Annotated in this window: 194 protein-coding genes and 1 pseudogene (2 of these 195 running past the window's edge); 101 read left to right on the forward strand and 94 right to left on the reverse strand. The window is 66.7% G+C overall.

Annotated elements, in window-relative coordinates; all coding sequences use genetic code 11:
• The 3 genes from dnaE to clpA form a co-directional block, all read left to right on the forward strand.
• Positions 1-440, forward strand: the final stretch of a protein-coding gene (gene dnaE / locus AC1RVY_RS01575) for a DNA polymerase III subunit alpha (RefSeq protein WP_218341139.1). The gene continues 3,094 nt to the left of window position 1, outside the view; the window shows 440 of its 3,534 coding nt (coding positions 3,095-3,534); the start codon falls outside the window, past its left edge; the stop codon is at positions 438-440.
• Positions 441-547: 107 nt separating this feature from the next.
• Complete coding sequence (gene clpS, locus AC1RVY_RS01580; protein ID WP_029414237.1) at positions 548-916, forward strand: ATP-dependent Clp protease adapter ClpS; 369 nt, start codon at positions 548-550, stop codon at positions 914-916.
• A 57-nt stretch (positions 917-973) separates the two neighbouring features.
• The gene (gene clpA, locus AC1RVY_RS01585; protein WP_492805003.1) at positions 974-3,322 is read left to right on the forward strand and encodes an ATP-dependent Clp protease ATP-binding subunit ClpA; all 2,349 of its coding nucleotides are present in this window, start codon (positions 974-976) and stop codon (positions 3,320-3,322) included.
• A gap of 151 nt (positions 3,323-3,473) precedes the next feature.
• Here clpA and AC1RVY_RS01590 read toward each other — a convergent pair whose 3' ends face one another.
• A complete protein-coding gene (locus AC1RVY_RS01590) occupies positions 3,474-4,853 on the reverse strand; it encodes a lytic murein transglycosylase (protein WP_492805004.1) in 1,380 nt (459 codons plus the stop codon).
• A 213-nt stretch (positions 4,854-5,066) separates the two neighbouring features.
• On the opposite strand from AC1RVY_RS01590, the gene sbcB reads away from it, so the two are divergent.
• The 3 genes from sbcB to AC1RVY_RS01605 all read left to right on the forward strand — a co-directional run bounded on the left by sbcB (position 5,067) and on the right by AC1RVY_RS01605 (position 9,247).
• Entirely contained in the window at positions 5,067-6,512 is a 1,446-nt protein-coding gene (gene sbcB / locus AC1RVY_RS01595; RefSeq protein WP_369642565.1) for an exodeoxyribonuclease I, read from the forward strand.
• 138 nt (positions 6,513-6,650) lie between these two features.
• A complete protein-coding gene (locus AC1RVY_RS01600; protein WP_492805005.1) occupies positions 6,651-7,898 on the forward strand; it encodes a cystathionine gamma-synthase family protein in 1,248 nt (415 codons plus the stop codon).
• 29 nt (positions 7,899-7,927) lie between these two features.
• Positions 7,928-9,247: a protein kinase domain-containing protein gene (locus AC1RVY_RS01605; RefSeq protein WP_218341140.1), complete on the forward strand. Its 1,320-nt coding sequence runs from the start codon at positions 7,928-7,930 to the stop codon at positions 9,245-9,247.
• Between the two features lie 9 nt (positions 9,248-9,256).
• Here the strand turns inward: AC1RVY_RS01605 and AC1RVY_RS01610 are convergent, their stop codons facing one another.
• The gene (locus tag AC1RVY_RS01610; RefSeq protein ID WP_492805007.1) at positions 9,257-9,964 is read right to left on the reverse strand and encodes a hypothetical protein; all 708 of its coding nucleotides are present in this window, start codon (positions 9,962-9,964) and stop codon (positions 9,257-9,259) included.
• A gap of 247 nt (positions 9,965-10,211) precedes the next feature.
• Here AC1RVY_RS01610 and AC1RVY_RS01615 point away from each other — a divergent pair, with 247 nt between their 5' ends.
• From AC1RVY_RS01615 to AC1RVY_RS01625, 3 genes are all read left to right on the forward strand, one after another.
• Complete coding sequence (locus AC1RVY_RS01615) at positions 10,212-10,703, forward strand: DUF2753 family protein (protein ID WP_218341142.1); 492 nt, start codon at positions 10,212-10,214, stop codon at positions 10,701-10,703.
• A gap of 93 nt (positions 10,704-10,796) precedes the next feature.
• Positions 10,797-11,420 (forward strand): superoxide dismutase, encoded by a 624-nt coding sequence (locus AC1RVY_RS01620; protein WP_218341143.1) that lies wholly within the window; start codon positions 10,797-10,799, stop codon positions 11,418-11,420.
• Between the two features lie 70 nt (positions 11,421-11,490).
• Positions 11,491-12,435, forward strand: a complete 945-nt coding sequence (locus tag AC1RVY_RS01625) for a ZIP family metal transporter (RefSeq protein ID WP_492805009.1) — start codon at positions 11,491-11,493, stop codon at positions 12,433-12,435.
• A 188-nt stretch (positions 12,436-12,623) separates the two neighbouring features.
• Here AC1RVY_RS01625 and AC1RVY_RS01630 read toward each other — a convergent pair whose 3' ends face one another.
• Entirely contained in the window at positions 12,624-13,853 is a 1,230-nt protein-coding gene (locus tag AC1RVY_RS01630; protein ID WP_218341145.1) for a nucleoside recognition domain-containing protein, read from the reverse strand.
• Positions 13,854-14,092: 239 nt separating this feature from the next.
• On the opposite strand from AC1RVY_RS01630, the gene AC1RVY_RS01635 reads away from it, so the two are divergent.
• From AC1RVY_RS01635 to AC1RVY_RS01665, 7 genes are all read left to right on the forward strand, one after another.
• On the forward strand, positions 14,093-14,806 hold the full coding sequence (locus AC1RVY_RS01635) for a YebC/PmpR family DNA-binding transcriptional regulator (protein ID WP_218294839.1): 714 nt from the start codon (positions 14,093-14,095) through the stop codon (positions 14,804-14,806).
• A 63-nt stretch (positions 14,807-14,869) separates the two neighbouring features.
• Complete coding sequence (locus AC1RVY_RS01640; RefSeq protein WP_492805011.1) at positions 14,870-15,169, forward strand: DnaJ domain-containing protein; 300 nt, start codon at positions 14,870-14,872, stop codon at positions 15,167-15,169.
• Positions 15,166-15,744 carry a hypothetical protein gene (locus tag AC1RVY_RS01645; RefSeq protein ID WP_218294841.1) on the forward strand — a complete coding sequence of 193 codons (579 nt, stop codon included), beginning with the start codon at positions 15,166-15,168 and terminating at the stop codon, positions 15,742-15,744. The genes AC1RVY_RS01640 and AC1RVY_RS01645 overlap by 4 nt, the downstream gene beginning before the upstream one ends.
• A gap of 150 nt (positions 15,745-15,894) precedes the next feature.
• Positions 15,895-16,659, forward strand: a complete 765-nt coding sequence (locus tag AC1RVY_RS01650; RefSeq protein WP_218294842.1) for a hypothetical protein — start codon at positions 15,895-15,897, stop codon at positions 16,657-16,659.
• Positions 16,660-16,828: 169 nt separating this feature from the next.
• On the forward strand, positions 16,829-18,124 hold the full coding sequence (locus tag AC1RVY_RS01655; protein WP_492805012.1) for a hypothetical protein: 1,296 nt from the start codon (positions 16,829-16,831) through the stop codon (positions 18,122-18,124).
• Positions 18,125-18,283: 159 nt separating this feature from the next.
• Complete coding sequence (locus tag AC1RVY_RS01660; protein ID WP_218294844.1) at positions 18,284-19,552, forward strand: GGDEF domain-containing protein; 1,269 nt, start codon at positions 18,284-18,286, stop codon at positions 19,550-19,552.
• Positions 19,553-19,728: 176 nt separating this feature from the next.
• Positions 19,729-20,373 carry a DUF1569 domain-containing protein gene (locus AC1RVY_RS01665; RefSeq protein WP_492805014.1) on the forward strand — a complete coding sequence of 215 codons (645 nt, stop codon included), beginning with the start codon at positions 19,729-19,731 and terminating at the stop codon, positions 20,371-20,373.
• A gap of 130 nt (positions 20,374-20,503) precedes the next feature.
• Here the strand turns inward: AC1RVY_RS01665 and AC1RVY_RS01670 are convergent, their stop codons facing one another.
• Positions 20,504-21,160 carry a hypothetical protein gene (locus AC1RVY_RS01670; RefSeq protein ID WP_492805016.1) on the reverse strand — a complete coding sequence of 219 codons (657 nt, stop codon included), beginning with the start codon at positions 21,158-21,160 and terminating at the stop codon, positions 20,504-20,506.
• 157 nt (positions 21,161-21,317) lie between these two features.
• Between AC1RVY_RS01670 and AC1RVY_RS01675 the strand changes: the two genes are divergently transcribed.
• From AC1RVY_RS01675 to AC1RVY_RS01685, 3 genes are read left to right on the forward strand one after another with little or no spacing between them, the layout of a single operon-like run.
• Complete coding sequence (locus AC1RVY_RS01675; protein ID WP_492805017.1) at positions 21,318-22,385, forward strand: HlyD family secretion protein; 1,068 nt, start codon at positions 21,318-21,320, stop codon at positions 22,383-22,385.
• Positions 22,382-25,153: a ribosome-associated ATPase/putative transporter RbbA gene (gene rbbA / locus AC1RVY_RS01680; protein ID WP_492805018.1), complete on the forward strand. Its 2,772-nt coding sequence runs from the start codon at positions 22,382-22,384 to the stop codon at positions 25,151-25,153. The genes AC1RVY_RS01675 and rbbA overlap by 4 nt, the downstream gene beginning before the upstream one ends.
• 1 nt (position 25,154) lies before the next feature.
• The gene (locus AC1RVY_RS01685; protein ID WP_218341152.1) at positions 25,155-26,288 is read left to right on the forward strand and encodes an ABC transporter permease; all 1,134 of its coding nucleotides are present in this window, start codon (positions 25,155-25,157) and stop codon (positions 26,286-26,288) included.
• A 58-nt stretch (positions 26,289-26,346) separates the two neighbouring features.
• Here the strand turns inward: AC1RVY_RS01685 and AC1RVY_RS01690 are convergent, their stop codons facing one another.
• Entirely contained in the window at positions 26,347-27,621 is a 1,275-nt protein-coding gene (locus AC1RVY_RS01690; protein WP_492805019.1) for an amidohydrolase family protein, read from the reverse strand.
• A gap of 119 nt (positions 27,622-27,740) precedes the next feature.
• On the opposite strand from AC1RVY_RS01690, the gene AC1RVY_RS01695 reads away from it, so the two are divergent.
• Positions 27,741-28,133 (forward strand): VOC family protein, encoded by a 393-nt coding sequence (locus tag AC1RVY_RS01695; RefSeq protein ID WP_218294851.1) that lies wholly within the window; start codon positions 27,741-27,743, stop codon positions 28,131-28,133.
• 64 nt (positions 28,134-28,197) lie between these two features.
• On the opposite strand, the gene AC1RVY_RS01700 is transcribed toward AC1RVY_RS01695, so the two are convergent.
• From AC1RVY_RS01700 to AC1RVY_RS01715, 4 genes are read right to left on the reverse strand one after another with little or no spacing between them, the layout of a single operon-like run.
• On the reverse strand, positions 28,198-28,932 hold the full coding sequence (locus AC1RVY_RS01700; RefSeq protein WP_218341154.1) for an AraC family transcriptional regulator: 735 nt from the start codon (positions 28,930-28,932) through the stop codon (positions 28,198-28,200).
• A gap of 13 nt (positions 28,933-28,945) precedes the next feature.
• A complete protein-coding gene (locus AC1RVY_RS01705; RefSeq protein WP_218341155.1) occupies positions 28,946-29,419 on the reverse strand; it encodes a hypothetical protein in 474 nt (157 codons plus the stop codon).
• The gene (locus tag AC1RVY_RS01710; RefSeq protein ID WP_492805022.1) at positions 29,416-30,339 is read right to left on the reverse strand and encodes an ABC transporter permease; all 924 of its coding nucleotides are present in this window, start codon (positions 30,337-30,339) and stop codon (positions 29,416-29,418) included. The genes AC1RVY_RS01705 and AC1RVY_RS01710 overlap by 4 nt, the downstream gene beginning before the upstream one ends.
• A complete protein-coding gene (locus AC1RVY_RS01715; protein ID WP_492805024.1) occupies positions 30,336-31,397 on the reverse strand; it encodes an ABC transporter permease in 1,062 nt (353 codons plus the stop codon). The genes AC1RVY_RS01710 and AC1RVY_RS01715 overlap by 4 nt, the downstream gene beginning before the upstream one ends.
• A 101-nt stretch (positions 31,398-31,498) precedes the next feature.
• Here AC1RVY_RS01715 and AC1RVY_RS01720 point away from each other — a divergent pair, with 101 nt between their 5' ends.
• Positions 31,499-32,047, forward strand: a complete 549-nt coding sequence (locus tag AC1RVY_RS01720) for a hypothetical protein (protein WP_492805026.1) — start codon at positions 31,499-31,501, stop codon at positions 32,045-32,047.
• A 31-nt stretch (positions 32,048-32,078) separates the two neighbouring features.
• Here AC1RVY_RS01720 and AC1RVY_RS01725 read toward each other — a convergent pair whose 3' ends face one another.
• The 8 genes from AC1RVY_RS01725 to AC1RVY_RS01760 all read right to left on the reverse strand — a co-directional run bounded on the left by AC1RVY_RS01725 (position 32,079) and on the right by AC1RVY_RS01760 (position 41,415).
• Positions 32,079-33,650: an ABC transporter ATP-binding protein gene (locus AC1RVY_RS01725; protein ID WP_218341159.1), complete on the reverse strand. Its 1,572-nt coding sequence runs from the start codon at positions 33,648-33,650 to the stop codon at positions 32,079-32,081.
• Positions 33,647-34,618, reverse strand: coding sequence for a 5'-methylthioadenosine/S-adenosylhomocysteine nucleosidase (locus AC1RVY_RS01730; RefSeq protein WP_255591512.1), 972 nt, complete (start codon positions 34,616-34,618; stop codon positions 33,647-33,649). Before AC1RVY_RS01730 ends, AC1RVY_RS01725 begins: the two co-directional genes overlap by 4 nt.
• A gap of 98 nt (positions 34,619-34,716) precedes the next feature.
• Entirely contained in the window at positions 34,717-35,727 is a 1,011-nt protein-coding gene (locus tag AC1RVY_RS01735; RefSeq protein ID WP_218294858.1) for a BMP family protein, read from the reverse strand.
• Positions 35,728-35,933: 206 nt separating this feature from the next.
• Positions 35,934-36,563, reverse strand: a complete 630-nt coding sequence (gene upp / locus AC1RVY_RS01740) for a uracil phosphoribosyltransferase (protein ID WP_218294859.1) — start codon at positions 36,561-36,563, stop codon at positions 35,934-35,936.
• Positions 36,564-36,740: 177 nt separating this feature from the next.
• Positions 36,741-37,733, reverse strand: a complete 993-nt coding sequence (locus tag AC1RVY_RS01745) for a threo-3-hydroxy-L-aspartate ammonia-lyase (protein ID WP_218294860.1) — start codon at positions 37,731-37,733, stop codon at positions 36,741-36,743.
• Between the two features lie 163 nt (positions 37,734-37,896).
• On the reverse strand, positions 37,897-38,742 hold the full coding sequence (locus AC1RVY_RS01750; protein ID WP_218338487.1) for an enoyl-CoA hydratase-related protein: 846 nt from the start codon (positions 38,740-38,742) through the stop codon (positions 37,897-37,899).
• 151 nt (positions 38,743-38,893) lie between these two features.
• Complete coding sequence (locus AC1RVY_RS01755; protein WP_369642547.1) at positions 38,894-39,700, reverse strand: glycine-rich domain-containing protein; 807 nt, start codon at positions 39,698-39,700, stop codon at positions 38,894-38,896.
• A 191-nt stretch (positions 39,701-39,891) separates the two neighbouring features.
• Entirely contained in the window at positions 39,892-41,415 is a 1,524-nt protein-coding gene (locus AC1RVY_RS01760; RefSeq protein ID WP_492805030.1) for a helicase HerA-like C-terminal domain-containing protein, read from the reverse strand.
• An 80-nt stretch (positions 41,416-41,495) separates the two neighbouring features.
• Between AC1RVY_RS01760 and AC1RVY_RS01765 the strand changes: the two genes are divergently transcribed.
• From AC1RVY_RS01765 to rng, 7 genes are all read left to right on the forward strand, one after another.
• Positions 41,496-42,215 carry a YebC/PmpR family DNA-binding transcriptional regulator gene (locus AC1RVY_RS01765; protein ID WP_218294864.1) on the forward strand — a complete coding sequence of 240 codons (720 nt, stop codon included), beginning with the start codon at positions 41,496-41,498 and terminating at the stop codon, positions 42,213-42,215.
• A 115-nt stretch (positions 42,216-42,330) separates the two neighbouring features.
• Positions 42,331-43,608, forward strand: a complete 1,278-nt coding sequence (gene purD / locus AC1RVY_RS01770; RefSeq protein ID WP_492245328.1) for a phosphoribosylamine--glycine ligase — start codon at positions 42,331-42,333, stop codon at positions 43,606-43,608.
• A 139-nt stretch (positions 43,609-43,747) separates the two neighbouring features.
• Positions 43,748-44,716 (forward strand): oxygen-dependent coproporphyrinogen oxidase, encoded by a 969-nt coding sequence (gene hemF / locus AC1RVY_RS01775; RefSeq protein ID WP_218338490.1) that lies wholly within the window; start codon positions 43,748-43,750, stop codon positions 44,714-44,716.
• A gap of 205 nt (positions 44,717-44,921) precedes the next feature.
• The gene (rsfS, locus tag AC1RVY_RS01780) at positions 44,922-45,803 is read left to right on the forward strand and encodes a ribosome silencing factor (RefSeq protein ID WP_369642545.1); all 882 of its coding nucleotides are present in this window, start codon (positions 44,922-44,924) and stop codon (positions 45,801-45,803) included.
• 74 nt (positions 45,804-45,877) lie between these two features.
• Positions 45,878-46,345 carry a 23S rRNA (pseudouridine(1915)-N(3))-methyltransferase RlmH gene (gene rlmH, locus AC1RVY_RS01785; protein ID WP_005798500.1) on the forward strand — a complete coding sequence of 156 codons (468 nt, stop codon included), beginning with the start codon at positions 45,878-45,880 and terminating at the stop codon, positions 46,343-46,345.
• Positions 46,346-46,442: 97 nt separating this feature from the next.
• Positions 46,443-47,057 (forward strand): Maf family protein, encoded by a 615-nt coding sequence (locus tag AC1RVY_RS01790; protein ID WP_492805033.1) that lies wholly within the window; start codon positions 46,443-46,445, stop codon positions 47,055-47,057.
• A 144-nt stretch (positions 47,058-47,201) separates the two neighbouring features.
• On the forward strand, positions 47,202-48,689 hold the full coding sequence (rng, locus tag AC1RVY_RS01795; protein WP_492805035.1) for a ribonuclease G: 1,488 nt from the start codon (positions 47,202-47,204) through the stop codon (positions 48,687-48,689).
• Positions 48,690-48,715: 26 nt separating this feature from the next.
• On the opposite strand, the gene AC1RVY_RS01800 is transcribed toward rng, so the two are convergent.
• A complete protein-coding gene (locus tag AC1RVY_RS01800; protein WP_492805037.1) occupies positions 48,716-49,324 on the reverse strand; it encodes a glutathione S-transferase family protein in 609 nt (202 codons plus the stop codon).
• Between the two features lie 94 nt (positions 49,325-49,418).
• On the opposite strand from AC1RVY_RS01800, the gene AC1RVY_RS01805 reads away from it, so the two are divergent.
• From AC1RVY_RS01805 to AC1RVY_RS01820, 4 genes are all read left to right on the forward strand, one after another.
• Positions 49,419-50,372, forward strand: coding sequence for a helix-turn-helix transcriptional regulator (locus AC1RVY_RS01805; RefSeq protein ID WP_218294871.1), 954 nt, complete (start codon positions 49,419-49,421; stop codon positions 50,370-50,372).
• A 148-nt stretch (positions 50,373-50,520) separates the two neighbouring features.
• Positions 50,521-51,522, forward strand: a complete 1,002-nt coding sequence (locus tag AC1RVY_RS01810; RefSeq protein WP_492805039.1) for a quinone oxidoreductase family protein — start codon at positions 50,521-50,523, stop codon at positions 51,520-51,522.
• A gap of 35 nt (positions 51,523-51,557) precedes the next feature.
• The gene (locus tag AC1RVY_RS01815) at positions 51,558-52,505 is read left to right on the forward strand and encodes a LysR family transcriptional regulator (protein WP_492805041.1); all 948 of its coding nucleotides are present in this window, start codon (positions 51,558-51,560) and stop codon (positions 52,503-52,505) included.
• A gap of 79 nt (positions 52,506-52,584) precedes the next feature.
• Positions 52,585-53,499 (forward strand): DMT family transporter, encoded by a 915-nt coding sequence (locus tag AC1RVY_RS01820; protein WP_492805043.1) that lies wholly within the window; start codon positions 52,585-52,587, stop codon positions 53,497-53,499.
• 20 nt (positions 53,500-53,519) lie between these two features.
• Here the strand turns inward: AC1RVY_RS01820 and AC1RVY_RS01825 are convergent, their stop codons facing one another.
• The 5 genes from AC1RVY_RS01825 to lptF all read right to left on the reverse strand — a co-directional run bounded on the left by AC1RVY_RS01825 (position 53,520) and on the right by lptF (position 58,371).
• Positions 53,520-54,692, reverse strand: coding sequence for a pyridoxal phosphate-dependent aminotransferase (locus AC1RVY_RS01825; RefSeq protein ID WP_492805045.1), 1,173 nt, complete (start codon positions 54,690-54,692; stop codon positions 53,520-53,522).
• Positions 54,693-54,762: 70 nt separating this feature from the next.
• Entirely contained in the window at positions 54,763-55,704 is a 942-nt protein-coding gene (locus AC1RVY_RS01830) for a CysB family HTH-type transcriptional regulator (protein ID WP_218338495.1), read from the reverse strand.
• A gap of 43 nt (positions 55,705-55,747) precedes the next feature.
• Positions 55,748-56,131, reverse strand: a complete 384-nt coding sequence (locus tag AC1RVY_RS01835) for a sirohydrochlorin chelatase (protein WP_369642537.1) — start codon at positions 56,129-56,131, stop codon at positions 55,748-55,750.
• 33 nt (positions 56,132-56,164) lie between these two features.
• Positions 56,165-57,271, reverse strand: a complete 1,107-nt coding sequence (lptG, locus tag AC1RVY_RS01840) for an LPS export ABC transporter permease LptG (RefSeq protein WP_218294877.1) — start codon at positions 57,269-57,271, stop codon at positions 56,165-56,167.
• Entirely contained in the window at positions 57,268-58,371 is a 1,104-nt protein-coding gene (lptF, locus tag AC1RVY_RS01845) for an LPS export ABC transporter permease LptF (protein ID WP_218294878.1), read from the reverse strand. The genes lptG and lptF overlap by 4 nt, the downstream gene beginning before the upstream one ends.
• 73 nt (positions 58,372-58,444) lie before the next feature.
• Between lptF and AC1RVY_RS01850 the strand changes: the two genes are divergently transcribed.
• The 4 genes from AC1RVY_RS01850 to AC1RVY_RS01865 all read left to right on the forward strand — a co-directional run bounded on the left by AC1RVY_RS01850 (position 58,445) and on the right by AC1RVY_RS01865 (position 62,246).
• On the forward strand, positions 58,445-59,974 hold the full coding sequence (locus AC1RVY_RS01850) for a leucyl aminopeptidase (protein WP_369642536.1): 1,530 nt from the start codon (positions 58,445-58,447) through the stop codon (positions 59,972-59,974).
• Between the two features lie 7 nt (positions 59,975-59,981).
• Positions 59,982-60,416, forward strand: a complete 435-nt coding sequence (locus AC1RVY_RS01855) for a DNA polymerase III subunit chi (protein WP_218294880.1) — start codon at positions 59,982-59,984, stop codon at positions 60,414-60,416.
• Complete coding sequence (locus AC1RVY_RS01860; protein ID WP_492805048.1) at positions 60,416-60,988, forward strand: hypothetical protein; 573 nt, start codon at positions 60,416-60,418, stop codon at positions 60,986-60,988. Before AC1RVY_RS01855 ends, AC1RVY_RS01860 begins: the two co-directional genes overlap by 1 nt.
• Positions 60,989-61,118: 130 nt before the next feature.
• Positions 61,119-62,246 (forward strand): branched-chain amino acid ABC transporter substrate-binding protein, encoded by a 1,128-nt coding sequence (locus AC1RVY_RS01865; protein WP_218294882.1) that lies wholly within the window; start codon positions 61,119-61,121, stop codon positions 62,244-62,246.
• Positions 62,247-62,378: 132 nt separating this feature from the next.
• Here AC1RVY_RS01865 and AC1RVY_RS01870 read toward each other — a convergent pair whose 3' ends face one another.
• The 3 genes from AC1RVY_RS01870 to lexA form a co-directional block, all read right to left on the reverse strand.
• On the reverse strand, positions 62,379-63,386 hold the full coding sequence (locus tag AC1RVY_RS01870; RefSeq protein WP_218294883.1) for a D-2-hydroxyacid dehydrogenase family protein: 1,008 nt from the start codon (positions 63,384-63,386) through the stop codon (positions 62,379-62,381).
• Between the two features lie 263 nt (positions 63,387-63,649).
• Entirely contained in the window at positions 63,650-64,147 is a 498-nt protein-coding gene (locus AC1RVY_RS01875; protein WP_492805050.1) for a hypothetical protein, read from the reverse strand.
• A gap of 156 nt (positions 64,148-64,303) precedes the next feature.
• Positions 64,304-64,978, reverse strand: coding sequence for a transcriptional repressor LexA (lexA, locus tag AC1RVY_RS01880; RefSeq protein ID WP_218294885.1), 675 nt, complete (start codon positions 64,976-64,978; stop codon positions 64,304-64,306).
• Between the two features lie 83 nt (positions 64,979-65,061).
• Here lexA and AC1RVY_RS01885 point away from each other — a divergent pair, with 83 nt between their 5' ends.
• Genes AC1RVY_RS01885 through AC1RVY_RS01895 form a run of 3 tightly spaced genes read left to right on the forward strand, consistent with a single transcriptional unit; the run spans position 65,062 to position 66,947 of the window.
• Positions 65,062-66,018 (forward strand): asparaginase, encoded by a 957-nt coding sequence (locus AC1RVY_RS01885; protein ID WP_218294886.1) that lies wholly within the window; start codon positions 65,062-65,064, stop codon positions 66,016-66,018.
• Positions 66,019-66,037: 19 nt separating this feature from the next.
• Positions 66,038-66,457: a hypothetical protein gene (locus tag AC1RVY_RS01890; RefSeq protein WP_218295306.1), complete on the forward strand. Its 420-nt coding sequence runs from the start codon at positions 66,038-66,040 to the stop codon at positions 66,455-66,457.
• A gap of 19 nt (positions 66,458-66,476) precedes the next feature.
• Positions 66,477-66,947 (forward strand): DUF6152 family protein, encoded by a 471-nt coding sequence (locus tag AC1RVY_RS01895; RefSeq protein ID WP_218294887.1) that lies wholly within the window; start codon positions 66,477-66,479, stop codon positions 66,945-66,947.
• A gap of 152 nt (positions 66,948-67,099) precedes the next feature.
• Here the strand turns inward: AC1RVY_RS01895 and adk are convergent, their stop codons facing one another.
• The 6 genes from adk to AC1RVY_RS01925 all read right to left on the reverse strand — a co-directional run bounded on the left by adk (position 67,100) and on the right by AC1RVY_RS01925 (position 71,384).
• The gene (gene adk / locus AC1RVY_RS01900; protein WP_218338501.1) at positions 67,100-67,756 is read right to left on the reverse strand and encodes an adenylate kinase; all 657 of its coding nucleotides are present in this window, start codon (positions 67,754-67,756) and stop codon (positions 67,100-67,102) included.
• A gap of 236 nt (positions 67,757-67,992) precedes the next feature.
• Positions 67,993-68,820, reverse strand: a complete 828-nt coding sequence (gene kdsB / locus AC1RVY_RS01905; protein ID WP_492805053.1) for a 3-deoxy-manno-octulosonate cytidylyltransferase — start codon at positions 68,818-68,820, stop codon at positions 67,993-67,995.
• Positions 68,817-68,999: a Trm112 family protein gene (locus AC1RVY_RS01910; protein WP_056062396.1), complete on the reverse strand. Its 183-nt coding sequence runs from the start codon at positions 68,997-68,999 to the stop codon at positions 68,817-68,819. The genes kdsB and AC1RVY_RS01910 overlap by 4 nt, the downstream gene beginning before the upstream one ends.
• A gap of 80 nt (positions 69,000-69,079) precedes the next feature.
• On the reverse strand, positions 69,080-70,126 hold the full coding sequence (gene lpxK / locus AC1RVY_RS01915) for a tetraacyldisaccharide 4'-kinase (RefSeq protein WP_492805055.1): 1,047 nt from the start codon (positions 70,124-70,126) through the stop codon (positions 69,080-69,082).
• Between the two features lie 6 nt (positions 70,127-70,132).
• Positions 70,133-70,567, reverse strand: a complete 435-nt coding sequence (locus AC1RVY_RS01920) for an ExbD/TolR family protein (RefSeq protein WP_218294890.1) — start codon at positions 70,565-70,567, stop codon at positions 70,133-70,135.
• A 172-nt stretch (positions 70,568-70,739) separates the two neighbouring features.
• The gene (locus AC1RVY_RS01925) at positions 70,740-71,384 is read right to left on the reverse strand and encodes a MotA/TolQ/ExbB proton channel family protein (protein ID WP_218294891.1); all 645 of its coding nucleotides are present in this window, start codon (positions 71,382-71,384) and stop codon (positions 70,740-70,742) included.
• A 352-nt stretch (positions 71,385-71,736) separates the two neighbouring features.
• Between AC1RVY_RS01925 and xseA the strand changes: the two genes are divergently transcribed.
• Entirely contained in the window at positions 71,737-73,062 is a 1,326-nt protein-coding gene (gene xseA / locus AC1RVY_RS01930) for an exodeoxyribonuclease VII large subunit (RefSeq protein WP_492805057.1), read from the forward strand.
• 181 nt (positions 73,063-73,243) lie between these two features.
• Complete coding sequence (locus AC1RVY_RS01935) at positions 73,244-73,825, forward strand: superoxide dismutase (protein ID WP_218338504.1); 582 nt, start codon at positions 73,244-73,246, stop codon at positions 73,823-73,825.
• Between the two features lie 102 nt (positions 73,826-73,927).
• On the opposite strand, the gene AC1RVY_RS01940 is transcribed toward AC1RVY_RS01935, so the two are convergent.
• The gene (locus tag AC1RVY_RS01940) at positions 73,928-74,452 is read right to left on the reverse strand and encodes a DUF192 domain-containing protein (RefSeq protein WP_492805059.1); all 525 of its coding nucleotides are present in this window, start codon (positions 74,450-74,452) and stop codon (positions 73,928-73,930) included.
• A 208-nt stretch (positions 74,453-74,660) separates the two neighbouring features.
• Positions 74,661-74,891 carry a hypothetical protein gene (locus tag AC1RVY_RS01945; protein WP_218294896.1) on the reverse strand — a complete coding sequence of 77 codons (231 nt, stop codon included), beginning with the start codon at positions 74,889-74,891 and terminating at the stop codon, positions 74,661-74,663.
• Between the two features lie 193 nt (positions 74,892-75,084).
• On the opposite strand from AC1RVY_RS01945, the gene icd reads away from it, so the two are divergent.
• From icd to AC1RVY_RS01965, 4 genes are all read left to right on the forward strand, one after another.
• The gene (gene icd, locus AC1RVY_RS01950) at positions 75,085-76,347 is read left to right on the forward strand and encodes an NADP-dependent isocitrate dehydrogenase (protein WP_218294897.1); all 1,263 of its coding nucleotides are present in this window, start codon (positions 75,085-75,087) and stop codon (positions 76,345-76,347) included.
• A 333-nt stretch (positions 76,348-76,680) separates the two neighbouring features.
• Positions 76,681-78,531, forward strand: coding sequence for a PAS domain S-box protein (locus tag AC1RVY_RS01955; protein WP_218294898.1), 1,851 nt, complete (start codon positions 76,681-76,683; stop codon positions 78,529-78,531).
• Positions 78,528-78,923: a response regulator gene (locus AC1RVY_RS01960; protein ID WP_218294899.1), complete on the forward strand. Its 396-nt coding sequence runs from the start codon at positions 78,528-78,530 to the stop codon at positions 78,921-78,923. The genes AC1RVY_RS01955 and AC1RVY_RS01960 overlap by 4 nt, the downstream gene beginning before the upstream one ends.
• Before the next feature lie 18 nt (positions 78,924-78,941).
• Positions 78,942-82,583 (forward strand): EAL domain-containing protein, encoded by a 3,642-nt coding sequence (locus tag AC1RVY_RS01965; protein ID WP_492805062.1) that lies wholly within the window; start codon positions 78,942-78,944, stop codon positions 82,581-82,583.
• Positions 82,584-82,633: 50 nt separating this feature from the next.
• Here AC1RVY_RS01965 and mmsB read toward each other — a convergent pair whose 3' ends face one another.
• The 11 genes from mmsB to AC1RVY_RS02020 form a co-directional block, all read right to left on the reverse strand.
• Positions 82,634-83,527 carry a 3-hydroxyisobutyrate dehydrogenase gene (gene mmsB, locus AC1RVY_RS01970; protein WP_218294901.1) on the reverse strand — a complete coding sequence of 298 codons (894 nt, stop codon included), beginning with the start codon at positions 83,525-83,527 and terminating at the stop codon, positions 82,634-82,636.
• A 106-nt stretch (positions 83,528-83,633) separates the two neighbouring features.
• Entirely contained in the window at positions 83,634-84,023 is a 390-nt protein-coding gene (locus AC1RVY_RS01975) for a DUF488 domain-containing protein (RefSeq protein ID WP_492805064.1), read from the reverse strand.
• Between the two features lie 30 nt (positions 84,024-84,053).
• The gene (locus AC1RVY_RS01980) at positions 84,054-84,497 is read right to left on the reverse strand and encodes a TfoX/Sxy family protein (protein ID WP_492805066.1); all 444 of its coding nucleotides are present in this window, start codon (positions 84,495-84,497) and stop codon (positions 84,054-84,056) included.
• A gap of 71 nt (positions 84,498-84,568) precedes the next feature.
• A complete protein-coding gene (locus AC1RVY_RS01985; RefSeq protein WP_369642527.1) occupies positions 84,569-85,735 on the reverse strand; it encodes an acyl-CoA dehydrogenase family protein in 1,167 nt (388 codons plus the stop codon).
• 45 nt (positions 85,736-85,780) lie between these two features.
• Positions 85,781-86,161 carry a lysozyme inhibitor LprI family protein gene (locus AC1RVY_RS01990; RefSeq protein WP_369643908.1) on the reverse strand — a complete coding sequence of 127 codons (381 nt, stop codon included), beginning with the start codon at positions 86,159-86,161 and terminating at the stop codon, positions 85,781-85,783.
• Positions 86,162-86,359: 198 nt separating this feature from the next.
• On the reverse strand, positions 86,360-87,883 hold the full coding sequence (locus AC1RVY_RS01995) for a CoA-acylating methylmalonate-semialdehyde dehydrogenase (RefSeq protein WP_492805067.1): 1,524 nt from the start codon (positions 87,881-87,883) through the stop codon (positions 86,360-86,362).
• A gap of 277 nt (positions 87,884-88,160) precedes the next feature.
• Complete coding sequence (locus tag AC1RVY_RS02000) at positions 88,161-88,703, reverse strand: phage tail protein (protein ID WP_218294906.1); 543 nt, start codon at positions 88,701-88,703, stop codon at positions 88,161-88,163.
• Between the two features lie 12 nt (positions 88,704-88,715).
• Positions 88,716-89,906 (reverse strand): type 1 periplasmic-binding domain-containing protein, encoded by a 1,191-nt coding sequence (locus AC1RVY_RS02005; protein ID WP_492245984.1) that lies wholly within the window; start codon positions 89,904-89,906, stop codon positions 88,716-88,718.
• A complete protein-coding gene (locus AC1RVY_RS02010; protein WP_492805069.1) occupies positions 89,903-90,931 on the reverse strand; it encodes a sulfotransferase family protein in 1,029 nt (342 codons plus the stop codon). The genes AC1RVY_RS02005 and AC1RVY_RS02010 overlap by 4 nt, the downstream gene beginning before the upstream one ends.
• A complete protein-coding gene (locus tag AC1RVY_RS02015) occupies positions 90,919-91,767 on the reverse strand; it encodes an aspartyl/asparaginyl beta-hydroxylase domain-containing protein (RefSeq protein WP_492245982.1) in 849 nt (282 codons plus the stop codon). The genes AC1RVY_RS02010 and AC1RVY_RS02015 overlap by 13 nt, the downstream gene beginning before the upstream one ends.
• Entirely contained in the window at positions 91,764-92,600 is an 837-nt protein-coding gene (locus AC1RVY_RS02020; protein WP_492805071.1) for a hypothetical protein, read from the reverse strand. Before AC1RVY_RS02020 ends, AC1RVY_RS02015 begins: the two co-directional genes overlap by 4 nt.
• Before the next feature lie 444 nt (positions 92,601-93,044).
• Between AC1RVY_RS02020 and AC1RVY_RS02025 the strand changes: the two genes are divergently transcribed.
• The 4 genes from AC1RVY_RS02025 (at position 93,045) to AC1RVY_RS02040 (ending at position 96,419) form a co-directional block, all read left to right on the forward strand.
• A complete protein-coding gene (locus AC1RVY_RS02025) occupies positions 93,045-93,968 on the forward strand; it encodes a LysR family transcriptional regulator (RefSeq protein WP_369642521.1) in 924 nt (307 codons plus the stop codon).
• 360 nt (positions 93,969-94,328) lie between these two features.
• Positions 94,329-94,934 carry an NUDIX hydrolase gene (locus AC1RVY_RS02030; RefSeq protein WP_492805072.1) on the forward strand — a complete coding sequence of 202 codons (606 nt, stop codon included), beginning with the start codon at positions 94,329-94,331 and terminating at the stop codon, positions 94,932-94,934.
• Positions 94,935-95,050: 116 nt separating this feature from the next.
• A complete protein-coding gene (locus AC1RVY_RS02035) occupies positions 95,051-95,512 on the forward strand; it encodes a YiiD C-terminal domain-containing protein (protein WP_492805074.1) in 462 nt (153 codons plus the stop codon).
• A 337-nt stretch (positions 95,513-95,849) separates the two neighbouring features.
• Positions 95,850-96,419, forward strand: a complete 570-nt coding sequence (locus AC1RVY_RS02040) for an EF-hand domain-containing protein (protein ID WP_492805075.1) — start codon at positions 95,850-95,852, stop codon at positions 96,417-96,419.
• 151 nt (positions 96,420-96,570) lie between these two features.
• Here the strand turns inward: AC1RVY_RS02040 and AC1RVY_RS02045 are convergent, their stop codons facing one another.
• From AC1RVY_RS02045 to AC1RVY_RS02065, 5 genes are all read right to left on the reverse strand, one after another.
• Positions 96,571-96,729, reverse strand: a complete 159-nt coding sequence (locus AC1RVY_RS02045; protein WP_007856361.1) for a DUF3309 family protein — start codon at positions 96,727-96,729, stop codon at positions 96,571-96,573.
• A gap of 240 nt (positions 96,730-96,969) precedes the next feature.
• The gene (locus AC1RVY_RS02050; RefSeq protein ID WP_492805076.1) at positions 96,970-98,601 is read right to left on the reverse strand and encodes a DHA2 family efflux MFS transporter permease subunit; all 1,632 of its coding nucleotides are present in this window, start codon (positions 98,599-98,601) and stop codon (positions 96,970-96,972) included.
• A 15-nt stretch (positions 98,602-98,616) separates the two neighbouring features.
• Positions 98,617-99,921, reverse strand: a complete 1,305-nt coding sequence (locus AC1RVY_RS02055) for an HlyD family secretion protein (RefSeq protein WP_369642516.1) — start codon at positions 99,919-99,921, stop codon at positions 98,617-98,619.
• Positions 99,922-99,974: 53 nt separating this feature from the next.
• Positions 99,975-101,444, reverse strand: a complete 1,470-nt coding sequence (locus tag AC1RVY_RS02060) for an efflux transporter outer membrane subunit (RefSeq protein ID WP_492805078.1) — start codon at positions 101,442-101,444, stop codon at positions 99,975-99,977.
• Between the two features lie 41 nt (positions 101,445-101,485).
• Positions 101,486-101,989 (reverse strand): MarR family winged helix-turn-helix transcriptional regulator, encoded by a 504-nt coding sequence (locus tag AC1RVY_RS02065; protein WP_218294916.1) that lies wholly within the window; start codon positions 101,987-101,989, stop codon positions 101,486-101,488.
• Positions 101,990-102,149: 160 nt separating this feature from the next.
• Between AC1RVY_RS02065 and AC1RVY_RS02070 the strand changes: the two genes are divergently transcribed.
• Complete coding sequence (locus AC1RVY_RS02070) at positions 102,150-102,836, forward strand: Pr6Pr family membrane protein (protein ID WP_492805079.1); 687 nt, start codon at positions 102,150-102,152, stop codon at positions 102,834-102,836.
• Between the two features lie 82 nt (positions 102,837-102,918).
• Positions 102,919-103,872, forward strand: a complete 954-nt coding sequence (locus AC1RVY_RS02075) for a ketopantoate reductase family protein (RefSeq protein ID WP_218294918.1) — start codon at positions 102,919-102,921, stop codon at positions 103,870-103,872.
• Between the two features lie 35 nt (positions 103,873-103,907).
• Here AC1RVY_RS02075 and metE read toward each other — a convergent pair whose 3' ends face one another.
• Positions 103,908-106,289: a 5-methyltetrahydropteroyltriglutamate--homocysteine S-methyltransferase gene (metE, locus tag AC1RVY_RS02080; protein ID WP_492805081.1), complete on the reverse strand. Its 2,382-nt coding sequence runs from the start codon at positions 106,287-106,289 to the stop codon at positions 103,908-103,910.
• 108 nt (positions 106,290-106,397) lie between these two features.
• Here metE and AC1RVY_RS02085 point away from each other — a divergent pair, with 108 nt between their 5' ends.
• Positions 106,398-107,324, forward strand: a complete 927-nt coding sequence (locus AC1RVY_RS02085; RefSeq protein ID WP_492805082.1) for a LysR family transcriptional regulator — start codon at positions 106,398-106,400, stop codon at positions 107,322-107,324.
• On the opposite strand, the gene AC1RVY_RS02090 is transcribed toward AC1RVY_RS02085, so the two are convergent.
• Positions 107,302-107,736: a nuclear transport factor 2 family protein gene (locus AC1RVY_RS02090; RefSeq protein ID WP_492805083.1), complete on the reverse strand. Its 435-nt coding sequence runs from the start codon at positions 107,734-107,736 to the stop codon at positions 107,302-107,304. The two genes, AC1RVY_RS02085 and AC1RVY_RS02090, sit on opposite strands and share 23 nt — an antisense overlap.
• Before the next feature lie 97 nt (positions 107,737-107,833).
• Here AC1RVY_RS02090 and AC1RVY_RS02095 point away from each other — a divergent pair, with 97 nt between their 5' ends.
• Together AC1RVY_RS02095 and AC1RVY_RS02100 are read left to right on the forward strand one after the other, a co-directional pair.
• The gene (locus tag AC1RVY_RS02095) at positions 107,834-108,700 is read left to right on the forward strand and encodes a LysR family transcriptional regulator (protein ID WP_492253254.1); all 867 of its coding nucleotides are present in this window, start codon (positions 107,834-107,836) and stop codon (positions 108,698-108,700) included.
• Positions 108,701-108,810: 110 nt separating this feature from the next.
• Positions 108,811-110,112 (forward strand): M20/M25/M40 family metallo-hydrolase, encoded by a 1,302-nt coding sequence (locus AC1RVY_RS02100; RefSeq protein WP_492805084.1) that lies wholly within the window; start codon positions 108,811-108,813, stop codon positions 110,110-110,112.
• An 88-nt stretch (positions 110,113-110,200) separates the two neighbouring features.
• Here AC1RVY_RS02100 and AC1RVY_RS02105 read toward each other — a convergent pair whose 3' ends face one another.
• From AC1RVY_RS02105 to AC1RVY_RS02120, 4 genes are all read right to left on the reverse strand, one after another.
• The gene (locus AC1RVY_RS02105) at positions 110,201-111,169 is read right to left on the reverse strand and encodes a 2-hydroxyacid dehydrogenase (protein ID WP_492805085.1); all 969 of its coding nucleotides are present in this window, start codon (positions 111,167-111,169) and stop codon (positions 110,201-110,203) included.
• Between the two features lie 76 nt (positions 111,170-111,245).
• Positions 111,246-111,707, reverse strand: a complete 462-nt coding sequence (locus AC1RVY_RS02110) for a nuclear transport factor 2 family protein (protein WP_218294925.1) — start codon at positions 111,705-111,707, stop codon at positions 111,246-111,248.
• Positions 111,708-111,840: 133 nt separating this feature from the next.
• Positions 111,841-112,752: a 5-dehydro-4-deoxyglucarate dehydratase gene (gene kdgD / locus AC1RVY_RS02115; RefSeq protein WP_218295311.1), complete on the reverse strand. Its 912-nt coding sequence runs from the start codon at positions 112,750-112,752 to the stop codon at positions 111,841-111,843.
• A 50-nt stretch (positions 112,753-112,802) separates the two neighbouring features.
• Positions 112,803-113,774 (reverse strand): Bug family tripartite tricarboxylate transporter substrate binding protein, encoded by a 972-nt coding sequence (locus AC1RVY_RS02120; protein WP_218294926.1) that lies wholly within the window; start codon positions 113,772-113,774, stop codon positions 112,803-112,805.
• A 370-nt stretch (positions 113,775-114,144) separates the two neighbouring features.
• Between AC1RVY_RS02120 and AC1RVY_RS02125 the strand changes: the two genes are divergently transcribed.
• Together AC1RVY_RS02125 and AC1RVY_RS02130 are read left to right on the forward strand one after the other, a co-directional pair.
• Positions 114,145-115,251: a lactonase family protein gene (locus AC1RVY_RS02125; RefSeq protein WP_492805087.1), complete on the forward strand. Its 1,107-nt coding sequence runs from the start codon at positions 114,145-114,147 to the stop codon at positions 115,249-115,251.
• A gap of 81 nt (positions 115,252-115,332) precedes the next feature.
• Positions 115,333-116,325, forward strand: coding sequence for a Bug family tripartite tricarboxylate transporter substrate binding protein (locus AC1RVY_RS02130; RefSeq protein ID WP_492805089.1), 993 nt, complete (start codon positions 115,333-115,335; stop codon positions 116,323-116,325).
• A 69-nt stretch (positions 116,326-116,394) separates the two neighbouring features.
• On the opposite strand, the gene AC1RVY_RS02135 is transcribed toward AC1RVY_RS02130, so the two are convergent.
• The 12 genes and pseudogenes from AC1RVY_RS02135 to AC1RVY_RS02190 form a co-directional block, all read right to left on the reverse strand.
• Positions 116,395-116,694, reverse strand: a complete 300-nt coding sequence (locus tag AC1RVY_RS02135) for a helix-turn-helix domain-containing protein (RefSeq protein WP_369642504.1) — start codon at positions 116,692-116,694, stop codon at positions 116,395-116,397.
• 237 nt (positions 116,695-116,931) lie between these two features.
• Positions 116,932-117,261, reverse strand: coding sequence for an EthD family reductase (locus tag AC1RVY_RS02140; RefSeq protein ID WP_218294930.1), 330 nt, complete (start codon positions 117,259-117,261; stop codon positions 116,932-116,934).
• 172 nt (positions 117,262-117,433) lie between these two features.
• Entirely contained in the window at positions 117,434-119,269 is a 1,836-nt protein-coding gene (locus AC1RVY_RS02145; RefSeq protein ID WP_369642503.1) for an ABC transporter ATP-binding protein, read from the reverse strand.
• Positions 119,270-119,377: 108 nt separating this feature from the next.
• A complete protein-coding gene (locus tag AC1RVY_RS02150; RefSeq protein ID WP_492805091.1) occupies positions 119,378-120,175 on the reverse strand; it encodes a sulfite exporter TauE/SafE family protein in 798 nt (265 codons plus the stop codon).
• A gap of 88 nt (positions 120,176-120,263) precedes the next feature.
• Positions 120,264-121,196, reverse strand: a complete 933-nt coding sequence (locus AC1RVY_RS02155; protein WP_492805093.1) for a LysR family transcriptional regulator — start codon at positions 121,194-121,196, stop codon at positions 120,264-120,266.
• Positions 121,197-121,219: 23 nt separating this feature from the next.
• On the reverse strand, positions 121,220-121,687 hold the full coding sequence (locus AC1RVY_RS02160) for a CopD family protein (RefSeq protein ID WP_218294934.1): 468 nt from the start codon (positions 121,685-121,687) through the stop codon (positions 121,220-121,222).
• Positions 121,688-122,070: 383 nt separating this feature from the next.
• Positions 122,071-123,435: a sensor domain-containing protein gene (locus AC1RVY_RS02165; protein WP_218294936.1), complete on the reverse strand. Its 1,365-nt coding sequence runs from the start codon at positions 123,433-123,435 to the stop codon at positions 122,071-122,073.
• Positions 123,436-123,634: 199 nt separating this feature from the next.
• Entirely contained in the window at positions 123,635-124,498 is an 864-nt protein-coding gene (locus tag AC1RVY_RS02170; protein ID WP_492805094.1) for an isocitrate lyase/PEP mutase family protein, read from the reverse strand.
• A gap of 73 nt (positions 124,499-124,571) precedes the next feature.
• Entirely contained in the window at positions 124,572-125,759 is a 1,188-nt protein-coding gene (gene prpF, locus AC1RVY_RS02175; protein WP_492805370.1) for a 2-methylaconitate cis-trans isomerase PrpF, read from the reverse strand.
• 69 nt (positions 125,760-125,828) lie between these two features.
• Positions 125,829-128,432: pseudogene (gene acnD, locus AC1RVY_RS02180) on the reverse strand (Fe/S-dependent 2-methylisocitrate dehydratase AcnD); the annotation flags it as partial.
• A gap of 55 nt (positions 128,433-128,487) precedes the next feature.
• A complete protein-coding gene (prpC, locus tag AC1RVY_RS02185) occupies positions 128,488-129,660 on the reverse strand; it encodes a bifunctional 2-methylcitrate synthase/citrate synthase (RefSeq protein WP_492245302.1) in 1,173 nt (390 codons plus the stop codon).
• A complete protein-coding gene (locus AC1RVY_RS02190) occupies positions 129,657-130,061 on the reverse strand; it encodes an acyl-CoA thioesterase (RefSeq protein WP_218338539.1) in 405 nt (134 codons plus the stop codon). Before AC1RVY_RS02190 ends, prpC begins: the two co-directional genes overlap by 4 nt.
• A gap of 123 nt (positions 130,062-130,184) precedes the next feature.
• On the opposite strand from AC1RVY_RS02190, the gene AC1RVY_RS02195 reads away from it, so the two are divergent.
• Entirely contained in the window at positions 130,185-131,669 is a 1,485-nt protein-coding gene (locus AC1RVY_RS02195) for a short-chain fatty acyl-CoA regulator family protein (RefSeq protein ID WP_492245301.1), read from the forward strand.
• A gap of 27 nt (positions 131,670-131,696) precedes the next feature.
• Here the strand turns inward: AC1RVY_RS02195 and AC1RVY_RS02200 are convergent, their stop codons facing one another.
• Positions 131,697-131,900: a hypothetical protein gene (locus tag AC1RVY_RS02200; RefSeq protein WP_218294943.1), complete on the reverse strand. Its 204-nt coding sequence runs from the start codon at positions 131,898-131,900 to the stop codon at positions 131,697-131,699.
• 18 nt (positions 131,901-131,918) lie between these two features.
• Between AC1RVY_RS02200 and AC1RVY_RS02205 the strand changes: the two genes are divergently transcribed.
• The 7 genes from AC1RVY_RS02205 (at position 131,919) to AC1RVY_RS02235 (ending at position 146,795) form a co-directional block, all read left to right on the forward strand.
• Positions 131,919-135,074, forward strand: a complete 3,156-nt coding sequence (locus tag AC1RVY_RS02205) for a bifunctional diguanylate cyclase/phosphodiesterase (RefSeq protein ID WP_218294944.1) — start codon at positions 131,919-131,921, stop codon at positions 135,072-135,074.
• 288 nt (positions 135,075-135,362) lie between these two features.
• Complete coding sequence (gene smc, locus AC1RVY_RS02210) at positions 135,363-138,887, forward strand: chromosome segregation protein SMC (RefSeq protein WP_492805095.1); 3,525 nt, start codon at positions 135,363-135,365, stop codon at positions 138,885-138,887.
• A 157-nt stretch (positions 138,888-139,044) separates the two neighbouring features.
• The gene (locus tag AC1RVY_RS02215) at positions 139,045-140,166 is read left to right on the forward strand and encodes a cell division protein FtsZ (protein WP_218294946.1); all 1,122 of its coding nucleotides are present in this window, start codon (positions 139,045-139,047) and stop codon (positions 140,164-140,166) included.
• Positions 140,167-140,174: 8 nt separating this feature from the next.
• Positions 140,175-140,642, forward strand: a complete 468-nt coding sequence (locus tag AC1RVY_RS02220) for a GNAT family N-acetyltransferase (RefSeq protein WP_218294947.1) — start codon at positions 140,175-140,177, stop codon at positions 140,640-140,642.
• Complete coding sequence (ligA, locus tag AC1RVY_RS02225) at positions 140,635-142,722, forward strand: NAD-dependent DNA ligase LigA (protein WP_492245296.1); 2,088 nt, start codon at positions 140,635-140,637, stop codon at positions 142,720-142,722. Before AC1RVY_RS02220 ends, ligA begins: the two co-directional genes overlap by 8 nt.
• Positions 142,723-142,751: 29 nt before the next feature.
• Entirely contained in the window at positions 142,752-145,100 is a 2,349-nt protein-coding gene (locus tag AC1RVY_RS02230; RefSeq protein WP_492805097.1) for a penicillin-binding protein 1A, read from the forward strand.
• Positions 145,101-145,985: 885 nt separating this feature from the next.
• Complete coding sequence (locus tag AC1RVY_RS02235; RefSeq protein ID WP_218366890.1) at positions 145,986-146,795, forward strand: hypothetical protein; 810 nt, start codon at positions 145,986-145,988, stop codon at positions 146,793-146,795.
• Positions 146,796-146,864: 69 nt separating this feature from the next.
• Here AC1RVY_RS02235 and AC1RVY_RS02240 read toward each other — a convergent pair whose 3' ends face one another.
• Both AC1RVY_RS02240 and AC1RVY_RS02245 read right to left on the reverse strand, forming a co-directional pair.
• A complete protein-coding gene (locus tag AC1RVY_RS02240) occupies positions 146,865-147,416 on the reverse strand; it encodes an NUDIX hydrolase (RefSeq protein ID WP_218294951.1) in 552 nt (183 codons plus the stop codon).
• A 120-nt stretch (positions 147,417-147,536) separates the two neighbouring features.
• Positions 147,537-148,232: a fumarylacetoacetate hydrolase family protein gene (locus AC1RVY_RS02245; protein WP_218294952.1), complete on the reverse strand. Its 696-nt coding sequence runs from the start codon at positions 148,230-148,232 to the stop codon at positions 147,537-147,539.
• A gap of 141 nt (positions 148,233-148,373) precedes the next feature.
• On the opposite strand from AC1RVY_RS02245, the gene AC1RVY_RS02250 reads away from it, so the two are divergent.
• The 3 genes from AC1RVY_RS02250 to AC1RVY_RS02260 all read left to right on the forward strand — a co-directional run bounded on the left by AC1RVY_RS02250 (position 148,374) and on the right by AC1RVY_RS02260 (position 150,474).
• Positions 148,374-148,829: a MarR family winged helix-turn-helix transcriptional regulator gene (locus AC1RVY_RS02250; RefSeq protein WP_218294953.1), complete on the forward strand. Its 456-nt coding sequence runs from the start codon at positions 148,374-148,376 to the stop codon at positions 148,827-148,829.
• Between the two features lie 104 nt (positions 148,830-148,933).
• Positions 148,934-149,602 carry a maleylacetoacetate isomerase gene (gene maiA / locus AC1RVY_RS02255; protein ID WP_492805099.1) on the forward strand — a complete coding sequence of 223 codons (669 nt, stop codon included), beginning with the start codon at positions 148,934-148,936 and terminating at the stop codon, positions 149,600-149,602.
• Positions 149,599-150,474 carry a purine nucleoside phosphorylase YfiH/LACC1 family protein gene (locus AC1RVY_RS02260; RefSeq protein ID WP_492805101.1) on the forward strand — a complete coding sequence of 292 codons (876 nt, stop codon included), beginning with the start codon at positions 149,599-149,601 and terminating at the stop codon, positions 150,472-150,474. The genes maiA and AC1RVY_RS02260 overlap by 4 nt, the downstream gene beginning before the upstream one ends.
• Here AC1RVY_RS02260 and AC1RVY_RS02265 read toward each other — a convergent pair.
• Complete coding sequence (locus tag AC1RVY_RS02265) at positions 150,394-150,729, reverse strand: hypothetical protein (protein WP_492805102.1); 336 nt, start codon at positions 150,727-150,729, stop codon at positions 150,394-150,396. The genes AC1RVY_RS02260 and AC1RVY_RS02265 overlap by 81 nt on opposite strands.
• Before the next feature lie 124 nt (positions 150,730-150,853).
• On the opposite strand from AC1RVY_RS02265, the gene AC1RVY_RS02270 reads away from it, so the two are divergent.
• The 3 genes from AC1RVY_RS02270 to phbB all read left to right on the forward strand — a co-directional run bounded on the left by AC1RVY_RS02270 (position 150,854) and on the right by phbB (position 154,959).
• The gene (locus AC1RVY_RS02270; RefSeq protein ID WP_369642488.1) at positions 150,854-152,554 is read left to right on the forward strand and encodes a PHA/PHB synthase family protein; all 1,701 of its coding nucleotides are present in this window, start codon (positions 150,854-150,856) and stop codon (positions 152,552-152,554) included.
• A 187-nt stretch (positions 152,555-152,741) separates the two neighbouring features.
• Complete coding sequence (locus AC1RVY_RS02275) at positions 152,742-153,920, forward strand: acetyl-CoA C-acetyltransferase (protein ID WP_492805103.1); 1,179 nt, start codon at positions 152,742-152,744, stop codon at positions 153,918-153,920.
• A 301-nt stretch (positions 153,921-154,221) separates the two neighbouring features.
• Positions 154,222-154,959 carry an acetoacetyl-CoA reductase gene (phbB, locus tag AC1RVY_RS02280; RefSeq protein WP_218294959.1) on the forward strand — a complete coding sequence of 246 codons (738 nt, stop codon included), beginning with the start codon at positions 154,222-154,224 and terminating at the stop codon, positions 154,957-154,959.
• A gap of 490 nt (positions 154,960-155,449) precedes the next feature.
• Here phbB and AC1RVY_RS02285 read toward each other — a convergent pair whose 3' ends face one another.
• The 6 genes from AC1RVY_RS02285 to dapC all read right to left on the reverse strand — a co-directional run bounded on the left by AC1RVY_RS02285 (position 155,450) and on the right by dapC (position 163,207).
• Positions 155,450-157,507, reverse strand: coding sequence for an ABC-F family ATP-binding cassette domain-containing protein (locus AC1RVY_RS02285; RefSeq protein WP_492805105.1), 2,058 nt, complete (start codon positions 157,505-157,507; stop codon positions 155,450-155,452).
• A 111-nt stretch (positions 157,508-157,618) separates the two neighbouring features.
• Positions 157,619-158,551, reverse strand: a complete 933-nt coding sequence (gene prmB, locus AC1RVY_RS02290) for a 50S ribosomal protein L3 N(5)-glutamine methyltransferase (RefSeq protein ID WP_218294961.1) — start codon at positions 158,549-158,551, stop codon at positions 157,619-157,621.
• Positions 158,548-159,753 (reverse strand): succinyl-diaminopimelate desuccinylase, encoded by a 1,206-nt coding sequence (gene dapE, locus AC1RVY_RS02295; protein WP_492805106.1) that lies wholly within the window; start codon positions 159,751-159,753, stop codon positions 158,548-158,550. Before dapE ends, prmB begins: the two co-directional genes overlap by 4 nt.
• Before the next feature lie 156 nt (positions 159,754-159,909).
• Positions 159,910-161,073 (reverse strand): PilT/PilU family type 4a pilus ATPase, encoded by a 1,164-nt coding sequence (locus tag AC1RVY_RS02300; protein ID WP_218294963.1) that lies wholly within the window; start codon positions 161,071-161,073, stop codon positions 159,910-159,912.
• Positions 161,074-161,151: 78 nt separating this feature from the next.
• Positions 161,152-161,985, reverse strand: coding sequence for a 2,3,4,5-tetrahydropyridine-2,6-dicarboxylate N-succinyltransferase (gene dapD / locus AC1RVY_RS02305; protein WP_218294964.1), 834 nt, complete (start codon positions 161,983-161,985; stop codon positions 161,152-161,154).
• Positions 161,986-162,001: 16 nt separating this feature from the next.
• A complete protein-coding gene (gene dapC, locus AC1RVY_RS02310) occupies positions 162,002-163,207 on the reverse strand; it encodes a succinyldiaminopimelate transaminase (RefSeq protein ID WP_492805109.1) in 1,206 nt (401 codons plus the stop codon).
• A gap of 167 nt (positions 163,208-163,374) precedes the next feature.
• Between dapC and AC1RVY_RS02315 the strand changes: the two genes are divergently transcribed.
• Positions 163,375-164,865, forward strand: a complete 1,491-nt coding sequence (locus AC1RVY_RS02315) for a methyl-accepting chemotaxis protein (RefSeq protein ID WP_218338554.1) — start codon at positions 163,375-163,377, stop codon at positions 164,863-164,865.
• A 69-nt stretch (positions 164,866-164,934) separates the two neighbouring features.
• Here AC1RVY_RS02315 and AC1RVY_RS02320 read toward each other — a convergent pair whose 3' ends face one another.
• The 3 genes from AC1RVY_RS02320 to AC1RVY_RS02330 all read right to left on the reverse strand — a co-directional run bounded on the left by AC1RVY_RS02320 (position 164,935) and on the right by AC1RVY_RS02330 (position 168,499).
• A complete protein-coding gene (locus AC1RVY_RS02320; protein WP_492805110.1) occupies positions 164,935-165,588 on the reverse strand; it encodes an RnfABCDGE type electron transport complex subunit B in 654 nt (217 codons plus the stop codon).
• Between the two features lie 71 nt (positions 165,589-165,659).
• Positions 165,660-167,198, reverse strand: a complete 1,539-nt coding sequence (locus AC1RVY_RS02325; protein ID WP_218338555.1) for a polyhydroxyalkanoate depolymerase — start codon at positions 167,196-167,198, stop codon at positions 165,660-165,662.
• A 206-nt stretch (positions 167,199-167,404) separates the two neighbouring features.
• Positions 167,405-168,499: a GTP pyrophosphokinase gene (locus AC1RVY_RS02330; protein ID WP_218294968.1), complete on the reverse strand. Its 1,095-nt coding sequence runs from the start codon at positions 168,497-168,499 to the stop codon at positions 167,405-167,407.
• Positions 168,500-168,750: 251 nt separating this feature from the next.
• Between AC1RVY_RS02330 and AC1RVY_RS02335 the strand changes: the two genes are divergently transcribed.
• Positions 168,751-171,558, forward strand: coding sequence for a bifunctional diguanylate cyclase/phosphodiesterase (locus tag AC1RVY_RS02335; RefSeq protein ID WP_492805113.1), 2,808 nt, complete (start codon positions 168,751-168,753; stop codon positions 171,556-171,558).
• A 6-nt stretch (positions 171,559-171,564) separates the two neighbouring features.
• On the opposite strand, the gene dusA is transcribed toward AC1RVY_RS02335, so the two are convergent.
• The gene (dusA, locus tag AC1RVY_RS02340) at positions 171,565-172,581 is read right to left on the reverse strand and encodes a tRNA dihydrouridine(20/20a) synthase DusA (RefSeq protein WP_492805114.1); all 1,017 of its coding nucleotides are present in this window, start codon (positions 172,579-172,581) and stop codon (positions 171,565-171,567) included.
• 363 nt (positions 172,582-172,944) lie between these two features.
• On the opposite strand from dusA, the gene AC1RVY_RS02345 reads away from it, so the two are divergent.
• The gene (locus tag AC1RVY_RS02345) at positions 172,945-173,532 is read left to right on the forward strand and encodes a lysophospholipid acyltransferase family protein (protein WP_218294985.1); all 588 of its coding nucleotides are present in this window, start codon (positions 172,945-172,947) and stop codon (positions 173,530-173,532) included.
• Between the two features lie 102 nt (positions 173,533-173,634).
• Here AC1RVY_RS02345 and AC1RVY_RS02350 read toward each other — a convergent pair whose 3' ends face one another.
• Positions 173,635-174,087, reverse strand: a complete 453-nt coding sequence (locus AC1RVY_RS02350; RefSeq protein WP_218294986.1) for an Lrp/AsnC family transcriptional regulator — start codon at positions 174,085-174,087, stop codon at positions 173,635-173,637.
• 171 nt (positions 174,088-174,258) lie between these two features.
• Here AC1RVY_RS02350 and AC1RVY_RS02355 point away from each other — a divergent pair, with 171 nt between their 5' ends.
• On the forward strand, positions 174,259-175,389 hold the full coding sequence (locus AC1RVY_RS02355; RefSeq protein ID WP_492805117.1) for a saccharopine dehydrogenase family protein: 1,131 nt from the start codon (positions 174,259-174,261) through the stop codon (positions 175,387-175,389).
• A 184-nt stretch (positions 175,390-175,573) separates the two neighbouring features.
• Here AC1RVY_RS02355 and AC1RVY_RS02360 read toward each other — a convergent pair whose 3' ends face one another.
• Complete coding sequence (locus tag AC1RVY_RS02360) at positions 175,574-177,433, reverse strand: AMP-dependent synthetase/ligase (protein ID WP_492805119.1); 1,860 nt, start codon at positions 177,431-177,433, stop codon at positions 175,574-175,576.
• Positions 177,434-177,761: 328 nt separating this feature from the next.
• Here AC1RVY_RS02360 and AC1RVY_RS02365 point away from each other — a divergent pair, with 328 nt between their 5' ends.
• On the forward strand, positions 177,762-178,922 hold the full coding sequence (locus AC1RVY_RS02365) for a sensor domain-containing diguanylate cyclase (RefSeq protein ID WP_218338560.1): 1,161 nt from the start codon (positions 177,762-177,764) through the stop codon (positions 178,920-178,922).
• 8 nt (positions 178,923-178,930) lie between these two features.
• On the opposite strand, the gene AC1RVY_RS02370 is transcribed toward AC1RVY_RS02365, so the two are convergent.
• Positions 178,931-179,566: a GntR family transcriptional regulator gene (locus AC1RVY_RS02370; RefSeq protein ID WP_218338561.1), complete on the reverse strand. Its 636-nt coding sequence runs from the start codon at positions 179,564-179,566 to the stop codon at positions 178,931-178,933.
• 129 nt (positions 179,567-179,695) lie between these two features.
• Here AC1RVY_RS02370 and scpA point away from each other — a divergent pair, with 129 nt between their 5' ends.
• From scpA to bioB, 8 genes are all read left to right on the forward strand, one after another.
• Positions 179,696-181,867 carry a methylmalonyl-CoA mutase gene (scpA, locus tag AC1RVY_RS02375; RefSeq protein WP_492805121.1) on the forward strand — a complete coding sequence of 724 codons (2,172 nt, stop codon included), beginning with the start codon at positions 179,696-179,698 and terminating at the stop codon, positions 181,865-181,867.
• A gap of 77 nt (positions 181,868-181,944) precedes the next feature.
• Positions 181,945-182,373 carry a GNAT family N-acetyltransferase gene (locus AC1RVY_RS02380; protein WP_218294992.1) on the forward strand — a complete coding sequence of 143 codons (429 nt, stop codon included), beginning with the start codon at positions 181,945-181,947 and terminating at the stop codon, positions 182,371-182,373.
• Positions 182,370-183,386, forward strand: coding sequence for a methylmalonyl Co-A mutase-associated GTPase MeaB (meaB, locus tag AC1RVY_RS02385; RefSeq protein ID WP_218294993.1), 1,017 nt, complete (start codon positions 182,370-182,372; stop codon positions 183,384-183,386). Before AC1RVY_RS02380 ends, meaB begins: the two co-directional genes overlap by 4 nt.
• Positions 183,387-183,421: 35 nt before the next feature.
• Positions 183,422-184,954 (forward strand): acyl-CoA carboxylase subunit beta, encoded by a 1,533-nt coding sequence (locus tag AC1RVY_RS02390; RefSeq protein ID WP_056062687.1) that lies wholly within the window; start codon positions 183,422-183,424, stop codon positions 184,952-184,954.
• A 21-nt stretch (positions 184,955-184,975) separates the two neighbouring features.
• Complete coding sequence (locus AC1RVY_RS02395; protein WP_218294995.1) at positions 184,976-187,024, forward strand: acetyl-CoA carboxylase biotin carboxylase subunit; 2,049 nt, start codon at positions 184,976-184,978, stop codon at positions 187,022-187,024.
• Positions 187,011-187,856 (forward strand): YdcF family protein, encoded by an 846-nt coding sequence (locus tag AC1RVY_RS02400; protein WP_370627709.1) that lies wholly within the window; start codon positions 187,011-187,013, stop codon positions 187,854-187,856. Before AC1RVY_RS02395 ends, AC1RVY_RS02400 begins: the two co-directional genes overlap by 14 nt.
• An 80-nt stretch (positions 187,857-187,936) precedes the next feature.
• Positions 187,937-188,407: a VOC family protein gene (locus AC1RVY_RS02405; RefSeq protein ID WP_218294996.1), complete on the forward strand. Its 471-nt coding sequence runs from the start codon at positions 187,937-187,939 to the stop codon at positions 188,405-188,407.
• 409 nt (positions 188,408-188,816) lie between these two features.
• Positions 188,817-189,908: a biotin synthase BioB gene (bioB, locus tag AC1RVY_RS02410; RefSeq protein WP_492805124.1), complete on the forward strand. Its 1,092-nt coding sequence runs from the start codon at positions 188,817-188,819 to the stop codon at positions 189,906-189,908.
• Positions 189,909-189,923: 15 nt separating this feature from the next.
• Here the strand turns inward: bioB and AC1RVY_RS02415 are convergent, their stop codons facing one another.
• Genes AC1RVY_RS02415 through AC1RVY_RS02425 form a run of 3 tightly spaced genes read right to left on the reverse strand, consistent with a single transcriptional unit; the run spans position 189,924 to position 194,740 of the window.
• Positions 189,924-191,111, reverse strand: coding sequence for a response regulator (locus AC1RVY_RS02415; protein ID WP_218294998.1), 1,188 nt, complete (start codon positions 191,109-191,111; stop codon positions 189,924-189,926).
• Positions 191,104-194,178 carry a hybrid sensor histidine kinase/response regulator gene (locus AC1RVY_RS02420; RefSeq protein WP_492805126.1) on the reverse strand — a complete coding sequence of 1,025 codons (3,075 nt, stop codon included), beginning with the start codon at positions 194,176-194,178 and terminating at the stop codon, positions 191,104-191,106. Before AC1RVY_RS02420 ends, AC1RVY_RS02415 begins: the two co-directional genes overlap by 8 nt.
• A 31-nt stretch (positions 194,179-194,209) precedes the next feature.
• Positions 194,210-194,740, reverse strand: coding sequence for a putative pterin-binding protein (locus tag AC1RVY_RS02425; protein WP_492805128.1), 531 nt, complete (start codon positions 194,738-194,740; stop codon positions 194,210-194,212).
• A 276-nt stretch (positions 194,741-195,016) separates the two neighbouring features.
• Between AC1RVY_RS02425 and AC1RVY_RS02430 the strand changes: the two genes are divergently transcribed.
• The 7 genes from AC1RVY_RS02430 to AC1RVY_RS02460 all read left to right on the forward strand — a co-directional run bounded on the left by AC1RVY_RS02430 (position 195,017) and on the right by AC1RVY_RS02460 (position 202,696).
• On the forward strand, positions 195,017-195,361 hold the full coding sequence (locus AC1RVY_RS02430; RefSeq protein WP_218295000.1) for an ArsR/SmtB family transcription factor: 345 nt from the start codon (positions 195,017-195,019) through the stop codon (positions 195,359-195,361).
• Between the two features lie 325 nt (positions 195,362-195,686).
• A complete protein-coding gene (locus AC1RVY_RS02435; protein ID WP_492805130.1) occupies positions 195,687-198,653 on the forward strand; it encodes an EAL domain-containing protein in 2,967 nt (988 codons plus the stop codon).
• A 15-nt stretch (positions 198,654-198,668) separates the two neighbouring features.
• Positions 198,669-198,998 carry a hypothetical protein gene (locus AC1RVY_RS02440; protein WP_218338568.1) on the forward strand — a complete coding sequence of 110 codons (330 nt, stop codon included), beginning with the start codon at positions 198,669-198,671 and terminating at the stop codon, positions 198,996-198,998.
• Positions 198,995-199,837, forward strand: coding sequence for an HDOD domain-containing protein (locus AC1RVY_RS02445; protein WP_218338569.1), 843 nt, complete (start codon positions 198,995-198,997; stop codon positions 199,835-199,837). The genes AC1RVY_RS02440 and AC1RVY_RS02445 overlap by 4 nt, the downstream gene beginning before the upstream one ends.
• Before the next feature lie 14 nt (positions 199,838-199,851).
• Positions 199,852-200,805, forward strand: coding sequence for an ATP-binding protein (locus AC1RVY_RS02450; protein WP_218338570.1), 954 nt, complete (start codon positions 199,852-199,854; stop codon positions 200,803-200,805).
• A gap of 3 nt (positions 200,806-200,808) precedes the next feature.
• Positions 200,809-202,146, forward strand: coding sequence for a response regulator c-di-GMP phosphodiesterase, NosR family (gene nosR / locus AC1RVY_RS02455; RefSeq protein ID WP_492805132.1), 1,338 nt, complete (start codon positions 200,809-200,811; stop codon positions 202,144-202,146).
• A 16-nt stretch (positions 202,147-202,162) separates the two neighbouring features.
• Positions 202,163-202,696: a response regulator gene (locus AC1RVY_RS02460; protein WP_218295004.1), complete on the forward strand. Its 534-nt coding sequence runs from the start codon at positions 202,163-202,165 to the stop codon at positions 202,694-202,696.
• Positions 202,697-202,751: 55 nt separating this feature from the next.
• On the opposite strand, the gene AC1RVY_RS02465 is transcribed toward AC1RVY_RS02460, so the two are convergent.
• Entirely contained in the window at positions 202,752-205,772 is a 3,021-nt protein-coding gene (locus AC1RVY_RS02465) for an EAL domain-containing protein (protein ID WP_492805134.1), read from the reverse strand.
• A gap of 247 nt (positions 205,773-206,019) precedes the next feature.
• Here AC1RVY_RS02465 and AC1RVY_RS02470 point away from each other — a divergent pair, with 247 nt between their 5' ends.
• The 8 genes from AC1RVY_RS02470 (at position 206,020) to AC1RVY_RS02505 (ending at position 217,175) form a co-directional block, all read left to right on the forward strand.
• On the forward strand, positions 206,020-207,894 hold the full coding sequence (locus tag AC1RVY_RS02470) for a TOL_0244 family TonB-dependent receptor (RefSeq protein WP_492805136.1): 1,875 nt from the start codon (positions 206,020-206,022) through the stop codon (positions 207,892-207,894).
• On the forward strand, positions 207,891-208,466 hold the full coding sequence (locus tag AC1RVY_RS02475; protein WP_492805138.1) for a TOL_0243 family YfiR-like periplasmic protein: 576 nt from the start codon (positions 207,891-207,893) through the stop codon (positions 208,464-208,466). Before AC1RVY_RS02470 ends, AC1RVY_RS02475 begins: the two co-directional genes overlap by 4 nt.
• Positions 208,467-209,993: a sensor histidine kinase, YfiR-like protein-associated gene (locus AC1RVY_RS02480; protein ID WP_492245965.1), complete on the forward strand. Its 1,527-nt coding sequence runs from the start codon at positions 208,467-208,469 to the stop codon at positions 209,991-209,993.
• The gene (locus AC1RVY_RS02485) at positions 209,980-210,420 is read left to right on the forward strand and encodes a response regulator (protein ID WP_492805139.1); all 441 of its coding nucleotides are present in this window, start codon (positions 209,980-209,982) and stop codon (positions 210,418-210,420) included. Before AC1RVY_RS02480 ends, AC1RVY_RS02485 begins: the two co-directional genes overlap by 14 nt.
• Positions 210,421-210,783: 363 nt before the next feature.
• Positions 210,784-214,488 (forward strand): ATP-binding protein, encoded by a 3,705-nt coding sequence (locus AC1RVY_RS02490; protein ID WP_492805141.1) that lies wholly within the window; start codon positions 210,784-210,786, stop codon positions 214,486-214,488.
• Positions 214,475-215,146: a hypothetical protein gene (locus tag AC1RVY_RS02495; RefSeq protein WP_492805143.1), complete on the forward strand. Its 672-nt coding sequence runs from the start codon at positions 214,475-214,477 to the stop codon at positions 215,144-215,146. Before AC1RVY_RS02490 ends, AC1RVY_RS02495 begins: the two co-directional genes overlap by 14 nt.
• The gene (locus tag AC1RVY_RS02500; protein WP_492805144.1) at positions 215,143-216,375 is read left to right on the forward strand and encodes a hypothetical protein; all 1,233 of its coding nucleotides are present in this window, start codon (positions 215,143-215,145) and stop codon (positions 216,373-216,375) included. The genes AC1RVY_RS02495 and AC1RVY_RS02500 overlap by 4 nt, the downstream gene beginning before the upstream one ends.
• Positions 216,372-217,175 (forward strand): DUF7281 domain-containing protein, encoded by an 804-nt coding sequence (locus AC1RVY_RS02505; protein ID WP_492805146.1) that lies wholly within the window; start codon positions 216,372-216,374, stop codon positions 217,173-217,175. The genes AC1RVY_RS02500 and AC1RVY_RS02505 overlap by 4 nt, the downstream gene beginning before the upstream one ends.
• 131 nt (positions 217,176-217,306) lie before the next feature.
• Here AC1RVY_RS02505 and AC1RVY_RS02510 read toward each other — a convergent pair whose 3' ends face one another.
• From AC1RVY_RS02510 to AC1RVY_RS02525, 4 genes are all read right to left on the reverse strand, one after another.
• Positions 217,307-217,822 carry a glycine-rich domain-containing protein gene (locus tag AC1RVY_RS02510; RefSeq protein ID WP_492805148.1) on the reverse strand — a complete coding sequence of 172 codons (516 nt, stop codon included), beginning with the start codon at positions 217,820-217,822 and terminating at the stop codon, positions 217,307-217,309.
• A 101-nt stretch (positions 217,823-217,923) separates the two neighbouring features.
• The gene (locus AC1RVY_RS02515) at positions 217,924-219,201 is read right to left on the reverse strand and encodes a hypothetical protein (protein ID WP_492805150.1); all 1,278 of its coding nucleotides are present in this window, start codon (positions 219,199-219,201) and stop codon (positions 217,924-217,926) included.
• Positions 219,202-219,330: 129 nt separating this feature from the next.
• Positions 219,331-220,431, reverse strand: coding sequence for a hypothetical protein (locus AC1RVY_RS02520; RefSeq protein ID WP_492805152.1), 1,101 nt, complete (start codon positions 220,429-220,431; stop codon positions 219,331-219,333).
• Between the two features lie 10 nt (positions 220,432-220,441).
• Positions 220,442-221,491 (reverse strand): hypothetical protein, encoded by a 1,050-nt coding sequence (locus tag AC1RVY_RS02525; RefSeq protein ID WP_492805154.1) that lies wholly within the window; start codon positions 221,489-221,491, stop codon positions 220,442-220,444.
• Between the two features lie 173 nt (positions 221,492-221,664).
• Here AC1RVY_RS02525 and AC1RVY_RS02530 point away from each other — a divergent pair, with 173 nt between their 5' ends.
• The 3 genes from AC1RVY_RS02530 (at position 221,665) to AC1RVY_RS02540 (ending at position 223,402) form a co-directional block, all read left to right on the forward strand.
• Positions 221,665-221,937, forward strand: coding sequence for a hypothetical protein (locus tag AC1RVY_RS02530; protein ID WP_492805155.1), 273 nt, complete (start codon positions 221,665-221,667; stop codon positions 221,935-221,937).
• Between the two features lie 153 nt (positions 221,938-222,090).
• Positions 222,091-222,621 carry a ProQ/FINO family protein gene (locus tag AC1RVY_RS02535; RefSeq protein WP_492805157.1) on the forward strand — a complete coding sequence of 177 codons (531 nt, stop codon included), beginning with the start codon at positions 222,091-222,093 and terminating at the stop codon, positions 222,619-222,621.
• 10 nt (positions 222,622-222,631) lie between these two features.
• Positions 222,632-223,402 carry a hypothetical protein gene (locus AC1RVY_RS02540; protein ID WP_492805159.1) on the forward strand — a complete coding sequence of 257 codons (771 nt, stop codon included), beginning with the start codon at positions 222,632-222,634 and terminating at the stop codon, positions 223,400-223,402.
• 54 nt (positions 223,403-223,456) lie between these two features.
• On the opposite strand, the gene AC1RVY_RS02545 is transcribed toward AC1RVY_RS02540, so the two are convergent.
• On the reverse strand, positions 223,457-226,156 hold the 3' portion of the coding sequence (locus tag AC1RVY_RS02545) for a DNA methyltransferase (RefSeq protein ID WP_492805161.1). The gene runs 84 nt beyond the window's last position; 2,700 of the gene's 2,784 nt are visible here — the last part of the coding sequence; its start codon lies off the right edge, out of view; the stop codon is at positions 223,457-223,459.

Here is a 226,156-nt window from a genome sequence, read left to right on the forward strand (position 1 = left end):
GTGTCATCGAAGCCTCCGCGGACGAGGCACTGCTCAACACCTACAGGAACCAGCTCAAGGAAGACGAGTTCGTTGTGATGATGGGCCGCCTGCAGCTGGACCATTTCAGTGGCGGGCTGCGCGTGAAGGTGCAGCAGGTCTGGGATCTGGCCGGGGCGCGCTGCCGCTTCGGCAAGTATCTGCATGTGCTGGTGGGCGACAAGGGGCCGGATGTGCCCCGGCTGGTGCGGGAATTTCCCGCCCGCCGCGAGGAGATCGCGGAGGGCGAACTGGTCCATGGCCTGCGGGTGCGCATGGGCGTGCGCTGCGTGGCGGGCGACGCGGCGGCGGTCGCGGAGCTGCAACTGGGAGAAAGCGCCCGTTTCTATCCCACCGACGCGGCGCTCGCGGCCTGGACGGCCCAGGCTGGCAGCGGGTCCGCCACCGTGGTCTACGAATAGGGCGGGCCCGCGACACCCAAGAGTGAATATCCGGCGCGCCATAGCTTGAAAAAAACAGGATCAACGTCAGATTTCTCTCACGGCATCACCCCGCGCGGATCGCTAGAATGATTTTCATGGCAACAAAACCACCTTCACCCCCCACCGCGCCGCCCGTGACCCGGCCAGCGCGGGATGATGGCGGTTCGGTCGTGCTCGAAAGACGCACACAAAAGACCCAGCCGCCCCAGATGTACCAGGTGGTCATGCTCAATGACGACTACACCCCCATGGAATTCGTCATCGTGGTGCTGCAGGAGTTTTTCAGCAAGGACCGCGAGCAAGCCACCCAGATCATGTTGAAGATCCACCTCGATGGCAAAGGCGTCTGCGGCGTTTACTCCCGCGATGTGGCTGCCACCAAGGTGGAACAAGTGCTTGACGCCGCCCTCAAGGCGGGCCACCCACTGCAATGTGTCAGTGAGCCTGTTGAATAACAGGTTTTTGATCCCGATCTACAGTTATCCCTTCCACGCAAGCACAAAGGAGTTCACATGATTGCCCAGGAACTGGAAGTCAGCTTGCACATGGCCTTTGTTGAGGCCCGTCAGCAGCGCCACGAGTTCATCACCGTGGAGCATCTGTTGCTTGCATTGCTCGATAACCCCAGCGCAGCGGAGGTGCTGCGCGCTTGTTCTGCCAACATCGATGATCTGCGTTCATCGCTGGCGAACTTCATCAAAGACAACACGCCCCAGGTGGCTGGCACCGACGAGGTGGACACGCAACCCACGCTGGGCTTCCAGCGTGTGATCCAGCGCGCCATCATGCACGTGCAGTCCACGGGCAATGGCAAGAAGGAAGTCACGGGCGCCAACGTGCTCGTGGCCATCTTCGGCGAGAAGGATTCCCATGCCGTGTATTACCTGCACCAGCAGGGCGTGACGCGGCTGGACGTGGTCAATTTCATCGCCCACGGCATCAAGAAGGGCGAGCCGCCAGAGCCCGCTAAGGCGGAAAACCAGGCCGAAGGCGAAGAGGGCGGTGGCTCCGAGCGCAACGAGAAGGCTTCGCCGCTGGAGCAGTTCACCCAGAACCTGAACCAGGCCGCCAAGGAAGGCAAGATCGATCCGCTGATCGGGCGCCACTACGAGGTGGAGCGCACGATCCAGATCCTGTGCCGCCGCCGCAAGAACAACCCGCTGCTGGTGGGCGAAGCCGGCGTGGGCAAGACCGCGATCGCCGAGGGCCTGGCCTGGCGCATCACGCAGAACGACGTGCCGGAGATCCTGGTGGAGGCCACCGTGTACTCGCTCGACATGGGCGCGTTGCTGGCGGGCACCAAGTACCGGGGTGACTTCGAACAGCGCCTCAAGGGCGTGCTCAAGTCGCTCAAGGACAAGCCCAATGCAATCTTGTTCATTGACGAGATCCACACGCTGATCGGTGCGGGCGCCGCGTCGGGTGGCACGCTGGATGCCTCAAACCTGCTCAAGCCGGCGCTTTCGAGCGGCCAGCTCAAGTGCATCGGCGCGACGACCTTCACGGAGTACCGCGGCATCTTTGAAAAAGACGCCGCGCTGTCGCGCCGCTTCCAGAAGGTGGACGTGGTGGAGCCCAGCGTGGCCGAAACCATCGACATCCTGAAGGGCCTGAAGTCGCGCTTCGAAGAGCACCACAGCGTGAAGTACGCCGCGGCCGCGCTGCAGGCCGCCGCCGAGCTGAGCGCCAAGTACATCAACGACCGCCACCTGCCCGACAAGGCCATCGACGTGATCGACGAGGCGGGCGCCGCGCAGCGCATCATGGTGCCGAGCAAGCGCAAGAAGACCATCGGCAAGGCCGAGATCGAGGAGATCGTCGCCAAGATCGCGCGCATTCCGCCGGCCAACGTCTCCAACGACGACCGCGGCAAGCTGCAGACGCTGGAGCGTGACTTGAAGAGCGTGGTGTTCGGCCAGGACAAGGCCCTGGAAGTGCTGGCCAGCGCGGTCAAGATGGCGCGTTCGGGCCTGGGCAAGGGTGACAAGCCCATCGGCTCGTTCCTGTTCAGCGGCCCCACGGGCGTGGGCAAGACCGAGGCGGCCAAGCAGCTGGCCTACATCATGGGCATCGAGCTGATCCGCTTCGACATGTCGGAGTACATGGAGCGCCATGCCGTGAGCCGCCTGATCGGCGCGCCTCCAGGTTATGTCGGTTTCGACCAAGGTGGTCTGCTGACGGAAGCCATCACGAAGAAGCCGCACGCGGTGCTGCTGCTCGACGAGATCGAGAAGGCGCACCCGGACATCTTCAACGTGCTGCTGCAGGTCATGGACCATGGCACGCTGACGGACAACAACGGCCGCAAGGCCGACTTCCGCAACGTGCTCATCATCATGACCACGAACGCCGGCGCCGAGACCATGAACAAGGCGACGATCGGCTTCACCAACCCGCGCCAGGCGGGCGACGAGATGGGCGACATCAAGCGCCTGTTCACGCCCGAGTTCCGCAACCGGCTGGATGCCATCGTCAACTTCAAGGCGCTCGACGAGCAGATCATCCTGCGCGTGGTGGACAAGTTCCTGCTGCAACTGGAAACGCAGCTGGCGGAGAAGAAGGTGGAAGTCACTTTCACCGACGCCCTGCGCAAGCACCTGGCCAAGAAGGGTTTCGATCCGCTCATGGGTGCGCGGCCGATGCAGCGCCTGATCCAGGACACCATCCGCCGTGCGCTGGCCGACGAGCTGCTCTTCGGCCGCCTGACGGAAGGGGGCCGCCTGACGGTCGACATCGAGCTCAAGACCGATGACAAGGGCGTGGAAACGTCCGAGGTGCTGCTGGACATCCAGCCCTTGCCCAAGAAGGAGCGCTCGGCCAAGTCCGAACCTGCCGAGCCGGAAGAGGCCACGGCGGACTGACACGCGGCGGCGCGGCCGCCCTGGCCGCGTGCGTGCCGGCCAGGTAAAAGCCCACGGTGTATGCCGTGGGCTTTTTTTTGGCCGGATTCGCGGAAGCTTGCGCTTTTCGCGCTGTCCGTGGGGGCGTGCAGCCGGGCGGGGCCCTGCGGGGTCAGGGCGCCTGCAGGCGCTGCAGCATCTCCAGGGTGGGGTAGCCGTCCGCCACGCTGCCGGTGCTGCGCTGGAAGGCGCGCAGCCCTGCGCGGGTGGCGGGGCCCATCACGCCGTCCGGGGTGCCGGCCGCGAAGCCCTTGCGGTTCAGTGCCTCCTGCAGGGCCTGCAGCTGGGTGCGCGACAGGGGCTCCAGGTCGCGTGGCCAGGGCGCGGCGATGGGGCCGCCCCCGCCGATCTGCTGGGACAACAGTGCGACCGCCAGGGCGTAGTTGACGGAGTTGTTGTAGCGAAGAATCGCCCGGAAGTTCGCCCCCACCAGAAAGGCGGGCCCGCGCGCTCCGGCAGGGGTCGCGATGGAGGCCGTGCCCAGGGGGGGCAGCGGCTGGCCCCCTGGCGCGCGCACGCCCTCGGCCTCCCATTGCGCGCTGGTCTGGCGCACCGCCGGGTCCGCGCGCGCGTGGTCGAAGGCCGCCGGCAACTGGACCTCGGCGCCCCAGGGCTCGCCGGGTTGCCAGCCCGAGCGGGACAGGAAGTGGGCGGTGGATGCCACCACGTCCGGGATGCTGCCCCAGATGTCGCGGTGTCCGTCGCCGTCGGCATCCACGGCATAGGCCAGGAAGACGGAAGGAAGGAACTGCGTGTGCCCCATGGCGCCGGCCCAGGAACCCAGCATGCGCTCCGCCGGGATGTCGCCCTGGTCCACGATGCGCAGCGCCGCGAGCAGCTCCGCCTGGGCCCAGGTGCGCCGGCGCCCTTCGTAGGCCAGCGTGGACAGCGCGTCCACGGTGCGAAACGTGCCGAAATTGCTGCCGTAGTTGCTCTCCATGCCCCAGATCGCCGTGATGAGGGTGGCCGGCACGCCGTAGCGGGCGGCGGCCGCCTCGAGCGCGGCGCTGTGTTCGGCCAGCTTGGCCTGGCCCTGGGCGATGCGCTGCGGGGAGACCGCGTTGTCGAGGTAGGACCACGGCGTGCGGGTGAATTCGGGCTGCGCGCGGTCCAGTTCCACCACGCGGGGCTGCCATTGCGCCTGGCCCAGCACGCTGCGCACCGTGCCGGGCTGGATGCCGGCCTCCAGGGCCTGCGCGGAAAAGGCGGCGCGCCAGGCAGCGAAGCCCGCTGCGTGGTCCACCATGTCGGCGGCGGGGCCGCCGGGGGAGGATGCGGGGGTGTCCGGGCCGGTTGCAGCGGGGGGCGCCACGCGGGCGGCTGCCGCCTGCGGCGCCGTCCCTGCGCTAGGGCGGTGGGAGGGGGACGGGGCGGCGGCGCAACCCGCCAGCGCCAGGGCGGCCGCCCAGGCCGCCAGCGGGAGCCGGAGCGGGGACGCGAGGGAGATAGGGCGCCGCAAGAACGGGAAAGGTGCTCGGTGGGTGCTGTGCATGCGCCATTGTCCCGTGCCGCAGCGCGGGAGCCGGGCCACAGGTGTATCACGGCGTGAAGCGGCCGCGGAGGCGGTGGCCTTCGATTACTACTATTTTGATAGCTGCCAGCGCTTGAACGGTATGCGCTGCGGGCTAAAAATGCCTGCAAATCAGGTTACAGTTCGCTGTTTCCCCTGCCTTGTTCCCGTCCCGCCCCTGTTTGCCCACCGACCATGGCCCCCCACACCTTCCTCTGGCACGACTACGAAACCTTTGGTGCCAACACGCGCCGCGACCGGCCCGCGCAGTTCGCGGCCATCCGCACCGATGCCGAGCTCAATGAAATCGGCGAGCCGCTGATGTTCTATTGCCAGCCTGCCAGCGACTACCTGCCGGATCCGCAGTCCTGCCTCATCACCGGCATCACGCCGCAGCTGTGCCTGGAAAAAGGCGTGCCCGAGCACCAGTTCGCTGCCCGCATCGAGGCCGAATTCGCGCAGCCCGGCACCATCGGCGTGGGCTACAACACCATCCGCTTCGACGACGAGATCACGCGCTTCATGTTCTGGCGCAACCTCATCGATCCGTACGCGCGCGAATGGCAGAACCAGTGCGGGCGGTGGGACCTGCTGGACGTGGTGCGCATGACGTACGCGCTGCGGCCCGACGGCATCCAGTGGCCCCGGAAGGAGGACGGCTCGCCGAGTTTCAAGCTCGAGCATCTCTCGAAGGCCAACGGTCTGGTGCACGAGGCGGCGCACGATGCGCTGTCGGACGTGCGCGCCACCATTGCGCTGGCGCGGCTCATCCGCGAGCGCAACGCCAAGCTCTTCGACTTCGCGCTCTCGCTGCACAAGAAGGACCGCGTGGCCGCCGAGCTTCGCCTGCCGGCCACCGCCATCACGGCCCGGCCGTTCCTGCACGTCTCGGGCATGTTCCCGGCCGAGCGCGGGTGCCTGGCCGTGATGTGGCCGCTGGCCAGCCATCCCACCAACAAGAACGAACTCATTGCCTGGGATCTCTCCCAGGATCCGGCGGCTCTCGCCACCATGGGGGCCGACGAGATCCGCCTGCGCATGTTCAGCAAGGCCGACGCGCTGCCCGACGGCGTGACGCGCCTGCCGGTCAAGACCATCCACCTCAACAAGTCGCCCATGGTGGTGGGCAACGTGAACACGCTCACGCCCGCGCTGGCCCAGCGCTGGGGCATTGACCTGGCCCAGGCCGCCCAGCATGCCGAGGTGGCCCGCGGCCTGCCCGACATGAGCGGCATCTGGCCCGCCGTGTTCGCCCGCCCGCCCGAGGCCACGCCCGATGTGGACCAGGACCTGTACGGCGGCTTCGTCGGCAACAACGACCGCCGGCTGCTCAACGACCTGCGCACTATGAGCGGCGAGAAGCTGGCCCGCTCCCGCGCCGCGTTCGACGACCCGCGCCTGGCCGAGCTGCTGTGGCGCTACCGGGCGCGCAACTTCCCCGCTACGCTGTCGCCTGAAGAAGCGCAGCAGTGGGAGGCGCACCGCGCAGCCTGCTTGTTCGACGGGCAGGGCGGGGCACGCACGGTGGAGCAGCTGTTCACCGAAATCGACACGCTGTCGGAGACCGCCGAAGACGACCGCACGCAGGACATCCTGGGGGCCCTGTACGATTACGCGGAGCACATCGCGCCTGAACGATGACTCCCCCTGAGGCGCTGCGCGCCTTCCCCCTGAGGGGGACGCACCCGGTGGCCTGGCGGAGCCAGTTCCACGGGTGCGCTGGTATGGGGTGCTCCGGTTTTTGCCGCTTTGGGGCTTGCAGATAGACATCGAGTTTTTATGACGACACCGCAGAACCACCATTTCACGACCGAGATCCTTCATGCTGACCGCCATGGCGGCGCGGAGCATGGGGCCATCCACAAGGCGATCCACACCTCGGTGCAGTACGGCTACGACAAGGTCGAGGACCTGATCGCCGTGTTCCAGGGCACCGCCAAGGGCGGCTTCAACTACGCGCGGCAGGGCACGCCCACCACGGCGGCGCTGGAGGCCAAGATCACCCAGATGGAAAAAGGGCAGGGCACCATCGTGTTCGCCACCGGCATGGCGGGCATCTGCGCGATCTTTCTCACGCTGCTCAAGGCGGGCGACCACCTGGTGGCCAGCCAGTTCGTGTTTGGCAACACCAACAGCGTGTTCGGCACGCTGGCCGACCTGGGCATCGAGGTGACCCTGGTGGACGTGACGGACGCCGCCCACGTGGCCGCCGCGGTGCGGCTCAACACCCGCATGGTGTTTGTCGAGACCATAGCCAACCCCGGCACGCAGGTCCCCGACCTGGACGGCGTGGGCACGGTCTGCCGCGAGCGCGGCCTGCTGTACGTGGTGGACAACACCGTGGCGTCGCCCTACCTGTTTCGCGCGTCCACGGTGGGCGCGGGGCTGGTGCTCAACTCGCTCACCAAGAGCATCGGCGGGCAGGGTGCGGCGCTGGGCGGCGCGGTGACCGACACCGGCCTGTTCGACTGGAGCACGTACCCCAACATCTTCGCCCCCTACCGCAAGGGCGACGCCAAGGGCTGGGGCCTTCAGCAACTGCGCAAGAAGGGCCTGCGCGACATGGGGGCCACGCTGTCTTCCCACGCCGCGCACCAGATCGCGCTGGGCGCTGAAACCCTGTCGCTGCGCATGGACCGCACCAGCGCCACGGCCCTGGCCCTGGCGCAATGGCTGGAGCAGCACCCGGCGGTCTCGCGCGTGCTGTACCCCGGCCTGCCGTCGCACCCCCAGTACGCGTTTGCCCAGAAGCACCTCAAGGCCGGTTCGTGGCTGCTGTCGTTCGAGCTGCGCGACCCCGGGCAGTGCCTGCCCGTGTGCAACCGGCTGCAGCTGCCGATCAAGGCCACGGGCCTGGCGGACACGCGCACGCTCATCATCCCGGTGGCCCACACCATCTTCTGGGAGGCCGGCCCGGCCGTGCGCGCCGCCATGGACATCGCCGACAGCATGATCCGGCTGTCGGTCGGGCTGGAAGAGGTGGAAGACCTGCTCGCGGACTTCGAGCAGGCCCTGGCCGGCTGCTGAGGCGGCACCCCGCAACCTGTCAGCGCGCCATGGCCACCACCACCTCGGCCCCGCCCGCCAGCATTGGCAAGTACCGCATCGAGCGCGAGCTGGGCCGGGGCGCCAGCGGCATCGTGTTCCTGGGGCTGGACGGTTTTCGGGGCCGCAAGGTGGCCATCAAGCAGACCCACGCGCACCTGCTCAGGCAGCCCGAGCAGGCCGAGCGCTACCGCAAGCTGCTGCGCAACGAGGCCGCCTTGTCCGGCCGCCTGCGCCACCCCAACATCGTGCGCCTGCTCGATGCGGACGAAGAGGCGCTGCCGCCGTACCTGGTGCTCGAATACGTCGACGGACAGCCCCTGTCGGCGTTTGCCACGCCCGACGCGCTGCTGCCCGTGCCCCAGGTGCTGGATATCGCGTTCAAGTGCTGCAACGCGCTCGAATACGCCTACCGCGAGGGCCTGGTGCACCGCGACATCAAGCCCGCCAACCTGATGCTAGCCCAGGGCGGCGACGTCAAGCTCACCGACTTCGGCGCGGCGCTGTCGCTGCGCAGCGATGCCACGCAGCTGTCGGGCCTGGTGGGCTCGCCGTCGTACATGTCGCCCGAACAGGTGCGCGAGCAGGACCTCACCCACCACAGCGACATGTTCTCGCTGGCCGTGGTGGTGTACGAACTGCTCACCGGCCGCCGCCCCTTCGACGGCGACACGGATTTCGCGACCCTCTACAAGATCGGCAACGAAGCCCCCACGCCGCCCAGCCTGCTGCGCGCCTCGCTGCCCGGCCATGTGGACGACGTGCTGCTGCGCGCCCTGGCCAAGCAGCCCGCAGACCGCTTTGCCACCTGGCAGGATTTCGCCCAGGCCCTGCTCGCCGCCCACCAGGGCCTGCCGCGCCAGCGCTCGCAGGACACCGAGGCCGAACGCTTCGCGCGCCTGCGCGCACTGCCGTTCTTCGCCGACTTCCACGACGTGGCGCTGTGGGAGCTGATGCGCCTGGGCAGCTGGCGCCGGCTGGAGCGGGGCACCGTGCTCATGCGCGAGAACACGCCTGGCGACTCCTTCTGCATCCTCATCGAGGGGCAGGTGGCCGTGAGCCGCCAGGGCTGGACCCTCAGCACTCTGGGCCCGGGCGTCACCCTGGGCGAGATGACCTACCTGCGCCCGGAGAACAGGAAGCGCACCGCCACCGCCGTGGCAGAGACCGAGGTGCTGGTGCTCAAGGTGCGCAACCCGGCGCTGCGCGGAGCGTCGGAAGACCTGCAGTCGCACTTCGACAAGGCGTTCATCAAGCTGCTGGTGGGGCGGCTGATTGCCACCAGCGAGCAGCTGGCGGAGTGGGAACAGGGCCTGAGCGGGCCGGAGTGAGGCCGCCGCTCATCGCACCGCTGGTTCCCGCGCCGCGCGGCGCCGGCTCCACCCGGCGCCCGCTGCCGCCACGCCCAGCGACAGGGCCAGCAGCGCCGGGAGGGACAGCGTGGGGATGGCGGCGGGCCCGGCGGGTACCGCGCCGCTGTCGGTGATGCGCAGCAGCACGCTGTTCGTATCCGCCACCCAGCTGGCGCCAGCGTCGACGGTGTAAAACGTGTCACCGGCGTCCGCCGCCGTGCCCCAGCGGAAGGTGTCCCCGGCCACGGCGGCCTTGGCCACCACCCAGAGGTGCTGCCCGGCCGGCGCGGCGTAGCTGCCCGTGAACTGTACGGGTTCCAGTGACGACGAGATCGGACCGACGGGTGTGAACGCCGCGCACGATGGCCCGGGCGCCGTGCCGCCAGGGCCATCGTCGCAGACCTGCAGGTTCACCGTGCCGATCGCGCTGACGCCGCCGCCGTTGCTGAGCAGCAGCGTGACCTCGGCCACGGAGAAGCCGGCACCTCCGACGGGGATGCGCACGGCGGTGAACTGGGTGAAATTCAACCCGTTGAACCAACCCAGTCCCCCCATCCCCAGGTTGTCATGCAGCGTGGCGGCGCCAGCCGCCAGGGGGGTGGCTGCCAGCGCGGCAGCGGCGGCTGCCAGGGCCACGCGCCAGCGGCAGGCGCGCAAAAGGGACCGGGGTCGAAGCAGCAGGGGCGAAAAATGCATGGCAAACAGTGGTGGAACGATGGAGGGGGTCCGGGCGGGGTCTCTGACGGCACCACGGCGGCGACGGGTTGAGCGTAGGCGGAGTGCGGGCGGCGGATTGACTGGCTATCCCGCCGGCCTTTGACCCGGCGTTTCCGGGATGGCGTCCCATCTCGACAATATGAATGAGAATCAGTATCATTTAAGTGCCTGAGTACGCCACACCCGTCCACCGCAAAAGGCTTGTCCTTCTTCAAGGAGCATTGCCATGGACACCGGCGTACACACCAACTCCCACCAGAGCGCAGCCGTGCACCACGCGCCCGCCACGCTGGCGCGGTGGCAGCATGCCGTGCAGCGCGCACGGGCAGCGCAGCAGACGGGCCAATGGCGCATGGCGACCGCCTATCAGCACCAGGCCCTCGCGTTGTCGCTGCGGCTGCTGGAGCACACGCCGCCACCGGGGCGCGAGGACGACTGCGTGGCGGCGGTCGTGGTCTCGCACCTCAATGTGGCCGACCTGCAGGTGCAGGCGGGCGCCGTGGACGACGCCACCCAGATCCTGTGCCGCGCCCATGCCGTGCTGCTGGGCCTGATGGCCGATGCACGCCACGGCGCGGGCCTGCAGCAGGCCGCGTGGCGCCACAGCCGCGAAACCCATGCCGCCTTGCTGCGCCATGTGCAGGCCCATGGCGCGCACCCGTCCGTCACGCAGGCCCTGGCCTCGGCCCATTTGGCCCACGGCCCGGGGCCGCACTGAAGGGCGTGCCGCTTCCTGGCCGTGGGGTGCCATGGCCCGAAGGACGACGCGCTCCGGCCTTTCTATCCACTCCGTTTCCGATCCAAGGACACCATGCCCCATACCTTGCCCGCCTTGCCCTATGCCTATGACGCGCTCGAGCCCCACATCGATGCCCGCACGATGGAGATCCACCACACCCGGCACCACCAGACCTACATCAACAACCTGAACGCCGCGCTGGAAGGCACGCCGCACGCCCACCTGCCCATCGATGAGCTGGTGGCGCGGCTGGTGCTGCTGCCCGAGAACCTGCAGGGCCCGGTCCGCAACAACGGCGGCGGCCATGCCAACCACAGCCTCTTCTGGAGCGTGATGTCGCCCCGGGGCGGCGGCCAGCCCCAGGGAGAGCTGGCGCGGGCCATCGATACGGATCTGGGCGGGTTCGGCGCCTTCAAGGAGGCCTTCACCAAGGCCGCGCTCACGCGCTTTGGCAGCGGCTGGGCCTGGCTTTGCGTGACCAAGGCGGGCCAGCTGGTGGTGGAAAGCACGGGCAACCAGGACAGCCCGCTCATGGCGGGCCCGATGTCGGGCCACACGCCCGTGCTGGGGCTTGATGTGTGGGAACACGCCTATTACCTGCAGTACCAGAACCGGCGTCCCGAATACATCGCCGCGTTCTACAACGTCATCGACTGGGCCGAGGTGGCCCGCCGCCATGCGCTTGCCCGGGCCTGACGGGCCATCGCGCCCGCTCCACCACCCGCATTCTGAAAACCGCCCCTCGACAACAACCCCAGGAGCCGCCATGCAGACCCCGCCCGCTTCCACCCATACGGTTCTCGAACCGCTGGCGCGTTCCGCCTCGTCGGCCCGCCGCGTCGCCACCCTGCGTGGGCGGCAGTGGCTCGGGCTGGGCATCGTGCTGCTTGGCATCGTGGCGGGCTCGGCGCAGGCATGGGCCTGGATCGCCGGCCAGCCGGTGGTGCGGGGTGCGCTCTGGGCCGGCCTGGCGGCAGCGCTGGCCACGGCGCTGGGCACCGCGCCGGTGCTGCTCTCGCAGCGCCTTTCCGAGCGCACGCAGGACACGCTGTTCGGCTTCGGCGCGGGCGTGATGCTCGCCGCCTGCTCGTTCTCGCTCATCATCCCCGGCATCCAGGCGGCACGCGCGGGCGGCGCCGGTGCCTGGGCGGCCGGGGGCACGGTGGGGGCGGCCATCCTGCTGGGCGCGCTGGTGCTGCTGATGATGGAGCGGCTGCTGCCGCACGAGCACTTCATCAAGGGCGTGGAGGGCGGGCAGGCCTCGCGCACGCTGCGGCGCACGTGGCTGTTCGTCTTCGCCATCGGGCTGCACAACCTGCCCGAGGGGCTGGCGATCGGGGTGGCCTACGCGGGCGGCGATGCCCTGCGCGCCAGCGCCCTGGCCACCGGCATCGCGATCCAGGACGTGCCCGAGGGCCTGGTGGTGGCCGTGGCGCTGCTCGCCGCGGGCTACCGGCGCTTGCTGGCCGTGGTGCTCGGGATGGCCTCCGGGCTGGTGGAGCCCGTGGGCGCCGTGCTGGGTGCGGCCGTGGTCAGCTACTCCGCAAGCCTGCTGCCCTGGGGGCTGGGTTTCGCGGCCGGGGCCATGCTGTTCGTGATCAGCCACGAAATCATCCCCGAGTCGCACCGCAAGGGCCACGAGGCCTGGGCCACCGGCGGCCTGATGCTGGGCTTCGTGATCATGATGCTGCTGGATACGGCGCTGGGGTGAATTTTGCTATCGAATTAATAGCTTTCAGCGCTTTCCTGTCAAGGGGGAGGTGCCGATTTGATCCGTAGTGCAGGGAATGCAGGACTGGCACCGCCCCCGCTGCCTCCGCCCGGCGCGGTCCGCACCCGTGCCACCGCGAAGCCGGCTTGCCGGGGGGAGGGGCAAGACATGCCGGGGGACCTTTTTCCCTACCCAAAGAACCGGTAGCACACCACGATGGCCGCCACCACGCCCGCCAGCTCGGCCAGCAGCGCGCAGCTGACGGTGTGGCGGGTGCGCTGGATGCCCACCGCGCCGAAGTACACCGCCAGCACGTAGAAGGTGGTCTCGGTGCTGCCCTGGATGGTGGCCGCTGCCAGCGCGGCAAAGCTGTCCACGCCCTGGGCTTGCATGGTCTCGATGAGCATGGCGCGCGCGGCGCTGCCGGAGAATGGCTTGACCAGCGCGGTGGGCAGCGCATCGACGAACCGGGTGTCCGCGCCCAGCACCTGCACGCACCAGCGGATGCCGTCGAGCACATAGCCCAGCGCCCCCGATGCCCGGAACACCCCCACGGCGCACAGCATGGCCACCAGGTACGGCAGCAGGCCCTTGGCCACATCGAAGCCTTCGCGCGCACCCTCGATGAAAGCCTCGTACACGGCGACCTTGCGCCAGGCGCCCAGGGCCACGAACAGCACCACCAGCATGAACAGCGTGAGGTTGCCGAGCAGGGAAGACAGCTGCGACAGCGCCGCCGCGCTCAGCGTGGTCAGGAGTGCCATGAAACCGCCGAGCACCAGCGCCACGGGCAGCAGGTAGGCCAGCACCACGGGGCTCCACAAGGGCAGGCGCTGCACCACCGCCACGCTGAGCAGGCCCACGAGGGTGGATGCGGACGTGGCCAGCAGGATGGGCAGGAAAACGAGTGTCGGGTCGGGCGCGCCCTGCTGCATGCGGTACATGAAGATCGTCACCGGCAGCAGCGTGAGCGAGGAGGCATTGAGCACCAGGAACAGGATCTGCGCGTTCGTGGCGGTCTCTGGCTCGGGGTTCAGCTCCTGCAGGGCTTTCATGGCCTTCAGGCCCATGGGGGTGGCCGCGTTGTCCAGCCCCAGCGCGTTGGCCGCGAAGTTCAGCGTCATGAGACCCAGGGCCGGGTGGCCGCTGGGCACGCCGGGCATGAGGCGGCGGAACAGCGGCGCCAGCCAGCGCGCGAGGGCGTCCACGATGCCCGCCTTCTCGGCGATGCGCAGGAAGCCCAGCCAGAGCGTGAGCGTGCCGAACAGCAGCACCATCACCTCGACCGAGAGCCTGGCCATGGCGAACAGCGCCTCGACCATGGCGGCGAAGATCTGCGCGTTGCCCGCCACGAGCCACTGCGCCAGCGCCGCCACCGCGGCGGTCAGGAAAAAGCCCAGCCACAGGGTGTTGAGCATCAGGGGGTACCGGGAAGAGTGGGGGGATCAGCCTGCATGCCGCCAAGGTTACCCGGCTTGCCGCGCAACACCCGCCGATACCGTGGCTGGCAGGCAACGGATGGGTCAGTGGTACCCTATAGGGTTCGGTTTACCGCCGTGCGGGGGCTTTGGGAAGCGCTTTTCCCGCGCCTGCGGGGTCCGCACCACACATCCTCAGGCGCCTGGCGCGCCGCAACACCAACGAAAAGAGATCCAACATGGGCGCGCAGTGGAAAGCAAAAGGCAAGGCACAGGTGGCGGATGCCAAGGGCAAGCTGTTTGGCAAGCTGGTCAAGGAAATCACCGTGGCCGCGCGCGGCGGCGCCGATCCGGCCAGCAATGCGCGCCTGCGCCTGGTGGTCGAGCAGGCCCGCAAGGCCTCGATGCCCAAGGACACGCTGGAGCGCGCCATCAAGAAAGGCTCGGGCACGGGCGCCGACGCGGTCAACTACGAGCGCGTGATCTATGAAGGCTTCGCGCCCCACCAGGTAGCGGTGATGGTCGAATGCCTGACCGACAACGTGAACCGCACCGCGCCCGAGATGCGCGTGCTGTTCCGCAAGGGCCAGCTGGGCACTTCGGGATCGGTGGCCTGGGACTTCAATCATGTGGGCATGATCGAAGCCGAGCCCGCCACGCCCGATGCCGATCCCGAACTGGCCGCCATCGAGGCGGGCGCGCAGGATTTCGAGGCTGGCGACGAGGAAGGCACCACCACCTTCTGGACCGACCCCACCGACCTGGACCTCGTGAGCCGCGCGCTGCCCGCCCATGGCTTCAATGTGCTGTCGGTCAAGCTGGGCTACAAGCCCAAGAACCCCGTGAATCCCGCCAACCTCTCGCCCGAGCAGCTCGAAGAGGTCGAGAACTTCCTGGCGGCCATCGACTCCAACGACGACGTCCAGAACGTGTTCGTGAGCCTGGGCGGCTGATGCCGGTGCGCCGGCTTCGCGGCCGGGCCCGCTCCCTGCATCGCCCTCGCAATTGACTTGTCCATGACCGCAGACCATTACGCAGCCCTCGGGCTGGCGGCCAACGCGTCGCTCGCCGACATCAAGAAGGCCTTTCGCCAGAAGGCGTCGTTCTACCACCCGGACCGCAACGACGCGCCCGACGCCGCCCAGCGGTTCCAGGCCGTGCAGAAGGCCTACGAAGTGCTGTCGGACGACACCGCCCGCCAGACCTACGACGACAACCGCCGCCGCAACCTGCTGGACGACCCGCTGCAGACCGCGCAGGAGATCTGGCAGGCCTACTCCTCGCGCATCCTTTCCTCTCCTTCTTCCGCTTCGTGAAACTATCTCCCTACTTCTACGATCTGCGCTCCGCCTACCAGGCCGAGCTGGATGACCTGGTCTCCGACTCCGAGGGCAAAGACGTCCTGCGCAAGCGCCTGGCGGAAAAGCGCAACGAGATCGCCTTTCTGGTGCAGATGATGGAGCTGGCCCCCGAGATGGTCGCAGTGGTCTTTCACCACGGCTTTCGCTTCACCAAGCCCGGCGCGGTGGAGCACCTGCTGGGCCTGCCGGTGGACGAACTGCCCGACTGGCACAGCCTGGCCCATGCCGTCACGCTCGAGCCCTGGGCCCAGAGCCTGGCGCAGACCGTGCTGCGCGAGCCGCAGGGCGCCCGGTTCATGGCAGTGGCGGCCGGGCTCGAGTACCTGCACCTGCATGCCCGCATGGCCCCCGCGGCGCACGCGGCCGAGGGCGACGGCGACCAGGGCGAAGACGCTGCGGATGCGGCGGAACACGATGACGATTTCAGCGCCCTGAGCGCCGACGACGCCGTGGACCCGCAAAACAGCCGCACCCGCGAGGAAGCCAGCTCCAACTGGCTGGCCGATGTGGGGTTCGACAGGAAGGACTGAGGCCCTCCCGAGGCGCTGCGCGCCATCCCCGCGAGGGGGACGCCTGCGGCGGACCGGCCACGCCGGACCAAGGCAAGGCGGCGCTGGCGACGGCGGCGCGCCAGTTTTTAGCGGTCTGCGCCCAGCGCAGCGACACACCAAGGAATACGCATGAGCAGCAACAACACCCACCTCGCCCTGATCACCAGGACCACCAGCCTGATCGCGGCCGGCGACATCGTGGGCGCCGAGTCGGCGCTGGCCGAGCTGGCCGATACCGACGGGGACGGCGCGCTGATGGTGGTGCTGGACCAGCTCGCGCCCAAGGACATCCTGGCCGTGATGCGCGAGTACGACGACTCCAAGGCCTCAGTGGTCAACCTGCTGGTCACGCCCGAGCAGTTCGCGCGCGCGATGGTGCTGGAAAAGCAGTACAAGGACCTCACGCACACGCACCTGCGCAATATGGTCAATGCCGTCATCTTCCGCGACGACGCCGATCCCGTCGAGTTCCTCACGGCCATCGGCGACCTGGAAGGCGGCGCCGAGGCACTGGCCAACTACTTCGCCGAAAAGTGGAGCCGCATCGAAGCCTTTGCCCGCACCGGCACGTTCGACGCGGTGGAAGACTACGGCCCCACGCTGACCGACGACGAACTCCTCGCCTCGGGCTATGTGCAGCCGCGCATCGACCAGGACGAGGTGGCGGACCGCGACTGGATGCAGATGGCCTGGCTGCTGCGCTACGAGTGCCGCGACCTGTTCATCGAAACCTTGCTGGTGCTGCGCGCCAAGGCCCGCGCCTTTGACCTGGGCCTGGAAGAGGGCGACGAATCGCCCGCCGAGGAAGACGACGGCAAGTTCGAAACCAGCGAAACCGACCGTGGCAAGGCCACGCCCGCCGCCCGCACGTCCGACGAAGAATCCGCGATTTAGATGACAACCCCCTGTGGCGCTTCGCGCCTTCCCCCTTCTCTCGAATGGCTGCGCCATTCGGGAAGGGGGACACCGCCAGCGCGGCGGGGCGGCCCTTGCGCGGCGGTTCTGGCCTGGAGCGTGCCAGTTTCATGGCCCATGAGCACTGCGAAGCGCGATAGATACTGATATGACTGTGCCCAACACGCCTTCTTCAACGACTGACGAGATTGCAGCCGCCAACGCGCTGCAGCTCCACGACGCCCGCCCGTTCTTTGAAAAGGCGCTGGCGCATGGTGTCCAGCACGGCGTGATTGGCGCCGACAAGCTCGCGGCCATCAATGCCGATGCGCCCAAGGGCATGGTGCAGATCGCGCGCTACTTCGGCAGCGAATTCTTGCGGCCCGAGCTGGAGAAGGCGCGCGACCGCATGGTCAACCTCATCAGCCTGTACCTGCTGGACACCACCGGGGGCGACCTGCACGAGGCCGCCGTCTCGCTGCGCGACCATTCGTTCCTGTCGCGCTCCAAAGGGGGCTCGGATATGCTCAAGCGCCTGATCGCCATGCCCGAGAGCAGCAATTTCGGCATGGCCGGCTATGCCGATGCCGAAACCCCGCTGCTGGCCGTGTGGTCGCTGCGCAGCCACGCCGACTACCGGGCCGAGCTGGCGCGCCGCACGCAGATTGCGCAGGCCATCCAGGCCGCCCAGTGGCTGGCCGGGCAGTTCGACCTGGATCCCGACGAGCTGGAAGCCGCGGGCGCCGACGCGGAAGCCGTCATCCGCGCTGGCTTGCTCATGGTGGCCCTGGCGCCCAAGGCCATGGACCTCGGCGAGTGGCCCAACACCGTGTCGTTCGAAAAAGTGCTGATAGCACAGCGCAAGAAGAAGCTCGCGCCGCCCGTGCAGCTGCGCCTGCCTGCCGGCTTGCCTGCCGAACTGCGCGAGGTGGTGCAGGCGCATTGCGCCAGCGTGCTGGCCGACCTGCCCAAGCTGCTCGACGCGGCCACACCGGTGCGCACGCTGCTGCGCCCCACCGGCGCTTTCCGCGCGCGCTACTTTCTGCTGGACGACCCCTTGGCCGAGGTGGACAACTTCCACCGCAGCCTGGATGCGCTGGAGGAGGGTGAGGAACCCCCGCTTCCCGCGAGCAAGATCTGGACGAGAACGGTGCAGGGCAACGATGACGAACATTCGCTGCTCACGCTGTTCCTGTGCCTGGCGGCCGGGGCCCCCAAGAAGACGCTGCTGACCGAGAAGACCGCCGCGAGCCTCGTCCGAAAGATCCGCAAATCGGGCCTGCAGCCCGCGCTGGCGGCCGACTTCATCCGCGCCCATGCGCCCGGCGTGCACCAGCAGGACTACATCGCCCTGTGGACCGGCTTCGTGCAGGACGCGGAAAAGACCCTGCTCAGCGACATGGACTACCAGATGCACGACGCCCTGGCACTGCTGCGCCGGGAGTGCAACGTGGTGGGCGACTGAGCACCAAGGAAGAGGTGGCCGGCCGCGGCCTGGGGCATGGGCGCTGGCACCGGCGGCCCGCGCCCGTGGCGCCGCCGCGTGGCCCCGCGCGATAGTTCCTGCATTTCGCAACGGCTCGGTTAACATTCAGCGCGTTTCTTGTCCTGCCGCAATCCCTTCATGCCCGCCCCGCGGGGCTCCCTTACGCCGCTGCCCCGTTCCGTCTCCGTGCACAGCCCCACACTCGTCATTCTCGCGGCCATCCTGTCGGCGCTGGTTACCGCAGTGCTGTATGCCGTGTGGCATTTCAACAAGAACATCCCGGGCCTGCGGCTGTGGACGCTGTCATTCCTGGGCGCGTCGGTGTTCTGCGCCACGCTGCTGGCGCGCGAGCGGATGCCCGAAGTGCCGGCCGTGGTGCTGGCGCAGGGGGCCAATGCGCTGGCGGCCTACCTGTGCTGGCTGGGCAGCCGCGCCTACATGGGGCGCCCGCCCATCGCCCACCGGTATGCCGCGGCCGCCATCGTGTCGCTGGTGGCGCTGTCGGTGTATTTCACGGTGGCGCAGCCCCATCCCGGCGCGCGGTTCGCCCTGGCGGGCTGGTTCGCGGGCGTGTGCTTCCTGCTCACGGCGCGCACGCTGGCGCAGGGTGGCTTTCGCCGTGTGCCGGCGCGTTACCTGCTCGCGGGCGTCATGGCCTTCCATGGGGTGTGCGTGCTGGTGCGCCCCGTGATCTTCCGGCTGGCCGCCCCTTCGGATGCCGGCCTGCTGACGCAGCTGTCGCAGTTCGTGGTGCTGGAGGCCACGGTGGCCCTCGTGATGATCGCGTTTGGCGTGCTGATGCTGACCAATGAATTCGTGACGAGCGAGCTGCGCCACCTCGCCGAGATCGACCCGCTCACCAGCGTGTTCAACCGCCGCGCCTTCATCACGCTGCTGGACAAGGGCCTGAGCAATGCCCAGCGCACCCGGGCCGCGCTGCCCGTGCTGGTGATGGACCTCGACCACTTCAAGAAGATCAACGACACCGGCGGCCACCAGTGCGGGGACGACGCGCTGCGCCACTTCGTGGACCTGGCCCACCGCTGCCTGCGCCGGGAGGATGTGATGGGCCGCCTGGGTGGGGAGGAGTTCGCCATCTTCCTGCCCAACGCGGACGGCCCTGGTGCCGCCGGCGTGGCCGAACGCCTGCGGGCGCTGGTCGAGTCCGAGCCCATGGATGCCGAACGGCGGCGCGTGGCCCTGACCGTGAGCATCGGCATCACGCTGTCCACCAGCGGGGATTCGGCCGAGGCGGTGCTGCAGCGGGCGGACGAGGCGATGTACCTTGCCAAGGCGCGCGGGCGCAACCGGGTGGAGGTCGTGGCGCTGCCGGACGATCCCGTGCCGTTGAAGTGGCCGCGCCCCGCGGAGCGGCCCGGCACGGCGCGCAGCGCGGCGGTGCTGTAGCCAGCTTCCACCAGGCGCGCGTGCGGTCGCGCCGCCGGGCCCTGCCGCTTGCCTGATGGGCCTGAAACGCTGCCTGTGTCGGCTGCCCGACCTTCGGGCGTGCCGCCGCGCAGCGCGCCGCCGCACAATGGTGGCCTTGCCTCGTCCCGTCCATTCCCAGACCACCACCATCCCCCATGGCATTGAATCCCCACGGCAGCAACCCGCTCGGCGGCGCGGGCCCCGGCACCGCGCCCGGTGCATCGCCGTCGGCGCCCGCAGCGCAGCGCAGGGCGTTCCTGGCATCCGGCACGGGGCTGGCCGCCCTGGGTGTGGCGGCGGCCGCCGGGGCCGGCTACCTGCTGTACCGGGGCAACGACCGGCAACTCGTCTTTGGCACCCTGGCGCGCGCCATGCAAGAGGTCGAGCGCCTTGCGGGCGCTGCGGTCCAGCCGCTGGCGCCCGCCACGGCCTGGAACTGGTCGCAGACGCTGGAGCACTGCGCACAGAGCATCGAGTTCTCGCTGCGGAGCTTCCCGGCGCCCAGGTCGGCGCTGTTCCAGAACACCCTGGGTGCGGCTGCTTTCAACGTGTTTGCCCTGCGCGGCCGCATGAGCCACGACCTGGCGGAGCCCATCCCGGGCGCGCCCGCGCTGGATGCGTCCACGCCCGGGGCGTCGGCGGCCCTGGCCCGGCTGCGCCAAGCCGTGCAGGACTTCTCCGTGCACGCGGGGCCGCTGCACCCGCACTTCGCCTACGGGGCGCTGGACAAGGCGCAGTACGAGCAGGCGCACGCCATGCACCTGGCCAATCATCTGTCGGCGTTTGACGCAGGGGGCTGAGCGCGGGCTGCGCGGCCCTGTGCAGTTCCATGCCATGCGGATGCCGGCTGGATGCTATTGAAGTTATAGCTTTTGGCGCTTGTCCAGCAAGCGCCAGAGGCATATTTCACCCGAATGTGCCCATTCTCTCTCAGCCCAGATCGTCAAAATCCCATTGGGCGCAGAGGGCGTCGAAGCGCAGGGCGTCCAGCACGCTCAGGAACACACCGGGTTCCGCAAGCTCCCCCTCGGAGTGCAGGTACCACACCAGCGCCTGCGGGCCCACGGTGAAGATGCGCAGCCCCGCCATGTCCACGACGGGCCGCGCCCGCAGGGCGTCCAGCAGCGACGCCAACTCGCCGGGCGTTGAGAACGCCCCGCACGTGCGCATGCCGCAGAACGGATAGCCGCCTTGTGCCATCTGGTAGTAGGCGACGGTGTGCAAAAACGCCTCCAGGCCCACGGCTTCCTCGAACCAGTCCGGGGAATCCAGGTCGGTGGTCTGCCACACCCGCTGCCGGGCATCGGTGGCCCACCAGCACACGCCCTGGTTCTCTTCCAGAAACAGCAGCTTGTCGCCCAGGCACTCCCAGTCTTGCGGCGGCGCAAACCGCTGAAAACCGGCCATCAAATCGGCACGCCTGCCCACGGCGGCGTAATAAGCGTGCAGGGCAGGGGGCACTGGGCCACCCAGGCGATGGCTTGCGGCGGCCAGTTCATCTTCCGGCAGCCCGTCTTCGGGGCTGACAGGGCGGCCCAGCAGCCAGGCCAGGGTGTCTGAAAGGGGCGGGGTGGTGAGGGCAGTCATGGGTGTCGGTTCAAGGGGCCGCCACGCGCGGCAGGTGCAGGCCGGATGTTCGGGTGGCGATTGATGCAGGTCAAGGGAGGGCGTGCTGCGGCTTGGGGTAACGCGGGGTGCAAAGCTACCATCCCCCGACGGGCCCAAGTGCCCACAAGGATGGACCATGAGCAAGCAATGGAAGATCGCTGCGGCTTTGGCCGTGGTGCTGCTGGGGGGAGGGCTGCTGCTGCGCTGGGCGCCCTGGCAGGCCAAAGGGCCAGGCCCCGGCTTCGTGAGCGGCAACGGCCGCATCGAGGCCACCGAGATCGCCGTGGCCACCAAACTCGCGGGCAAGGTGCTCGATGTGCTGGTGGCCGAGGGCGATTTCGTGAAAGCCGGGCAACCCCTGGCCCGCATGCAGATCGACAGCCTGCAGGCCCAGCGTGAAGAGGCGGTGGCCCGGCTGCAGCAGGCGCAGCTGGCCATCAGCAGTGCCCAGGTGCAGGTGGCCCAGCGTGATAGCGACTACCAGGCCGCGCTGGCCGTGGTGGCCCAGCGCGAGAGCGACCTCGACGCCGCCCGCCGCCGCCTGCCGCGCTCCGAGCAACTGGCGCGCGAGGGCTTTTTCTCCAGCCAGTTGCTCGACGACGACCGCGCCAAGGTGCGCAGCCAGCAAGCCGCTGTGACCGCTGCAAAAGCCCAGGCGAAGGCCGCGCAGGCGGGCATCGGTGCGTCGCGCACGCAGGTGACCAGCGCCGAGGCCAATGTGCGCGCGCTGCAGGCCACGCTGGCCCGCATCGATGTGGAGCTGGCCGACAGCGAGCTCAAGGCGCCGCGCGATGGCCGCGTCCAGTTCCGCGTGGTGCAGCCCGGCGAGGTGGTGGGTGCGGGTGCGCGCGTGCTGCAGCTGGTGGACCTGAGCGACGTGTACATGACCTTCTTTTTGCCCGAAACCGTGGCGGGCCGCGTGGCGCTGGGCAGCGAGGTGCGCATCGTGCTCGATGCCGCGCCGGGCTTCGTGATCCCGGCCACCGTGTCGTTCGTGGCCAGCACAGCGCAGTTCACGCCCAAGACGGTGGAAACCGCGAGCGAGCGCCAGAAGCTCATGTTCCGCGTGCGCGCCCAGATCGACAAGGCGCTGCTGCTGCGCCACCAGGAACAGGTCAAGACCGGACTGCCCGGCGTGGCCTGGCTGCGGGTGGACCCTGCGGTGGAGTGGCCCGCAGAACTCGCCGTCAAGGCTGGCCAGTGAACCCAGCGGCCGGCGCTGCACCCGTGGCCCGCCTGCGCGGCGTGGGCCAGCGCTACGGGCGCACGGTGGCGCTGGAGGGCATCGACCTGGAGGTGGCCGCCGGCCGCATGGTGGGCCTGATCGGGCCGGATGGCGTGGGCAAGTCCAGCCTGCTGGCGCTGGTGGCGGGTGCCCGTGCGGTGCAGCAGGGCAGCGTGGAGGTGCTGGGCGGCGACATGGCCCAAAGCCGCCACCGCAGCCGGGTGTGCCCCCGCATCGCCTACATGCCCCAGGGCTTGGGCAAGAACCTGTACCCCACGCTGTCGGTGGAAGAAAACCTGCAGTTTTTTGGCCGCCTGTTCGGGCACGACGCGGCCGAGCGGCGCCGCCGCATTGACCAGCTCACGCGCAGCACGGGGCTGTATCCATTCCTGGCGCGGCCAGCGGGCAAGCTCTCGGGCGGCATGAAGCAGAAGCTGGCCCTGTGCTGCGCGCTCATCCACGACCCCGACCTGCTCATCCTGGACGAGCCCACCACCGGCGTGGACCCGCTGGCGCGCGCGCAGTTCTGGGATTTGATCGGCCGCATCCGCGCCGCGCGGCCGGGCATGAGCGTGATCGTGGCCACGGCCTACATGGAAGAGGCGCAGCGTTTTGAATGGCTGGTGGCCATGGACGAAGGGCGCATCCTGGCCACCGGCACACCCGCCGAGCTGATGGCCCGCACCGGGCACGATGCGCTGGAGCAGGCCTTTGTGGCCCTGCTGCCCGAGGCCAAGCGCCGGGGCCACCGGGCGGTGCAGATTCCGCCGCTGGACCGGTCGCAGGCAGACGACGCTGCCAACGTCGCCATCGAGGCGCGCGACCTCACCATGCGCTTTGGCGACTTTGTGGCGGTGGACCATGTGAGCTTTCGCATCCAGCGGGGCGAGATCTTTGGCTTTCTGGGCAGCAACGGCTGCGGCAAGTCCACCACCATGAAGATGCTCACCGGCCTGCTGCCCGCCAGCGACGGGCAGGCCTGGCTGTTTGGCCAGCCGGTGGACCCCAAGGACATGGCCACGCGGCGGCGGGTGGGCTACATGTCGCAGGCGTTTTCGCTGTACAGCGAGCTGTCGGTGGAGCAGAACCTGGTGCTGCATGCCCGGCTGTTCCACGTGCCCGAGGCCGAGGTACCCGCGCGCGTGACGGCCATGCTCGAGCGCTTTGACCTGCAGGCCGCGCGCGGCTCGCTGCCCATGAAGCTGCCCCTGGGCATGCGCCAGCGCCTGTCGCTGGCCGTGGCCATGGTGCACCAGCCCGAGCTGCTGATCCTGGACGAGCCTACCTCGGGCGTGGACCCCATGGCGCGCGACAACTTCTGGCGCCTGATGGTGGAGCTGGCGCGGCGCGACAAGGTCACCATCTTCATCTCCACCCACTTCATGAACGAGGCCGAGCGCTGCGACCGCATCTCGCTGATGCACGCGGGGCGTGTGCTGGAGAGCGCCGCGCCGCAGGACATCGTGGCAAAGCGCGGCGTCGCCACGCTGGAAGAAGCCTTCATCGGCTACCTGGAAGATGCTGCAGGCAATGCACTGGTCCAGGCCACCGTGGACGCTTCCGAGCGCCCCGCGCCACCCCCGGCGCCCATCCCCAACGCTCCCACCTGGCGCACCCGCCTGCGCCAGAGCCTGGCCCGCATCCACAGCACCCAGTGGCGCGAATCTCTGGAGCTGCGCCGCGACCCCGTGCGGGGCGCCATGGCGCTGCTGGGCTCGCTGATCCTGATGTTCGTGATGGGCTACGGCATCAGCATGGACGTGGAGAACCTGCGCTTTGCCGTGCTGGACCGCGACCAGACCGCGCTGAGCCGCGCCTACACCCTGAACCTGGCGGGCTCGCGCTACTTCACCGAGCAGCCGTCGATTGCCACCTACGCCGAGCTGGACGCGCGCATGCGCTCCGCCGAGATATCGCTGGCGCTGGAGATCCCGCCCGGCTTTGCGCGCGACGTGGCACGCGGCCAGCCGGTGCAGATCGGTGCCTGGGTGGACGGGGCCATGCCCCAGCGCGCCGAAACCGTCATCGGCTACGCCCAGGGTCTGCACCAGCAATGGCTGGTGGAGCAAAGCCGCAGCCGCACGGGCGTGGTGCCCCGGGGCCTGCTGGAGGTGGAGCCGCGCTACCGCTACAACCCCGACGTGCGCAGCCTGCCGTCCATGGTGCCTGCCGTGATCCCGCTGCTGTTGCTCATGCTGCCCGCCATGCTCACGGCCCTGGCCGTGGTGCGCGAGAAGGAACTGGGCTCCATCATCAACCTGTATGTCACGCCCACCACGCGCACCGAATTCATGCTGGGCAAGCAGCTGCCCTATGTGCTGCTGGCGCTGTTCAACTTTGGCTTGATGTGCCTGGCGGCGGTGACGGTGTTTGGCGTGCCGATGACGGGAAGTTTTGCCACGTTGACGCTGGCCGCCGTGGTGTTCAGCCTGTGCTCCACGGGCATGGGCCTCTTGGCCTCCACCGTCACGCGCAGCCAGATCGCGGCGATGTTCTTCGCCATGGTGGGCACCATCATTCCCGCCGTGCAGTTTGCGGGGCTCATCAACCCGGTGTCGTCCATGACGGGGTTTGCGCGCTGGGTGGGCGAGGTCTACCCGGCCAGCCACATGTTCACCATCAGCCGGGGCGTGTTCAACAAGGCGCTGGGATTGCAGGACCTGCAGGCCGAGTTCTGGCCCATGCTGGTGGCGGTGCCGGTCATCGTCGGTGCCGCCATTGCCTTGCTGAAGAAGCAGGAGACCTGACATGGCGCTGCGTGGACGGTGGTCCAACATCTTTCGGTTAGGCATCAAGGAGCTTTGGAGCCTGTGGCGCGACCCGGCCATGCTGTTCCTCATCGTCTACACCACCACACTCGCGGTGTACTCTGCGGGCATGGCGCAGCCCGAGACGCTGCACCACGTGCCCATTGCCATCGTGGACGAGGACGACTCGGCCTTGTCCCAGCGCATCGCCACCGCGTTCTACGCCCCCCAGTTCACGCGCCCCGCCATGATCACCATGCGCGAGGTGGACCCGGGCCTGGACGCCGGCCGCTTCACGCTGGTGCTGCACATCCCCGCCCACTTCCAGCGCGACGTGCTGGCAGGCCGGGTGCCGCAGGTGCAGCTCAACATCGACGCCACGCGCATGGGGCAGGCGTTCGCGGCCAATGGGGCGGTGCAGCAGATCGTGCAGCTGGAGGTGGCCGAGTTCGTGCAGCGCGACCGCACCGTGGCCGAGCAGCCCATCGAGCTCACGGTGCGCTCGCGCTTCAACCCGGCGCTGAACCCCGCGTGGTTTGGCTCGTTGATGGAGCTGATCAACATCGTGACCATGCTCTCCATCATCCTCACAGGCGCCGCGCTGATCCGCGAGCGCGAGCATGGAACGGTGGAGCATTTGCTGGTGATGCCCGTCACCCCGGGCGAGATCATGCTGGCCAAGGTCTGGGCCATGGCGCTGGTGGTGCTGGTCGCCACGTGGATTTCGCTCACGGCGGTGATCCGCTGGGCGATTGGCGTGCCCATCGAGGGTTCGGTGCCGCTGTTCCTGCTGGGGGCCACGCTGCACCTGTTTGCCACCACGTCCATGGGCATCTTCATGGCCACGGTGGCGCGCAGCATGCCGCAGTTTGGCTTGCTGATGGTGCTGGTGATGATGCCGCTGCAGATGCTGTCGGGCGGTGTCACCCCGCGCGAGAGCATGCCGCTGTGGGTGCAGTACGGCATGGCGCTGGCGCCCACCACGCACTTCACCGAACTGGCCCAGGCCATCCTCTACCGGGGCGCGGGCTGGGCGGTGGTGTGGCCGTCGCTGGTGTGGCTGCTGGGGATTGGGGCCGTGCTGTTCAGCCTGGCGCTGGCGCGGTTTCGCAAGACGATTGCGCGCATGGCGTAGATGCTTGCAATGCTATTGAATGTGTAGCTGCCTGCGCTTGATACATAAGCGCGAGAGGCTAATTTGATGTGAAATTCACGTTGTCGGGCCGCCCCGGCAGGTGCAGTTGGGCCACGGGGGGCGGGCTGCTGGCCAGTAGCTTGCCGCGCCGCCACACGCCCAGGCGCGCTGCGCGCAGGCGGATTGCTTCCACGGGATTGCGTGCGTGCAGCAGCACGAAGTCGGCATATGCGCCCGGCTCGATGCCGTAGCCCTCCAGCCCCAGCAGCTTGGCGGGATTCACCGTCACTGCATCAAAACACTGCCGCATCGCGGCCTGGCTGGTCATCTGCCCCACGTGCAGGCCCATGTGCGCGGCTTCCAGCATGTCGGCGCTGCCGCCGCTGTACCAGGGGTCCAGCACGCAGTCGTGGCCAAACGCCACGGTCAGGCCCGCGGCCATCAGCTCGGGCACACGGGTCATGCCCCGGCGCTTGGGGTAGGTGTCGTGGCGGCCCTGCAGCGTGATGTTGATGAGCGGGTTGGCCACCACGCCCAGGTCGGCCTCGGCCATCAGCGGGATGAGCTTGCTCACGTAGTAGTTGTCCATGCTGTGCATGGAGGTGAGGTGCGAACCCGTCACGCGGCCCTGCAGGCCCAGGCGCTGGGTCTCAAAGGCCAGGGTTTCGACGTGGCGTGACAGCGGATCGTCGGATTCGTCGCAGTGCATGTCCACGCGCTTGCCCTGGCTTGCCGCCAGTTCGCAGAGGACCTTCACGCTCTCGGCGCCCTGGGCCATGGTGCGCTCGAAATGCGGAATGCCGCCCACCACGTCCACGCCCAGGTCCAGCGCACGTTTGAGGTTGTCGAGCCCGCCGCGCGCGCGCAGCACGCCGTCTTGGGGGAAGGCCACCAGCTGCAAATCCAGGTACGGCGCCACGCGCTGCTTCACCTCCAGCAGGGCCTGCACGGGCAGCAGGCTGGCGTGGCTGGTGTCGACATGGCTGCGAACGGCCAGCAGCCCGCGCGCCACGGCCATGTCGCAATACCGCAGGGCGCGCTCCACGATGGCATCGTGCGTGAGGGTCGGCTTGAGTTCGCCCCACAGTGCAATGCCTTCGAGCAGCGTGCCGCTCTCGTTCACGCGCGGCTGGCCGTAGCTCAGGGTCGAATCCATGTGGAAATGCGCGTCCACGAACGGCGGGCTGACGAGCAGGCCGCCCGCATCCACTGTTTCGTGCGCGGGGGCTTGCAGGCCCTCGGTCACCTCGGCGATGCGGCCGTCCTGCACGGCAATCGACATGTTCTGGCGGCCGTCGGGCAGGGTGGCGTGGGTGATGAGCAGGTCGAGCATGGTGGGGGCGTCTGGTGTCGGGGTGTCGGGTTTTTTCAAGACCGTGGCGGGCTTTGTGCCTAAGCTGGGTGTCTCACAGGGCGCATCTATTTCAGCGCATTTTTGCAAAGGCAGTCTTCATGCAATTTGGCTACACCATTCTCTACGTCGAAGATGTTCCCAGGACCATCGCTTTTTATGAGGCCGCCTTCGGCTTCACCCGCCGCTTCGTGCACGAGGCCGGCGACTTCGGGGAGCTGGACACGGGCGCCACCGCGCTGGCCTTCTCGTCGCTGCGGCTGATGGCCGAGCTGGGCAAGAACCCGCAGCGCGCGTCGGCAGAGGCGCCCAGTTTCGAGATCGCGTTCACCACCACCGACGTGGCTGCTGCCGTGCAGCGCGCGGTGGATGCCGGTGCCCGGCTGGTGCAGGCGCCCGGGCAGATGCCCTGGGGCCAGACGGTGGCCTATGTCGCGGACATCAACGGCGCGCTGGTGGAGCTGTGCACGCCCATGGGGCCGCCAGCCGTTTGAACGGTCGTGGTGGCGCAGGCGTAGACGGTGGTGCCGGCCCCGGGGCGTGGGTTTCACATGAAATTCAGCCATAGCCCGCCTGCGCCACCGTGGCCAGCAGTTGTGGTGTGCGGCGCAGCGCTGCAGGCGTCTGCCCGAGCCAGCGCAGACAGTCGCGGTTGAAGTGGGCTTGGTCGGCGTAGCCGTTGTCGGCTGCAATCTCCGCCAGCGGTTTGGCCGTGCCGAGCGCCTGCGCTGCACGGCGCACGCGGGCCAGCGCGCGCCAGAAGCGGGGCGATTGGCCGGTGGAGCGTTGGGTCAGGCGCTCCAACGTGCGTTCGGACACCCCTAGGCCGTGTGCTGCCGCGCCCACCGTGGCTGCATGCGCCAGCGCGTGTAGCGCCTCTTGGACGCGTGGGTCCCTATCGGTGTGGTGGTCGATGGCCTCCAGCAGCAAGGCTTCCAGCGCCGTGGTGTCGTGGCCCAGGCCGCAGGAGCGTGGCCCAGCGCGGCGCCTGTGCTGGTGCCAGATGGCCCGTGCGGACTGCAGCAATGCTGCTGCATCGATGGTGGTGCCGGGACACAGGCGGTAGCCCAGCCACTGCTCGCCAGCGCGTCCGGGCACCTCCATGGCAGCGTCGGCCAGTGGTGAGATATGCCAGGCGGAGTGCCCGCAAGCGTCCACATGCAGGATGAGGTCGCTGCAGCCATCGGGCAGCACCGTGGTGGCACTGGCATCGGTGGTGTCGAACTGCCAGCGCGCCAGCACGGTCAGTGGCAGCCAGGGGCTGGTGCTGAGAGAAGGCGGCACGTCTGGCATGGCAGGCCCGCCGTCAGCGCTTTTGTGTGGTGCGAAAGCGCACCTCGCCCGGGTTGTGTCCTGCGTCGATGGTGATACGGAACACACTGTCGTCATGGCCAGACTGCGCCCGCGCTGTGAAGCGAATGCCCCGGCGCGTGGGCAGGCAGTTCATCTGGCTCAGGGTGATGGCGGCATGGTCGTTGTTGATCTGCGCAAAACCCTCGGTGTGAACCGCGGCGGCGCTGTCGGTGCGGTCCCGCGCGATCCACTGCAGGTAGAGGAAAGACTGCGCGTAGCGCGTGGCGTGCACGATGCGGTACGTGCCGCCGCCTTCACCCGGATGCACCGGGGCGGGCCACTGACCGCAAACCTTGACCCAGTCCACATCGGGCGCGGCGGTGAAGGATTCATACGGCATGTCTTGCCCCAGCGCGTGGGCATGCCCCGCACAGGCCAGCAGCGCGGCCGCCAGCCAAGGCGCGATGGGGCTGGGCGCGCGCCTCACCGCTCGCCCTTGCGGTAGGGCTTCATCAGCGCCTGCGGGTACGCTGCCTTGCGCGCCACCAGCACCAGGGCCAGTATGGAGAGCAGGTAGGGCAGCATCAGATACACCTGGTACGGAAGCCACGCGCCGCCCGCCTGCTGCAGCCGAAGCTGCAGCGCATCGAAAAAAGCGAACAGCAGCGCGCCCAGCAGTGCCTTGCCGGGGCGCCACGACGCGAACACCACCAGCGCGACGCAGATCCAGCCGCGCCCGTTCACCATGTTGAAGAAGAAAGCGTTGAACGCCGACAGCGTGAGGAAGGCCCCCGCCACACCCATCAACGCCGAGCCCGCCACGATGGCCCCCGTGCGCGTGGCCGCCACCGGGATGCCCTGGCCCTCGGCGGCCTGCGGGTTCTCGCCCACCATGCGCACGGCCAGGCCCAGCGGCGTGCGCATGAGCACCCAGGCCAGTATCGGCACCAGGGCCAGCGCCAGCAGCGTGAGTGGCGTCTGCGCTGAGAGAATGGGCACGCCCAGCCAATCCATGGCGGCGAAGGGCTCGATGGTGGGCGGCGTGTTCACCTTCGGAAAGCTCACGCGGTAGCCGTAGTAGCTGAGCGCCGTGGCCAGCAGCGTGATGCCCAGGCCCGAGACATGCTGCGACAGCGCCAGCCCCACCGTGAGCCAGGCATGCAGCAGCCCGAACACGCCCCCCGTGAGCGCCGCCACCAGCACCCCGGTCCACAGGCCGTGCCCGGCGTACACCGTGAGCCAGCCCGTGAAGGCGCCCGCCACCATGATGCCCTCGATGCCCAGGTGGAGCACGCCGGCGCGCTCGCACAGCAGCACCCCGAGCGTGCCCAGGATGAGCGGCGTGGCCACGCGCAAGGTGGCGATCCAGAAGGCCGGATTGGCCATGATGTCGAGGAGTTCGGTCATTTCCACCTCACCCGGTACTGCGTGAGCAGGGTGGCGACGAGCACCGCGATGAGCGAGGTGGCCACGATCACGTCGGCGATGTAGGTGGGCACGCCCACCGCGCGGCTCATGCTGTCGGCACCCACCAGCACGCCGGCCACGAAGGTGCCCGCCGCGATCACGCCCAGCGGGTGCAGCCCGGCCAGCATGGCGATCACGATGCCGCTGTAGCCATAGCCCGGCGACATGTCGAGCGTGACGTAGCCGGTGCGGCCCGCCACCTCGATGGCACCGGCCAGCCCCGCCAGCCCGCCCGAGAGCAGGGCCACCAGCACCACGGTGCGGGTGATGGGCACGCCGGCAAACGCGGCGGCCCGCGCATTGGCACCGGCCGCGCGGATGTCGAAGCCCGGCACCGTGCGCCGCAGGATGGCCCAGAGGATCAGTGCCAGGCCGATGGCCCACAGCAGTCCCGTGTGCAGGCGCGTCTGCGGCACCAGCCTGGACAGCTCCAGGTCTCCCTGCAGCGCCACGCTCTGCGGCCAGCCCATGGACAGCGGGTCTTTCATGGGACCGTCGAGCAGGGCCGAGACCAGCAGCAGGGTGATGAAGTTGAGCAGCAGCGTGGTCACCACCTCGTCCACCCCCAGGCGCGACTTCATGAGCGCCGGGCCCAGCAGCAGCAGGGCGCCGGCCAGGGCCGCCGCCAGCATCATCGCCGGGAACAGCAGCCAGGGCGACCATTCCAGCCCCGTGCCGCCATGCAGGCCGCCCACGGCCACGGCGGCCAGCGCGCCGGCATACAACTGCCCCTCGGCACCGATGTTGAACAGCCGTGCGCGAAAGGCCACGGCCGCGGCCAGCCCGGTCAGGATCAGCGGCGTGGCGCGCGTGAGGGTTTCGGTCAGCGCGAAGACCGAGCCGAAGGCGCCCTTGACGAGCAGTGCATAGGTCTGGCCCACGGGCGCGCCGGCCCACAGCACCAGCAGGCCGCTGATGACGAGGGTGAAGACCACGGCGCCTACCGGCGCCGCCACGTAGGCGGCGGGGGAGATGTGGTTGCGTTTCTCAAGCCGCATGGGTCGGCGCTTCGTGGGGAATGGAGGGCATCGGATTACCATCCGCGGCGGAGAGGTTCGGCTTGCACCACGCAGGCCGCCAATAACGGGAGAGAGAGATCATGCAAAACCTGGTGTGGGGATGGCTTGGGCGCCTGTTGCTGTGCGGCGCGCTGGCGCTGGGCTGCGCAGGTGCCATGGCACAGGCATTGACCGGCGATGGCCCGGCAACGGCTGCGCCGGTCGCCCCGCCGGACCTGCCGCTGAAGAACGAAGCGGAATACACCGCCGACATCAACGAATGGCTGGACCACACACGCAGGCTGCAGGAAGAAGGTCGGGTGCGGCACAGGCGCATCACCATCGGCGTGGTGTCGGCCCTGGTGGCAGGCTTTCTCGGCCTGCTGCTGCATACCTGGCGCAGCGGCCGGCCCATGGCCTTCAAGATCAGCCGCGTGCTGCTGTGGGCGCCCCTGTTCCTGTTGGCGGGGGTGTGGTTCTTTCCATCCATCATCCTGATGGTGATGGGGTGTGCGCCCGTGATGCTCGGCGTGTGGTGGCGGCGCGCCCTGTCGTGGTGGGAGCTGTCCATCGCCTCCGCGCTGTACCTGCCGGCCCTGGTGTTCACCTGGCTTGTCTTCAGGACACTGGCTGGCATGGGCGGCGGGTAAGGGCCCGGGCGCTGAATCGGCGCCTGCGCAGTCACGGGGTTTCCTCCGCGCTGCTGGCGGCGCCCGCCATCGCCAGGCCGATGGCCTCGCGCGTCCAGCCCTCTGCGGGCCGCGCTGCGCTCAGGTGCCCCTCGTGCATCACCGCCACGCGGTCGCCCAGGGCCAGCACCTCGTCGAGATCGTCCGAGATCAGCAGCACGGCGGCACCGCCGTCGCGCGCGTTGATGAGCTGCTGCTGCACGAAGGTGACGGCGCCGATATCGAGCCCCCAGGTGGGCTGGTGGGCCACGATGAGGCGCGGCGCAGGGGCGCTCTGGCTGGCGTCGTAGGGCGGCAGCAGGGCGCGGCCCAGGATGAGCTTTTGCATGTTGCCGCCCGAGAGCGCGCGGGCAGGGGTGTCGGGCCCGCCGCCGCGCACGTCGAAGGTCTCGGCCACGCGCTGGGCATGCTGGCGCGCGGCGCCGCGCTTGACCCAGAAGGCCCGGAACCAGGGGTGGGCGAACCAGTGGCTGCGCAGGCGTTCGGACACGGCGTTCTCCCACACCGGCAGGTCGCCCACCACGCCCACGGCATGGCGGTCCTCGGGGATGCGGGCCACGCCCTGGTCCACCACCCAAGCCGGGCGGGCCTGCAGCGGCGTGCCGAGCAGCGTCACCTGGCCTGCGGTGGCGGCGCGCACGCCGCACAGCACATCGGCCAGCGCCACCTGGCCATTGCCCGAGACACCGGCGATGGCGACGATCTCGCCGGCGTTCAGGGTGAGCGATACGCCCTGCAGTCGGTCGCGCCCGGTGGGGGCGGTGGACACATCGGCCAGCGTGCACACCGGCGCACCCACGCTCCGGGCGGGGCGGCGTTCGCTGGCCTCGATGGCATGGCCCACCATCCATTGGGCAAGCTGGCCCTGCGTGGTGCCCTGCGCGGGCGCCTCGGCCACGAGCTTGCCCTGGCGCAGCACGGCCACGCGGTGCGATACGCGCAGCACCTCGGCCAGCTTGTGGCTGATGAAGATGATGGACAGGCCCTGCGCCACCATCTGCGCGAGCGTGTCGAACAGCGCTTCGCTTTCCTGCGGCGTGAGCACGGCGGTGGGTTCGTCCAGGATGAGGATGCGCGCGCCCCGGTACAGCGCCTTGAGGATCTCCACGCGCTGGCGCTCGCCGACCGAGAGGCCACCCACCAGCGCCTCGGGCCGCACGGGCAGGCCGAACTGGCGGGACACCGCCAGCAGGCGCTCGCGCGCACCCGCGCGCCGTGAGAAGGGCTGCCACAAGGGTTCGGTGCCCAGCAGCACGTTGTCCAGCACCGTGAGGTTGTCGGCCAGGGTGAAATGCTGGTGCACCATGCCGATGCCCGCCGCCAGCGCCGCGCGTGGCTGGCCGGGCGGCAGCGGCTGGCCGAAGACCTCGATGTGGCCCGCGTCGGCCACGTAGTGGCCGAACAGGATGGACATCAGCGTGGACTTGCCCGCCCCGTTCTCCCCCAGCAGTGCCAGCACCTCGCCGCGCTGCAGCGCAAGGCTGATGCCGTCGTTGGCCACCAGCTTGCCGAAGCGTTTGGTGATGCCCTGCAGGCGCAGGACGGGGCCGGAGGGGTCCGTCATTTCCAGTTCGAGAGAAAGGCCTGCAGCACCTTGGCGGAGTTGGCCGCCGCCAGGCCCATGAAGGTGCCCATTTCATTCTCGCCTTCGCCACCACCGGCCAGATCGCTCAGCGAGCGAAAGGCGATGTAGGGCACGCCGTTGCTGTGGGCCACCATGGCGGTGGCGGCGGTCTCCATGTCGAGCACATTGGCCTCGAAGGTCTTGAACGCGTATTCGCGGAAAGCCTTGTTGTCCACGAAGGCCTGGCCCGACACGCCGTTGCCGCCCACCACGAGCTGCGGGCGCTGTTTCAGGCAGGTGCTGGCCAGGCAATGCGCCAGACCCACGTCCTGCAGGCCGCGCGCGGTGGCCAGCATTTGGGGGTCCGCCTCAAACCAGAACTGTCTGGTGATGCCGGGCTTGGCCGCCGACCTCACCTCGACCGGGCGCGGGTGCATCATGCCGAAGGCGGGCATCGTCAGTTCGCTTTTCATCCACGCGGGGGCGCTGTACTGGCCGGGCTGGTCTTCACGCGCCATCAGCCATTCCATGTACTGTCCCCACTGCGCGGGCACGGTCACGTCGCCAATGTGCAGGCCGGGGTTCACGCCGCCGGCGATGCCGGAAAAGACGATGTGGCTCACGTTGAAGCGGTCCAGCACCAATTGCGTGTTCATGGCCGCGTTGGTCATGCTGATGCCCGACAGGAACACCACCACGGGCTTGCCCGAGAGCGTGCCGGTGGTGAATTCCACGCCGTTGACGCTGTGCCTGGCCGGCTGCTGCACCTGGGGCAGCAGCACCGTCAGCTCGGGTGCAAAGGCCGAGATGACGGCGATGCGCGGCGTGCTGTCCAGCCGTGCCGCCTGGCCCGGCGCGACCGCGGCGCATCCCGCCACCAGCGTGGCCAGGGCCAGGGCGCCCAGCAGGCGCATGCAACGCGCGGCCAGGGCGGTTGTCTCGGGGCGGTGGGAAAGCGGTGCGGGCATGGCGCTCCTTGTCGGGAAAAAGAAGAAAAGGAAAAATCGTACAGCGCAGCGCACGGCGGCGCAGGCCCAGCGCAGCCGGTGCCCGCGCGCCGGGGTGCCTACCTGGCCGTGGACTTGGGCTGGCTGTCGTCCACCTTCACGCTGAACTTGCCGGCCAGGATGTCGGCCTCCTTGGCCTTGACCTTGGCCACGATGTCGGCGGGCACCTTCTTCTCGAACGTGCCCAGCGGCGCCAATTCAGAGCCCTTGTGCTTCATCATCGAGTAGGGGCCGTAGTCCTCGGCCGTGAACTTGCCGTCCTTGACCAGCTTGAGGGCGCGTTCGATGCTGGGCTCCATGTGCCACAGCGCGGAGGCGACCACGGTGTCGGGGTACTTGTCCTGCGTGTTGATCACGTTGCCGATGGCGAGCTTGCCCTTTTCCTTGGCCGCGTCGGACACGCCAAAGCGCTCGGCATAGAGCACGTCGGCGCCCTTGTCGATCATGGCGAAGGTGGCTTCCTTGGCCTTGGGCGGGTCGAACCAGCTGTTGATGAAGGTGATGGTGAACTCGACCTTGGGGTTGGTCTCCTTCGCGCCGGCCATGAAGGCGTGCATCAGGCGGTTGACCTCGGGAATGGGGAAGCCGCCCACCATGCCGATCTTGTTCGTCTTGGTCATGCCGCCCGCGACCATGCCGGACAGGTAGGCGGGCTCCTGGATGTAGTTGTCGAACACGCTGAAATTGGGCGCCTGCGGCTTGCCCGAGGAGCCCAGCAGGAACGAGGTCTTGGGGAAGTCCTTGGCCACCTTGCGGGCGGCGGTCTCCACCGCGAAGGCCTCGCCCACGATGAGCTGGTTGCCGCCGGTGGCGTACTCGCGCATCACGCGCTCGTAGTCGGCGTTGGAGACGTTCTCGCTGGCCTTGTATTCGATCTCGCCGCGCGCTTCGGCGGCCTTCAGTGCCTTGTGGATGCGGCTCACCCACTGCTGCTCGTAGGGCACCGTGTAGATCGCCGCGACCTTGAGCTTGGACTGCGCGTGGGCCAGAGAGGGCGCCAGGCCCATGGCGGCCGAAAGGGCCATGGAAGTGCAGAGCAGGCGTCCGGTGAAGATGCGGCGAGTGGTCATGGTGGGGTCCTTCAGACAGGCAAACAAGGAGGAATGGGTGTCAGCAGCCAAGCAAGGAGCGCGCCAATGGGCAGCCGCCCGGTGGCACGAGGCCGGAGGCAAGTCTGCCAGAGGAAAGCCACCAGTTGGTAAAAAAATGACGCGCCAAAAAAACCACCGGAGGGACTGGCCCCGCGGTGGCTGGTTCGCGATGGCGTGCCGTGCGCCTACTTGGTGCCGAAGATCCGGTCCCCCGCATCCCCCAGCCCCGGCAGGATGTAGCCGTGGTCGTTCAGTTCGCGGTCGATGGCGGCGGTGAAGATCGGCACGTCGGGGTGGGCCTTCTGCAGCGTGGCCACGCCTTCGGGGGCGGCCAGCAGGCACACGAACTTGATGGAGCGGGGGTTGAGCTTTTTCAGGCGGTCCACGCAGGCGGCGGCCGAGTTGCCGGTGGCCAGCATGGGGTCCACCACGATGATGTCGCGCTCGTCCATTTCGGACGGCATCTTGAAGTAGTACTCCACCGGCTGCAGCGTGGCCGGGTCGCGGTACAGGCCAATGTGGCCCACGCGGGCGCCGGGCACCACGTTGAGCATGCCGTCGAGGAAGCCGTTGCCCGCGCGCAGGATGGAGACCAGTACCAGCTTCTTGCCGTCGATCACCTGGCCGGTCATGGTCTCCAGCGGGGTTTCGATCTGCACGTCCTGCAGGGGCATGTCGCGCGTGACTTCGTACGCCATGAGCGTGCTGAGCTCGCCCAGCAGGCGGCGAAAGCTGTTGGTGCTGGCGTCCTTCTTGCGCATCAGCGTGAGCTTGTGCTGGACGAGGGGGTGGTTGATGACGGTGACGTTGCTCATGGCTGGGCCTGTGTTTTGGGGGATGGAAAGAGGCGCGCCCGCATTTTTACCTGACAGAGGCGCTGGCGGCAGGCACTGTCAGGGTTGCGGGCTGCCGTGCTGCCGTGTGGCTGGCCGTGGCGGGCCGCTGGCGTCGCCCTCTGGGGCTGGTGGCGGCGGCGCGGCGCATGGGTGAGTCTAATCCGACAGGAACCGCGCATAGCGCGCCAGGTCCACATTGCCGCCGCTGATGATGACACCCACCCGTTCGCCCTGCAGCAGCTTGCCGCCGTCATCGACACCCGAGAACGCGTGCGCGCCCGCATAGGCAAGGGCGCCCGTGGGCTCCACCACGATCTTCATGCGCTCCGCGAAGAAGCGCAGGGACTGCATGAGCTGGGCGTCGCTCACGCTCAGGATGTCTTCCACCCGCTCGCGGATGATGGGAAAGGTGAGCTCGCCCAGCGCCTGGGTCTGCGCGCCATCGGCGATGGTGTGCGGCGTCGGGATGCGCACGATCTGCCCCGCCCGCAGCGACTGCTGGCCGTCGTTGCCGTTTTCGGGCTCCACGCCGATCACGCGGCAGCGCGGTGCCAGGGCGCCCGCGGCCAGCAGGCTGCCTGCCAGCAGGCCCCCGCCGCCCACGCACACGAACAGGTAGTCGAGGTCGGGCACTTCTTCAAAAAGCTCCAGCGCCGCGGTGCCCTGGCCCGCGATGACGTGGGGATGGTCGAACGGAGGCACCAGCGTCATGCCGCGCTCCAGCGCCAGGCGGCGGCTGATGGCCTCGCGGTCCTCGGTGTAGCGGTCGTAGGTGACGACCTGGGCTCCATAGGCGCGCGTGGCCGCCATCTTGGAGGCGGGCGCGTCTTCGGGCATGACGATGGCGACGGGCATGTCCAGCAGGCGGGCCGACAGCGCGATCGCCTGCGCATGGTTGCCGGCCGAGAAAGCCAGCACGCCGCGTTCGCGCTGCTCGTCGGTGAACTGGGCGAGCGTGTTGAAGGCGCCGCGGAACTTGAACGCGCCCGTGCGCTGCAGGTTCTCGCATTTGAAGAAGAGCTGGGCGCCCAGCATTTCGTCGGCGGTGGTGGAGCGCAGCACCGGCGTGCGGTGCGCGATGCCCTTGAGCCGGTGCGCGGCGGCGGCCACGTCGTCGTAGGTGGGCGGGGTCAGACTGGGCAATGTCATGGCGGCGTCCTCGGGGCAGGGGCGGGCAGGGGGTTGCCCGTGTTCGCCACATGATAGCCCCAGACGCGATCGCCGCGCGCCGAAAAGGCCTCTGCCGGTTGTCCTGTCAGCGCGGGCAGCTATCAATTTTGACTTTTCGCGCCGGTCTCGCGGCGCGGCGCTCTCAGCCCAGTTCGCTGAACCGTACCAGCGGCGCCAGGGCCGGGAAGTCGCCCGCGCGCTTTTGCTTCATGGCCGTGACCGACTCGCGCACGTGCTGGTTGCTCCAGATGGCGCCCTGCAGCCAGCCCATCTGGCGCAGGCTGTCTTCCACGCTGTGGTCGCGCGCGTAGTTCACGGCCTGCTTGGTGCCCCAGATGGCGACGGGGGGCTTGGCGGCGATCTCCTGGGCGCATTGCAGGGCGGCGGCCAGCATGGCCTCCTGCGTATCGAACACCTCGTTGACCAGCCCGTGGCCCAGGGCCCTGGCGGCGTCCAGGCGGCGGCCGGTGTAGGCCAGTTCTTTCACCACGCCCAGTGGGATGAGCTTGGGCAGGCGCTGCAGCGTGCCCACGTCGGCCACCATGCCGATGTTGATTTCCTGGATGCAGAAGAACGCATCCGCCGTGGCGTAGCGCACGCAGGCCGCCGTCACCATGTCCACCGCGCCGCCGATGCAGCCGCCGTGGATGGCCATGATCACGGGAATGCGCAGGTTCTCGATGCGGGTGAAGGTGGCCTGCATGTCGGTGAGCAGGTCGAAGATGGCGGCGCGGCCTTCGGGGCTCTGGTCGTCCATGGTGATGGCGCCGCCGAAGGTCTCCAGCGCCATGCCCGCGCTGAAATGCTTGCCCGTGCTGCTGATGACCAGCGCGCGCGCCTCGCCCGCCTGTTGCAGGTGGGCCAGCACCTCGTCCAGCTCGCGCCAGAACGTAGGGTGCATGGTGTTCATGGCCTCGGGCCGGTTCATCACCAGGTGGGCGACATGCTGGGAGATGCCGAGGCTGAAGCAGGTGAGGGTCTTGTTCATGGGGTGCCACTGTAGACCCGCTGGCCCCGGCAGTGTCGTCGCCTGGGTGACTTTGGATGATTCTGGCTTCAAACCCTTATCTATCAAGCGCCGATAGCTATCAAATAAGGAGCATTTGCACGAGGGTGGCAGACGGCCGTGGCATGGCCCGTCAATCGCCGCCCCCGCCGCCGCAGCCGCCGCCATCCCCTGCGCCGTCGCTCCCGCCTCCATCCGAGCTGTCGGCGCCGCCGAAGTCGCCCGAGCTGCCGCTGTAGCCGCCGTCCGAGAAGCTGGTGCCGCAGTAGCTGTCGCCGCCGCTGCCGCCCGCATCGCTCTTGCGGGCGATGTCGGAGCAGTCAGGCACGTAGGCAAAGCCGCCCGGGATGGCGAACTTGGCATCCAGCGCGAACAGCAGGGGCAGGCGGCTGGGAGCCTTGGGGTCGATGGATTCCTCCTTGCACACCCAGTACCAGCAGCGGCGCAGGCCGTCGTTGTGCCGGGCCTTCGCGCCCAGCGCCTCGGCGGGCGTGTGGTGCAGGAAGAAGCCCAGCGCATGGTGGCACCAGTGCTTGTAGGCCTGGGTGTGCAGGATGAACTCATGCCACAGCACATCGACCGCCCTGGAGGGCATGGCCACGAACTGCTTGTTGCCGCGCAGGCAGGCCATGAAGAACTGGCGCAGGCCCCGCTCCACCAGCTCGCAGTCGCGCGTGCTCAGGTGGGGGTAGGTTTCGCGCAGCTTGCGCTGCAGAAAGCGGGGCAGGGGGGCTTCGCGGATGGTGCGCTGGCGCACCGCGCGGGTCCACTGGATCGCCAGGGCCGTGATGATGACCGTGGCAAGGAAATACAGGAGCCAGGGCCAGCGCAGGCGCCAGGCGCCGCCCAGGAGCCCGGCGATGGCAACCACCCACACGGCAATCGCCAGCGGCACGACCTTGCTTGCCCACCACAGCAGCATGTTGTCGATGCGTTTCATCGTCCCTCCTTTTTTGTTGTTGTGTGGCGATTTCACGGCGGTTTTGTGACCGATTGATGACACTTCGGGTGGTGTCGCCAGGGGGGCACGGCTGGTGTGCCCGCCGCACCATCACCACCCTGCTGCAGCTGCGGCGACAGTGCCGCGCCGGGGACGCAGGGCAGGGGCGGGAATCTGCGCTCCGCCCGTGGTCAACGGCGCTTGCTGCCGCCGAAGATGCTGCCCAGCACTCCGCGCAGGATCTCCTTGCCCAGCGAGGTGCCCATGGTGCGCACGGCCGACTTGGCCATGGTCTGGGCCAGGCCATCGCGTTTGCCGCCGCGCGGGCCTGTGGTGCCAAACAGCACGTCGTTGAGCCCGCCCATCAGGCCGCCGCCGCTGTCTTCCGTGTTGGCGGGCGTGCCTTTGCTGCCATTGGCTGGCGCCTGGGCACTGGCTTCGGCCGCGCGGCCCTTGAGTTTTTCGTAGGCCGACTCGCGGTCCACCACCTTTTCATACACGCCCGCGACCAGCGAGTTGGCCACCAGCATCTGGCGCTGCTGCGGCGTGATGGGACCGAGCTGGCTGCCGGGCGGCAGCACGAACACCCGTTCGGTGATGCTCGGGCGGCCCTTGGCATCGAGAAAGCTCACCAGCGCCTCGCCCACGGCCAGTTCGGTGATGGCGGTCTCGATGTCGAGGCCCGGCTTTTGCCGCATGGTGGTGGCCGTGGCCTTCACGGCCTTCTGGTCGCGGGGCGTGAAGGCGCGCAGCGCATGCTGCACGCGGTTGCCCAGCTGGGCGAGCACGCTGTCGGGGATGTCCAGCGGGTTTTGCGTCACGAAGTACACGCCCACGCCCTTGGAGCGCACCAGGCGTACCACGAGTTCGATGCGCTCGATGAGCACCTTGGGGGCCTCGTTGAACAGGAGGTGGGCCTCGTCGAAGAAGAACACCAGCTTGGGCTGCTCGGGGTCGCCGATCTCGGGCAGTTGCTCGAACAGCTCCGACAGCATCCACAAGAGGAAGGTGGCATACAGCCGCGGCGAATTCATGAGCTTGTCGGCCGCCAGGATGTTGACCACGCCGTGGCCGTCCACCGTCTGCATGAAGTCCTGGATGTTGAGCATGGGCTCGCCGAAGAACTCGCTGCCGCCCTGCTGCTCGATCTGCAGCAGCCCGCGCTGGATGGCGCCCACGCTGGCGGCGCTCACGTTGCCATATTCGGTGGTGAACTCCTTGGCGTTGTCGCCCACGTACTGCAGCATGGCGCGCAGGTCCTTGAGGTCCAGCAGCAGCATGCCGTTGTCGTCGGCGATCTTGAACACCAGGTTGAGCACGCCCAGCTGGGTTTCATTGAGGTTGAGCATGCGGCCCAGCAGCAGCGGGCCCATGTCGGACACGGTGGCGCGCACCGGGTGGCCCTGTTCGCCGAACACGTCCCACAGCGTGGTGGGGCAGGCCAGGGGGGCGGGCAGGGGAAGGCCCCGCTCCTTGAGCACTGCCGCCAGCTTGTCGCCGATCTTGCCGGGCTGGCTGGCGCCGGTCAGGTCGCCCTTCACATCGGCCATGAACACCGGCACGCCGATGCGCGAGAAGTTCTCGGCCAGAGTCTGCAGGGTCACGGTCTTGCCCGTGCCGGTGGCGCCGGTGATGAGCCCGTGGCGGTTGGCCAGCCCGGGAAGCAGGTGGCATTCGATGGTGTCGTGCTTGGCAATCAGCAGGGGGTCGGCCATTTGGGGTTTCCTCGGGGGTACAGGTTCGGCAAAAAGTAAAATCGCGCTCAGTAGATTAAATCAATACAAAAGGATCTCTCGTGGCAGGACACAGCAAATGGGCGAATATCCAGCACCGCAAGGGGCGGCAGGATGAAAAACGCGGCAAGATCTGGACCCGCATCATTCGCGAAATCACCGTGGCTGCCCGCTCGGGCGGCGGCGACCTGTCTGCCAACCCCCGCCTGCGCCTGGCGGTGGACAAGGCCAAGGCGGCCAACATGCCCGCCGACCGCATCAAATACAACATCGACAAGGCCACGGGCAACGCCGAAGGCCTGACCTACGAGGAAATCCGCTACGAAGGCTATGGCATTGGCGGCGCGGCCATCATGATCGACACCATGACCGACAACCGGGTGCGCACCGTGGCCGAAGTGCGACACGCGTTCAGCAAACACGGTGGCAACATGGGGACCGAAGGCTCGGTCGTGTTCCAGTTCAAACACTGCGGCCAGCTGATCTTTGCCCCTGGCACCAGCGAGGACAAGGTGATGGAAGTGGCGCTGGAGGCGGGCGCCGAAGACGTGGTGACCGACGACGATGGCGCCGTGGAGGTGCTGACCGCCCCGGCCGACTTCGAGGCCGTGAAGAACGCGCTGGAGGCGGCGGGCCTCACTGCCGAGGTGGCGGGCGTGACCATGCGGCCCGAGAACACCATTGAACTGACCGGCGACGACGCCGCCAGGATGCAAAAGCTGCTGGACGTGCTGGAAGACCTGGACGATACGCAAGAGGTCTACCACAACGCCGCGCTCTGACCTCGGCGCCGCTGGATCGCCGATTTTTTCTTGCGCTGACCTGTTTTCCGACTGATATTTCCCCGAACCCCGCCACGCAGCCCGGTGCTGTGGGCCGGGTTCACCAAAGGCTCCTATGAAAGTACTTGTGATTGGTGGCGGCGGCCGTGAACACGCGATGGCGTGGAAACTGAGCCAGTCCCCCAAGGTGACCAAGGTGTATGTGGCGCCCGGCAACGGTGGCACCGCGCTGAACTCCAAGCTCGAGAACGTGGCCATCACCGACGTGCGCGAACTGCGTGTGTGGGCGCAGGCCGAAAAGATCGCACTGACGGTGGTGGGCCCCGAAGCGCCACTGGCGGCGGGTGTGGTCGATGAGTTCCGTGCCAATGGCCTGCGCATCTTCGGCCCCACCAAGGCTGCTGCCCAGCTCGAAAGCTCCAAGGCCTTCTCCAAGGCCTTCATGCGCCGCCATGGCATTCCCACGGCCGACTACGACACCTTCACCGACCCGGCCGCCGCCCACGCCTTCGTGGACCGCCTGGGCGCCCCCATCGTCATCAAGGCCGACGGCCTGGCCGCTGGCAAGGGCGTGGTCGTGGCCATGACGCTGCAGGAGGCCCACGATGCCGTGGACTTCATGCTCGTGGACAACAAATACGGCGTGACGCACAACGAAGGTGGCGCGCGCGTGGTGATCGAGGAATTCCTCGAAGGAGAGGAAGCCAGTTTCATCGTGCTGTGCGATGGCAAGAACGTGCTGGCGCTGGCCACCAGCCAGGACCACAAACGCCTCAAAGACGGCGACGAAGGCCCCAACACCGGCGGCATGGGGGCTTACTCGCCCGCGCCCGTGGTCACGGCCGACGTGCACGCCCGCGCCATGCGCGAGATCATCCTGCCCACCATCCGGGGCATGGAAAAGGACGGCATTCCCTACACCGGTTTTCTGTATGCCGGGCTGATGATCGACGCCAAGGGCCACCCCAAGACGCTCGAATTCAACTGCCGCATGGGCGATCCCGAGACCCAGCCCATCCTGATGCGCCTCAAGAGCGATTTCAGCGATGTGATGGCCGCCGCGGCCGATGGCAAGCTCGACCAGATGGAGCTGCAATGGGACCGCCGCACCGCGCTGGGCGTGGTCATGGCAGCCCACGGCTACCCGGAGAACCCGCGCAAGGGCGACCCCATCACCGGCCTGCCCGCCGAGGCCGACGATGCCGTGGTGTTCCATGCGGGCACGCAGCTGAAAGACGGCGTGGTCAGCGTGACCGGTGGCCGGGTGCTGTGCGTGACGGTGCTGGCCGACAGCGTCAAGCAGGCGCAACAGCGTGCCTACGACGTGGCGCGTGGCATCCAGTTCGATGGCGCGCAGTACCGCCGCGACATTGGTTTCCGCGCGGTGAAATAGCCCCCTCCTGAGTCGCCTGCGGCGCCTTCCCCCGCAGGGGATGACGCCCTCGCGGAGGCGGCCCTTGCTGGGCGTCCCTGGCCTGGGCCGCGCCAGTTTTACCGGCAGCGCATGGCGCCGATGGCAATGGACAACTGAAATGCAACAACCTGGATTGAATCCGGCCACGACCGTGGCGACCGTACGCAGCTACTTGCAGGGCCTGCAGGCGCGCATCACCGATGCGCTCGAGGCCGTGGAAGGAGAGGGCGGTGCACGCTTTCTGGCCGATGCCTGGAGCAAGCCGCCCGGCGAGCCGCTGCAGGGCGATGGCATCACCAAGATCCTGGAGGGCGGCCGGGTGTTCGAACGCGCGGGCTGTGGCTTCAGCCATGTGCGCGGCCCGCAGCTGCCACCCTCGGCCACGCAGCACCGGCCCGAGCTGGCCGGTGCGCCGTTCGAGGCCATGGGCGTGTCGCTGGTCTTCCACCCGCGCAACCCGTATGTGCCCACCGTGCACATGAATGTGCGCATGATCGCGGCGGGCCATCCGGGGCAGGCGCCGACCTGCTGGTTTGGCGGTGGCATGGACCTCACGCCGTACTACGGCTTCGAGGAAGACGCGGTGCACTTTCACCGCACCTGCCGCGATGCGCTCAGCGCCTTTGGCGACGACAAGTACCCACGCTTCAAGCAGTGGTGCGACGAATACTTCTACCTCAAGCACCGCGGCGAGCAGCGTGGCGTGGGCGGGGTGTTCTATGACGACTTCTCGGAGCTGGGCTTTGACCAGAGCCTGGCCATGACGCAGTCGGTGGGCGACGCCTTCCTCAAGGCCTACCTGCCCATCGTGGAGAAGCGCCAGAACCTGCCGTTTGGCGAGCGCGAGCGCGACTTCCAGCTCTACCGCCGGGGCCGCTATGTGGAGTTCAACCTGGTGTGGGACCGGGGCACCCACTTTGGCCTGCAGTCGGGGGGGCGCACCGAGTCCATTTTGTTGTCCATGCCGCCGCTGGTGTCGTGGTCGTACCAGCGCTCCGATGCCGCCGATTCGGCCGAGGCGGCGCTGTTGCAAAGGTTCCTGGTGCGCCGCGACTGGCTTGCCGAAGGTGCCGCCCCCACCGCCTGAAAGCCGGGTCCAAGGGTGTGAACACCGCAAAAGCTATAATTTCAATAGCTGCCCGCGCTTTTCACACCAGCGCAAGAGGCCAAAAACACCTCAAACTGCTGCAGCGCCAAAGCACAACACCAGCGCAACACCCAAGGCTCAGCCCGCTGGCTGTGCGCTGCGTTGCACGCTATATTGATTCCATTCCCTCTCTATTCACCGCCTGATGACCACCTCCACCAAATCGGAAACCGCCGCCAAGAAAGACGTCACCAAACTCCAGCGCGCCATCGTCGATGGCCTGGAGGACGTCAAGGCGCAAGACATCCAGGTCTTCAACACCGAGCATCTCTCGCCGCTGTTTGAACGGGTGATCGTGGCATCGGGCACCTCCAACCGCCAGACCAAGGCCCTGGCCGCCAGCGTGCGCGACGCGGTGAAAGAAGCGGGCTTTACCAAGCCGCGTATCGAAGGCGAAGACAACGGCGAATGGATCATCGTGGACTGCGGCGCCGCCGTGGCGCACATCATGCAGCCCGCCATCCGCCAGTACTACCGCCTGGAAGAGCTGTGGGGCGACACGCCCGTGCGCCTGAAGCTCGGCGCGGCCAAGCCGGTCTCCAGCGCGGCCACCGAGCTGGCCGAGAAGAAGTCGGCCCAGAAGGCGGCGAAATCCGACGCCAAGGCCGCTGGCAAGGCGCCTGCAAAAAAGACGGCGGCGCCCACCGTGGCGGCCCGTTCCGGCAAGGCCACGGTGAAGGCCGTGGCCAGGACCGCCGCCAAGACTGCCGCGGCTGCGCCGGCCAAGTCTGCTGCCGCCAAGCCGGCTGCGAAGACCCACGTTGGCAAGCCCGCCGCCAAAACCGCCAGCAAGACCGCGGGCAAGGTTGCCGGCACGGCAGCCGCCAGGAAGCCCGCAGCGCCCAAGACCCCCGTCAAGACCGTGGTCGTGAAGCCAGGCGGCGCGAAAAAGCCCGCAGCCAAGAAATCATCGGCCCCCGTGGGCAAGGCGCCTGCGCGCGCGGCGGCTAAGCCGGCGTCCAGGACCGCTGGCGCCGCCGCAGCGGCCAAGCCTGCGGCCAAGAAGGCTCCAGCCCGCAAGGGCTGATGCGTGGGCGGGGCTGTGTGCTGGCCGCTACGCCTGCGCACGGCGCCCCCCTCTGAACCCCAGGTGCACATCAAATGAAGCTGCTTATCGTGGCGGTCGGGCAGCGGGTGCCTGACTGGGCGCAAACGGCTTACGACGACTACGCCAAACGCTTTCCGCCCGAACTCAAGGTCGAACTCAAGGCCGTCAAGACCGAACCGCGCGGCTCCAAGACCCTGGAGACGCTGTACGCCGCCGAGCGCGAGCGCATCGAGGCGGCCATCCCGCGCGGCACGCGCGTGGTGGCGCTGGACGAGCGCGGCACCAGCCTCACCACCAAGGCCCTGGCCGAACGGCTCAAGGGCTGGCAGCTGGGTGGCGACGACGTGGCACTGGTCATCGGCGGCCCGGACGGGCTCGATCCGGCGTTTCGCCAGGGCGCGCACGAGCGCATCCGCCTCTCGGACCTGACTTTGCCCCACGCCATGGTGCGCGTGCTGCTCATCGAGCAGCTGTACCGCGCCTGGTCGGTGAACGCCGGGCACCCCTACCACCGCGAGTGAGGGCTGGATCGGCGTGCGGGCGAAATACTATATTTTTTATAGCTGCTAGCGCTTGATGGATAAGCGCTAGAGCCGGTTTTCTTCTCAAAATCCGTTCATGCCCGACTTCATCTACCTTGCCTCCCAGAGCCCCCGCCGGCGCCAGCTGCTCGAACAGCTGGGCGTGCGCCACGAACTGCTGCTGCCCAACGTGGACGGCGACGAGCCCGAAGACGCCGAGGCCATCGAGGCGGTGCTGCCCGGCGAGGCGCCCGCGGCCTATGTGGAGCGCGTGACCGGCCTCAAGCTGGATGCCGCCGTGGCCCGGCGCGCGCGCCGGGGTTTGCCGGATGCGCCCATCCTGTGCTCCGACACCACCGTGGCCCTGGGCCGCGCGATTTACGGAAAACCCGACGACGCACAACACGCTGCGCGCATGCTGGCCGAACTGGCAGGGCACGAGCACCGCGTGCTCACCGCCGTGGCGCTGCAGGTGGGCCCCAGGCGCCTTTCTGCGCTGTCGGTGTCGCGCGTGACCTTCGCCGCCATGACGCCCGCGCAGATTGATGCCTACGTGGCCACGGGTGAGCCACTGGGCAAGGCCGGGGCTTACGGTATTCAGGGCCGGGCTGCTGCCTATGTGGAGCACCTGGCTGGCAGCTATTCGGGCATCATGGGGTTGCCGATGTACGAGACAGCGCAACTTCTGCGCGCCGCCGGGTTTCAGATATGACCCTCCTGAGTCGCTTGCGGCGCCTTCCCCCCAGGGGGACGCTGCCAGGGGCCTGGCAAAGCCAGTTCCCCGGCGGCCCCGGCGTAGCGCCTCGGTGATTCCAACAGCAGCAAGAACGCGACCGATTTCAGAAAAGAAGAAGCCATGCAACAAGACATCCTGATCAACTGGTCGCCCCAGGAAACCCGCGTGGCCGTGGTGGAGCATGGCGCCGTGCAGGAGCTGCACATCGAGCGCACGCTGGAGCGCGGCCTGGTGGGCAACGTCTACCTGGGCAAGGTCTCGCGTGTGCTGCCGGGCATGCAGTCGGCCTTCATCGACATCGGGCTGGAGCGCGCGGCCTTTTTGCACGTGGCCGATGTGTGGCAACGCCAGCCCGATGGCGAGCCGCCGGCATTCGCCCGCAAGAACGAGCCGCAGGTACCCATTGAAAAGCAGGTGTTCGAAGGCCAGTCGCTGATGGTGCAGGTCATCAAGGACCCGATCGGCACCAAGGGCGCACGCCTGTCCACGCAGATCAGCGTGGCCGGGCGCCTGCTGGTGTTTCTGCCGCAGGACGACCATGTGGGCGTGTCGCAAAAAATCCCCGGCGCGGAGCGCGATGCGCTGCGCGCGCGGCTGCAGGCGCTGGTGGGCGACAAGGCCACGGGCGGTGGCGGCGGCTTCATCCTGCGCACCAACGGAGAGGATTCGACCGACGCCGAGCTGGCGGAGGACATCGCCTACCTGCGCAAGACCTGGGCGCGCATCAAGGAGGCATCGCTCAAGCTGCCCGCGATGTCGCTGCTGCACCAGGACCTGGACCTGCTGCAGCGCGTGCTGCGCGACCTGGTGGGCGACCACACGCAGACCATCCGGCTCGACTCGATGGAGCAGTTCCAGCGCCTGCGGGCGTTTGGTGTGGAGTTCATGCCCGCCGCCGCCGGCAAGCTGCAGCACTACAAGGGCGAGCGCCCGATCTTCGACCTGTACTCCATCGACGAGGAAGTGGCGAAGGCGCTGGGCCGGCGCGTCGATCTGAAATCCGGCGGCTACCTCATCGTGGACCAGACCGAGGCGCTGACCACCGTCGACGTGAACACCGGTGGCTACGTGGGCGCGCGCAATTTCGACGACACCATCTTCAAGACCAACCTGGAGGCCGCGCAGGCCATTGCGCGCCAGCTGCGCCTGCGCAACCTGGGCGGCATCATCATCGTGGACTTCATCGACATGGTGCGCGAGGACCACCAGCAGGCCGTGCTGGCGGAGTTCCGAAAGCAGCTTGGCCGCGATCGCGTGAAGACCATGGCCGGCGGCTTCTCGCAGCTGGGCCTGGTGGAGATGACGCGCAAGCGCACCCGCGAATCGCTGGCCCACATGCTATGCGAACCCTGCGAGGCCTGCCAGGGCAAGGGCAGCGTGAAGACCGCGCGCAGCGTGTGCTACGACATTCTGCGCGAGATCCTGCGCGAAGCCCGCCAGTTCAACCCGCGCGAGTTCCGCGTGGTGGCCTCGCCGCGGGTGGTGGAGCTGTTCCTGGACGAGGAAAGCCAGCACCTGGCCGGTCTCTCGGACTTCATCAAGAAGCCGATCTCGCTGCAGTCCGAAAGCGCGATGGGGCAGGAGCAGTACGACATCGTGCTGCTCTAGCCCTGGCCGCCTTTTTCGCCGCCAGCTCAGCTTTCGATCTGCATCGCCGGACGCGCCTGCACGCGCGCCAGCCAGGCCTGCACGTGGGGGTGTGCGTTGAGGGGCGCACCCAGGTACACGCTGTAGCCCAGGACCGAGCCCACCACCAGGTCCACCAGCGAGTAGTCCGCGCCCAGCATCCAGGGCTGCGCGGCCAGCCGTTCATCCAGCAGCGCCAGCAGTTCGTTCAGCCCCCGGGTGGCGGCCTCGGCGTGCGCGGGGCTGCGCAGGGCCTCGTCGCCTTGCGTGGCCACCTGCAGGCGCACCAGGACCGTGCCGTAGGTGACATACGCCCAGACGCACCACGACAGGGCCTGCAGCGCCTCTGGCGTGCCCGCGGCGGGCCACAGCCCCCGCTCGATGCCGTAGCGGTGGCCCAGCCACAGGTGGATGGCCAGCGCCTCGAACATGGGGGCGCCGTCCACGGTCAGGGTGGGCACCTTGCCGTTGGGGTTGAGGGCCAGGTACTCCGGGCGGCGCTGCTCGCCAGTGCGGATGTCGATCTTCACGCGCTCGTGGGGCACGCCCAGTTCGGCAAGGGCGCAGGCAATGGGGCTGGCGCTGGACATGGGGTGCCAGTAGAGGACGATGGACATGGAAAACTCCTTGGTGGTGGTGGAAGAAAAGGTGGTGCCACTGTAGATTCCATTGCGGACAGTTTCGGTCCTCAATAAAAAGTACAGTCGCACCATGCTCACGTCATCGACCCGCCTTTTGCGCCTGCTGTCGCTGCTGCAGACGCGCAACCACTGGATGGGGCCAGAACTGGCCGAGCGCCTGGAGGTGCACCCGCGCACCCTGCGGCGCGACATCGACCGCCTGCGCCAGCTGGGCTACCCTGTGCATGCCAGCAGCGGGGTGGCCGGCGGCTATGCCTTTCGCGCCGGACAGGCGCTGCCGCCCCTGCTGCTGGACGACGACGAGGCCCTGGCCGTGTCGATCGCGCTGCGCACCGCCACGGCCGGCGCGGTGGGCGGCATCGAGGAGCCCGCGCTCCGGGCGCTGGTCAAGCTGGAGCAGGCCATGCCCGCGCGCCTGCGCAAACGCGTGGACGCGCTGCGTTCGGCCATCCTGCCGCTGGACCGCACCGGGCCGGTGGTGGAAGCATCGCTGCTGGCCACGCTGGCGTCCGCCTGCCGCGACCAGCTGCGCATCGAGTTCAGCTACGAGGACGGCAAGGGCCGCAGCGCACAGCGCCAGGTGGAGCCGCAAGGCGTGGTGCACACCGGCGAGCGCTGGTACCTGGTCGCCTGGGACCGGGTGCGCACCGACTGGCGCACCTTCCGCATCGACCGCATCGTGGGCGACCCCCAGGTGGGCGCGCATTTCGCGCCCCGGGCCTCGCCTGACGGCGGCGATCTGAAGGGCTACGTTGCGCGCTCCATCTCGGCGCCGCACCACGCCGAGCAGGCGCGCGTCGTGCTGCATGCGCCGTATGCGGTGATGTCGCGCCGCATTCCCAAGTCCGCAGGCGTGGTCTCCACCCTGGGCAAGGGGCTGCGGTGCCAGCTGGAGTGCGCGGCCAATGACTCCCTGGTCTACTGGCTGATGGCGCTCGATGTCGAATTCGAGGTGCTCGCGCCGGCATCGCTGAAGGAGCGGCTGCGGGTGGCGGGCGAGCGGGCGTTGCGCTGCACGGCATGAGCCTTTGGGGGGCTGTGGCAGGCATCGATGGCCGATCCCGCCCCGGCCACCAGAGCCGGGCCCTTCCTGGCAACTGCTGCACCCGTTGCAGGAGTCAACTGCATGCCCCCCGATTGCTGGATACGGCACCACAATTTACGCTCTGTGCATGGAATCAACCGACAAGGAAAAACCCATGCACCACCGCGTGCGGATCGATGCAGCCGGAGGGCCCGATGTCCTGCGGCTGGAAGGGGTGGAGCCCCAGGCGCCCGGCCCAGGCCAGGTATGGCTCGCACAGGCGGCCATCGGCGTGAACCCGCTGGATGTGAGCCAGCGCAAGGGCGCGGTGCCCATCCCGTTCCCGTCCGGCCTGGGGCTGGAAGGCGCGGGGCAGGTGGCGGCCGTGGGGCCGGGGGTGCTGAATGTGGCGGTGGGAGATCGCGTGGGCTACGCCACCGGGCCGCTGGGGGCCTATGCTAGCGCGCGCCTGTTCCCGGCCGAGCGGCTGGTCAGGCTGCCCGATGCGCTGGGGTTGGACGAGGCGGCGGCGGTGCTCTTCAAGGGCATCACGGCGCAGTACCTGCTCAAGACGACATATTCCGTGGCCCCGGGCTCGAAGGTGCTCATCTATGGCGCGGGCGGCGCGCTGGGCCAGCTGATGTGCGCCTGGGCCCGTCACCTGGGCGCCTTTGTGATGGGCGTGGTCTCCCGGCCCGAGAGCGTGGAGCGCGCCCGGGCGGCGGGCTGCGACGCGGTGTTCGTGTTCGACTCCGCCACGCTGGCGGGTCAGGTGCGCGAGGCCACGCACGGCAGCGGGGCCGACGTGGCGTACGACCCCATCGGGCGGGCCACGCTGGAGGCCTCGCTCGACAGTCTGCGCCCGCGCGGCCTGCTGGTGTCCTTTGGTGCCACCGCGGGCGTGCCGGCGCCCATCGCGGTGGGCACGCTCAATGCCAAGGGCTCGCTGTTCCTCACGCGCCCCTCGCTGGCCGCGCACACGGCCACGGCGGCGGAGTACCAGGAGCGCGCCCAGGACGTGCTGCGGGCCGTGGCGGACGGCGTCATCACGCCGCGCATCTGGCGCCGCTACGCGCTGGCCGATGCGGGCACCGCGCACACCGACCTGGAGCAGGGGCGCTCGCAAGGTGCGATCATCCTGGCTCCGTAGCCCCTCGCGCCATGCCATGGCGCTTTTGATACCCGATGGACCTGCTCGACAGCCAGCACGCCGATGAACTGGCCACCCTTATTGCCCTGAGCGACGCGGGTTCGTTCGCGGCGGCGGGCCGTGCGCTGCAGCGCCACCCCTCGGTGCTGTCCAAGCGTTTGAACGCGCTGGAGCGCCGCTTGGGCGTGAGGCTGGTCGAGCGCACCACCCGCCAGTTGCACCTGACGCACGAAGGCCAGCGCCTGGTCGAGAAGGTGCGCGAGGCGACGGATTTGATCGCACAGGCCCAGAAGGAAGCGGCCGATGGCGCGGCGCAGGTGCGCGGGCGGCTGCGCGTGTCGGTGCCCGCCGCCATGGGGCGGCGCCTGCTCAGCCCGATGGTGGCCGAATTTGCGCTGGCCCATCCGCAGGTCACGCTGGAGCTGGAGTACGCCGACCGGCTGGTGGACATCGTGGGCGAGCGCTTCGACGCCGCGATCCGCATCGGCCAGCTGGCCGACAGCCGGCTGGTGGCCACGCGGCTGTGCAGCCACCGCCGCATCATGGCGGCGGCGCCGGGCTACTTGGCGAAGAACGGCACCCCGCAGGTGCCCGCGGACCTGGCGCAGCACAACTGCCTGGGCTTCACCGGCCTGCAGTCCTACCCTGAATGGCAGCTCACGCAGGCGGGGGCGAGCCACAGCGTGGTGGTGCGCGGATCGCTGGTCAGCAACGACAACGAAGCGCTGCTCGCGGCCGCCATCCTGGGCGTGGGCATCCTGGCGGGCGGCGACTGGCTGATCGACCCCGGCATCGCATCGGGCCAGCTGGTGCAGGTGCTGCCGCAGTGGCAGCTCAACACCGACGCGGGGATCTATCTGGTGCGGCCCTCGGCACGCTTCAGCACGGCGGCGATGGCGGCCTTTCGCGCCTGGGTGGTGGACTGGTTTGCCGCGCGGGCGGACAACGGTCAGGACCAGGCCACCGTGGATGTGCCCCCGTGAGCTTGGCGTCCTTGTGTTGTCAACTTCGTCTTGTTTCGGCTGCGATGCCGGTCCGCGCTTTTTCCTCTATTGACATTCCATGACCCAGGCAACGCCCCAGCCCCAGCAGCACCCCACCGCCACACCGGGCACGCTCGACGCGCTCATTCCCCTGCTCTTCGTCGCGCTGTGGAGCACCGGCTTCATCGGCGCCAAGCTGGGGCTGCCATATGTGGAGCCGCTCACCTTTTTGGCCATTCGTTTCGCGATCGTCGCCGTGCTGATGCTGGCGGTGGTGACGCTGGTGCGTGCTCCTTGGCCGCCATCGGGCAGGGCCTGGCTGCACATCGGCGTGTCAGGCCTGCTGGTGCACGGGGTGTACCTGGGCGGGGTGTTCATCGCCATCGGCCACGGGCTACCGTCGGGCATCACGGCGCTGGTGGTGGGGCTGCAGCCGCTCTTGACCGCGCTGGTGGCGGGCGCCCTGCTGGGCGAGAAGGTACGGCCCGCGCAATGGGCGGGCCTGGCGCTGGGTTTTACCGGCGTGGCGCTGGTGGTGGCCGGCAAGGTGGCCACCGTGCCGGGCGGCGCGCTGGTGGGCATGCTGCTGCCGGCCGTGGTGGCGCTGCTGGGCATCACGGCCGGCACGCTGTACCAAAAGCGCTTTTGCCCCGCGTTCGACCTGCGCACCGGCTCGGTCATCCAGTACCTGCCGTGCGTGGTGGCCATGGCAGTGCTGGCATACGCGACGGAAACCATGGCCGTGCAGTGGGGCGGCGAGTTCCTGTTCGCGCTGGGCTGGCTGGTGCTGGTGCTGTCCCTGGGCGCCGTCAGCCTGCTGAACCTGCTGATCCGCCGTGGTGGCGCGGTGAACGTGGCCAGCCTGTTCTACCTGACCCCGCCCACCACCGCGCTGATCGCCTGGGCCGTGTTTGGCGAGACGCTCGGCGGCTGGGCGCTGGCGGGCATGGCGCTAGCGGTTCTGGGTGTCTGGCTGGCCCGGCAGACCCGGTAGGGCCGGGGGCCGTTGCCTGGTCAGAGCTTGCGCAGCCGCTCCAGCGCGGCGCGCAGCGTGTCGTCCTTCTTGGCAAAACAGAAACGCACCACGCGCTGGTCAAACCCGTCGCCGTAGAACGCCGACAGCGGAATCGCCGCCACGCCCACCTCGCGGGTGAGCCACTGGCAGAAGTCCGATTCGTTCAGGTCGCTCACGGCCGAGATGTCCACGCACTGGAAGTAGCTGCCGGTGCTCGGCAGCAGCTTCAGGCGCGAGCCCTCCAGGCCCTGGCGGAACAGGTCGCGCTTGGCCTGATAGAACGCGGGCAGCTGCAGGTAGGGCGCCGGGTCCTGCAGGTAGGCGGCCAGGCCGTGCTGCATGGGCGTGTTCACGGTGAACACGTTGAACTGGTGCACCTTGCGGAACTCGGCCGTCAGCGCTGCGGGGGCGGCCACGGTGCCGACCTTCCAGCCGGTGACGTGAAAGGTCTTGCCAAAGCTCGACACGATGAAGGCGCGTGCCGCCAGGCCGGGAAAGCGCGCGGCGCTTTCATGCTCGGCGCCGTCGAACACCATGTGCTCGTACACCTCGTCGCTGATGAGCAGGATGTCGGTGGGCGCGAGCAGGTCTTCCAGCTGGCGCATCTCCTGGGCCGTCCAGATGGTGGCGCTGGGGTTGTGCGGGCTGTTGATGAGGATGGCGCGCGTGCGCGGCGTGATGGCCGCACCGATCTTGCCGAAGTCGGGGCGGAAGGTGCCCGGCGTGAGCGGCACGCGCACCGCCTTGCCGCCCGCCAGTTCGATGTTGGGCACGTAGCTGTCGTAGCAGGGGTCGAGCACGATGACTTCATCGCCCGGGTGCACGATGGCCAGGATGGTGGTGATGATGGCCTGCGTGGCGCCGGCCGTGATGGTGATCTCGGTGCCCGGGCTGTACCGGCGGCCGTGCAGCGCCGCGATCTTGCTGGCGACCGCCTCGCGCAGGGCCGGGATGCCGGGCATGGGCGGGTACTGGTTGTGGCCGGCCTGCATGGCCCGCGTCACGGCGTTCACCAGCTCCGGGGCGCATTCGAAGTCAGGAAACCCCTGGCCCAGGTTGACCGCGCCGTGCTCGGCCGCCAGGGCCGACATCACGGTGAAGATGGTGGTACCCACCTGAGGCAGCTTGCTGGGGAAGGCGGGTGTGCGGGCGGTGTCGGTGGTCTCAGTCATGGCGCTGTGGCGGAAGGTCAGGCTGGGAAGCAATGGGGTGGTGGAATGGGCAATCGGGCGGGTGCCGGTGTCAGAGTTCGTAGTCGTTGACGTGGCCGGTCATCGCGCGGGCGATGAGCTCGCGGCTCAGCCGGTCGCTGAGCAGTTCGGCGAACTTGTAGACGAAGTTGCGCAGGTACGCACCCCGCTTGAAGGCCACCCGCGCCACGCTCTGGCCGAACAGGTGCCCCACGGGACGCACGGCAAGGTCACCCACGGGGTCGTCGCGCATGGCCATTTCGGCCACGATGCCGATGCCCAGGCCCAGGCGCACGTAGGTCTTGATCACGTCGGAATCGATGGCCTCGAGCACGATGCGCGGCTGCAGCTTGCGTGCGGCAAAGGCATGGTCGATCTTGCCGCGGCCGGTGAAGGAGGGGTGGTAGGTGATCAGCGCCTCGTGGGCCAGGTCGTCCAGCCCGATGCGCTCCTTCTGCGCCAGCGGGTGGTCGTTGGGCACCACCAGCACGTGCTGCCATTCATAGCAGGGCAGGGTGACGAGTTCGGGGTAGTCGGCCAGGGATTCGGTGGCCATGCCGATCTCGGCCACTTCATCGATCACCATGCGCGCCACTTCGTGCGGTGTGGCCTGGTGCAGGCTGATGTTGACCTTGGGATAGGCCTCGCGCAGGCGCGCCACGGGCACGGGCAGCACGTAGCGGGCCTGGGTGTGGGTGGTGGCGATGCTGAGGGTGCCGCTGTCCTGGGCGCTGAACTGCTCGCCGATGCGCTTGAGGTTGCCCACCTCCCGCATGATGACCTCGATGCTCTTGAGCACGTGCTGGCCGGGTTCGGTGATGCGCTTGAGGCGCTTGCCATGGCGCGCGAAGATGTCCACTCCCAGTTCTTCTTCGAGCTCGATGATGGCCTTGGACACGCCCGGCTGGGAGGTGTGCAGGGCCTTGGCCGCTTCGGTCAGGTTGAGATTGCGGCGCGCAGCCTCTTGAACGAAGCGGAATTGGTGCAGATTCATATCTGATATCGCCTAAAGAGTTGCATCATTATGCTGCAGCTATCTAAGGGATTTCAGCGGAAGGCACCTCACAGGCAATTTCTGCCATCAAAGCCGTCATGCGCGGGTCTTCGCCAATGGCGGGCTGCACATGGAACCGCACGGCGGGATGGGCCGCTCGCAACTCCTCCACCAGCAGCGGCAGGTCGTTCCGCGCATGCTTGCCCGTGCCAAGGAACATGGGCACGACCGTGACATGGGCCGCTCCCTGCGCGACGAGCTGGTCCGTGGCCTGTGCCAGCGTGGGGGTGCACAGCTCCAGGTACGCGCAGGCCACAGGGCGGTCCGGGTGCTGCCCGCCGATGCGGGCAGCCACGGCTTCCATGGGGGCGCGCCACAGGGGGTCGCGCGAGCCGTGGGAGAACAGGACGATGGCGCGGTGGTTCATGGGTTGCAGATCGGGGCAGGGTGACAGCCGGGGCTAGCGCCGGAGCACCAGCCATCCAAAAGCCGCGAGCGAAAGCACGGAGTAGATCAGTCCGGGCGCGGCCGCCGTGAGCCACGGCGACCAGTTCTGCAGGTTGCCCGCATAGCCAAACACGTTGTTCAGCAGGAAGAAGCTGATGCCGGCCATGACGCCGCCAAACACATAGCCCGCGATGCCGCCCGAGCGGAAGTGCAGGTAGGCAAAAGGCAGGGCCAGCACCACCATCACCAGGCAGCTGAGGGGATAGAACACCTTGCGCCAGAACTCGATCTCGTAGCGCTGGGCGGACTGGCCGTTGGCGTCGAGGTGGCGGATGTACTGGAACAGGTCGATGGTGGCCATGCGGTCGGGTTTGAGCAGCGAGGCGGCCACCATGTCGGCGCTGATGCGGGTGGGCCATTGCAGGGTGGGGGCATCGAGGTGCTCCACGCGCGCTTCGTCGCCGCCGCGCTGCTCGAAGCGGCTGCGCTGCACCTTCTCCAGATTCCACGCGCCGTCCGGCCCAAACTGTCCCGCCGCCGCCCGTGTCTGCGATGCCAGCCGGCCCTTGGCATCGAACTCGAAGATGCGCACGTCCAGCATGCCGCCGTTGGTCGTGAGCGCGCGCACGTTCACCGCATAGGAGTGGTCGTCCTGGCGCTCCTTGAGCCAGGCGCCGGTGGCGCCCGTGGTCAGGCGCCCGAGGTACCGCACCTTGACCAGCTGGGCGGCGCGGTCGGTCAGCGGCGCAATGTAGTCGCCCACGGCGAAGGTCAGAAGCACGAAGAAGCCGCCCAGCGCCACCAGCGTGCGCAAGGCACGCCAGGGGCCCATGCCGCTCGTGCGCATGATGGTGAACTCGGAGCTTTGGGCGAGCCGCGCCATCACGAAGATGGTGCCGATGAGCACTGTGATGGGCAGCAGCTCGTACAGGTGGCTGGGAATGCTCAGCACCACGAACAGGAACGCGTGCGAGAGCTGGTAACCCTCGGCGCCGGTGCGGCCCACCCAGCGCAGTTCGTCCACCAGGTCAAAGAAGAAGAAGAGCGCCAGAAACCCGGCGGTGACGAAAGCGACCGCGAACAGGGCTTCGCGGTGGATCAGGCGGCGGATGGTTTTCATGCGGGGCTCCCTGGCGGCGTGGGCTGCCAAAGCCGCCGCAGCGTCCAGTGGTTGTGGCGCGCGGCCAGTACCAGCAGCGACATGAGCAGCATGCCGCCGTGCAGCAGCACCATGAAGCTCACCAGGCCGAGCCGGCCCGCGCCCACCCAGCTTTGCCCCAGCGTCATGAGGTTGTAGTACACGATGAAGGCAAAGAGCGCGAACACTAGGCTGGTGCTGCGCGCGGCGCGCGGGTTGACGCTGGCCACGGCCAGCCCCAGCACCACGAAGTTGAGCGCCGCCAGCGCCAGCCCCAGGCGCCAGCCCAGCTCGGCCCTGTAGGCGGGCAGGGGCTGCATGAGCAGCTCGTGCGTGGCGCGGGTCTTGACGGAGAGCTCTTCGGCCGAGCCCGCGGGCGCGGAGCCAATGCGGGTGCCGTATTCGACGAACTCGCTGATTTTCACGCCGGGTTTGTCGCGTGAGGTCTCCAGCCGCTGGCCCTCGCTCAGCACGGCCATGCGCTCGCCGCCCCGTGTCTCCAGCCGGGCGCTGCGCGCGGAGGTGACGGATTCGCGGGCACCGTCGGTGGCGGCGATGAAGATGTTGTTGCCGGCCTGGGTGTCCGGGCTGTCCTTGTCGATGAAGAACACCCGGCTGCCATTGGAGGATTCCTGGAACTCGCCGGGTGCGATGCGGTCGATGTCGCTGCGCTGTTCATAGCGCGTCTTGAGTTCCTGGATCTGGGAATTGGCCCAGGGCCAGACCAGCAGCGACAGCACGGCGATGATGACCATCACCGGCCAGGCAAAACGCAGCAAGGGCCGCAGCAGGCTGACCAGCCCGCGGCCGCTGGCGAACCAGATGACCATTTCACTGTCTCGGTACATGCGCGACAGCGTCCCGACCACGGCGATGAAGAGGCTCAGGCTCAGGATGGTGGGCAACTGGCCCAGCACCGTGAACCCCATGACCAGCATGACATCGGAAGGGCTCACGCTGCCCCGCGATGCCTGGCCCAGCGTGCGGATGAGCATCATGGTCATGACCACGGTCACCAGCACCACGAGGGTCGCACCGAAGCTGCGCGCCAGCTCCTTGCGGATGGATGAATCGAATAACATTGGCTAGGAGCGCGCTATGCACTTTTGCGTGCATGTCAAAGTGCATAGCACGCTCAAAAGGAAAACACCGATTATGAACTTTGATCTCAAGACCCTTGACCTTGCTGCGGCAGCTTCGGAAAAATGCGACCTGCTGGTCGTCCTGCTTCCCGAGGGCTTCAAGCCTGGCAAGGATGCGCTGTCTGCCCTGGCGGCGCTGGCGCTCAAGAACGGAGATCTGTCCACCAAGGCAGGCAAGCACCTGCAGCTGTACCAGGTGCCTGCCGTTGCCGCCCGCCGGGTGGTTCTGGTCGGGCAGGGCGACGGCGCGGCCCGCGCCACGCGCCAGGCCCTGCAGGCGGTGGGATCGGCCATCAAGGCGCCGCAGACCAAGCGGGTGGCGCTCTGTTTTGCGGGTGCTGCGCAGCCAGCGGCCGTCAGTGCCGCCGTGCAGGCCGTGGCCGAAGCGAGCTACGTCTATACGACCACCAAGACAAAGGTGGAGGCGCGCAGCCTGAACCGCTGCGTGGTGGGCGTGCACAGCGTCCCCGAGGTGCGCGAGGATTTCGATGCCGGCGTGGCACTGGTCGCCGGGGTCGAGTTCGCGCGGGAATGGGGCAACCGCCCCGCCAACCACGCCACGCCCAGCCTGCTCGCCGATGCGGCCAAGACACTGGCCAAGCTGCCCCGCATCCAGTGCAAGGTCCATGGCCCGGCCGAGGTGGCCCGCCTGGGAATGGGCGCCTTCCTCGCCGTGGCGAGGGGGTCCGAGGAGCCTTTGCGGTTCATCGAGCTGCGCTACAGCGGCGCGGCCAAGGACCAGGCGCCTGTCGTGCTGGTGGGCAAGGGCATCACGTTCGACACGGGGGGCATCTCGATCAAGCCCGCGCCGGAGATGGACGAGATGAAGTTCGACATGTGCGGCGCCGCCAGCGTGCTGGGAACGTTCCGCGCGCTGGGCGAGCTGCAACCCGCCATCAACGTGGTGGGGCTGATCCCCGCCTGCGAGAACATGCCCGACGGCCGTGCTGTCAAGCCCGGCGACGTGGTCACGAGCATGAGCGGCCAGACCATCGAGATCCTCAACACCGACGCCGAAGGCCGGCTGGTGCTCTGTGATGCGCTCACCTATGCGTCCCGCTTCAAGCCCGCCGCCGTGGTGGACATCGCCACGTTGACCGGCGCGTGCGTGATTGCGCTGGGTGGCGTGCGCAGCGGGCTGTTTGCCAACAACGATTCCCTCGCAGCCGCGCTGCAGGAGGCCGGGGAGTCCGCGCAGGACCCCTGCTGGCGCATGCCGCTGGACGACGATTACGCGGATGGCCTCAAAAGCAATTTCGCGGACATGGGGAACGTGGCGGGCCGCGCGGGCGGTTCCATCACCGCGGCCAAGTTCCTGCAGAAATATGTGGGTGACCTGCCCTGGGCCCATCTGGATATCGCCGGGACGGCCTGGAAGGGTGGGGCCGCCAAGGGGGCCACGGGGCGGCCGGTCGGGCTGCTGGTGCATTACCTTCTGGGGCAGGCGGCCAACACCAAGCCCGCCTCCAAGGCATCTTCGGCCGCGCGTGCGGCCTCCCCCAGGCCGGCGACGGTGAAGGCGCCGCGCGCCAAGCTCGGCTGATCACGCCATGACCGAGGTCGCGTTTCACTTCAATGCGCCGGACAAGCTGGCCTATGCATGCCGCTTTGCGCGCAAGGTGCAGCGCAGCGGTGCACGGCTGGTGATTGCAGCACCGGCCGAGACGCTGGCGGTGCTGGACCGCATGCTCTGGGTGCTGGCGCCGCAGGATTTTGTGGCCCATTGCCTGGGCGGTGCCGACGAAGAACTTGTCCATGCATCGCCCGTGCTGCTGACGGCCGACGCGCGTTCCGCCGCGCACCACGAGGTGCTGTTGAACCTGCACGCCGAAGTGCCGGAAGGGTTTGGCCGGTTTGATCGCCTAGTCGAGGTGGTGAGCGCGCAGGATGAGGCCGATCGCGGCGAGGCGAGGTCGCGCTGGCGCCACTATGCCTCACGCGGGTATGAGATCACCCGCCACGACCTGGTGCTGAAAGCCGGCTGATGGCGCTGCCCCCCAAGACGCCTCCGCGCTTTGTCCCCACCCTCACCGAAGTGGTGCGGGCGCCGGATTCCGCCCCATCGCAGGCCGCGGCCGCTGCACCATCGCGCACCACGGTCATGCATCCCTCCATGCTGCCCGAGGCGCGGCCGGCGGCGAACGCCGTGCACCAGGCGGCGCAGCCGCCGGGTTCCTTCGTGCATGGCGCCCATCGGCCCGCCGTGGCCCCGCCAAGGCCCGCCGCTCCGCCGGGCATCGTGCCCGCGCCGGCCCGCAATGCTCCGGCAGCGGGCACCGTGGCGCCGCCCGTGTCCGTGGGGGCCGTGAGTCCGGTTGCGCTGACCCGACCATTGCCGGAGGGCATGGAGGAATACATGGTGCACAGGGTCATGCAGCGCGTGGACGTTGTGCTGGATCAACGTTTGCGCGAAGCGATCGCCACGGTGGTGCAGGAGCAGACACGATCGGTGCTGCCACGGCTGCGCGAAGAGATTGAATCGGTGGTCCGGCACGCTGTGTACGAGGCGGTGGCGGATGAGCTGGCCAGCGGGACACCCTTGGTGCCAAAGGGATGACAGGGTATTCCCCTGTGGTTTCTCTCGCTTTTAATCGTGTTCCCTAATGATCTGGCCCGTAAATTGCGATATGTTCGCCTGCGTTGAGACACAAGAATATTCTCAGCGTTTATCTTTACTGGAGATTGATATGCAATTGAAGTTGAAACTGACCGTGGTTGCTGCTATCGCGGCTGCTGCTGGTGTGGCCTCTGCACAAGAGCAGGTGGTCAAGATCGGCCACGTGGCTCCGGTTTCCGGTGCCCAAGCCCACTACGGCAAGGACAACGAAAATGGCGCCCGCATGGCCATTGAAGAGCTGAACGCTCAAGGCGTCACCATCGGCGGCAAGAAGATCAAGTTCGAACTGCAGGCCGAAGACGATGCAGCCGATCCAAAGCAGGGCACGGCCGCTGCACAAAAGCTGTGCGACTCCAAGGTCGCAGGCGTTGTCGGTCACCTCAACTCCGGTACCACCATCCCAGCATCCAAGGTCTACAACGACTGCGGCATTCCGATGGTGACGGGCGCTGCGACCAACCCCAACCTGACCAAGCCAGGCTACAAGACCACCTTCCGCATCATCGCCAACGACAACGCCCTGGGCGCTGGCCTGGCTTTCTACGCGGTCGACACGCTCAAGCTCAAGACCGTTGCCATTATCGACGACCGTACCGCTTACGGCCAAGGCGTGGCAGACGTGTTCAAGAAGACGGCCACGGCCAAGGGCATGAAGGTGGTGGACGAGCAGTTCACGACCGACAAGGCCACCGACTTCATGGCCATCCTGACCGCCATCAAGTCCAAGAACCCTGATGCCGTGTTCTACGGCGGCATGGACCCACAAGCCGGCCCCATGCTGCGCCAGATGGAGCAGCTGGGCATGGGCAACGTGAAGTACTTTGGTGGTGATGGCGTCTGTACGTCGGAAATCGCCAAGCTGGCCGCCGGTGCCAAGACCCTGGGCAACGTGATCTGCGCCGAAGGCGGTTCTTCGCTGGCCAAGATGCCTGGCGGCACGGCCTGGAAGGCCAAGTACGACGCCAAGTACCCCAACCAGTTCCAGGTGTACAGCCCCTACACCTATGACGCCACGTTCCTGCTGGTGGACGCCATGAAGCGTGCCAACTCCGTGGACCCCAAGGTGTACGTGAACGAACTGGCCAAGGCCAGCTTCAAGGGTGTGACCTCCACCATCGCCTTCGAACCCAACGGCGAAATGAAGAACCCCGCCATCACCCTGTACGTCTACAAGGACGGCAAGAAGACCCCGCTGTAATTAGTCAGCGCGGTACCGCGCTGCAGGGCCCCTGTGCCCTGCAGGGCTCAAAAAAGGCTTCCCTCGGGAAGCCTTTTTTATTGGGCACCCGCGCCGTCGATGGCGCAAGCGGCCCGGTTGTTGCCCTGCTGGCTAGCGTCTTACCTGAAGCGAGCCTGGATTCACGATATTGGTGGGCGTGCCCTTGATGAAATTCACCACGTTGTCGAATGCCGCGCCAAAGTACAGCTCATAGCTGTCCTGCTCGACATAGCCAATGTGGGGCGTGCAGATGCAATTCTCCAGCCGCAGCAAGGCGTGGCCCTGAAGGATGGGTTCGCTCTCGAACACATCGACCGCCGCCATGCCGGGACGGCCCCGGTTCAACGCTGCGATCAGCGCGTCGGGCTCGATCAATTCGGCCCGCGATGTGTTGACGAGAAGGGAGGTGGGCTTCATGCAAGACAGGTCTTCCAGCGAGACGATGCCGCGCGTTTCATCGTTGAGGCGCAGGTGCAGCGAGATCACGTCACACTGCGAGAAGAACTCCTCGCGCGTGGTCGCGGCCTGGTAGCCGTCCGTCAAGGCCTGGGCGCGGGACGCTTCGCGGCCCCAGATGCGCACGTTCATGCCGAAAGCGCGTCCGTAGCCAGCCACGAGCTGTCCGATGCGGCCATATCCCCAGATGCCCAGCGTTTTGCCGCGCAGCACGTTGCCAAGGCCGAAGTTGGCGGGCATGGATGCGGTCTTCAGCCCGGACTGCTGCCAGGCGCCGTGCTTGAGGTTGGCGATGTACTGCGGCAGCCTGCGCATGGCTGCCATCACGAGGGCCCAGGTCAGTTCGGCCGGGGCCACCGGGGACCCTATGCCCTCGGCCACGGCAATGCCCCGCTCCGTGCACGCCGTCACGTCGATGTGACTGCCGATCTTGCCGGTTTGCGCGATCAGTTTGAGGCGGGGAAGCTTTTCCACCAGTTGGCGCGTGATCTGTGTGCGCTCCCGCACCAGAACGATGATGTCGGCATCCTTCAGGCGGACAGAAAGCTGCCCAAGTCCTTTGACGGTGTTGGTGTAGACCTTGGCGGTGTACGCGTCGAGCCGGGATGCGCAGTGCAGCTTGCGGACTGCGTCCTGGTAGTCGTCGAGAATCACAATGTTCATCCCGATATTGTGCCTTGGTGGCGCCACCGGCATTCACCGGGCCGCCGTCCTGGGGCATCAAAGTACGGGGCTTTTGGTGACGGAGTGTTGGCGCATCCCGCAAAACGCTGCCGCCCATGGCAGGACGGGGCGGGGCCGTGCCATCGCTCCCCGGCCGTTTTTCTCACGCCCGCAGATCCATCTCTTTCGAGAAGGAACGCCACACGCCAACGAGGACCGTGCCGTTGGCGCCGTTGGCCCGTGATGAAGGAAGTATCTTGGTCTCAAGAGGCCTGCAGGGCTCCCTCGCAGGCCACCATGCGGTCCAGTTCCGCGCACACGTCAGCCATCCTGCCGGTGATCACCAGCCGGCCTGTGCCGGGGGCTGAGATCCTGCGCAAGACCTTGGCGGTCCGGCGGCCCGATCCATCGGTGGGCCGCGGTGCTGCGCAGGCGCTGCGGCTTCCTGCGGGCGGTACCGGCATCGCGGGCGGTGCTCTGCGGGTGGCGGCCTGCCGCCCGGGGCTTTCGGCGGGGGGCGTCTGGGGCGTGTTGACCGTGAAGGGCCAGTTGCCGCGCAGCGGACGTGGGCCAGGGAGACCCTGCGGGCGGTGGATGCTCCTGGAGCCGGCCGTGCCCCGGCCGTCGCTGCGGTCCGTGCCATCGTGGTGGGAACGGGGTGGGGGCGAACCTGCCGCAGACGGCATCGCGAGCGCGGCGGTCGAGTGAAACCAGCGCGTCAGCGAGCGCAGCGGCACGGAGAAGGCGGAAAAGGTGGTCAAGGCAATTCCCATGTGAAAACTCCGAAGGTCGGGGGTTGGACATAGGCAGGATTGCAAATTGAACCCGCACCGCAGGGCTGGCGTGCCGGTTTGCCCGGCACACCAAACGCCCGCCACCTGCAATGCGGTAGTGAATGGACCAGCAGCCGGGACCGGCTACATCAGCATGGTGTTGCGAATGAGGCCTACCGCGAGACCTTCGATTTCGAAAGGTTCGCCAGGCTGTACCACGATGACCGGGTAGTCCGGGTTTTCAGGCAGCAGCTCGATGGCCGTGGCGGTGCGCCGCAGGCGCTTGACCGTCACGTCGTCTCCCAGGCGGGCCACGATGATCTGGCCGTTGCGCGCCTCGCGGGTGGACTGCACGGCCAGCAGGTCGCCGTCCATGATGCCGGCATCGCGCATGGACATGCCACGCACCTTGAGCAGGTAGTCGGGCTTGTGCTGGAACAGGCTGTTTTCCACGCTGTAGGTCTGGTCGACGTGTTCCTGCGCGAGAATGGGCGAACCCGCCGCCACCCGCCCCACCAGGGGCAGGACCAGCTGGGAGAGCCCGGGAATGGGCAGGTGGAACTGGCTGCCGCGCGCTGCATTGATGGAGCGCAGCGTGTCGCTGCGCAACCGGATGCCCCGCGATGTGCCGCTCACCAGTTCGATCACGCCCTTGCGTGCGAGGGCCTGCAGATGTTCTTCTGCCGCATTGGCCGACTTGAAGCCCAGTTCAGCCGCGATTTCGGCGCGGGTGGGAGGCGCCCCTGTGCGTGCAATGGCGGTCTGGATGAGGTCCAGGATCTGTTGCTGGCGGGCCGTGAGTTTCGGGTTGTCGAGCATGGTGGTTTCCGGTGGAGGCGGCTACAGTGAAGGACAACTGTTTTTTAATCCAGTAACTGTATTTTTCACCAGTTTTTCGGAGTATGCAAGTGAGTGGGCAAAAAATTGTGGTTTTGGGCACTGGAGGAACCATTGCCGGCACGTCGGCACAGGCGGGTGACAACATCGGGTACACCGCCGCGCAGGTCGGGGTGGAGCAGCTGCTGGCAGCGGTCCCCGGATTGCAGGAGGCGGCCGGTGGCATGCTCGTGGCGGAGCAGGTGGCTCAGATCGACAGCAAGGACATGGATGGCGGGGTGTGGCAGGCCCTGGCGCTGCGCTGCGCCCACCACCTCCAGGATGCTTCCGTGCGCGGGGTGGTCATCACCCACGGCACCGATACGCTGGAGGAGACGGCCTGGTTCCTGAACCAGGTGCTGGATACCCGGCTGAAACCCGTGGTGCTGACCTGCGCCATGCGCCCGGCCACGGCGCTCACGCCCGACGGGCCGCAAAATCTCCTGGATGCCGTGGCGGTCGCGGTGGCTGCGGGTGCCCGCGGCGTGCTCGCAGTGGCCGCTGGCGAGGTCCACGGCGCACAGCAGGTCCAGAAGGTGCATCCGTACCGTGTCCATGCGCTCAGTTCGGGCGAGGCCGGGCCTTTGGGGTGGGTGGAGGAGGGCGCCATTCGCCTTGCGCAGGATTGGCCGATACCGCCCGCCAAGCATGCGTGGGGTGCTCTGCAAAATATAGCAAATGCAGCGGCCTGGCCCCGCGTGGAGGTGATCATGAGCCACGCGGGCGCCACGGGCGCCATGGTGGATGCGCTGGTGCGTGACGGCGTCCAGGGGCTGGTGGTGGCATGCACCGGCAACGGCACCATCCACCACCTTCTGGAAGCCGCATTGCTGCGCGCGCAGGAGGTGGGCGTGCGGGTGGTCCGGTCCACGCGCTGCGCCGAGGGGCGGGTGCTGCCCAAGCCTGGTGACGTGCTGCCTGATTCCGGCGGGCTGCCGCCCCTGAAGGCCCGGATCTCGCTGATGCTGGACCTGATGCGCTGAGCGCGAAGGCTGTCCAGTGTTGTTTGCAGCCCTCAAGACACACGCCTGGGCCTACCCGGCGCTGGAAGTGGTGCACATCGTTGGCATTGCCCTGCTGCTGGGCAACCTGGTGCTGCTGGAGTTGCGCGTGTTTGGCCGGGGGGCGGCGCTGCCCGTCAAGGACCTTGCGCGGCTCAGCCTGTCGCTGGCATTGTGCGGCTTTGGCCTGGCGGCGGCATCGGGCCTGCTGATGTTCGCCACCCAGCCTTCCGAGCTGCTCGCCAGCCGCGCATTCACCTTGAAGATGCTGCTGTTAATGCTTGCGGGCTGCAACGCCGCGTGGTTCCATGGGCGTGGATCGCTGGCGCGCCTGGACGCCCTGGCCCGGGTGCAGATGCTGGCGTCCACGCTGATCTGGCTGGCCGTGGTGGTCTGTGGCCGCTGGATCGCCTATCTGTGACCTGACAAGGAGAGAACCGATGAGTCTGCAACGCCGCCGCCTGCTCCTGGCCACTGCGATGGTTCCGCTCTGGGCGCGCGCCCACCATGGCTGGAGCAGTTTTGATGCCGAGCGCCCCATCTATCTGGAAGGCACGGTGCGCAAGGTGCGCTGGCAAAACCCCCATGCCGAGCTGGAGCTGGAGCTTCCCGCGCAGCTGCGGCTTCCCGCGGACCTGGCGCAGCGCGCGGTGCCCGCCCAGGCCTCGCCCGTGGACGGCAAGGCCTTGCTGGCCAAGGCGGTGCTGCCCACCCGCAAGGACCGCCGCTGGGAGATCGAGCTGGCGCCCCTGACACGCATGCAGGCCTGGCAGGTGCAGGAGATCAAGCCCGGCACGGACCTGTCGGTGGTGGGCTTTACCCTGCGCGATGAGAAGGGCGATGCGGTGCTGCGCGCGGAATACCTTTTCGTGGACGGCAAGGCCTACGGCCTGCGCTCCAGTCCGGCCTGAACAAAACCAGGATGGGTGGCAAGGCCGGGGCCATGAGGGCCTGGCACCGCTGGTGCCACGGCGCGCCTGAAGGGGCCACCGGCACCTCCCAAAAGAAAAGCGACGCCCTGGTGCCCCATGGCGTCGCTGGTCCTAGGGCGTGACCCTCGCGCTCAGCTGGCCAGCGCCTGGAGCGCGCGCGCGGTGATTTCTTCCACGCTGCCCGTGCCGCTGATGGCGCGGTACTTGGGGGCGGCGTCGGGCTCGGCCTGGGCCCAGCTGCTGTAGTAGTCCACCAGGGGGCGCGTCTGGTCGCTGTAGACCTGCAGGCGCTTCTTGACGGTTTCTTCCTTGTCGTCTTCGCGCTGGATCAGTTCCTCGCCCGTCAGGTCATCCTTGCCTTCCACCTTGGGGGGGTTGAACTTGACGTGGTAGGTGCGGCCGCTGGCAGGGTGCGAGCGGCGGCCGCTCATGCGTTCGATGATGGCGTCAAAAGGCACATCGATTTCGAGCACGTAGTCGAGCTTGACGCCCGCCGCCTTCATGGCGTCGGCCTGGGGAATGGTGCGGGGAAAGCCGTCGAACAGGAAGCCGTTGGCGCAGTCCGCCTGCGTGATGCGTTCCTTCACGAGACCGATGATGATGTCGTCGCTGACCAGGGCACCCGAATCCATCACGGCCTTGGCCTGCAGGCCCAAGGGCGTGCCCGCCTTCACCGCCGCCCGCAGCATGTCGCCGGTGGAGATTTGCGGGATGCCGTATTTCTGGCAGATGAACGTGGCTTGCGTGCCCTTTCCGGCGCCAGGCGCGCCCAACAGAATCAGTCTCATGGAAGTCCTCGAAGGTTAGAAATCGGTTGGCGCCGCTGGCGGGGACGTTCGAAGGGCGCCTGAAGCCGTTCTGTGCGCCCGGGATGCGGTGCTCTCGTTGCGGGCGAGGATAGCATGCGACCACCTTGCGCTGACTTACACGCCGTACCGCGCGGCGGCCAGGGTGTCGCGGTGCGGATAGTGCCCTGCACGGTGGCGCGGGCAGGGCCCCGCGCCGTGGGGCCGCGGGCCGTCCGTCAGCGGAAAAGGTTGCGGACCCGCTCCAGATCCTCGGGGGTGTCCACGCCAGGCCCCGGGGCGGTGCTGGCCAGGTGCACCGCGATGCGGTGGCCGTGCCACAGCGCGCGCAGCTGCTCCAGCGCTTCCACGGCTTCGGTGGGGGCTGGCGCCAGCGCCGGAAATTCCCGCAGGAAGCCGGCACGATAGCTGTAGATGCCCACATGCCGCAAAGGCGCGAACCCCGCCAGGGCGGCGACGCCGGGTGCGGCCGCCTGGGCGGCGCCTTGCCACCAGGGCGTTGCGGCATGGTCGCGGGCGAAGGGGATGGGCGCCCGGCTGAAGTAGTGCGCCAGGCCCCGCGCGTCCAGCACCACCTTCACCACGTTGGGGTTGGCGTAGTCGGCTTGCGACGCAATGGCGTGCGCGGCCGTGCCCATGCTGGCCTCGGGGCGGGCCGGCAGCAGTTGCGCCACGGCATGGATGAGGCCGGGGTCCATCAGGGGTTCATCCCCCTGCACGTTGACGACGATGTCGGCGCCATCCAGCCCCAGATGGACGCAGGCCTCTGCCAGCCGGTCGCTGCCGCTGGCATGGTCGGCGCGGGTCAGGATCGCCTCCACGCCGTGGGCCGCGCAGGCCTGCAGGATGCGGTTGTCGTCGGCGGCCACCACGACCCGGGTGGCGGCGCTCTGGGCCGCGCGGCGGGCAACCCGCACCACCATGGGCAGGCCGGCGATATCGGCCAGGGGTTTGTCGGGCAGCCGGCTCGATGCCATGCGGGCCGGGATCAGCACCGTGAAGCGGCAGTCCGGTGCCACGGCGCCGGGGGCGGGCACAGCGCTCACTGCTCCAGTTCCTCGTCGGTGAGCGTGCGGGCTTCGTTTTCGAGCAGCACCGGGATGCCGTCGCGCACCGGGTAGGCCAGCCGCGCGCTGCGGGAGACAAGTTCCTGCGCCTCGCGGTCGTAGGTCAGCGGGCCTTTGGTGACAGGGCAGACCAGCAGTTCAAGCAGTTTGGGATCCATGGTGGCGGTGCTTCCGGGAGGTTCGTTCGGGCAGGCAGCGATGATAGCGGCGGCCAGCCCCGCGGGACCGCCGGTGCGCGCTAAAGATCACCTGGTGCCGGCAGGCGCGCATCCAGGGCCGCGAAAAAGGCTGGATCCATGTGCAGTTGCAGGGGCACGGCCAGTGCGTCCGGGTGGCGGGGCCACAGCTTGACGGCATCTTTTTCAGTGCAGATCAGCGTGTAACGGTTATCTGGTGAGCGGTTCCAGCTATCAAAATCATAGTGATCCGGCAGGGCCTGCGCGTGCGCCAGTTGCAACGCCTGGGCCTGCAGCATCGCAAAGAAGTCCCCGGGGCGTGCGACGGCTGCCACCGCGTGCAAAGGCTGCCCCCGCAGGCTGGACAAGGGCACGCGGGTGCCGTCCGAGCGCACGGCCCAGGGGGCCAGGCGCCGTTGCAGCGCATAGGCCTCGAAGTCTCCCCGGGGCGGCACGCCACCCGCATGGAGCACCAGGTCCACCGGCCGCGGCCAGGGCTCGCGCAGCGGGCCCGCAGGCAGCAGGAAGCCGTTGCCGACGCCCTGGTCGTTGAAGATGCAAACCTCCACATCGCGCGCCAGGGCCAGGTGCTGCAGCCCGTCGTCGCAGACGATCACGTCGGTGTGCGGGTGCGCCGCCAGCAGGGCGCGGGCCGCGGCGATGCGGCGCGGCGCGACGAAAACCGGCACCCCGCAGCTGCGCGCGATCAGCGCGGGCTCATCGCCCACCTCGCGGGCGGGGCTGTCGGGCGCCACCGCCCGGCAATCGGTGGTGCTGCGGCCATAGCCGCGCGAGATCACCCCGGGGCGCAGGCCGCGAGCCTGCAGGTGTTTCACCACGGCGATGACCACGGGCGTCTTTCCGGCGCCTCCGGCGATCACGTTGCCCACCACGACGACGGGACGGCCCGGGTGTTCGGCCTTGAGCACGCCAGCGCGGTAAAGCCCCCGGCGCAGGGCCACCAGCGCCCGGTACAGCAGGGAGACGGGCCACAGCGCCCAGGCGGCCGGGCCGCGTGCCTGCCAGATCTTCTGCAGCCCGGAGGCCGGGGAAGGGGCGCCGCCGCGCGCCGCGGACCGGGGGGGCGGCTGCGGCCCGGGGCCAGCCATGCCGTGTCAGCGGCCGGTGCTGCGCGCCGCGGCCGACGACTGCGTGGCAAACGTGATCTGCGTGAGGCCCACGCGGCGCGCCGCCTCCATCACCGAGACCACGGACTGGTGCGGCGACATGGCATCGGCGCTGATGATCACGACACTGTCGCGCCCGGCGGTGGCGGCGCCGCGCAGGGCCTGCGCGATGGCGTCCACGCTCTTGCCGTCCACGCCGTTCTTGTTGACGGCATAGCGGCCGTCGGCGGCCACCGAGACGATCACTTCCTTGGGGTGGTCGCGCTGCTGCTCGGCGTCGGCCACCGGCAGGGTGAGCTGCAGCTCCGTGAACTTGCTGTAGGTGGTGGTCAGCATCAGGAAGATGAGGATCACCAGCAGCACATCGATGAACGGGATCAGGTTGATCTCCGGCTCTTCCTTGGCGCGGGGGCGAAAATTCATGTCGACGATCCAATGGGCGGTACGCGTTGCCCGCGAAGTTTGGAAACCGGCGGCCTCAACGCGGGCGGGCGTGGCGCAAGGGCCGCCCCACCGCACGGGCGGCGTCCCCCTGCCCGCGGTGCATGGCGCTGCGAGAAGCAGGGAAGGGCGCGGCCGCGCCTCAGGGGGGAGTTCACTTCTTCCTCAGGCGCAGGATGTGGCGGACGAACTGCTCGGAAGCCAGCTCCAGCGTGAGCAGATAGGCATCGACGCGGGCGCGGAAGTAGCGCCAGAAGATCAGCGCCGGGATCGCCACGATCAGGCCGAAGGCCGTGTTGTACAGCGCCACCGAGATGCCATGCGCCAGCTGCGCGGGGTTGCCGCCGCCCATGGCCTGGCCCACGCCGCCGCTGCCGGCCTGCGAGCCGAAGATCTCTATCATGCCGATCACGGTCCCCAGCAGGCCCAGCAGGGGCGCGGCCGATGCGATGGTGGCCAGCGCCGCGAGGTACTTCTCCAGCCGGTGGGCCACGGCCCGGCCGGCGCCTTCCATGGCCGAGCGCAGGTCGGTCTCGCTGCACTGAGGGTTGCTGTTGAGGGTGCGCAGGCCGCTGGCGAGCACCTCGCCCAGGGCGGAGTTCTGCGCGAGCTGGTTCACCACGTCGGGGGTGGGCACGGCCTTGGAGGACACCGTGATGGCTTCATCGAGCAATTTCGGAGGAGCGACGCGGGCCGTCTTGAGGGCCACGAACCGTTCGAAAATCAGCGCCATTCCCAGGATGGAACACGCAATCAGGGGCCAGATCGGCCAGCCTGCGGCTTGTATGATGGACAGCAAATCTCTCTCCGCGCAGATGAAAGCAATCGGCGATTATGGCCCAGCTTCCTGCCGCCTCCGCGTCACAAACAGTTACCTTGCCGGGTGGCCGCCGCATCGGCGGTGTCACCCACAAAAACTGTGGATAACTTTGTGGGAAACCCGGTTCGTGCGCCGCGCAAAGTGGCGTCCCGCCGTGCTTGCAACAGATTGATGAAAAATTGCGCAGTGAAAAAATCATATAAATCAATAACTTGCACGTGCAACCGTGTTTTGCGGCCAGTTTTGCCGGGCGCGCTGCCGTCCTGGGTCGCTCGGGCGGTTCTGTGGAGTACTCGCCCCTGGAGCGCGCCGCGAAAGCCCGCCGTATCTCATGTTTGAGCGCCCGGGCCTCGCGGCGGCGCCGCGCGTTTGGGAAGTTGGCGCGCTATGCCGCGCCATTGCTGATGCGCTGGAGGCGCGGTTCAATCCTGTCGCGGTGCGCGGGGAGATCACGGGCTTCTCGCGCGCTTCCAGCGGTCATTGCTACTTCTCGGTCAAGGACGCGAATGGCCAGTTGCGCTGTGCCATGTTTCGCCGCGCGGCCAGCCTGCTTGACTTTTCTCCACGCGATGGCGAATTGGTGGAAGTGCGCGGCCGTCTTGGCGTGTACGAGGCGCGTGGCGACCTGCAGTTCATCGTGGAAAGCATGCAGCGGGCGGGGCAGGGTGCGCTGTTCGAGCAGTTCCTGCGCCTGAAGGCCCAGCTGGAGGTCGAAGGCCTTTTCAGCGGCGACCGCAAGCGTCCGCTGCCCCTGCAGCCGCGCGGCATCGGCCTTGTCACCTCCACGGGGGCGGCGGCCCTGCACGACGTCGTCACCGCCTTGCGCCGGCGCGTGCCACACATCCCGGTGGTGCTGGTGCCCGCGCAGGTGCAAGGGGGCGCCGCACCGGCGTCGCTGGTGGCGGCGCTATCAAAACTGTATCTGCTGGCGCAGGCTGGACAAGCGCCAGGGGCTGATCTGACCTGCAACCCGCCGATCGACGTCATCCTGCTGGTGCGGGGCGGGGGTTCCATCGAGGACCTCTGGGCCTTCAACGACGAGCAACTGGCCCGCACCATCGTGCGCAGCCCCGTGCCGCTGGTCAGCGGCGTGGGGCATGAAACGGACTTCACCATCGCCGACTTCTGCGCCGACCTGCGCGCGCCCACGCCCACCGCGGCCGCCGAGCTGGTGGCCCAGCCCCGCGACGTGTGGCTGGGCGCCCTGGGCCTGCTGGGCGGGCGCATCGGCGACGCGGTGCAGCGCCAGCTTGATGCACGCCACCAGCGGCTGGACCAGGCGGCGGCGCGGCTGGGCCGCCCGTCCGGCCTGGTGGCGCGCCAGCAGATGCAACTGGCGCGCCTGGCCCAGCGCATGCGGCATGGAGTGCTCCTGAAATTGCAGCGCCTGGCGCAGACACAGAAAGCGCTGGAGGCCGATTTACCCAACAAGCTGCAGCGCTGCGCCGCGCGGCAGTCGGACCGCCTGGACCGCGCGGCCCTGCGGCTGGAGTTGCTGGATCCGCGCCTGGTGCTGCAGCGCGGGTACGCGCTGCTGACCGATACCGGGGGCCAGGCCGTGACCAGCGCGCGGCAGGCGCACCCCGGCGACGCCTTGCGCGCCACGCTGGCCGACGGCGTGGTGGATGTGACGGTGTCCCAGCCGCGCCTGCTCTGACGGGGGTGCCTGTAGGACAGTGGCGGGTTGTGGCGCTTCGGCACCGATCCGTGTGGCCTCACGCTGCACAGGTCACCTGATCTTCCTACAATGCCCCCTTTGTGCTGTGTCCGACTGCATTGCTCAGGAAAGATCGCGGTGCAGATGGCATCCCAGAATTTCAAACCACGAGGAAACCACCATGGAACATACCCTTCCCCCGCTGCCTTACGCCATCGACGCCCTGGCGCCGCACTACAGCCAGGAAACCCTGGAGTACCACCACGGCAAGCACCACAACGCCTATGTGGTGAACCTCAACAACCTGCAAAAGGGCACTGAATTCGAATCCATGACGCTCGAAGAGATCGTCAAGAAGTCCAGCGGCGGCATCTACAACAACGCTGCCCAGATCTGGAACCACACCTTCTTCTGGAACTGCATGGCACCCCAGGGTGGCGGTGAGCCCTCCGGCGCGCTGGCTGCGGCCATCAACGCCAAGTGGGGCAGCTACGCCGCCTTCAAGGAAGCCTTCGTCAAGAGCGCCGTGGGCAACTTCGGCTCGGGCTGGACCTGGCTGGTGAAGAAGGCCGACGGCAGCGTGGACATCGTGAACACCGGCGCCGCCGGCACGCCGCTGACCACGGCCGACAAGGCACTGCTGACGGTGGACGTGTGGGAACACGCGTACTACATCGACTACCGCAACATGCGCCCCAAGTTCGTCGAGACCTTCCTCTCCAGCCTGGTGAACTGGAAGTTCGCGGAAGCCAACTTCGCCTGACGGATTGCTTGCGCGGTGCCGTGGCAGCCACCTGCCGCGGACAAGAAAAAACGGCCCCGCGGGGCCGTTTTTCTTTGCGGTCCCTCTGGCCCAGGGGCGGACCTAAGGGCGGCGAAACAGCGCGCCCGAGAGCTTGGCCCCAGCCTTGATGCCCTTCTGGGCAAACCAGCCCTGGTTCATTTCCAGCACATAGCGCACGGGCTTGGCGGAGCAGTGGGAGTCCAGTGTCTGCGGCTTCATGTCCGCCAGGTTCACGATGGTGCCGTCATCCTCCACGAAAGCCGCGGTGAGGGGCAGCAGGGTGTTTTTCATCCAGAAGCACTGCTGTGCCGGCTGCTCGAACACGAACAGCATGCCTTCGTGCTGCGGCATCTCCTTGCGGTGCATGAGGCCGGTCTGGCGTTCCTGGGGTGCAAGGGCGACCTGGGCGTCGATGCGGTGCATGCCCGCCGTCAGTTCGACGCGCCGCAGATTCAGCTGCGGTCCTTCCTGGGCGGCAACCCCGCCTGCATGCAGCAGGGCGGTGGCGGCCACCAGGGCGGCGGCGGCCAGGGCGGCGCGGCGCGCGAGGGACATCACGCGGGCGGTGCGGGCCTGCGGGGCGCGGGCCGGGTGAAGATCGGTCATGGGCAGGGCTTTCATGAAGGCAACACGGACGATGGCAATGAATGGGCAGCGGAAAAATCACGCTGTGGACGATGGCAGATTAGCGCAAACATGCGGGCATGGCGGCACAACGGGGCATTGCACGGCCCCCATCAACAAAAACGCCCGCGGCAGCGGGCGATCTTGAAGCGGTGGGCCCTGGCCCCGCGCGGGCCTGGCGCCCGGCGTTTCAGGCCACCTTCTTGGTGGTTTTCTTCTTGGCGACCTTCTTGGTGCTGTGCGTCTTCTTCTTGGCCGTGGTGGCGGCCTTGTGGGTCTTGGCTACCGGTGCGGGAGCCGCGGCGGGCGCAGCCATGGGGGCTGCGGGGGCAGCAGGGGCGGGAGCGGTTGCTGGCGCTTGCTGTGCGAAAGCACCCGCAGCAAACAGACCAGCCACCAGTACAGCGAGGAGTTTTTTCATATGTGCCGTTTCCAGTGTGAACAAGGGTTGAGGGCCATGCGAAACCCCGCATGGCTCCACCCCCAACGATAGCAGCGGCAGCCGCGTTGACAGGGTCTTGGCCATAAATATTTGTCATTAGAATTGACCGGCTTCAGAGCGCTTTGCCCAATTCGCTGAATCCTGTTTCAGCCACCCCAGGAGACACCCGCCCATGACCAGCTACCAGCACATCAAGGTGCCCGCCGAAGGCCAGAAAATCACCGTCAACGCCGACATGTCGCTGAACGTGCCGGACCAGCCCATCATCCCTTTCATCGAAGGCGACGGCACGGGCCTGGACATCACGCCGGTGATGATCAAGGTGGTGGATGCCGCGGTGGCCAAGGCCTATGGCGGCAAGAAGAAGATCCACTGGATGGAGGTCTACGCCGGCGAGAAATCCACCAAGGTGTATGGCCCCGACGTGTGGCTGCCCGAAGAGACCCTGCAGGTGCTGCGCGAGTATGTGGTTTCCATCAAGGGCCCGCTGACCACGCCCGTGGGCGGCGGCATCCGCTCGCTGAACGTGGCGCTGCGCCAGGAGCTGGACCTGTATGTCTGCCTGCGCCCCGTGCAGTATTTCAAGGGTGTGCCTTCGCCCCTCAAGGAGCCCGAGAAGACCAACATGGTGATCTTCCGCGAGAACTCGGAGGACATCTATGCCGGCATCGAGTTCGAGGCCGAGTCCGACAAGGCCAAGAAACTCATCAAGTTCCTGCAGGATGAGATGGGCGTGAAGAAAATCCGTTTCCCCAACACCTCGGGCATCGGCGTCAAGCCCGTGTCGCGCGAGGGCACCGAGCGCCTGGTGCGCAAGGCCATCCAGTACGCCATCGACAACGACAAGCCCAGCGTGACCATCGTGCACAAGGGCAACATCATGAAGTACACCGAAGGCGGATTCCGTGACTGGGCCTATGCCCTGGCGCAAAAGGAGTTCGGCGCGCAGCTGATCGATGGCGGCCCGTGGTGCAAGTTCAAGAACCCCAAGTCGGGCAAGGACATCACCATCAAGGACAGCATCGCCGATGCCTTCCTGCAGCAGATCCTGCTGCGCCCCGCCGAATACTCGGTGGTGGCCACGCTCAACCTCAACGGCGACTACATCTCGGACGCGCTGGCGGCCCAGGTCGGTGGCATCGGCATCGCGCCCGGGGCCAACATGTCCGATTCGGTGGCCTGCTTCGAGGCCACGCACGGCACGGCGCCCAAGTACGCCGGCAAGGACTACGTGAACCCGGGCTCAGAGATCCTCTCGGCCGAGATGATGCTGCGCCACATGGGCTGGATCGACGCTGCCAACCTGATCATCCGCTCGCTGGAAAAGTCGATCGCCTCCAAGAAGGTGACCTACGATTTCGCGCGCCTGATGGATGGCGCCACGCAGGTGAGCTGTTCCGGTTTTGGCCAGGTGATGATCGACGCGATGGATTGACCGCCGCCGCGCCGCGCGGGGCCGCGCGGCACGGATGGAGCCCCTGATCTCCGTGAGAATTTCAGGGGTTTTTGTTTTTTCGGCCTCCCACGGCGGATGGCGAAGATGGGTCGGGGTATGGCGCATCGCGGCTTGGGCCGCGCGGTCCCGGGGCGGCCCGCGCCCAGGCGGCCGGGGCGGGTGATCCGCGGGGCAGTTGAGTGTTGGCTATTTGGAGATTTCCCGCCTAAGATGGGATCAGCCATTGGCGAGGGCAATGAGGGCGAAGGCCGCTGCCGTCTGTGCGCGTGGGACGCGCTGCGCAGGGAGATGGCCTCACACAGGGAGGGCTGCATGGCATCTGATTTTTCCGCCGCATACTGGGAGCAAAACCCCGATGCGCTGCTGGTGCTGTCGCCCGAGGGCATGGTGCTCAACTGGAACCCCGCCGCCGAAGCGATCTTTGGCTACGCGCTGGCCGAGGTGCAGGGCCGGTCCCTGATGGATCTGATCGTTCCCGAGGGGCGGGCCCATGAGGAAGACGAGATCCGCGCCGAGGCATTGCGCGGTGTGACGGCGGTGCACGAGTCGGTGCGCCGCCGCAAGGACGGCTCGCTCGTGCACGTGAATGTCTCCACCAAGGCGGTGCGCGATGACGGCGGGCAGCTGCTGTACTTCCTGTCCAGCAAGAAGGATGTCACCCAGCTCAAGGTCCAGCGCGAGGCCAAGTTGCTGGAGGCACGGTTTCGCGACCTGCTCGAATCCACGCCGGATGCCATCGTGATGGTCAATGTGACCGGCCGCATCGTGCTGGTGAATTCGCAGGCCGAGCGCGTGTTCGGCTACGAGCGGGCCGAGCTGCTGGGGCAGGCGGTGGAAGTGCTTCTGCCCCACCGCTACCGGGGCGCGCACCTGGGGCACCGAAGCGGCTTCTTCGGGGCACCGCGCACGCGCACGATGGGAGCGGGCCTGGAGCTGTATGGCCTGCGCAAGGGGGGCACCGAGTTTCCGGTGGAGATCAGCCTGAGCCCGATCCACACCGAGGAAGGCGAGATGGTGATGAGCGCCATCCGCGACATCACCGACCGCAAGCGGGCCGACCAGAAGTTCAAGGACCTGCTTGAAGCCGCGCCCGACGCCATGGTCATCGTCGACCGGGATGGCAGCATCGTGCTGGTCAATTCCCAGGCCGTGAAGCTGTTCGGCTGGAGCCGCACCGAGTTGCTGGGCCAGAAGATCGAATTGCTCGTGCCCGAACGTTTCAATGCCCGGCATCCCGAGCACCGCCACCGCTTCTTCGTCGAGCCACGCACCCGCTCCATGGGGGCGGGCCTTGATCTGTACGGACTGCGCAAGGACGGCTCCGAGTTCCCGGTCGAGATCAGCCTGAGCCCGCTGCAGACGGAGGAAGGCCTTTTCGTCTCGAGCGCGATCCGCGACGTGACCGAGCGCAAGCGGATCGAGCGGGTCTTGCGCGACAAGAACCTGGAGCTTGAAAATGCGGCCTTGGTCAAAGACCGCTTCCTGGCCAGCATGTCCCACGAACTGCGAACCCCGCTCAACGCCATCATCGGTTTCACGGGCACATTGCTGATGAAGCTGCCGGGCCCGCTCAATCCCGAGCAGGACAAGCAATTGCGCATCGTGCAGACGGGGGCGCGGCACCTTCTTTCCCTCATCAATGACCTGCTGGATGTGGCCAAGCTCAGCGCCAACAAGGTGTCGCTCAACATCGAGGCGCTCGACTGCCGGAGCATCGTCGCGGAAGTCGCGGCCACGCTGGAGCAGGAGGCCGGGCGCAAGGGGCTGGCGTTCAGCGTGCGCGCGCCCGCCCAGGCCGTCACCCTGCACACCGACCGCCGGGCGTTCAGCCAGATACTCATCAATCTGGTGGGCAATGCCATCAAGTTCACGCCGGAGGGGGCCGTGGAGGTGGTGCTGGAAGAGACCCTGTCGCCGCAAGGCCGCACCGTGCAGGTCCGGGTGCGGGACACGGGGCCCGGGATCGCGCCGCAGGAGCAGTCCCGGCTGTTCGAGGCGTTCTCGCGCGTGGAGACCGCCGACCGGCGCCACCACGAAGGCACGGGCCTGGGCCTGCACCTGAGCCGCAAGCTGGCCGAGGCGCTGGGCGGCAGCGTCGGCTTTGAAAGCACCGAAGGGCAGGGCAGCACGTTCACCGTGGAATTCCAGGAGACCAGCGCATGAAAGCCACCATCCTCGTCATCGAGGACGATGACGCGAGCCGGGAACTCGTCACCTACCTGCTGGAGGCCGCGGGCCACCGCGTGCTGGCCGCCGAGAATGGCGCGCTGGGCATGGGGCTCGCGCTGGCGGAATCTCCCGACCTGATCCTGTGCGACCTGCAGATGCCCGTCATGAACGGCTACGAGGTGGCGCAGAGCCTGCGCTCCCACCACGCGTGGCGCGTGGTGCCGCTGGTGGCCGTCACGGCATTCTCCATGCCGGGCGACCGCGAAAAGGCGCTCGACGTGGGTTTCGACGAGCACCTTTCCAAGCCCATCACGCCCGAGACTTTCGTGAAGCAGGTCGAGGCATTTCTGGGCTCCTCGTTTCACGCGCCGCCTGCGGCGGCCTGAAGCAGCTACGGCGGCAGCATGGCCAAGATCCTTGTCGTGGATGACCTTCCGGCCAACCGGGCGCTGGTGGCCACGCTCATAGGACACAGCGGCCACCAGGCGCTGGAGGCGGCGGACGGCGCCCAGGCGCTGGACGTGGTGCGGGCAGAACGCCCGCAGCTGGTGATCTCCGACATCCTGATGCCCACGATGGACGGCTATGAGTTCGTGCGGCAGTTGCGTGCCGACCCCCAGCTCGCCGACACGCAGGTGATTTTCTACAGCGCGCATTTCCGCGAGCAGGAGGCGCGCAACCTGGCCCTGGCCTGTGGGGTCGCCCAGGTGCTGGTGAAGCCCTGCGAGCCGCAGGACATCATCGCGGCCATCGAGCAGGCGCTGTCGCAGGTTCCGCCACAGCCCGTGCTCCCGCTGGAGCACAGCTTCCAGACGCGGCACCTGCAGCTCATGGCGGACAAGCTCACCGGCAACGTGGCCGAGCTGGAAGCCATGAACCGCCGGCTGGCGGCGCTGACCGACCTGAACCTGCAGCTGGCGTCCGAGCGCGACCCGCAGGTGCTGCTGGCCAGCGTCTGCCGGGGTGCGCGGGACCTGGTGGGCGCGCAGTACGTGGTGCTGTGCGCCGTGCGCAAGGATGGCCATGCGGCCCTGGTCTGCACCAGTGGCATCGATGCCGCCGCGACGGGGGTGCTGGACCTGCCCGTGGTGTCGCACGGCCTGCTGGGCAGCGTGCGCGCCGAGCGGCGGGCGCGGCGGGTGGCCAACGCCAGCGGCGACCCCCGCGAGGTGGGCTTGCCGGCGGGCTATCCGGCGCTGCACTGCGGCCTGATCGCGCCCATCACATCGCTGTCGTTCTCCTATGGCTGGATCTGCCTGGCCAACAAGCCCGGGTCGCACGAGTTCAGCGCCGAGGACGAGAAGATCCTGTCCATCCTGGGCGCCCAGGTGGGGCGCATCTACGAGAACGGAAGCCTGTACGCGGAGGTGCAGCGCCATGCCGACCAGCTTCAGTTCGAGGTGATCGAGCGCAAGCGGGTCATCGAAGAGCTCCGGGCCAGCGAGGCGGGCCTGCACCGCGCGCAGGTGCTGGCCAAGATCACCCATGTGATCAGCAGCCAGGACGGCGTGTTCGAGAGCTGGCCCGACACCTGCCCCCAGATGCTGGGCGTGGAGCCGTCGGCGATGCCCCGGTCCGCGCGCGAATGGCTGGCCCTCGTGTATCCGGACGACCAGCCCTTGTTCCGTGAGCGCGCGCTGGAGGCTGCCACCGAGGGCGTGCGCCTGGATTTCAACTACCGCCTCGTGCGCGCAGACGGCGCGGTGATCCACCTGCGCCAGGTCATGGAGCCTTTGCTGGCCGACGATGGCGTGGGCAGCGACACCGTCCGCTGGTTCAACACCATCCAGGACATCAGCGTGCAAAAGCGCGCGGAGGAGGAACTGCGCGAGAGCGACCGCCGCTTCAACGACATGCTGGACAAGGTGGAGATGATCTCGCTGATGCTCGACTGCGAGGGGCGCATCACCTATTGCAACGACTACCTGCTGCGCCTGACCGGGTGGCGGCGCGACGAGGTGTCCGGCCAGAACTGGTTCTCGCTGTTCGTGCCGCCCGAGCAGGTGGATGTGCGCGACGTGTTCGCCGACCTGCTGGCCGACCGCCCCTCTGCCTGGCACTACGACAACGAAATCATCACCCGCGGCGGCGAGCGCAGGCTGGTGCACTGGAACAACACCGTGCTGCGGTCGGCGGGTGGCCAGGTGACCGGCGTGGCCGCGCTCGGGGAGGACATCACCGAGCGCAAGGAGGCCGAGCACAAGATCAAGCGGCTCAACCGCGTGTACGCCATGCTCAGCGGCATCAACACGCTGATCGTGCGCGTGCGCAAGCGCGAGGAGCTGTTTCACGAGGCCTGCCGCATCGCCGTGGAGGAAGGGCAGTTCAAGATCGCGTGGCTGGGCAAGGTGGACGCGGCCCGCCAGCAGCTGGTGCCGGTGGCGCTCTCTGGCGCGGGAGAGGACTTCCTCGCGCACATCCGGGACCGGCTGCGGCTGCACGACAAGCCCACCCCGGGCGAGAGCCTGAGCGCGGAGGTGGTTCGCACCGGGCTGCCCGCCGTGTGCGACGACGTGGTGGGCGACCCCCGGATCTTGCTGCCCGGCCTGCTGGCGCAGCGTGGCGTGGCGTCGCTGGCCATGCTGCCGCTGGTCGTGGCCCACGAGGTGGTGGGGGTGCTGGCCCTGTTTTCCGAAGAGGTGGGTTTTTTCGACGAGGCCGAGATGAAGCTGCTGACCGAGCTGGCCGGCGACATCGGCTTCGCGCTCGACCACCTCGACAAGGAAGACCGGCTGAGCTACCTGGCCTACTACGACGAGATCACCGGCCTGCCCAACCGCACGCTTTTCCTGGAGCGCGCCGGCCAGCACCTGCGGCCCCGCGAAGGGCCGCGGCCGCTGCTCGGGATCGCGCTGATGGACATCAGCCGGTTCCGGTTCGTCAATGACACGCTGGGGCGGCAGATGGGGGACGAGCTTCTCAAGCAGGTGGCGCAGCGGCTGCAGCATGCGGCGGCCGATGTGCACGGCGTGGCGCGCATCGGGATCAACAGTTTCGGCATGGCCGTGGCCGGCGCCCGCGATGCCGGGGCCGTGGCGCTGGTGGTGGACCATCTCATGCGCAGCTGCTTTGATGCGCCCTTCCTGCTGGGGCAGACCGAGCTGCGCATGGCCGCCAAGGCAGGGGTGGCCCTGTACCCCATGGACGGCGTGGATGCCGAAGCGCTGCTGCGCAACGCCGAGGCCGCGGTCGGCAAGGCCAAGGCATCGGCCGACAGCCTGCTGTTCTACACCTCTGAAATGAACACCCGCGTGGCCGAGGCGCTGAGCCTGGAAGGCCGCCTGCGCGAAGCGCTGGAGCAGGGCCAGTTTGTTTTGCACTACCAGCCCAAGCAATGCCTGGCCAGCGGCGTCGTGGCGGGCGCCGAGGCGCTGATCCGCTGGAACGATCCGCACCGGGGCCTGGTGCCACCGGGGCTCTTCATTCCCATCCTGGAGGAGACCGGCCTGATCTACGACGTGGGCCGCTGGGCCCTTCGCCAGGCGCTGGCGGACAACCGGCGCTGGCGGCAGGCGGGCCACGCGCCGCTGCGCGTGGCGGTCAATGTGTCGTTCCTGCAGCTTCGGCACCGCAACTTCGTGGCCGAGGTGCGCGAGGCCCTGGCCCTGGACCCGGGGGCGGGCAGCGGGCTGGAGCTGGAGATCACCGAAAGCATGGTGATGGAGGACGTGGAGCACAGCAGGCGCAGCCTGCACGCCCTGCGCGAGATGGACATCACGATCGCCATCGACGATTTCGGCACCGGGTTCTCATCGCTGAGCTACCTGGCCACGCTGCCGGCCGACACGCTCAAGATCGACCGCTCCTTCATCCTGGGCATGGACACCGGAGCCCAGGGGCAGGCGCTGGTGTCCACCATCATCAACATGGGGCACTCGCTGGGGCTCAAGGTGGTGGCCGAGGGGGTCGAGACGGACGACCAGTGCCGCCGGCTCGCACTGCTGGGCTGCGACGAGATCCAGGGCTACCTGCTCAGCCGGCCCCTGCCCGCGGACGTGTTCGAGGCCCAGTTCCTGGCGGGTTCCGCCGGCGTGCCCGCGCATTGAGTCCGGCGGCGGTCCCGTGGCGGGCCCCGCCGCCGCGCCGCCGCGTGGTGTCAGTGTTTTTGCACCAACTTGATGATGCTGGAGAAATCCAGCGCGCCATGGCCCGCCAGGCTGTGTGCGGCATACAGGCTGCGCGCCAGGCCGCCGAGCGGGGTGGAGGCCTTCACGGCCGCGGCGTTCTCCTGCGCCAGCCCCAGGTCCTTGAGCATGAGGTCGGTGCCGAAGCCGCCCGCATAGCCCTTGCTCGCCGGCGCGGTCTCCATCACGCCGGGCATGGGGTTGTACTTCTCCAGCGCCCAGTTGCCGCCCGAGCTGCGGCGCATGATCTCGGAGAGCACCTTCGGGTCCAGGCCATTGGCCACGCCCAGGGCGATCGCCTCGCTGGTGCCGGCCATCAGGATGCCCAGCAGCATGTTGTTGCAGATCTTGGCCGTCTGGCCCGCGCCCACGGCGCCGGCGTGAAAGATGTTGGCGCCCATCTTCTCGAGCACGGGGCGCGCGCGTTCCAGTGCCGGGGTGTCGCCGCCCACCATGAAGGTCAGCGTGCCGGCGATGGCCCCGCCCGTGCCGCCCGAGACGGGCGCGTCGATGAAGTCCATGCCCCGTGCCTTGGCGGCCTCGGCCACCTTGCGCGACGTGGCGGCGGCGATGGTCGAGCAGTCGATCACCAGCGTGCCCTCGGCCAGCAGCGGCAGCAGGCCGGGTTGCCGGTCGCTGCCCAGATAGAGCGTTTCCACGTGCTGGCTGGCGGGCAGCATGCTGATGACGACCTCGGCCCCTTGCACGCAGGCGCCGGCGTCCGTCGCGATGCGCACGCCATCGGCGGCGAGCTTGTCGCAGGCCGGCTTGGAGAGGTCGAAGGCGCCCACGTCGTGGCCCGCCTTGTGCAGGTTCAGGGCCATGGGGCCGCCCATGTTGCCGAGGCCGATGAATGCAATCTTCATGGTGTGTTTCTCCTGGATGTCGTTGTGGTGGTGAATCGGGTTGGTATGAAATTGATAGCTGCCAGCGCTTGTTTTCAAAGGGCTACCGGCCGAAAAGGCTTGAAAATCACTCGGCGAAGTCTGCGCCGCGGGCTTTCAGCTCCGCGCGCAGCACCGAGCGGTGGCAACGCGATTCGTCCTCGCAGTAGCAGCCCAGCGACATCGCGGCGTGGCGCGAGAGCGCGGCCAGCAGGTCCAGCGTGCGGCTGGCCTCGGGCTGGGCCAGTTCCTTGCGGAACTGCTTGACGAACGCGTCCCACTCCTTGTCCGTCTGCGCCTGCTGGCCCTGGGCCATGAGTTCGGCCGTGGGGGACAGCAGGGGGTACCACACGTCGTAATAGTCGCGGCTGGCGAACTCGGTCTTGGGCACGCCACGCGGCGGGCGGCGCACGGTGCCGATGCGGGTGCCTTCCCCGGCGGCGCGCGGGGAGCCGAGGCGGACGATGCGAAGGGGCATGGTGGTGGGCTCCAGGGAGGGTGGGGCAGATCAGTCGTCGGCTTCGAAGATGCTGTGCTTCTTCGCGGCGGTTTTTTTGGCGGGCGCTTTCCTGGCCGCGGCCGGGGTGTTGGTTGTTTTCTTCTTGCGCGGCGATGCCTTGGCCAGCGGGTTGTAGGCCAGGGCTGCTTCGAGCCAATGGTTCCACTGTGCGCGCGTGGCGTAGCCATTGGGCTCCACCCAGAAGTAGCCCTTCATGCCGCCGCCGGGCGACAGCTCGCGGGTGTTCTGCATCTCCTGCACCTCGCCATGGCGCTCCGGCGGCAGGCGCACCAGCAGCTCTTCGCCCTTGACGGCGATGCACATCTTGCCGTCCACAAAAAACGCATGGGTGCCGAACAGCGGGCGCTCCTCCACGTCGCTGCGGTGCGCGAGCGCCGTGCGCACGGCGTCGATCAGGTGCAGGGTTTCGTCGGAGAGGGGGCGGGCGGGCATGGTTTCAGGTTAAATAGGCCGCTAGCGCTTGATGGATAAGCGCTGGCAGCTATAAAAACAGGAGTTTTTGCCTAGCGGATGGCCTCCGTCGCATCCCCGTCCAGCATGCGCCGCGCAATGATCACGCGCATGATTTCGTTCGTGCCTTCCAGGATCTGGTGCACGCGCGCGTCGCGCAGCAGGCGCTCCAGCGGGTATTCGCGGATGTAGCCATAGCCGCCGTGCAACTGCAGGGCGTCGTTGATGACGGTGAAGCCCGCGTCGGTGGCGAAGCGCTTGGCCATGGCGCAGTAGGTGGAGGCGTCGCGGGCCCCCGCGTCCAGCTTGCTGGCGGCCAGGCGCACCATCTGGCGCGCGGCCACGAGTTCCGTCGCCATGTCGGCCAGCTTGAACTGCAGGGCCTGGAAGCTGGCGATGGGTTTGCCAAACTGCTTGCGGTCCTGCATGTATTGCTGCGCGGCGTTGAGCGCGCCTTGCGCCGCGCCCACCGAGCAGGTGGCGATGTTGATGCGGCCGCCGTCCAGGCCCTTCATCGCGATCTTGAAGCCTTCGCCCTCGCGGCCCAGCAGGTGGTCGGCCGGGATGCGCACGTTGTCAAAACTGATGGTGCGCGTGGGCTGGCTGTTCCAGCCCATCTTGTGTTCCTTCTTGCCGTAGGTGATGCCGGGTGCATCGGCTGGCACGGCAAAGGCGCTGACGCCGCTAGCGCCCGAATTCGCGTCGCCCGTGCGCGCCATGAGCACCAGCACGTCGGTGCTGCCTGCGCCGCTGATGAAGGCCTTGCTGCCGTTGATGACGTAGTCGTGGCCCACCAGTTCGGCACGCGTCTTGAGCGAGGCGGCGTCGGAGCCTGCGCCGGGCTCGGTGAGGCAGTAGGACGCGAGCTTCTCGCCCGTGGTCAACAGCGGCCCCCAGTGGTCGCGCACGACGGGGGTGGCCCAGGTGCCCAGCATCCAGGTGGCCATGTTGTGGATGGTGATGAAGGCGGTGGTGCTGGGGTCGATGGCGGCCATTTCCTCGAACACCAGGGTGGCGTCCAGGCGGGGCAGGGCGAGGCCACCGGCGTTCTCGGGTGCATACAGGCCACAAAAGCCCAGCTCGCCCGCCTTGGCGATGGCTTCCTTCGGGAAGATGCCCTCGGCGTCCCACAACGCCGCGTGGGGCGCGAACTCGGCTTGCGCAAAGTCGCGGGCCGTCTGGGCAAAGGCGCGTTGTTCTTCGGTGAGTTCAAAGTCCATGGTGTTCTGTCTCGTCGTCGGTTCTTGTTGTTCTGGGCGCCCGGTTCAGGGCCTGGCGGATGGGTGGTCCAGCGTCAGCCAGCGCATCAGGCCCTTGCGGCGGGTCTCGGTCTCCGTCGTCAGACACTCGTGGTACAGGCGCGGCCACTGGGGCTGCGACTCGGCACTGCGCGTGGCCTGCTTGCAGCGCGTGGTGCGTTCGCGCTGCCAGGCTGTGTGCTCCTGCCGCAGCTGGGGCCGCTCGTGGGCCGACAGGGCGCGCATCACATCGCCGTAAAGGATGCCAATCTGCGTGTCTGCCGCCTGAAAGGCCTGCACCGCGCAGGCATTGGTTTCCTCCACGCTGCCGCCGGGTTTGCAGGCGGCACCGGCCTGCGCGTGGGCATCAGCTCCCACCAGCATCACGCAAGCCGCACCGAAGACCATGGCCCATCCCCGCATCATTGTCAGATCAATTTGCATGCCCCGCTTTTACCATCGACCACAGTGGTCACGACTGGCGCGGCCTAAGGCCAGAGCCACCGTGCAAGGGCCGCCCCGCCGCACGGGTGGCGTCCCCCTTCCGCATCGCGCAGCGATGCAAGAGAAGAGAAGGGGGAAGGCGCGCAGCGCCTCAGGGGGATGTCACTTCAAGCTAATCGTCGTGTTCACACCATGCGACGTGGTGCTGTCATCAAACCAGCGGGCCGTCACCGTCTTGGTCTGCGTGTAGAACATGACGACCTGCTTGCCGTAAGGGCCCAGGTCGCCTAGCTTGGACGCGCGCGAACCCGTGAACGAGAACAACGGCACTGGCACGGGGATTGGCACGTTGATGCCGACCTGGCCCACGTCGATTTCTTCCTGGAACTTGCGCGCTGCCGCACCCGACTGCGTGAAGATGGCGGTGCCGTTGCCGTTGGGGTTGCTGTTGATGAACTCGATGGCTTCGTCGATGTCGGCGGCGGGCACCAGGGCCAGCACGGGGCCGAAGATTTCCTGGTCATAGATGGCCATGCCGGGCTTCACGTTCGAGAAGATCGTCGGGCCCACGAAGTTGCCCTTTTCATAGCCGGGCACCATAGGCTTGCGGCCGTCCAGCTCCAGCGTGGCGCCATCGGCGATGCCGCGTTCGATCAGGCCTTCCACACGCGAGAGCGCCGCACAGGAAACGAGCGGGCCCACGTCCGTGCCCTTTTCAGTGCCGCCGTTGACCTTGAGCGTCTTGGCCTTGGCCACCAGATCGGGAATCCACTTTTGCGCCTCGCCCACCAGCACCACCACGGGCAGGGCCATGCAGCGCTGGCCGGCGGCGCCAAATGCGGCACCGGCGATGGCGTTGAGCGACTGTTCCTTGTTCGCGTCGGGCAGGATGATCGCGTGGTTCTTGGCGCCCATCATGCATTGCGCGCGCTTGCCGGCCAGGGTGGCGCGGTTGTACACATGGGTGCCCACCTTGGTGGAGCCCACGAAGGAGACTGCCTTGATGTCCTTGTGGTCGCAGATCGCGTTCACGGCCATCTCGCCGCCGTGGATCACGTTGAGCACACCGGGTGGAATGCCGGCTTCCAGCGCCAGCTCCACCAGGCGCATGGTCACCATGGGGTCCTGCTCGGAGGGCTTGAGCACGAAGGTGTTGCCCGTGGCAATCGCCATGGGGAACATCCACAGCGGGATCATGGCCGGGAAGTTGAACGGGGTGATGCCCGCGCACACGCCCAGGGGCTGCAGCAGGGTGTAGGTATCGACGCCGCCGGCCACGTTGTTGGCCAGCTCGCCCAGTTGCAGGTTGCCGATGCTGGCGGCGTGTTCCACCACTTCCAGGCCACGGAACACGTCGCCTTCGGCGTCGGGCAAGGTCTTGCCTTGTTCGGCCGTGAGGATGGCGGCCAGCTCGGCCATGTTTTCGCGGATGAGCTGCTGGTACTTGAGGAAGATGCGGGCGCGCGTGCCGATGGGCGTCTTCTTCCAGGTCTTGAACGCTTCCTTGGCCGAGGCCACGGCGGCATCGATTTCTTCGGCCGTGGCAAAGGGCACGCGGGCCAGCACCTCTTGCGTGGCGGGGTTCACCACGTCGCGCCACTCGGTGGTCTTGGACTCGACGAACTGGCCGCCGATCAGCAGCTTGACGGTGGGGGCCAGTGCGGCCACGCGGGTGGGTGCGTTCATGGTTTTGTCTCCGGGGGGTTGCAAACGGCCCGCGGTGCAGGCCAACCCGTGCATGTTATGCGTGCAAATATGTAATTACAAGGCGTTGCTCTGCAATGTGTATGTGCTTATTTGCACATGAAAACAGCAAGCCCGAACCCCAGCGGATCAGGGGATGAGCAGCCGAAGGCTCCTGTCCTCAGGGTGCGGTTTTTTGTTCAGTGAAGCAGAAATGCAAAAAGGGGCAAACGCTGCCGTCGGCCCCTTTTTTCCGCCGCTCCGTGGCGGGTTGGTCCATTCAGTTTCTGGACGGGTATATGCCCTCCACGGCAATGATGTAGTTCATCCCCAAATACGGGGGCATGATGGAAAACGGTTGACTGCCACCTGCAATACCGGTCGTCGCGCTGCTCATGGGCAATTGGGTATCGGCAGTGCCGCTGGCAGCATATTGGGCATTGCGCTGATTGGACGCTGCCGGCATCGCCCCGGGACCGGGTGCCTGCAGGGTGCCCAGGGTGGTGGATGCAGGAATGGTGGGCGCTGCATGGGTGTGTGCCGGCATTTCCGTGCTGATCAGCGTGTGGGTGGGGCTGCCGCCAATTTCACCCATGGTGACTTCGGGAAGTCCCGGCCCTTGGCCTGTGCCGACGGGAGCCCGGCCACGCAGGTCTGGCAAGGCAAAGGTGGTTTGTCCATTGCCGCCGTAGGTGGTGCCCAGCAGGGAAAACAAGGCCGTATTTTGGGCAATGCTCATAATTTGACCCTGGCAGAAAGCCCACCCACGGGGGGCGAAATTGCCAGCGAACATTTTGATTTCGGCAATAAACGGTTCACTCATAGCGATTCCTCATCAAGTCAAAAAGTAGCCAGTGATCCATCCACCCTGGGCGGCAGCGGACGCACCGAGGTGGGAGTAAGCCTGGTGGCGTTGGAGCCAGGTGCCGGTGACGGAGGTCGAGCGCTCCCACAACGGCCCTGCGCTGTCGCTGGCGGAACTGGCCCAGTACCGTTGTCCGCGAGGGCCCGCCAGCGGTTTGCTCGTCAATGCCGCCCAGACGTCCTTGGTGCTGGTTCCCGGGGGAGCGGCCGCCAGGGCGCTGCCCAGGCTGGCGCCGGCCTCTGCACCCAGCAGCGCAGCGGCGGTCCACGCAAGGCCTGCCTGTGCGAATCGAGTCTTCCAACCAGTCTCTGCGATGTCTGCGGTGGGCCAGCTTGCCACGGTCCATGGACGAACGCCCGAGGTGCCATCGGAAAGCCATGGGAACCCGGCCAGTTGGGTGCGCAGCAAGGCCGGCTGGGCTTGCCACCATTGGCTGAAACGGTGCGCCTGGGGGCCGGAGAACAATGCAATCACCGCATCCGGTTGCTGCGAAACAATCGCCTGCTTCAGATCATCAAATTCCGGTGAACGCCCTGGAGCGCCTGCAATGTGGCGGCCCACGATCTGCCCACCCAATGAGCGCCAGCGGTGCTGGAAGGCCTGGACAAAGTCATACCCCGATTCGTGCCAGCCCATCGACAGGAAAGCGCGTGGACCACATTGCGCGTGCACCTTGTCGGCCAGCGCGGATGCCATGGTGCACAGTTCGAGGCTGTGGCGAACCTGCAGGGGGTGCTGTTCCGAGGGAGTGGCGATGTCGGCGCCGCTGTCGCTGATCCAGAGGGGCACACCGGCCTTCTCCGTCAAGGCAGACACCTTTTTCGCTAGCAAAGGGGGTATCCACCCCATCACGGCATCGATCTTGCCGTCCTGCAGGGCGGACCCGATGGCCTTGGCAGGGGCTCCAGGCAAGGGGCCTGCCGACAGCCAGGTCAGCCCGACCTGCGAGGCGCCAGCCTGCGCCAGGCCCAGCTCCACGCCGTGCCGGTAGTCGTGTGCAAGCTGCGGCAGCTTTTCCGACATCGGCGCGATTCCCAGGATGTGCCAATGGGGGCTTGACGGGCCGGCGGACGCGAGAACAGGCGTCGAGAGCTGGACGCCGGTGGCCGCCACCGCACTGCCCGCGGCCAGGAAATGGCGTCGATGCAGGGGGGCGATCATGGCAGTGCCTCCTCGGCGAGATGCGGGGAGGCTGCAGGATGGTGGGACTGGCGCAGGTCCTGAAGCCTCAGGTGGTGAGGGGCGATCCATTGCGCGGTCAGGGATTGAAGATGATCGCTTGCCATGCTGTGTTTGGATTCCGTGTCTGAAACATAGACTTGATGGGGGTGCTTGCCGTGCCGTGTGACACGCTCGCGCATCCGCTCTTGATCGGTCGCCGAGGCATTCCAGCCCATGTGGGAAAGCACCCGGGTTTCAATGGCGCCGGGCAGTTCGGCGTGGTCGAGCAGCAGTGTGCGTGCGGGGTCGAACTCCTGGGTCATGGCCGCATAGATGTTCCCCAGCACGCGCGCGCAGTAAAGCTCAGGGTGCATGACGGCCAGTTCATGGACGCTGAGACCGTCCAGGCATGCGCCCAGCGTGCCCGGCACAAGGAAGAAGGCGCGTTCTCGCATCTGCGAGACCAGCACCGCCAGGGGTTCCCGGGTCAGGAATACCCAGGGCGTTTCGGGCCAGGCTTCCGCCACGAGCGGGGCCTTGTCTGTGTTCCAGGCGTCTAGCTTGATGCTGAAGGACTCCAGCCCTGGGCTGGCCTCGTCGCAGCGCTGCCCCCAGGCACTGGCCCACGCCCGCAACGCCCGGACGACCTGGGTCCTGTCCAGCCACCCGCCGGGCAAGGCCTGGCGCAGCAGAAAGTCCACCGGAGCGGGCTCCGACAGTTGCAGATGGTGCGGGCTTTCCGCCAGCGCCTGCGTGATGAGCGTGGAGCCACAGCGCGACACGTGGAAGATGACGAGCGAGGGGTCCAGGCCCGGCGACCGTTCATGCCAGGCCAGCAGGTCGTGAAGCGGCGTCTGGCGCCGGAACGCCAGATGGAAGGGGTGCTGCATCTGGCTCTGGATGCCGTGCTGGAAGAAGGGCTCGCGCAGCGGCTCGTCGAGCATGCGGATCCAGTCCACCATCACCTGGCCCTTGGCGATGTAAAAACGGATCGGGCGCCAGCCGCTGAAGTTCACAGAATCCATTGTTCCACCCACGCGCGGCGCCCGGCCTTCATGGCCGACTCCACATCCGATGCGTCAAATTGAAAGCCGGCGTCCTGCCCCATGCGCACCGATTCCTGCACGAACTCGGCGGTGTTGGTGATGGCGCTGAGTCTTGCAGAGTGTTCCGCATCCGCTCCCACGAAGTCGCGAAACCGGATGAACTGGCTCCACGGGTCGCTGGGGTCGGGCAGGGGCTCGCCGGCATCGCTGGCGCGGAAGGCCTCGAACAGGCGCATGTCCACCGAGGTGTCCGCCACCAGGTGGACCCGGGTCTGGCTGCCACGGTTGCGAACCCGGTGCGGGCGCGATACGTCGACGTACCAGCACTCGCCAGCCCGCAGCGGGATGCGCTCGCCATCGACATGGAAGAACACCTGCTCGCCCGTCTGCAGTGGCACGTGCAGGCGGGCCTCGCCCCGCGCCGCGCACACGCCGGCATCGGTGTGCTCCTTGATTTCGCAGCCCGGCAGCAATTGCATGAGCCGCACGGACTTCCAGGGCAAGGCCATGGTGTCCAGCATGGCGCGCAGCGTGGGGCACTGTTCCAGCGCGGGCGTGTCGGCATAGCCCGATGCCGGCACATCAACAGGAACGACATCGATGGGGGCCTCGGGCGCGGAACGCAGCGCGAGGGCCTGCCAGCCGCCATCGTGGCGGCCCTCGTTGAAATGGGTGCGCCACAGCGAGGAGGGCAGGGCGTTGACTTCGGCCAGGGCCGCAGCGGCGTCGAACCGCCAGGGCAGCCGGGCTGTTTGCATGCCCTGCACCATCAGGCCCTGGGGCTGTGCTTGCGCAGGTGATTCCAGAGGCGTCATTGCGCGCAGATGGCGTAGGCGATGCAGGCCGACGTCAGGGTGGGAACGCGGTAGGAGTTCAGAAGCCGGATGCTCCAACTTTGCACCGAAGCGCCGCAAGCGCCGCCCGCCGTGGGGTAGTTGGCGGCGATGAACACGCCGCCCGTATCGATCCCGCCAGCCCCGCTGGCACCCTCGTACCCTCCCCCTACAACCTTCTCCCCGGGCAGGCAGCAGGCGGTCGCATTGCAACTGTCCGTGGTGCCGGTGCCGGTTGCGGTCCGCACATTGACACTGAGCGAGCCCGCAGGGCCTGGGAGGCCGGTCGCGCCCGTGGCACCCGTGGCGCCCGCAGGGCCTGTAGCGCCCGTGGGACCGGTGGTTCCCGCCACGCCCGGAGCGCCGTTGCTACCCGCCGCGCCCGTGGCGCCGGCGGGGCCTGCCGTTCCGGTCGCGCCGGTCGCGCCAGTGGGGCCGGCGGCCCCGGTAGCGCCCGTGGTGCCTGCCGGGCCGGTGGCGCCGGTCGTTCCGATGGCTCCCGTCGCGCCGGTCGGGCCGGTCGCTCCCGTGGCTCCGGACGCCACGCCGGGGGCGCATTGCCCCAGCCGCCCGGACGGGCCGTCAAAGCACAGGACGCTGGTGTTCGTATTGGGCGTGCCCGACAGGCTGGGGACCAGCACTTCGCCGGAGCCTTGCACGCGCAGCCTGTCGGTGTTGGAGGGGCCTTTGATCACAAAGCCGCCACCGACAGGCGGCGTGATGCTCACATCCGCCGCATGGGCACCCAGGGTGGCCAACGCCAGGCAGGCCTGGCCGGCCCAAAGCGACTTGTATGAGAGAGTGGTGCGTGTCATAGATGTCTGAGGCTAAGGAAGCGGGGAGGCAAGGAAAGCGGGGCGTGGCCCGGGATGCGCGGAAAGGAAGCCCGCCGTGCGCGGCTTCCCGAAAGATGCAAGGAATGGGCACGGAGCGCGGAGGCTGGCGCGGAGAAGCCCGGCACGGGCTTGTTTCTGGCGGGCAGCCGCGGGGGGCTGCACGAATGCATTCATCCTGTCCTCCCTGTGTATCGGCGGCCTTTGGGAATCCCTGGGCTCTTGTGGCTGTGCGCGGTCCCGCTGCTCGGTGCCGGGCGCGGCTGGAGTGTGCAACAAAAAACACAGAGTGTAAATTTTTAACAATCATCGCGTTTACAGCGAAAGGCGCCTGGTGCAGGAAAGGAGGAGGGCGAGCCCGGGGGCGTGCAGGCGTCGCATCCTCTTCTTCCAGGCAACGGGCTCCGAGGGCGCCACAATCGGCCCATGGATTGGGATCATTTCCGCTACTTTCTGGAGCTCGCGCGCGCCGGCACGCTGGTGGGCGCCGCACGCCGCCTGGGCGTGGAGCACACCACCGTGTCGCGCCGCCTGCAGGCGCTGGAGAAACAGGTGGGATCGGCCCTTTTCGCCCGTGAAGCCGGGGGCCACCGGCTCACGGAAGCAGGGCGGCAGCTGATGCCCAAGGTGGAGGCCATGGAGGCCGCGTTCCTCGCGGTGGAGAGTGCGGCGCCTGGTGTGCGGCAAGGGCTGCACGGCCTGGTGCGCATCGGCACCACCGAGGGTTTTGGCAACCTGATCCTCGCGCCGCAGCTGGCCCGCTTCGCACAGAACCACCCGGGCCTGGTGGTGGACCTTCTGGCGCTGCCCCGCCTGGTGCACCTGTCGCGGCGCGAGGCGGACATCGTGATCTCCCTGGAGCGCCCCGTGCGGGGCGCGGTGCTGGTGGTCAAGCTCACCGACTATGTGTTGCAGCTCTACGGCGCACGCGACTACCTCGCCGGCCATGCGCCCGTCCACACGGCCGACGACCTGCGCGGCCACACCTTCATCAGCTATGTGGACGACCTGCTGTTCAGCAAGGAACTGCAGATCCTCGACGAGCTGCACCGCCCCGCGCATTTCGTGCTGCGCAGCACGAGCATCCTCGCGCAGTACGAGGCGGCGCGCGCCGGTGCCGGGCTGGCGGTGCTGCCCGCGTTCGTGGCGGCCCAAGATCCCTCGCTGGTCCCGGTGCTGCCCGGGGTGGCGCGGTTCCAGCGCACGTTCTGGATGTCGATGCCCGCCGAGAACAAGCACGTGGCGCGCATGCAGGCCACCTGGGCGTTCTTGCGCGAGGCCGTGGCGGCCCGGCAAGGGTTGCTGCTGCCTTCCATTGGTGCTATTGATTCGGGAGCTGCTGGCGCTTGATGAAAAAGCCTTGCAAGCGCTTTTCATGAATTTTTTGCAGTGCCGCGTGTCCCGGCACCAGTGATTGCGCCGCGGGGCCCTGGCACGGCGGCATCGCCGATGAAGGAGACCTGTGATGGCCAAGTACCGGATATTGAGCCTGGACGCCATCGCCACCCCGTATCCGATCGATGCCACGGTGGCGTGGATCCGCACCATGCGGCAATAGGCGGCAGGGCTTGCAGGCCTTCAAGCCGGCTGTGCGGTTGCGATTGCTTGCAACCTGGCCAGCCCGGCTGCACTGAAACCCGCCCGTGGTGGATAGGATCGCGTCCCCGCCTCGCACGGCGCCGCCTGGAGCCCGCCTTTTGGCCACATGCCATGACCACCACCCCGACAGCCGCCGACCCGCCAGCCTCCGCCCGGCCCGGCGCCCCCGTGCCCCGCGTGCGCCAGCGCGCCGCCGCCATCGTGGTGCGCCATGACGGCAAGGTGCTGCTGCACCGCCTGGAGCACGACACGTTCTGGGCCCTGCCGGGCGGGGCCATCGAGCCCGGTGAAAGCGCCTGCGAGGCCATCGCGCGCGAACTGCATGAAGAGCTGGACACGGCGGTGGCGTTGGGCGCGCTGGGTTTTGTGGTGGAGAACTTCTTCCACCACGCGGGCCAGTCATTCCATGAAATCGGGCTGTACCTGCATGCAAGCCCTCTGCCGGGGTCTCTGCTAGCCCGCTCGGATGGGCCCTATGAGGGTGTGGAGGGCATGCACAAGCTCATTTTTGCGTGGTTTTCCGCGGATCAGCTCGCCAGCCTGGATGTGCGGCCCAGCTTCCTGCGCGCCGCGCTCGCGCAGGACCTGGCGCGGGGACCGCGTTCAGGCGTGGCCCAGGTGCGGCACATCGTGCACCGGGACACGCCGCAGGCGGTGGCTGCCATCGTGGACAGGCAGGCGCAGCGCCCTTGTGCAGCCCGTCCACCCCTTGCGTGAGGCTGCCCATGCGGGCCGGCCCGGCCTGAAAGCGGCGCCCCTGCGGCCCGCCGTGGCAAAGTGGCGGCTTGCGGCGAGCCACACTTCCGCCACCGCTTCCCCGTGACCCATTCAGAATGCACGCCGTGACTCCCCTTGACCTCCAAGCCTATCTGCACCAGCACATTCCCCTGTCCCACGCCATGGAGGTGACGGTGGTCGACGCCACGCCGCAGCAGGTGGTGCTGGCCGCTCCGCTGGGGCCCAACATCAACCACCGCGATACGGTGTTTGGCGGCAGCGCATCGGCCGTGGCGATCCTGGCCGCCTGGTCGATGCTGCACCTGCGCCTGTCGGCCGAGCAACTGGGCAGCCGCCTGGTGATCCAGCGCAACACCATGGACTACCTCGCGCCCATGGCCGGCGCCTTCACCGCCGTGGCGCAGGCGCCCACGCCGCAGGCCTGGCGCTCTTTCACCCGGATGCTGCAGCGCAAGGGGCTGGGCCGGATCGTGCAGGCGTCGGCGCTGCACTGCGATGGGCGGCCAGCGGGGCGGCTGGAAGGAGAGTTCGTGGCGTTCGGGCCGGGTTACCCGTAGGGCAGGGCCCTGGGCGCACGCCGACTGCGGCGGGCCGCCGGGGCATCCAGCCCCCGGGTTTGTCCCCGCGCTCCGGGCAGGCGAGACGCCGGCGTGCTCCAACGCTGGGGCACGGAGCGCCGCATCGCAGCCGGGATGTGCCTGACAGGTGCCGGACAGGTGCCGAAATGGGGTCCAAAGGGTGCTTTCATCCTGCCACTGCGTCGTGGGGCGCGGCGTACCCTTCATGTCCTGGGCGAAGCGGTGATCACGGTGGCCTTGTCCTTTTGTCTTCTCCAAGCAAGGACCAGCAGGAAGGGCCAGGACACCGGGCTTTGCCCCACAGGAGTCCATGGCGATGTCACCTCTTATCTCCGGCCTTGCGTCCGTAGCCTCTCTGATCTTCAACGCAGCCTCCAGCGGGCCGGGCAAGTCCGCCGCATCGCGGCGCGGCGCTGGCGCGACCGAGCCTGAGCCCTCCACGGTCCTCACCCTGAGTCCGCAGGCCGAGGCATTGGCGGGGTTTGCAGAAAAAGGCATTCTGGTCTCGCAGGGCAAACTCGACGGCCCCGCCGTGGGCGCGGTGGGGCGGGGCGGCGGTTCGGTGCCGGCGGGGGCTTCCGGCGCACCGGGCGGCCGGTCGGTCTCCAGGGAGGATTTTCGGGACCTGCTTGCCCGCTTTGGTGCCACCGAGGCCCAAACCGAGCAGCTGACGGCAGGCTTTGACACCAACAAGGACGGCTCCATCTCGCAGGATGAATTCCTCAAGGGCCTGGCCAGTACCAAGGGCGCCCAGGCGGGCAGTGGTTTTTCGCAGGCGGTGATGCAGCTCATGGACCAGGGCGGCAACGCGGATGGCACGGTGGCGCAGAAGGAGTTCGCGGCGTTCTCGACAGCCTTCGCGGCAGCGGGTCAGCGCCGGGCGTGAAAAGCCAGGCCGCAGGGGCATCGAACCCGGTGCCGCCAACGGGCATAAAAAAACGGCGCTTCCAAGGAAGCGCCGTTCTCTTGCGGGGCCGACAGGTGCCGCCACCCCTTGCGGGAGCAGGGCCCCCGGCCTCAGCCGGGCGTCGTCGTCGTCATATCCTGCCCATCAGCAGCAGGATCACGAGAATCAGCACCACCAGCCCGATCCCGCCGCTGGGTCCGTAGCCCCATGAGCGGCTGTGGCCCCAGGTTGGCAGTGCGCCAACCAGGATGAGGATGAGGACGATCAGCAGAATCAGCGAGAGCGACATGGCAGTTCCTTGTTGTGTGTTGCGGTGACTGCATTGTTGGGGCGCCCCCCGGGGGCCGGCCGAAGGTGCCACGCCCGCCTGGAGGTCAGGTTTTTCCGACGTGGCCTGTGGGAGGCCGCGCAGTGCCGCAGGGCGCGGCAGGTGGCTTGAGTGCTATAAAAAAAATAGCTGCCAGCGCTTTTTGTTAAAGCGCTGCAGCCATTTTCCGGTGTTATTCAGCTGCTGCCGGCCCGCTGGCCCTCAATGCGCTCCGGCCGCGTCGGCGGCGCCCGGGCCCTGGGCCCTGGGCGGCCGCCTGGTCAGCCAGATCAGCCCGATCAGCAGCAGGAACAGCCCGGCCGATCCGAGGAAGATGTCGTTGGCCGCGCGGGTGAATGCCTGCTGGTCGATCAGCCGGTTCACCTGCGCCAGCGCCTGCAACTGTGTCAGGCCCGATGCCATCAGGTTGTCCAGCGTGATGGCGAACACGCCCTGGCCCTGCACCAGGCCCTCGGTCAGGTGCGCATGGTGCATGGCGGCGCGGCTTTCCCACAGCGTGGTGGCGATGGACGTGCCCATGGCCCCGGCGGTGATGCGCACGAAGTTGCTCAGCCCGGCGGCGGCCGGAATGCGCTCGGGGGCCACCCCGGCCAGCGTCAGCGTGGTCAGCGGGATGAAGAAGAACGCCATGGCCGCACCCTGCAGCAGGGTGGGGATCAGGATGTGGATGAAGTCGGTCTGCACGGTGAACTGCGAACGCATCCACAGCACGATGCCGAACACGATGAACGCGCCCGTCGCCATGCGCCGGGGGTCCCATTGGCCCACCTTGCGGCCCACCAGCGGCGTGAGCAGGATGGCGAAGATGCCCACCGGGGCCAGCGCCATGCCGGCCGAGGTGGCGGTGTAGCCCATCCACTGCTGCAGCCACAGCGGCAGCAGCACCACGTTGCCGAAGAACAGCGCATAGGCCACCGACAGCGCGAGCGCCCCGAAGGTGAAGTTGCGGCCCTTGAAGAGCTTGAGGTCCACCACCGGGTGCTTGTCGGTGAGTTCCCAGACCAGGAACACGGCGAACGCCACGACCGCGACGACGGCCATCACGATGATCTCGTTGGAGGCGAACCAGTCGAGCTCCTTGCCCTTGTCAAGCATGAGCTGCAGCGCGCCCACCCACAGCACCAGCAGGGACAGGCCGACGGTGTCGATCGGCAGCTTGCGGATGGGTGTCTCGCGCTTGCGGTAGATGCCCCAGGTGAGCACGCCGGCGAGCAGCCCCACGGGCACGTTGATGTAGAAGATCCACGGCCAGGAGATGTTGTCCGTGATCCACCCGCCCAGGAGCGGCCCCACCACGGGCGCGACCAGCGTGGTCACGCCCCACAGGGCCAGCGCCGTGCCGGCGAGGGCACGCGGGTAGCTGGCCAGGAGCAGCGTCTGCGACAGCGGGATCATCGGCCCGGCGACCAGGCCCTGCAGCACGCGGAAGAAGACCAGCATCTCCAGCGACGAGGCAAAGCCGCACAGCCACGAGGTGAGCACGAACAGCAGCACGCTCATGGTGAACAGCCGCACCGCGCCGAAGCGCTGCGTGAGCCAGCCCGTGAGCGGCACCGAGATGGCGTTGGCCACGCCGAAGCTGGTGATCACCCAGGTGCCCTGGCCCGGGCTCACGCCCAGGTCACCGGCAATGGCGGGGATGGAGACGTTGGCGATGGACGAGTCCAGCACGTTCATGAACGTGGCCAGCGACAGCGACAGCGTGCCCAGCAGCAGGGCCGTGCCCTGCAGCGGGGGGTAGGCCGTGGGCGGCCCGGGCGGGGCGGCTGGCGGCGGCGCGGCGGGCAGCGCCGAGGCGCCGGCCTGGTCCGCGGTGGGGGTGGCGGCAGTCATGGAAAAGACTCCGGCTTACTGCACCACAGGGGCGCGCACGGGGGCGGAGGCGTGGTTCTGTGCCTGCCCGGCGCTGCCGCCCGGCGTCTGGACCACCTTGGGCGAGGCCACGGCCAGGGCCTTGCGGCCCAGGTTGGCGGCGATGATCTGGGCCACCTCGTCGTCGGCGGCCTTGAACTGCGCGTCGAACACGGCGGTGGCGGCCACGGGCGTGGTGCGCTGCGTATCCGACAGGGTCTTGCCGCTCTGGTCGGCCGTGTCCACCTTCACGTCCATCGACAGGCCCACGCGCAAGGCGTGCTCGCTGACTTCCTTGGGGTCGAGGGCAATGCGCACGGGCACGCGCTGCACCACCTTGATCCAGTTGCCCGTGGCGTTTTGCGCGGGCAGCAGCGCGAAGGCGGCGCCCGTGCCGGCACCCAGGCCGGCGACCTTGCCGTGGTAGACGACCTTGGTGCCGTATACGTCGGCCACCAGCTCGGCGGGCTGGCCGATGCGCAGGTTCTGCAGCTGGCTTTCCTTGAAGTTGGCGTCCACCCACAGGTCGTTCAGGGCCACCAGCGTCATCAGCGGGGCACCGGCCTGCACGCGCTGGCCGACCTGCACGCCGCGCTTGGCGACATGGCCGTCGAGCGGCGCCACCAGCTGGGCGCGCTGCACGGCCAGGTAGGCCTCGCGCACGCGGGCCGAGGCGCGCTGCACGTTGGGGTGCTGCTCGATGGAGGTGCCTTCGGTCTGCGTCTGGCTGGCGGCCAGTTGCTCCTGCGCGGCCACCACGGCCGCCTGGGCGGCGGCCACGGTGCTCCTGGCAGCCGTGACCTGGGCATTGGCGTGCTGGAACTCTTCCTTGCCCACGGCGCCGCTGGCCATCAGCGGGGCGCGGCGGGCCACGTCGTCCTGCAGGCGCGCGGCATCGGCCTGGGCGCGCGCCAGGTCGGCGCTGCGCAGGCTGACCTGGGCCTTCAACGTGGAGTTGTTGGCGAACAGGGTGCGCACCTCGCGCACGGTCTGGGCCAGCTGCGCCTCGGCCTGCTCCAGCGCCACGCGGGCATCGGCGGGGTCGAGCTTGACCAGCAGCTGGCCGGCCTTCACGTAATCGGTGTCGTCCGCGCCGATGGAGACCACGGTGCCGCCGATCTGCGGCGTGATCTGCACCACGTTGCCCGCCACGTAGGCGTTGTCGGTGGTCTCCACATGGCGGCCATTGGCCCAGTGCCAGCCGCCCCAGCCGATGGCGGCCAGGGCCACGGCGGCGGCGATCAGGGTCAGGCCCCGGCGGCGGGCGGTGTTGGCTTCTTGGGAGGTGAGGGGTTCGCTCATGGCTGTGATCTTTCGGTAGGTGTTTGTTGTATGTGTTTTTCGTGTGCCAGGAATCAGCGCGCGGCGGTGCGCAGCGTGTCGGTGTCGTCCGTCCAGCCGCCGCCCAGGGCCTTCATCAGCATGAGGCGGGTGTCGAGCTGGCGCGCGCGCAGGTCCACGGCCAGGCGGCGCTGGGCGAGCACCTGGCTTTCGGTGGACAGCACCACCAGATAGTTGCCCAGGCCCGCGCGGTAGCGCTCCTGCGCGAAGCGGTAGGCCTTCTCGGCGCTGGCGGCGGCATCGTCCTGCAGCGCCTGCTGGCGCGTGAGCGACTGCACCGAGGCCATGGCGTCGCCGGCTTCCTTGACCGCGTCGAGCACCATGCCGTTGTACTGGGCGATGGCGGCGTCGAGCTCGGCCTGGCGGCCGCCCAGCTGCGCGCGCAGGCGGCCGCCGTCGAAGATCGGCAGGCGCAGCGCGGGCGTCACGCCCATCTGGCGCGAGCCGGCGTTGAACAGGTTGTCCAGACCCAGCGAATTGAGGCCGATGAAGGCGCCGATGTTGATGTTGGGATAGAACTCCGTGCGTGCGACCTTCACGCCCTGGGTGGCGGCTTCCACGCGCCAGCGCGCGGCCACCACGTCGGGGCGGCGGCCCAGCAGGTCGGCGCCCAGCGCGTCGGGCACGGGCGTGGGCTGCAGGGATGCCAGTTGCGGGGTCAGGGTGGTGAGTGCATCGGGCGCCTGGCCGGTGAGCACGGCCACCTGGCGGCGTGCCAGGGTGATCTGCTCGTCCAGCGCCTCGATCTGCGTGCGCGCATCGGGCACGGCGGCCTGGGCCTGGGTCAGCTCGACCTGGCTGTCGAGGCCCGCGGCCACGCGGTCATTGGTCAGGCGGCGCTGCTCTTCGCGCTGCTCCAGCGCGCGCACCGCGACTTCGCGTTGCGACACCAGGCGCGCCAGGGCCACGTAGCTGCGGCCCACCTGGGCAGCCAGGGTGTTGGCTGCCGCGGCAGCATCGGCCTGGGCGGCGCGCGCCTGGCCCAGGGCGGCCTGCAGCTCGGCGGCGTGCTGGCCAAAGAAGTCGGGCGACCAGCTGAACGTCGCCTGCACCGTGCCACTGTTGTAGGTGTTGCCGGCCACCGGGGCGGGCACCAGGCCGTGCGCGGTGTAGCGCTGGCGCGTGGCGTCCACACCCAGGTTCACCTGCGGGCCGCTGGCGGCTTCGCGCACCTGGCTCAGCGCCACGGCCTGCTCCAGGCGGGCGCGGCTCACGGCCAGGCTGGGGCTGCCCTGCAGGGCCTTGTCGACCAGGGCATTGAGCTGTGCGTCGCCCAGGGTGGTCCACCACTGCGACGGGGCGGCCGATTCGCTGGCCGAGGCGTTCAGGCCCGCCCCGGCGGGCGTGGTCTGTGCCAGCGGCGTGTGCGCCGGCCCGGGGCTGGCGCAGCCGACCAGGAACAGGGCGGCCGCCAGCGCGACGGCCGAGACGGCGAAGTGGGCCGCCACGGCGGCGCGGGTTGAAAAGAGGGTGGGTTGGGACACGTCAATCTCCAGGGATTCGAAAAAAGTACGGGGCACCGCGATCAGGGCTGCGCGGGCGGTTGCTGGCGCAGCGTTTCGCCATTGGCCAGCATGCGGCGCAGCATGCGCAGCAGCAGCTGCCATTCGTCGTGGGTGAAGTCGCTCAGGTGGCCGTTGAGCACGTCGGCCAGCACGGCGGGCACCTGGGCGGCCACGGCCTGGCCTTCGGCCGTGAGCGCGAGCTGCACCACGCGGCGGTCCGTGGTGGAACGCTCGCGCAGCACCAGGCCCTTGGCTTCGAGCCGGTCGAGTGCCCGGGTCATCGACGCCGGATCGGTCTCCAGGTCGCGGGCGAGGCTGGCCACCGTGGTCTTGTCGCAGCGCGAGATCTTGTACAGCGGCAGCCACTGGGCGTAGGTCAGGTCGCGCGGAGCCAGCTGCGCATCCGCCTGGGTGCGGATGGAGGACATCACCTTGCGCATGAGGTAGCCCACGCTGTCCTCGGGCTGGAGGTGGTCGGGGCTGTAGAAGCCCTGGATCGAGGGGGTGGGGCGCGCGGAAGTCATGGGCAGGAATTTAATTGACTAGACAATAATTGTCTTTGCAATCAACTGATTCCCGAGTTGTTGCCAGGGGTTATTGCAACTTCCGGCCCTGGGTGAGATGGCCGTGCCACGGCCTTTGGGCTATGGTGCTGGCACATCCCATCGAGAGCAGGGCACACCCTTGAATCCTTCGCCACCCCCGTCTGCGCACGCCGCGCGCCCCACCCCGGCCGAAAGGCGGGCCACCTTTTCCCTTGCACTGCTTGTCTGGTTCGCCGTGCTGCTCCAGCTGGTGCTTTCCCTGCGGCTTGCATTGGCCGGCGGCCAGTCCGCCCTGCAGGGCCTGGTGGCCTATCTGGGGTACTTCACCGTGCTCACGAACATCCTGGTAGCCCTGGTGCTGACCTTGCCGGCGGTGGCCGCAGCCTCCTCCTGGGGGCGGTTCTTCGCGCGCGCGCCGGTGCAGGCGTGTGCCGCCATCAGCATTGTTCTGGTGGGCCTGGCCTACCACTTCCTGCTGCGCAACATCTGGGATCCCCAGGGCTGGCAGTGGCTGGCCGATGTGCTGCTGCACTACGCGGTGCCCGTGCTGTTCGGCCTGTACTGGCTGGGGGCCGCGCCCGACAAGCGCGGGTTGCGGTGGTGGGTGCCGCTCGCAGCCTGCGCCTACCCGCTGGCGTACTTTGCCTATGCGCTGGTGCGCGGCGTGTGGCTGGGCAGCTACCCGTATCCGTTCATCGATGTGAACGCCCTGGGGTATGCCACGGTGCTGCGCAATGCGGCTGGCCTGCTGGGCGGCTTCGTGCTGGTGGGCTTCCTCTTCCTGGGGGCGGGCAGGTGGGCGGAGCGCGTGCTGCGCGGCGCCTGAGCGTGCGCGCGGGCGGCCGATCGCCCGATATAGTCTCAAGGCCCATCGGCCCAGCCTTCTTTTTGTGTCCCCCGGACTTTCCATGACCACAGCCGTTTCCTCCAGCGCCCCGCCCACCCCCGGCCCCTTGCTGCGCATCGCCGTCATGGGCGCGGGGGCGGTGGGCTGCTACTACGGCGCGCTGCTGGCACGCGCCGGGCACCCGGTGACGCTCATTGGCCGGCCCGCCCATGTGCAGGCCGTGCGCGAACGCGGGCTGCGCCTGCAGACAGCCGTGCTGGATGTGCAGGTGCCGCTGGCGGCCAGCACCGAGGCCAGCGCGGTGCTGGGGGCCGACGTGGTGCTGTTCTGCGTCAAGTCCTCGGACTCGGAGGACGCCGCGCGCGGGATGCGCCCGCACCTGGCGCCCGGCACGCTGGTGCTGACCCTGCAGAACGGCGTGGACAACGACGAGCGCGTGCGCGCCGTGCTCGGCGCCAGCACCCCCGTGGCCGCCGCCGTGGTGTACGTCGCCACCGCCATGGGCGGCCCGGGGCATGTGGTGCACCATGGCCGGGGCGAGCTGGTGATTGCGCCATCGCCACGCAGCGGCGAGGCCGCCCGCCAGCTCACGGCGGCGGGCATCCCCACCCAGGTGTCAGACAACGTGCGCGGTGCGCTGTGGGCCAAGCTGGTGCTCAACAGCGCGTACAACGCGCTCTCGGCCCTGTCCCAGCAGCCCTATGGCCCGCTGGTACAGGTGCCCGGCGTGACGCAGGTGATTGCCGACATCGTGGCCGAATGTCTGGCGGTGGCGGCTGCTGACGGAGTGACGATTGCGGGCGACGTGCAGGCCGCCGTGCGCGGCATCGCTGCCACCATGCCCGGCCAGTTCTCGTCCACCGCACAGGACCTGGCGCGGGGCAAGCCCACCGAGATCGACCATCTGAACGGCTACGTCGTCAGGCGCGGGGCCGCCCTGGGCGTGCCCACGCCCCTCAACCACGCTTTGCTGGTCCTCGTGAAATTGGCGGAGATGAAGGGCGCTGCGGGCTGAGTGGGCGGCCAGCCGATCTCGCGGCCGGGCCTCCGTCATGCCAGGGCCGCTTCCTCCAGCAGCCGCTCGCGCACTTCCTGCGCGGCCTGCACCATGTGGCGCAGGGCGGCTTCGGTCTCGGGCCAGCCCCGGGTTTTCAGGCCGCAGTCGGGGTTCACCCACAGGTGCTCCACGGGCACGACCTCGGCGGCTTTTTCCAGCAGCGCGGCCATCTCCTGCACGCCGGGCACGCGGGGGGAGTGGATGTCGTACACGCCGGGGCCGATCTCGTTCGGATATTTGAAGTCGCCAAAACCCTGCAGCAGTTCCATGTCCGACCGGCTCGTCTCAATCGTGATCACATCGGCGTCCATGGACGCGATGGCGGGCAGGATGTCGTTGAACTCGCTGTAGCACATGTGGGTGTGGATCTGCGTGTCGTTGCGCACGCCGCTGGCACTGATGCGGAAGGCTCGCGTGGCGCGCTCCAGATAGCTCTTCCACCCCGCGCGGCGCAGCGGCAGCCCTTCGCGGATCGCGGGCTCGTCGATCTGGATGATGGCGATGCCTGCGGCCTCGAGGTCGCACACCTCGTCGCGGATGGCCCAGGCGATCTGGTCGGCCGTGGTGGCGCGCGGCTGGTCGTCGCGCACAAAGCTCCATTGCAGGATGGTGATGGGGCCGGTGAGCATGCCTTTCATGGGTTTGGCGGTGAGGCTCTGCGCATACTGCGTCCAGGCCACAGTCATGGGCGTGGGGCGGGCCACGTCGCCGTAGATGATGGGCGGCTTCACGCAGCGCGAGCCATAGCTTTGCACCCAGCCGTTGGCGGTGAAGGCAAAGCCGTCGAGCTGCTCGCCAAAGTATTCGACCATGTCGTTGCGTTCGGCCTCGCCGTGCACCAGTACATCAATGCCCAGCGCTTCCTGCTTGCGCACTGCGAGTGCAATTTCGGCCTCCATCTTCTGTTGGTAGTGGGCCGCGTCGAGCGCACCGCGCTTGAAGGCGGCGCGGGCTGCACGGATCTCGGCCGTCTGCGGGAACGAACCAATCGTGGTGGTGGGCAGCAGCGGCAGCTTCAGGCGTGCGCGCTGTGCCTTTTGCCTGGCGGGAAAGACGTCGTGGCGCTGGTCGGCCCCCGGCGCAGCGGCGGCCAGGCGGGCGGCCACGGTGGCACGGTGAACGCGGGGGCTGGCGCGGCGGGCGGCCAGGGCGATGCGGGCGGCGTGCAATTCATCGTCCACCGCAACCTCGCCTTGCGACAAGGCGGCGGCAAGCACACGCAGCTCGTCGAGCTTTTCGACGGCAAACGCCAGCCAGGATTTCACTTCGGCATCCAGCTGCGTTTCGGCCTCTAAGCTGAACGGCACATGCAGCAGAGAGCACGACGGTGCCAGCCACAGCTCGCCCTGGTGCTTGTCGGCCACGGGGCGCAGCTTGGCCAGAGCGGCATCGAGGTCGGTGCGCCAGATGTTGCGGCCGTCCACGATGCCCACGGACAGCACCTTGTGCGAGGGCAGCCAGTCCGCCACGCCCACCAGCTCGTCGGGGGAGCGCACGGCGTCCACATGCAGGCCGGCCACGGGCAGCTGGCAGGCCAGGCGCAGGTTCTCGGCCAGTGGCGAGAAGTACGTGGCCAGCAGCAACTTGGGCGCGCTGCGCGCCAGTTGCCAGTAGCTGGGTTCGAACGCATGGCGCCAGGTGTCGGGCAGGTCCAGGCCCAGGATGGGTTCGTCGATCTGCACCCATTCCACGCCCTGGGCTTTCAGGCGCGCCAGCACGGTTTCGTACACCGGCAGCAATGACTCCAGCAGGCTGAAGCGGTCAAAACCCGCCGTTTTGGATTTGCCCAGCCACAAAAGGCTCAGGGGCCCCAGCAGCACGGCCTTGACGCGGTGGCCCAGCGCCTGGGCCTCGGCCACTTCGGCGAACAGGCGCTCGCTGGCCAGGCGGAACTGGGTGTGGGCGCTGAACTCGGGCACGAGGTAGTGGTAGTTGGTGTCAAACCACTTGGTCATCTCCAGAGCGGGCTGGCCTGCGGTGGTGTGCTTTGCCTGGCAACCGGCGCTGCAGCCCTGATGGTCTTCGGCGGCGTGGGCCGACACGCCCCGCGCCATCGCAAAGTAGCGCGCCAGCTCGGGCGTGTGGGCGTCAAAGCCAAAGCGCGCAGGCTCGCAGCCCAGCAGCTGGATGTGGTTGGCCACGTGGTCGTACAGCGCAAAGTCGCCCACCGTCACACAACCCAGGCCCGCATCGGCCTGCGCCTGCCAATGCAACTGGCGCAATTGGGCGGCGGTGGCCTGCAGCTCGGCCTCGGTACTGTCGCCGCGCCAGAAGGACTCGAGCGCGAATTTCAGTTCGCGCTGCGCCCCCATGCGCGGAAAGCCCAGTGTGTGCGTGAGCACAGGGCGAGAGGAGGATTGGGCGGCGAGCGACATGGTGATTTCCTTCTTCTGAATGGAGCAATGCAATGAAGGCACCGATGGTCGCGCGGGCTCGTTTATTATTCAAACGAAAGTTTTATGCGATCAACTTGAAAATTAGTAATGAACCAGTCGATTCTGGAAGTGCGCCACCTGCGCACCCTGGTCGCCCTGCGCGACAGCGGCAGCCTGGTGCGGGCCGCGCAGCTGCTCAACCTCACGCAGTCGGCGCTGTCGCACCAGATCAAGCTGTTGGAGGACCGCTATGGCCAGCCGCTGTTTGAGCGCAAGTCCGTCCCGCCGCAGTTCACCGCCGTGGGCGAACGCCTGCTGGCGCTGGCCGATGCGATGCTGCCGCAGGTGGAAGGGGCCGAACGCGACATTGCCCGTCTGGTGCTGGGGCAGGGCGGGCAGATGCGCATTGCGGTGGAATGCCACACCTGCTTTGACTGGCTCATGCCCGCCATGGACGCGTTTCGCACCCGCTGGCCCGAGGTGGAGCTGGACATCGTGAGCGGCTTTCACGCCGACCCGGTGGGCCTGCTGCACCAGGGCCGGGCCGACGTGGCCATCGTGTCGGAGGTGGATGCCGACGAGGCGGGCGTGGACTACCACGCGCTGTTTGGCTTCGAGATCCGCGCGCTGCTGGCCAAGACGCACCCGCTGGTGGCCAGGCCGCACCTGGTGGCGCAGGACTTTGCCGACCAGACCATCATCACCTACCCCGTGCCCGACGAAATGCTGGACCTGATCCGCCAGGTGCTGGAGCCCGCCGGGGTGCGCCCCCCGCGCCGCACCACCGAGCTGACGGTGGCCATGCTGCAGCTGGTGGCCAGCGGGCGCGGCGTGGCGGCGCTGCCGCTGTGGGCGGTGCAGAGTTACCTGGACCGGGGGTATGTGACGGCCAGGCCCATCGGAGCCCGGGGGTTGCGTGGCGAACTGCACGCCGCCTGCCTGCCCAGCCTGTCGGCCAAGCCGTACCTGCAGGACTTTGTGCAGGTCACGCGCGAGACGAGTTTTGTCACGCTCAAGGGCGTGGAGTTGTTGTGATAATCGGATCCGGCGCGTACTTGTCGCCCACCTCTTCGCGCAGCGGGTGGGTGTCGTAGACGATGTTCATGTCGCGGATGCGGGTGCTGCCCGCGTCGAACGTGAACACATCCACGCAAGTGAAAGTCACCTCGCGGCCATCGTTCAAGGTCCAGTCGTAGCGGAAATAGGCGGCGACCCGCATGGCGCCGCCGCTTTCTGGTTGGGCGGAGGCGAACAGATCCAGCACGGTGATCACGCTGCGGCTGGAAGCCTGGGCGAGCTTTTGGAAAAAGCCCCTCGCGCGCATGGTGCCCAGAAAGGGCGAATGCACCATGCCATCGTCTTCAAAACAGGCAATCAGCCCGTCGGTATGACTGGCATGCAGGTGGGCGAGGTAGGTGCGGACGGTGTCGATGGGGGAATGGCTCATACGTGGCGATGCAAAGGGCGTGGAGTGGAGTGCGTAGCTTCGCCAACTCCGCGCCGCACGACAAGAGACAATGGTGGCTTGTACATAAAAGGTGTTTATGTATCTGCGCTACCTGCAATACCTCCGTGCGGTCATCGAACAGGGCTCGTTCGCCTTGGCGGCCAAGGCCTGCGGCGTGTCGCAGCCTGCGATCAGCCATGGCATGAAGGCACTGCAAGTCCACTTCGCGAAGCCCTTGCTGGTGCAGGAAGGGCGCCGCCATGTGCCCACCGACCTGGCCCGGGCTGTAGCCGCGCAGGCCCTGCACCTGGCGCAAGGGGTTGAGGCGCTGCCCCGCGCGTCAGTGGCTGCGGCAGACCGCTACCTGCTGCGGGTAGGGCTCACGTCTTCAGCGGCGCTGGTCTGTGGCCCGCTGCTGTATGCCAGCTGGTGCCTGCCCAACGCCCGGCGCTCGCTGGAGATGGCGACGGCCGATGAAGGCAGTCTGCTGGAGGGCCTGCTGCAGCGGCGCTTTGATGCGGTCATTGCCCCCAAACCGCGCAAGTTTGCGCATCCCGATGTGACGGAGCGCCCCCTGTACGAGTTGCATCCCCAGGTCTATGCGCGCAAGGGCCACCCATGGGTCCGGGCCCAGTCGCTGGCGCAACTGCAGGGCGCTGCGTGGGCCTGTGTGGGGCCCAGTGTCAGCGGGCCGGTGGATGTGTTGACGGAAGCGCACCGTGTGCGCCGCATGCCCGCGCCCAAGATGTCCGTGCGCTGCCCCGACTTTGCCAGCCTGCTGCACCTGGTGGCGCAGTCCGACCTGCTGGCTGTTGTGCCGCACCCTGCGTTGCTGGGCGGTGCGTCCACGCTGGTGGCGCCCCTGCGGCTGGCGGAATCTCTGCCGCTGTATGGCATGTGGCTGTTTGAACCCCGGGGCCACAAGTCACGGCTGAGCCCCGAGGTGTTTGCGCCTGCGGGCTGAGTCTGGCGCGCAGGCGCTGACCGAAGCATTGCAAGGAGGATCAGTGTTTGAAATTGGTGTTGCAAGACTCCATAATCGCTTTCCTCATCCCTTCACCGAGCCTTTGCACCATGCACCATCCGCAGCGCCGCCCACACTCAGCCCCTTCGTTCGTCCGCCCCCTGATGGCCTCGCTGGCGCTGGCGTTTGCCGCCGCCGTGGCCCACGCTGCGCCGGTGGCTGACGTCCATGCACTGGCTCAGAAGGAGCAGCAACCCCTGCTCGACACCCTGCGTGACCTGGTGCACATCGAGTCGGGCAGCAAGGACATCGAAGGCCTGAACCAGATCGCCGAGCGCATTGCCGGCCAGCTCAAGCAACTGGGCGGTACGGTGGACGTGCTGCAGACCAGCGACATCTACCGCCTGGACGACACGCCCGAGAAGGTGGGCCCTGCCGTGCAGGCCGTGTTCAAGGGCACGGGAAGCAAGAAGATCATGCTCATCGCGCACATGGACACGGTGTACCTGAAAGGCATGCTCAAAGGCCAGCCGTTCCGCATCGATGGCGACAAGGCCTATGGCCTGGGCATTTCGGACGACAAGCAGGGCATCGCGCTCATCATCCATACCGTGGCCTTGCTGCAAAAGCTCAGCTTCAAGGACTACGGCACGCTCACCGTGCTGATCAATGGCGACGAGGAAATCAGCTCGCCCGGCTGGCGCAGCACCATCACCCGTGTGGCGTCCGAGCAGGACGTGGTGTTGTCGTTCGAAGGCGGCGGCACCGACGGCACGCTGCGCCTGGCCACCAGCGGCATTGGGGCGGCCTACCTCACGGTGCAGGGCAAGGCGTCGCATGCCGGGGCCAAGCCCGAGGATGGCGTGAACGCGCTGTATGAGCTGTCGCACCAGCTGCTGCAGATGAAGGATTTGTCCAAAACGGACGAAGGCCTCAAGCTGAATTGGACGGTATCCAAGGCAGGCACCAACCGCAACGTGATCCCCGCCGAGGCCACGGCCCAGGCCGATGCGCGTGCGCTGCGCGTGTCCGACTTTGATGGGTTGGAAAAAAGCTTGCAAGAGAAGGTCAAGAGCAAGCTGCTGCCAGCCTCCAAGGTGGATGTGAAGTTTGAAGTGCGCCGCCCGCCGCTGGAGGCCAGCGACGCATCCCGCCGCGTGGCCGGTTACGGCAAGGTCATCTACCAGGAGTTGGGCCTGCCGCTCAATGTGGTCGAGAAAGCCACCGGGGGCGGCACCGATGCGGCCTTTGCGGCGCTCAAGACCAAGGGCGCGGTGGTGGAGGGCATGGGCCTGTCGGGCTACGGCGCCCACTCCAATGATGCGGAGTACGTGCAGATCAACACCATCGTGCCGCGTCTGTACCTGGCCACGCGCATGATCATGGACATCTCGCGCGACAAGCTGAAGTGACTCCCTGAGCCGCTTCGTGCCTCCCCCCTGCGGGGGCGTCTCCGGTGCTGCAGGGCGAGGAGCCAGGCACGGAGGCGCTGTTTACGGCTTACTCAAGTACCAAGGTGCCAGGCACCGGCGCCAGCACGGCACCGGTGGTGTAGAACGATTCCAGGTTTTCCAGCACCAGGTCGGCCATCGCGCGTCGGGTTTCGTGCGTGGCGCTGGCGGCGTGGGGCGTCAGCACCACGTTGTCCAGCGCCATCAGCGCGGCGGGCACGGTGGGCTCGTTCTCGAACACGTCCAGCCCGGCACCGGCGATGCGGCGTTCGGTCAGCGCTTCGATCAATGCGGCTTCGTCCACCACGCTGCCGCGCGCCACATTGACGAGGTAGCCGTTCGGCCCCAGGGCATCCAGCACATCGCGGTTGACGAGGTGGCGCGTGCCAGCGCCGCCCGCCACGGTCAGCACCAGGTAGTCGGCCCACTGCGCCAGTGCGGTCGAGGACGCGAAGTAAGGGAGTGCGCAGCCCTCGGCCTGCCGACGGTTGTGGTAGCCCACCTCCATGCGGAAACCGCTCGCACGATCGGCCACCGCCTGGCCGATGCGGCCCATGCCCACGATGCCCAGGCGCTTGCCCGACACGCGGCTGCCGAGCGCATACCTGGCCTTCGGCCATTCGCCACGGCGCACAAAACGGTCGCTGTCGGCAAGGTTGCGCGACACATCCAGCATCAGCGCAAACGCCATGTCGGCCACGCAGTCGTTGAGCACGCCGGGCGTGTAGCCCACCTGCACGCCACGCGCCTTGGCCGCATCGATGTCCAGCGCGTCAAAGCCCACGCCAAAGCTGCTGATGACCTGGAGGTGGGGCAGCGCGGCGATGACCTCGCCCTTGAGGCCGATGGCGGCGGTGGTCACCACCCCGGTGAACTCCGCACCGTGTGACGCCAGAAAAGCCGCTGGATCGGGCTGTTCGGCCAGGCAGGCGACGCTGTAACGGGCCGCCAGTTCGGCCTCCAGCGCGGGGAGGGGCAGGCGGCCGATTTGCAGGATGCGAGGGGGAGTCGTGGTCATGGTTTCGTGGGGCAACAGTGCCAAAAAATGCAACGGGCGGCATACGGCGGCACACTGCCGCCCCGATGTGTCTACATCATGCCGCGACGCGCACGGCCTGGCGTGCCAGCAGCTTCCACTGGCCGCCTTGCTGCTGCCACACGCCCAGGATCTTGATCTGCACCTTGCCGGGCTTGCCCGAGTCATTGGTATCGGCCGTGAGGGTGTGGCGCACGATGGCGGTGTTGCCCACGACCTTGATGGTCTGGTCGGAGATGGCGATGGTGACGAAGTCGGATTTTCCTGCGATCAGGTCGCCGATGAAACTGTCCTTGGTGTCCACGCGGCCCCCCGAATGGCCGTAGCTCAGGTCGTCGGCGACGAGTTGGGCGAGGGCCGTGGGCGTGGGATCGATCATGGCCACGCGCAGTTTTTCCGCAGCCGCGGCCACCGATTGCTCGGACGATGCCGAAGATGCAGCGGGCGCGCTAGTGGCGCAGCCCGTGAGCGCGGCAATGGCCAAGGCGGCGGCCGTGGCGAGAACGATTTGCTTGAACATCTTGTCTGTCTCCGTTGTGGTGTTTGAGATGTGTGTGCGTGCCACGGCTGCACCACGCGCCCGTGCACGGCCAGGCGCGTGGTGGAATGCAACCAAAGAAAAGGGGCCTGGCTTGCCAGGCCCCTCGGCGCGCTTACTGCGGGCCGAGCTTGTCGATGAGCGCCTTGAGCTCTTCCATCTCGCTGGGCTTCAAGTCCGTCAGCGGCGCGCGCACCGGCCCACCGTCATGGCCCACGATCCTGGCGCCCGCCTTGATGATGCTCACGCCATAGCCTTCCACCCGGTTGCGGATGGCCAGGTAGGGCATGAAGAACTCCTTGAGCAGCCTGTGCTGCGTGGCCGTGTCGTCGGCCGCCACGGCCTTGTAGAAGTCCATCGCCGTCTTGGGAATGAAGTTGAACACTGCCGAGGAGTACACCGGCGTGCCCAGCGCCTTGTAGGCCGCCGCATACACCTCGGCCGTGGGCAGGCCGCCCAGGTAGGAGAAGCGGTCACCCATCTTCATGAAGATGGAAGACATGGTCTCGATATTGCCCACGCCGTCCTTGAAGCCGATCAGGTTGGGGCAGCGGTCGGCCAGGATGGCCAGGGAATCGGCGGTGAGCTTGGTGCGGTCGCGGTTGTAGACGATGACGCCGAACTTCACGCTGTTGCACACGGCGGCCACATGCTCGATCAGGCCCTCCTGGCCGGCTTCGGTCAGGTAGTGGGGCAAGAGCAGGATGCCGTGGGCACCCAGGCGCTCGGCCTCCTGGGCATGGGCGATGGCGGTGCGGGTGGGGCCGCCGGCGCCGGCAATGATGGGCACCTTGCCGCGGCAGGTGTCCACGGCGGTCTTGATGACCTGGCCGTACTCGGGGCCCGAGAGCGAGAAATACTCGCCCGTGCCGCCGGCGGCGAACAGGGCGCTGGCGCCATAGGGGGCGAGCCACTCCAGGCGCTCGATGTAGGTCCTGGGGCGGAATTCACCCTGCTCGTCGAAGTCCGTGATGGGGAAGGACAGCAGGCCGGAGCCCATGATGGATTTGAGGTCTTGCGGGGTCATGGTCATTGCAACGAGGGAAAAAGGTGAATGAAACAGGGGGTGTGAAGTGCTCAGTCGAGCTTGATGTTGGCGGCCTTGACCACGCTGGCCCAGCGCGCACGCTCCTTGACGAAGAACTGGTCCTGCTCGGCGGAGGTCATGGTCACCACCTCGGCGCCCTGGCCGGCCAGGCGCGAGCGGATCTCGGGTGCGCGGATGGCGGTGATGAGGGCCTTGTTGAGCTTTTGCACGACGGCATCCGGCGTGCCGCGCGGCAGCAGCACGCCTTGCCAGGTGCCGGACTCGTAGCCGGCCACGCCCTGCTCGGCAATGGTGGGCACGTCGCCGATCAGGGGCATGCGCGTGGACTTGGACACGCCCAGCACCTTGAGCTTGCCGCTCTGCACCTGGGGCAGGGTGGCCAGCATGCCGTTCATCAGCACCTGGGTCTGGCCGGCGACGGTGTCCTGGATGGCGGTGACGCCGCCCTTGTAGGGGATGTACTGCCAGCGCGCGCCGCTGGCGCGCTCCAGCGCCACGCCAGCCAGGTGGGGAGCGCTGCCGGTGGCCGTGACGGCAAAGTTCAGGTCGTTCTTCTTGGAGTAGGCGACCAGCTCCTTGAGGTTGCTCACGGGCACCGAAGGGTGCACCACCAGCAGGTGGGGCGAGTAGGCCAGCATGGTCACGCCACGCAGGTCCTTGGAGGGGTCGAACGACAGCTTGGTATAGACCGAGGGGCTGATGGCCAGCGCGCCCACGTCGCACAGCAGCATGGTGTAGCCGTCCGGCTCGGCCTTGGCGACGAAGTCCGCCCCCAGGTTGCCGTTGGCCCCGGGCTTGTTCTCGACGATGACGGTCTGCTTGAGCGCCTCGGACAGCGACTGGCTGATCGAGCGCGCAATGATGTCCGAGCTGCCGCCTGGAGGGTAGGGCACCACGATGCGCAGCGTCTTTGCTGGCCATTCCGCCGTCTGGGCGGTGGCGGAGGCTGCGGCCAGGGCGGCGGTACAGGCCAGGAGGATGGCGCGTCGGTTCAAGGTCATGGAATGTCTCCGTTGCATGGGTTGTTGTTAGTCATCGTACAACTAGACGCCATCCAAAACAACCGACCAGCCTGGAAATATAGGGTTTACCCTTAAAAAATCAGGGTAAGTACCAAGGTTTTGGGAGGCTGTTTCCTTATGGTGGCAGGGGTTCGGCGCACCAATCGACTGTCAAGAACTTCGGGTAATCCCTTTAGGGTGCCAGGTGGGAGTGGCTCCACAATTGCCTCTTTGTTGTATGACGACATATGACAAAAGACTCCCACCCCGCGCCCGGCAGGCCGTGAAATCGCCCGGCGGGAAACGACCACCATGGCAACGCGAGTGCGCTGTTCCCCAGCCTTCGCCGCCATCTGCCCAAGGAATACGGATGATTGCAGCACTTCGCTCCCGCCGCAGGGCCGCACGGCTGGCGCATGTGGCCGTTGCCGTGGCCGCCGCACTGGCCACGCCGGGCGCCTGGGCCGCTACCTGGGTCTATGTCTCCAACGCGGACAGCCAGGACGTGTCGGTGTTCGAACTGGACCGCAGCGCCGCCGCGCTCAAGCCGGTGGACACCACGCCGCTGGGCGGTATGGCGATGCCCATGGCCGTGAGCCCGGACAAGAAGATGCTGTACGTGGCGCTGCGCTCACAGCCGTTCAGGGTGGTGAACCTGGCGATCGATCCCGCCAGCGGCAAGCTGCGCAAGCTGGGCGAGGCGCCGCTGGCCGACAGCATGGCCAACATCGACACCGATGCCACCGGGCGCTGGCTGTTCGCGGCCTCGTACCCCGGCCACAAGATCACGGTCAACAGCATTGGCAAGGACGGCGCGGTGGGGGCGGTGCAGCAGCTCATTCCCACGGCGCCGAATGCGCATGCCATCCATGCGGATGCCGCCAACCGCCATGTGTTCGCCACCAGCCTGGGCGGAGACAACCTCTCGGCCTGGCGCTTCGATGCCGAGACGGGCAGGCTCAGCGCGCACGAGCCCGCCCTCACCACCGTCGCCCCTGACAAGTCGGGCCCGCGCCACTTCGTGTGGGACAAGGGCCAGCGCTTCATGTATGTGCTCAACGAACTGGACGCCGCCGTGCACGTGCTGGCCTACGACTCGGCGCGGGGCACGCTGCGCCCAGTGCAGCGCGCCACGGCGCTGCCCGCAGGGTTTGCGGGAAAGCCTTGGGCCGCTGACATTCACCTGTCGCCCGACGGCCGCACGCTGTATGCGTCGGAGCGCACTTCCAGCACCCTCAGCAGCTTCCGCGTCGACGCGGTCACGGGCCAGCTGCAGCCGCTGGGCCAGGTGCCCACGGAAAAGTCCCCGCGCAGCTTTGCGGTGGACTCTTCGGGCCGCTTCCTGGTCGCGGCGGGGCAGGAGTCCCACCAGGTGTCGCTGCACCCCATCGACCCCGCCACCGGCGTTCCGGGCACCCCCACGCGCGTGCCGGCGGGCAAGAACCCCAACTGGGTCGAGATCGTTGACCTGCCTTGAGACGGACTGAACCGTGGAAATGCCTGAACGGTTCTTCCATTCGGTCCCGCCATCCACCATCCACAAACCAGGAGACCCTTCATGCAACGCAGAACCCTCATCCACACAGCGGCCCTGGCTGCCGCCATGGGCCTCATCGGCCTGCCCACCGCCGCCCAGGGCCCCTGGCCCACGGGCAAGCCCATCAGCTACGTGGTGCCGTTTGCCGCTGGCGGCACCACCGACACGCTCGGCCGCCTGATCGGCCAGCAACTGGGCACCGCCCTGGGGACCACCGTGGTGGTCGAGAACAAGGGTGGCGCGGCCGGCAGCATCGGCTCGGAAGCCGCGGCGCGCGCCGCGCCCGACGGCTACACGCTGCTGGGCGGCACCGTCAGCTCCCACGCCATCAACGTCAGCCTGTACCCGAAGCTGGGCTACGACCCCATCAAGTCGTTCAGCCCCGTGACGCTGATCGGCACCAATCCGGTGGTGCTGGTGGTGTCGGCCAACAGCCCGCACAAGACGCTCAAGGACGTGCTGGCCGCCGCCAAGGGCAAGGAGGGCGGCCTGTCGTCGGCCTCCGCCGGCACCGGCAGCTCGCAGCACCTGGCCGTGGAACTGCTGGCCTACAAGTCGGGCGTGAAGTTCACGCACATCCCGTACAAGGGCAGCGGCCCCGCCATCCAGGACGTGATCAGCGGCCAGGTCGACATGATGTTCGACACCACCGTGGTCGCCGCCCCGCACATCCAGAGTGGCAAGCTGCGCGCCATCGCGGTGACCTCGCCCAAGCGCCTGGCCTCCATGCCCGACGTGCCCACGGTGGCCGAATCGGACGTGAATGGCCTGGCGGACTTCCAGGTGCAGTCGTGGCAGGCGATCTTCGTGCCGGCCGGCACGCCCGCGCCCACCGTCACGCGCCTGCACGACGAGATCCGCAAGATCCTGGCCCAGCCCGACATGCAAAACCGCCTGAAGGGCTTTGGCATGGAGCCGGCCGACATGACCACCGCCCAGATCGCCAGCTTCCAGAAGGCCGAGGTGGACAAGTGGGCCCAGGTGATCAAGGCCGCCAACATCAAGGTGGACTGAGCCACCCGCTGTTTCGGCAATCTCCCTGCAGGCAGTTGGCGGAAGGGTCTTTGGACCGTTCCGCTTTTTTCATGGGGCGACGGCGGATGGGGCCGCACCGGAGCGCTGGGCCAGCACGTAGTCGGGATGCTGCCCCGTGAGCAGCAGGAACATCGCGTAGACGGGCCCCTGCATGTTGCGCTCGTCGGTGGTGCTCTCCAGCGCCTGCCAGGTGCGCGACTGCACGCCCCCCCGGCTGCCGGTCTGCAGCGGATAGCCCATCAATTCCGCGGCCTGGGCCTGGCTGAGCCCGGCAGCGGCGCGGCTGGCCTTGAGCTGGTCGCCGGTGGGCGCGGGCATGTCGAGTGGGATGGGGGTGCTGGTGGTCATGGAGCTGCGGCCCGGAATGTATGTTGCTATTAAATTTATAGCTTGATGCGCAATGCAAACCTGCGCAAGGGCCTATTTTTATCCATGTGGGGCCGGGCGGCGCTGCCGGTTGCCTTCCCCGGGCCTTGGACTGGCCGTCCACCGCGTGCCACGTGCTGGCCGCCGTGCCGGGGCCGGGCAGGGCGGTGTGCGCGCCTGCTGCCCAAGGCCGTGCGCGAGCGGCGGATCGACGCGCTCTCAGGCCGTTGCCACCTCGTGCGCCAGCATCTGCGCGAAGTAGGACTCGGGCGTGATGTTGGTGTAGTTGGGGATGTCCGCCGTCAGTTGCGCCGCCGTTTGCCTGGCTGCGGCCTGGGCCTGCTTCAAGTCGCTGAAGAACGCGTTGGTCAGCGCCACCACCTGGCCGGGGCGGGGCTCGCCGGGGTAGAGCACGCGGTCGCTCTCGAGCCGCACCAGGCCCAGGGGCTGAAGCGCCGCGCGGGCGATGCGCATGTGTTCGCCGTGGTAGTAGTCGTGGTTGAACGTGGCGCCTTCGCGCCAGCGGTACACCGCCGTGACCTTGATCATCGGATCGTCTCCTTCGGTTGGCCAGGCCACCATGGCCCGTGCAGGGCTGCAACGGTAGAACGTGCGCGGGCCGCGCACAGCCGCCTGGGCGACAGGCCGGTGTCGTGCTGTCGCGTGGGTGGCAGGCAGCCCGGCTGGCTGGCTGGGCGGTTGGGCGGCGAGGCAGTGGCTGTCAGTCTTCTTCCGATTCGCCCAGGAATCCGCCGCTCTGGTGCCCCCACAGGCGTGCATACACGCCGCCCTGGCCCAGCAGCTGCGCGTGCGTGCCTTCTTCCACGATGCGGCCCGCGTCCATCACGATGAGGCGGTCCATGGCCGCGATGGTGGACAGGCGGTGCGCAATCGCGATCACGGTCTTGCCCTGCATCAGGCTGTCCAGGCTTTGCTGGATGGCGGCCTCCACCTCGGAGTCGAGCGCGCTGGTGGCTTCATCGAGCAGCAGGATGGGCGCGTCCTTGAGCATCACCCGCGCGATCGCGACCCGCTGGCGCTGGCCGCCCGACAGCTTCACGCCGCGTTCGCCCACATGCGCCTCGTAGCCCGTGCGGCCTTGCAGGTCGGTCAGCGTGGCGATGAAGTCCGCCGCCTCGGCGCGCTCGGCCGCCTTGTGCAGGTCGGCCTCGCTCGCGTCGGGGCGGCCGTACAGGATGTTGTCGCGCATGGAGCGGTGCAGCAGCGAGGTGTCCTGCGTCACCATGCCGATGGAGCGGCGCAGGCTGTCCTGCGTGACGTGGGCGATGTCCTGGCCATCGATGAGGATGCGGCCCGAGCTGACGTCGTGAAAGCGCAGCAGCAGGTTCACCAGCGTGGACTTGCCGGCGCCCGAACGGCCGATGAGCCCGATCTTCTCGCCCGGCCGGATGACCAGGTTCAGCCCGTCGATCACGGGCCGGCCGTTGCCATAGGCAAAGCTCATGTTGTCAAAGCGCACCTCGCCCTGGGTCACGGCGAGTGGCTGGGCATCGGGTGCATCCACCACCGTGCGCGGCCTGGTCAGCGTGTTGATGCCGTCCTGGATGGTGCCCACGCTCTCGAACAGGGTGGTCATCTCCCACATCACCCAGTGCGCGTGGCCCGACACGCGCAGCGTCATGGCGGTGACGGCGGCCACGGCGCCCGCGCCCACCTCGCCGAGCGACCACAGCCACAGCGCCGTGCCGCACGCACCCAGGATCATGACCACCACCAGGATGTGATTCACGATCTCGAAGAGGCTCACCAGGCGCATCTGCGCATAGCCGGTGAGCTTGAAGGCGTCCATGGCCGCGCGCGCGAATTCGGATTCGCGGCGCGTGTGCGAGAACAGCTTGACGGTGGCGATGTTGGTGTAGGCATCGGTGATGCGCCCGGTCATCACCGAGCGCGCATCGGCCTGGGCCTTGCCCACCTTGCCCAGGCGCGGCACGAAATACCAGCAAGCCAGCCCGTAGGCCACCATCCAGGCGGCGAACGGGGCCAGCAGCCGCACGTCAAACCCGGCCAGCAGCACGAGGATGGTGACGAGGTAGACGCCCATGCCGATCACCACGTCGGTGGTGGTGAAGATCATGTCGCGCACGGCCAGCGCGGTCTGCATGATCTTGGTGGTGATGCGGCCCGCGAACTCGTCGGCATAGAAGGCCATGCTCTGGCCCAGCATCAGGCGGTGGAAGTTCCAGCGCAGGCGCAGCGGGAAGTTGATGGCCAGCACCTGGTGCTTGATGGCCGTCTGCAGCGCCACCAGGCCCACGGAGCCCAGCAGCAGCGCGGTGATGCCGAGGATGGAGCCCTTGTGCTGCGTCCACAGCGCACCGGGCGCGACGGTGGAGAGCCAGTCGACCACATGGCCGAGCACGGCGAACAGCAGGGCTTCGTACACCGCGATGGCGGCGGACAGCCCCGCCATCGCGGCGACGTAGCCACGCAGGCCACGCGTGCCATCCCAGACGAAGGCCATGAAGTCCTTCGGGGGCAGGTGGGGTTCGGCGGGGGGATAGGGGGGAAGGCGGTTTTCGAAAAACTTGAACACGTAGCGCGGCTCCTCTTCGCCCGATGGTAGAGGACCGGGGCGCGGCGCGCGCGCCGGCGGGCCCTTGTCCGCAACCCAAGTAGGTGAACCGGCGGCCGGAGCCTGCGGCTATGCGCCCGCCCACTGCCGCCACAGCAGCAGCACGCCCGAGCACAGCACCACCCCGTGGACCACGCGCAGAAATTGTTCGCGCGACAGGCGCAGCGTGATGCGCCGCCCGATGGCCGTGCCCAGCAGCATGGCCGGCACCAGCGCGGCCGCCAGCACCAGCACCGGCGCCTGCGCGTACACACCCGCCAGCAGGAACAGCACCGCGCGGGTCAGCGTGCTCAGCCCGATCAGGGTGGACTGCGTGACGCGGATACGGTCCTTGTCGTCCAGCCGCCCCGCCAGGTAGATGGCATAGAGAAAACCGCCGCTTCCAAAGAGGGCCGAGAAGATGCCGCCGATGAAGCCAAAGGGGAGGGCCGCGCGCGGGGGCAGCGCCGACCGGGGCTTGTGGCCGCTCAGCGCATGGAGCGCATAGCCCGTGGCGAATGCGCCCAGGGCCCACTGCAGTGCATCGGGCCTCCCCCAGAGCAGCAGCGCGGCCCCCGCGAGGCTGCCCGCGGCCAGGAACGGGACCAGGCGGCCCAGCTCGGCGCGGTCAGCCGCATGGCGGTCGCGTGCGATGTTGGTGGCGGCGGCGAAAAAATCGAGCAGCGCCAGCAGCGGCACGATGGTCGCGACGGGGATGAAGTGGGCCAGCACCGGCCCGGCCACCAGGGCGGTGCCGAAACCGGCCATGCCGAAGATCACGTAGGCGGCGGTCACCCCCGCGCAGATGAGGGCCAGTTGCCACGGCTGGACGGCGGGCAGAAAGTCGGCAAGGGTGGAGAGCGGCATGGTGGCGGGGGCAACAGGCACGGTGGACGAATGCGATGCACTCTACCGGCGGTCCCCCTGCACATCCAATACCGAATGGGGCGGGTATCTATCTCGAAATCAGCTGGGTTCAGCCCGCAGGCGGGTGGGAGCCGGGGGCCTGTGGCAGCGGGGCGAAGCTGCGCACCATGGCATCCGCGAACTGCTGCACCAGGGGCGCTGCGTCCTGGCGCCACAAGACCAGCACCGCCGTGCGGTGACCCGTGCTCCCGGCCAGTGGGCGCACGGGCACACCCGGCGGTGCCCATGCCGCCAGCGATTCGGGCATCACCGCCACGCCAAAACCTCCCTGCACCAGGGCCAGCTGCGACCATTTGCGCGAGCGTACCCGCGCGCTGCGCGGCTCGAACCCGGCCGCCCGGCACAGCTGGGCCACGTGGTGGCTGAGGCCGCCCCGGTCCAGGTGGGGCGTGGCCACGAAGGACTCCCCGCGCAAGTCGCCCAGTGCGATCTCGGGCGCTTGCGCCAGCGCATGGCCGGGGGGCAGGGCCACCACCAGGCCCTCGGTGTACAGCGGCTCATAGTGCATGCCGGGGTAGCGGCGCAGCACCGGCGCGCGCGCCAGGCCCATGTCGGCGCGCGCCTGGGCGATGTCGGGGGCCTGGTGCTCGGACGAGGATTGCGATACCTCGACCGACACCCCCGGGTGCTGCGCCAGATGGCCGCGCAGAAAGGACTGCAGCGCGGGCGTGAGCGGCACCGAGCTGGCATGCAGCAGGTGCACCGTGCCCTCGATGCCGCGCTGCGCATCGCGCGCGTTGACGGCGGCCTGCTGCAGGTCGGCGAGGATGCGGCGCGCGTCGGCATACAGCGACCGCCCCGCGGGGGTGGCCTGCAGGTGCCGCGTGCCGCGCTCGAGCAGGGGTACCTGCAGCGCCTGTTCCATGTCCTTGACCTGGCGGCTCAGCGCCGACTGGGCGATGAACAGCCGCTCGGCCGCCAGGCTGAAGCTGCCCGCGTCCACGATGTCCACGAAGTAGCGCAGTTGCTTGTGCGTGAGCATGGGCAGGAAGCGGCGGCGCGCCGTCAGGCCAGCAGGGTGACGACGATCGTGACCACGCCCAGCGCCAGATTGACGCCCACCCAGCTGCGGATGCTGGCGAGGGCCTGGCCGCCGGCAGGCCAGTCCGAGGCGGCCACCGCGCGCTGCAGGCGCCTGAACAGCGCGAAGCGGATGTGGCCGAAGATGGCCATCATCACCAGGCCCAGGGTGGCCATGACGGTCCAGTCCAGCGGCATGGAAAACGAGCCGCCGGCCTGCACGGCCTGCCTGGCCACGCGGCCGATCATCCACAGCCCGCTGGCCAGCACGACCACGACGGCCACCGACACCGCCGCGAGAAAGCGCTGGAGCACGTCGTGCATCAGCCGCACGCGCTGCGCGGGCTCCAGCGACTGCGCGGCGGGGCGCAGGAAGAAATGCGCGAACACCATGCCTCCTATCCACACCACGATGGACAGGACATGGGCGAGCTTGAGGGCGTTGTAGAGCATGGGGGCGGGGCCGTAGGCCGTGGGTGAAGGGCGCGGGTGCGAAAGGCGCATTGTGCAGCGACATCGCCGCCCGCCGCCGGGGAGGGGGCGTGGCGCAGCGGCTTGCCGGGCGGTGGCTAGTGCCCCGCCCGGTGGCCAGGTAGCACCAGCTGGCCGGGCCTTCGCGGCCCATGCTTTCGATGCCGGTCGTGCGCTCCAGCCACGACCAGAACGGAAAGGCCGCGAACGTGAGGACCATCGCCACCGGCAAGGCCAGCACGGCAAGGCCCAGCCGCTTCAGGAGCTGCAGGGCCGCCGCGCGGCGGCGGGGCGTGGGCGCGGCGCAGGTGTCGACGGGGCGTGGGGCGTGCATGGCGGTCCGGTGGTGCGGGCGGCCCAGGCCGCTACGGGCCCCTGTCCGCGCGGGGCTGCGGCGCAAGCCGCACCTGGTTGCCCCCGTTTTTCTTCGAGAGGTACATGGCGGCGTCGGCGTGGCCCAGCAGGTGGTGCACCTCGCTGCCGTGCTCGGGGTGCAGGGCCACCCCGATGCTGGGGTGGATCGCCAGCCTCGTGCCCTCCAGGTCGAAGGCCTGGCCGAATGCCGCCAGGATCTTTTCGGCCACCGCCGTGGTGTGCCCTTGCGCGGGGCCATGCTCGAGCAGCACCACGAACTCGTCGCCGCCCAGGCGGGCCACGGTGTCGGAGCCGCGCACGCATTCCAGCAGCCGCTGCGCCACCCGCTGCAGCAGCAGGTCGCCCATGGCATGGCCCAGGGTGTCGTTCACGTCCTTGAAATGGTCCAGGTCGATGAACAGCAGCGACAGCTGGCCCTGGTCCCGCCGGGCGCGGGCGAGGGCGGTCTTCAGTCGGTCCAGGAACAGCTGGCGGTTGGGCAGGTGCGTGAGCTGGTCGTACTGCGCCATGTGCTCCAGGCGCTCGTGCATCTGCTGGCGTTCGATGGCGGCCGCGACCTGGGTGGAGACGAACTGCAGGAGCTCCTTGTCCTTGTCGGTGTAGCGGTACTGCCCGGTATGGCTTTGCAGCACCAGCGCGCCGATGGCGCCCTGCGGTGTCTGCAGCGGCACGCCCAGCCAGTACAGCGGAAGGTGTTCGTGCGGCACCTCCACGGGCAGCCCGGCCCGCGTGGTGGGCGTGAGCAGCAGGGTGCTGCCGTTGCGGATGACCTCGGCGCACAGCGAATCGCGCACCAGCGCCATGGGGGCGGGCATGGGCAGCCCGTCGCTCACGTGGTAGGGAAAGCTCAGAGCGCCGTTCTCGCGGTCGTACAGCGCCACCGAAAAATCGGTGGCGGGCAGCAGCTGCCCGACGGTGTGGTGGATGCGCCCGAACAGCGTATCCAGGTTGGGCGCTGTCTGCGCCGCTTCGGAGATCGCGTAGATCGCCCCGCGCATGGACTCGGTGAACTTGCGTTCGGTGATGTCGTGGGCCACGGCCAGCCGCAGCTGCCGGTCGGGCAGCCAGCGCGCCGTCCAGCGGATGTGCGCGACGGTGCCGTCCTTGCGCACATAGCGGTTCTCGAACTGAAGCTGCAGATGGCCCTCGGTCACGCTGCGCGCCTGGCGCTCGGTGGCCTCGAGGTCTTCGGGGTGGACCATGTCCAGCATGCGCCGCCCCACCACCTCCTGGGGCGCATAGCCAAAGATGCGCTCGAAGGCAGGGCTCACGAACACGATCCGGCTGTCGGCTTGCACGATGCAGACGGCATCCAGGAGCAGGTCTACGATGTTCGCGGAAGAAATGCTTTGCATTGGCAGGGCGCGCACAAGGTACGGAAAACCCATTGTGCAGCGCGGCCCGCGGCTGTGCCGTGGCGTGTGCGTAAAACGCTACGCCGTCGCGCGCTGGCTTGACGCCCGCGGATTGGCCGCACCGCGTGGCGTCAGGCTGTTTGATTGCTATTGAATATGTAGCTGCTTGCGCTTTTGCAGCAAGCGCCAGGACTGCTTTTTATTGGTATTTGCGCTCCAGCGCATCCCATTCGGGCTTGCGCACCAGGCGCTGGCGTTCTGCAAAGGGCGCGACCAGGGCGGGGTCTTCGTCGATGCGCCGGGCTTCGCGCAGCACCGCCAGCGCCTTCTGCATGCCGGCCACGGCACCTTGCAGCGCGGCATTGGCGTACAGCACGATGCCGTAGCCCAGGCCCGCCAGTTCCTCGGCGCTGACGATGGGGGTCTTGCCGCCGATCACCATGTTCATGAGCTGGGGCCTGTCGGCCAGGCGCCGGGGCAGGGTGCGGATTTGCTCGGCCGTGGTCACGGCCTCCACGAACAGGATGTCGGCGCCGGCCTCGCCGTAGCGCTGCGCGCGCTCCACGGCGGCTTCGAAGCCCTGGGTGGCGCAGGCGTCGGTGCGGGCCAGGATCAGGGTGTCCGGGTCGCGGCGCGCGTCCACCGCCGCCCGGATCTTGCCCAGCATCTCCTCGGTGGAGATGACCTCCTTGCCGTTGAAATGCCCGCAGCGCTTGGGGCTGACCTGGTCTTCGAGCTGGATGCAGTCGGCGCCCGCGCGCTCCAGCGTGCGCACCGCATGGTAGGTATTGAGCGCGTTCCCGAAGCCGGTGTCGGCGTCCACGATGAGCGGCAGCTCCACCGCGTCGCGGATGCGCGCCGTGTGGTCGGCGATGTCCGTGAGGCCCATGAAGCCCTGGTCGGGCAGGCCGAACCACATGTTGGTGACGCCCGCGCCGGTGACGTAGAGGGCCTCGAAGCCCAGGTCGGCCACGACGCGGGCGGAGAGGGCGTTGAACGCGCCGGGCACGAGGATGCCGCGGCGGGCTTCGGCCAGGGACTTGAGTCGCTGCTTGGTGTTCATCATTTTCTTCTTCGCTGTTGGTTCAATGGCGGCACGCAGGCGTGCCGCACTTTTCCTGAAACCGCGCCGCCGCTCAGGGGGCGGGCACCCTGACCCAGCCTTCCATGAGGATGCGGGCGCTGCGGCTCATCACGGCCTTGGTGACCTGCCACCGGCCGTCGACCTGTGCGGCCTCGGCGCCCACGCGCAGCGTGCCGGACGGGTGGCCGAAGCGCACGGCACCGCGCGGGCCGCCGCCCGCCGCGAGGTTGACCAGCGTGCCCGGGATGGCGGCGGCGGTGCCGATGGCCACGGCCGCCGTGCCCATCATGGCGTGGTGCAGTTGGCCCATGGAGAGCGCCCGCACGAGCAGGTCCACGTCCTGCGCCTCGACGCGCCTGCCGCTGGAGGCCGTGTAGCCGGCGGGCGGTGCCACGAAGGCGATCTTGGGCGTGTGCTGGCGCGTGGCGGCCTCGGCCAGCTCCCGGATCAGGCCCATCCTCAGCGCGCCGTGCGCGCGGATGGCCTCGAAGCGCGCGAGCGCCTGCGCGTCGCCGTTGACGGCGGCCTGCAGCTCGGTGCCGGTGCAGCCGATGTCCCGGGCATTGAGGAAGATGGTCGGTATGCCCGCGTTGATCAGCGTGGCCTGGAAGCTGCCGACGCCCGGCACGTCCAGGCGGTCGACCAGGTTGCCGGTGGGGAACATCGCGCCGCCGTCCTCGCCCTCGTCCGCCGGGTCGAGGAATTCAAGCTGTACCTCGGCGGCCGCGAAGGTCACGCCGTCCAGCTCGAATTCGCCCGTCTCCTGCACCTGCCCGGCGGCCATCGGCACGTGCGCCACGATGGTCTTGCCGATGTTGGCCTGCCAGATGCGCACGGCGGCGGTGCCGTCGCGCGGCACGCGCGCCGCATCGACCAGCCCCATGTGGATGGCGCAGGGCCCCACGGCGGCCGAGAGGTTGCCGCAGTTGCCGCTCCAGTCCACGAAGGGCTGGTCGATGGAGACCTGGCCGAACAGGTAGTCCACGTCATGGTCGGGGCGCGTGCTGCGGCTGAGGATCACGGCCTTGCTGGTGCTCGACGAGGCATTGCCCAGGCCGTCGATCTGCTTGCCATAGGGGTCGGGGCTGCCCAGCACGCGCAGCAGCAGGGCGTCGCGCGCGGCCCCGGGCTGCCGGGCCGCCTCGGGCAGGTCCTGCAACTGGAAAAAAACGCCTTTGCTGGTGCCGCCTCGCAGGTAGGTGGCGGGGATCCGGATCTGTGGCGCAAAGAGTGTCGTCATGTCGGATTTTTCAAATTTGATAGCAGCCAGCGCTTGTAATGACTGCGCCAGCGGCTGTTTTTGCGTGAAATTCTGGGCCAGGAAGTCCTGGGCGAAGCGCTGCAGCACGCCGCCCGCTTCGTACACGGAGACTTCCTCGGCGGTGTCCAGGCGGCAGGCCATGGGCACGTTCACCACCTCGCCATTCTTGCGCCGGATGACGAGCATGAGCGTGGCGCGTGGCTGCGGCTGGCCTTGCACTTCGTAGGTTTCGGTGCCGTCGAGCCCCAGGGTCCGCCGCGTGGTGCCGTCCTTGAACTCCAGCGGCAGCACGCCCATGCCGATCAGGTTGGTGCGGTGGATGCGCTCGAAGCCCTCGGCCACCACGGTTTCGACGCCCGCCAGGCGCACGCCCTTGGCGGCCCAGTCGCGGCTGGAGCCCTGGCCGTAGTCGGCGCCGGCGATGATGATGAGCGGCTGGCGGCGGTGCAGGTAGGTTTCGATGGCCTCCCACATGCGCATGACCTGGCCTTCGGGCTCCACCCGGGCGAGCGAGCCCTTGCGGACCTGGCCATCCACCACGGCCATCTCGTTGACGAGCTGCGGGTTGGCGAACGTGGCGCGCATGGCGGTGAGGTGGTCGCCGCGGTGGGTGGCGTAGGAGTTGAAGTCCTCCTCGGGCAGGCCCATGCTGTGCAGGTACTCGCCGGCCGCGCTGTCGGGCAGGATGGCGTTGGAGGGCGAGAGGTGGTCGGTGGTGATGTTGTCCGGCAGGAGGGCCAGCGCCCGCATGCCCTTCAAGGTGCGCGGGTTCGCGGCCAGCGCGCCCACGCCTTCGGTGTCCCAGTAGGGCGGGCGGCGGATGTAGGTGGACTGCGCCCGCCAGCCGTACTGCGGCGATACGCGCTGGCCGTCGTCGTGCCGGATGGCGAACATCGGTTCGTACACGGCGCGGTACTGCGCGGGCTTCACGGCGGCCTTCACGACGGCGTCGATTTCCTCGTCGGCGGGCCAGATGTCCCTCAGGCGCACGGGCTTGCCGTCCACCACCGTGAGCACGTCGTTCTCGATGTCGAACCGCACCGTGCCCGCGATCGCATAGGCCACGACCAGCGGCGGCGAGGCCAGGAACGCCTGCCGGGCATAGGGGTGGATGCGCCCGTCGAAGTTGCGGTTGCCCGAGAGCACGGCGGCCGTGTGGAGGCCGCGGCCGATGATCTCCTGCTGGATGGCCGGATCGAGCGCACCGCTCATGCCGTTGCAGGTGGTGCAGGCGAAGGCCACGATGCCGAAGCCCAGCTTTTCGAGGTCCTGCAGCAGGCCGGCTTCCTTCAGGTACAGCTCCACGGCCCTGGAGCCGGGGGCCAGCGAGGTCTTGACCCAGGGCTTGCGCGCCAGGCCCAGCCGGTTCGCATTGCGGGCGAGCAGGGCGGCGGCGATCACGTTGCGCGGGTTGGAGGTGTTGGTGCAGCTCGTGATGGCCGCGATGATCACGGCGCCGTCGGGCATCGTGCCTTCTTCCGGCGTGGGCATGCGCCAGGCGCCCGCGATGCCCTTGGCCGCCAGATCGGCGGTGGCCACGCGTGCATGCGGGTTCGACGGGCCCGCCAGGTTGCGCACCACGCTGGACAGGTCGAACTCCAGATGGCGTTCGTACACGGCCTCCCTGAGCGAGTCCGACCACAGGCCGGCGTGCTTCGCGTAGGTCTCGACCAGCCTGACCTGCTCCGCCGCGCGGCCCGTGAGGGTCAGGTACTCCAGCGTCTGCGCGTCGATGCTGAACATGGCGGCGGTGGCGCCGTATTCGGGGGCCATGTTCGAGATGGTCGCGCGGTCGCCAATGGTCAGCCTGGCCGCGCCTTCGCCATGAAACTCCAGGTAGGCACCCACCACCCTGGACTTGCGCAGGAACTCGGTCAGGGCCAGCACCACGTCGGTGGCGGTGATGCCGTCCTGGCGCTGGCCGGTGAGCTTGACGCCCACGATCTCGGGCAGGCGCATCCAGCTGGCGCGGCCCAGCATCACGTTCTCGGCCTCCAGGCCGCCCACGCCGATGGCGACCACGCCCAGGGCATCCACGTGCGGCGTGTGGCTGTCGGTGCCCACGCAGGTGTCGGGATAGGCCACGCCGTTGTCCGCATGGACCACGGGCGACATTTTCTCCAGGTTGATCTGGTGCATGATGCCGTTGCCCGCGGGGATGACCTGGACGTTGGAAAACGCTTTTTTCGTCCACTCGATGAAGTGGAACCGGTCCTCGTTGCGGCGGTCCTCGATGGCGCGGTTCTTTTCGAACGCATGGGGGTCGAAGCCGCCGCACTCCACGGCCAGCGAGTGGTCCACGATGAGCTGCACGGGCACCACGGGGTTCACCTGGGCCGGGTTGCCGCCCTGGGCCGCGATGGCGTCGCGCAGGCCCGCCAGGTCCACCAGCGCGGTCTGCCCGAGGATGTCATGGCAGGCCACGCGTGCCGGAAACCACGGAAAGTCGCGTTCGCGCCTGCGTTCGATGATCTGCACCAGGCACTCGCGGACGATGGCCGGGTCGGCCCGGCGCACGATGTTCTCGGCGTGCACGCGCGCGGTGTAGGGCAGGCGGTTCCAGGCGCCGGGCTGCAGCGCCTCGACGGCTTGGCGGGCGTCGAAATAGTCCAGATCGGTACCGGGCAGGTTCTTGCGGAAGAGGGTGTTCATGGCGTGGGGCGGGCGCGGACGGTGGCACCGTCCGTCGCCGTTGGGGGGGGCGAATTTACTTGCGGTCCTGAATGGGCACGAACTGCAGGTCGTCCGGGCCGGTGTAGTGCGCGCTCGGGCGGATGATCTTGTTGTCGATGCGCTGCTCGATGATGTGCGCCGCCCAGCCGCTGGTGCGCGCGATGACGAACAGCGGCGTGAACATCGCGGTGGGCACGCCCATCATGTGGTAGCTCACGGCGCTGAACCAGTCGAGGTTGGGAAACATCTTCTTGGCCTCCCACATCACCGACTCCAGCCGCTCGGCGATGTCGAACATCTTGGTGCTGCCGGCCTCCTCGGAGAGCTGGCGCGCCACGCGCTTGATGACCTCGTTGCGCGGGTCGCTCACGGTGTAGACCGGGTGGCCGAAACCGATCACCACTTCCTTGGCCTCCACCCGGCGGCGGATGTCGGACTCGGCCTCGTCGGCGTTGTCGTAGCGCTTCTGGATCTCGAAGGCCACCTCGTTGGCGCCGCCGTGCTTGGGCCCGCGCAGCGCGCCGATGGCGCCGGTGATGCACGAGTACATGTCGCTGCCGGTGCCGGCCACCACGCGCGCGGTGAAGGTGGAAGCGTTGAACTCGTGCTCCGCGTACAGGTTCAGCGAGGTGTGCATGGCGCGCTCCCACGCGGCGGGCGGCTTTTGGCCGTGCAGCAGGTGCAGGAAGTGCGCGCCGATGGAGTCGTCGTCCGTCTCCACCTCGATGCGCTTGCCCTGGGTGGACCAGTGGTACCAGTACAGCAGCATCGAGCCGAGCGATGCCATCAGCCGGTCGGCGATGTCACGCGCGCCGGGCGTGTGGTGCCCGTCCTTCTCGGGCAGCACGCAGCCCAGGGCCGACACGCCCGTGCGCATCACGTCCATGGGGTGGCTGCTGGCGGGCAGCTGCTCCAGCGCCTCCTTCACATTGGCCGGCAGGCCGCGCAGCGCTTTCAGGCGTGCCTTGTAGCCGCGCAGTTCGGCGGCGGTGGGCAGCTTGCCGTGCACCAGCAGGTGGGCGATCTCCTCGAACTCGCAGACATCGGCGATGTCCAGGATGTCGTAGCCACGGTAGTGCAGGTCGTTGCCCGTGCGGCCCACGGTGCACAGCGCCGTATTGCCGGCGGTCACGCCCGACAGGGCGACGGATTTCTTGGGCCTGAAGCCCGCGGGTGCGCTGGTGCTCGGGGTTGCGGTATCGCTCATGGTGTCTCCATCGGGGAAAAAGGGGTGGGGCGGCCCGTGGCGTCCACGGCCACCATTTCAAACGTGCCGCACAGGGCGGGCAGGTGCCGCCCCGAGGCCAGGTCATGTGCCGCGCCTTCGACCTGCACGGTCATCGAGCTGGCGCCGGTGCGCACCACGCGGGCCTGGAGTTCCAGCGCCTGCCCCTGGGGCACGGGCGCCAGAAAGTCCACGCCGCCGCAGCGCGCCATCACCACGGCGCTGCGCGCATGCCGGCTGGCTGTGACGAAAGCGGCCTGGCCCATGAGCAGCAGTGCCTGGCCGCCAAACAGGGTGCCGTAGTGGTTGGTGCGTCCGGGGAACACCATTTCGGTGAACGCCTGGGTGCCGGGGGGCTGGTGCGGGTGGGTCGCTTGGTGCATGATTCGCAATGTACGCATCCGGGATTTACCACGCCACCCCTGAATCGGCGAATGATTGCGAAGTATTTCTGGATGATTTGCAAATATTGCGAATATTCGTCTTCTTGACCCCTGGACCTTGCGATGAGAAAAACCTTCATGGGCGTGCGCCTGCGCCGCCTGCGCGAAGAACGCGGCATGACGCAGGTCGCGCTGGCACGCGCGCTGGACCTGTCGGCCAGCTACCTCAACCAGCTGGAGCAGAACCAGCGGCCCCTCACGGTGCCGGTGCTGCTCAAGATCAACGCGGTGTTCGGCGTGGATGTGCAGCGCTTTTCGGACGACGACGAGGCGCGCCTCATCACGGGCCTGCGCGAGGTGCTGGCCGACCTCCCCGCGGGCCTGGGCGGGGAGGGGGCGGGCGATGCCGTCTCGCTGGCCGAAATCCGGGAGCTGGCGGCCGGGATGCCCGCCGTGGCCCGCACCTTGCTGGCATTGCACCAGCGCCACCGGCAGGCCCTGGAGCGGCTGGAAGCCCTGGGCGCGCTCAATGCGCAGTGGGGCCTGGGCGACGAGCGCGGCATGCCGCCGCTGCAAGGCCATCCCCCCATGGCATACGAAGAAGTGCGCGACTTTTTCTTTGCCCGGCAGAACCATATTGCCGAGCTGGACGACGCGGCGGAGCAGTGCGCCGCCGATTGGTCGCTGCAGCCCGGGCGCTCGGACGAGGGCCTGGCGGAGCGGCTGCTGGCCGCCCATGGCGTGCGGGTGGGCAGCGCGGCGGATGCACTGCCGGGCAATGCGCAGCGCGTCTTCGAGCCCGGGACGCGGGTGCTGAAGCTCGCCGCGGGGCTGGAGCCGGGCCAGCGCGCCTTCCAGATGGCGACGCAGCTGGCGTTCCTGGAGCAGGGGCCGCTGCTGCGGCGCATCGCCGACGGCGCGGGACTGTCCGGCGACCAGGCCCGGGCGCTGGCGCGCATCGGCCTGGCGAACTACTTTGCGGGCGCCCTGGTGCTGCCGTACACGGCCTTCCTGCGCGCGGCCGAAGCCGTGCGCTACGACCTGGACCGGCTGGGCCACCAGTTCGGCGTGGGGTTCGAGACGGTGTGCCACCGCTTGTCCACCCTGCAGCGGCCCAGCGCGCGCGGGGTGCCGTTCTTCTTCGTGCGGGTGGACCGGGCGGGCAACATCTCCAAGCGCCAGTCGGCGACGCACTTTCACTTCAGCAAGATCGGGGGCACCTGCCCGCTGTGGAACGTGTACGAGGCGTTTGCCCAGCCCGGGCGCATCGTGCCCCAGCTGGCGCGCATGCCCGACGGCCGCGCCTACCTGTGGGTGGCGCGCACGGTCTCGCGCGGCGGCGGCGGCTGGGGGGCGCCGGGCAAGGAGTTCTCGGTGGCGCTGGGCTGCGATGTCCGCCACGCGCCGCAGCTGGTGTATTCGCAGGGACTGGATCTCGCGAACCCGCACGGGGGCGTGCCCATCGGCATGGGCTGCAAGGTGTGCGAGCGCGACGCCTGCCCGCAGCGCGCGTTTCCTCCCATTGGCCGGGCGCTGGACGTGAACGAGAACTGGAGCCGGTTCGCGCCGTACCCCGTGGCCGACAGCCGCACGGGGCCGGCGTCCTGACGCAGGTTATGAAATGTGCTCATCAATTCATAGCTGCTGGCGCATGAGGGTGTTGCGCTGACGGCACTTTCCACCAAATAACTCATTGGTAACCAGTTGTTCTGCCGCAGGTTGCTCCAAAGGGCTGCGGATTGCCGCTATCCTGCGCCTTGCGGCCGGGCCCTGGCGCGGCCAACGACCCACCGCAACACCACCCACCACCACGGCCCAGACGCTGTTCTGATTCTGCATGCCCACCCGTTTCCTGCCATGGCTTCCTTGACGCCAGACGGTCGCTATCGGCACTGGCTGGCCGGGCTGGGCGTGGCCGTGCTGGGCGTGGCGGTCAGCCTGTGGCTGGCCTGGCAGCAGGCCGACTCGGTGGCCCAGGCCGGGCAGACCCGGTTCATGCAGGAGGCCCGCGCGTTCGCCGACGCGCTGAGCCAGCGGATCGAGGGGCATACCGAAGTGGTCAACGGCCTGCGCGGCCTGTTCACGGCCAATCCGCACCTGACCCGCGCGGAGTTCGAGCGCGCGGCGAGCGACCTGGAAGTGGGCCAGCGGTATCCCGGCGTGCGCAACCTGTCGTTCACCCGCTGGGTGCCGGGCGCCGAGCGAGCCGCGTATGAAGCCCGGGTGCGCGCCGACACCTCGCTGTCCACCCACGGCTACCCCGACTTCGCCATCCGGCCACCGGGCGAGCGGGCCGAGTATTTCGTGGCCGAGTACCTGTGGCCCATGGCGGGCAATGAAAGCGTGCTGGGCCTGGACATCAGCGCCCAGCCCACCAACCTGGCCGCCATGCAGTACAGCCGGGACAGCGGCCACACGGTGGCCTCGGCCCCGTTCGACCTGCTGCAGGAGGACAAGCACCGCGCGGGCTTCGTGATCCGCGTGCCGGTGTTCGACTACACGGCGGGCACGCCGGAGCCGCGCTTCCTGGGCGCGGTGGCGTCCACCATCCGGGTGTTCGACCTGGTGCAGGCGCTGGGGAGCCAGGGCCTGCTCAACGGCATTGCCGTGTCGATGGAGGACCATGGCTCGGTGCGCGCGGGCTCCACCGACACCACCGTCCGGCCCCTGCTGGCGCAGTCGTCGGCGGCGCTGCCCGATGCGCAGCCGTTTGTGCGCGACCTGCTCGTGCACGACCGGCGCTGGCGCCTGACCTTCCATCCCGCGCGCTCGTTCCTCTCGCCGTCCGAGGCGCGGCTGCCGGTCCTGGCGGGGCTGGGGGGCATCCTGGTGTCCCTCCTGCTGGCTTCCACGGTCGGGCTGCTGGTGCGCCAGCGCACCATGGCACTGGTGCGCGCGCAGGCGTCGGACGAGGCCCGCCACGAGAGCGAGGAGCGTTTTCGCGCCCTGTTCAACCAGGCCAGTGTGGGGGTCGCGCTGCTGGACACCTCCACCGGCCGGTTCCTGCGCGCCAACCAGCGCTATGGCGACATCGTGGGCTACAGCCCCGAGGAGATGCAGGAGCTCAACATCCGGGCCATCACGCACCCCGACGACCTGGAGACGGACGCGCAGCACCTGGAGCGCCTCAAGTCAGGGGAGGTGCCCGAATACCGGCTGGAAAAGCGCTACATCCACAAGCGCGGCCATTCGGTGTGGGTCGACCTCACCGTGTCGCCGATGTGGGTGCCCGGGGCCACGCCCGACCACCACATCGCCGTGGTGCAGGACATCACCTCGCGCAAGCGCATGGAGGACACCCTGCGCACCAACGAACACCGGCTGCGGGGCATTCTGGAGCGCCTGCCCATGGGCCTGTGCCTGGTGCAGCCCGACGGGCGCATCAGCTTTCGCAACCAGCGCTACGTGCAGATCTGCGGGTACACCGAGGCCGAGGTGCCCGACGTGGACACCTGGTGGGAGCGCGCGTTCCCGGAGCGCGAGGAGCGCGAAACCGTGCGCCAGGGCTGGCGCGAGGCGGCGCAGAGCGCCCAGGCCGGCGACGGCGTGATCCCCGGCGCCGAGTACCTCATCCGCTGCCATGACGGGCAGCTGCGCCCCGTCGAAGTCTCGGGGGTGCAGGTGGAAGGCGGGCACCTGGTCACCATGCAGGACCTGAGCCAGCGCAAGGCGGCCGAGGAGGAGATCAACCACCTGGCCTACTACGACCCGCTCACGCGCCTGCCCAACCGCCGCCTGCTCATGGACCGGCTGCAGCAGGCGCTGGCCACCAGTGCCCGCCACGGGCGCAGCGGCGCCTTGCTGCTGCTCGACCTGGACAACTTCAAGACACTCAATGAAACCCGGGGCCATGACAGCGGCGACCACCTGCTGCTGCAGGTGGCGCACCGCCTGCGTGGCTGCGTGCACGAGGACGACACCGTCGCCCGCCAGGGAGGCGACGAATTCGTCGTGGTGCTGGAAGACCTGGGCGACAACCCCGAGGAGGCCGCGGCCCGCAGCGAAGAAGTGGGCCAGCGCATCCTGGCCACCCTGCGCGAGCCCTACATGCTCAACGGCACCGCGCACCACAGCTCGCTGAGCATGGGCGTCACCATCTTCAGCGGCATGCGCGAGACCGTGGACGAACTGCTCAAGCGCGCCGACCTGGCGCTCTACCAGGCCAAGAACGCCGGCCGCGACACGCTGCGCTTCTACGACCCCCAGATGCAGGCCGCCGTGAGCGCACGGGCTGCGCTGGAGCGCGACATGCGCATTGGCCTGGCGCAGGGCCAGTTCGAGCTGTACTACCAGCCGCAGATCGACCGGGGCCGCATCACCGGTGCCGAGGCGCTGCTGCGCTGGCGCCATCCACGCGACGGTTTTGTCTCCCCCGCGCATTTCATCCCGCTGGCGGAGGAGACAGGCTTGATCCTCCCGCTGGGCGAATGGGTGCTGCAGGTGGCCTGCGGGTGCCTGGCCCGCTGGGCCGCGCAGCCCGAGCTGGCCGTGCTGAGCCTGGCGGTGAACGTGAGCCCGCGCCAGTTCCACCAGGGCGATTTCGTGGCCCAAGTCCTGGCCGCGCTGGCCAGCTCGGGCGCCCAGGGGCACCAGCTCAAGCTGGAGATGACCGAGGGCCTGCTGCTGGACGACGTGGAAGACACCATCGAGAAGATGGGCCAGCTCAAGGGCTACGGCGTGGGCTTCTCGCTGGACGACTTTGGCACGGGGTACTCGTCGCTGGCCTACCTCAAGCGCCTGCCGCTGGACCAGCTCAAGATCGACCAGAGTTTCGTGCGCGACGTGCTCACCGACCCCAACGACGCCGCCATCGCCCGCACCGTGGTGGCGCTGGGCACCAGCCTGGGCCTGCGCGTGATCGCCGAAGGGGTGGAAACCGAGGCCCAGCGCGAGTTTCTGGAGCGCCACCACTGCCACGCCTGGCAGGGCTACCTGTTCAGCCCGCCCGTGCCGGTGGCCGAGTTCGAGGCGCTGGTGCGCAAAACGAATGGGACGGGCGCGCAGCACGCGTAGCCCTGGCACACCGGCCCGCACCAGCCCGCCCGCCACCCTGCCGGTACAGAGTTTGTCAAAATAGATAGCATGAAATCAAGGCGGGATAAGTGCAATAGCTGGTTTTTGCCAAATGTTTGCGCTGCACCCCGGCCGTGTGCCCCTGCCCGTCAGCCGGGGGCCGGGGGGCTGCAGGCGGCGCGGTATCATTCCGCCCTTGCTGCGGCCTGGGTGTTCCGGCCTGGAACGTCCGCCTGGCGCCACTTTTGCACCCCCGCCTTCATTCTCTTTTTGCCCGTTCCCTGACCCGTGCGTCTTACCTCGATCAAGCTTTCCGGTTTCAAGTCGTTCGCTGAACCCACCAATTTCATGCTGCCCGGGCAACTGGTCGGTGTGGTGGGCCCGAACGGCTGCGGCAAGTCCAACATCATGGACGCGGTGCGCTGGGTGCTGGGCGAGAGCAAGGCCAGCGAGCTGCGTGGCGAGTCCATGCAGGACGTGATCTTCAGCGGCACCACCACCCGCAAGCAGGCCAGCCGCGCCAGCGTGGAGTTGGTGTTCGACAACTCCGACCACCGCGCGGGCGGCCAGTGGGGCCAGTACGGCGAGGTCGCGGTGCGGCGCGTGCTCACGCGCGACGGCACCAGCAGCTACTACCTGAACAACCAGCCCGTGCGCCGCCGCGACGTGCAGGACGTGTTCCTGGGCACGGGCCTAGGGCCGCGCGCCTACGCCATCATCGGCCAGGGCACCATCAGCCGCATCATCGAGTCGCGCCCGGAGGAACTGCGCCTGTTCCTCGAAGAAGCCGCTGGTGTCTCCAAGTACAAGGAGCGCCGCCGCGAGACGGAAAACCGCCTGTCGGACACGCGCGAGAACCTCACGCGGGTCGAAGACATCCTGCGCGAGCTGAACGCCAACCTCGAAAAGCTCGAAAAGCAGGCCGAGGTGGCCGCCAAATACAACACCCTGCAGGCCGACGCCACGCTCAAGCAGCACCAGCAGTGGTTTTTGAAGCGCGCCGAGGCCGAAGAGCAGCAGAACAAGGTGCGCCTGGACGGCCTCCAAGCCGTCAACGACCTCGAATCCCGCATGGCCGACCTGCGCGCCGTGGAGTCCGACCTTGAAACCATCCGCCAGGCCCACTACGCGGCCGGCGACCAGGTGAACCAGGCCCAGGGCCGGCTGTACGAGGCCACGGCCGAGGTCGGCAAGCTCGAAGCCGAGATCCGCTACGTGATCGAAGGGCGCCAGCGCGTGGAGCAGCGCCTGGTCACGCTGGCAGAGCAGATCGCCCAGTGGCAGGCCCGCAAGGAAGAGGCCGATATCGAACTCGAAAACCTGGCCGGTGCCGGTGTGGACGCCGAAGAGCGCGCCGAGATGCTGGCCGCCCAGGTCGAAGAGCAGGCCATGCAGCTGCCCGACCTGGAAGAAGCCCTGCGCCAGGCCCAAAGCCGCACGGCCGAGCAGCGCAGCAGCGTGGTGCAGGTGCAGCAGCAGATTGGCGTGCTGGCCGCCGAGCAGCGCAGCATCGACGAACAAAGCCGCCAGCTCGACAGCCGCTTCGAACGCCTGCGCACCGACCGCAATGCGCTGGCCGCGCCCGATGAAGCCCGCCTGACGAACCTGCGCGAGCAGCTCGAAGAGGCGCAAGAGATCGCCGAGACCACGGCAGCCCGACTGCACGAGCTGCAGGAGTCCGTGCCCCAGCTGGATGACGACCGCCGCGCCCGCCAGCAGGCCGTGAACACCGAAAGCGCGCGCCAGGCCGACCTGTCGGCGCGCATGGAAGCGCTCAAGGCGCTGCAGGAAAAGGTCAAGACCGACGGCAAGCTGCGCCCCTGGCTGGCCAAACACGGGCTCGACGGCCTGCAAGGCCTGTGGAGCCGCATCCACATCGAGCCCGGCTGGGAAAACGCGCTGGAAGCCGCGCTGCGCGAGCGCCTGGCTGCGCTGGAAGTGGGGCGCCTGGACATGGTGCGTGGCTTCCTGGGCTCTGGCGGCACCGACGCGCCGCCCGCGCGCCTGGCCTTCTACAGCGCTCCCGCCGCGGGCCACCCCGAAACCTCGTCACCCCACGCCCGCCTGTCGGACCTGCTGCGCCTGAACGATGCCGGCCTGCGTGCCGTGCTCACCGACTGGCTGCAAGGCTGCTACACCGCGCCCACGCTGGACGAAGCCCTGGGCCGCCGCGGCACGCTGCAACCCGGGGAGGTGGTGTTTGTTCCTACCGGCCATGCGGTCAGCGCCCACAGCGTGAGCTTTTACGCGCAGGACTCCGAGCAGTCCGGCATGCTGGCCCGCGCGCAGGAGATCGAGCACCTCGAAAAAGAATTGCGCGCGCAGGCGCTCATCGCCGAAGAATCGCGCACGGCCCTGGTGCGGGCCGAAGCCGCGTACGCCGATGCCTCGCAGCGCCTCGTGGTCGCGCGCCGCGAAGCCACCGAAACCCAGAGCCGCGCCCACGAGCTGCAGGTCGAGACCCTGCGCCTGACCCAGCTGGCCGAACAGACCCGCGCGCGCAGCCAGCAAATCGACGGCGACCTGGCCGAGGTGGAGGCCCAGCTGGCCGACCTGCAGGAACGCCGCGTGGCCGCCGAGGCGCGCTTTGAAGAACTCGACATGCAGCTGGCCGACAGCCAGGAGCGCGAGGCCCAGCTGGGCGACCGTGTGATCGAGGCCGAGCGCAAGCTCACCGGCTGCCGCGAACAGCAGCGCACGCTGGAGCGCCAGGCACAAGAGGCCACGTTCTCGCAGCGCAGCCTGGAGGCGCGCCGCGCCGAACTCAACCGTTCCATCGAAACCGCCACGCAGCAGGCCACGGCCCTGGCCGACGAGCAGCAGCGCGCGCGCGATGAGCTGGCCCGCCTGTCCGACGCCGCCGCGCAAGGTGGCCTGCAGGCCGCCCTGGAGGTGAAGATGGAGCGCGAAAAAGCGCTCGGCGCCCAGCGCAGCGAATACGACGACCTCACCACCAAGCTGCGCGCCAGCGACGAGCGCCGCATGCAGCTCGAACGCGCGCTCGACCCGCTGCGCGCCCGCATCACCGAATTCCAGCTCAAGGAACAGGCGGCGCGCCTGGGCCTGGAGCAGTACACCACCTTGCTGGCCGACGCGCAGGCCGACCTCGAGGCCGTGGCCCAGTCGATCACCGACGGCAATGTGCGCGTGGGCGGTCTGCAAAGCGAAATCGACCGCCTGCACCGCGAGATCGCCGCCCTGGGCGCTGTGAACCTCGCCGCGCTGGACGAACTCAAGCTCGCCAGCGAGCGCAAGGTCTTCCTCGATGCGCAGACGGCCGACCTGACCGAGGCCATGAACACGCTGGAAGACGCGATCCGCAAGATCGACGGCGAAACACGCCAGCTGCTCTCGGGCACCTTCGACACCGTGAACGCGCACTTTGGCCGCATGTTCCCCGAGCTGTTCGGCGGCGGCCAGGCCAAGCTCATCATCACCGGCGACGAAATCCTTGATTCCGGCGTGCAGGTGATGGCGCAGCCGCCCGGCAAGAAGAACCAGACCATCCACCTGCTGTCGGGCGGCGAGAAGGCTCTCACGGCCATCGCGCTGGTGTTCGCCATCTTCCAGCTCAACCCGGCGCCGTTCTGCCTGCTGGACGAGGTGGACGCGCCGCTGGACGACGCCAACACCGAGCGTTACGCCAAGCTGGTGTCCAGCATGAGCAAGGGCACGCAGTTCCTGTTCATCAGCCACAACAAGATCGCGATGGAAATGGCCGAACAGCTGATCGGCGTGACCATGCAGGAGCAGGGCGTGTCGCGCATCGTGGCCGTCGATATGGAGTCGGCCCTCTCCATGGCGGAAATATGAGCACCCCCCTGAGGCGCTTCGCACCTTCCCCCCAGGGGGACGACGCCCTTGCTGCGGGGCGGCCCTTGCTCGGCGTCTCGCGCACAGGCCGCGCGCATTTTCACCGCGGCGGCCCTTGCGCCATGCAGCGGATAGCCGTTAGCCGAGAATTTCTTTTATGAGCACATTGCAACTGAGTCTGGCCATCATCGGCGGCCTGGTGCTGGCCCTCATCGTGGCCTACAACACCTGGACCTCGCGCCGCAACGCGCCCAAGCGCGCCTTGCCGCCAGAGCCGGAACGCGAGCGCGCGGCCGAGCCCGCGCTGCGCCAGGAGCCAGGTTTCGAGGCGGGCGCGGCCGCCGACCTGCCCCCCGGGGACTTCCACGGCCTGGACCGCGGGCCCGAGCCTTCCGAGCACACGGTGGATGCCAGCGAGGCCCTGCAGATGCCCGTGCCGCCGTTCTCGCTGGAGCGCCGCCCCGGGCTGGACCCGCTCATCGACGTGATCGCACCGCTGCAGCCGGAGGTGTCCGTGTCCGGCGATGCCGCGCTGGCGGCGCTGCCTCCCACGCGCCGGGCCGGCAGCAAGCCGTTTGCGATCGAAGGCCTGAACGAAGCCACCCAGCAGTGGGAGACGCCGGCGCCCGGCCAGCGCTACCAGAGCTTCCAGGCGGGCGTGCAGCTTGCCAACCGCATGGGCGCGCTCAACGAGATCGAGTTCTCGGAATTCGTCGTCAAGGCCCAGGCGTTTGCGGACGCCATCAATGCCGCCCCCGATTTTCCAGACATGCTGCAGGAAGTGGCCCGCGCCCGCGAGCTGGACCAGTTCGCCAGCGACCACGACGCGCAACTGGCCTTCATGCTGCGCGCGCGCCAGGCCGCCTGGAGCCCCGGCTACGTGCAGCAGAACGCCGCGCGCGTGGGCTTCGTGCCGGGCGCCATGCCCGGGCGCCTGGTGCTGCCGGCCGGCGCGCAAGGCCTGCCGCCATTGCTCACGCTCGGCTACGACACGCAGGCGGCACTGGCCGAAGACCCGGACCAGTCCGCCATCCGCGACATCACCCTGAGCCTGGACGTGGCGCAGGTCCACCGAACCGAACAACCCTTTGCGCGCCTGCGCGAGGCCGCCGCCGCGCTGTGCGAGGCCATGGACGGCGTGCTCTGTGACCAGAATGGCCAGCCGCTGCCTGCCATGGCCATGGACCCGATCGCCTCGGACCTGGAGCTGCTGTACGACCAGCTCGACGGGCGCGACCTGTCGGCGGGGTCGGTGCTGGCGCGCCGGCTGTTCAGCTAGGCCGCCGCATGAGCGCAACGCTGGTCCGGCTGGCGCACGAGGCCGATCACGGCGCCGTCAGGGCGCTGTACCGCGAACTGCGGCCCCAGGACCCTGTGCTGGGCGACGATGCATCGCTGGACAGCTTTCGCGCCGTGTTGCGGTCCCCCAGCGCGCGGCTGGTGGTGGCGCTGCGGCATGGCGAGGTCGGCGCGACCTGCATGCTGGCGCTCGTGCCCAATTTCGCCAGCGCCGGGATGCCCATCGGCGTCGTCGAGCATGTCATCACGGGCGGGCGCTTCCGGCGCCAGGGGCTGGCCCGGGCAGCGCTGGAGTTCGCCCTGGACGCGGCCTGGGCCCTGAACTGCTGCAAGGTTTTCCTGCTGTCGGGCGCGCAGCGCGCGCAGGCCCACCGGCTCTATGAATCCGTGGGCTTCGCGGGCGGCAGGGAACTGGGGTTTGTCAAAAGGAATCCCAGCTTGGGCCACCATGACTGAACAATCAGAACTTTTTTCGGCCGCAGCGCAGACCAGCCAAGCGCAGGCAGCTATCAAAATCAAAGCGCTGCGCGAGCAGCTCCACCGCTGGGCGCACCAGTACTACGTGCTGGACGAGCCCACCGTGCCCGATGCCGAGTACGACCGCGTGTTCCGGGAGCTGCAGGCCCTGGAGACGGCGCACCCCGACCTCATCACGTCCGACTCGCCCACGCAGCGCGTGATCGGGGCGGTGATGGAAGGCCTCACGCCCGTGCGCCACGCGGTGCCCATGCTCAGCATCCACACCGAAACCGACACCGAGGCCACCGGCGCGCAGGCGTTCGATGCGCGCGTGCGGCGCGAGCTGGGCCTGGCGGAATCGGACCCCGCCATCGAGTACGTGGCCGAGCCCAAGTTCGATGGCCTGGCCATGAGCCTGCGCTATGAAAACGGCCGCCTCGCGCAGGCCGCCACGCGGGGCGACGGCGAGGTGGGCGAGGACGTGACGCATAACATCCGGACCATTCGCCAGATACCCCTGACCTTGCCCGAGGGCGTGCCCCCGCTGCTCGAAGTGCGTGGTGAGGTCTACATGCGCCGCGCTGATTTCGATGCGCTCAACGAGCGGCAGCGGGAGCAGGGCGGCAAGACCTTCGTGAACCCGCGCAACGCCGCAGCCGGCGCGGTGCGCCAGCTGGACTCGAACATCACCGCCCAGCGCCCCTTGAGCTTTTTTGCGTATGGCCTGGGCGCCGTCACGCCGCCCGGCGAGGGAGGGCCGGTGTTCCGCACGCACTACGAGATGCTGCAGACCCTGAAGTCATGGGGTTTTCCGGTGGCGGCGCAGGTGCAGATTGCGGCGGGTGCTGCGGAATTGGTAGCATTTCACCAGCAGGTGGGCGGCAGCCGCGATGCGCTGCCCTACGACATCGATGGCGTGGTCTACAAGGTCAACTCGCTGCAGCTGCAGCGCGACCTGGGCTTCAAGACCCGCGAGCCGCGCTGGGCCGTGGCGCACAAGTACCCGGCGCAGGAGATGGCCACCAAGATCGAAGGCATCGACGTGCAGGTGGGCCGCACCGGCAAGATCACGCCCGTCGCGCGCCTCGCGCCCGTGTTCGTGGGAGGCGTCACCGTCACCAACGCCACGCTGCACAACCTGTTCGAGATCCGCAAGAAGGGCGTTCGGGTGGGCGACACCGTCATCGTGCGCCGCGCGGGCGATGTGATTCCCGAAGTCGTGGGCGTGATGCCGGGCAACCGGACCGGCTATGTGCCCAACTTCAAGATGCCCGAGGCCTGCCCCGTCTGCGGCAGCGCCGTGGTGCGCGAAAAGGGCGAGGCCAACCACCGCTGCACGGGCGGCCTGTTCTGCGCCGCGCAGCGCAAGGAGGCCATCCTGCACTTCGCCGCGCGCCGCGCCATGGACATCGAGGGGCTGGGCGACAAGCTGGTGGACCAGCTGGTGGACACCAATGTGATCCGCACGCTGCCTGACCTGTACCGCCTGGGCCTCACCTCCCTCATCGCGCTGGAGCGCATGGCCGAGAAGTCGGCCCAGAACGTGCTGGCCGCGCTCGAAAAATCCAAGCAGACCACCTTGCCGCGTTTTCTGTTCGGCCTGGGCCTGCGCCACGTGGGCGAGGCCACGGCCAAGGACCTGGCGCGGCACTTTGGCACGCTGGATGCCATCATGGACGCCAGCGTGGAGCAGTTGCTGGAGGTGAACGATGTGGGCCCGGTGGTGGCGCAGAGCCTGCACACGTTCTTCCAGCAGCCGCACAACCGCGAGGTGGTCGAGCAGCTGCGCGCCTGCGGCGTGACCTGGCCCGAGGGCCCGGTGGCCGAACGCGCCCCGCAGATCCTTGCCGGCAAGACCGTGGTGCTGACCGGCACCCTGCCGACCTTGAGCCGCGACGCGGCCAAGGACATGCTGGAAGCCGCTGGCGCCAAGGTGGCCGGTTCGGTCAGCAAGAAGACCAGCTATGTGGTGGCGGGCGATGAAGCCGGCAGCAAGCTGGCCAAGGCCCAGGAGCTGGGCGTGCCCGTGCTGGACGAAGCGGGCATGCTGGCGCTGCTGTCGGGCCCGGGCGCCTGAGGCGCTCTCCCCCTTACTCCGAGTTCTTGATGCGCACATTGCTGCTTTCCTTCCAGGCCCGCGCCGCGGCCCTGTTCCGCTGGCTGGCCGGCCTGTTTGCCTGGATGCCCCGCCCGCTGCGCCGCGCGCTGCTGTGGGGCGCCCTCGCGCTGCCTGCCGCGGTGCTGGCATACACCCTGGTCCTGATCCCGTTCACGCCCTCCATCAGCGACATCCGCAAGGCCAAGAGCGAGCTGCCCGCGCAGCTCATGTCGGTGGACGGAAAGCTGCTGGCCGAGTACCGCTGGGCCAATCGCGAATGGGTGGAGCTCGACAAGATTTCTCCGCATGTGGTGAACGCGCTCATCGCCACCGAGGACCACCGCTTCTACGACCACTTCGGCCTGGACTGGAGGCGCACGGTATCGTCGGTGGTGCACACGCTGCGCGGCGCCCCGCAGGGCGGCTCCACCATCACGCAGCAGCTGGCGCGCAACCTGTTTCCGGAGGAGATCGGCCGCTCGCGCGTGTTCCCCCAGGCCCTCACGCGCAAGCTCAAGGAGGCCATCACGGCGCTCAAGATCGAGTTGTCGTATTCCAAGGACGAGATCCTGGAAACCTACCTCAATACCGTGCCCTTCCTGTACAACGCGTTTGGCATCGAGATGGCCGCGCGCACGTACTTCGACAAGTCGGCCGACAAGCTCAATGTGCTGGAAAGCGCCACGCTGATCGGCATGCTCAAGGGCACGGCCTACTACAACCCCGTGCTCAACCCCGAGCGTGCGCAGGCCCGGCGCAACACCGTGCTGTCGCAGATGGTCAAGCGCGGCAAGCTGGAGCAGGCACAGTTCGACACGCTGCAAAAGCGCCCGCTGCGCGTCAACTTCGAGCGCCAGACCGAGGTCATGGGGCCCGCGCCGCACTTTGCGATCCAGCTGCGCAAGCAGCTCATCGACTGGGCCGACAGCAAGGGCTACAGCCTGTATTCGGATGGTCTGGTGATCCGCACCACCATCGACTCGCGCCTGCAGGCCTATGCCAATCAGGCCGTGGCGCGCCAGGGCCGCCAGCTGCAGGGCGTGGCCGATGCCGCCTGGAGCAAGCGCGATGGCTGGGGGCCCCAGAACGAACTGGTGCAGACCCTGGTGCGCGAAAGCAGCGAATACCGCGCCGCGCTGGACAAGGGGGAAGAGCCCGCCGAGGCGCTCAAGGCGCTCCTGGCCGACGACGCCTTCCTGCAGAAGCTGCGCCTCGAGAAAACGCGCGTGCAGGCGGGGTTTCTCGCGCAGGATCCCGTCACGGGCCATGTGCTGGCCTGGGTGGGCAGCCGCGACTTCGCCCAGGACCCCTTCGACCACGTGCAGGCGGCCCGGCGCCAGCCCGGCTCCACGTTCAAGCCCTTCGTGTACGGCGCGGCCTTTGCCAAGGGGGCATCGCCCGGCGACACGCTGATGGATGCCGCGGTGGAGATACCGCTGGGCGGTGGCCGCGTGTGGCGCCCCACCGACGGGCGCCCGCCCAGCGACGAGCCCATGACGCTGGCGGATGGACTGGCGCTCTCCAAGAACACCATCACCGCGCAGGTGATGCAGCAGGTCGGCCCCGCCCGCGTGGCCGAAGTGGCGCGGGCGCTGGGGGTGCGGCAGTCGCCGCTCGAGGAAGTGCCATCGCTGGCGCTGGGCACGAGCCCGGTCACGCTCAAGGAGATGATCTCGGCCTACAGCAGCATCGTGAACCTGGGGCGCTATGTGGAGCCGGTGCTCATCACCAGCATCGAGGACCGCCACGGCAAGGTGCTCGAGACCTTCGCGAAGCCGGTGCCCGAGGCGGTCTTCGAAGGCCGCGCGGCCCAGACGCTGCGCAACACCATGCGCGGCGCGGTGGACAGGGGCACCGCCACCGCGATCCGCTCACGCTATGGCATCCAGGCCGATGTGGCGGGCAAGACCGGCACGACGCAGGACAACACGGATGGCTGGTTCATCCTCATGCATGCCCGCGTGGTGGCGGGGGCCTGGGCGGGCTTCAACGATGGCCGCATCACGCTGCGCAGCGACTACTGGGGGCAGGGCGCCCGCAGCGCGCTGCCCATGGTGGGCGAGTTCATGCAGCAGGCGATCCGGGCCAAGGTGATCGACGGCCAGGAGCGGTTCTTCGATGAGTTCGACACCACCCCACCGCCCCCGCCGGCGGATAGCTCGCTCGGCGTCATGCGCGACTGGATACGCGGGCTGTTTGGCAGCGACACGGCACCGCCAGCACCGGTGCCCTCCGCGCCAGCAGCGTGGCCCCTGGGTCCTGCTGCGCCCCGGCCGCCTGGAGGCCAGGGCCTGCCTCCCGTCACGACCGATCCGGGCTATCCCCCGGCACCCGCCGAAGAGCGCGTGGGCGGCTGAGCACGGCTGCGGGCGGCTCGCGGTCCCGGCCGGGCCGGTCACTTTTTGCTGGCGCCAGCCCATGACCGCCGCTAGGATGCGCGGCGATGAAATTGTTACGTGTGCCGTCCCCGGGGGGGCATTTTCCGCAAATGTGCTTTGCCTGGGGCCGGGCGCTCCCGCCGGGTGCTTTTACGGGCCACCGGAGACCCGCCGTGACCCATTTCATTCATCCCTTCACCGCGGTGTGCCTGCAACCGGTCCTGTCGCCCTTGGCAGGGAGCGAAGCTCGCCGCGTCCCGCCCATCGTGCATCCACGACCCACAGAAAATGACTCCAAGACGCTTTCGTTTCTCGCTGCCGAGCTATGCCCTTGCTTGCGGTTTTGCACTGACCCCCTGCCTCGGCGGGGCCGCAGATATCCGGTTGACGCCTCCACCTGGCGGCGCCCTCGTGGTGACCGATTCGGCAACCCAGACCGTGCGTTTTCGCGTGGACGATGCGGGCAGGATCCGGATGCCCGGACTGGCTGGTGCGCCCGCACAAGGCAGCCTGCTCTGTTTTGAAAGCGCAAGCGGCGCGGTGGGAGGCTGCACGGCGGGCGTCGCCACGGGGCCGATGGGGCCCGCAGGGCCTGCCGGAGCGGCAGGCGCCCCGGGAACCCCGGGAGCGGTGGGCCCTGCAGGCGCGGCCGGTCCTGAGGGTGCCACCGGCCCCGTGGGCCCAGCGGGCGCCACGGGGCTGCAAGGGCCTGCAGGTGCGCAGGGGCCCGCGGGGCCCCAAGGGCCCGCAGGCTCCGTCGCGGCGTATGGTGATGGCTCCGCGGGGGCCTATACCGTGTCGATTGCCTCGACCATCGACCTGTCCACGACAGCAGGGTTCAACAGCCTTGGCGGACGGCACCACATGCAGTTTTCCACGATCGACATCGCGGGAGCGCTGACGCTTCCCAGCGGGACCGTGCTGCGCGCGACCGGCGACGTGACCATTTCCGGCTCCATCACCGTCCTTGAAGGGTCGCAAGGGGCCAGCAATGTCACGCCACACCCCGGTATTGCGCTGTCGTCACCCGGGACACCCCAAGGCGGTATCGGACTGCCAGCACTCTCTGCCGCGCGGCTCTTGAAACCGCCAGCCGCCGCGGGTGGGGCGGGTAGCCGGCCGAACGCGCAGGACACGGGTGGAGGCGGGGGCGGATCACTTGTGATCCTTGCCGGGGGCAATGTGACCGTCACCGCATCGGGCGTGATCAAGGCCAATGGCGGCAACGGGCAGAACGCCATGACCCAGGGCGCGGACGCCGCCGGGGCCGGTGGCGGGGCAGGAGGCGTGATCGTCATCGCGGCCGGCGGCGACATCACGGTGGCGGGCGCACTGTTGGCCAATGGCGGGCATGGCGGAAATGGCTTCAACGGCAACCTTGGCAACGCGGTGGGCGCGGGCGCGGGAGGTGGTGGTGGGGGCGGCATCATCCACCTGGTGGCGTCCTCCACGCCCGTGGTCACGGGATCGCTGCTGGTCAATGGCGGCGCGATGGGTCTGGACGATTTCTCGGGGGGATCGTCCCTTGCTGGAGGGGGCGGCGGGGCCAGCGGCGGAAACGGCGGCAACGCGGGCGTGGTGAATGCGTCGGTGGTTCAGCCGGCGCAGGCGGGCTTCAGCGGCCGCTCCATCCTCACCACCGTTCCTGCACCCTGGAACCTGTTTCTCCACTGAGGCAGGGTCGGCACGTCCGGCGGACCGGGGGCACGTACCCCCCGGGCTGGGCCGTCCAGGGGCCGGGCGCTATTCGATATCGATGCAGTGCAGCCCGAAGCTGCCCGCCTTGCGGTCGGCAAAAAACGCTTCCAGCGTTTCCTTGACGGTACGGAAGGCGATCTCGTCCCAGGGCACCTCGTCTTCGGTGAAGAGCCGCGCCTCTATGGTTTCATACCCGGGGTTGAACTGGTCGCTGAGCAGGTGGGCCCTGTAGAACAGGTGCACCTGCCCCACACGGCGCACATTGAGCAGGCTGAACAGCGGGCCCATCTCGATCTGTGCGCCGGCTTCCTCGTCCGTCTCGCGCGCAGCGCCCTGGGCCGTGGTTTCGTCCAGTTCCATGAAGCCCGCCGGCAGCGTCCACTTGCCCCAGCGCGGTTCGATGTTGCGTTTGCACAGCAGCACGCGTCCATCGGGCAGGGTCGGCACGGTGCCCACCACGTTGAGCGGGTTCTCGTAGTGCACCGTGCTGCAGGTGGGGCACACCGCGCGCTGCTTGGTGTCGCCGTCGTCCGGCAGGCGGTAGACCACGGCGGTGCCACAGGCGCGGCAGTGTTTGATGGGGCTGCGGAAGGTCATCGGGGGTTTTGATTCAAATAGGCTGCTGGCGCTTGTTCCATCAGCGCTGGCAGCTATGAAAAGGATAGCTTTTGGCTGCGCGCCGGGGCCTGTGCGCCAGGTGGCCCAGGCCGCAGGGCGTCACACCACGCTCAGCCGCAGCGTGCCCAGGCCGTCCACGCCGCCCTCGAGCACGTCGCCGCGCACCACGGCGCCCACGCCTTCGGGCGTGCCGGTGTAGATCAGGTCGCCGGGCTGCAGCTCCCATGCGGCCGACAGGTGCTCGATGGTCTCGGCGATGTTCCAGATGAGCTGGGCCACGGTGCTGCGCTGGCGGTCCGCGCCGTTGACCTGCAGCCAGATGCCGGCCTTCTCCACGTCACCGGCCTGCGCGGCGGGCGTGATGGGGCCGATGGGCGCGCTCGCGTCGAAGCCCTTGCCGATGCACCAGGGGCGGCCCTGTTTCTTCATGTCGTTCTGCAGGTCGCGGCGCGTCATGTCCAGGCCCACGGCGTAGCCGTAGATGTGGGTGAGCGCATCGGCGGCCTGGATGTTCTTCCCGCCCTTGCCAATGGCCACGACCAGTTCGATCTCATGGTGCAGGTTGGCCGTGAGGCTGGGGTAGGGCAGCTGGCCCGTCTCGCCCGCATTCACCACCACGATGGCATCGGCCGGCTTCATGAAGAAAAACGGCGGCTCGCGGCCGGTGAAGCCCATTTCCTTGGCGTGTTCTTCGTAGTTGCGGCCCACGCAGTAGATGCGGTGCACGGGGAACCGGTCGGCGCTGCCGGCCACGGGCACGCTGGCCACCGGTGCGGGAGAAAACACGTAGCTCATGTCTGCCTTTCTTCTTGTCTCTGGGTGCGATGGAACGGGTGCGGGCCTGGCGTGCGGGCGGGTTGCCCTGCGGGCCGGGCCGAAGTGTGGCAGTGTGCCATGGGTGCGGGCGTCTTGCTGTGGGACGCTACACTCGCGCCCATGGCAAAGAGCTTCGATTTCCACAACACGCCAGGCCACCTGGTGCGCCGTGCCCACCAGCGTACCGTGGCGCTTTTCATGGAGGAGACAGCGGGGTTTGACGTGACGCCCGTGCAGTTCGCCATCCTGCATGAACTACTGGCCCGGCCCGGGGAAGACCAGGTCACCTTGGCATCCCGCGTGGCGTTCGACGCGGCCACCTCGGGGTCGGTGATCGGGCGCCTGGAAAAGCGCGGCTGGATTCGCCGCGAACCCGACACCCGCGACCGCCGCCGCAAGCTGCTGTGGATCACGCCGGAAGGCGAAGTGGCGGCCCTGCAGATGCGCGATGCCGCCCAGCGCGTGCAGGAGCGTCTGATGGCGCCCCTCAACGCGCAGGAGCGCGGCGACCTGATGGTGCTGCTCACCAAGGTCGTCTACAACCACCAGGACCCGGCCGGCGCCTCGGGCGCATGACGCCGGCCCCGCCGGGCCGTGGCAGGGCTTGCGGGACGCACCGTACAACCGCCGCTCTCCACGGCACGCACGCCCACCGATCCATCGAAGCAATCCCCATCCCCATGCAGCTGTACAACTACTTCCGCTCCTCGGCCTCGTTTCGCGTGCGCATCGCGCTGCAGATCAAGGGCCTGGCCTACGACTACATTCCCGTGCACCTCGTGAAGGGCGAGCACCAGCAGCCTGCCTATGCGGCCCTCGCCGCCGATGCCCTGGTGCCCACGCTGGTGACCGATGGCGGAGAGGCATTGTCGCAATCGATGGCCATCATCGAATACCTGGACGAGACCCATCCCACACCCGCCCTGATGCCCGCCACGGCCCTGGACCGGGCGCGCGTGCGGGCGCTGGCGCAGATGGTGGCGTGCGAGATCCACCCGATCAACAACCTGCGCGTGCTCAAGTATCTGGTGCGGGAGCTGAAGGTGGATGAAGCCGCCAAGAACGCGTGGTACCACCACTGGCTGCGCAGCGGGCTCGAGGCCTTCGAGCGGCAGCTGGTGCTGCTCTCGCAGGAGCGCGCGGCCCAGGGGCTGGCGCCCTCGGTGCTGTGCTGGGGCGGCACCCCCACGCTGGCCGACTGCTGCCTGGTGCCGCAGATCTTCAACGCCCAGCGTTTCAAGGTCGACCTGGGCGGCCTGCCGCTCACGATGGGCGCGTTCGACGCCTGCATGGGGCTGCCCGCATTCCAGAAGGCCCAGCCTTCCGCCTGTCCGGACAACGAAGCTTGACCCTTCGCACGCACTCCCTGCAGGCCACCGACTGGCTGGTGCCGGACTGGCCCTTGCCGCCGGGCGTGCATGCGCTGTGCACCACCCGCGCGGGTGGTGTGAGCCTGCCCCCGTATGACAGCCTGAACCTGGGCATGCATGTGGGGGACGACCCCGCCGCTGTCCGCGCCAACCGCCTTCGGCTTCAGTCCGCCCTCGAAAGGGTGACAGCGGGCACGCGGCCCGTGTTTCTGAGCCAGGTGCATGGCGATGGCGTGGTGCAGCTCGACGGCGGCACGCCCGACGGCATCGAGGCCGACGCCTGCGTGGCGGCGGTTCCCGCGGTCGCCTGCACCATCATGGTGGCCGACTGCCTGCCGGTGCTGTTCGCCCACCGATCAGGACGGGCCGTGGCGGCGGCCCATGCGGGATGGCGCGGGCTCGCGGGGGTGGACGGGCAGGGGGTGCTGGAATCGGTTTTCAAGCGATTTTTCGCGCTGGCCCAGGCAGATCAAGCGTACGATGCTATAAAAATTGAAGCAATTCTGCCCTTGCAAGGGGTGGCCCAGGACACGCTGGCCTGGCTGGGGCCCTGCATCGGCCCGCAGGCGTTCGAGGTGGGTCCCGAGGTGCGGGCGGCTTTTTGCGACACTGCCCCGGCCTTGCAGGATTGCTTCGCGCCCAGCGGCCACGCCAGCGGCAAGTACCTGTGCGATCTGGCGGGCCTCGCGCGGCGGCGGTTGCAGGCGCTCGGAATCACCCATGTCCACGGCAATGACGGAACACCGCCATGGTGCACCGTCACGAACGCATCAAGGTTCTTTTCCCACCGGCGCGACAGCGCCGCCCTGGGCGGCAGCGGGCGCTTCGCTGCCTGCATCTGGCGCGGCTGAGGAATCGGGGCCGCCAGCCTCGCGGGCCCCCGCGGCCTGCTCGGCATCGTGGGCGGCCTGCTCCGCGGCTTCACGCGCCTTGATCGCGCGCTTGCGCGAAGGCGTGCCCAGGATGTACACCAGAATGCCCATGGGCAGCAGCCCATACAGCGCGAACGTGATCACGGCGCCCAGCAGCGTCCCGGTGGGGCTGGTGGCTTCGGCCACCGCCATCATGAGGGTGACGTAGGTCCAGGCGATGACGATGAGGTACATTGGTTTATGTTCGCTGCGAGCGTTGAATCCGTTGCCATGCTGAAGTGGGTCGGCAACAATGAACCCGAGACACAAAAAACAAGAAGCCCTGCCGCTGCGAGCGACCAATCACTGAGGAAAGAGCATGAATTCTGAATCACCATGGGCCGAGAGCGCCCAGCAGTTCCAGCAGATTTTCGGGCAAAGCTGGTCACAGGCACTGCAGTCGTTCCAGAAGCTGGACCTTGGTACGCAGGTACCCGCCACCCCCCCTCTGAAGTTTTCACCCAGCAAGCTGCAGGCGCTGCAGCAGCAGTACCTGAAGGAAGCGCAGGAACTGTGGGCGCAGGGCCTGCAGGGCGCGCCCGAGGTCAAGGACCGCCGCTTCTCCGGCGAGGGCTGGGCCAGCAACCCCGTCGCGGCCTTCTCGGCCGCCGCCTACCTGCTCAATGCGCGCACCCTGATGGGCTTGGCCGAGGCGGTGGAGTCCGACGAAAAAACCAAGGCCCGCATCCGTTTCGGCGTGGAGCAATGGATGGCCGCCATGGCGCCGAGCAACTTCCTGGCCTTCAACGCCGAGGCGCAGAAGAAGGCCATCGAAACCAAGGGCGAGAGCATTGCCAAGGGCATGCAGAACCTGCTGCACGACATCACACAGGGCCATGTGTCGATGACCGACGAAAGCCTGTTCGAGGTGGGCCGCAACGTGGCCACCACCGAGGGCGCCGTGGTGTATGAGAACGAGCTGTTCCAGCTGCTCGAATACAAGCCACTCACCGCCAAGGTCTATGAGCGCCCCTTCCTGCTGGTGCCGCCGTGCATCAACAAGTTCTACATCCTCGACCTGCAGCCGGAGAACTCGCTGATCCGCTACGCCGTCGAACAAGGCCATCGCACCTTTGTCGTGAGCTGGCGCAACCCCGGCGATGCCCTGGCCCACAAGACCTGGGACGACTATGTGGAAGACGGCGCGATGGCGGCCATCGACGTGGTGCGGAACATCACCGGCGCCGAACAGATCAACGCGCTGGGCTTCTGCGTGGGCGGCACCATCCTGAGCAATGCGCTGGCCGTGCTGGCGGCGCGGGGCGACGAGCCCGTGGCCAGCGCCACGTTCCTCACCACCCTGATCGACTTCACGGACACCGGCATTCTGGATGTGTTCATCGACGAGGCGTTCGTGAAGTTCCGCGAGATGCAGATGGGGCAGGGCGGGCTGATGAAGGGGCAGGACCTGGCATCGACCTTCAGCTTCCTGCGTCCCAACGACCTGGTGTGGAACTACGTGGTGGGCAACTACCTCAAGGGCGAGACGCCGCCGCCGTTCGATCTCCTGTACTGGAACAGCGACAGCACCAACCTGCCCGGGCCGTTCTACGCGTGGTACCTGCGCAATTTCTACCTGGAGAACAACCTGGTCAAGCCCGGCAGGCTCACCGTGTGCGGCGAGAAGATGGACCTTGGAAACCTCACGCTGCCGGTGTACATCTACGGCTCGCGCGAAGACCACATCGTGCCCATCAACGCCGCCTATGCATCCACCCAGGTGCTGCCTGGCAAGAAGCGCTTCGTGATGGGGGCCTCGGGCCACATCGCCGGCGTCATCAACCCCCCCGCCAAAGGCAAGCGCAGCCACTGGATCCGCGCGGACGGCAAGCTGCCCGCCACGCTGGACTCGTGGCTGGAGGGCGCGACCGAACACCCCGGCAGCTGGTGGACCGATTGGTCCGGATGGCTCAAGGGCCATGCCGGCAAGCAGATCGCGGCCCCCAAGGCCTACGGCAAGGGCACGAAATTCAGGGCCACCGAGCCGGCACCGGGCAGCTACGTCAAGCAGAAGGCGTGACATGCGCAAGCCCCTGGGTCGCCTCTGGCGTGCATTGCCGATCAGGGACGGCGGCGCCGCCCCGCATTGCGGCCCCTGTCTGGCGGCCCGCGCCGGGGCAGCGCCGGCACCGGCGGATACGCAAAAGCACTGATCCGCGGCGCTGCGAGAATTACCAAGCAACAACCCCCAACCACAAGGACATTCCATGGAAGACATCGTCATCGTTTCGGCCGCCCGCACCGCCGTGGGCAAGTTTGGTGGCGCACTGGCCAAGACGCCCGCGACCGAGTTGGGCGCCATCGTGATACGCGAAGCCATCGCGCGCGCGGGCCTCTCGTCCGACCAGATTGGTGAAGTCATCATGGGCCAGGTGCTGACCGCGGGCGTGGGCCAGAACCCGGCGCGCCAGGCCTCCATGAAGGCCGGTGTGGCCAAGGAGACCCCCGCGCTCACCATCAACGCCGTGTGCGGCTCGGGCCTCAAGGCCGTGATGCTGGCGGCGCAGGCCGTGGCATGGGGCGACAGCGAGATCGTCGTGGCCGGCGGGCAGGAGAGCATGAGCCTGTCGCCCCACGTGCTCAACGGTTCGCGCGACGGCCAGCGCATGGGCGACTGGAAGATGGTCGACTCGATGATCGTCGATGGCCTGTGGGACGTCTACAACCAGTACCACATGGGCATCACGGCCGAGAACGTGGCCAAGCAGTACGGCATCACCCGCGACATGCAGGATGCCCTGGCGCTGGCGAGCCAGCAAAAGGCCGCTGCCGCGCAGGATGCCGGCAGGTTCGCTGACGAAATCGTGGGCGTGAGCCTGCCGCAGAAGAAAGGCGACCCCATCGTCTTCAATGCCGACGAATACCTCAACCGCAAGACCAATGCCGAAGCGCTGGCCGGCCTGCGCCCCGCGTTCGACAAGGCAGGGAGCGTGACGGCGGGGAATGCCTCCGGTCTCAATGACGGCGCGGCCGCCGTGGTCGTGATGAGCGCCAAGAAGGCCGCCGCACTGGGTCTCAAGCCCCTGGCATGCATCGCGGCCTTCGGCACCAGCGGTCTGGACCCCGCCACCATGGGCATGGGCCCTGTGCCTGCATCGCGCAAGGCGCTGCAGCGCGCGGGCTGGAGTGCCGCGGATGTGGACCTGTTCGAACTCAACGAAGCCTTTGCCGCCCAGGCCTGTGCCGTGAACAAGGAGCTGGCCATCGATCCGGCCAAGGTCAATGTGAACGGCGGCGCCATCGCCATCGGCCACCCCATCGGCGCGTCCGGCTGCCGCATCCTCGTGACGCTGCTGCATGAAATGCAGCGCCGCGACGCCAAGAAGGGGCTCGCCGCGCTGTGCATTGGCGGAGGCATGGGCGTATCGCTCGCGGTGGAGCGCTGAGGCACCAGGGGGGGCGCGGCAGTCCATGCCGCGCAACCTCCACCGATCCCGGGCCGAGGCCGCGTTCGCGCGGCTTTTTTTATTTCCGGACGCCGTCAGGCTGCGGTCCGCATGCCGGTATGGCCGTGGACCTTTTTTGTATCAAGGCGTGGCAGCGCGCGCCGAATTCAAGGCGTCCTGGCCGCGGTGCAGGCCAATCTGTCAAAAAGGAAAGGGCTTCAGTGTTTTCCTTCACGGCAGTGTCCGATTTCTTGGGTAGAGTGGACGCTGAAGGCATCACCAATCAACAAGGAGAAATCACATGAGCCAGAAAGTTGCATACGTCACCGGCGGCATGGGCGGCATCGGAACCGCCATTTGCCAGCGCCTGCACAAGGAGGGCTTCAAGGTCATTGCCGGTTGCGGACCGACCCGCGACCATGCCAAGTGGCTGGGTGAGCAAAAGGCCCTGGGCTACACCTTCCATGCGTCAGTGGGCAATGTGGGCGATTGGGATTCCACGGTCGAGGCCTTTGGCAAGACCAAGGCGGAACACGGCAACATCGACGTGCTGGTGAACAACGCGGGCATCACGCGCGACCGCATGTTCCTCAAGATGTCGCGCGAAGACTGGGATGCGGTGATCGAGACCAACCTGAACAGCATGTTCAACGTCACCAAGCAAGTGGTGGCCGACATGGTGGAAAAGGGCTGGGGCCGCATCATCAACATCAGCTCGGTCAATGGCGAGAAGGGCCAGGCAGGCCAGACGAACTATTCGGCCGCCAAGGCGGGCATGCATGGGTTTTCGATGGCCCTTGCGCAGGAACTGGCCACCAAGGGCGTGACGGTCAACACCGTGAGCCCTGGCTACATCGGCACGGACATGGTCAAGGCGATCCGCCCTGACGTGCTCGAAAAGATCGTGGCGACCGTTCCCGTCAAGCGCCTGGGCGAACCCAGCGAAATCGCATCGATCATTGCCTGGCTGGCATCGGAAGAAGGGGGCTATGCCACCGGGGCTGACTTCTCGGTCAATGGCGGCTTGCACATGGGCTGATGGCCTGGGCCCGCTGTTTGCCGCAAAGAACAAAAACCCCGCAGTGCGGGGTTTTTTGTTGGGGAGGAGCAAGAGGGAAGGACTGCCGGGCGTCTTGCCTCGATGGGGCTATGAAATGCGCCACCCGGTGCAAGCATGGCCCACACGTTGGTATGGTTCGTGCTTCATGGTGGTGGCTGGCATTTGAGGGCCTTCGGGCGGGAAACGCTGGCTGCGGCGCCTTCAGAGGCGGGCGGGAGCGCGCTTGCGGTCGCGTTCGTCTTCGGGCCAGGCGGACAAGATTGCGGTGGTATTCATGCTGAAAACTCCTGTGATGTACCAACAACGCAGCCAATCCACAGTCCGTTGACAGCGTTTCGCAAAAAAATGCAACCGCCAGTGCCCGTCTGTTTACAATGTAAATCGCTATCAAAAATGAAGCACTAAATGCTTTCCAGATATGCGCCAGTGCCAAAAAATAGAGTCTTTTGGCTTACATGGATTTACATTTTCAACCCGCTGCCGACGCCGACATTTCTTCCAGGGCCGAAGAAATTTCCAGCCAACGCTCCTCCAGCCTGGCTGTCTCGTCGTTCCCTGCCTTGAGGTTGCGGCCACACTCGGCGATCTCCGCCGGCGCAAGGGCCTGGGTGAGCTTGTGCTCCAACGCGGCCCGCTCGGTGGACAGGGCGGCCAGGCGCTTGTCGATTTGTTCCAGCTCCTTTTTCAGGGGCCGGGTTTTTTCCGCCTGCTGCTGACGCACCTGGGCATCGAGCTTGCGCTGCTCCCGTCCATCGCGCGAAGGGGTGGGGGCGGCGGCCGGTGTGGGGGCCGGGGCGGTCGCGGGGGCGGGATGTGCCACCGCTGGCGAAGGTGCCACGGAGGCTGGGGGTGGTGCCTGGCTCGCCGCTGAGGATGTCTGCGCCTGCTCGGCCAGGCGGGCCTCCTCGCGCAGGCGTTTGGATTCCTCGAGCAGGTAGCGCTGGTAGTCGTCCAGATCGCCGTCAAAAGGCCCTACGACGCCCCGGCCCACCATCCAGAAGTCCTCGCAGACCGAGCGCAGCAGCGCGCGGTCGTGGCTGACCAGCATGACCGTGCCATCGAAGTCGTTGAGCGCCATGGCCAGGGCTTCGCGGGTTGCCAGGTCGAGGTGATTGGTGGGCTCGTCCAGCAACAGCAGATTGGGGCGCTGCCAGACGATCATCGCCAGCACCAGCCGCGCCTTTTCGCCGCCGCTCATGGTGCCCACGGCCTGCTTGACCATGTCGCCTGTGAAGTTGAACGTGCCCAGGTAGCTGCGCAGGTCCTGTTCGCGGCTCGGTTGCTTGATATCGGGCCCCAGCTCCTTGGCCAGGCGGATCATGTGCTCCAGCGGGTTCTCCGCGGGGCGCAGCACGTCCAGTTCCTGCTGGGCGAAGTAGCCGATGTTCAGTCCCTTGCCCTCGGTCACGCTGCCGCCCAGGGGTTTCATGGTGCGGGCGATGGTCTTGACGAGGGTGGATTTGCCCTGGCCGTTGGCGCCCAGGATGCCGATGCGCTGGCCCGCCAGCACCGAGCGGTTCACGCCCCTGAGAATGGTGGTGGCCGCGCCCTCGTCATCCACATAGCCGAACGATGCGTCGCTGATCGCCAGCATCGGATTGGGCAGGTTGGCCGGCTCCTTGAACTCGAACGTGAAGTCCGCTTCGGCCAGCACTGGCCCGATCTTCTCCATGCGTTCGAGTTGCTTGACGCGGCTTTGCGCCTGCTTGGCCTTGCTGGCCTTTGCCTTGAAGCGGTCGATGAACTTCTGCAGGTGGGCCATCTTCTCCTGCTGCTTGGCAAAGCTGGCCTGTTGCAGTTCGAGTTGCTGGGCGCGCAATTCCTCGAACTTGCTGTAGTTGCCGCCGTAGCGGTTCAACTCGCCTTGCTGGATCTGCAGGGTGACGTTGGTGATGGCGTCGAGGAACTCCCGGTCGTGGCTGATCACGATCATGGTGCCCGCATAGCGCTTGAGCCAGGCTTCCAGCCAGACCAGCGCGTCCAGGTCCAAGTGGTTGGTGGGCTCGTCCAGCAGCAGCAGGTCGCTGGGGCACATCAGGGCCCGCGCCAGCTGCAGGCGCATGCGCCAGCCGCCCGAAAAGCTGTTGACCGGCTGCTCCAGCTCGCTCACGCGAAAGCCCAGGCCCAGGATCAGCGCCTGGGCGCGCGCCACGGCGTCGTGTGCGCCGGCGTCGTGCAGGTCGGAATACGCATGGGCAATGGCCATGCCGTCGTCGCTGGCCTCGGCCTCCACCAGCTGCTGCTGGACCTCGGCCAGCCGCGTATCGCCTTCCAGCACGAACTCGGTCGCGGACTGGTCCGTCTCGGGCATGTTCTGCGCGACTTCGGCCATGCGCCAGCTCGCGGGGATGTAGAAGTCTCCACCGTCTTCATGGAGCTTGCCGCTGAGCAGCGCGAACAGGCTGGACTTGCCCGCGCCGTTGCGGCCCACGAGTCCGACGTTCTCGCCGGGGTTGATGGTGGCGGAAACGCTGTCGAGCACGACTTTGGCGCCGCGTCGCAAGGTAACGTTCTTGAGGGTGATCATCCGGAGTTCACAAAAAGGCGCACCCGCGCTGGGCGGGTGGCATGAAAAAGCAGGGGGCCAGCGCTGCTGCAATCGGTGCAGCCGATGCAAGCGGCAGCGGCGCGCAACCCTCTATTGTGCCGCGAGACGGGATTGGGCGGCCAGGGCCCGCCGGGTCACCAGCAAAACCTGGTCTTCGCCAGCGCTGGTATCGAGCCAGAACACAGGCAACTGGGGGAAGGCTGCTTCAAAGTAGGCGCGCTCGTTGCCGATCTCCAGAATGATCACGGCATCCTCGCTCATGCAGGCGGGCGCGGCAGCAAACAGCTGGCGTACGAAGTCCATGCCATCACTGCCGCCGGCCAGGGCGAGTGCGGGCTCGGCGCGGTACTCGGCGGGCAAGGTGGCCATGCTGGCCGCATTCACGTAGGGCGGGTTGCACAGGATCAGGTCCCAGGGGCCGGGAAGGGCCTGAAGGCCGTCGGAGAGCTGCAGCTGGATGCGGTCCTGCAGGCCGTGCTTGTCCACATTGATCCGGGCCACGGCCAGGGCGTCGGGCGAGATGTCGGCACCCGTCACCAGCACCTCGGGCCAGGCCATGGCGGCCAGCACGGCCAGGCTGCCGTTGCCCGTGCACAGGTCCAGCACCCGGTGGGTGTGGTCGCTCAGGTACTCGTCCGCGCCGCCGTCGACAAGCAGCTCGGCGATGAAGCTGCGCGGGACGATGGCGCGTTCGTCCACGTAGAACGGCACGCCCTGGAGCCAGGCCTCCTGCGTGAGGTAGGCGGCGGGCTTGCGCGTGCGGACGCGTTCTTCGAAAAGGGTGGCCACCAGGGCGACCTGCTCGGGTGCGACAGACTGGTTCCTCAGGGAATCGGGCGCGTCCGACAGGTCGCTGTCCAGCGGCAGGCCCAGGCGCCACAGCACGAGCCAGGCGGCTTCATCGTGGGCGTTCGTGGTGCCATGGCCAAAGGAAACGCCAGCTGCGGCCAGCTGCCGGCTGCCCGATTCGACGAGCGCGCCGACCGTGGTGCCCGCCACGGCGTGGGGTGCCGCCGTGCTCATGCACGCACCGCCGGGGCGGCCTCGGGGGCTGCCAGCGCCTGCGCATGCAGGTTTTCCAGTGTGCGGCGGTAGATATTCTTGAGCGGCTCGATGTCGGCCACCACCACGTGTTCGTCGATCTTGTGGATGCTGGCGTTGGGCGGGCCCAGTTCGATCACCTGGGGGCAGACCTGCGCGATGAAGCGGCCATCGCTGGTGCCACCCGTGGTGGAGAGCTCGGTCGTGAGGCCGGTCTCCGCCGCGATGGCCTGTTGCACGGCGTCCACCAGTTCACCCGGCGTGGTGAGAAAAGGCTGTCCGCCCAACGTCCAGCGCAGGTCGTACTCCAGCCCGTGGCGGTCGAGCACGGAGTGCACGCGCTGCTTGAGGCCTTCCGCCGTGGATTCGGTGGAGAAGCGGAAATTGAAGTCCACCACCACGTCCCCCGGGATGATGTTGGTGGCGCCCGTACCGCTATGCATGTTGCTGATCTGCCAGCTGGTGGGCGGGAAGAAGGCATTGCCCTGGTCCCATACCGTCGAGGCCAGTTCGGCCAGGGCAGGCAGCGCCTGGTGGATGGGGTTGCGCGCCAGTTGCGGGTAGGCGATGTGGCCCTGGATGCCCCGCACGGTGAGCTTGCCGCTGAGCGTGCCGCGCCGGCCGTTCTTGATCATGTCGCCGGTGCGTTCGACCGACGTGGGCTCGCCGACGATGCAGTAGTCCAGTTGCTCGCCGCGCGCCTTGAGCTGCTCGACCACGACCTTCGTGCCGTCCACCGACGGGCCTTCCTCATCGCTGGTGAGCAGGAAGGCTAGCTGGACCAGGGGCTCTGGCGTGTGCGCCAGGAATTCCTCGACCGCCACGACGAACGCGGCGATGGAAGTCTTCATGTCGCTGGCGCCCCGGCCGTAGAGCTTGCCGCCACGGTGTGTGGGGACGAAGGGATCGCTGCTCCACTGCGCCAGCGGCCCCGTGGGCACCACATCGGTGTGGCCTGCGAATACTATTGTTTTGATAGCTGATGGCGCTTTTCCACCCTGGGCTGCAGCCCGTTTTGCCCACAAATTGCTGACGCGGAAATCCGCCGGGCCGCTGTCCAGCCGTTCGCACACGAATCCCAGCGCGGCCAAGCGGGCCGCCAGCACGTCAAGGCAGCCCGCGTCCTCGGGGGTGATGGAGGGCAGGGCGATGAGCTGTTCGGCCAGATGCAGTGTGCGGGACATGGGAAGGGGTGGGTAAGACAGGGGGCGTTTAAATAGTCGATTGTCCCAGACGCCGCGTCAGACACGGGCCCGGCCCGGGCGTGTGGCGCCGGGCACGCGCCGCAGCCAGGGCGCCGTCACCCCGGGGGCAGTGCGCCGAAGGCGACTCAGGAGGGATCATGCAGCCGGTTTCACGTCCAAAACGATCTCGGTGAACGAAGGCTGGTCGTCCGGGGTATCCCGCGCTTCTTTCTGGGCCTTGGCCGCATTGGCCGCCAGGGAGAAGTCGTTCTGCAGGCGCCACATGAGGTTGGTGGGGGAATCCGCGTACGCCAGGCCTTCCTTGCGGTCGATCTTGGATTCCATGATCAGGTGCGCCAGCGCTTCCTCAAAGGTCTGCGAACCTTCCGCCATGGATTTCTCCATCGCTTCCTTCACGCCGGAGAAATCGCCTTTCTCCACCAGCTCGGACACCAGCTTGGAATTGAGCATCACTTCCACCGCGGGGACGCGGCCGCCATCCGATTTGCGGACCAGGCGCTGCGACACCACGGCCTTGAGCGCGGAAGCCAGGTCGCCCAGCATGGTGGGGCGCACTTCCACGGGGTAGAACGACAGGATCCGGTTGAGCGCGTGGTAGCTGTTGTTGCCGTGCAGCGTGGCCAGGCAAAGGTGGCCCGATTGCGCATACGCAATGGCGGCGGACATGGTTTCGCGGTCGCGGATTTCCCCGATCAGGATCACGTCGGGCGCCTGGCGCAGCGCGTTCTTCAGGGCCGTCTGCAGCGACTGCGTGTCGCTGCCGATCTCGCGCTGGTTGACGATGGATTTCTTGTTCTTGAACTGGTACTCGACCGGATCCTCGATGGTGAGGATGTGGCCGGTCAGCGCTTCGTTGCGGGTGTCGATCATGGACGCGAGCGTGGTGCTCTTGCCCGAGCCCGTGGCGCCCACCACCAGGATGAGGCCGCGCTTTTCCATGATCAGTTCGCGCAGCACGGGAGGCAGGCCCAGCGAACTGAATTCCGGGATCTGTTGCGAGATGAAGCGGATCACCACCGCATAGCTGCCCCGCTGGCGCATGGCGCTGACGCGAAAACGCCCCACGCCGCTGAGTGGCACGCCCATGTTGAGCTCGCCGGTTTCTTCCAGCTCTTCGATGCGGTCCGGAGGGACCACTTCGGAGAGCAGGTTGCGCGGAGCATCCGGCGGCAGGATCTGGTTGTTGATCGGCACGCACTCGCCGTTGATCTTGATCAGCGCCGGCGCATTGGCCGACAAATAGACGTCGGAGGCTTTTTTCTCGGCCATCAGGCGAAGAATCCGTTCCATCGTGCTCATGGTGTGTCCCTCTGTTTGTCGTCTTTGTCTGGGGTGGCGCTGATCGTGCCGGTCAGGTGCGGGGCCGGTCAGCCGCGATCAGTCGCGCAGCAGGTCGTTGATGCTGGTCTTGGAGCGCGTCTGCGCGTCCACCTGCTTGACGATGATGGCGGCGTACATGCTGTAGGGCGCGCCGTTGGCGGCCGTCTTGGGCAGGTTGCCGCTGACCACCACCGAGCCAGAGGGCACGCGGCCATAGCTGATCTCGCCCGTGGCGCGGTTGAAGATGGGGGTGCTCTGGCCCAGGTACACGCCCATGCCCAGCACCGAGTTTTCTTCCACCACCACGCCTTCGACGACCTCGGAGCGCGCGCCGATGAAGCAGTTGTCTTCGATGATGGTGGGGCCGGCCTGCAGCGGCTCCAGCACGCCGCCGATGCCCACGCCGCCCGACAGATGCACGTTGGCGCCGATCTGCGCGCACGAGCCCACGGTGGCCCAGGTGTCGACCATGGTGCCTTCGCCCACGTAGGCGCCGATGTTCACGTACGACGGCATCAGGATCGCGCCCTTGGCGATGAAGCTGCCGCGGCGCGCCACGGCGGGGGGCACCACGCGCACGCCCGTGGCTTTCATCTCTTCTTCAGAGAGGTGGGCGAATTTCGTCTGCACCTTGTCGTAGAAGCCCAGGTCGCCGGCCTTGACCACTTCGTTGTCCTTGAGGCGGAACGACAGCAGCACGGCCTTCTTGATCCACTGGTGCACGGTCCACTGGCCCACGCCTTCGCGCGTGGCCACGCGCAGCTTGCCGTTGTTCAACTCGGCGATCACGTGCTCGACAGCGTCCTGGATTTCCTTGGGGGCGGCGGAGGGCGAGAGGCTGGCGCGGTTGTCCCAGGCGTTGTCGATGAGGGTTTGGAGTTGTTGGGTCATGTCGTTGTCGATCAGATCAGGCAGTACGGGATTGGATGAATTGCACGATGCGCAGCGCGGCTTCCACGCATTCTTCGGTTTCGGCCACCAGGGCCATGCGCACGCGCTGGGCGCCGGGGTTGCTGCCCTGGGCCTCGCGGGCCAGGTAGCTGCCGGGGAGCACGGTGACATTGTATTGAGCCAAGAGGGCGCGCGCGAACTCGGCGTCGTCCATGCCCAGGGCTTCGGGCACCTTGGCCCAAAGGTAGAAGCCGGCATCCGGCAGGGCGACTTCCATGACGCCGGCGAGCAAGGGCGTGACCTGGGCGAATTTCTTGCGGTAGCGCGCGCGGTTCTCCACCACGTGCTGTTCATCGCCCCAGGCGGCAATGCTGGCCGCCTGCACGATGGGGCTCATAGCGCTGCCATGGTAGGTGCGGTACAGCAGGAACGCCTTGATGAGGGCCGCGTCACCCGCCACGAAGCCGCTGCGCATGCCGGGCACGTTGCTGCGCTTGGAGAGGCTGGTGAAGGAAATGAGGTTCCTGTAGCCGCCGCGGCCCAGCTGGTCTGCGGCTTGCAGGCCGCCCAATGGAGGTTCGTCGCGGAAGTAGATCTCGCTGTAGCACTCGTCCGAGGCAATGACAAAACCAAAGCGGTCGCTCAGTTCAAAGAGCTTCTTCCATTCGCCGAGCGGCATGACCGCGCCGGTGGGGTTGCCGGGGGAGCACACGAAAAGCAGCTGGGTCCGCTGCCACACCGTTTTCGGCACGGCGTCCCAATCCACCGCGAAGTTGCGCGCCGGATCGCTGGCCGCGTAGTAGGGGGTGGCGCCCGCCAGCAGCGCGGCGCCTTCGTAGATCTGATAGAACGGATTGGGGCAGACCACCAGCGGCTGGCCCTGTGAAGGGTCGATGACGGTCTGCGCAAACGAGAAAAGCGCTTCCCGCGAACCGTTCACGGGCAGGACCTGGGTCGCGGGGTCCAGGGTGATCGCATACCGCTGATTCAGCCATCGGGTGAAGGCCTCGCGCAGAGCCGGCTCCCCCGCCGTGGCCGGGTAGCTCGCCAGCCCACTGAGGTTGTTACTAAGTGCATCTTTGATGAACTGCGGTGTAGGATGGCGTGGCTCGCCCATGCCCAGGCTGATGGGACTGTAGGCTGCCGGGGGAGCCACCCCCGCGAATAGCTGCCGCAGCCGCTCGAAAGGGTAGGGCTGGAGATGGGAAAGCAGGGGATTCATGGGGCGCCATTATGGGCGATGGGCCCGGTCCATTGCCGCAGCATGCGTGGGCTGCGGGCCCGGGTGGGCGGCGCCCCGGCAGGCCCCCTGCACCCGGTCTGTCAATCCGCCGTAAGTGCCGGCCCCTAGGATTCGCGCCAGTTGCAAGAACGACAAGAGGAGACATGATGTCAGGATTCCTACCGCTGCGTCCGGGACTTTGGTGGATGCGCAGGTGGCATCTGCCTGGCAAACTGCTCTCGCTGGGTTTCCTGGTGGCGGCCGCGCTCGCCATCGCGGCATGGGGATCGCCCTGGTGGTTGTTCGCGCTGGGTGCCGGAGTGGTGGCCTATGCCCTGCTGGCGCTCTACATCAGCCTCTCGAGCGACCTCGCCGGGCTGGCGCGGACCATCGAGCTGACCCAGGGCGGGGATCTGCGCGCACAGGCCCGCGGCGACCATGGGCACGATGAGGTCGCAGAGATGGCGAAGTCGCTCGACCGCATGGTGATCACGCTCTCCTCCATGGTGGCCGACATCCGCAGCAACGCGGCGCTGGTGGCCCATGCGGGCCAGAGCCTGGCCGAGGGCAACCGGTCCCTGGCCGACCGCACCGAGCAGCAGGCGGCCAATCTGGAACAGACAGCGGCCAGCGTGGAACAGTTGTCGTCCGCCGTGCAGAACAACGCGCAGACGGCCCAGAGTGCCGATGCGCGGGCCGCCCAGGTGCGCAGCGCGGCCGATGCGGGCGCGCAAGCCATGGCACGTGCCGTTCAATCGGTCGAGGCCATCCAGCAAGGGGCGCGGCGCATGACCGAAATCATCGGCGTCATCGACAGCATTGCATTTCAGACCAACATCCTGGCCCTGAACGCCGCCGTCGAGGCCGCACGGGCGGGCGAGCAGGGCCGCGGGTTTGCCGTGGTGGCCGCGGAGGTGCGCACGCTGGCCAAGCGGTCCAGCGATGCGGCGCACGAAATCCGCGAGCTGATCGGCGCCTCGGTCAGCCAGGTCGAGACCAGCGCAGGCCTGATCCGTTCGGCCGGGGAGGGCATCTCCGACATGGCGGGAGGTATTCGCAGCGTGGCGGCCAGCATGTCCGAGATCTCCGGGTCGAGCACCGAGCAGAGCACGGGCCTGCGCGAAGTCAGTGCCGCCGTGCAGCAACTGGACCAGATCACCCAGCACAACGCCCAGATGGTGGGCCATGCCGTGCAACAGGCCGAAGCCCTGGAGAGCCGGGCATCCACGTTGTCGCGCGCGGTGTCGGCATTTCGCCTGCAGCAGGGCACCGCCGAGGAGGCCGTGGCGCTGGTGAGCAGGGCAGTGGCATTGCACAAGAGCACTTCGCGCGACCAGTTCCTGCGAAGCATTACCGACAAGAGCCAGCCGTACCACGACCGGGACATGTATGTGTTCGTGCTGGATACCGCCGGCACCTATCTTGCCTTTGGTGGCAACACCGCCAAGGTGGGCACACGCGTACAGGACATCCCGGGCATCGCGGGGGACCGCCTCGTGAGTGATATCGTCGGCCAGGCCGACCATGCCCCGGGCTGGGTGGAGTACAACATCACCAACCCCTCCACCGGCGCGGTGCAGACAAAGATGTCCTATGTCAGCCGCGTGGGAGATCTGTATGTGGGGTGTGGGGTGTACAAGGCGCTGGCGGCGCGCTGAGCACACCTGGCGGGCTTCTGTGCAGAAAGGCAGAAGGAGGGGCGGAGGCCTCCTCACTGCCTTGTGCGTCTAGCGCGGGTTTTGGGCGCGCCGCTGGCGGGCACGTTCCAGCGCGGCGGCAATGGCGGCCTGGCGCAGTGCCTGGGCCTTGTCCTCTTCGCCTCGGATGAGAGAGGTGGACGGATTGTGGTCTGCCGAGGCTATGGTGGGCATGGCAGCCGCGTTGATCTCGGGAAAATCCTTGTCTTCCACCACCGCCTCCAGGGGCAGGCGTTCGCGGTGTGCCTGATAGCGCTGGCGTGCCTGCTGGGCCAGCGGCGCGGACCAGGCGGACCAGCCGGTGGCGGCGCCGCTGATGTTTTCCATGTGGATGCAATCCACCGGACACACAGGCACGCACAGTTCGCAGCCGGTGCAGTAAGGCTCAATGACCGTGTGCATTTTCTTGTGGGTACCCACGATGGCGTCGGTGGGGCAGGCCTTGATGCACAGCGTGCAGCCTATGCACCACGCCTCGTCGATGAAAACCACGGCGCGGGGGGCCTCCGTGCCGTGCTCGGCGCTCAGCGGCAAGACCGGCTGCCCGGTGATGGCGGCGAGGCGGGCAATGCCCTCGGCCCCGCCGGGAGGGCACTGGTTGATGGGGACGCCATGCTCCGCAATGGCGTGGGCGTATGCCGCGCAATCCGGGTAGCCGCAGCGCGTGCATTGCGTCTGGGGCAATGCCGCGTCAATCCGCACCGCAAGCGCTGACGGTGCTGCGGGGGGAGGGCTGGGAATGTGCGGCGGTACGCTCAAGCCTTGCGGGCCGCGCTGCGGCGGGTGCGGGATGGCGTTGCGGCGCTGACAGTCGCCTTGGCCGCCGCGACCGGGTCTGCCTCGGCGGGCGCCGCCGCTCCCGTGGGCTTGGTGCGGTTGCCAGCGGGGGCCACCCAGCGGGTGGCCACGGGCGCTGCGGCTTTCACAGCCGTCCTGGCGGCGGCCTTGGGGGCCGCGACCTTTTTTGGCGCCAGGCTGGGGGGGTTGTCGTCCGGGGTTTCCGTCACGGGTACCGCGGCCTTTTTCTGGGGCTGTTCATGCTGGAGGATGAAGGCGCGCACCTGCGGGTACACCACTTCGCGCCAGCGCCGGCCGCTGAAGATGCCGTAATGGCCTGCACCCTTGGCTTCCAGGTGGCGCTGCTCCTTGCGCACGATGCCGCTGCACAGGTCATGCGCGGCCTCGGTCTGCCCCGAACCTGAAATATCGTCGAGTTCGCCCTCGACGGTGAACAGCGCGGTGGTCTTGATGTCCTGCGGGCGCACGCGCTCGATCTTGCCTTCGGGGGAGCGCACGTCCCAGGTGCCGTTCACCAGCTTGTAGTCCTGGAACACGGTCTGGATGGTTTCCAGGTAGTAGTCCGCGTCCATGTCGAGCACGGCGTTGTATTCGTCGTAGAACTTGCGGTGGGCCTCGACGCTGGCGTCGTCACCCTTGATCAGGTCCTTGAAGTAATCGTAGTGGCTGCTGGCGTGGCGGTCGGGGTTCATGGCCACGAAGCCGGTGTACTGCAAGAAGCCGGGGTACACACGCCGCCCCGCGCCGGGGAAGTTCTCTGGCACGCGGTAGATCACGTTGTTCTCGAACCATTCGAAGCTGCGGTTCGTTGCCAGGTTGTTGACGGCCGTGGGCGACTTGCGGGCGTCGATCGGCCCCCCCATCATGGTCATGCTCAGCGGCGTGGTTTCACCCCGGCTGGCCATCAGCGACACGGCAGCCAGCACCGGCACCGTGGGCTGGCAGACGCTGATCACATGGCAATTGCCATAGATGCCCTGCAGGTGGCGGATGAATTCCTGCACGTAGTTCACATAGTCGTCGAGGTGGAATTCGCCATCGGCCAGGGGCACCAGGCGGGCATTCTTCCAGTCGGTGATGTAGACCTTATGGTCCTTGAGCATGGTGCGCACGGTGTCGCGCAGCAAGGTGGCGTAGTGGCCCGACAAGGGAGCCACGATCAGCACCACGGGCTGGGCCTTGAGCTTGGTCAGGGTCGCGGGGTCGTCCGAGAACCGCTTGAAGCGGCGCAGCTCGCAGAACGGCTTGTCCATCTCGATGCGTTCATGCACCGCCACGCCCACGCCATCCACGTCCACGGAGTGGATCTCGAACGCCGGCTTTTCGTAGTCCTTGCCCAGGCGGTACAGCAGTTCGTAGCCTGCGGACATGCGCTGCGCCAACGGGCTTTCGCTGAACGGCGACATGGGGTTGCTGAACAGCTTGGCAGCGGCCTGTGCGAAATCGGTAAATGGCTCCATCAGCGAGCGCTGGGTTTCGTAGATGTGATACAGCATGGGCGAAACTCCGTTTTGTTGCAGTGCAATATAGCAGCACTTGGTAACAAGCGCATGGAGGAAAACCACCAATGACCAGTCACCTATGCGACAGGCGAGGGGTGTTCAGCGCACGTCCCGCTCTTGCCGGATGCCCCAAGCCCGCCTTGCTACAAACCCAATAGCAAAGAAGGTAATGAGAGAGGCCGTGGAAAGCCTTTCGCAGACTATTGCGGCCTGGGCTCCGCGTGCTCCTGCAGCCACGCTTCAAAGGATTCGCGCGCCGAGTTGCGCAATGCCGGGCGGAACGCCGCCTTGTTACTCAGGTACAGGCAGTGCCGGATCACGGTGTAGGGGTTGAAGCTCGCCTGGGGGTTCTGCTCTTCAAAATGCTGCTTGTAGCGCTTGACCACGCCCACGGTCTCGCGCATCAGCGCGTTGAAGCGTGCCCGTGTCATGCCGGGAGACCAGACCTGGATGTCATCCACGAAACCGTCCACCTTGGACGGCTCGAACTCGAAGTCCTTGAAGAAGTGCGTCGCGATCTTGAGGAAGGTGAACGCGTTGAGCTCGCTGCTGGGCGCCGGCGCCTTGCTGGGAGCCTGCGGGTTGCTGTCGTCGGGTGCGGCATCGGCGAGGGGTTCCTCCGTCTCGTCGGGCGCCTGGAGCAGTTCCGCGGCCGTGGCATCGCGGATCTGGCGGAACTCGCGGTCGGCCAGCTCGAACAGGGCAGACAGCACATTGATGCGCCGCTTGAGCTGGCCGGGAATGGACTTCTTGTACTTGATCCGGTGGTCCAGCACGCTCCAGGAGTCCTGGATGATGGTGCGCACTTGCAGCTCGAAGGGCAGGTGGGCGTAGGCCGCGTGCTCGGGCAAGCCGCGTTCGGCGGTGCTCAGCTTGAGGTCCAGGTGCAGGCCCTTGTAGCCAAACGATGCCTCGGTGCTTTCCACCGCCGTCACCTTGTCCGTGACATCGATCACCGCGAAGTGCGAACGCACGATCTGGGCGATCTTCTCCAGTTCATCCTCATAGAGGCACACCACGCGCACGCCGACCAGGTCCGTGATGTAGCCCTGGATCTCGTAGGCCGTGTTGCTTTCTTCCAGTGACGGACGATATTTGCGCACGAACTTGCGGATGCATTCATCCACCTCCTTCACCCGGCCTTCCACCTTGGCGATGTCCACGCCTCCTGCACGCGTGACCACGGCCGCGACCATGCCCGTGAGGGCTGCGCAGGCCGCCTCCAGCGCGGCGGACTGCTGCGCGTAGAACGCGCGGAAATGGGATTCCTCCAGGTCGAAATCAAGGGATGGCATGCCGTGTCTCTGCGTTCTGGGTGGGTTCGGATCGGTGGGCTGGCGTGGCGCCTGTCCATGCAAGCATATCCGCCACGGCGCCGGAGCCTGATGCAGGATGTACGGAAAGCCCGTGGGGACGCCCCTGCCTCTTTGCCGCGGGGGGCCGGGGCCGATAATGGTGCCGATCTGTCCCCACCTGTCCAAGGGAACCCGCACGCCTTGTCCCATCCGCCGTCTCCCACGCCCTTCCCGGCAAGGCCAGGAAAGCCATGACCCCGCCGCCGCATCCCCCAGGGGGCCCGCCTGCGGCGGCTGATGGCGTGCGTGAGGCTTCGCGCCTGGACGGCGCCGCCAGCCAGCGGTGGCTGGCCGTGGTGCTGCCACCGCTGGTCGCGGCACTCATGCTGGGGTTGACCTTTTTGTACTGGCAGAGCGAGGAGCGCGGCGCGCGGGCCAAGCGCGAGCAGAATTTCCAGGTAGCGGCTGACCACATCGCCTACAACCTGGCGGACCGCCTCGCGACGTACGAGGTGGTGCTGCGCGGGGTCAAGGGGTACTTCGAAGGGTCGGAGCGCATTGACCGTGAAGAGTTTCAAGCCTATGTGGGCGCGCTGCAGCTGCAGGAGACCCGGCCCGGCCTGCAGGGCATCGCGCTCATCCTGCAGTTGCCCGCCTCGGCCCTTGAAGCGCACACCCACGACATGCGCACGCGCGGTTTTCCGGGCTACAGCGTGCGGCCCGCAGGAGCGCGGCCCCTCTACGCGCCCATCACCCATGTCGAGCCGCTGGAAGGTGGCAACCTCGACACCCTGGGTTTCGACACCTTGACGGTTCCCGCCGCCAGGGAGGCGCTCGACAGGGCCCGCCTCACGGGCGAATTGGCGCTGTCCGGCCCGCTGGCGCCTCGCCCGGACAGCGAGCCAAGCCTGGCGATGTACCTGCCTTTGCACGATACCGTGGCCGACATGCGGTCGGGCGATGGCCGGCGTGCGGGACTGGTGGGCTGGGTCAGCGCCACTTTTCGCATCGCCGATGTGGTCCGCGGCATGGCCAGGGAGTTCGATTCGGACATCGGGTTTCAGATCCTCGACGGCATGGTGCCGGGCCCCACGGCATCCGGCACGCGCCTGTTCACCAACACCGAGCCCGCGGCGCAGGCCCCCGCCGCGGAAGCCCCAGGGCTTCAGGCCACCCGGGAGCTGAAGTTTGGCGGGCGGCGCTGGACCTTGCAGATGTCGCCACTGCCCGCGTTCGAGCTGCGTCACGAGGACAACAGCCACCTGCCCGTGGCCGTGATGGGCACGGCATTGAGCCTGCTGCTGGCGTGGTTCACGTGGCTGCTGGCCACGGGGCGCGAGAGGGCGGTGGCGCTGGCGCTGGACATGACGGCCGCGCTGCGGGCCACGCGCGACGACCTGGAAAGCACCCTCAACGCGATTCCCGACCTGCTCTTTGAACTGGGGCTGGACGGCCGCATCCACCACTACCGGTCGGCGCGCTCCGAGCTGCTGGCGCTGCCGCCCGAGATGTTCCTTGGCCGGCTCGTGACGGACGTGGTGCCCCCCGAGGCGGCCGCTGGCTGCCATGCCGCGCTGCAGGAGGCGCACCGCACCGGCTATTCCACCGGCCAGCAGTACCGGCTGGAACTCGACGGCACCACGCACTGGTTCGAGCTGTCCATTGCGCGCAAGGAAAGCGCGGCGCCGGGCGACGGGCCACGGTTCATCGCCTTGTCGCGTGACATCACCGAACGCAAGCTGGCCGAGGCGCGCACCCATCAGCTCGCCTACTTCGACGGACTCACCGGCCTGCCCAACCGGCGCATGCTGCTCGACCGCATGGAACAGGCGCTGCGCAGTGCCCGCAAAGCGGCCCAGGTCGGCGCGGTGCTCTACATCGACCTGGACAACTTCAAGCAGATCAACGACGCGCGCGGCCACACGCTGGGCGATGCCTTGCTGATGCAGGTGGCCGACCGCCTCGTGCAGCGGCTGCGCCCCGGGGATACGGTAGCGCGCCTGGGCGGGGACGAGTTCGTGGTGCTCGTGCACAACCTGGCCGCCGACATGGAATCCGCCGGCCGGGCCGCCCTGCAGATGGCCGAGGAGATGCGGCTGGCGCTGGAGGCTCCCTACACCATCGACACCCATCTTTACAGCAGCACCGGCAGCATCGGCATCACGCTGTTTCCCCAGCGGGACGAGGGCGTGGAGGACCTGCTGCGCGAGGCCGACACGGCCATGTACCGCGCCAAGGACCTGGGCCGCAACCGCGTCCGCTTTTACGAGGCTGCGATGCAGTCCGACGTGCAGGAGCGCCTGGCCCTGGAGCAGGACCTCAAGCAGGCCCACGCGGAAGGGCAGCTGGCCGCTTTCGTGCAAAACCAGGTGGATGCGGCCGGGACGGTGGTCGGCGGCGAGTTGCTGATGCGCTGGGACCACCCCGAGCGCGGCGCCGTGCCGCCCAGCCGCTTCATCCCCATCGCCGAAAGTTCGGGGCTCATCCTGCGCATGGGGGACTGGATGATCCAGCAGGCCTGCGAAACCCTGGCGCGCCTGCAGGCGGCGGGGCACAGCCTGTCGCTGTCGGTCAACGTGAGCCAGCGGCAGTTCCGCCAGGACGATTTCGTGGAGCGCATCCGCCATGTGCTGGCCCGCACTGGCGCCCTGCCGGCGAACCTCATCCTGGAGGTCACGGAAAGCCTTCTCATCGAGAACCTCGACGACACCATTGCCCGCATGACCGAGATCGTGCGGCTCGGCGTGCGCTTTTCCATCGACGACTTTGGCACGGGCTACTCCAGCCTGGCCTACCTCAAGCGGCTGCCGCTGTACGAACTCAAGATCGACAGGAGCTTCGTGCAGGACACGCCCGACGACCCGGACGACACCGCCATCGTGCAGTCCATCATTTCCGTGGCCCGCCACCTGCGCTTGCGCGTGGTGGCGGAGGGCGTGGAAACCCGCGCCCAGGCGGACTTCCTGGCCGACAGCCAGTGCGACTGCCTGCAGGGCTATCTGTTCGGGAGGCCAGAGCCTCTGGAAACCTGGCTGGCCAGACAGGCGCCGCGGGCGTGAACCGCGCTATGCCACCGCTTGTGCGGCAGCGGACGGCGCATACGACTGCATCGCGAGCGCATGCACTTCCCGCGCGGGGCGGTCCTTGAGCAGGTGGTTGCTCCACACCTGGCGCCAGACGCGGGCGCCCGGCAGGCTGTGGCGCAGGCCCAGCATGTGGCGGGCGATGTGGGGCCAGGGCGTGCCATGCTGTGCGGCCTCGCGCTCCATGTATTCGACCATGGCCAGCTCGACCTCTTCGCGGGTCAGGGGGCAGGGCGTGCCACCCTGACTGCCGTAGTAGAGCTGATCCCAGCGCGCCATCCACCAGGGGTTGTGGTACGCCTCGCGGCCGATCATCACGCCGTCGAGGTGTTCGAGCTGCTGCAGCACCACCTCGTCGGTCTGGATGCCGCCATTGATGGCGATCGTGAACTGCGGGAACTCGGCCTTGAGCTGGTGCACCACCTCGTAGCGCAGGGGCGGGATGTCGCGGTTCTCCTTCGGAGACAGGCCCTGCAGCCACGCGTTGCGCGCGTGCACGATGAACACGGTGCAGCCCGCGTCGGCCACCGTGCCGATGAAGTCGCGCACGAAGCCGTAGTCTTCCTGCTTGTCGATGCCGATGCGGTGCTTGACCGTCACGGGCACGGCCACCACGTCCTTCATGGCCTTCACGCAGTCGGCCACCAGCTGCGGCGCCTTCATCAGGCTGGCGCCAAACGCGCCGCGCTGCACCCGGTCGCTGGGGCAGCCGCAGTTCAGGTTGATCTCGTCATAGCCCCATTCCTCGCCCAGCCGCGCGGCCTGGGCCAGCTTGTCGGGTTCATTGCCGCCCAGCTGCAGGGCCACGGGATGCTCTTCCGTGTTGAAGCGCAGGTGGCGCTCGGTGCCGCCGTGGATGATCGCGCCCGCATTCACCATTTCGGTGTACAGCAAGGTCTGGCGCGTCAGCAGGCGGTGAAAGTAGCGGCAATGGCGGTCGGTCCAATCCATCATCGGCGCGACGGACATGCGCCAGGGGCTCAAAGCGGGGGATTCCACAGCAGGCAAACAGGCAAGGAGAACGGGGGAAAGGCCCGCAGCGGCACGCCCGGACGGGGCGGGCGACGGAGGCTGCAGGGGAGGGCCGTGATTATCCCATTGGCCAACGATCCGCGCCAGCCTGTGGCCATGAGAAAAAAAGACGCTGCCGCTTGATCCACAAGCGCTTGCCGCTATCAAAATGAAAGCGCCCCGCGTCCCCGCCGTGGCGACAGGCGCCAAGCCTTGTCCTGCCGCAAGGCGGGGCCAAGGCCGCATCGGCGATACTCGCGGCGCTTTTTGATGTTCCTGCCCCATGCCTGCAGGGTGGCTGGCTGCCTTGCAGCCGCCTCCTGCGCGGGCGCCGCCTGCCCCTGTTTCCCCATGCACCACACGATTTTTGACACGCCGGTTGTCAACACGCTGCTGCGCGCCTTCTCGCGCGCCACCCTGCGCCTGACGGGCTGGAAGGTGGAGGGAGCCTTGCCCGCCCACGCCGCCAAGAGCGTGCTGATCGCCGCCCCCCACACCAGCAACTGGGATCTGCCGTACACGCTGATGCTGGCGTTTTCGCTGCGCCTGCGGGTGTACTGGATGGGCAAGCAGAGCCTGTTCAGGGCGCCGTTTGGCGGCGTGATGCGCTGGCTGGGCGGGATTCCGGTGAACCGGGAGCAGGCGAACAACCTGGTGGCCAGCTCGGCCCAGGCCATGCGGGACGCGGACGGCCCCATGCAGCTGATCGTGCCGCCCGAGGGCACGCGCGGCAAGACGCGGCACTGGAAGACGGGGTTCTATTACATCGCCCAGCAGGCGGGCGTGCCCATCGTGCTGGCTTTCGTGGACTACGGCCGCAAGGTGGGAGGCCTGGGGCCTGTGTTCGAGCCCACGGGCGATGTGGAGCGCGACCTGGCGAGCATCAAGGCGTTCTACGCGCCCATCCAGGGCAAGAACCCGGCACAGTTCGACGCCTGAGTTGCCTGTCAAGGTTTTTCAATGAAATGGGCCTCTGGCGCTTATCCATAAAGCGCTGGCAGCTATGAAAATTGAAGTGAATGCGCTGGCGGCAGCCAGCCGTCACACCCCCACACTGCGCCGGTCGATCTTGCGGCTGAGCACGATGCTGGTCTGCGTCTGGTGCACGCCGTCGAGCTGGCCCACCTTGTCGAGCAGGGTGTCGAGCTGCTCATGGCTCGTGCAGCGCAGGAACACCAGGTAGTCAAACGGCCCGCTCACGGCGGATACCTCTTCGACCTCGGCCATGGCCTCCAGCGCGCGCAACACGGCGGGCGCTGTTTTGGGCAACACGCTGATGGAGCACCACGCGCGCACGGTGGTGGCATCAAGCCGGGCGCCCAGCCGCACGCCGTACCCCGCGACCACGCCCGAGCGCTCCAGCCGTGCAATGCGCGCCACCACGGTGGTGCGGGCCAGCCCCAGCCTGCGCGCCAGCGTGGCCGTGCCCTCGCGGGCGTTGGCCTGGAGCAGGCTCAGCAGCTGGCGGTCGGTGTCGTCCAGGGCCTGGGTCATGGGCAATTTCTCCAGAAAGTCATAACGTCCATCATATTCGCCGTTATGAAAAAACAAAGAGCAGTTTTCGACGATATAAGCACTACACATTGACAGCGCCCTTGCCTAGCATCAAGGTATCTGCAACACCTCTCACCGCTTCACGCGGTGGGCACCACCGGGAGCACCGCCATGACCATCCTTTCCACCACTTCCAGCACCGCCGCCCGTCGTGCCATCACCATCCTCGGCGCGGGCCACATCGGCTTTGCCATGGCGCTGCTGCTGCAGCAGGCTGGCGACTACGACATCCTGGTGGTGGACCGTGACCCGGCGCGCCTGGCCGAAGTGGCCGCATTGGGCGTATCCACCCGGCTGGCGACGGACGACGCGAGCCTGAAGGCGGTCATCGACGGCCGTTTCGCCGTGCTGAACGCGCTGCCGTTTCACCGCGCCGTATCCGTGGCCACGCTGTGCGCAACCGCAGGCGTGCACTACTTTGACCTGACCGAGGACGTGGCGAGCACCCAGGCCATCCGCGCACTCGGCGCCAGTGCCCGCAGCGTGCTCATGCCCCAGTGCGGCCTGGCGCCAGGCTTCATCGGCGTCGTGGGCAACGACCTGGCCCGCCGCTTCGACACGCTGCACACCCTGCGCATGCGCGTGGGGGCGCTGCCGCGCTACCCGCAGGGCGCCTTGCGCTACAACCTGACCTGGAGCACCGAGGGCCTCCTCAACGAATACTGCAACCCCTGCGAAGCCATCGTGGATGGTGCGCGCACCACCGTGCCGGCGCTGGAAGGCCTGGAGACCTTCGCGCTCGACGGCGTGGAATACGAGGCCTTCAACACCTCGGGCGGCCTGGGCACGCTGACGGAGACACTGTCCGGGAAAGCGCGGCAGGTGGACTACCAGTCCATCCGCTATCCCGGCCATTGCGCCATCCTGAAACTGCTGCTCAACGACCTGCGCCTGCGCGACCGGCGCGACCTGCTCAAGGACATCCTGGAAACCGCGGTTCCCACCACCGACCAGGATGTGATCGTCATCTTCGCCACCGCCGCGGGCCTGCGGGGAGGCCGGCTGGTGCAGGAGTCGTATTCCGCCCGCATCGTCGGCAGCCAGGTGGCAGGGCACACGCTGAGCGCCATCCAGCTCACCACGGCGGCGGGCATCTGCACGGCGCTGGACCTGGTGGCACAGGGGCGGCTGCCGCAACAGGGGTTCGTGGGGCAGGAGTCGGTGCGGCTGCGGGACTTTCTGGCGAACCGGTTTGGCGCGGCCTATGCGGCAGAGGCGGGCTGGACGGCCATGGCGGCGTAGATCCCCTCCCAAAACAACACACCCTTGCCGCCCGCAGGGACTGGACCAGCAGGCCGGTGAGCCAACAGGCGGCTGAACCCCCAGCGCGGCCCCGGCGGGCAGAGGAAGCCCGGCCCCCATGCGCTGCGGGCGGGGGACTGGCGATGGCGGGCGGATTTTCGTGCCTGCCTGCCTGTCTGTCTGTCTATCGCCCGCCCGGCTTCTGGTACATCCCCTCGATCGCCTCCGCGTAGAACGCCATCAGGTTGTTGCGCTTGAGCTTGAGCGTGGGCGTCATGAAGGTGTTCTCGATCGTCCAGGGCGTGAGCGTGCAGTGCACGGCGCGGGGCACGGCATAGCGGGCGAAGCTGGCGGTGTTTTTTTCGATGCGCGCCAGCACGGCCCGGTGCACGCTGGGGTGGTTCAGGCTGGCGGCGTCCTGCGCGGAGAGGCCCAGGTCGGCCGCCAGGCGCTGCCATTCGTCGCGCTGCAGGACGGCCACGCAGGCGATGAAGGGGCGGTTTTCCCCCACCACGAAGGCCTGCTCCAGCAGCGGATCGGCCAGCAGCGCCAGCTCCAGGTCCCCGGGCGGCACTTTTTCGCCGGTGGAGGTGACGATGATTTCCTTGATGCGGCCCCTGATGTAGATGCGGCCGCCCACGATGTCCGCCTGGTCGCCCGTGCCCAGCCAGCCGTCGGGGCCGAGGATGCGTGCCGTGTCTTCGGGCCGCTTCCAGTAGCCCTTCATGACGATGGGGCCGCGCACCTGCAGTTCGCGGTTCTCGCCAATGCGCACTTCCACGCCGGGCAAGGCCTTGCCCACGCACGCCGGATCGTTGTCGTGCAGTGCGTTGACGGACACCACGGGCGCCGTCTCCGTCATGCCGTAGCCCTGGATGAGCGGCAGGCCCAGGCCCAGAAAGCACTTGGCGATGGTGGGCGACAGCGGGGCGCCGCCGCTCACGGCCACCCGCACACGGCCGCCAAACTGGGCCAGCAAGGGCGTGGCCACCAGGGCATGCAGCAGCGGCCAGGGCAGTGCGGCCATCCAGCCTCCCGCAGTCTTGCCGGCCTCGGGGGCGGGCGCCGGCAAACCCTGCGCCGCGCAGAAGCGGGCCCAGCCCCTGTTCTGTGCGGCCTCGTACAGCTGCATTTTCCAGGGCGATGGCGAGAGCTTTTCGAGCAGCCTGGCGTGGATGCGTTCGTAGATGCGCGGGACCGAGACCAGCACCGTGGGGCGCACCGTCTTCAGATCCTCGGCCAGCAGGGCCACGGAGCGCGCATACGCCACGCAGCTGCCTGCCGCGATGGGAAGGTAGTAGCCGCCCGTGCGCTCGAACGTGTGCGAGAGCGGCAGGAACGACAGGAACACGTCGTCCACCGTGGGCGCGATGCGCTCCAGCACGGCCTTCACGTCGCTGACCACGTTGCGGTGCGTGAGCATCACGCCCTTGGGCTTGCCGGTGGTGCCCGAGGTGTAGACGATGGCGGCGAGATCGTCCGGGCCGGGCGCGGGGGGCAAGGCCTGCTGCGCTGCCTGTGCGGCGCCTTCGAGCCACTGCGCCAGCGAGCCCACGGCGGGGCCGTGCGACGAGGGCGGGGTGGCGGCGAAGGCGGCGTCCGGCTCGGTCACGATCACCGCGCGCAACGCGGGGAATTCCGTGCCTGTGTCGCGGATCCTCTCCCATTGCTGGGCACTGGCCACGATGAGCATCGAGGCCTCGCAGTCCGAGAGGATGTAGGCGATGCTGCCGGGGTTGTCGATGGCGTGCAGCGGCACCGGCACGCAGCCGGCGGCCAGGGTGGACTGGTCGGCGCACATGGCGTGCAGGCCGTTGGGCAGCAGGATGGCCACGCGCGCGGCCGCGGGCAGCTGCATGGCGGCCAGGGCCTGCGTCCATTCGGCCACGCGCTGCGCGGTCTGCCGCCAGGTCAGGCTGGCCCACGCCTGCGCGGTGGTGTCGAAGGCACGGTAGGCCTCGGCGTCCGGGGTGAGGGCCGTGCGCAAGGCAAGAAGCTGCGGCAGCGTCTGGACGCTGGCGATATCGGGAAGGGAGGGGGTCATCGAACTCGGCGGCGGTGGCGGCGTCGGGCGCGGGCCGCGCCGTTGCCTCGGTGGAAACCCGGGCGATCATAACGACCGGGCCCGCACCAGGGCGGGGCGCAACACCCTGTTGCGTTGCAAATGGTGCATTCCGGTTTGTGGAATGATGGGCCCCAGTGTGCCCCGTGCCGCGCGAAATCCGTGGCACCGGCGCGGCGCCTCGGCCACAATCCGCACAGGCTCGCTCGCACGTCCCTCGCACAGCCATGGCATCACCGTGGCGTGCCGACCCCTTCCTCTCCATCTCCCGCCGCTGCCCGGACCGCCGTCTCTACCGCGCCCTTCCGCCATGGACCCCATCACCATCTTTATCGTCGCCACGCTGATGATGCTGGCCAATGGCTGGGTCCTGGGGCTGATGCGCAACGACTTTCCCGAGGCCTTGCGGCCCAGCGCGGGAACCTGGCGCACGGCCACGCTGCTGCTGGCCGCCAGCGCGGTGCTGTACGCGGTGCAGTACCGGCTGCCGCTGGGGCTGGCATCGCCCATGGCCAATGGGCTCGTGCTGCTGGGGTGCACCGGCTACTGGCGCGCGCTGCGCCAGTTCTATGGGCTGCCGGACAGGCTCTGGCTGCTGGCCCCTGCGATCGTGGGGATTGGCGGCATTGCCTGGTTCGCCATCGCACGGCCGCACACGGGCATGCGCGTGCTGATCCTGTCGGGCAGCTGCGCCTTCCTGCTGCTGGCGTGCTTCGCGCTGCTGGCCTCGCAGAAGTCGCATGACGGCGCGCGCAGCCGCCGGGTGATGGCCAGCCTGTTTGCTGCCGTGGCGGCGTTCACGGTGTTTCGCGCGGGCTACTTCCTGCTCAAGGGCGTGAGCCCGTCGTTCGATGTCACGGGAGATGGGGCCTGGATCAACATGGCCAGCCCGATGATCACCGCCATCCTGCCCGTGGTGGGCACCACCGGCTTCCTGCTGATGTGCTCCCAGCGCATCGGCCGCCAGTGGGAGCTGGCCGCGTCAACGGACTATCTGACGGGCCTGGCCAACCGCCGCACCCTGGTTGCGGTGGGCGAACAGCGTTTCGCGCAGGCGGGTGCGCGCGGGGGCGGCCTGGCCCTGGCGCTGATCGACATCGACCACTTCAAGGCCATCAACGATTGCCATGGGCATGCGGTGGGCGACGTGGCGCTCAGGCATGTCGCCGGGCACCTGCAGGCCTCCTGCCGTGGGGCCGACTTCGCGGCGCGCCACGGCGGAGAGGAGTTCGTGGTGCTGTGGGACGCCGCGGACAGCCGGGCCGCGCGGGCCGCCGGGGAGAGGCTGCGCAGGCTGGTGGCCACCCGCCCGCTCTCGGTGGACGGACTGCCGCTGGCCATGACCATTTCCTTGGGCGTGGCCTTGAAGAACGAGGGGGACAGCAGCTTTGACGAGCTCCTGCACCGAGCGGACGAAGCCCTCTACGCGGCCAAGACCGGGGGCCGCAACCGCGTGGAAGTGGCTGGCTGAATGCCCGGTCAGGTCGCGGCTTCCAGGCCGTGGGCGAAATGGGCCTGCATGGCGCGGGCCGTGGCCTGGGCATCGCGCGCCACCATCGCCGCCAGGATGGCGCGGTGCTCGTTCAGCGAGTCCTCGATCCGCCCCTGCTTGAGCAGCGAGTTGTGGCGGTTGAGCTTCATCACCTTGCGCAGGTCGGCCACCATCTGGCTGCGCCAGCGGTTATCGGCCAGTTCCAGCAGCAGCATGTGAAAACGCTCGTTCACGGCAAAGAACCGTTCACGTTCGCCGGCGGCCGCCTCCAGTTCGGCATGTAGGTCCTGCAGCGCCTGCAGTTGCGCCGCGGTGGCGGTGGCGGCCACCACGCCGGCCGCGTCGCTCTCCAGTAGGCTCAGCAGGTGGTAGACATCGCGCAGGTCCTTCTCGGACATTTCGGTCACATAGGCGCCACGGCGCACCTTCATCGTGACCAGGCCTTCGGCCGCCAGCACCTTGAGCGCCTCGCGCAGGGGGGTGCGGCTGATGCCGAATTCCTCGGCGATCTTGAGTTCGTCGATCCAGCTGCCGGGCTCCAGCTCACGGCGGAAGATGCGCTGGCGCAATTGCTCGGCGACTTCTTCGTAGAGGGCACGCGGCGTGAGGGTAAGGGCAGACATGGGGCGGATTGTAAGCTCAGAGGAATATTTTGAATCAATAATTATGAATGATGTAAACTCGCCGCCACATCGGGAACCGTCCCCGCGCCGTTTTACGCCTGCAACGCCATCTTCGGAGAAGTTTTCGCCATGAGTGACACCCCCCCCAACAACACTCCCGAATTCGCCGCGTCTTCGCTCGAAGCCTGGGCCAAGGCCGCCGCCAAGTCGGCACCGGGTGGCGACGTCGGCGCCCTCAACTGGGTCACGCCCGACGGCATCACCGTCAAGCCGCTGTACACCGCGCAGGACACGGCGGGCCTGCCATACGCCAACACCTTGCCCGGCTTCGAGCCCTACCTGCGCGGCCCCCAGGCCACCATGTACGCGGTGCGCCCCTGGACCATCCGCCAGTACGCGGGCTTTTCCACCGCCGAGGAATCCAACGCCTTCTACCGCAAGGCGTTGGCCGCAGGCGGGCAGGGCGTGTCGGTGGCGTTCGACCTGGCCACGCACCGGGGCTATGACAGCGACCATCCCCGCGTGACGGGCGACGTGGGCAAGGCCGGCGTGGCCATCGACTCGGTGGAGGACATGAAGATCCTGTTCGACCAGATCCCGCTGGACAAGGTGTCGGTCTCGATGACCATGAACGGCGCCGTGCTGCCGGTGCTGGCGGGCTATGTGGTGGCGGCGGAAGAACAGGGCGTGAGCCAGGACAAGCTCTCCGGAACGATTCAGAACGACATTCTGAAAGAGTTCATGGTGCGCAACACCTACATCTACCCGCCCAAGCCGTCGATGAAGATCATTGGCGACATCATCGAGTACACGGCCAGGAACATGCCGAAGTTCAACTCGATCTCGATCAGCGGCTACCACATGCAGGAAGCTGGCGCCAACCAGGCGCTGGAGCTGGCCTTCACTCTGGCCGACGGCAAGGAATACGTGAAGACCGCCATCGCCAAGGGCATGGACGTGGACGAGTTCGCCGGCCGCTTGAGCTTCTTCTGGGCGATCGGCATGAACTTCTACCTGGAAGTGGCCAAGATGCGCGCGGCGCGCCTGCTGTGGTGCCGCATCATGAAAGAGACCGGCGCCAAGAACCCCAAGAGCCTGATGCTGCGCACGCACTGCCAGACCAGCGGCTGGAGCCTGACGGAGCAGGACCCCTACAACAACATCGTGCGCACCACCATCGAGGCCATGGCGGCCGTGTTTGGCGGCACGCAGAGCCTGCACACCAACGCGCTGGACGAGGCCATCGCGCTGCCCACCGAATTTTCCTCGCGCATCGCGCGCAACACGCAGCTCATCATCCAGGAAGAGACGCACATCACGAACGTGGTGGACCCCTGGGCCGGCAGCTACATGATGGAAAAGCTGACCCAGGACATGGCCGATGCCGCCTGGAAGATCATCGAGGAGGTCGAGGCCATGGGCGGCATGACCCAGGCCGTGGACAGCGGCTGGGCCAAGCTCAAGATCGAGGCCGCCGCCGCCGAGAAGCAGGCGCGCATCGACAGCGGCAAGGACGTGATCGTGGGCGTCAACAAGTACAAGCTGGCCAAGGAAGACCCGGTCGATATCCTGCAGATCGACAACGTCAAGGTGCGAGACGGGCAGATCGAGCGCCTGAAAAATATCCGTGCAAAACGCGATCCAGACCTTGTACAGCAAGCGCTGGATGCTCTTACTTCCGCAGCAGAAAGCGGCGAAGGCAACCTGCTCGACCTGGCCATCAAGGCGGTGCGCCTGCGCGCCACGGTGGGCGAGGTGTCGGATGCGCTCGAGAAGGTTTTTGGGCGCCACCGCGCCGATACGCAAAAGGTGACCGGTGTGTACGCAGCAGCCTATGACTCGGCCGAAGGCTGGGACAAACTCAAGACCGAGATCAACGAATTTGCCGAAAAGGAAGGCCGCCGCCCGCGCGTGATGATCGCCAAGCTGGGCCAGGACGGCCACGACCGGGGCGCCAAGGTGGTGGCCACCGCGTTTGCCGACCTGGGCTTCGACGTGGACATGGGCCCGCTGTTCCAGACGCCCGAGGAGTGCGCGCGCCAGGCGATTGAAAACGACGTGCACGCCGTGGGCGTGAGCACGCTGGCCGCCGGCCACAAGACACTGGTGCCCGCCATCATCCAGTCCCTCAAGGACCAGGGCGCGGACGACATCATCGTGTTCGTGGGCGGGGTGATCCCGGCGCAGGACTATGAGCACCTGTACGAAGCGGGCGTGAAGGGCATCTACGGCCCGGGCACGCCGATTCCGGCCAGCGCCAAGGATGTGCTGGAGCAGATTCGCAAGGCGGTTACCGCTTGAGTTCGCCTTTTCCTTCCGAGCCTTTTCGCCATCCCATGTTTGGCTTTGAAAGCGTTGCGCAAGCAGACTTTGAGTCCATGGCCGACCTGCGTGCAGAGGCCATGCGCGAAAGCCTGGAGCGATTGGGACGCTTTGACCCCGTGCGGGTGCGGGAAAGGCTTCGCGATGCCTTTGTGCCGGCCTATATGCGGCACATCGTGGCAGGTGACGAGCGCATTGGTTACCTCACGCTGCTCCCGTATGCAGACCCCGCACGCATGAGGCTGCACCACCTGTACGTCCGACCCGGTCGCCAGGGCCGGGGCGCCGGGGCGTGGGCCCTGGAGTGGGCCAAGGCACAGGGCAGGGCGCTGGGCCAGGACATCACCCTGGGCGCCTTGCGCGGCAGTGGCGCCAACCGCTTTTACGTGCGCAATGGCTTTCAACTGGTGGAGGAGCAGGAGTTCGACCTGGAGTACCGGTGGAGCCCCGCATTCGAGAAGGCCGCCGCGAGGATGTCGCCATGAACCTCTATCCAGGTGTGCTTGGCCAGCCCGGCCCCACGCAGCGCCGCGCAATGTCCAAGGCCATCACCCTGCTCGAATCGACGCGGGCGGACCACCGCGCCCAGGCGGATGAATTGCTCACGCAGCTGCTGCCCCATACCGGCAAGGCGTTTCGCCTGGGCATCAGCGGCGTGCCCGGCGTGGGCAAGTCCACCTTCATCGAAGCGCTCGGGCTGTACCTGATTGGCCAGGGCCATCGCGTGGCCGTGCTCACCATCGACCCCTCCAGCACCGTCTCGGGCGGCTCCATCCTGGGTGACAAGACGCGCATGGAACACCTGTCGGTGCACGAGAAGGCCTACATCCGCCCCAGCCCCTCCAGCGGCACGCTGGGCGGCGTGGCAGAGAAGACGCGCGAGGCCATGCTGGTCTGCGAGGCCGCGGGCTACGACGTGGTCATCGTCGAAACCGTGGGCGTGGGCCAGAGCGAGATCGCGGTGGCGGGCATGACGGACATGTTCGTGCTCATGCAGCTGCCCAACGCGGGCGACGACCTGCAGGCCATCAAGAAGGGCGTGATGGAGATTGCCGACCTGGTGGTCATCAACAAGGCCGACATCGACAAGAACGCCGCCACGCGCGCCGAGGCGCAGATCACCTCCAGCCTGCGCCTGCTCGGCATGCACGGCAACCCTGATCACGCGACGCACGGCGCGCTGTGGCAACCGCGCGTGCTGCAGATCAGCGCTCTGCTGGGGCAGGGGGTGGATGCTTTCTGGACCACCGTGGCGCTGTTTCGCGACATGCAGTCCACCAACGGCCGCCTGGCAGCGCGGCGCGAAAAACAATCGCTCGCCTGGATGTGGGAGCGCATCGACGCGGGCCTCAAGCTCGCGTTTCGCCAGCACCCGCAGGTCAGGGAGCTGCTGCCCCAGATGCAGGCCGATGTGGCCGCAGGGCGCATCGCGGCATCGACTGCAGCACGAAATCTGCTGCTGGCGCAATCCAGTACAGCGCAAGCAGCTATCAAATAAATAGTAGACACCAACCCATTCACCAAAGGACGACCATGCAAGACATCCTGGATCAACTGGAGAAAAAGCGTGCGCTGGCACGCCTGGGCGGCGGGCAAAAGCGCATCGATGCGCAGCACGCCAAGGGCAAGCTCACGGCGCGCGAGCGCATCGAGCTGCTGCTGGACGACGGCACGTTCGAGGAATGGGACATGTTCGTCGAGCACCGCTGCACCGACTTCGGCATGGAGGACAACAAGATCCCCGGCGACGGCGTGGTGACGGGCTACGGCATGATCAACGGCCGCCTGGTGTTCGTGTTCAGCCAGGACTTCACGGTGTTCGGCGGTGCTTTGAGCGAAACGCACGCCGAAAAGATCTGCAAGGTGATGGACCAGGCCATGAAGGTCGGCGCACCGGTCATCGGCCTCAACGACTCGGGCGGCGCGCGCATCCAGGAAGGCGTGGCCTCGCTGGGCGGTTATGCCGACGTGTTCCAGAAGAACGTGCTCGCCAGCGGCGTGATTCCGCAGATCAGCATGATCATGGGCCCGAGCGCCGGCGGCGCCGTGTACTCGCCCGCCATGACCGACTTCATCTTCATGGTGAAGGACAGCTCGTACATGTTCGTCACCGGCCCCGAAGTCGTGAAGACCGTGACGCACGAAGAAGTCACGGCCGAGGAACTGGGCGGCGCCGTGACGCACACCACCAAGAGCGGTGTGGCCGACATGGCGTTCGAGAACGACGTGGAGGCGCTGATGATGCTGCGCCGCCTGTACAACTACCTGCCCCTGAATAACCGGGAAAAGGCCCCGGTGCGCCCCAGCAACGACCCCGCCGACCGCATGGACCTGAGCCTGGACACCCTGGTGCCCGAGAACCCCAACAAGCCCTACGACATGAAGGAGCTGATCCTCAAGACCGTGGACGACGGGGATTTCTTTGAGCTGCAGCCCGAGTACGCCAAGAACATCCTCATCGGCTTCGCCCGCATGGAAGGCCAGACCGTGGGCATCGTGGCCAACCAGCCGCTGGTGCTGGCGGGCTGCCTGGACATCAAGAGCTCCATCAAGGCCGCGCGCTTCGTGCGGTTCTGTGACGCTTTCAATATCCCCGTGGTCACGTTTGTGGACGTGCCCGGCTTCATGCCCGGCACCAGCCAAGAATACGGCGGCATCATCAAGCACGGCGCCAAGCTGCTGTACGCGTATGCCGAGTGCACCGTACCCAAGATCACCGTCATCACCCGCAAGGCCTACGGCGGCGCGTACGACGTGATGAGCTCCAAGCACCTGCGCGGCGACGTGAATCTGGCCTGGCCCAACGCCGAGATCGCGGTGATGGGCGCCAAGGGTGCCGTGGAAATCATCTTCCGCGAAGACAAGAACGACCCCGTGAAGCTGGCCGCACGCGAGGCGGAATACAAACAGCGTTTTGCCAACCCGTTCGTGGCCGGCGCACGTGGCTTTATCGACGACGTGATCCTGCCGCACGAGACACGCAAGCGCATCTGCCGCTCGCTGGTGATGCTGCGGGACAAGAAGCTGGAAAACCCATGGCGCAAGCACGGCAACATCCCACTGTGAGCGGACAAGGAGCATAAGAACATGTTTACGAAAATCCTGATCGCCAACCGTGGCGAAATCGCGTGCCGCGTCATCGCTACCGCCCGCAAGATGGGCATCGCCACCGTCGCCGTCTACTCCGACGCCGACAAGGAAGCCCGCCACGTCAAGCTGGCCGACGAGGCCGTGCACATCGGCGCGGCGCCCAGCCGCGAGTCGTACCTGCTGGCCGACAAGATCATTGCCGCCTGCAAACAGACCGGCGCGCAGGCCGTGCACCCCGGCTACGGCTTCCTGTCGGAGAACGAAGCCTTCGCCAAGCGCTGCGAGGACGAAGGCATTGCCTTCATCGGCCCCAAGGCGCATTCGATCGCGGCCATGGGCGACAAGATCGCGTCCAAGAAGCTGGCCAACGAGGCCAAGGTCAACACCATCCCGGGCTACAACGACGCCATCGCGGGCCCCGAGCAGGCGGTGGAAATCGCCAAGGGCATCGGCTACCCCGTGATGATCAAGGCCTCGGCCGGGGGCGGCGGCAAGGGCCTGCGCGTGGCGTTCAACGACAAGGAAGCGTTTGAAGGCTTCACCAGCTGCCAGAACGAAGCCCGCAACAGCTTTGGCGACGACCGCATCTTCATCGAGAAGTTCGTGCAGGAGCCGCGCCACATCGAGATCCAGGTGCTGGGCGACAGCCACGGCAATGTGATCTACCTGAACGAGCGCGAATGCTCCATCCAGCGCCGCCACCAGAAGGTGATTGAAGAGGCTCCGTCGCCCTTCATCAGCGACGCCACCCGCAAGGCCATGGGCGAGCAGGCGGTGCAGCTGGCCAAGGCGGTCAAGTACCAGAGCGCGGGCACGGTGGAGTTCGTGGTCGGCAAGGACCAGGACTTCTACTTCCTCGAAATGAACACCCGCCTGCAGGTGGAGCACCCGGTGACGGAATGCATCACCGGCCTGGACCTGGTGGAGCTGATGATCCGCGTGGCCGCAGGCGAGAAGCTGCCGCTCGCGCAAGCCGACGTGAAGCGCGACGGCTGGGCCATCGAGTGCCGCATCAACGCCGAGGACCCGTTCCGCAACTTCCTGCCATCAACCGGCCGCCTGGTGCGTTTTCAGCCGCCGGAGCAGAGCATGTTCCAGGGCGACACCGACAAGAAGCTGGGCGTGCGCGTGGACACAGGGGTGTATGAGGGCGGCGAGATCCCGATGTACTACGACTCGATGATCGCCAAGCTCATCGTGCACGGCACCGACCGCGACCATGCGATCGCCAAGATGCGCGCGGCGCTCAACGGCTTCGTGATCCGGGGCATCAGCAGCAACATTCCGTTCCAGGCGGCCCTGCTGGCCCACCCTAAATTCGTGACCGGCGAGTTCAACACCGGCTTCATCGCCGAACATTACGGCAAGGGCTTCCACTCCGAGGACGTGCCACACGAGGACCCGCTGTTCCTGGTGGCGCTGGCCGCTTTCATGAACCGCCGCTACCGTGCGCGCGCCTCGGGCATCAGCGGCCAGCTGGCAGGGCACGAGGTGAAGGTGGGCGAGCAGTTCGTGGTGGTCACGCTGGGGGCCGAGGGGCAGAACGAGCACCACGCGGTCTCGGTCACCGACTTCCAGGACAAGTCGGGCTCCAGCGTGGTGGCCGTGGACGGCAAGAGCTACCAGATCAGCAGCGCCGCCACGCTGGGCCAGATCCGGGTGCAAGGCCAGTGCAATGGCGCCGGGTTTACCGCGCAGGTGGAGCGCGGCGTGGGCAAGAACCCGCTGGCCCTGCGCATCGCGCACAACGGCACGCAGATCGATGCGCTCGTGCTGTCACCCCTCGGTGCACGCTTGCACAAGCTGATGCCCTTCAAGGCGCCGCCGGACCTGTCCAGGTTCCTGCTTTCGCCCATGCCCGGCCTGCTGGTGGATGTGGCGGTGCAGCCCGGCCAGAAGGTGCAGGCCGGTGAAAAACTGGCCGTGATCGAGGCCATGAAGATGGAGAACATCCTCTTTGCCGCGCAGGATGGCGTAGTGGGCAAGGTGGTGGCGGGCAAGGGCGAGTCGCTGGCGGTGGACGACGTGATCATTGAGTTCCAGTGATGCCGCCGAGCGCCCCGGTCCGCGCAACACGCTGGCCTGGCCACACACCGCGATGACCGTGGTCTTGCGTGTGCTGCTCGGGCTGGCCGGCGCCGTGCTGCTGGTGGATGGCGCCGTGCTCATGGTCCTGGGGCACCTCGATCTGGGCACCATGCTGCCCGCCGCGTTGGGGGCGGTCTTCCTGGCCCTGGCCGCGTGGTGGACTCCGCTGGCGGGCTGGCGGCACCGTGGGCGGCGGCGCCAGCAGCTGTGGCGCGCGGGCTGGTGGGGCCTGGCGGCCTGGATGGCCAGCCTGGGGGTTTTCTGGGCCTTTCTGGAGAATGCCGGCATACCGCCTGCACAGGTGCCGCCCGTGCAGGCCATCGTGGTGCTGGGGGGCGGCATCCAGAACGGGCAACCCCGGCCGGCGCTGGCAGCACGGCTGGACACGGCGGCCGCGCTGGCCCGCCTGCAGCCCACCGCCCTGATCGCCGTGTGCGGCGGCGAGGTATGGGGTGAAACGCACACCGAAGCCGAGGTGATGGCCCGCTATCTGCAGCAGCGCCATGGCGTCGCCGCAGGGCGCCTGGTGCTGGAGGCGGAAAGCACCAGCACCGCGCTGAACCTGGCGCTGGGGCGCCCCCTGCTGCTGGCGCGTGGGGTGCCGGCCACGGCCCCGCTGGCCCTGGTGACCAGCGACTTCCACCTGCCGCGCGCCCTGCGCATCGCGCGACGCCATGGCTTCACGGCCATGGTGCCGGTGGCGGCGCCCACCCCCCTGGCCACGCGCTACAACGCGCGGCTGCGCGAATACTTCGCCACGCTGAGCAGCTGGGTGCTGCGCGAGGCATGAGGCCAAGCGGCCTTCTGCGCGGAATAGGCCGCGTGCGCTGTACGTAACTGCATTTATAGCTATCAATCAAGGAGCAAATCATGACGGCAAAAGAGCGGCCCTTCAAAGTCCTGGGCATTCAGCAGGTCGCCATCGGCGGCACGGACAAGGCACGCATGAAGACCCTGTGGGTGGACATGCTGGGCCTCACGCAGACGGGCACGTTCCAGAGCGAGCGCGAAAACGTGGATGAAGACATCCTCGCGATGGGGCGGGGCGCCTGGAAGGTGGAGGTGGACATCATGCAGCCGCTGGACATCGACAAGAAGCCCGCCGTGCACACCACGCCGCTCAACCACATCGGCCTGTGGATCGACGACCTGCCCATGGCGGTGGAATGGCTCACTGCTAAAGGCGTGCGCTTTGCGCCCGGCGGCATCCGCAAGGGCGCTGCGGGCTATGACATCACCTTCCTGCACCCCAAGAGCAACGACGAGTTTCCGATCGCTGGCGAAGGCGTCCTGATCGAGCTGGTGCAGGCGCCGGCCGAGGTGATCGCGGCGCTGGGCTGAACAACGGCTGGCTGCCGATGGTGCGGGGGCGACGGCATGCGCCAACGTCGCCCATCGTCAGGCGCCCCCGGGCCACGCGGGGCGGCAGATGGGCACAGATAGCGCCGCGTTGCGGTTGCATCGCGATGGTCGCGTTCCACCACGCGCCAACCTGCCGTCAAATGCGCTGAAAACCCCGTGTTCTGCGCACAAAAAACCAAGGACTTGGGGGCTGTTGGCGACGTACTTTTGTTGGCACTTTTTGTGACCCTTCGGCGTGCGTTTGTGCCTTTTTCTCCTCCAGAATCCGCCCACGTCGCCGCGCACCGGCCGGACCACCTCCTGGCCCAGGCCGCGCGCGCTGTGTAACCCCTGCCGATGGCGGCCCCGTGCCGCCATGGAGCAGATGACTTGAAGGGAACCGATCGCCATGACTTCCATGACCTCCGCCACCGCGGCCACCCAGACCGTTCAGCTGCATCGCCGGCCCGCGCCGCCAGCGCCGCAAGGCCCCTGGAGCGTGGACGCCATCCAGGCGCTGCTCGACAGGCCGCTGATGGACCTTCTTTTCGAAGCGCAGACGGTGCATCGCCAGCACTGGCCCGAGGGAGACATCGAACTGGCCACGCTGCTGTCGGTGAAGACCGGAGGCTGCCCCGAGAACTGTGGCTACTGCCCGCAGGCCGCCGAGTTCGACACCGGTGTGAAGGCCGACAAGCTGATGGAGGTGGACGAGGTGGTGCGGGCTGCCCAGGCCGCGAAGGACGCCGGCGCCACGCGGTTCTGCATGGGTGCGGCATGGCGCGCCCCGAAGGACCGGGACATCGAGAAGGTCAGCGCCCTGATCGGCGCCGTGAAGGGCCTGGGCCTGCAGACCTGCGCCACGCTGGGCATGCTCGAATCGCACCAGGCGCAGGCGCTCAAGGATGCGGGCCTGGACTACTACAACCACAACCTCGACACCGCGCCCGAGTACTACACCGACGTGGTCAGCACCCGCGCCTACCAGGATCGGCTCGACACCCTGCAGCACGTGCGCAGCGCGGGCATCAGCGTGTGCTGCGGCGGCATCGTGGGCATGGGCGAGGCGCCCGTGCACCGCGCGGGGCTCATCGCGCAGCTGGCCAACCTCAGCCCGTACCCCGAGTCCGTGCCCATCAACAGCCTGGTTCGCGTGCCGGGCACGCCGCTGGCCGACAGCGAGCCCATCGACCCGCTAGACTTCGTGCGCATGATCGCCGTCGCCCGCATCACCATGCCCAAGGCCCGCGTGCGCCTGTCCGCGGGGCGCCAGCAGATGGGCGAAGCCGTGCAGGCACTGTGTTTCCTGGCCGGGGCCAATTCGATCTTCTATGGCGACAAGCTGCTGGTGACGGGCAACCCGGATGTGGATGCCGACGTGCGGCTGCTCGCCAAGCTGGGACTGGACGGCCACCGGACGGCGGCGGTGGCAGCGCAGGAGGACGGTGGCAGCGCAGGAGGACGGTGGCAGCGTGCAATCTCCTTGCCACCACCCGCATGAAGAGGGCATCTGCGGCTAGGCGCCCTGGCCGCCTGGCACCAGGCGGTCTTCCTCGGTCAGGTCGCTGGCCATGCGGTCGATCTGGGCCTGCAGCGCGTGCTCTCCGTCGGCGAAACGCTGGGCAATGCGCCGGAACTCCTCGGAGAGCGACAGGAAGGCGTCCACCATGTCGGGATCGAAGTGGCTGCCCCGGCCGTCGCGGATGATCTCGACCGCGTGCTCGTGGGAGTAGGCGGGCTTGTAGACCCGCTCGGAGATGAGCGCGTCATACACGTCGGCCACCGCCATCAGCCGTGCCGACAGGGGAATGGTGTTGCCCACCAGCCCCTCGGGATAGCCTGAGCCGTCCCACTTTTCCTGGTGGCTGTAGGCGATCTCCTTGGCGTAGCGGAAGAAGGGGTTGTCCTGCGTGGTTTCGCTTTCGGCCGCCACGATGGCGTCGCGCCCCAGCGTGGTGTGGGTCTTCATGATCTCGAATTCTTCGGGCGTGAGCTTGCCCGGCTTGAGCAGGATGCGGTCGGGTATGCCCACCTTGCCGATGTCGTGCAGGGGGGCGGACTTGAAGATCACCTCGATGGCATCCTCCGTGAGCTCATCGCGAAAGCGCGGGTGGTTTTGCAGCTTGCGGGCCAGCGCTTCCACATAGTGTTGCGTGCGCCGGATGTGGTTGCCTGTCTCGTTGTCGCGCGTTTCCGCCAGCGATGCCATGGCACGGATGGTGGCGTCCTGCAGTTCGGCCAGGGCACGCGTGCGGTTGGCCACCTCCTGCTCCAGAAAGTGGTTGTGGTGGGCCAGCAGGTCCCGCGCGCGCTTGAGCTGCAGATGGTTGCGCACCCGGGCCATGGTGATGGCGGGGTTGACGGGCTTGGTGATGTAGTCCACGGCGCCCAGCTCCAGTCCCACCGTCTCGTCGTCGGTGGCGCTCATGGCCGTGAGGAAAATCACCGGGATGGCCTCGGTGTCGGGGTTGAACTGCAGGCGCCGCAGCACCTCGTAGCCGTCCATGTCCGGCATCATGATGTCCAGCAGGATCAGGTCGGGTTTTTCGGCCGCCACGATCTGCAGCGCGCGCTCGCCGCTGGGGGCCAGCTTGACCTTGTAGTCCGGCCGCAGGAGGTCGCTCATCAAGGAGAGATTGCCGGGCGTGTCATCCACAACCAGCACCGTGCATTTGCCGCCGCTTGATTCCAATGGACTATTCATGAACTGGGTCCTCCGTGTGTCGTGCGTCGGGAATCCACGCCTGGCGCAGCACCGCGAGTGCGTCGGCGAAGAGATAGTTGTCCAGCAGCCGCTTCATGTCGGCATAGGTGGCGGGCCCCAGCCGGGCCTGCAGGCTGGGGCCGGAGTCCCTGAACAGCTCCACGGCTTCCGAGTCGCTGTCCGCCAGCAAGGCGTCCAGGCGTGCCAGGAGGTCGCGGGCGTGCGCCGCATCCATGGGCGCGTGCGGTGACCCAGGGGGCGCGGCGGCCGCGCTGGTGGCGGCGTCGGGCTCGGGGGGCAGGGCTTCCTGCAGGGCCGTCACCAGCGTCTGGCAGGCGGCTTCCACCGGCTGCAGCAGGGCCTCCAGGGGGCCGGCCTGCGCGTTCTGCGCGATGGCCTGTTCCGCGGCATGCGCCAGTTCGGCCAGGCCCACCGCGCCAATGGTGCCTGCCGAGCCTTTCAGCGTGTGCATGGCGCGCCGAGCCGCCTGCGGCTGGCCTTCCGCCAGATGGGCGCGCGTCTCCTGCACGGCGTTGGCCTGGCCAACCACGAACTTGCGCAGCAGGCTTTCGTAGGCGGCGCGTTTGCCCAGCACCCGCCGCAGCCCGGCAGCCGTATGGAGGCCTTCGATGTGTGCCAGGGGGTCGGCTGCCGGCGCCATTGCCGCGGCGGGCGCATCCGCCGTGGGCCGCGCTGCAAGCGCTGCATCGCCGGTGCCCCCCGTGTGGGGCAGTGCAATCCACTGCCGCAGCGCGGCAAACAGGGCCTCCGGGTCGATGGGCTTGGCGATGTGGCCGTTCATGCCGGCGTCCAGGCACTGTTCGCGGTCGCCACTCATTGCGTTGGCCGTCATCGCCAGCACGGGCAGGCGCGCCCAGGCTGGGTTCTCACGCAGCCGGCGGGTGGCCGTGAGGCCGTCCATCACCGGCATCTGCATGTCCATGAGCACGATGTCGTAGGCGCCGCGGGCCAGCATGTCGAGCGCTTCCTGGCCGTTGGCGGCCGCATCCACCACCAGCCCGGCACTGGCCAGCAGTTCACGGCCCACCTGCTGGTTCAGGTCGTTGTCATCCACCAGCAGCACGCGCGCACCCCGGATCGAGTCCAGGCCTGCGCCCCGCGCCGGGGGCAGCATGCGCCGCGCTTCGTCCACCCGTTGTGTTCCGCCCAATGCCCGCATGGCGGCATCGAACAGCTGTGATGGGTTCACCGGCTTGGTCAGCATCAGCCCGACGCCCGTGCGGGTGAGTTCGTCCAGCACATCGTCGCGGCCATGCGCGGTGACGATGACGGGGCGGGGAGGGTGGGGCAGCCGTGCGAGCTGGCGGGCGGTTTCGAACCCGTCCATGCCGGGCATTTTCCAGTCCAGAAAGGCGATTTCACAGGGCCGCCCGGCCTCGCCGGCGGCGCGTGCCAGTTCCACGGCCTGGGCCCCTGAGCTGGCGAGTGTCACCGAAAAACTCATGCTGGACAGCAGCTCCGCGAGGATCTGCCGCGCCTGTTCGCTGTCGTCCACCACCAGCACCCGGCGCCCGCGCAGGTCGGGCTCCGGCAGCAGCGGGCGCTGGGTGGAGTCTCCCAGGCCGAGCCGCGCCGTGAACCAGAACGTGCTCCCCCGGCCGGGCAGGCTTTGCACGCCCACGTCCCCGCCCATCAGGCCGGCCAGCTTCTTGGAGATGGCCAGCCCCAGCCCGGTACCGCCGTACTTTCGCGTGGTGGAAGTGTCGGCCTGCTCGAAAGAGCGAAACAGCCTTGATTGCTGTTCCTCGGTGAGGCCAATGCCGGTGTCCTGCACCTCGAAGCGCAGCAGCACGCCCTGGGCATCCCGCGCCGCCTCGCGGACCCGCACGATGATCTCGCCCTCGTCCGTGAACTTGACCGCATTGTTGGCGTAGTTGACGAGGATCTGCCCCAGCCGCAGCGGATCTCCCCGCAGGTCGGCGGGCAGGTGCGAGTCCACGTCGAACATCAGCTCCAGGCCCTTGGCGGCGCATTTGTCGCTCAGCAGGTTGGCTACGTTGTCGAGCACGCCATGCAGGTCGAAATCCACCACCTCGACCTCGAGCTTGCCCGCCTCGATCTTGCTGAAATCCAGGATGTCGTTGATCAGGCCCAGCAGGTGCTGGCCCGACCGCTGGATCTTCTCGATGTAGTCGCGCTGGCGTGCGGTCAGCTCCGTTCCCAGGGCCAGATGGCTCATGCCGATCACGGCGTTCATGGGCGTGCGGATCTCATGGCTCATGTTGGCCAGGAAGTCGGATTTCATGCGCGATGCATCCTCGGCCTTGGCCTGGGCCACCACCAGTTCATCTTCGTGTTCCCGCAATGCCGCGTTGACCTGCTGCAGTTGCTCCGTGCGCTGGGCCACGCGGGCTTCCAGCGCCTCCTCGTTGCGCCTGAGGGCGTCCACCAGTTCGGCCTGTGCTGCCAGGGCGAGGGATCTGGCCTTTTCGCGCTTGAGAAACTGCCGGGCCATCGCGAACGCGAGCAGGAAGGTCAGGATGGCCTGGAATGCCGTCAACCCGGTGGTCAGCAGTGTCTGGCGCTTCACTTCCGCATTGCGCCGGTCGCCCAGCAGGGCCGAGATGCGCGATGCCTGCAGCGACAGTTCCTGGATGATGTCGCGAAGCCTGTTCAGCTCCACCCGCAAGAGCTTCATGTTCGCGTGGCGGGAGGCCGCGTCGACGCTCTGTCCAAAATGGCTGTCTCCCGCAGCGACAAAGTTCTGCAATGCGTCGAGGGCGTTGCCGTAGATGGGCTCTCCCTGCATCAGGGTGCGGGCGGTACCGCTCTCCAGTGCGCTGAAACGGCTCAGGAACAGGTCGTAGCGCAGCTCCAGGCGGTCGGGGGGCATGCTGGCGGGATCGATCTCGAACTGGTGCAGCGCGTGGTCGAGCTTCTCGTATTCGACACTGAGCTGCAGGAACGACCACAGCGCGTTGACGTCACCCCGGCGCATGACCGCTTCCACGCTGCGGTACTGGTGGTACTGCACGCCGGCGATCGCCACATACGCCACCACCAGGCCCGCAATGATCAGCCGCAGAAGGTGTTTGCTGCGCAGCATGGCGTGGTGCTGGGGATCAAGGGCCCAGGCGCTAGCGGATGCGCAGCACGTTCAGCTGCCAGGCCGCGCGGTTGTAGTACAGCTCGCTGCGCAATTCCGCCTTGGTATCGAACGGGTAGATGATGAAAAGCGGGCCTTTCTCGCGCACGCGCATGGGGCGGTTGTTCATGAGGCGGGCGATGATCACGTCGTGGCGCGTGGCGTCATCCACGGGAATCTCCGTCTTGTAGTCGTTCAGCGCCACGGCCGTGATGCTCGTCCCCTTCGCCCCGACCGCCGCCAGGACATCCCGCAGGAGCGGGCCGGTGAAGGAGACCGCGCTGGGATACCACGGCGTCTGGGTGGAGAAGCTGTGCTGGGGCAGCTTTTCCAGCATCGCCATGTCGAACTGGGCCTGCGAACCGTTGTTCGCCTGGCTGATCGCCCCCTCGATGGTGAGGACCACGGGACCCGTGGGCTTGTCCAGCGCATGGGTTGCGGGCCCTGCCAGCGCGAATCCGACCAGAACCGCCACTTTCACCCAGCAGGCAACGCAACGTGCCGCCGAAAACCTGGAGAGCATGTCGACCCCCTTTTTTGCAACAGTCTTACAGACTGTCGCTCAAAATGTAAACTGATTTGTGGCCGGTGCCTGTTGTTTCAGTGTGAGGTATCGTTTTTGGGCGGCCGCGGCACGCGCTGCACCCGCCGCCCGCGAGGCCCCCGGGCTGAAGGCGCGCTCTGAAGCATCAAAATCCGAAGGCGCTGCTGAAACCCGGGCCGGCGATGATGTCCCGCGCTGGCGCAGACTTGTTCCCTCGCAACCCATGACACCTGAATCGAAACCACAGCGATGACCATGCCCATCGACACCGCGAGCGACCTCGACCGACTTCGCCGCGCCTCCGACGCTGCCTGCCGCCTGATGAAAGTGCTGTCCAACCCCGACCGCCTTCTCCTCCTGTGCCAGCTCACGCAAGGCGAGAAAAGGGTGGGGGAGCTGGAAGCACTGGTGGGCGTTTCCCAGCCGACCCTGTCCCAGCAACTGGGCGTACTGCGCGAAGAACGCCTGGTGAACACGCGCCGGGAAGGGAAACACATCTACTATGAGATCGCCAGTCCGCAGGCCCTGGCGGTCTTGGACGTGCTGTTCGAGCAATTCTGCGCCGCCCCGCCAGGGGCTCCCTCCATCCCGCCGGGTTGACGGGCGCCTACCGCGTCCGGCGCAAAAAATGGTGTGCAAGGGGCCGCGGCACCGGCGCATATTCTCCGCGCAAAGCGCCTTCGCGTTGCTGGGAATACCCTCGTGGTGCATTGATCGCAATATCGTGACAAGCGGCAACGAGATGGGTAAAGTTGCCAGCAAGCCTTGTGCGCCGCAGCGGGCTATTGCGGCCCTTGGCACTGATCAATGAGGAAGCATCCGGCTCACGGCCGGCCTTGCTTCATTCTTCGCAACGCATGGCCAATTTCAGAGTCGAGGGTCCCCCTTTGAGTCGCAAATACCCGACGCCGTTGAACGAACTCGGTTGCGTCCCTTTCCCCGGCGGCAAAGGCTTTCTGCAATGAGTACCCATACAGTCGAAGGCACCCCCTTCGACACGGAGGTTCATCTGTCCGATGCCGACTACCAGCGGCTGGTGGAGCAGGTGCAAGCGGCCGTATTTGTGATTCGCAAGGGCAGATTCCTCTTCGTGAACCCCAAGCTCGTGGAGCTTTTCGGCTACACCAAGGAGGAAATGCTGGAAAGCATGGATCCCATGCTGCTGTGCGCGCCAGAGCACCGGGACATGGTGCGCGAGCAGGCCAATGCGCGGGTCGCCGGAGTCCCCGGCAATGCCTATGAGATCGAATGCCTGAGAAAGAATGGCGAGAAGTTCAATGCCCAGGTATGGGGCGTGCGGATCTTTCTGGGGGAGGAAGCGGCGGATCTGGTCACGCTGCACGATGTCAGCGCCATTCGAACGGCGACCCGCTACGCGCAGCAACGCGCTCAGTTGTTCAGCAATGCCGAGGAACTCGCCCGCATCGGCTCCGCCGAGATGGATCTGGTGTCAGGCACCGTCACCCTGTCGTCCGGCATGCACGCCATCTTCGGAATCCCCCAGACGGACGCTCCGGCCGGAAAGGACTGGCTGCTGGCCCGGGTTCCCGCTGTGGAACGGCCGTATGTGCAGGCGATCAGCGAAGGCGTGTCACCTGACGATGTCTGCGAGTTCCAGCACCGCATCGTTCATTCGGACGGCAGTTTGCGCACGGTGCTGCACCGCGTGCTGGCCGACGCCGACGACGAGGGCCGGGTGGTCAGGACGGTCACGCTCCTGCAGGACATCACGCTGCAGCGCGCGGCGGAGCAGCGGCTGGACAAGCTTGCGAACACGGACGAAGTGACCGGATTGCCCAACCGCAGCGCGTTGACGGAGTATCTTGATACGAGGATGCGCGAGGCGGCGCGGGAAGGGCGGCAGATTGCCGTCCTGAGCGTGGAGATCGACCGGCTCAAGCTCGTGAGTGAATCGCTGGGCTACGCGGCAGGGGACCAGCTGCTCATGGAGGTGGGAACGCGGCTGCAGCCCCAGGCGTTCGAGGATGACCTGCTGGCGCACTTTGGCAGTGGCGAGTTTTCGCTGGTGCTGGCGCGCGAGGGCAATGTGGACGAGCAGTTGGCGCGCACCGTCGCGGCCTCGCTGGTGGATGCGCTGTCGCTGCCCGTCGCGATTGGCGACAACGAAATCAAGGTGACGTGCGACATCGGAATATCCCTGTACCCGGCGCACGGCGAGGACCCGGAAAAGCTGCTTCAGCAGGCTCAGGCGGCCATGTACCGTGCCCATGAACTGGGCAAGAACCAGATCTGCGTGTTCAGCTCCGGCATGCACTCCAAGGCCATCTCCAGGCTCGCCATGGAGTCCGGGCTGCGCCGGGCCCTGGAGCGCAATGAGCTTGATCTGCACTATCAGCCCAAGCTGGAACTGGTCAGTGGAACCGTCATTGGCGCCGAGGCCTTCCTGGAGTGGAACTCCCCGGACGGCACCCTGATACCCAGGTCCAGCTATATACGCGTCGCCGAGGAAACCGGCCTTATCGTGCCCATCGGCGAATGGGTGCTTCGCGTTGCCTGCCGCCAGGCGCTGGAGTGGCAGCGTGCCGGGCACGCCAGCTTCCGGATTGCCGTCAACCTCTCGGCCCGCCAGCTCCAGCAGCCTGATCTGGTCCAGCGGATACAAAAGGTGCTCATTGAAACCGGCCTTGATCCCCGGCTGCTGGGACTGGAGATCACCGAAGGCGCCCTGATGGGCGAGAGCACGCGCATCGCGCGGATTCTGGGCGACCTGAAGGCGCTGGGCATCGAGATCTCGCTCGATGATTTCGGGACGGGCTATTCCAGCCTGAGCTACCTGCGCACACTGCCCATCGATGTCGTGAAGGTGGACCGTTCGTTCGTCCACGACGTCACGGCGGCATCGCAGGACGTGTCCATCACGCGCGCCATCATCAACATGGCGCACAGTCTGCAGATGAAGGTGTTGGCGGAAGGCGTGGAAACCGAAGGCCAGCTGGCGCTGCTCATCGCCAACCGCTGCGACCAGATGCAGGGTTTCTACTTCAGCGGACCCGTCTGCGCCGACGACATGAGCGCGTTGCTGAGCAAAGGCCAGGCGCTGCCGGAGCACCTGCTGCTGCGCCGCACCCACCGGCGCACGCTGCTGCTGGTCGATGACGAGGACAGCATCGTTTCGGCGCTGCGCAGGTTGTTGCGCCGCGATGGCTATCACATCGTGACCGCCAACAGCGGCGCGCAGGGCTTGCAGCGGATGGCCGAGAATTCGGTGGACGTGATCGTTTCGGATCAGCGCATGCCCGGCATGACGGGGGTGGAGTTTCTGCGCCGGGCCAAGGAGCTGTATCCCGACACCATCCGCATGGTTCTGTCCGGCTATACCGAACTGCAATCCATCACGGATGCCATCAATGAAGGGGCCATCTACAAGTTCCTCACCAAGCCCTGGGATGACGAGAGGCTTCGCAGCCACGTCGCGGAAGCGTTCTCCCAGAAGGAGATGGCGGATGAGAATCGGCGCCTGGCCAATGCGGTGCTCAGTGCCAACGAGGAGCTCAGCGCGGTCAATGACCGCCTGCAACAGCTGCTGGCGAACCAGCGGGAGCAGATCCACCGTGAAGAGAGTAGCCTGAGCGTTGCGCGGGAGGTGCTGGACAATATTCCGGCCGCCGTCATCGGGATCGACCTGGAAGGCATGGTGGCGTTTGTGAACGCGGATGCCGAAGCGCTGTTTGGCACCACGGCGGCTTTGCTCGGGCAGGACGCGGAGCAGGTCCTGCCGGAGGATCTTCGCAAGGTATGGCATTTCGCGGACCAGAGCTACCACGATGTCCAGGTTGCCGGCGGGGCGTTTCGCGTGGTGTGCAGATCGGTGGGAGGGGAAAATCATTCACGGGGGCGGCTGCTGGTCCTGGTTCCCAGCAGCGCGGCCTGACACCTACGGACTCCCATGCAAGCTCTTTCCACCTCGATTGAATGGACCCCGGAGGGGATGCTCCTGGCCCAGCCGGTGCTGGACGCGCACGGACAGCTTCTGCTCCCGGCGGGGACGCCCATCACGCGCGGGATCCTGAACAGCCTGCAGCAGCGGGGAATCGACACCGTCTTCGTCAATCCGCCGGAAGGTGTTTCGGGCATTGTCGACAAGCTGGATCCAGCCACACAGCAGGCACATACGGAAAAACGCCTGCTGCATCTGTTCCGGCCTGCCATGAGGGCCGGCCAGCTCAATCCGCTGTTTCATCTGATCCTGCGATATCGCTCCGCGGAGACACCATGAAGCAGCTCACTGCAGATGCCATATTGCGCAGTGTCCATGAGCTACCGGCGCTTCCCGCGGTGGTGCTGGAACTGATCCAGTCTTTTGGGGACAGCCATGTTTCCGCCGAACAGCTGGCCGTGAAGATATCGCACGACCAGGCCATCGCCGCCAAGACGCTTCGGCTGGCGAACTCTTCCTTCTATGGCCTTCCTCGCCAGGTCACCTCCATCGCAGAGGCCACCGCGATTCTCGGGCTTCGCACCCTGCGCAGCGTGGCCACGGCCGCGGGATTGGTGGGCGGTTTTGCGAACTCCCGCTGCCAAGGGTTCGACTTTGATGCGTTCTGGCGCCATGCGATCGGCACGGCACTCACCGCCAGAGCCTTGGCGCAGCGCACGCGATTGGACGAGGATGCGGCGTTCACCCTGGGGCTGGTGCATGACATCGGGCGGCTGGTGCTCGTGAGCTCCTACGAGGACGAGTATGCCCAGGCCATTGCTTACCAGCTGGAACACGATTGCCTGATGCATGCCGCGGAGCGCCACTATTTTGGTGTTGACCATGCCGAGGTCGGCGGGGTGATCGCGGAGCATTGGCATTTTGCGCCGGAGATTGTTGCGGCCATTTCATGCCACCACCGCCCGCCGCCTGCCAGCCGCCTGTGCCTGACGGACCTCGTGCATGTCGCCGACAACATTGCGCACGGCCTGGATCTTTCTCACAAGGAAAACGATATGGTGCCCTTGCTGGCCTTGGATGCCTGGGGCAGACTGGCACTGGACGACGGTGACTACATGGCAGTTTTCGATGCGGTGGCAGAGCAGCATGAGGTTGTCTGCCACGCACTCCTGGCCTGAAAGAGGTGCCCTACATGAATTCTCACGACCCACTACTTCGCGAAAGCACCGTGGACACGCCGTCGGCCGTGTCGTCCCCTGACACCACGGAAGACAGGGTCAAGGAGCTGCTGCGATCCAACGAAGAGCTGACGCAGCTCAATGCAAAGCTCTCGGATGCGCAGGACAAGCTGATGCAGTCGGAAAGGATGGCATCCATCGGGCAGCTGGCCGCGGGTGTCGCCCACGAAATCAACAATCCCATTGGATTCATATTCTCCAATTTCGGCACCCTGGAGCGCTATTTGAGCGACCTGTTCCAGATGCTCGCGGCCTATGAAGAGGCGGAGTCTGCGCTCGGTGATACCCCGGTGGCGGTGCGCCTTAAGGCATTGCGCGAAAAAATAGAGCTGGATTTCCTGAAGGAAGACATTCCCTCCTTGATGGCGGAATCGAAAGACGGCATTACCCGCGTGCGCAACATCGTTCAGAACCTCAAGGACTTCTCGAGGGTGGACACCTCCCAGAAGTGGGTGCTGGCCGATCTGCACCACGGCATCGATTCCACCCTGAACATCGTCAACAACGAAATCAAATACAAGGCGGACGTTGTCAAGGCATATGGGGAGCTTCCCGACATCGAGTGCCTCCCCTCCGAACTCAACCAGGTCTTCATGAACCTCCTGGTCAATGCCGCCCATGCCATCCAGGCGGACAGGGGCACCATCACCATCCTCACCGGCGCCGACGACTCACGGGTGTGGGTGGAGATCCAGGACACGGGCGAGGGCATCGCCAAGGAGAATCTGGGGCGCATCTTCGATCCGTTCTTCACCACCAAGGCGGTCGGCAAGGGCACCGGGCTGGGCCTTTCGCTTTCGTACGGAATCGTCAAGAAGCACCTGGGAAGCATCGATGTCTTCAGCGAACCGGGTGTCGGGACGCGCTTTCGCGTCACACTGCCGATACGCCACGCAGCGGAGGCGTAAGGGGTGAACTCCGATATCGACGTCACGGCCGCTCTTCCGACCTTGTCTCCGGAGGTCGGCCAATCGCAGGAGGATGCACGCGTCTGGCGAATTCTGTGCGTGGACGACGAGCCCAACATCGTGGCTTCGCTCAAGCGCCTGTTCCGGGGCAGTGGATACCAGGTAACGACCGCCACCAGCGGTGCCGAGGCGATTGCCCAGATGGAGCAGGAACCCGTGGACCTGATCTTCTCCGACATGCGGATGCCAGGAATGAGCGGCGCCCAGTTGCTGGAGCAGGTGCGCCAGCGCTGGCCCCGAACGACGCGAATCCTGTTGACGGGCTACGCGGACATCGGATCCACCATCGCGGCCATCAACAGCGGTGAAGTCTATCGGTACATCACCAAGCCCTGGGATGACGGGGAAGTGCTTGCGACGGCCCACCAGGTGTTCGAGCGCCATGCCCTGGAGCATGAAAAGGACCGCCTGGAGGCCCTTCTCAGGTCCAAGAACCAGGCATTGATGGAGCTCAATGAGACCCTGGAGGAAAAGGTTGCTGCGCGCACCAGTGAGTTGCTCCAGCTGAGCCAGAAGATCAAGAAAAACTACCTCACTTCCATCAAGGTGTTCTCCAATCTGATGGAGTGGAGGGGAGGGCAGCTCTCCGGCCATTCACGGCGCGTGGCGGACCTGGCCCGCCGCACCGCGCGCGCCATGAACATGAGCGAGGCGGACCAGCAGGACGCGTTCATCGCCGGCTTGATGCACGACATCGGCCAGATCGCCTTGCCCGATACCCTGCTGGCCCGGCCTGTTCCCAAGCTATCCGAGGAAGAAACCGTCCAGTACCGCCGTCACGCCGTGCTCGGGGAGCAGGCGCTCATGGCGCTTGACGACATGCAGGCGGTGGCCAACATCATCCGAAGCCACCATGAGCGGCACGACGGCCTGGGCTATCCGGATGGCCTGGTGGGGGAGATGATTCCCATGGGCGCGTGCATTCTCGCCGTGGCGGACACGTATGACGACCTGCAAATCGGCCACCTCAGCTCCACGCCCTTGAATGCCGCGGATGCCAGGTCGATGATCGCGCGGGGCAGGGGGACCCAGTTCCACCCCGAAGTCGTCGATGTCTTCCTGCAAATGCTGCTGAAGGCTGCACCCGGCGCGGAAACACCCCCGCGCATGCTGCGCACCGTACAGCTGCGGCCGGGAATGATCTTGGCGCGGGACCTCCTGTCCACCGAAGGCGCCGTGCTGCTCGCGGCGGACCACGTGCTGACGGCCGAGCTGATCAAGCGGCTGAGGTTGCGCGAGGGACGGGACGGTACTGAAATGATCCTGCCGATCAAACCGTAATACGAAGGACTCAGGCATGCAGAGAATTCTCCTACTGGATGACGAGCCCCATGTCCTGGCGGCGATAAAGCGGAGCCTGCGAGCGGGACTCGGGGCTGATCTGCGCATTGAAGAAACGGTGGAACCGGAAGTGGCATTGGCCAAGCTGAGAGAGGCCGTTTTCGATGTGGTGATTTCGGACTACCGGATGCCCCTGATGACCGGCGTGGAGTTTCTGAGCCTCGTGCGGACCATTCAGCCCAGGGCGGTGCGGATGGTGCTGAGCGCATCGTCAGATTCGGAAAACCTGATGCGGGCGGTCAATGATGCGGAAGTCTTCCGCTACCTGCTGAAACCTTGGGATGAGAAAGACCTTCTCGGGCATGTGCGCTCGGCCCTGGAGCGGGCCGATCAGCTTCGCCACGAGAACGATCTGGCCGATGTCGGGCGTCACGAGTTTGGCCAACTCAGCGCCACGGAACTGGAACGCCGCCGATTGGAGGCTCTGGAGCCGGGACTGACCCATGTGACATGGGGGCCGAATGGAGAGGTCCTGGGGCCGGACAGCTAAGGACCGCGGTCCCACAGCCCCGGGCCTTCAAAACCCCCGGGGCGGTTTGCGCCATTCAAGCGCTTTTGCGCTGGGCAGCGTCATGGTGCCTGAATGCTTCGCGGATATTTTCCCGCAGCAGATCGTCGTCCCAGGGCTTCGTCAGAAATTTATAGATGGCGCCTCGGTTGATCGCGTCCGAAATAGATTCCAGATCGGTATACCCGGAAAGAACAATCCGGATGGTTTCGGGGTAGAGTTCCCGCGCCCGGGAGAGAAATTCCGTTCCAGACATCTCGGGCATGCGCTGGTCCGAAAGAATGACCTGCACTTCTTGTTGCGCCAGGATGTCGAAACCATCTTTTGCACTGTTGGCGGTCAATATTTCATATCCATCACGCCGCAACAGACGCCGCATCGAAGCCAGTATTCCTGGTTCATCGTCCACGATCAGAATTCTCTTGGGGGGTTCTGCGGATTTTTCGGGAATCCTGAGGGTGACGCCATCGGCCAGCAGGCCTCCAAAATCCTCGGCAGGTACCGGCCTGCTGAAATAGTACCCCTGGATTTCATCGCACTTCTTGCGATGCAGATAGCTCATTTGCGCCTCTGTTTCCACGCCTTCGGCAATGACCTTGAGCTTGAGATTGTGGGCCAGGTCGATGATCGCAGTGCAGATCGCAGCGGCATCGGGGTCGTAGATGACCTCTTTGACGAAACTCTGGTCGATTTTCAAATAATCGATGGGAAACCGCTTCAGATAGGCCAGCGAAGAATAGCCCGTCCCAAAATCATCGATCGCCAGGCGGACACCCATTTCACGGATGTCGTGGAGGCGCTGGATGTTCACGTCAATATCCTCCATGAAGAGGCTTTCCGTGATCTCGATATCGATGGGGACTTCACCGCCCTTGCTGCCTTTAAGGCAAAGGCCGAGGATCTTCGAGAAATCGGACCGCCGCATCTGGACGGCTGAAACATTCACGGCGATCCTTGGAGGTGTCAATCCTTGGCTGCGCCACTTGTCATGGTCGCGAATGGCTCTTTCCAGAACCCATTGGCCCACATCGATGATCATTCCCGTTTCTTCGAGGATGGGAATGAAAACCGAAGGTGGAACCAATCCTGACTCGGGGTCATTCCAGCGAATGAGTGCCTCCATGCCGGTGATTTTTCCGTCAAGGAGCGCGACCTTGGGCTGGTAGTGCAGAACGAACTCGTCGTTCTCCAAGGCCCTGTGCAGCTTGCTTTCTATGCTCAGCTGGCTGTGCACACGGGTATTCATCGAGGCGGTATAGAACTGATACCGTCCCTTGGCCGCACCGGCCTCGCGCGATGCGGCTTCCGCATGCGCAAACAGCATGTCCGCCTCCCGCCCATCGTCCGGATAGAGGGATATGCCTGTGCGAAAAGTCAGGTACAGCTCTTTCCCCTCCACAACGAATGGACGGTCCATCAAAGGGAATATCTTTTCCGACAAAAGATGCGCTATTTCCGCGGGAACACTGCGATAGGTCGCAATGATGCCGAAATGATCGGCACCCATTCTGGCAATCTTGTCGTTGGAGCCCAGGGCTTCCACCAGCCGCCTGGCCACCGCCTGGATCACCGCGTCTCCCGCATGCCTGCCCAGGGTATCGTTGATATTCTTGAACCGGTCGATGTTCATCCAGACCAAGGCCACAGACGCCGCGTCCTCCGCAGTGCTGGCGGCGCCTTGAATCAGCTGGTCCAGGCGGTCCTGCAACAGGCTTCTATTGGGAAGCCCCGTCAGTGCATCGTAGTAGGCCAGGTAATTGAGCCGCTCGGATTTTTCAAGATGGTCCAGCGAGAAGGCAATGTCAGAGGCCAGTTCTTGCAGAAGCTGGATTTCGGCATCATCAAAGAAATCTCTCTCGGACGAATACAGTGCCATCAGTCCGATGACTTTCTTGTTGACCGACAGCGGGAACAGGCCAAAGCTCTGAAATCCCCTGTTGATTGCCTCATCCCTCAGGACAATTCTCGGGTCGGTTCTGACGTCCTGAACCAGGATGGTTTCCGAGCTCCCGACGCATTCGCCCACCAGGCCGTGGTTCTCACGTTCGAGAACATTCAGCCCCATGGGAATGTGCTCGATGTAATCTTCTCCGGCCCCTGCCCAGGCTGCCGCCGCCACATGCTGCTCTTCCATGTCAGCGATGCCGATCCAGGCCAGGCGAAAGCCCCCTGCATTGACGGCGATCTGGCAGGCCTCGTGAAACAGCTCTTTGCGATCCTGCGTCCGCACGATCAGCGAGTTGATGCTGCTCAATACCGCATAGATCCTGTTGAGACGCTTGACCTTGAGTTCCGCATTCTTGCGCTCGGTGATGTCCACCACGGAGCCCGCCATATAGGTTGCCTTGCCGCTTTCATCCCAGACAGCTTGCCCTTTGGCATGCGACCAGCGGTAGGAGCCATCCTTGGCGAGTGCCCGGTATTCGACGTCGTAGGGAACCTGCTGCCTGATGTGGGCAGCGAAAGCGTCCAGCACCATCTGGCGGTCGGACGGCTCCAGCAGGCCCAGCCACGCCGCCGCGGTATTTTCTATTTCATGGTCCTGGTAGCCCAGGCGAAATTTCCATTGCGCGGAGATTTGCGCGATGCCCGTGTCGACATTCCAGTCCCACACATCGCCGGTGGAGGCAGCCAGCCGAAACCGCAATTCGCTGTGCCTTAGCGCCTCCTGCGTGCGCTTTTGCTCGCGTGCGGACAGGGCGTCATTGAGGGCGCGGCGGACCGCGGGGGCCAGCCGCCCCAGGTCATGCTTGAGGATGTAGTCCGTCGCCCCGCTCTTGAGGGCATTGATGGCGTTCTCTTCCCCGATGGTTCCCGACACGAAGATGAACGGGACGTCCGGACACACCTCCCTGGCCACCGACAGGGCATCGAGGCCACTGAAGCGCGGCATGCTGAAGTCGGACAGGATGATGTCCGGCACATCCACCCGCAGCTCATGGCGCAGCCGCTCCTCGGTGTCCGCGCGGCGGCTCGTGAAGTTGAACGCCGCGCGCCGCAACGCGTGCGCTACGAGTTCCGCGTCGTTGGGCTCATCCTCGACCATCAGGATATTCAAGGGGACCACTTGCAAATATTCCTCCTGCCACAGGGACACCCCTGTGGAACACTGCCGTGTGGAGACGAGTCTAGGGGGCTGCACCCCAGGTATCAAGAGATTCTTAATTTGCGCGGTTCGCGTGCGCGGCCGCCGTTGAACGGTAGGCAATACCCGGTTTTCAACCTACCATTGTTTCCAAGTCGGCGCTGACGGCTTGGCATCCACAAACCCGGGGAGGCAGGCGGTGATTCAACCCAGAGCATGCTTGGCAGGATTGCTGGCCCTGTCCCTGTCGCCGATCCAGGCCCAGGATAACAAAGCCTCCGCGCTTGCCGAACTCTCACTGGAAGAACTGGCAAGCATCCAGATCACCTCCGCGGCCCGGCACCCCGAGTTCCTCGGGGATGCTTCCGCCGCCATCTTTGTGATCACCTCCGACAGCATCCGCCGCTCCGGCGCCTCCACGCTGCCCGAGGCATTGCGGCTGGCGCCCAATCTCCAGGTGGCCCGCCTGGACGCGAGCCAGTACGCGATCAGCGCGCGCGGTTTCAACAATGCCATTGGCAACAAGCTGCTGGTGTTGATCGACGGCCGCACGGTCTACACGCCGTTTTTCTCCGGGGTGTTCTGGGACCAACAGGACGTCATGCTGGAAGATGTTGACCGGATAGAGGTCATCAGTGGACCGGGAGGTACCTTGTGGGGCGCCAACGCCGTCAATGGCGTGATCAACGTGATCACGAAATCCTCCGCCAGCACCCAGGGTGGGCTTGTCGCCGTGGGTGCCGGCAATCAGGGCTGGGACGCATCGTTCCGATATGGCGGCGTGCTGGGAGGAGGGGGGACGTTCCGTGTCTACGCCAAGGGCGACGCGACCCGGCCCGTGGTACAGACCGGAAGTGCCGCGGCAACGGATGGACGTTCGCGCGGGCAAATGGGATGGCGCGCGGACTGGGTGGACAATGGCAGCGAACTGACCTTTCAGGGCGACGTATACGCTGGGGCCACCGACAGCCGTGGCCTGTTTGGCCGCTTTGACCTGGGGCGGGTCGAGGCGTCGGGGGGCAACGTTCTTGGGCGCTTGACGCGAAAACTTCCGGCAGGGCAGGACGTTCGCCTGCAGGCCTACTACGACTATACGGACCGCAAGGATGCCTTCCTCTACCAGCCGCGGCAACGGGTTCTGGATGTGGAGTTCCAGCATGGCGTGCCCCTGGGAGCCCACCGGCTGCTGTGGGGCGGGGGATACAGGCAGGCCCGGGACGACATCCGCCCTGGCGTGATATTTGGATTTACGCCAGCAGCAGCTTCGCTGCGCTGGGCCAATGTGTTTGTGCAGGATGAATTCAAGCTGACCGACCGCCTCAACCTGACGCTTGGCACCAAACTGGAGAAGAATGACTTCACGGGGATGGAGTCGCTTCCGAGTGCCCGCTTCGAATGGAAACCGAGCCCGCAGCAGCTCTGGTGGGGCGCCGTGTCGCGGGCGGTACGGGCCCCGGCACGCCTGGACCGCGACATACGCCTGCCCCCGAACCCCCCATTTCTGATCGCCGGAGGCCCGGATTTCCAGTCGGAAATCGCCAAGGTGCTGGAGCTGGGCTACCGCTCCCAGCCCTCGGCCTCGCTCTCCTACTCCGTCACCGCCTTTCAGCACCATTGGGACAAATTGCGCAGCGGTCAGCGTCCTCCCGGGGCACAGGTGCAGAACATGATCGAGGGAAAGACCTGGGGCCTGGAAGCCTGGGGTGAATGGCATGCGGCACGCCATCTGCGCCTTGCGGGCGGGCTGTCCTTGCTGCGCAAGAACCTTCGGGTCCGGCCGGGCAGCTCGGACCCCGAGGGGCCCCGCGCGCTGGGCAATGATCCCCGCCACCAGTGGATGCTGCGTGCCGGGCTCAACCTGCCCCACCGCCAGGAGCTCGATGTCATCGTGCGCAGGGTAGGGGCCTTGCCGGACCCCGCCGTGCCTGCGTACACGGCCGTCGATCTGCGTTTTGGCTGGACGGTGCGGCCTGGCGTTGAACTGTCGATCGTGGGCCAGAACCTGTTCGACGGATCCCACCCGGAATTCAATGCGGCACTGAACCGCAGGGAAATTCCGCGCAACGTGGCGTTGCGAGTCAGGTGGTCTCTGTGAACACCTGGAGATCGCCGTGGCGGCTGGGGCGAGGGGTGGCGCTGTGGGTGCTCCTGGTCGGCCTGGCCTGCGGGCCCTGCGCCGCCCAGCCGGACTGGCCGAACGACGAGTCGCAGATCAAGGCCGCGTTCCTGTACAAGTTTGCCGGGTATGTGGATTGGCCCGAAGGCTTTCTGGGCAGCGTGGAGACGCCATTCACGATCGGCGTGCTGGGGGCCGATCCCATTGCAGATGAACTGGTGCAGATCGTCCAGGGGCGCAAGATCCATTCGCGCAGCATCGTGGTGAACCGGCTCAAGGCCGGAGACCCGCTGGAGGACGTGGCGATCCTGTTTGTGGGCAAGGGGGACGCCGCCCGCCTGAAACCCGTGCGGGGCACATTGCAGGCGCAGCCCATCCTGGTAGTCACCGAGGAGCCCGCAGGCCTTGCGCTGGGCGGCATGATCAATTTTCTGCTGGTGGATCGCCATGTGCGTTTCGAGGTTGCGCTGGCGCCCGTGGAAAAAAGCGGGCTGCGCCTCAGCTCCCGCTTGCTCGCGGTGGCCCAGAGAGTCCACGCCGAAGGGCGCTAGATGCTCAACGCCATAGCACGCTCGCTGCGCCACAAGTTCGCGTTGGCGATGCTCGCGGCAACCTTCGTGTCGCTGTCGGTGGCGGGAACCGCGCTCGCCCTGTATGAACTCCAGGCCTACAAGCAGAACGTGACCAGTGACCTGCTGACGCAGGCCGAAATCCTGGGGCGCGCGACAGGCCCCGCCCTGGCGTTTGACGACCACAAATCCGCGGAGGAAAACCTGTCCCTGCTGGAAACCCGGCGCCAGATCCGGGCAGCCGCCATCTACAACGCCCGCGGAAAGATGGTGGCCCAGTACCGCGGTGCGGGTGCCCATGCCGAGCACAAGGTCCCTGCATTGCCCGAAGCCGACGGCGTGCGACTGCAAGACGGCGAACTGGTCGTTTTCAAGCGGATTCTCGAAAACAAGGAGATCGTCGGAACGGTCTACATGAGCGCGGACTACGAACTGGCGCAGCGGTTTCGGGGCTACCTGGGCATCCTCGCGAGCGTCATGGGGCTGAGCCTGCTGGTGGCGGCAGGCATGTCGGCATGGCTTCAGTCGGCCCTGACCAAGCCCATCCTGGCCGTCACGAACGTGGCGCGCCAGGTGACGGAGCGCAAGGACTTTTCACTGCGCGTGCAGAAGACGACGAAGGACGAGTTGGGCTATCTGGCGGATGCGTTCAACGACATGCTGTCGGAGATCGGCCGGCGCGCCGAAGACCTGGAAACGGCCAACAGGGCCCTGGAGCGCGAAGCGCAGGAGCGCCGGCGCGCCGACCAGGACGTGCGCCAGCTCAACGCGGAGCTGGAACAGCGGGTGTCCCAGCGCACCTTGCAGCTGGAAACCGCCAACCAGGAACTGGAGAGCTTCAGCTACTCGGTGTCGCATGACCTGCGCGCGCCCCTGCGGTGGATCGTTGGCTTCTCCGAGGCGCTGATGGAAGACCACGGCGCGAACCTGGACGACGAGGCCCGGCGGAAAATCCAGATCATCCAGAACGAGGGGCGGCGCATGGGCGTGCTCATCGACGACCTGCTCGCCTTTTCTCGGCTGGGGCGGCGTGCGCTCAAGGTGAGTGACGTGGAGATGGGGGTGCTGGTGCTGGCCACCTGGAATGCGCTCAAGGAGCGCGAGGATTTCAGCCGCGTCCAGCTTCACATCGGCGCCATGCCCGTGGCGACGGGAGACCGCGTGCTCCTCGGACAGGTGTGGACCAATCTGTTGTCGAACGCCCTCAAATTCAGCTCGAAACAGGAAAATCCACGCATTGAAATCGGTGCCATCACGGACGATCAGGAACACATTTTCTTTGTGCGTGACAATGGTGCCGGATTCAATCCAAAGTACAAGGCCAAGTTGTTCGGTGTTTTTCAGCGCCTGCACGACACCAGCGAATTTCCGGGAACGGGCGTAGGTCTCGCCTTGGTCCAGCGGATAGTCCACCGCCACGGGGGCCGCGTCTGGGCCGATGGCAACCTGGGCGAAGGCGCGACGTTTTATTTCACTGTCCCACGGGAGAGCCGCGATGGAGCTGTTTGAAGAAATCGACATCCTCCTGGTGGAGGACAGTCCCAACGACGCGGAGCTGGCGATCCGAGCCCTGAAGAAGCGGGGATTTGCCAACAAGATGCTGTGGGTCAAGGATGGCGAACAGGCCATCAACTACCTGTTTCGGCTTGGCGAGTATTCGCAACAGCACGATGAAACCAGCCCGAAGCTGGTGCTGCTGGATCTGAAGATGCCGCGGGTGGATGGCATGGAGGTGCTGCGCGCCATCAAGGAGGACCAGCGCACGCGCCGCATTCCCGTGGTGATACTGACGTCGTCCCAGGAAGAGCGGGACCTGACACTGTCCTATGACCTGGGGGTCAACAGCTATGTGGTCAAGCCCATGGACTTTGACGAGATGGCGGATGTGGTCTGTCAGGCCGGGGCGTATTGGCTGACCGTCAACCGCACGCCGTAGCTGGCCCGGGCGGTCATCCGGGATCTTTCATCCAAGGAGAGCGCGGGGTTGCGCAGAGCGTGCCGCGAAGGGATGCTCGAAAGCTGTCCGACATGAGTTTCCCTGTCCATCCACAAAGGAGCAACTAATAAAAACAATCACTTAGCTGCGGCCGATACTGACGGAAGAGGGTGAATTCTGTCGCGATCAGCGACATAAGAGTCCTATCGGAATGACACGCGTCACGATTGTCCTTGCGGATCCGACTCTTTTCCCATCTGTAGGCAGCTCCCACATGTTGCGGTGCATCGGTTTCCCGATGCGGTTTTTGAGTGAAGGCACAATGAATTCACAAAGAAAACCTAATTTGAGGGATCAACCCACATGCCCCATCAGCTTCGCCGCATCATCGCCATCAACATCAGGAACCCCAGCGACAGCAACCCTTCGGGGCGGATCTCGGAGCTGGACCCACGCGGCGGAGTTTTGGCGGTGGGCGACAACGGGGTGGGCAAGACGACCTTTCTGCGCCTGATCCCACTCTTCTACGGCGCGACTCCCTCCCAGGTCCTCAAGGGTTCCGGGAAGGCGTCCATGATCCGGCACACGCTTCCCGACCCCAGCAGCGCTGTGGCCTATGAGTACGAGCGTGAGAGTGACGCCCATCTGCGCACGGTGGTGATGTACGCCAAGGATGGCGAGGACATCCCAGACTTTCGGATCGTCTCTGCCGGGTTCGATGAAACCTTCTTCTACGACGAGAACAACACGTTTGTGACACGCACGGAGTTCGCCCCACGGCTCCACGCGCGCAACATCAATGTCTCGCCCGTCCTGCAGCTCAACGAGTACCGCAGCGTCATCCTGAATGAGCGCATGAGCAGCAAGAACGCCAAGCAGATGGCTTTGCTGGCCCGCGATCATTCATTGGGGCCACGCCCCCTGCGCAATCTCAACCAGATTGCAGCCGCCATGGCCAACGAGAAGATCAGCTTTCGTGACCTGCAGAACATCGTGCTGGAGCGCGTGGCCGAAGATCAAGCCACGGAATCGAAGCGCCAGAACGTGCGGGAACTCAAGCAGCGCAGGGAGGATGTGTCCACCTGGTTGGACAGTCGCACCCACATGGCTGATATCTCGAAGCGAAAACCCGACGCTGACCGGATGAAGGCCCGCATCGGTCGCATCAAAGGGATTCACATGGAGCTGTGCTCGCTCCATGTGGCCGTCAAGGCAGCACTCGCCCAGGCGGCTACGGACCAAGAGCGGTTGACGATTGATCGCAAGGCAAAGGCAGAGGCCTTCGACCAGGCGCTTGGGGTTCTGAATGACGACATCAGGGAGGCCGGGGAGAAAAAGACCGAAGCCCATGACGAGTGGCAGCGCATCAATGCTGCGTTTCAGGCCGTGATCAGTCGCCAGAATCACTTCGACCTGATCGATGCGAAGACCCTTGCGGACAATGAATCCAGGGAAGCCGCACTGCAGCAGCAGGCGCGTGACAAAGAGAAAGAGCATCAGCGCCTTACCTCTGAATCGGGTTCTCTCCAGACCGAGCACGAAAGGCGCTGTCTCGAAATCGAACAATCCGCGCAGCGTCAGCAAAATGAGATCGCTGAGCGCAAAGCCACAGCACAACGCGCGTGGGTCGATAAGCGTTTGGCCCTTGGGAATGACAAAGATGCGGCCCTGCAGGCGTTGGAGGAGCCCCCCAGACTTGCCGAGATCGCCGAGGAGCGCAACCGCCAGGCCACACGCGAAGGTGAGATCACCCAAAAGATCAAAAACCCCGCTGCCAAGGAGGAGACCCTTGCTGCACAAGAGGAGGCAGGGGCCATTCTCGAACAGCGCCGCCAAGATCACGATACAGCCAGGGAAACCGCCTTGGCACGCGAAAAAGATGAGGGTCAGGCTCGCGGTGAGCTTGAAGCGGCTATCAGGGCCGTGGAGGGTCTTGAGGCCAGTCAGAAAGCGCTGCTGGCCCACATTGAGGCCCTGACCGCCCAGGTCACCCCGGAACCCGGTTCCTTGCTCGCCTTCATCCGTGAAAGCAACGACCCGGTATGGCCCCATGCCAGCAAGCTGATCGCTGAGGCAGTGATCCACCGCACCGACCTCTCCCCTGCGATGCTGGACATCCCAGCCGCACAGAGAGGCGAGGAGGGGGCCGTGGTGGTCGGCAATGCCACGGTGAGCACTCAGGAGCTACCCCTCCCTGAGTGGTTCTCGATGGATACGGTGCACCTGCAGCTTGGAGCGGCAAAAGGCCAACTGGCAAACATCAACGAGTCGGTGGACAAAGCGGCAGACCACGCGGAAAAAGCCCGACTGAAGCTGAAACAGGCTGGTACCGACCATGGCAGGGCGGCAGCTAACCTTGGTTTGGCGAAGTCGGCCTTTGAAGCTGCGTTCAAAGACAAAGGACGCCTAGACATCCTTGTGAAGACCGAGCGCAGCGCTGCAGAGGCCCAGGCTCGGAAGGATCTTGATGGCTTGAGGGCGGCTCTGAACGCGCTCGGCAATGAAGAACGTGCCATCCGCGAAGGTGTAAAGACCAAGCGTGAGGCGATCAACGCCGGGTACAAGCTCAAGGCTGATGCCCTTGAAGCCGAGTCGAAGAACGAGATCATCAAGCTGGATGCCGAGGCATTGCAAGTCGAAGCGACCCTGAAAACCGATCTGAACAACGCTCGACAGGACTACGAGCGCAAGCTGGCTGGCTTGGGGCTCGATACCGTGCGGATCAATGCCGTGGAGGGAGAGCTACAAGAGCTGCGGGCCCAGCTTGAAGCGATTGCGAACAACCGGCATGAAGTGGCCGCGTGGAGAAAATTCTGCACCGACGAACTACCTCACTTTGAAACCACCCGGCGCAAGGTGGGAGAACTGCACACCGCTTATCTCAAGGCGTCACAGAACCTTGGGAGTCTGGAAACCCGCCTAAATGATCTGACCAAGGAGGCCAAGGAGGTGCTTGATGCCCTCGACGGGCGCATTGCAACCGCCACCTCTGATGCACAGCGCCTTCAGGAGATGCGCGACCAGAAGCTCAATGACTATCTCGACTTTGAGCCCAACAGCGCCTACACCGGGCGATCCATGCTCGAACTCGATCAGGAGGTGACCCGCAAACTCCGCACGCTGGGGGATGAGGCTGCGGCCCTGCGTAGCGAGGTCCTGTCCCTGCGCAATGAGTTTGAGAAGAAGGAGGGCGGTCCCAATGACTGGCTCAAACTCAAGCGCAAGGAGCTGCCTGACCGGCAGACCCGTCTGGAGCACGAGTACCTGTGGCTCGAAGCGGAGCAGCTGTGCGACTGGTTCGAGCGCACTGAAAGCGGGAGTTTCATCGAGCAGCTCACCCACCAGATGAACGGCTTCTTCGAAAACGCCAGCGTGTTCGTGAGCCGTCTGGACACCTTCGACCGCCTGGTGGCGACGTTCAACACCGAGCTGGGCAGGGCGCTGGCCACAACTGAGCACTTCGAGAGGTTCAAAAACCTGAGCGTTCGGGTCACATCGAGCGTGGGCCAGCAGGCGTTCCTCACGGTGCTGCGCAAGATGCGGGACAAGAGCCCCACGATTGCGCTCACAGGGCGCTCGTACTCCCGTGTCGGCATGGAGCTGCCCTCGGATGAGGACACCGCCTTGGTGCGCGAGTACAAGGAGATCCTGCGCTCCGATGGTGGGGTGCAGGTGGACCTGAACGAGCAGGTTCGCCTCGAATTCAGCCTCTACGAGAACGGCAAGCGCTCCGTCATCAGCAATGAGGAGGAGTTCCGCGCAGTGTCGTCCAACGGCAATTCCGCCCTCATCACGGCCATGTTCCTCATGGGCTTTGTGCAGATGATCCGGGGCTCCTCGCCGGTCCGGTTGGTGTGGGTGACCGACGAATTGGGCCGGTTTGACGCCAAGAACGTCGGCGCGTTCCTCAAGACCCTGGCCCTGAACAACATCGACGTGATCAGCGCCAGCCCCAGTGTCGATCCGGCGCTCGCGCGCCACTTCCCGCGCCTGAGCCTGTTCGAGAACACCGGGGCGATCTTCACCAACGAGACCCACGAACTGGAGGCCGAGCATGAACTCGCTTAAATCCGCGCTCAAGCTGCTTGCCAAGGGTGAGTTTGTCTGCAAAGTCCGGTTCGAGAGTGAGTACGAGGCACTGGCGACACAGGAAGGCCTGCAGCAGGCCCAGGAATGGCTGTCGGCGGTGGGGTATCGGCTGGCGCGTCTCCACGACGAGGGGGCGTTCTTCATGGCCTACGACGAATCGCCCACAACCGACACCCGTGCTCGCATCCGGGAGGAACTCAAAACGGTGCGCCACCGGCTGATGCCCTACGTGGGCTTCTTCAACCTGCTGCGGGAAGCGCAAGGGAGCGATCCACAGCTCCACGCGGGCGACGTGGTGTGGTTGACCGAGATCAGCGAGGCGGTGCGCAACTCCTCCGCGCTGGAGCGGCGACTGGCCGACATGCGCGAACTCGCCGATAACCGGGTGACGGACAGCGGTGCGACGGTCTTTCGCGTCCAGAAGATGTTCAAGATCCTGGAGGAAGCGGGCTACCTGCAGCAGACCAACGAGGTGAGCAAGGGCTACACCTTCACCGGCAAGGTGGACTACCTGTTGCAGCTCATTGCCTTCATCAACGAAAACACCCCCCACATCTCCGATGACCAGGTGGTGGACCAGATCGACCCCCAGGCGCGGCTGGAAGAGGCTGAGGCTCCCGAGGCGGGGGCTGCATGACCTCCTCACCGACCAAGGACGTACTGAAGACGCTCTACCAGCATGCCGAGGTGGTGGAGCAAACCCGGCGCGACGGCATCATTGTGCCGGCGCAAGACGCCCCGCAGGCGTCCGTAGGGGCTCTGCGGCAGGCCAACGCCCTGCGACCTGCGGGGGAGGATGGTTATCGACTGCACCCCAAGCTGCGCGACTTCCTGAACGACCACCTGCAGCTCTTCCCGGCCTACCAGACTCTGGCCGAAATCGGCTCGCGCATCAGCCAGGCGCATCAGCTCTGGAACGATGTGGACGATCTGTACCGCGCCAAGGACTACAGCGCGGTGGAGAACATCGTGGAGACCATCGAATCCACGGTCTTCGATATCGGTGACAGCGTGGAGCGCAACCTGCTGTACCTGCACACGCTCCTGTCCACTCGCTACGGCAACGTGCGCACGCTGGAGGCCAAGAAGTCGCAGAACCGCTTCTACCAGCGCGAAGCCAACATCCTCGCCCAAGACATGTCACGCATGGCTGGCGTCTTTGACAGGATAGAGAGCGAGGCAACCGCTCGCGGGATGCCTGAGCTGGCCAAGTTCGTCCGCATGAACCTGCAGGCCCACCTGCAGACCTGGCAGCATGCCATGGCCGAGATGCAGGCGCAGTTGTCGCGGGAGATCTTCCGCATCAGGGAGGTGGAGGACAGCCACAAGCATCTCGCGCGGCTGGATCTGCTCATGCGCCAGCAGCCTTCATGGCTGGGATTCGAGCTGGACCCTTCGGCGCGCATCCCCGACTTCTTACTGGCCGCGCGCCTGCCGGATTTCGTGCCCCAGATCGAGCCCCAGGACACCGACCACCAGTTCGTGGAGGCCATGGTCAAGGAGGTGGCGGCGCTCCCTCCGCAGCCCGTAGAGCCCCAACCCAAGGAGATCAAGCGCTTCAAGCGTGTGGTGGACGAGCGGCCCGTGAAAAAGAAGTCCGATGCCGCGATTGCGCTGGACAGGCTGGCCAACGCCGCCAAGCGCGCGACCGACAAGTTCTCGCTGGCTGAATGGCGCGAGACCGACGACCTTGCCAAGACCCTGCAGCCCCACATCTGGCTGGGCTTTGCCGTCCTGGCGCTGCGGGAGCAGAAATACCGCGTGGAGGTGGTATCGAGCCCCGCGCGCCCCGGTGAGCGGTTCCGGCACCGGTTTCACGATGCGATGGTTCACCCTGCCTCGGTTGCGAGGGGCGCGAAGGCATGAACCAGCAGCAGGTGGCGTTCCTGAGGCGGCTGATCGAGACAGAGCCGCCTTTCCGGCCCTACAGCGCGACCGCTGAATACTTCCTCAATGTCGAGTTCATCGGGAAAGTGCAGGGGAGGAGGGTGGTCTATACCCAGAGAGACTTTGAGGTGGCGCGCAATCTGCTCAAAGCGCGGGGCTTTGAGCAGTCGCGCCAGGTGGAGCCGGTACCGCGCAGTCAGGTGCAACCTGGTGAATCCGAGAAATGGGGCGCCCTGCGCGTCTCTGACGGCCTGGTGGCGGTGGTGCCGTTGGGCCTGCCGGAGGTTCAGATCCCCACGGGCAGCATGCTGTGCATGGATGTGCGCCAAGCGATGGCCTTGCCCTACGAGGTCCTGGTGTTTTGCGAAAACCTGGAGCCCATGCTGCGGCTGCACGAATACCAGTGGCTGGCGGGGTTCCTCAAAGGGCGACCCGCGCTGGCGCTGTTCCGGGGGGCGCCGGGGTACTTCCGCACGGACGTGGCGAACGAGCTGCTGGTGCAGGACCACCGTCCGGTGCTGGCGTTCTTTGATTTCGACCCCAAGGGGCTGTCCATGGCCGCTTCAATGCCACGGCGCGAGGCCTTGTGTTTGCCGCCGCTGGACAGTCTGGAGGCGGCTGTCAGGGCGCAGCGGAGGAAGACTCTGTATCTGGGGTCCGTGGAGGTGTCACGGCCTCATCTGGAAGCCCAGCCTGCAGGTGGCGATGTGGGGCTCGCTTGGGGGCTCATGAAGCGGTTGGAGTTGGGGCTTGATCAGGAGCATTTCCCCGATTTATAGGTTTTCGCCATTGATGCCCGCTGCTACCGAGCACAATATCGACCCAGCCAAACTCAAGGCTCTTTTACACCGACTGTGGCCATTCGATGAAAGGCAAATGAACCCTGAATAAGGGGTGACGGGGGAATGTTCTACGGCATTCCAACTGAACAGCGGGCACATGGTGGAGGCATCTGGCAGGTATTACAACCCTCATGTTCCTTTTTGTGATACATGGGCGTTGGCCAAACTCCTATAGGGAATTTATGGCCGAAATGTAATTCGTAATCTTTTTCGAGGGCTTCGAGTCTTTTATTTTTTTCTCCAATAACGATTTCGATATCTCCCTGGTCTTCTGCTTCAACATCGGGTAGATGATGTATAAAGAAACCAGCAACTTCTTTACAAAACCGCTCGTAGTCTTTGGTGAAAAGGATGAAGTTGTGCCACATGGCATCGACTTTCGAACCAATGATGTACTGCTTTTCAGGGTAAACGATACATAGCGTCAACCATCGTTGCAACTGGGTGAGGACAAACTCTGCTTCCTCATCATTGGCTTTATGCTCTTTTTTATAGCTCTTAATTACCTTGCTGAAGTCATGCGCAACGATGGATTCCATAACATTGACAGCTTTTTGTTCAGCATTGATTTGCGATGAGTTCATTTTTGCTCCGTCCAATTTTTGATGCCAAATAAGTATGCAGACGGGCGCCTAGTTGATGAAGTCATAATCCTGGCGCACGTTGCACACACTCTGTGGTTTTCCTAGCGTTTCAGGATTGGTCGTTGTTCATTGATAGGCTCACACACAGCATCTGACTCGCTGGTGCAAACAGTGCAAGCGCCATCGTCGTCTGCAAAGCAAATCTCCCTGTAGCCGTTTGGAGGTGAGTCGCAGGGACCCATGTAGCACATTGATCCCGGGGTCGCAAAGGCTTTGAAGCGAATTAGTGGTTTGGCACCTTTTGATTGCAGTCCGTTTCTTTTGTTGCGATCAACGATGTCCTGAGGGGTAGTGGTAAGGGTGTTAAAACCTGTTCCCACGTAATTCATGTCGCGGATGATATAAGCTGGAGTCAATCCTTTTTCCACATCGTCACAATCTTGCGGGGTAACTGGAAAGTCGTTGCGCCTAGATTTTGAGAGGGTTGATGCAGTAACAGCCAGTACACCATTTACGTCAATGGTTCGCTCGGATTCGCTGAGAATCTGGCTAGCCTGCCTTTTTTCATCCATATTTGCATCTAGGTCACCGTCAACTATGACTGAGCCGATGAAGGGAACTTCCAAAGAAGTTTCGAACAAAATCAAGTCAACGCGCGTTCGCGTCATTGGTGGAACGTCCTCAAAAATTTGCGACGTGTAGTTGATGGTGGTTGTCGATGATTGGCTGTCTGTTCTGTCCAGGCTTGTAGTCTGGCTTACGCTGGCACCAACGCTTGTCCCGAAACCCATCGGAAGTTTGTAATCAACGCGTGCATTGACACCAACTGTTGATGAAACACCCTTTCGAACTTGCGTTGAAACGGTTGATTGTGATGTAAATGAGAAATTTTCATTTATCTTTGATTTTTCCGTTTTCGAGCAATTGATTTTTTCAGCCTGTTTTATGAAAGTCTTTGGTGGAAATTGAATGGTCTGAGCTTCCATGACCTGCATTTGGCTGACTTGAGTTACTCGACCATTTGTCGCAGTAAGTGGCTCAATAGCAATTGATTCCTTTCTTACTATTTTGTCAACGCATCTTGGCTCGAAGCACATGGGTGTGGCATCACGCATCCCCGCTGATTTGATTTCAACGGGGTATGACATTTTCTCTACTGGGCTAGAACAAGGGATTCGTCGTCCCGGCCCCCCTCCGCAAACAGTCTCAATCGTCTCGGTAACCTTCATTTTTCTTGCGCCAGGTTTTGTTGCAAGTTTTTTGGTTATTTCTTTTTGTACATCCGTCAATATTAGATTTTCAGCCCCGTTTGCATTTGTCAACAAAATACAGGCAACAGGGAGGAGTGCTAATTTATGGATCAATTTCAAGGCGGTCATGGTATTCCCTCTCAAAAAGAAAGGAAATTCTGAGTAGCTTTGAAATGGGGTGCAAGCTTTTTTTGCGCAGTGATCGCGCTGGAAACGGACAGCTGGATGCGATTTATGAACGCTGGACCTCAATCGCAGCTACAGCCCCAAAAGCGTTCCCATGCGAGCTTCAAGAGGCATGGCAGAGGGGGCTGAGTTCTCCTGTAGCACTTCTGACGGTGACGTTGGTTGGTGGGACGGATTCAGAACCAATCGCCTGAGCGTCAGATTTTCCTGTTCTAGGGCTTGATACCTCTCTTGCAGGATTTCAATTTCCGCCTGGCGTGACTCATACCCCTCGTGCCATTCCAGCGCGAGAGCAGCTTCGCTCTTTCGCGCGCGCGCATCCTCGGCCGCACTGAGTAGGTACTCGCTTTCCAGCAGCAGGCCTGATCCCAGGCTGCGGATGACGGTTCGTGCTTTGTCATCGATCACCTCGACGGGCCCGTTCTGCCCCTCTTCCGCATCGGGCTTGCGTGCCAAGGTATCAAGCATGAGCCGATCCAGCGCGTACTGGTTCTCATCGGGGCCCCGGATCAAATCCTTGGCCAGGATCACGCGTGCGAGGGATGGCCACAGTTCATGGCGCCAGATTACGAGGTCCAGTCGGTGCCAGCCCTTGGGTGACACAAAAGACACCTCCGGTAGATCCTCGGGGTTGGCCGTAGACGCTATGGCGAAGTGCAACGCGAGGTTGCGCACCTCAACCCCAAAAAAGTAGGCCCCTTGCGTGGGCTCTGGTTCCAGCTCTACGGAGGTTTTGGCAACGACCTCATCAGGTTGCCAGTTGGAGGCCAAGATCGCATTCAATGGGAAGTGGGCCGACCTGAACTGGGTTTCTCCATCCCCGTTGAGGAAGATCCGCCCGTCCAGGCCAAATCCTGCGTAGTGGGCGTCAGGGTCAGCCTGAAGCATGGAGACCAAGCTCGCGGTGTACCCCCGCAGCCTCGTCCATTCTGGGCTCTGGAATCGGGATTCTTTGTCGCTGACGGCAACCGACTTGCCGCTGCCCAGGTTCAAAACTGCCGCATCTAGTTCCTGTTGAGTGCCATCGCCCTGCAGAGCCAGAGTGATCGCCATCATCAGACCGTCAACCTTCTTGAAATACCGGTTGTCTTCGTGCTCGCGGCGCAGCTTGAGCTTGCGCTCCTCGCGCTTCTTTTTCTCGCGCTTTTGGTCCTTGGTCAGCTTGGATGCCATGGGGGGCTCCTCAGGTGTAGCTGGTGGGCAGGTGGGATGGCATGTGCCCGATCACCACGCGGTTTGTGTCCTCGTCCCAGCAGAAGTAGATGCGCATGCAATACCGTGGATCTCGGGCGCTCCCCTTGCCCAGGTGCTGGTCCAGAAACCGCCGTCTCCCGCCCAGGCGGATGAAGTACAGGTCGCCCAGCTCGCCGGCAACACTCGGATCAACAGAGCCCCCGAAGTCGATCCCCAAGGCTTCCGCTTTCACCTTGAAGGCATTCCGGTCGGCCTTACCCGTCTTGACCTCGGTGTACTCGCTGGCCAGCAACTCCAGGCAGGTGTAGAGGAGGTCCGGGTTCTCAAAAGAACTGCGCTTGGTGGCAGACACAGCCCGCTGCAGGATCGTGATCCGGTGCGCATTCGCCTCGGCGTACTCGGCAATGTCCTTGAGCCCCCACTTCCGGGCCGTTGGAGCGCTGTCTGAGGCTGCAAGAATGGCTTCAGCCGGTGTGGGAGGGGTGTAGGGGGTCTCGCGGGTGAGCGCGGTCTTGCTGAGGGATACGGCCAGGTGCTTCCAGTAGGCAACATCAGCCTCTAGACGTGCAACCATAGCGGCATCATCTCTGACAGTCGTCACGCCGTTAGGGTTGCTCCCTGCAGCTACCAGCTCGCCGAAAACTGGATACCGCGCTTCGTCTACTTGGGAGCCCACCAGCGGGGCAAAGACCTCCAGCCAGAGGGTGTCAAGGAGTTCGATAGCGCTGGCATCGCCCATGCATAGCCGCCGTCCTGCAACTGGTTGACCGTTGCGCGCGGGCACCAGGAACACTTCCCAGAGGCTGCGCAAGGTCATATCGACCACTTGGGCGGCGAACCATGCTCCAGTAGGGTCCGTCCACCACTGCACGCGCAGACGATCTCCGCACATCGAGCCGATGGTGTCCGGGGCGGGCGGGCGGATGTGATGGTCCTGCTGGCCAAGCCATGCCCAGAAGGTTGCGGCCACCTTCTGGTGCTCGCCAGTCAGGCTGTATACCTCCCCCAGTTTGCCGACTGTATCGGCGTGTGCATGCATCTCCATCCTGGGAATTTGACCACGGGAACGGGGCAGGAGCGCCGTATCGCGGTCATCACCTGGCGTCAAACCCTACAGGGGGGCAAGAGAGATTTCATGGCCTGCACGCAACGTTTTGCGCTGTACCCCCTATAGGGTTATGAAAAAAGTTGCTTCATTGGAAAACTGTGTGCATGCATTTCGACGCAACAGGAATTGTCATGAACACCTTTTTGAAACGCCTTCTTGCCCGCGCCCCCGGTGATGGGATGCGCGTTCTCGTTTTTCTCGTCATCGTTGTCATCGTGGGGGCCGTGGTGACTGATCGCGCGATCACCAAGGGCATGAATGTGTCCCTGCAGGTGGCGAGCTTTTTGACGCTCACAGCAACTACTCCGAATGCAACGGATGCTGAGTCGCAACCTTCCCAATCTGCGGGCACTGTGGCTACCCCGATCCCTCGCTAGGGCTCTTGCGAGGCCTCATAGCCTTCTCAATAAGGTGGCGCACTGCATGAGTGGTCTGTGTACTTCACCTGTGATAGAAATTGGATGGGTTTCTGTCATCACGGTTCGTGCGTGACAGACCAGGCTTGGCAAAAACAACGAATAGGGAGCCCAATGGCAGTAGATGTGACAGCGCTTGAGCCGACGCGCGCGGGCGATACCGTGGTCGCACGCGAGATGGCCGCACTGTGGCCCAACCTGTTCGGGCCCGATGTGTATGTGCCGCTGAAGATCGGCATCGACAAGATCTTGGCCATCGACGCCCAACGCCGGGGCTCAGCCCTCACGCGCGCCAAGATTCGTCTTTTCTTGGGATGGCATGTAAGAAGAGCCCCATACCTTGAAGCTGTACAGCAGGGCGGTCCTCGCCACAGCATCAACGGCGCGGCCGAGAACGCCCGGACGGTCACCATGGCCAATGCTGCCTATGCTCAGGAGAAACTGCAGGCCCTGCTGAAACGCAATGATGCTCCGTCCGCCGAGGATCTAGATGACGAGGAGGGCATGGCCTGGTGGAACGCGCTTGATCGCCGGGAGAGGGCGAAGTGGATCAAAGCTGCTGGTGACACTGGCGTTGCTGCCGATGCCTGGAACGCCTTCAAGATGGCACTTGGAGCGCTGACCGAGAACGCTGGCCGTGGTTGAGGCACCCGCTGTGAGCGACCTTCAGCCGCGCGAACGCCTCTTCTACCGAGACCGGCTTCGAGCTGCTCGTTATGCGGCCCTAGCCGATGCCGAAGGTTTCGAGTCGATTTGCTTCGCGCTTGAAGCTCTTGGGCTTCGTCTGCGTGGCAGACAGGAAGCATTGGGGCTCTACAGGGAAAACATCGCTCCTCAGGCGATCAGGGCGCTTGTCTTTGCTGAACTCCCTGGAGCTTTCCCCTTGCGTTTCAAAACCTTTGAGGCGCTTTTCTCGATTGTTCTGGCCGCGCGCAACGACGCTATGCACACGGGCTCCTACGCCCGCCATGCGACGCAGGCGGCAATCGAGTTGTGTATTGGTTTGGAGGAGGTCTTGATGGCTGGTGTAGAGCGAACGGTTGAGAACCTCATGGTCTCGTCACCCGTTACCGTTGAATCGTGGCAACCGGTGGCACACGCACGGCAACTCATGCTGATGCACTCGTTTTCGTTCCTGCCGGTGCGGTTGGACGGGGCCTGGTGTCTGGTTTCGGAACTGGGGCTCGCCAAGTACCTCAGTGAGGGGTCCCGGAAGACCCGCATGTGTGAGTCCATTGCGGAGGCAAGGAGCAGCGGCATGCAGGTGCGCGCAATACGCGACGCGGAGCTTCTTCGTGCAGGAATGCCTGTTTCCGGCGTGCTTGCCGGTGCACAGGTTCAGGATGGCCCAATGCTCTGGTTGGTGGTGGACGAGCGCCAGCCTGATCAATTGGCTGGCGTACTCTCACCCTTTGAATTGATGTAGCCATCACGTAGGCCGTGGACCACGATGCTTCTGCTCAGCATCCAGACCAGTAACTCACTGGCTATCACCCCCGGCCTGCAAATATTTCTCGAAAAGGTACTGGACACGATTGGCGTCAGCAGGCCCGCCTTTGTATCCGTAGGCAGCGTCTACTGCTCGGTCCAGAGCCGCGTGTGCAGTTACCATCTCTGCAGGCATGGTGGCGAGGTTGTAGAGTTGGGCAAGGGTGCTATCTGGGTACATTGCCCTAGCGTCAAGAACCTCTTGTGCTGCGGCCTCGATGACCTGTTGCTTTTTTGTAGTCGGTTTTGCTGGCCATGGAAAGTTGTTGTAAACGATGTCCTTGGAGTATCGGTATCGGCTCTCCAGTCTCCCGCAAACTGCGCGCATCCAGGCGTTGTGAGCGCTGCTCGACAACACGCCAAAGTGATACAAGGTTGCGTCAGGAACGGTCATGAGCAGATCACTCGCAAGAATATCCGGCTCCAGAATCCCTATGGGAATGAATCGTCTTTTTTCGGACGACACTTTGGGTACAACCAAGTAGCTGCGTTCAGGAAAGAACTCCACATGGAAGCGTCGAGGTGTAGCACCTAATGCAATTGTTGGGCCGCTACCGCTTTTCTCCCGGAAGGTGCGAACGGCCTCTGTTCGCTTGCGACACTCTGGCAGTGCCGCCAGTTGATTAGGTGTTAAGTCCTTGAGCACAAGACACCAACGTTCAATCCCGTTAAGGAATTCATCTGAGCCCAGCCAGCGGCGGAATAATGGGGCACTACCAGGTTCCTTGTCGATGAACGCGTCTTTTTGCTCCGGTGTGAAAAGGTAATTCCCATCGTCAATTGGCTTGTTGCCAATACCCATTGCCGGAACGGCGCTCAAAGGAGTTGAGCGGCGCTTTAGAACTACATCAGGTGCATCCACCAGGTAGGGATTGATGCGTTTGACGATTTGGAGCTGCCCCTCATTCGCCTTGATGTTGGAGCCGTATTCGAACAGGCGGGGTTGCTCAGCGGGCTGCATACCGAATCCGACGATGATGCAGTGGACAGCGGCAACTCCGCGCCCTTCGTTGCTCCACTGGAAGGTGCGGTGCGCGAAGTGGATCTGTATTCCTTGCGCCAGCAGAATGGGCCACAGAACGCCTACTTGTTCGCCCTGGCAGATGCTGTTCGTAGACACAAGGGAGACACGCACCAAAGGGTTTTTGAGCATATAGCGCGCGGCCAGCACATGCCAGCAGGCCACGTAATCCAGCAATCCGAAGCTTGGGACGCCATTCATGACTACGGCAACGTCCTGCCGTTGCGCGGGTTTGAGGTACTTGGCTCCGACAAACGGCGGGTTGCCCACGATGTAGGTGCAGTCGGCCGCTGGAAGTACCTCCTCCCAGTCAACATGAAGTGCGTTGCCGTGCCGAATATGAGGACTATGAACGAGCGGTACGCTGGGGCGTGTACTGCCGAAGCGATCTGCGGCTTCCAGATTGAGTTGATGATCGGTGATCCACATCGCCACCTGAGCAATATGGGCCGCGCTTTCGTCAATCTCGATGCCAAAAAACTGTTCAACGCTCACTCGAATCATGGTGCTGATGTCCAGCAGGCCCTTGCTTTGTCCACCCTTGCTGAAAAGCCGGTCGATCAGATCCAATTCGAGGCGGCGTAGCTCACGGTAGGCGATGACAAGGAAGTTGCCGCATCCGCAGGCGGGATCGAAGACGCGAATCGACGGCAACTTGTCGTAGAGCGCCTGCAGCTTGGGGCGGCTGGTACCAGCTGCATGGAGTTGCTCTCGAAGGCTATCCATGAAGAGCGGATTGATCGCTCTCAGGATGTTGCGCTCAGAGGTGTAGTGAGCCCCCAGCTCGCGGCGCTTGGTCCCTTTCTTCTTTTTCTTGGCATTTACGCCATCCTTTTCATCTTGATCTTCGTCAGCCTCGTCCAGCACACCCTGGAACATCGCCCCAAAGATTGCCGGGGAGATTTTTGACCAGTCCAGTCGAACGCACTCCAGCAGCAGATCCCGGAGGGTGCTGTCAAAAGCTGGGATTCCTGATCGTTCGGTGAAGAGTTGCCCATTGATGTATTCGAAGGCCCGAAGGTCCTCATCGAGTAGCTTGCTTCTCTTCTTCTCAGGCGTGTCAAGCACCGCGAATAGCTCACTTAGCTGAGAACCGACATCCTTGCCATCCTCGCGCGTTCCCTCCATGAGTCGGCGGAACAGTCCGTTGTCGCCGAAGATGGCCGTGTCGTCGGCGAACAGGCAAAACAATAGGCGCGTGAGGAAGATCTCCAAGTCACGGCCTGTGAAATTGCTTTTGAGCAGCGCTTCGTGTAGCGCAGCCATCTTCTCGGCAGCGCGACGGTCGGCCTCGCTTTCCTCGGTGATCTCTGGGGCAGTGTCGCCAACGAGGAACCGGAACCACTCGGCACGTTTTGACAGCTCCTGCAGGAGGCACGAATACGACTTGTCCTGCGTGAGGTCAAAGAGGATGAACTGGTTGAAGTCGTGCAGCAAGACGTAGCGGGGCTGGTCTTGAGGGGGGCAGGCCCACCGGTATTCCTCAGCCTGTGCGCGTGCCTTCTTGAGGTCTTTGCCGAGGCTCTTGCCCTCAATGATCACTTTGCCGGGAATGAAGCCATCCATGAAGCCGTGACTGCCGTCACGCATGGTCAGCCTGAACTCACGGCTGTATTGGTGTGGCTGGACGCCGAAGCACGCCAAGAACTGTGCGGTGAAGAGCTTTTCGTC

The organism is Acidovorax sp. GW821-FHT11A03 (assembly GCF_058809075.1).

Excerpts from the sequence above, each read along its gene's own strand:
- clpS (WP_029414237.1), top strand. The coding sequence starts at position 548 with ATGATTTTCATGGCAACAAAACCACCTTCACCCCCCACCGCGCCGCCC.
- clpA (WP_492805003.1), top strand. The coding sequence starts at position 974 with ATGATTGCCCAGGAACTGGAAGTCAGCTTGCACATGGCCTTTGTTGAG.
- AC1RVY_RS01590 (WP_492805004.1), bottom strand. The coding sequence starts at position 4,853 with ATGCACAGCACCCACCGAGCACCTTTCCCGTTCTTGCGGCGCCCTATC.
- sbcB (WP_369642565.1), top strand. The coding sequence starts at position 5,067 with ATGGCCCCCCACACCTTCCTCTGGCACGACTACGAAACCTTTGGTGCC.
- AC1RVY_RS01600 (WP_492805005.1), top strand. The coding sequence starts at position 6,651 with ATGACGACACCGCAGAACCACCATTTCACGACCGAGATCCTTCATGCT.
- AC1RVY_RS01605 (WP_218341140.1), top strand. The coding sequence starts at position 7,928 with ATGGCCACCACCACCTCGGCCCCGCCCGCCAGCATTGGCAAGTACCGC.
- AC1RVY_RS01610 (WP_492805007.1), bottom strand. The coding sequence starts at position 9,964 with ATGCATTTTTCGCCCCTGCTGCTTCGACCCCGGTCCCTTTTGCGCGCC.
- AC1RVY_RS01615 (WP_218341142.1), top strand. The coding sequence starts at position 10,212 with ATGGACACCGGCGTACACACCAACTCCCACCAGAGCGCAGCCGTGCAC.
- AC1RVY_RS01620 (WP_218341143.1), top strand. The coding sequence starts at position 10,797 with ATGCCCCATACCTTGCCCGCCTTGCCCTATGCCTATGACGCGCTCGAG.
- AC1RVY_RS01625 (WP_492805009.1), top strand. The coding sequence starts at position 11,491 with ATGCAGACCCCGCCCGCTTCCACCCATACGGTTCTCGAACCGCTGGCG.
- AC1RVY_RS01630 (WP_218341145.1), bottom strand. The coding sequence starts at position 13,853 with ATGCTCAACACCCTGTGGCTGGGCTTTTTCCTGACCGCCGCGGTGGCG.
- AC1RVY_RS01635 (WP_218294839.1), top strand. The coding sequence starts at position 14,093 with ATGGGCGCGCAGTGGAAAGCAAAAGGCAAGGCACAGGTGGCGGATGCC.
- AC1RVY_RS01640 (WP_492805011.1), top strand. The coding sequence starts at position 14,870 with ATGACCGCAGACCATTACGCAGCCCTCGGGCTGGCGGCCAACGCGTCG.
- AC1RVY_RS01650 (WP_218294842.1), top strand. The coding sequence starts at position 15,895 with ATGAGCAGCAACAACACCCACCTCGCCCTGATCACCAGGACCACCAGC.
- AC1RVY_RS01655 (WP_492805012.1), top strand. The coding sequence starts at position 16,829 with ATGACTGTGCCCAACACGCCTTCTTCAACGACTGACGAGATTGCAGCC.
- AC1RVY_RS01660 (WP_218294844.1), top strand. The coding sequence starts at position 18,284 with ATGCCCGCCCCGCGGGGCTCCCTTACGCCGCTGCCCCGTTCCGTCTCC.
- AC1RVY_RS01665 (WP_492805014.1), top strand. The coding sequence starts at position 19,729 with ATGGCATTGAATCCCCACGGCAGCAACCCGCTCGGCGGCGCGGGCCCC.
- AC1RVY_RS01670 (WP_492805016.1), bottom strand. The coding sequence starts at position 21,160 with ATGACTGCCCTCACCACCCCGCCCCTTTCAGACACCCTGGCCTGGCTG.
- AC1RVY_RS01675 (WP_492805017.1), top strand. The coding sequence starts at position 21,318 with ATGAGCAAGCAATGGAAGATCGCTGCGGCTTTGGCCGTGGTGCTGCTG.
- AC1RVY_RS01685 (WP_218341152.1), top strand. The coding sequence starts at position 25,155 with ATGGCGCTGCGTGGACGGTGGTCCAACATCTTTCGGTTAGGCATCAAG.
- AC1RVY_RS01690 (WP_492805019.1), bottom strand. The coding sequence starts at position 27,621 with ATGCTCGACCTGCTCATCACCCACGCCACCCTGCCCGACGGCCGCCAG.
- AC1RVY_RS01695 (WP_218294851.1), top strand. The coding sequence starts at position 27,741 with ATGCAATTTGGCTACACCATTCTCTACGTCGAAGATGTTCCCAGGACC.
- AC1RVY_RS01700 (WP_218341154.1), bottom strand. The coding sequence starts at position 28,932 with ATGCCAGACGTGCCGCCTTCTCTCAGCACCAGCCCCTGGCTGCCACTG.
- AC1RVY_RS01710 (WP_492805022.1), bottom strand. The coding sequence starts at position 30,339 with ATGACCGAACTCCTCGACATCATGGCCAATCCGGCCTTCTGGATCGCC.
- AC1RVY_RS01715 (WP_492805024.1), bottom strand. The coding sequence starts at position 31,397 with ATGCGGCTTGAGAAACGCAACCACATCTCCCCCGCCGCCTACGTGGCG.
- AC1RVY_RS01720 (WP_492805026.1), top strand. The coding sequence starts at position 31,499 with ATGCAAAACCTGGTGTGGGGATGGCTTGGGCGCCTGTTGCTGTGCGGC.
- AC1RVY_RS01725 (WP_218341159.1), bottom strand. The coding sequence starts at position 33,650 with ATGACGGACCCCTCCGGCCCCGTCCTGCGCCTGCAGGGCATCACCAAA.
- AC1RVY_RS01730 (WP_255591512.1), bottom strand. The coding sequence starts at position 34,618 with ATGCCCGCACCGCTTTCCCACCGCCCCGAGACAACCGCCCTGGCCGCG.
- AC1RVY_RS01735 (WP_218294858.1), bottom strand. The coding sequence starts at position 35,727 with ATGACCACTCGCCGCATCTTCACCGGACGCCTGCTCTGCACTTCCATG.
- upp (WP_218294859.1), bottom strand. The coding sequence starts at position 36,563 with ATGAGCAACGTCACCGTCATCAACCACCCCCTCGTCCAGCACAAGCTC.
- AC1RVY_RS01745 (WP_218294860.1), bottom strand. The coding sequence starts at position 37,733 with ATGACATTGCCCAGTCTGACCCCGCCCACCTACGACGACGTGGCCGCC.
- AC1RVY_RS01750 (WP_218338487.1), bottom strand. The coding sequence starts at position 38,742 with ATGAACAAGACCCTCACCTGCTTCAGCCTCGGCATCTCCCAGCATGTC.
- AC1RVY_RS01755 (WP_369642547.1), bottom strand. The coding sequence starts at position 39,700 with ATGAAACGCATCGACAACATGCTGCTGTGGTGGGCAAGCAAGGTCGTG.
- AC1RVY_RS01760 (WP_492805030.1), bottom strand. The coding sequence starts at position 41,415 with ATGGCCGACCCCCTGCTGATTGCCAAGCACGACACCATCGAATGCCAC.
- purD (WP_492245328.1), top strand. The coding sequence starts at position 42,331 with ATGAAAGTACTTGTGATTGGTGGCGGCGGCCGTGAACACGCGATGGCG.
- hemF (WP_218338490.1), top strand. The coding sequence starts at position 43,748 with ATGCAACAACCTGGATTGAATCCGGCCACGACCGTGGCGACCGTACGC.
- rsfS (WP_369642545.1), top strand. The coding sequence starts at position 44,922 with ATGACCACCTCCACCAAATCGGAAACCGCCGCCAAGAAAGACGTCACC.
- rlmH (WP_005798500.1), top strand. The coding sequence starts at position 45,878 with ATGAAGCTGCTTATCGTGGCGGTCGGGCAGCGGGTGCCTGACTGGGCG.
- AC1RVY_RS01790 (WP_492805033.1), top strand. The coding sequence starts at position 46,443 with ATGCCCGACTTCATCTACCTTGCCTCCCAGAGCCCCCGCCGGCGCCAG.
- rng (WP_492805035.1), top strand. The coding sequence starts at position 47,202 with ATGCAACAAGACATCCTGATCAACTGGTCGCCCCAGGAAACCCGCGTG.
- AC1RVY_RS01800 (WP_492805037.1), bottom strand. The coding sequence starts at position 49,324 with ATGTCCATCGTCCTCTACTGGCACCCCATGTCCAGCGCCAGCCCCATT.
- AC1RVY_RS01805 (WP_218294871.1), top strand. The coding sequence starts at position 49,419 with ATGCTCACGTCATCGACCCGCCTTTTGCGCCTGCTGTCGCTGCTGCAG.
- AC1RVY_RS01810 (WP_492805039.1), top strand. The coding sequence starts at position 50,521 with ATGGAATCAACCGACAAGGAAAAACCCATGCACCACCGCGTGCGGATC.
- AC1RVY_RS01815 (WP_492805041.1), top strand. The coding sequence starts at position 51,558 with ATGGACCTGCTCGACAGCCAGCACGCCGATGAACTGGCCACCCTTATT.
- AC1RVY_RS01820 (WP_492805043.1), top strand. The coding sequence starts at position 52,585 with ATGACCCAGGCAACGCCCCAGCCCCAGCAGCACCCCACCGCCACACCG.
- AC1RVY_RS01825 (WP_492805045.1), bottom strand. The coding sequence starts at position 54,692 with ATGACTGAGACCACCGACACCGCCCGCACACCCGCCTTCCCCAGCAAG.
- AC1RVY_RS01830 (WP_218338495.1), bottom strand. The coding sequence starts at position 55,704 with ATGAATCTGCACCAATTCCGCTTCGTTCAAGAGGCTGCGCGCCGCAAT.
- AC1RVY_RS01835 (WP_369642537.1), bottom strand. The coding sequence starts at position 56,131 with ATGAACCACCGCGCCATCGTCCTGTTCTCCCACGGCTCGCGCGACCCC.
- lptG (WP_218294877.1), bottom strand. The coding sequence starts at position 57,271 with ATGAAAACCATCCGCCGCCTGATCCACCGCGAAGCCCTGTTCGCGGTC.
- lptF (WP_218294878.1), bottom strand. The coding sequence starts at position 58,371 with ATGTTATTCGATTCATCCATCCGCAAGGAGCTGGCGCGCAGCTTCGGT.
- AC1RVY_RS01850 (WP_369642536.1), top strand. The coding sequence starts at position 58,445 with ATGAACTTTGATCTCAAGACCCTTGACCTTGCTGCGGCAGCTTCGGAA.
- AC1RVY_RS01855 (WP_218294880.1), top strand. The coding sequence starts at position 59,982 with ATGACCGAGGTCGCGTTTCACTTCAATGCGCCGGACAAGCTGGCCTAT.
- AC1RVY_RS01860 (WP_492805048.1), top strand. The coding sequence starts at position 60,416 with ATGGCGCTGCCCCCCAAGACGCCTCCGCGCTTTGTCCCCACCCTCACC.
- AC1RVY_RS01865 (WP_218294882.1), top strand. The coding sequence starts at position 61,119 with ATGCAATTGAAGTTGAAACTGACCGTGGTTGCTGCTATCGCGGCTGCT.
- AC1RVY_RS01870 (WP_218294883.1), bottom strand. The coding sequence starts at position 63,386 with ATGAACATTGTGATTCTCGACGACTACCAGGACGCAGTCCGCAAGCTG.
- lexA (WP_218294885.1), bottom strand. The coding sequence starts at position 64,978 with ATGCTCGACAACCCGAAACTCACGGCCCGCCAGCAACAGATCCTGGAC.
- AC1RVY_RS01885 (WP_218294886.1), top strand. The coding sequence starts at position 65,062 with ATGCAAGTGAGTGGGCAAAAAATTGTGGTTTTGGGCACTGGAGGAACC.
- AC1RVY_RS01895 (WP_218294887.1), top strand. The coding sequence starts at position 66,477 with ATGAGTCTGCAACGCCGCCGCCTGCTCCTGGCCACTGCGATGGTTCCG.
- adk (WP_218338501.1), bottom strand. The coding sequence starts at position 67,756 with ATGAGACTGATTCTGTTGGGCGCGCCTGGCGCCGGAAAGGGCACGCAA.
- AC1RVY_RS01910 (WP_056062396.1), bottom strand. The coding sequence starts at position 68,999 with ATGGATCCCAAACTGCTTGAACTGCTGGTCTGCCCTGTCACCAAAGGC.
- lpxK (WP_492805055.1), bottom strand. The coding sequence starts at position 70,126 with ATGGCTGGCCCCGGGCCGCAGCCGCCCCCCCGGTCCGCGGCGCGCGGC.
- AC1RVY_RS01920 (WP_218294890.1), bottom strand. The coding sequence starts at position 70,567 with ATGAATTTTCGCCCCCGCGCCAAGGAAGAGCCGGAGATCAACCTGATC.
- xseA (WP_492805057.1), top strand. The coding sequence starts at position 71,737 with ATGTTTGAGCGCCCGGGCCTCGCGGCGGCGCCGCGCGTTTGGGAAGTT.
- AC1RVY_RS01935 (WP_218338504.1), top strand. The coding sequence starts at position 73,244 with ATGGAACATACCCTTCCCCCGCTGCCTTACGCCATCGACGCCCTGGCG.
- AC1RVY_RS01940 (WP_492805059.1), bottom strand. The coding sequence starts at position 74,452 with ATGACCGATCTTCACCCGGCCCGCGCCCCGCAGGCCCGCACCGCCCGC.
- AC1RVY_RS01945 (WP_218294896.1), bottom strand. The coding sequence starts at position 74,891 with ATGAAAAAACTCCTCGCTGTACTGGTGGCTGGTCTGTTTGCTGCGGGT.
- icd (WP_218294897.1), top strand. The coding sequence starts at position 75,085 with ATGACCAGCTACCAGCACATCAAGGTGCCCGCCGAAGGCCAGAAAATC.
- AC1RVY_RS01955 (WP_218294898.1), top strand. The coding sequence starts at position 76,681 with ATGGCATCTGATTTTTCCGCCGCATACTGGGAGCAAAACCCCGATGCG.
- AC1RVY_RS01960 (WP_218294899.1), top strand. The coding sequence starts at position 78,528 with ATGAAAGCCACCATCCTCGTCATCGAGGACGATGACGCGAGCCGGGAA.
- AC1RVY_RS01965 (WP_492805062.1), top strand. The coding sequence starts at position 78,942 with ATGGCCAAGATCCTTGTCGTGGATGACCTTCCGGCCAACCGGGCGCTG.
- mmsB (WP_218294901.1), bottom strand. The coding sequence starts at position 83,527 with ATGAAGATTGCATTCATCGGCCTCGGCAACATGGGCGGCCCCATGGCC.
- AC1RVY_RS01975 (WP_492805064.1), bottom strand. The coding sequence starts at position 84,023 with ATGCCCCTTCGCATCGTCCGCCTCGGCTCCCCGCGCGCCGCCGGGGAA.
- AC1RVY_RS01980 (WP_492805066.1), bottom strand. The coding sequence starts at position 84,497 with ATGCCCGCCCGCCCCCTCTCCGACGAAACCCTGCACCTGATCGACGCC.
- AC1RVY_RS01985 (WP_369642527.1), bottom strand. The coding sequence starts at position 85,735 with ATGGACTTTGAACTCACCGAAGAACAACGCGCCTTTGCCCAGACGGCC.
- AC1RVY_RS01990 (WP_369643908.1), bottom strand. The coding sequence starts at position 86,161 with ATGGTCTTCGGTGCGGCTTGCGTGATGCTGGTGGGAGCTGATGCCCAC.
- AC1RVY_RS01995 (WP_492805067.1), bottom strand. The coding sequence starts at position 87,883 with ATGAACGCACCCACCCGCGTGGCCGCACTGGCCCCCACCGTCAAGCTG.
- AC1RVY_RS02000 (WP_218294906.1), bottom strand. The coding sequence starts at position 88,703 with ATGAGTGAACCGTTTATTGCCGAAATCAAAATGTTCGCTGGCAATTTC.
- AC1RVY_RS02005 (WP_492245984.1), bottom strand. The coding sequence starts at position 89,906 with ATGATCGCCCCCCTGCATCGACGCCATTTCCTGGCCGCGGGCAGTGCG.
- AC1RVY_RS02010 (WP_492805069.1), bottom strand. The coding sequence starts at position 90,931 with ATGGATTCTGTGAACTTCAGCGGCTGGCGCCCGATCCGTTTTTACATC.
- AC1RVY_RS02015 (WP_492245982.1), bottom strand. The coding sequence starts at position 91,767 with ATGACGCCTCTGGAATCACCTGCGCAAGCACAGCCCCAGGGCCTGATG.
- AC1RVY_RS02020 (WP_492805071.1), bottom strand. The coding sequence starts at position 92,600 with ATGACACGCACCACTCTCTCATACAAGTCGCTTTGGGCCGGCCAGGCC.
- AC1RVY_RS02025 (WP_369642521.1), top strand. The coding sequence starts at position 93,045 with ATGGATTGGGATCATTTCCGCTACTTTCTGGAGCTCGCGCGCGCCGGC.
- AC1RVY_RS02030 (WP_492805072.1), top strand. The coding sequence starts at position 94,329 with ATGACCACCACCCCGACAGCCGCCGACCCGCCAGCCTCCGCCCGGCCC.
- AC1RVY_RS02035 (WP_492805074.1), top strand. The coding sequence starts at position 95,051 with ATGCACGCCGTGACTCCCCTTGACCTCCAAGCCTATCTGCACCAGCAC.
- AC1RVY_RS02040 (WP_492805075.1), top strand. The coding sequence starts at position 95,850 with ATGTCACCTCTTATCTCCGGCCTTGCGTCCGTAGCCTCTCTGATCTTC.
- AC1RVY_RS02045 (WP_007856361.1), bottom strand. The coding sequence starts at position 96,729 with ATGTCGCTCTCGCTGATTCTGCTGATCGTCCTCATCCTCATCCTGGTT.
- AC1RVY_RS02050 (WP_492805076.1), bottom strand. The coding sequence starts at position 98,601 with ATGACTGCCGCCACCCCCACCGCGGACCAGGCCGGCGCCTCGGCGCTG.
- AC1RVY_RS02055 (WP_369642516.1), bottom strand. The coding sequence starts at position 99,921 with ATGAGCGAACCCCTCACCTCCCAAGAAGCCAACACCGCCCGCCGCCGG.
- AC1RVY_RS02065 (WP_218294916.1), bottom strand. The coding sequence starts at position 101,989 with ATGACTTCCGCGCGCCCCACCCCCTCGATCCAGGGCTTCTACAGCCCC.
- AC1RVY_RS02075 (WP_218294918.1), top strand. The coding sequence starts at position 102,919 with ATGACCACAGCCGTTTCCTCCAGCGCCCCGCCCACCCCCGGCCCCTTG.
- metE (WP_492805081.1), bottom strand. The coding sequence starts at position 106,289 with ATGTCGCTCGCCGCCCAATCCTCCTCTCGCCCTGTGCTCACGCACACA.
- AC1RVY_RS02085 (WP_492805082.1), top strand. The coding sequence starts at position 106,398 with ATGAACCAGTCGATTCTGGAAGTGCGCCACCTGCGCACCCTGGTCGCC.
- AC1RVY_RS02090 (WP_492805083.1), bottom strand. The coding sequence starts at position 107,736 with ATGAGCCATTCCCCCATCGACACCGTCCGCACCTACCTCGCCCACCTG.
- AC1RVY_RS02095 (WP_492253254.1), top strand. The coding sequence starts at position 107,834 with ATGTATCTGCGCTACCTGCAATACCTCCGTGCGGTCATCGAACAGGGC.
- AC1RVY_RS02100 (WP_492805084.1), top strand. The coding sequence starts at position 108,811 with ATGCACCATCCGCAGCGCCGCCCACACTCAGCCCCTTCGTTCGTCCGC.
- AC1RVY_RS02105 (WP_492805085.1), bottom strand. The coding sequence starts at position 111,169 with ATGACCACGACTCCCCCTCGCATCCTGCAAATCGGCCGCCTGCCCCTC.
- AC1RVY_RS02110 (WP_218294925.1), bottom strand. The coding sequence starts at position 111,707 with ATGTTCAAGCAAATCGTTCTCGCCACGGCCGCCGCCTTGGCCATTGCC.
- kdgD (WP_218295311.1), bottom strand. The coding sequence starts at position 112,752 with ATGACCCCGCAAGACCTCAAATCCATCATGGGCTCCGGCCTGCTGTCC.
- AC1RVY_RS02120 (WP_218294926.1), bottom strand. The coding sequence starts at position 113,774 with ATGACCTTGAACCGACGCGCCATCCTCCTGGCCTGTACCGCCGCCCTG.
- AC1RVY_RS02125 (WP_492805087.1), top strand. The coding sequence starts at position 114,145 with ATGATTGCAGCACTTCGCTCCCGCCGCAGGGCCGCACGGCTGGCGCAT.
- AC1RVY_RS02130 (WP_492805089.1), top strand. The coding sequence starts at position 115,333 with ATGCAACGCAGAACCCTCATCCACACAGCGGCCCTGGCTGCCGCCATG.
- AC1RVY_RS02135 (WP_369642504.1), bottom strand. The coding sequence starts at position 116,694 with ATGACCACCAGCACCCCCATCCCACTCGACATGCCCGCGCCCACCGGC.
- AC1RVY_RS02140 (WP_218294930.1), bottom strand. The coding sequence starts at position 117,261 with ATGATCAAGGTCACGGCGGTGTACCGCTGGCGCGAAGGCGCCACGTTC.
- AC1RVY_RS02155 (WP_492805093.1), bottom strand. The coding sequence starts at position 121,196 with ATGCTCACGCACAAGCAACTGCGCTACTTCGTGGACATCGTGGACGCG.
- AC1RVY_RS02160 (WP_218294934.1), bottom strand. The coding sequence starts at position 121,687 with ATGCTCTACAACGCCCTCAAGCTCGCCCATGTCCTGTCCATCGTGGTG.
- AC1RVY_RS02165 (WP_218294936.1), bottom strand. The coding sequence starts at position 123,435 with ATGCAAAGCATTTCTTCCGCGAACATCGTAGACCTGCTCCTGGATGCC.
- AC1RVY_RS02170 (WP_492805094.1), bottom strand. The coding sequence starts at position 124,498 with ATGAACACCAAGCAGCGACTCAAGTCCCTGGCCGAAGCCCGCCGCGGC.
- prpF (WP_492805370.1), bottom strand. The coding sequence starts at position 125,759 with ATGACGACACTCTTTGCGCCACAGATCCGGATCCCCGCCACCTACCTG.
- prpC (WP_492245302.1), bottom strand. The coding sequence starts at position 129,660 with ATGAGCGATACCGCAACCCCGAGCACCAGCGCACCCGCGGGCTTCAGG.
- AC1RVY_RS02190 (WP_218338539.1), bottom strand. The coding sequence starts at position 130,061 with ATGCACCAAGCGACCCACCCGCACCAGCCCCCCGGCACCCAGGCGTTC.
- AC1RVY_RS02195 (WP_492245301.1), top strand. The coding sequence starts at position 130,185 with ATGAGAAAAACCTTCATGGGCGTGCGCCTGCGCCGCCTGCGCGAAGAA.
- AC1RVY_RS02200 (WP_218294943.1), bottom strand. The coding sequence starts at position 131,900 with ATGCAGAATCAGAACAGCGTCTGGGCCGTGGTGGTGGGTGGTGTTGCG.
- AC1RVY_RS02205 (WP_218294944.1), top strand. The coding sequence starts at position 131,919 with ATGGCTTCCTTGACGCCAGACGGTCGCTATCGGCACTGGCTGGCCGGG.
- AC1RVY_RS02215 (WP_218294946.1), top strand. The coding sequence starts at position 139,045 with ATGAGCACATTGCAACTGAGTCTGGCCATCATCGGCGGCCTGGTGCTG.
- AC1RVY_RS02220 (WP_218294947.1), top strand. The coding sequence starts at position 140,175 with ATGAGCGCAACGCTGGTCCGGCTGGCGCACGAGGCCGATCACGGCGCC.
- ligA (WP_492245296.1), top strand. The coding sequence starts at position 140,635 with ATGACTGAACAATCAGAACTTTTTTCGGCCGCAGCGCAGACCAGCCAA.
- AC1RVY_RS02230 (WP_492805097.1), top strand. The coding sequence starts at position 142,752 with ATGCGCACATTGCTGCTTTCCTTCCAGGCCCGCGCCGCGGCCCTGTTC.
- AC1RVY_RS02235 (WP_218366890.1), top strand. The coding sequence starts at position 145,986 with ATGCAGTTTTCCACGATCGACATCGCGGGAGCGCTGACGCTTCCCAGC.
- AC1RVY_RS02240 (WP_218294951.1), bottom strand. The coding sequence starts at position 147,416 with ATGACCTTCCGCAGCCCCATCAAACACTGCCGCGCCTGTGGCACCGCC.
- AC1RVY_RS02245 (WP_218294952.1), bottom strand. The coding sequence starts at position 148,232 with ATGAGCTACGTGTTTTCTCCCGCACCGGTGGCCAGCGTGCCCGTGGCC.
- AC1RVY_RS02250 (WP_218294953.1), top strand. The coding sequence starts at position 148,374 with ATGGCAAAGAGCTTCGATTTCCACAACACGCCAGGCCACCTGGTGCGC.
- maiA (WP_492805099.1), top strand. The coding sequence starts at position 148,934 with ATGCAGCTGTACAACTACTTCCGCTCCTCGGCCTCGTTTCGCGTGCGC.
- AC1RVY_RS02265 (WP_492805102.1), bottom strand. The coding sequence starts at position 150,729 with ATGTACCTCATCGTCATCGCCTGGACCTACGTCACCCTCATGATGGCG.
- AC1RVY_RS02270 (WP_369642488.1), top strand. The coding sequence starts at position 150,854 with ATGAATTCTGAATCACCATGGGCCGAGAGCGCCCAGCAGTTCCAGCAG.
- AC1RVY_RS02275 (WP_492805103.1), top strand. The coding sequence starts at position 152,742 with ATGGAAGACATCGTCATCGTTTCGGCCGCCCGCACCGCCGTGGGCAAG.
- phbB (WP_218294959.1), top strand. The coding sequence starts at position 154,222 with ATGAGCCAGAAAGTTGCATACGTCACCGGCGGCATGGGCGGCATCGGA.
- AC1RVY_RS02285 (WP_492805105.1), bottom strand. The coding sequence starts at position 157,507 with ATGATCACCCTCAAGAACGTTACCTTGCGACGCGGCGCCAAAGTCGTG.
- prmB (WP_218294961.1), bottom strand. The coding sequence starts at position 158,551 with ATGAGCACGGCGGCACCCCACGCCGTGGCGGGCACCACGGTCGGCGCG.
- dapE (WP_492805106.1), bottom strand. The coding sequence starts at position 159,753 with ATGTCCCGCACACTGCATCTGGCCGAACAGCTCATCGCCCTGCCCTCC.
- AC1RVY_RS02300 (WP_218294963.1), bottom strand. The coding sequence starts at position 161,073 with ATGAGCACGATGGAACGGATTCTTCGCCTGATGGCCGAGAAAAAAGCC.
- dapD (WP_218294964.1), bottom strand. The coding sequence starts at position 161,985 with ATGACCCAACAACTCCAAACCCTCATCGACAACGCCTGGGACAACCGC.
- dapC (WP_492805109.1), bottom strand. The coding sequence starts at position 163,207 with ATGAATCCCCTGCTTTCCCATCTCCAGCCCTACCCTTTCGAGCGGCTG.
- AC1RVY_RS02315 (WP_218338554.1), top strand. The coding sequence starts at position 163,375 with ATGTCAGGATTCCTACCGCTGCGTCCGGGACTTTGGTGGATGCGCAGG.
- AC1RVY_RS02325 (WP_218338555.1), bottom strand. The coding sequence starts at position 167,198 with ATGCTGTATCACATCTACGAAACCCAGCGCTCGCTGATGGAGCCATTT.
- AC1RVY_RS02330 (WP_218294968.1), bottom strand. The coding sequence starts at position 168,499 with ATGCCATCCCTTGATTTCGACCTGGAGGAATCCCATTTCCGCGCGTTC.
- AC1RVY_RS02335 (WP_492805113.1), top strand. The coding sequence starts at position 168,751 with ATGACCCCGCCGCCGCATCCCCCAGGGGGCCCGCCTGCGGCGGCTGAT.
- AC1RVY_RS02345 (WP_218294985.1), top strand. The coding sequence starts at position 172,945 with ATGCACCACACGATTTTTGACACGCCGGTTGTCAACACGCTGCTGCGC.
- AC1RVY_RS02350 (WP_218294986.1), bottom strand. The coding sequence starts at position 174,087 with ATGACCCAGGCCCTGGACGACACCGACCGCCAGCTGCTGAGCCTGCTC.
- AC1RVY_RS02355 (WP_492805117.1), top strand. The coding sequence starts at position 174,259 with ATGACCATCCTTTCCACCACTTCCAGCACCGCCGCCCGTCGTGCCATC.
- AC1RVY_RS02360 (WP_492805119.1), bottom strand. The coding sequence starts at position 177,433 with ATGACCCCCTCCCTTCCCGATATCGCCAGCGTCCAGACGCTGCCGCAG.
- AC1RVY_RS02365 (WP_218338560.1), top strand. The coding sequence starts at position 177,762 with ATGGACCCCATCACCATCTTTATCGTCGCCACGCTGATGATGCTGGCC.
- AC1RVY_RS02370 (WP_218338561.1), bottom strand. The coding sequence starts at position 179,566 with ATGTCTGCCCTTACCCTCACGCCGCGTGCCCTCTACGAAGAAGTCGCC.
- scpA (WP_492805121.1), top strand. The coding sequence starts at position 179,696 with ATGAGTGACACCCCCCCCAACAACACTCCCGAATTCGCCGCGTCTTCG.
- AC1RVY_RS02380 (WP_218294992.1), top strand. The coding sequence starts at position 181,945 with ATGGCCGACCTGCGTGCAGAGGCCATGCGCGAAAGCCTGGAGCGATTG.
- meaB (WP_218294993.1), top strand. The coding sequence starts at position 182,370 with ATGAACCTCTATCCAGGTGTGCTTGGCCAGCCCGGCCCCACGCAGCGC.
- AC1RVY_RS02390 (WP_056062687.1), top strand. The coding sequence starts at position 183,422 with ATGCAAGACATCCTGGATCAACTGGAGAAAAAGCGTGCGCTGGCACGC.
- AC1RVY_RS02395 (WP_218294995.1), top strand. The coding sequence starts at position 184,976 with ATGTTTACGAAAATCCTGATCGCCAACCGTGGCGAAATCGCGTGCCGC.
- AC1RVY_RS02405 (WP_218294996.1), top strand. The coding sequence starts at position 187,937 with ATGACGGCAAAAGAGCGGCCCTTCAAAGTCCTGGGCATTCAGCAGGTC.
- bioB (WP_492805124.1), top strand. The coding sequence starts at position 188,817 with ATGACTTCCATGACCTCCGCCACCGCGGCCACCCAGACCGTTCAGCTG.
- AC1RVY_RS02415 (WP_218294998.1), bottom strand. The coding sequence starts at position 191,111 with ATGAATAGTCCATTGGAATCAAGCGGCGGCAAATGCACGGTGCTGGTT.
- AC1RVY_RS02420 (WP_492805126.1), bottom strand. The coding sequence starts at position 194,178 with ATGCTGCGCAGCAAACACCTTCTGCGGCTGATCATTGCGGGCCTGGTG.
- AC1RVY_RS02425 (WP_492805128.1), bottom strand. The coding sequence starts at position 194,740 with ATGCTCTCCAGGTTTTCGGCGGCACGTTGCGTTGCCTGCTGGGTGAAA.
- AC1RVY_RS02430 (WP_218295000.1), top strand. The coding sequence starts at position 195,017 with ATGCCCATCGACACCGCGAGCGACCTCGACCGACTTCGCCGCGCCTCC.
- AC1RVY_RS02440 (WP_218338568.1), top strand. The coding sequence starts at position 198,669 with ATGCAAGCTCTTTCCACCTCGATTGAATGGACCCCGGAGGGGATGCTC.
- AC1RVY_RS02445 (WP_218338569.1), top strand. The coding sequence starts at position 198,995 with ATGAAGCAGCTCACTGCAGATGCCATATTGCGCAGTGTCCATGAGCTA.
- AC1RVY_RS02450 (WP_218338570.1), top strand. The coding sequence starts at position 199,852 with ATGAATTCTCACGACCCACTACTTCGCGAAAGCACCGTGGACACGCCG.
- AC1RVY_RS02460 (WP_218295004.1), top strand. The coding sequence starts at position 202,163 with ATGCAGAGAATTCTCCTACTGGATGACGAGCCCCATGTCCTGGCGGCG.
- AC1RVY_RS02480 (WP_492245965.1), top strand. The coding sequence starts at position 208,467 with ATGCTCAACGCCATAGCACGCTCGCTGCGCCACAAGTTCGCGTTGGCG.
- AC1RVY_RS02485 (WP_492805139.1), top strand. The coding sequence starts at position 209,980 with ATGGAGCTGTTTGAAGAAATCGACATCCTCCTGGTGGAGGACAGTCCC.
- AC1RVY_RS02490 (WP_492805141.1), top strand. The coding sequence starts at position 210,784 with ATGCCCCATCAGCTTCGCCGCATCATCGCCATCAACATCAGGAACCCC.
- AC1RVY_RS02495 (WP_492805143.1), top strand. The coding sequence starts at position 214,475 with ATGAACTCGCTTAAATCCGCGCTCAAGCTGCTTGCCAAGGGTGAGTTT.
- AC1RVY_RS02500 (WP_492805144.1), top strand. The coding sequence starts at position 215,143 with ATGACCTCCTCACCGACCAAGGACGTACTGAAGACGCTCTACCAGCAT.
- AC1RVY_RS02505 (WP_492805146.1), top strand. The coding sequence starts at position 216,372 with ATGAACCAGCAGCAGGTGGCGTTCCTGAGGCGGCTGATCGAGACAGAG.
- AC1RVY_RS02510 (WP_492805148.1), bottom strand. The coding sequence starts at position 217,822 with ATGAACTCATCGCAAATCAATGCTGAACAAAAAGCTGTCAATGTTATG.
- AC1RVY_RS02515 (WP_492805150.1), bottom strand. The coding sequence starts at position 219,201 with ATGACCGCCTTGAAATTGATCCATAAATTAGCACTCCTCCCTGTTGCC.
- AC1RVY_RS02520 (WP_492805152.1), bottom strand. The coding sequence starts at position 220,431 with ATGGCATCCAAGCTGACCAAGGACCAAAAGCGCGAGAAAAAGAAGCGC.
- AC1RVY_RS02525 (WP_492805154.1), bottom strand. The coding sequence starts at position 221,491 with ATGCATGCACACGCCGATACAGTCGGCAAACTGGGGGAGGTATACAGC.
- AC1RVY_RS02530 (WP_492805155.1), top strand. The coding sequence starts at position 221,665 with ATGCATTTCGACGCAACAGGAATTGTCATGAACACCTTTTTGAAACGC.
- AC1RVY_RS02535 (WP_492805157.1), top strand. The coding sequence starts at position 222,091 with ATGGCAGTAGATGTGACAGCGCTTGAGCCGACGCGCGCGGGCGATACC.